180 protein-coding genes, 2 tRNA genes, 1 other RNA gene, 1 pseudogene and 2 riboswitches (1 of these 186 running past the window's edge) are annotated in these 230686 nt (G+C 40.4%); of the genes and pseudogenes, 104 read left to right on the top strand and 80 right to left on the bottom strand.

The features are described 5' to 3' along the window. From HMPREF9448_RS08575 to HMPREF9448_RS14220, 18 genes and pseudogenes are all read left to right on the top strand, one after another. On the top strand, positions 1-234 hold the 3' end of the coding sequence (locus HMPREF9448_RS08575; RefSeq protein WP_008862211.1) for a choice-of-anchor Q domain-containing protein. 1257 nt of this gene lie to the left of the window's left edge; 234 of the gene's 1491 nt are visible here — the last part of the coding sequence; its start codon lies off the left edge, out of view; its stop codon occupies positions 232-234. A 131-nt stretch (positions 235-365) separates the two neighbouring features. Beyond that, positions 366-941 (top strand): hypothetical protein, encoded by a 576-nt coding sequence (locus HMPREF9448_RS08570; protein ID WP_008862210.1) that lies wholly within the window; start codon positions 366-368, stop codon positions 939-941. Then, on the top strand, positions 922-1875 hold the full coding sequence (locus HMPREF9448_RS08565; protein ID WP_008862209.1) for a choice-of-anchor Q domain-containing protein: 954 nt from the start codon (positions 922-924) through the stop codon (positions 1873-1875). Before HMPREF9448_RS08570 ends, HMPREF9448_RS08565 begins: the two co-directional genes overlap by 20 nt. A gap of 106 nt (positions 1876-1981) precedes the next feature. Further along, a complete protein-coding gene (locus tag HMPREF9448_RS08560; protein ID WP_008862208.1) occupies positions 1982-3427 on the top strand; it encodes a choice-of-anchor Q domain-containing protein in 1446 nt (481 codons plus the stop codon). Positions 3428-3530: 103 nt separating this feature from the next. After that, the gene (locus HMPREF9448_RS08555) at positions 3531-4091 is read left to right on the top strand and encodes an RNA polymerase sigma factor (protein WP_008862207.1); all 561 of its coding nucleotides are present in this window, start codon (positions 3531-3533) and stop codon (positions 4089-4091) included. Positions 4092-4180: 89 nt separating this feature from the next. Beyond that, a complete protein-coding gene (locus tag HMPREF9448_RS08550; RefSeq protein ID WP_008862206.1) occupies positions 4181-5401 on the top strand; it encodes a FecR family protein in 1221 nt (406 codons plus the stop codon). Between the two features lie 36 nt (positions 5402-5437). Next, positions 5438-8860 (top strand): SusC/RagA family TonB-linked outer membrane protein, encoded by a 3423-nt coding sequence (locus HMPREF9448_RS08545; protein ID WP_008862205.1) that lies wholly within the window; start codon positions 5438-5440, stop codon positions 8858-8860. Between the two features lie 51 nt (positions 8861-8911). Continuing rightward, positions 8912-10714: a RagB/SusD family nutrient uptake outer membrane protein gene (locus HMPREF9448_RS08540; protein ID WP_229042466.1), complete on the top strand. Its 1803-nt coding sequence runs from the start codon at positions 8912-8914 to the stop codon at positions 10712-10714. Positions 10715-10759: 45 nt separating this feature from the next. Continuing rightward, positions 10760-13540 carry a SusC/RagA family TonB-linked outer membrane protein gene (locus HMPREF9448_RS08535; protein WP_040296149.1) on the top strand — a complete coding sequence of 927 codons (2781 nt, stop codon included), beginning with the start codon at positions 10760-10762 and terminating at the stop codon, positions 13538-13540. Positions 13541-13557: 17 nt separating this feature from the next. Next, positions 13558-15288, top strand: a complete 1731-nt coding sequence (locus tag HMPREF9448_RS08530; protein ID WP_008862202.1) for a RagB/SusD family nutrient uptake outer membrane protein — start codon at positions 13558-13560, stop codon at positions 15286-15288. A gap of 30 nt (positions 15289-15318) precedes the next feature. Then, on the top strand, positions 15319-16176 hold the full coding sequence (locus HMPREF9448_RS08525; RefSeq protein WP_008862201.1) for a PKD domain-containing protein: 858 nt from the start codon (positions 15319-15321) through the stop codon (positions 16174-16176). Positions 16177-16199: 23 nt separating this feature from the next. Next, positions 16200-18755 carry a T9SS type A sorting domain-containing protein gene (locus HMPREF9448_RS14230; RefSeq protein WP_008862200.1) on the top strand — a complete coding sequence of 852 codons (2556 nt, stop codon included), beginning with the start codon at positions 16200-16202 and terminating at the stop codon, positions 18753-18755. A 42-nt stretch (positions 18756-18797) separates the two neighbouring features. Further along, positions 18798-21011, top strand: a complete 2214-nt coding sequence (locus HMPREF9448_RS08515) for a GH92 family glycosyl hydrolase (protein WP_008862199.1) — start codon at positions 18798-18800, stop codon at positions 21009-21011. 17 nt (positions 21012-21028) lie between these two features. Then, positions 21029-22669: a glycoside hydrolase 5 family protein gene (locus HMPREF9448_RS08510; RefSeq protein WP_008862198.1), complete on the top strand. Its 1641-nt coding sequence runs from the start codon at positions 21029-21031 to the stop codon at positions 22667-22669. A gap of 1 nt (position 22670) precedes the next feature. Further along, on the top strand, positions 22671-24530 hold the full coding sequence (locus HMPREF9448_RS08505; RefSeq protein ID WP_040296046.1) for an FAD-dependent oxidoreductase: 1860 nt from the start codon (positions 22671-22673) through the stop codon (positions 24528-24530). A 14-nt stretch (positions 24531-24544) separates the two neighbouring features. Further along, positions 24545-25129, top strand: coding sequence for a Gfo/Idh/MocA family oxidoreductase (locus HMPREF9448_RS08500; protein ID WP_008862196.1), 585 nt, complete (start codon positions 24545-24547; stop codon positions 25127-25129). 736 nt (positions 25130-25865) lie between these two features. Next, positions 25866-26813: pseudogene (locus HMPREF9448_RS15010) on the top strand (glycoside hydrolase family 5 protein); the annotation flags it as partial. Between the two features lie 419 nt (positions 26814-27232). Further along, entirely contained in the window at positions 27233-28513 is a 1281-nt protein-coding gene (locus HMPREF9448_RS14220) for a DUF6383 domain-containing protein (RefSeq protein ID WP_008862194.1), read from the top strand. A 704-nt stretch (positions 28514-29217) separates the two neighbouring features. Here HMPREF9448_RS14220 and HMPREF9448_RS08480 read toward each other — a convergent pair. From HMPREF9448_RS08480 to ppdK, 6 genes are all read right to left on the bottom strand, one after another. Then, the gene (locus HMPREF9448_RS08480; RefSeq protein WP_008862192.1) at positions 29218-32466 is read right to left on the bottom strand and encodes a leucine-rich repeat protein; all 3249 of its coding nucleotides are present in this window, start codon (positions 32464-32466) and stop codon (positions 29218-29220) included. A gap of 125 nt (positions 32467-32591) precedes the next feature. Then, on the bottom strand, positions 32592-33107 hold the full coding sequence (locus HMPREF9448_RS08475) for a threonine/serine exporter family protein (protein ID WP_008862191.1): 516 nt from the start codon (positions 33105-33107) through the stop codon (positions 32592-32594). Next, positions 33104-33880, bottom strand: a complete 777-nt coding sequence (locus HMPREF9448_RS08470; RefSeq protein ID WP_008862190.1) for a threonine/serine exporter family protein — start codon at positions 33878-33880, stop codon at positions 33104-33106. Before HMPREF9448_RS08470 ends, HMPREF9448_RS08475 begins: the two co-directional genes overlap by 4 nt. 262 nt (positions 33881-34142) lie before the next feature. Then, positions 34143-35243 (bottom strand): uroporphyrinogen decarboxylase/cobalamine-independent methonine synthase family protein, encoded by a 1101-nt coding sequence (locus tag HMPREF9448_RS08465; protein WP_008862189.1) that lies wholly within the window; start codon positions 35241-35243, stop codon positions 34143-34145. A 134-nt stretch (positions 35244-35377) separates the two neighbouring features. After that, positions 35378-35579: riboswitch (cobalamin riboswitch) on the bottom strand. Between the two features lie 79 nt (positions 35580-35658). Beyond that, complete coding sequence (locus tag HMPREF9448_RS08460; RefSeq protein ID WP_008862188.1) at positions 35659-37029, bottom strand: alkaline phosphatase; 1371 nt, start codon at positions 37027-37029, stop codon at positions 35659-35661. A 189-nt stretch (positions 37030-37218) separates the two neighbouring features. After that, positions 37219-39933 (bottom strand): pyruvate, phosphate dikinase, encoded by a 2715-nt coding sequence (gene ppdK, locus HMPREF9448_RS08455; RefSeq protein WP_008862187.1) that lies wholly within the window; start codon positions 39931-39933, stop codon positions 37219-37221. A gap of 305 nt (positions 39934-40238) precedes the next feature. Here ppdK and rlmD point away from each other — a divergent pair, with 305 nt between their 5' ends. Together rlmD and HMPREF9448_RS08445 are read left to right on the top strand one after the other, a co-directional pair. Beyond that, a complete protein-coding gene (rlmD, locus tag HMPREF9448_RS08450) occupies positions 40239-41651 on the top strand; it encodes a 23S rRNA (uracil(1939)-C(5))-methyltransferase RlmD (RefSeq protein ID WP_040296042.1) in 1413 nt (470 codons plus the stop codon). Positions 41652-41801: 150 nt separating this feature from the next. Beyond that, positions 41802-43778 carry a DUF2961 domain-containing protein gene (locus HMPREF9448_RS08445; protein ID WP_083855856.1) on the top strand — a complete coding sequence of 659 codons (1977 nt, stop codon included), beginning with the start codon at positions 41802-41804 and terminating at the stop codon, positions 43776-43778. A gap of 53 nt (positions 43779-43831) precedes the next feature. Here HMPREF9448_RS08445 and HMPREF9448_RS08440 read toward each other — a convergent pair whose 3' ends face one another. Then, complete coding sequence (locus tag HMPREF9448_RS08440) at positions 43832-45070, bottom strand: anaerobic sulfatase-maturation protein (RefSeq protein ID WP_008862184.1); 1239 nt, start codon at positions 45068-45070, stop codon at positions 43832-43834. A gap of 206 nt (positions 45071-45276) precedes the next feature. Here HMPREF9448_RS08440 and HMPREF9448_RS08435 point away from each other — a divergent pair, with 206 nt between their 5' ends. Beyond that, positions 45277-46755, top strand: a complete 1479-nt coding sequence (locus HMPREF9448_RS08435; protein WP_373114751.1) for an arylsulfatase — start codon at positions 45277-45279, stop codon at positions 46753-46755. A gap of 25 nt (positions 46756-46780) precedes the next feature. Continuing rightward, on the top strand, positions 46781-47431 hold the full coding sequence (locus HMPREF9448_RS08430; RefSeq protein WP_008862182.1) for a DedA family protein: 651 nt from the start codon (positions 46781-46783) through the stop codon (positions 47429-47431). A 61-nt stretch (positions 47432-47492) separates the two neighbouring features. Here HMPREF9448_RS08430 and HMPREF9448_RS08425 read toward each other — a convergent pair whose 3' ends face one another. From HMPREF9448_RS08425 to HMPREF9448_RS08380, 10 genes are all read right to left on the bottom strand, one after another. Next, entirely contained in the window at positions 47493-49313 is a 1821-nt protein-coding gene (locus HMPREF9448_RS08425) for a M56 family metallopeptidase (RefSeq protein WP_008862180.1), read from the bottom strand. Positions 49314-49326: 13 nt separating this feature from the next. Further along, positions 49327-49695, bottom strand: a complete 369-nt coding sequence (locus tag HMPREF9448_RS08420) for a BlaI/MecI/CopY family transcriptional regulator (protein ID WP_008862179.1) — start codon at positions 49693-49695, stop codon at positions 49327-49329. Between the two features lie 200 nt (positions 49696-49895). Next, entirely contained in the window at positions 49896-51332 is a 1437-nt protein-coding gene (locus tag HMPREF9448_RS08415; protein WP_008862178.1) for an MFS transporter, read from the bottom strand. Positions 51333-51361: 29 nt separating this feature from the next. Continuing rightward, on the bottom strand, positions 51362-51886 hold the full coding sequence (locus HMPREF9448_RS08410; RefSeq protein WP_008862177.1) for a hypothetical protein: 525 nt from the start codon (positions 51884-51886) through the stop codon (positions 51362-51364). Between the two features lie 24 nt (positions 51887-51910). Then, complete coding sequence (locus HMPREF9448_RS08405; RefSeq protein WP_008862176.1) at positions 51911-52153, bottom strand: hypothetical protein; 243 nt, start codon at positions 52151-52153, stop codon at positions 51911-51913. A 12-nt stretch (positions 52154-52165) separates the two neighbouring features. After that, positions 52166-52801, bottom strand: coding sequence for a 3'-5' exonuclease (locus HMPREF9448_RS08400; RefSeq protein ID WP_008862175.1), 636 nt, complete (start codon positions 52799-52801; stop codon positions 52166-52168). A 6-nt stretch (positions 52802-52807) separates the two neighbouring features. Continuing rightward, positions 52808-53449, bottom strand: coding sequence for a DUF5063 domain-containing protein (locus HMPREF9448_RS08395; RefSeq protein ID WP_008862174.1), 642 nt, complete (start codon positions 53447-53449; stop codon positions 52808-52810). Continuing rightward, on the bottom strand, positions 53449-54039 hold the full coding sequence (gene nadD, locus HMPREF9448_RS08390; protein WP_008862173.1) for a nicotinate (nicotinamide) nucleotide adenylyltransferase: 591 nt from the start codon (positions 54037-54039) through the stop codon (positions 53449-53451). The genes HMPREF9448_RS08395 and nadD overlap by 1 nt, the downstream gene beginning before the upstream one ends. 10 nt (positions 54040-54049) lie before the next feature. Beyond that, positions 54050-54622 (bottom strand): guanylate kinase, encoded by a 573-nt coding sequence (gene gmk / locus HMPREF9448_RS08385; protein ID WP_008862172.1) that lies wholly within the window; start codon positions 54620-54622, stop codon positions 54050-54052. Beyond that, the gene (locus HMPREF9448_RS08380; RefSeq protein ID WP_008862171.1) at positions 54622-55494 is read right to left on the bottom strand and encodes a YicC/YloC family endoribonuclease; all 873 of its coding nucleotides are present in this window, start codon (positions 55492-55494) and stop codon (positions 54622-54624) included. The genes gmk and HMPREF9448_RS08380 overlap by 1 nt, the downstream gene beginning before the upstream one ends. 164 nt (positions 55495-55658) lie before the next feature. On the opposite strand from HMPREF9448_RS08380, the gene tsaB reads away from it, so the two are divergent. Genes tsaB through rimM form a run of 5 tightly spaced genes read left to right on the top strand, consistent with a single transcriptional unit; the run spans position 55659 to position 59494 of the window. Then, the gene (gene tsaB, locus HMPREF9448_RS08375) at positions 55659-56351 is read left to right on the top strand and encodes a tRNA (adenosine(37)-N6)-threonylcarbamoyltransferase complex dimerization subunit type 1 TsaB (protein ID WP_008862170.1); all 693 of its coding nucleotides are present in this window, start codon (positions 55659-55661) and stop codon (positions 56349-56351) included. Positions 56352-56373: 22 nt separating this feature from the next. After that, on the top strand, positions 56374-56973 hold the full coding sequence (locus HMPREF9448_RS08370) for a DUF4290 domain-containing protein (protein WP_008862169.1): 600 nt from the start codon (positions 56374-56376) through the stop codon (positions 56971-56973). 49 nt (positions 56974-57022) lie between these two features. Next, positions 57023-58327, top strand: coding sequence for a UDP-N-acetylglucosamine 1-carboxyvinyltransferase (gene murA, locus HMPREF9448_RS08365; RefSeq protein WP_008862168.1), 1305 nt, complete (start codon positions 57023-57025; stop codon positions 58325-58327). A gap of 4 nt (positions 58328-58331) precedes the next feature. Next, on the top strand, positions 58332-58979 hold the full coding sequence (locus HMPREF9448_RS08360; protein WP_008862167.1) for a hypothetical protein: 648 nt from the start codon (positions 58332-58334) through the stop codon (positions 58977-58979). After that, complete coding sequence (gene rimM / locus HMPREF9448_RS08355; protein WP_008862166.1) at positions 58976-59494, top strand: ribosome maturation factor RimM; 519 nt, start codon at positions 58976-58978, stop codon at positions 59492-59494. The genes HMPREF9448_RS08360 and rimM overlap by 4 nt, the downstream gene beginning before the upstream one ends. Positions 59495-59577: 83 nt before the next feature. Here rimM and HMPREF9448_RS08350 read toward each other — a convergent pair whose 3' ends face one another. The 8 genes from HMPREF9448_RS08350 to thiD are packed head-to-tail and all read right to left on the bottom strand — an operon-like array spanning position 59578 to position 66175. Beyond that, entirely contained in the window at positions 59578-60267 is a 690-nt protein-coding gene (locus HMPREF9448_RS08350) for a HesA/MoeB/ThiF family protein (protein WP_008862165.1), read from the bottom strand. Then, positions 60264-61376 carry a 2-iminoacetate synthase ThiH gene (gene thiH / locus HMPREF9448_RS08345; RefSeq protein WP_008862164.1) on the bottom strand — a complete coding sequence of 371 codons (1113 nt, stop codon included), beginning with the start codon at positions 61374-61376 and terminating at the stop codon, positions 60264-60266. The genes HMPREF9448_RS08350 and thiH overlap by 4 nt, the downstream gene beginning before the upstream one ends. A 38-nt stretch (positions 61377-61414) precedes the next feature. Further along, positions 61415-63115, bottom strand: coding sequence for a phosphomethylpyrimidine synthase ThiC (thiC, locus tag HMPREF9448_RS08340; protein ID WP_008862163.1), 1701 nt, complete (start codon positions 63113-63115; stop codon positions 61415-61417). 13 nt (positions 63116-63128) lie between these two features. Further along, entirely contained in the window at positions 63129-63899 is a 771-nt protein-coding gene (locus HMPREF9448_RS08335) for a thiazole synthase (RefSeq protein WP_008862162.1), read from the bottom strand. Then, positions 63896-64525, bottom strand: coding sequence for a thiamine phosphate synthase (locus HMPREF9448_RS08330; RefSeq protein ID WP_008862161.1), 630 nt, complete (start codon positions 64523-64525; stop codon positions 63896-63898). The genes HMPREF9448_RS08335 and HMPREF9448_RS08330 overlap by 4 nt, the downstream gene beginning before the upstream one ends. A 12-nt stretch (positions 64526-64537) precedes the next feature. Further along, a complete protein-coding gene (locus tag HMPREF9448_RS08325) occupies positions 64538-65212 on the bottom strand; it encodes a thiamine phosphate synthase (RefSeq protein WP_232297239.1) in 675 nt (224 codons plus the stop codon). Then, a complete protein-coding gene (thiS, locus tag HMPREF9448_RS08320; protein ID WP_008862159.1) occupies positions 65146-65346 on the bottom strand; it encodes a sulfur carrier protein ThiS in 201 nt (66 codons plus the stop codon). Before thiS ends, HMPREF9448_RS08325 begins: the two co-directional genes overlap by 67 nt. Further along, positions 65330-66175 (bottom strand): bifunctional hydroxymethylpyrimidine kinase/phosphomethylpyrimidine kinase, encoded by an 846-nt coding sequence (thiD, locus tag HMPREF9448_RS08315; RefSeq protein WP_008862158.1) that lies wholly within the window; start codon positions 66173-66175, stop codon positions 65330-65332. Before thiD ends, thiS begins: the two co-directional genes overlap by 17 nt. 47 nt (positions 66176-66222) lie before the next feature. Further along, positions 66223-66315, bottom strand: a riboswitch (TPP riboswitch). Between the two features lie 273 nt (positions 66316-66588). On the opposite strand from thiD, the gene HMPREF9448_RS08310 reads away from it, so the two are divergent. The 19 genes from HMPREF9448_RS08310 (at position 66589) to HMPREF9448_RS08220 (ending at position 89976) form a co-directional block, all read left to right on the top strand. Continuing rightward, positions 66589-67542: a calcium/sodium antiporter gene (locus tag HMPREF9448_RS08310; RefSeq protein ID WP_008862157.1), complete on the top strand. Its 954-nt coding sequence runs from the start codon at positions 66589-66591 to the stop codon at positions 67540-67542. A gap of 733 nt (positions 67543-68275) precedes the next feature. After that, entirely contained in the window at positions 68276-69391 is a 1116-nt protein-coding gene (locus HMPREF9448_RS08305) for an MraY family glycosyltransferase (protein ID WP_008862155.1), read from the top strand. A gap of 25 nt (positions 69392-69416) precedes the next feature. After that, the gene (locus HMPREF9448_RS08300; RefSeq protein ID WP_040296141.1) at positions 69417-70220 is read left to right on the top strand and encodes a polysaccharide biosynthesis/export family protein; all 804 of its coding nucleotides are present in this window, start codon (positions 69417-69419) and stop codon (positions 70218-70220) included. Between the two features lie 9 nt (positions 70221-70229). Further along, positions 70230-72641, top strand: a complete 2412-nt coding sequence (locus tag HMPREF9448_RS08295; RefSeq protein WP_008862153.1) for a GumC family protein — start codon at positions 70230-70232, stop codon at positions 72639-72641. Positions 72642-72889: 248 nt separating this feature from the next. Then, positions 72890-74434, top strand: a complete 1545-nt coding sequence (locus HMPREF9448_RS08290; RefSeq protein WP_008862152.1) for a lipopolysaccharide biosynthesis protein — start codon at positions 72890-72892, stop codon at positions 74432-74434. After that, positions 74431-75288: a polysaccharide pyruvyl transferase family protein gene (locus HMPREF9448_RS14215; protein WP_008862151.1), complete on the top strand. Its 858-nt coding sequence runs from the start codon at positions 74431-74433 to the stop codon at positions 75286-75288. Before HMPREF9448_RS08290 ends, HMPREF9448_RS14215 begins: the two co-directional genes overlap by 4 nt. Next, positions 75285-76286 (top strand): glycosyltransferase, encoded by a 1002-nt coding sequence (locus tag HMPREF9448_RS14210; protein ID WP_008862150.1) that lies wholly within the window; start codon positions 75285-75287, stop codon positions 76284-76286. Before HMPREF9448_RS14215 ends, HMPREF9448_RS14210 begins: the two co-directional genes overlap by 4 nt. Beyond that, positions 76283-77398, top strand: a complete 1116-nt coding sequence (locus HMPREF9448_RS08275) for a glycosyltransferase family 4 protein (protein ID WP_008862149.1) — start codon at positions 76283-76285, stop codon at positions 77396-77398. Before HMPREF9448_RS14210 ends, HMPREF9448_RS08275 begins: the two co-directional genes overlap by 4 nt. Positions 77399-77403: 5 nt before the next feature. Then, positions 77404-78357 (top strand): glycosyltransferase, encoded by a 954-nt coding sequence (locus tag HMPREF9448_RS14205; protein WP_008862148.1) that lies wholly within the window; start codon positions 77404-77406, stop codon positions 78355-78357. After that, the gene (locus HMPREF9448_RS08265; protein WP_008862147.1) at positions 78354-79481 is read left to right on the top strand and encodes a glycosyltransferase family 4 protein; all 1128 of its coding nucleotides are present in this window, start codon (positions 78354-78356) and stop codon (positions 79479-79481) included. Before HMPREF9448_RS14205 ends, HMPREF9448_RS08265 begins: the two co-directional genes overlap by 4 nt. A gap of 2 nt (positions 79482-79483) precedes the next feature. After that, entirely contained in the window at positions 79484-80770 is a 1287-nt protein-coding gene (locus HMPREF9448_RS08260; RefSeq protein WP_008862146.1) for an O-antigen ligase family protein, read from the top strand. A 1-nt stretch (position 80771) separates the two neighbouring features. Beyond that, on the top strand, positions 80772-81779 hold the full coding sequence (locus tag HMPREF9448_RS08255; protein WP_008862145.1) for a glycosyltransferase: 1008 nt from the start codon (positions 80772-80774) through the stop codon (positions 81777-81779). Beyond that, entirely contained in the window at positions 81772-82869 is a 1098-nt protein-coding gene (locus HMPREF9448_RS08250) for a glycosyltransferase family 4 protein (RefSeq protein ID WP_008862144.1), read from the top strand. Before HMPREF9448_RS08255 ends, HMPREF9448_RS08250 begins: the two co-directional genes overlap by 8 nt. Before the next feature lie 23 nt (positions 82870-82892). After that, positions 82893-84050, top strand: a complete 1158-nt coding sequence (locus HMPREF9448_RS08245; RefSeq protein WP_008862143.1) for a glycosyltransferase family 4 protein — start codon at positions 82893-82895, stop codon at positions 84048-84050. A gap of 72 nt (positions 84051-84122) precedes the next feature. Continuing rightward, on the top strand, positions 84123-85148 hold the full coding sequence (locus HMPREF9448_RS08240; RefSeq protein WP_262483659.1) for an acyltransferase family protein: 1026 nt from the start codon (positions 84123-84125) through the stop codon (positions 85146-85148). 18 nt (positions 85149-85166) lie between these two features. Next, a complete protein-coding gene (locus HMPREF9448_RS08235) occupies positions 85167-86228 on the top strand; it encodes an acyltransferase (protein WP_008862141.1) in 1062 nt (353 codons plus the stop codon). Positions 86229-86572: 344 nt separating this feature from the next. Next, a complete protein-coding gene (locus HMPREF9448_RS08230) occupies positions 86573-87334 on the top strand; it encodes a WecB/TagA/CpsF family glycosyltransferase (RefSeq protein ID WP_008862140.1) in 762 nt (253 codons plus the stop codon). A gap of 451 nt (positions 87335-87785) precedes the next feature. Beyond that, entirely contained in the window at positions 87786-88874 is a 1089-nt protein-coding gene (gmd, locus tag HMPREF9448_RS08225) for a GDP-mannose 4,6-dehydratase (RefSeq protein ID WP_008862139.1), read from the top strand. A gap of 13 nt (positions 88875-88887) precedes the next feature. Then, a complete protein-coding gene (locus HMPREF9448_RS08220) occupies positions 88888-89976 on the top strand; it encodes a GDP-L-fucose synthase family protein (RefSeq protein ID WP_008862138.1) in 1089 nt (362 codons plus the stop codon). A 149-nt stretch (positions 89977-90125) separates the two neighbouring features. Here HMPREF9448_RS08220 and HMPREF9448_RS08215 read toward each other — a convergent pair whose 3' ends face one another. The 13 genes from HMPREF9448_RS08215 to HMPREF9448_RS08155 all read right to left on the bottom strand — a co-directional run bounded on the left by HMPREF9448_RS08215 (position 90126) and on the right by HMPREF9448_RS08155 (position 104667). Continuing rightward, on the bottom strand, positions 90126-91226 hold the full coding sequence (locus tag HMPREF9448_RS08215; protein ID WP_008862137.1) for an SGNH/GDSL hydrolase family protein: 1101 nt from the start codon (positions 91224-91226) through the stop codon (positions 90126-90128). Between the two features lie 164 nt (positions 91227-91390). Beyond that, on the bottom strand, positions 91391-92119 hold the full coding sequence (locus HMPREF9448_RS08210) for a hypothetical protein (RefSeq protein WP_008862136.1): 729 nt from the start codon (positions 92117-92119) through the stop codon (positions 91391-91393). Positions 92120-92154: 35 nt separating this feature from the next. Next, entirely contained in the window at positions 92155-93351 is a 1197-nt protein-coding gene (locus tag HMPREF9448_RS08205) for an outer membrane beta-barrel protein (RefSeq protein WP_008862135.1), read from the bottom strand. A gap of 24 nt (positions 93352-93375) precedes the next feature. Beyond that, positions 93376-93903: an RNA polymerase sigma factor gene (locus HMPREF9448_RS08200; protein ID WP_008862134.1), complete on the bottom strand. Its 528-nt coding sequence runs from the start codon at positions 93901-93903 to the stop codon at positions 93376-93378. Positions 93904-94050: 147 nt separating this feature from the next. Next, a complete protein-coding gene (locus tag HMPREF9448_RS08195; protein ID WP_008862133.1) occupies positions 94051-95295 on the bottom strand; it encodes a DUF1015 domain-containing protein in 1245 nt (414 codons plus the stop codon). A gap of 24 nt (positions 95296-95319) precedes the next feature. After that, entirely contained in the window at positions 95320-96588 is a 1269-nt protein-coding gene (locus tag HMPREF9448_RS08190) for an adenylosuccinate synthase (RefSeq protein WP_008862132.1), read from the bottom strand. Between the two features lie 31 nt (positions 96589-96619). Further along, positions 96620-97090, bottom strand: coding sequence for a Fur family transcriptional regulator (locus HMPREF9448_RS08185; RefSeq protein ID WP_008862131.1), 471 nt, complete (start codon positions 97088-97090; stop codon positions 96620-96622). A 55-nt stretch (positions 97091-97145) separates the two neighbouring features. Next, the gene (locus HMPREF9448_RS14200; RefSeq protein WP_051008906.1) at positions 97146-97832 is read right to left on the bottom strand and encodes a DNA alkylation repair protein; all 687 of its coding nucleotides are present in this window, start codon (positions 97830-97832) and stop codon (positions 97146-97148) included. A 124-nt stretch (positions 97833-97956) separates the two neighbouring features. After that, on the bottom strand, positions 97957-100008 hold the full coding sequence (locus tag HMPREF9448_RS08175; protein ID WP_008862129.1) for a dipeptidyl-peptidase 3 family protein: 2052 nt from the start codon (positions 100006-100008) through the stop codon (positions 97957-97959). Positions 100009-100033: 25 nt separating this feature from the next. Further along, positions 100034-101218 carry a class I SAM-dependent rRNA methyltransferase gene (locus tag HMPREF9448_RS08170; protein WP_008862128.1) on the bottom strand — a complete coding sequence of 395 codons (1185 nt, stop codon included), beginning with the start codon at positions 101216-101218 and terminating at the stop codon, positions 100034-100036. A 6-nt stretch (positions 101219-101224) separates the two neighbouring features. Then, the gene (rseP, locus tag HMPREF9448_RS08165; protein WP_008862127.1) at positions 101225-102547 is read right to left on the bottom strand and encodes an RIP metalloprotease RseP; all 1323 of its coding nucleotides are present in this window, start codon (positions 102545-102547) and stop codon (positions 101225-101227) included. A 15-nt stretch (positions 102548-102562) separates the two neighbouring features. Beyond that, the gene (locus tag HMPREF9448_RS08160) at positions 102563-103723 is read right to left on the bottom strand and encodes a 1-deoxy-D-xylulose-5-phosphate reductoisomerase (protein ID WP_040296041.1); all 1161 of its coding nucleotides are present in this window, start codon (positions 103721-103723) and stop codon (positions 102563-102565) included. A 74-nt stretch (positions 103724-103797) separates the two neighbouring features. Continuing rightward, positions 103798-104667 (bottom strand): murein hydrolase activator EnvC family protein, encoded by an 870-nt coding sequence (locus HMPREF9448_RS08155; protein ID WP_008862125.1) that lies wholly within the window; start codon positions 104665-104667, stop codon positions 103798-103800. Positions 104668-104946: 279 nt separating this feature from the next. Here HMPREF9448_RS08155 and HMPREF9448_RS08150 point away from each other — a divergent pair, with 279 nt between their 5' ends. Continuing rightward, complete coding sequence (locus HMPREF9448_RS08150; protein ID WP_008862124.1) at positions 104947-106134, top strand: OmpA family protein; 1188 nt, start codon at positions 104947-104949, stop codon at positions 106132-106134. Between the two features lie 72 nt (positions 106135-106206). On the opposite strand, the gene leuB is transcribed toward HMPREF9448_RS08150, so the two are convergent. From leuB to HMPREF9448_RS08110, 8 genes are all read right to left on the bottom strand, one after another. Continuing rightward, positions 106207-107280: a 3-isopropylmalate dehydrogenase gene (leuB, locus tag HMPREF9448_RS08145; RefSeq protein ID WP_008862123.1), complete on the bottom strand. Its 1074-nt coding sequence runs from the start codon at positions 107278-107280 to the stop codon at positions 106207-106209. 11 nt (positions 107281-107291) lie between these two features. Continuing rightward, a complete protein-coding gene (locus tag HMPREF9448_RS08140; protein WP_040296040.1) occupies positions 107292-108848 on the bottom strand; it encodes an alpha-isopropylmalate synthase regulatory domain-containing protein in 1557 nt (518 codons plus the stop codon). Then, positions 108848-109438 (bottom strand): 3-isopropylmalate dehydratase small subunit, encoded by a 591-nt coding sequence (leuD, locus tag HMPREF9448_RS08135; protein ID WP_008862121.1) that lies wholly within the window; start codon positions 109436-109438, stop codon positions 108848-108850. The genes HMPREF9448_RS08140 and leuD overlap by 1 nt, the downstream gene beginning before the upstream one ends. Before the next feature lie 12 nt (positions 109439-109450). Beyond that, the gene (leuC, locus tag HMPREF9448_RS08130; RefSeq protein WP_008862120.1) at positions 109451-110845 is read right to left on the bottom strand and encodes a 3-isopropylmalate dehydratase large subunit; all 1395 of its coding nucleotides are present in this window, start codon (positions 110843-110845) and stop codon (positions 109451-109453) included. Between the two features lie 9 nt (positions 110846-110854). Then, entirely contained in the window at positions 110855-112351 is a 1497-nt protein-coding gene (locus HMPREF9448_RS08125) for a 2-isopropylmalate synthase (RefSeq protein WP_008862119.1), read from the bottom strand. Between the two features lie 301 nt (positions 112352-112652). Continuing rightward, the gene (locus HMPREF9448_RS08120) at positions 112653-113267 is read right to left on the bottom strand and encodes a hypothetical protein (protein ID WP_008862118.1); all 615 of its coding nucleotides are present in this window, start codon (positions 113265-113267) and stop codon (positions 112653-112655) included. A 153-nt stretch (positions 113268-113420) separates the two neighbouring features. Then, on the bottom strand, positions 113421-114281 hold the full coding sequence (locus HMPREF9448_RS08115; RefSeq protein WP_008862117.1) for a sigma-70 family RNA polymerase sigma factor: 861 nt from the start codon (positions 114279-114281) through the stop codon (positions 113421-113423). A 245-nt stretch (positions 114282-114526) separates the two neighbouring features. Next, a complete protein-coding gene (locus HMPREF9448_RS08110; RefSeq protein WP_008862116.1) occupies positions 114527-116026 on the bottom strand; it encodes a Do family serine endopeptidase in 1500 nt (499 codons plus the stop codon). A 273-nt stretch (positions 116027-116299) separates the two neighbouring features. Here HMPREF9448_RS08110 and rnpB point away from each other — a divergent pair. From rnpB to HMPREF9448_RS08100, 3 genes are all read left to right on the top strand, one after another. Then, positions 116300-116646, top strand: an RNA gene (gene rnpB / locus HMPREF9448_RS14235) — RNase P RNA component class A. Between the two features lie 31 nt (positions 116647-116677). Further along, positions 116678-118063 (top strand): YihY/virulence factor BrkB family protein, encoded by a 1386-nt coding sequence (locus tag HMPREF9448_RS08105; RefSeq protein ID WP_008862115.1) that lies wholly within the window; start codon positions 116678-116680, stop codon positions 118061-118063. A gap of 1 nt (position 118064) precedes the next feature. Then, entirely contained in the window at positions 118065-118442 is a 378-nt protein-coding gene (locus HMPREF9448_RS08100) for a RidA family protein (protein WP_008862114.1), read from the top strand. On the opposite strand, the gene HMPREF9448_RS08095 is transcribed toward HMPREF9448_RS08100, so the two are convergent. The 5 genes from HMPREF9448_RS08095 to HMPREF9448_RS08075 all read right to left on the bottom strand — a co-directional run bounded on the left by HMPREF9448_RS08095 (position 118423) and on the right by HMPREF9448_RS08075 (position 121936). Then, entirely contained in the window at positions 118423-119715 is a 1293-nt protein-coding gene (locus HMPREF9448_RS08095) for a bifunctional folylpolyglutamate synthase/dihydrofolate synthase (protein ID WP_008862113.1), read from the bottom strand. The genes HMPREF9448_RS08100 and HMPREF9448_RS08095 overlap by 20 nt on opposite strands. 10 nt (positions 119716-119725) lie before the next feature. Further along, on the bottom strand, positions 119726-120274 hold the full coding sequence (locus HMPREF9448_RS08090) for a chromate transporter (protein WP_040296132.1): 549 nt from the start codon (positions 120272-120274) through the stop codon (positions 119726-119728). An 8-nt stretch (positions 120275-120282) separates the two neighbouring features. After that, positions 120283-120858 carry a chromate transporter gene (locus tag HMPREF9448_RS08085; protein WP_008862111.1) on the bottom strand — a complete coding sequence of 192 codons (576 nt, stop codon included), beginning with the start codon at positions 120856-120858 and terminating at the stop codon, positions 120283-120285. Between the two features lie 275 nt (positions 120859-121133). Further along, the gene (trxA, locus tag HMPREF9448_RS08080; RefSeq protein WP_008862110.1) at positions 121134-121433 is read right to left on the bottom strand and encodes a thioredoxin; all 300 of its coding nucleotides are present in this window, start codon (positions 121431-121433) and stop codon (positions 121134-121136) included. A gap of 74 nt (positions 121434-121507) precedes the next feature. Beyond that, positions 121508-121936, bottom strand: a complete 429-nt coding sequence (locus HMPREF9448_RS08075; protein ID WP_008862109.1) for a hypothetical protein — start codon at positions 121934-121936, stop codon at positions 121508-121510. Between the two features lie 364 nt (positions 121937-122300). Between HMPREF9448_RS08075 and queC the strand changes: the two genes are divergently transcribed. The 5 genes from queC (at position 122301) to galK (ending at position 126529) form a co-directional block, all read left to right on the top strand. Beyond that, positions 122301-122954 (top strand): 7-cyano-7-deazaguanine synthase QueC, encoded by a 654-nt coding sequence (queC, locus tag HMPREF9448_RS08070; protein ID WP_008862108.1) that lies wholly within the window; start codon positions 122301-122303, stop codon positions 122952-122954. A 25-nt stretch (positions 122955-122979) separates the two neighbouring features. Then, positions 122980-123339, top strand: a complete 360-nt coding sequence (locus HMPREF9448_RS08065) for a 6-pyruvoyl trahydropterin synthase family protein (RefSeq protein WP_008862107.1) — start codon at positions 122980-122982, stop codon at positions 123337-123339. Next, positions 123336-123917: a 7-carboxy-7-deazaguanine synthase QueE gene (locus HMPREF9448_RS08060; protein WP_008862106.1), complete on the top strand. Its 582-nt coding sequence runs from the start codon at positions 123336-123338 to the stop codon at positions 123915-123917. Before HMPREF9448_RS08065 ends, HMPREF9448_RS08060 begins: the two co-directional genes overlap by 4 nt. A 346-nt stretch (positions 123918-124263) precedes the next feature. Next, positions 124264-125343 carry an aldose epimerase family protein gene (locus tag HMPREF9448_RS08055; RefSeq protein WP_008862105.1) on the top strand — a complete coding sequence of 360 codons (1080 nt, stop codon included), beginning with the start codon at positions 124264-124266 and terminating at the stop codon, positions 125341-125343. A 34-nt stretch (positions 125344-125377) separates the two neighbouring features. Continuing rightward, a complete protein-coding gene (gene galK, locus HMPREF9448_RS08050; RefSeq protein WP_008862104.1) occupies positions 125378-126529 on the top strand; it encodes a galactokinase in 1152 nt (383 codons plus the stop codon). Positions 126530-126610: 81 nt separating this feature from the next. Here the strand turns inward: galK and HMPREF9448_RS08045 are convergent, their stop codons facing one another. The 3 genes from HMPREF9448_RS08045 to HMPREF9448_RS08035 are packed head-to-tail and all read right to left on the bottom strand — an operon-like array spanning position 126611 to position 132339. Continuing rightward, positions 126611-127996: an efflux transporter outer membrane subunit gene (locus HMPREF9448_RS08045; RefSeq protein ID WP_008862103.1), complete on the bottom strand. Its 1386-nt coding sequence runs from the start codon at positions 127994-127996 to the stop codon at positions 126611-126613. Then, positions 127993-131091 carry an efflux RND transporter permease subunit gene (locus HMPREF9448_RS08040; RefSeq protein WP_008862102.1) on the bottom strand — a complete coding sequence of 1033 codons (3099 nt, stop codon included), beginning with the start codon at positions 131089-131091 and terminating at the stop codon, positions 127993-127995. Before HMPREF9448_RS08040 ends, HMPREF9448_RS08045 begins: the two co-directional genes overlap by 4 nt. Positions 131092-131097: 6 nt before the next feature. Continuing rightward, on the bottom strand, positions 131098-132339 hold the full coding sequence (locus HMPREF9448_RS08035) for an efflux RND transporter periplasmic adaptor subunit (RefSeq protein ID WP_232297241.1): 1242 nt from the start codon (positions 132337-132339) through the stop codon (positions 131098-131100). Between the two features lie 656 nt (positions 132340-132995). Here HMPREF9448_RS08035 and HMPREF9448_RS08030 point away from each other — a divergent pair. The 3 genes from HMPREF9448_RS08030 (at position 132996) to HMPREF9448_RS08020 (ending at position 141249) form a co-directional block, all read left to right on the top strand. Beyond that, positions 132996-136298, top strand: coding sequence for a SusC/RagA family TonB-linked outer membrane protein (locus HMPREF9448_RS08030; protein ID WP_008862100.1), 3303 nt, complete (start codon positions 132996-132998; stop codon positions 136296-136298). Positions 136299-136319: 21 nt separating this feature from the next. Continuing rightward, positions 136320-138107: a SusD/RagB family nutrient-binding outer membrane lipoprotein gene (locus HMPREF9448_RS08025; RefSeq protein ID WP_008862099.1), complete on the top strand. Its 1788-nt coding sequence runs from the start codon at positions 136320-136322 to the stop codon at positions 138105-138107. Positions 138108-138198: 91 nt separating this feature from the next. Continuing rightward, positions 138199-141249 carry a T9SS type A sorting domain-containing protein gene (locus HMPREF9448_RS08020; RefSeq protein WP_008862098.1) on the top strand — a complete coding sequence of 1017 codons (3051 nt, stop codon included), beginning with the start codon at positions 138199-138201 and terminating at the stop codon, positions 141247-141249. A 1125-nt stretch (positions 141250-142374) separates the two neighbouring features. On the opposite strand, the gene HMPREF9448_RS08010 is transcribed toward HMPREF9448_RS08020, so the two are convergent. After that, positions 142375-142449 (bottom strand) — tRNA-Pro (locus HMPREF9448_RS08010). A gap of 193 nt (positions 142450-142642) precedes the next feature. On the opposite strand from HMPREF9448_RS08010, the gene aspS reads away from it, so the two are divergent. Genes aspS through HMPREF9448_RS07995 form a run of 3 tightly spaced genes read left to right on the top strand, consistent with a single transcriptional unit; the run spans position 142643 to position 146275 of the window. Beyond that, positions 142643-144397, top strand: a complete 1755-nt coding sequence (gene aspS / locus HMPREF9448_RS08005) for an aspartate--tRNA ligase (protein WP_008862096.1) — start codon at positions 142643-142645, stop codon at positions 144395-144397. A gap of 9 nt (positions 144398-144406) precedes the next feature. After that, positions 144407-145501: a Nif3-like dinuclear metal center hexameric protein gene (locus HMPREF9448_RS08000; RefSeq protein ID WP_040296131.1), complete on the top strand. Its 1095-nt coding sequence runs from the start codon at positions 144407-144409 to the stop codon at positions 145499-145501. A 3-nt stretch (positions 145502-145504) separates the two neighbouring features. Next, positions 145505-146275 (top strand): zinc ribbon domain-containing protein, encoded by a 771-nt coding sequence (locus HMPREF9448_RS07995; protein WP_008862094.1) that lies wholly within the window; start codon positions 145505-145507, stop codon positions 146273-146275. Between the two features lie 103 nt (positions 146276-146378). Here HMPREF9448_RS07995 and HMPREF9448_RS07990 read toward each other — a convergent pair whose 3' ends face one another. From HMPREF9448_RS07990 to HMPREF9448_RS07980, 3 genes are all read right to left on the bottom strand, one after another. After that, entirely contained in the window at positions 146379-147725 is a 1347-nt protein-coding gene (locus HMPREF9448_RS07990) for an aspartate kinase (protein WP_229042458.1), read from the bottom strand. 203 nt (positions 147726-147928) lie between these two features. Continuing rightward, positions 147929-149011, bottom strand: a complete 1083-nt coding sequence (locus HMPREF9448_RS07985) for a linear amide C-N hydrolase (RefSeq protein WP_008862092.1) — start codon at positions 149009-149011, stop codon at positions 147929-147931. A 326-nt stretch (positions 149012-149337) separates the two neighbouring features. Next, entirely contained in the window at positions 149338-150282 is a 945-nt protein-coding gene (locus HMPREF9448_RS07980; RefSeq protein WP_051008904.1) for a hypothetical protein, read from the bottom strand. A 143-nt stretch (positions 150283-150425) separates the two neighbouring features. Between HMPREF9448_RS07980 and HMPREF9448_RS07975 the strand changes: the two genes are divergently transcribed. Next, complete coding sequence (locus tag HMPREF9448_RS07975) at positions 150426-150815, top strand: VOC family protein (RefSeq protein ID WP_008862089.1); 390 nt, start codon at positions 150426-150428, stop codon at positions 150813-150815. Positions 150816-150833: 18 nt separating this feature from the next. Here HMPREF9448_RS07975 and ppk1 read toward each other — a convergent pair whose 3' ends face one another. Then, positions 150834-152924, bottom strand: coding sequence for a polyphosphate kinase 1 (gene ppk1, locus HMPREF9448_RS07970; RefSeq protein WP_008862088.1), 2091 nt, complete (start codon positions 152922-152924; stop codon positions 150834-150836). 128 nt (positions 152925-153052) lie between these two features. Between ppk1 and HMPREF9448_RS07965 the strand changes: the two genes are divergently transcribed. The 16 genes from HMPREF9448_RS07965 (at position 153053) to HMPREF9448_RS14440 (ending at position 167818) form a co-directional block, all read left to right on the top strand. After that, the gene (locus HMPREF9448_RS07965; protein ID WP_008862087.1) at positions 153053-153340 is read left to right on the top strand and encodes an HU family DNA-binding protein; all 288 of its coding nucleotides are present in this window, start codon (positions 153053-153055) and stop codon (positions 153338-153340) included. Continuing rightward, a complete protein-coding gene (locus tag HMPREF9448_RS07960; RefSeq protein ID WP_008862086.1) occupies positions 153337-154491 on the top strand; it encodes an HU family DNA-binding protein in 1155 nt (384 codons plus the stop codon). Before HMPREF9448_RS07965 ends, HMPREF9448_RS07960 begins: the two co-directional genes overlap by 4 nt. 166 nt (positions 154492-154657) lie before the next feature. After that, positions 154658-155653, top strand: a complete 996-nt coding sequence (locus HMPREF9448_RS07955) for an AAA family ATPase (RefSeq protein ID WP_008862085.1) — start codon at positions 154658-154660, stop codon at positions 155651-155653. A gap of 21 nt (positions 155654-155674) precedes the next feature. Further along, entirely contained in the window at positions 155675-156544 is an 870-nt protein-coding gene (locus HMPREF9448_RS07950) for a DUF58 domain-containing protein (RefSeq protein ID WP_008862084.1), read from the top strand. A 19-nt stretch (positions 156545-156563) separates the two neighbouring features. Further along, entirely contained in the window at positions 156564-157541 is a 978-nt protein-coding gene (locus HMPREF9448_RS07945; RefSeq protein WP_008862083.1) for a hypothetical protein, read from the top strand. 49 nt (positions 157542-157590) lie between these two features. Beyond that, positions 157591-158574 carry a vWA domain-containing protein gene (locus HMPREF9448_RS07940; protein WP_008862082.1) on the top strand — a complete coding sequence of 328 codons (984 nt, stop codon included), beginning with the start codon at positions 157591-157593 and terminating at the stop codon, positions 158572-158574. A gap of 13 nt (positions 158575-158587) precedes the next feature. Then, positions 158588-159610 (top strand): vWA domain-containing protein, encoded by a 1023-nt coding sequence (locus HMPREF9448_RS07935; RefSeq protein ID WP_008862081.1) that lies wholly within the window; start codon positions 158588-158590, stop codon positions 159608-159610. A 12-nt stretch (positions 159611-159622) separates the two neighbouring features. After that, positions 159623-160414, top strand: coding sequence for a tetratricopeptide repeat protein (locus HMPREF9448_RS07930; protein WP_008862080.1), 792 nt, complete (start codon positions 159623-159625; stop codon positions 160412-160414). A 29-nt stretch (positions 160415-160443) separates the two neighbouring features. After that, a complete protein-coding gene (locus tag HMPREF9448_RS07925; protein ID WP_008862079.1) occupies positions 160444-162243 on the top strand; it encodes a BatD family protein in 1800 nt (599 codons plus the stop codon). 11 nt (positions 162244-162254) lie between these two features. Then, entirely contained in the window at positions 162255-163004 is a 750-nt protein-coding gene (locus tag HMPREF9448_RS07920; protein WP_008862078.1) for a tetratricopeptide repeat protein, read from the top strand. A 4-nt stretch (positions 163005-163008) separates the two neighbouring features. Then, positions 163009-163701: a phosphatase PAP2 family protein gene (locus HMPREF9448_RS07915; protein ID WP_008862077.1), complete on the top strand. Its 693-nt coding sequence runs from the start codon at positions 163009-163011 to the stop codon at positions 163699-163701. 115 nt (positions 163702-163816) lie between these two features. After that, positions 163817-164074 carry a hypothetical protein gene (locus HMPREF9448_RS07910; protein ID WP_008862076.1) on the top strand — a complete coding sequence of 86 codons (258 nt, stop codon included), beginning with the start codon at positions 163817-163819 and terminating at the stop codon, positions 164072-164074. A 16-nt stretch (positions 164075-164090) separates the two neighbouring features. Then, entirely contained in the window at positions 164091-165200 is a 1110-nt protein-coding gene (locus HMPREF9448_RS07905) for a universal stress protein (RefSeq protein ID WP_008862075.1), read from the top strand. A 209-nt stretch (positions 165201-165409) separates the two neighbouring features. Beyond that, positions 165410-165679, top strand: a complete 270-nt coding sequence (locus tag HMPREF9448_RS07900) for a co-chaperone GroES (RefSeq protein WP_008862074.1) — start codon at positions 165410-165412, stop codon at positions 165677-165679. Positions 165680-165714: 35 nt separating this feature from the next. After that, positions 165715-167352, top strand: coding sequence for a chaperonin GroEL (gene groL, locus HMPREF9448_RS07895; protein ID WP_008862073.1), 1638 nt, complete (start codon positions 165715-165717; stop codon positions 167350-167352). Between the two features lie 103 nt (positions 167353-167455). Beyond that, positions 167456-167818: a YbaN family protein gene (locus tag HMPREF9448_RS14440; RefSeq protein ID WP_083855855.1), complete on the top strand. Its 363-nt coding sequence runs from the start codon at positions 167456-167458 to the stop codon at positions 167816-167818. A gap of 56 nt (positions 167819-167874) precedes the next feature. Here the strand turns inward: HMPREF9448_RS14440 and carB are convergent, their stop codons facing one another. After that, positions 167875-171126 carry a carbamoyl-phosphate synthase (glutamine-hydrolyzing) large subunit gene (carB, locus tag HMPREF9448_RS07890; protein WP_008862071.1) on the bottom strand — a complete coding sequence of 1084 codons (3252 nt, stop codon included), beginning with the start codon at positions 171124-171126 and terminating at the stop codon, positions 167875-167877. A gap of 19 nt (positions 171127-171145) precedes the next feature. Then, positions 171146-172216 carry a glutamine-hydrolyzing carbamoyl-phosphate synthase small subunit gene (carA, locus tag HMPREF9448_RS07885; RefSeq protein WP_008862070.1) on the bottom strand — a complete coding sequence of 357 codons (1071 nt, stop codon included), beginning with the start codon at positions 172214-172216 and terminating at the stop codon, positions 171146-171148. Positions 172217-172526: 310 nt separating this feature from the next. Between carA and dapF the strand changes: the two genes are divergently transcribed. The 8 genes from dapF (at position 172527) to HMPREF9448_RS07850 (ending at position 182381) form a co-directional block, all read left to right on the top strand. After that, entirely contained in the window at positions 172527-173366 is an 840-nt protein-coding gene (gene dapF / locus HMPREF9448_RS07880; RefSeq protein WP_008862068.1) for a diaminopimelate epimerase, read from the top strand. A 5-nt stretch (positions 173367-173371) separates the two neighbouring features. Next, complete coding sequence (locus HMPREF9448_RS07875) at positions 173372-174607, top strand: LL-diaminopimelate aminotransferase (protein WP_008862067.1); 1236 nt, start codon at positions 173372-173374, stop codon at positions 174605-174607. A gap of 39 nt (positions 174608-174646) precedes the next feature. After that, the gene (locus HMPREF9448_RS07870; protein ID WP_008862066.1) at positions 174647-176836 is read left to right on the top strand and encodes a glutamine synthetase III family protein; all 2190 of its coding nucleotides are present in this window, start codon (positions 174647-174649) and stop codon (positions 176834-176836) included. A gap of 106 nt (positions 176837-176942) precedes the next feature. Then, positions 176943-178835 carry an amidophosphoribosyltransferase gene (locus tag HMPREF9448_RS07865; protein ID WP_008862065.1) on the top strand — a complete coding sequence of 631 codons (1893 nt, stop codon included), beginning with the start codon at positions 176943-176945 and terminating at the stop codon, positions 178833-178835. Between the two features lie 181 nt (positions 178836-179016). Next, on the top strand, positions 179017-181425 hold the full coding sequence (feoB, locus tag HMPREF9448_RS07860; protein ID WP_008862064.1) for a ferrous iron transport protein B: 2409 nt from the start codon (positions 179017-179019) through the stop codon (positions 181423-181425). Positions 181426-181600: 175 nt separating this feature from the next. Continuing rightward, complete coding sequence (locus HMPREF9448_RS07855) at positions 181601-182062, top strand: DUF3267 domain-containing protein (protein ID WP_157260357.1); 462 nt, start codon at positions 181601-181603, stop codon at positions 182060-182062. A gap of 3 nt (positions 182063-182065) precedes the next feature. Further along, positions 182066-182233: a FeoB-associated Cys-rich membrane protein gene (locus HMPREF9448_RS15005; protein ID WP_083855854.1), complete on the top strand. Its 168-nt coding sequence runs from the start codon at positions 182066-182068 to the stop codon at positions 182231-182233. A 77-nt stretch (positions 182234-182310) separates the two neighbouring features. Next, a tRNA-Cys gene (locus HMPREF9448_RS07850) sits at positions 182311-182381 on the top strand. A 39-nt stretch (positions 182382-182420) separates the two neighbouring features. On the opposite strand, the gene HMPREF9448_RS07845 is transcribed toward HMPREF9448_RS07850, so the two are convergent. Together HMPREF9448_RS07845 and HMPREF9448_RS07840 are read right to left on the bottom strand one after the other, a co-directional pair. Beyond that, positions 182421-182732, bottom strand: a complete 312-nt coding sequence (locus HMPREF9448_RS07845; RefSeq protein WP_008862062.1) for an MGMT family protein — start codon at positions 182730-182732, stop codon at positions 182421-182423. 8 nt (positions 182733-182740) lie between these two features. Further along, a complete protein-coding gene (locus HMPREF9448_RS07840; RefSeq protein ID WP_008862061.1) occupies positions 182741-183190 on the bottom strand; it encodes a type I restriction enzyme HsdR N-terminal domain-containing protein in 450 nt (149 codons plus the stop codon). A gap of 62 nt (positions 183191-183252) precedes the next feature. Here HMPREF9448_RS07840 and HMPREF9448_RS07835 point away from each other — a divergent pair, with 62 nt between their 5' ends. Together HMPREF9448_RS07835 and holA are read left to right on the top strand one after the other, a co-directional pair. After that, positions 183253-184032, top strand: coding sequence for an AMP nucleosidase (locus HMPREF9448_RS07835; protein WP_008862060.1), 780 nt, complete (start codon positions 183253-183255; stop codon positions 184030-184032). Positions 184033-184034: 2 nt separating this feature from the next. After that, entirely contained in the window at positions 184035-185060 is a 1026-nt protein-coding gene (gene holA / locus HMPREF9448_RS07830) for a DNA polymerase III subunit delta (RefSeq protein ID WP_008862059.1), read from the top strand. Positions 185061-185065: 5 nt separating this feature from the next. Here the strand turns inward: holA and HMPREF9448_RS07825 are convergent, their stop codons facing one another. Further along, positions 185066-185743 carry a porin family protein gene (locus HMPREF9448_RS07825; protein WP_008862058.1) on the bottom strand — a complete coding sequence of 226 codons (678 nt, stop codon included), beginning with the start codon at positions 185741-185743 and terminating at the stop codon, positions 185066-185068. Between the two features lie 3 nt (positions 185744-185746). Beyond that, positions 185747-187792 carry a LysM peptidoglycan-binding domain-containing protein gene (locus HMPREF9448_RS07820; RefSeq protein ID WP_008862057.1) on the bottom strand — a complete coding sequence of 682 codons (2046 nt, stop codon included), beginning with the start codon at positions 187790-187792 and terminating at the stop codon, positions 185747-185749. Between the two features lie 353 nt (positions 187793-188145). Between HMPREF9448_RS07820 and HMPREF9448_RS07810 the strand changes: the two genes are divergently transcribed. The 6 genes from HMPREF9448_RS07810 (at position 188146) to HMPREF9448_RS07785 (ending at position 196136) form a co-directional block, all read left to right on the top strand. After that, entirely contained in the window at positions 188146-189321 is a 1176-nt protein-coding gene (locus HMPREF9448_RS07810; RefSeq protein WP_157260356.1) for a T9SS type B sorting domain-containing protein, read from the top strand. 52 nt (positions 189322-189373) lie between these two features. Continuing rightward, the gene (locus HMPREF9448_RS07805) at positions 189374-190282 is read left to right on the top strand and encodes a lytic transglycosylase domain-containing protein (RefSeq protein WP_229033622.1); all 909 of its coding nucleotides are present in this window, start codon (positions 189374-189376) and stop codon (positions 190280-190282) included. Continuing rightward, entirely contained in the window at positions 190279-193098 is a 2820-nt protein-coding gene (uvrA, locus tag HMPREF9448_RS07800) for an excinuclease ABC subunit UvrA (RefSeq protein WP_040296036.1), read from the top strand. Before HMPREF9448_RS07805 ends, uvrA begins: the two co-directional genes overlap by 4 nt. Before the next feature lie 716 nt (positions 193099-193814). Further along, positions 193815-194351: a helix-turn-helix domain-containing protein gene (locus HMPREF9448_RS07795; protein ID WP_118687188.1), complete on the top strand. Its 537-nt coding sequence runs from the start codon at positions 193815-193817 to the stop codon at positions 194349-194351. Positions 194352-194454: 103 nt separating this feature from the next. Beyond that, the gene (locus HMPREF9448_RS07790; protein ID WP_008862051.1) at positions 194455-195234 is read left to right on the top strand and encodes a dihydroorotate dehydrogenase electron transfer subunit; all 780 of its coding nucleotides are present in this window, start codon (positions 194455-194457) and stop codon (positions 195232-195234) included. After that, positions 195222-196136 (top strand): dihydroorotate dehydrogenase, encoded by a 915-nt coding sequence (locus HMPREF9448_RS07785; RefSeq protein WP_008862050.1) that lies wholly within the window; start codon positions 195222-195224, stop codon positions 196134-196136. The genes HMPREF9448_RS07790 and HMPREF9448_RS07785 overlap by 13 nt, the downstream gene beginning before the upstream one ends. Positions 196137-196270: 134 nt before the next feature. Here the strand turns inward: HMPREF9448_RS07785 and htpG are convergent, their stop codons facing one another. Together htpG and HMPREF9448_RS07775 are read right to left on the bottom strand one after the other, a co-directional pair. Next, complete coding sequence (gene htpG / locus HMPREF9448_RS07780; RefSeq protein WP_008862049.1) at positions 196271-198325, bottom strand: molecular chaperone HtpG; 2055 nt, start codon at positions 198323-198325, stop codon at positions 196271-196273. Positions 198326-198424: 99 nt separating this feature from the next. Further along, complete coding sequence (locus HMPREF9448_RS07775; protein ID WP_008862048.1) at positions 198425-200956, bottom strand: ATP-dependent Clp protease ATP-binding subunit; 2532 nt, start codon at positions 200954-200956, stop codon at positions 198425-198427. Between the two features lie 216 nt (positions 200957-201172). Between HMPREF9448_RS07775 and gyrA the strand changes: the two genes are divergently transcribed. The 3 genes from gyrA to HMPREF9448_RS07760 all read left to right on the top strand — a co-directional run bounded on the left by gyrA (position 201173) and on the right by HMPREF9448_RS07760 (position 206396). Continuing rightward, positions 201173-203671 (top strand): DNA gyrase subunit A, encoded by a 2499-nt coding sequence (gyrA, locus tag HMPREF9448_RS07770; RefSeq protein ID WP_008862047.1) that lies wholly within the window; start codon positions 201173-201175, stop codon positions 203669-203671. A 35-nt stretch (positions 203672-203706) separates the two neighbouring features. Then, complete coding sequence (locus HMPREF9448_RS07765; protein ID WP_008862046.1) at positions 203707-204972, top strand: tetratricopeptide repeat protein; 1266 nt, start codon at positions 203707-203709, stop codon at positions 204970-204972. Between the two features lie 218 nt (positions 204973-205190). Then, complete coding sequence (locus HMPREF9448_RS07760; protein ID WP_040296035.1) at positions 205191-206396, top strand: THUMP-like domain-containing protein; 1206 nt, start codon at positions 205191-205193, stop codon at positions 206394-206396. Here the strand turns inward: HMPREF9448_RS07760 and smpB are convergent. Next, positions 206386-206838: an SsrA-binding protein gene (gene smpB, locus HMPREF9448_RS07755; protein WP_008862044.1), complete on the bottom strand. Its 453-nt coding sequence runs from the start codon at positions 206836-206838 to the stop codon at positions 206386-206388. The two genes, HMPREF9448_RS07760 and smpB, sit on opposite strands and share 11 nt — an antisense overlap. A 769-nt stretch (positions 206839-207607) precedes the next feature. On the opposite strand from smpB, the gene HMPREF9448_RS07745 reads away from it, so the two are divergent. Together HMPREF9448_RS07745 and HMPREF9448_RS07740 are read left to right on the top strand one after the other, a co-directional pair. Then, positions 207608-208813, top strand: a complete 1206-nt coding sequence (locus tag HMPREF9448_RS07745) for a pyridoxal phosphate-dependent aminotransferase (protein WP_008862042.1) — start codon at positions 207608-207610, stop codon at positions 208811-208813. Continuing rightward, a complete protein-coding gene (locus HMPREF9448_RS07740) occupies positions 208806-210053 on the top strand; it encodes an ABC transporter permease (RefSeq protein ID WP_008862041.1) in 1248 nt (415 codons plus the stop codon). Before HMPREF9448_RS07745 ends, HMPREF9448_RS07740 begins: the two co-directional genes overlap by 8 nt. Positions 210054-210058: 5 nt before the next feature. Here HMPREF9448_RS07740 and nhaA read toward each other — a convergent pair whose 3' ends face one another. The 11 genes from nhaA to hisH all read right to left on the bottom strand — a co-directional run bounded on the left by nhaA (position 210059) and on the right by hisH (position 220426). After that, positions 210059-211408, bottom strand: coding sequence for a Na+/H+ antiporter NhaA (gene nhaA, locus HMPREF9448_RS07735; protein WP_008862040.1), 1350 nt, complete (start codon positions 211406-211408; stop codon positions 210059-210061). A 79-nt stretch (positions 211409-211487) separates the two neighbouring features. Continuing rightward, a complete protein-coding gene (gene lepA, locus HMPREF9448_RS07730) occupies positions 211488-213275 on the bottom strand; it encodes a translation elongation factor 4 (RefSeq protein WP_008862039.1) in 1788 nt (595 codons plus the stop codon). 113 nt (positions 213276-213388) lie between these two features. Beyond that, the gene (locus HMPREF9448_RS07725; RefSeq protein WP_008862038.1) at positions 213389-213937 is read right to left on the bottom strand and encodes an NADH peroxidase; all 549 of its coding nucleotides are present in this window, start codon (positions 213935-213937) and stop codon (positions 213389-213391) included. 23 nt (positions 213938-213960) lie between these two features. Next, positions 213961-214371 (bottom strand): Fur family transcriptional regulator, encoded by a 411-nt coding sequence (locus HMPREF9448_RS07720; protein WP_008862037.1) that lies wholly within the window; start codon positions 214369-214371, stop codon positions 213961-213963. Between the two features lie 89 nt (positions 214372-214460). Further along, positions 214461-215597, bottom strand: a complete 1137-nt coding sequence (gene lysA, locus HMPREF9448_RS07715) for a diaminopimelate decarboxylase (RefSeq protein WP_008862036.1) — start codon at positions 215595-215597, stop codon at positions 214461-214463. Positions 215598-215650: 53 nt separating this feature from the next. Beyond that, positions 215651-216970: an aspartate kinase gene (locus tag HMPREF9448_RS07710; protein WP_008862035.1), complete on the bottom strand. Its 1320-nt coding sequence runs from the start codon at positions 216968-216970 to the stop codon at positions 215651-215653. An 89-nt stretch (positions 216971-217059) separates the two neighbouring features. Further along, a complete protein-coding gene (locus HMPREF9448_RS07705) occupies positions 217060-217731 on the bottom strand; it encodes a cell division ATP-binding protein FtsE (protein ID WP_008862034.1) in 672 nt (223 codons plus the stop codon). Positions 217732-217737: 6 nt separating this feature from the next. Next, complete coding sequence (gene hisIE, locus HMPREF9448_RS07700) at positions 217738-218331, bottom strand: bifunctional phosphoribosyl-AMP cyclohydrolase/phosphoribosyl-ATP diphosphatase HisIE (RefSeq protein ID WP_040296126.1); 594 nt, start codon at positions 218329-218331, stop codon at positions 217738-217740. A gap of 19 nt (positions 218332-218350) precedes the next feature. Beyond that, complete coding sequence (gene hisF / locus HMPREF9448_RS07695; protein ID WP_008862032.1) at positions 218351-219106, bottom strand: imidazole glycerol phosphate synthase subunit HisF; 756 nt, start codon at positions 219104-219106, stop codon at positions 218351-218353. Next, a complete protein-coding gene (gene hisA, locus HMPREF9448_RS07690) occupies positions 219096-219839 on the bottom strand; it encodes a 1-(5-phosphoribosyl)-5-[(5-phosphoribosylamino)methylideneamino]imidazole-4-carboxamide isomerase (protein WP_008862031.1) in 744 nt (247 codons plus the stop codon). The genes hisF and hisA overlap by 11 nt, the downstream gene beginning before the upstream one ends. Beyond that, entirely contained in the window at positions 219836-220426 is a 591-nt protein-coding gene (gene hisH, locus HMPREF9448_RS07685) for an imidazole glycerol phosphate synthase subunit HisH (protein WP_008862030.1), read from the bottom strand. Before hisH ends, hisA begins: the two co-directional genes overlap by 4 nt. A 226-nt stretch (positions 220427-220652) precedes the next feature. Here hisH and HMPREF9448_RS07680 point away from each other — a divergent pair, with 226 nt between their 5' ends. Next, a complete protein-coding gene (locus HMPREF9448_RS07680) occupies positions 220653-221552 on the top strand; it encodes a CPBP family intramembrane glutamic endopeptidase (protein WP_008862028.1) in 900 nt (299 codons plus the stop codon). On the opposite strand, the gene lptB is transcribed toward HMPREF9448_RS07680, so the two are convergent. Continuing rightward, positions 221511-222248: an LPS export ABC transporter ATP-binding protein gene (lptB, locus tag HMPREF9448_RS07675; protein ID WP_371417628.1), complete on the bottom strand. Its 738-nt coding sequence runs from the start codon at positions 222246-222248 to the stop codon at positions 221511-221513. The genes HMPREF9448_RS07680 and lptB overlap by 42 nt on opposite strands. Before the next feature lie 352 nt (positions 222249-222600). On the opposite strand from lptB, the gene HMPREF9448_RS07670 reads away from it, so the two are divergent. The 4 genes from HMPREF9448_RS07670 (at position 222601) to HMPREF9448_RS07655 (ending at position 230573) form a co-directional block, all read left to right on the top strand. Beyond that, positions 222601-223341 (top strand): MlaE family ABC transporter permease, encoded by a 741-nt coding sequence (locus tag HMPREF9448_RS07670; RefSeq protein ID WP_087879925.1) that lies wholly within the window; start codon positions 222601-222603, stop codon positions 223339-223341. Then, positions 223341-224129, top strand: coding sequence for an ABC transporter ATP-binding protein (locus tag HMPREF9448_RS07665; protein WP_008862025.1), 789 nt, complete (start codon positions 223341-223343; stop codon positions 224127-224129). Before HMPREF9448_RS07670 ends, HMPREF9448_RS07665 begins: the two co-directional genes overlap by 1 nt. A 130-nt stretch (positions 224130-224259) precedes the next feature. After that, entirely contained in the window at positions 224260-226992 is a 2733-nt protein-coding gene (locus HMPREF9448_RS07660) for a hypothetical protein (protein WP_008862024.1), read from the top strand. 11 nt (positions 226993-227003) lie between these two features. Next, positions 227004-230573, top strand: coding sequence for a DUF6443 domain-containing protein (locus HMPREF9448_RS07655; RefSeq protein ID WP_008862023.1), 3570 nt, complete (start codon positions 227004-227006; stop codon positions 230571-230573). Positions 230574-230686 lie beyond the last annotated feature (113 nt).

Here is a 230686-nt window from a genome sequence, read left to right as displayed (position 1 = left end):
GACGGTAATGCCCGTATTTTTGGAGCAGCTGTTGATTTAGGACCGTATGAAGTTAATGACGGCAGTGCCATAGAAACCGCCGAAACCAATGGCGGTGAAATCGTTCGTGTTCAGTATTACACGATGCAGGGAATCGAAGTGACTTCCCCGTCTGTATCGGGACTCTATATTGTCAAGAAGACGTATGATACCAAGAAAGTAGTTGTTGAAAAAAACTTTATTTCGGTCAAATGACTTCGAGCCTTTCGAAATAGTATGGTGAATAAATAAAAAACTTAGAAAATAGTTTGAGAATGATGGGTATAAAATTTTATACCCATCGTCTCAAATAATAGTAATATTTACTAATCTTAAATTTAAATGACATGGAGAAAAAATTTTTACTAGTGGGAGCGTTATTGCTGGCCGGAGGTTTTTCGACAATGAATGCCGATGTTATTTATGTGACAGAATCCGGTTCGGGCGATGGAACATCGTGGAGTAGTGCTGCCAGTTTGGAAGATGCTCTTAGTTGGGCCGCTGCCGGTGACGAAGTTTTTGTCGCTAAGGGGACGTATACGGGTAGTTTTAAGTTGAGGGCTGCTGCCAAAGTTTATGGGAATTGTGTCGGCACGGAAACCGAACCGCCTACGTATACGACAGCCGAAGGGCTCGAAACTTTTTTGAAGGGTCCCGGAGGAAAACGGGTACTTTATTTGGACGGAAAGGCATCGGAAATTTATGGACTGGATATATCTGGTGGAGATGCATCGACGGAGACCACAGGAGTCGGTCGTGGCGGTGGTGTCTATATTAATGATGGAGGGGCAACTTTGAAGTATTGCAATATTCATGATAATATAGGTGTCGATGGCTCTAAAAATATTTTAGGTTCCAATGGGAAAGCTCTAAAAGGTGTTGGCGGAGGCCTTTATGTCTTGAATGGTAGGTTGGAAAATTAATTGTATTATTGAAAACAACATTGCGACTACTGCTCCGTGGGAAGATACGTCGAAAACTTGGTCTACGGGTATCGGAGGCGGTATTTGCTTGGATGCAACCGAGGGAAATGGGTGTAATCCCGATAATGCCATTGTATTGAATTGTATCATTCGTAATAACAGTACGACTCCAACCGACGATGGGGATTCTTTCCAAAGTCAAGGAGGCGGTATCGCCATCAAGTCGGGTAAATTAATTAATAGCCTTGTTGTCGGGAATTCGGTGAATGGGTCGCTGAATAATCAATCGGTAGGTGGAGGCGTCTGTTGTACTGAAAAAGATGCTTATGTGATTAACTGTACCGTTGCGAAGAACCATGTTCAAGGATTGGGTGGCGGTATCGGATTTCAGACGACAAATGCCGACGGTATGACTGCTACTGTTGCCAACTGTATCGCATGGAACAATACATGTCGTGAAGACGATTATGGTACAGGTAATGCCAATATTCGTTTCGGTAACCCTCAAACAGATGGTAAATTACCGGAAAGAGTGACTATCGGAGCCATTTGTGTACCTGAAAAAACGGTCAGTGCCAGCGCAATTACTTCCGATCCAAAATTTGTCGATGTAGCAGGAGGAAATTATCGTTTGGCAGAAGGTAGCCCTTGTATCGATGCCGGTGATGATCCTGCTATCGAAGGATATGATACCGATTTGGCTGGTAATGCCCGTATATTCGGTGCGTCGGTCGATTTAGGTGCTTATGAGGTAACGGACGGTAGTGCCATAGATGATGTTGAAATTCAAGAGGGAGAAGTGGTACGTACTCAGTATTACACGTTGCAGGGTGTAGAGGTTACTTATCCCAGTGTTTCAGGACTTTATATCGTTAAGAAGACCTTCGATACGAAGCAAATAATTACCGAGAAGGTGTTCATCACGATTAAATAAATATTTCGATGTTTTGTTTGGGTGTATTCGGTAGGGAATTCCGATATCGTCTCAGGCTATTGCTTGCCGAATACCCCTTTTTCAGTCACCGTTAAATCTTTATATCATGAAAACAAATCTACTTAGCTTTTTAGTTTTTACAGTATTTTCATTTCAAAGCGCATATGCTGTAAAATATTTTGTTACCCCAGACGGTAGTGAAGACAGTGACGGATTGAGTTGGGAAACCTCTACTTCGTTGAATGCAATATTGACGTCGACCAAATTGTCGGAGGGAGACGAAATCTTTGTAAAGAAAGGAACATACGTAGCTCCAGAGGGGGCCAGTTTTACTTGTAATAGAGCCGATGTGAAGGTGTATGGAAATTGTGAGGGTACAGAGAGTGAAAAACCTGTTTCTTATCAGTTGGACAATATTGAGACTTTTTTGAAAGGCAGTGGTCGCCGGGTATTGTATTTTAAGACGGCGTCTTACTTTGTAGGGTTCGATATATCGGGTGGGGATGCTTATAATTCTACTGCGGGAGCCGCAGGTCGTGCCGGTGGTGTTTATATCGACCACCCCGATGGAATGATAGAATATTGTATCGTCCACGATAATTATGGATCAAAAACCGATGGCTCCATTAAAGGTGTGGGCGGAGGCGTGTATGCTCGCGGAATCGTAAAGAATTGTATCGTTGAGAATAATATAGCCATAGCAGCCGATGGAAAGAAACCGGGTGTCGGAGGCGGAGTCTGTTTAGATGGTGGGTATTTATTGAATTCCATTATACGAAATAATCATTGTGTCGCAGACGAATCGAACAATACATCGACAGGAGGTAATAATGGAGGTGGTGTTTCGATTAAAACGGGCTATGTCGTGAACTGTTTGGTCGAGGGCAATAAAATTGGCGGGACGGCCAATAATGCCAATTATGGAGGCGGAATAGATTGTAGCATGGTAACCGAACCGGCTGGGGAAGAGATTGTGGCTCATGTAATAAATTGTACGGTCGTAGGAAACGATGCGACGAGTGGCCGCGGCGGTGGTATAGGGTTTGGAAATAAAGGCAGTTCGGAGGTTGTGAATTGTATCGTTGTCGATAATGTCGCTCGGTCTGAATCGACACCAGCCGGATCTAACGTTTTTCTGGGACCCGAATCGACGGCGGAAGTTACATATACGATATGGCCTGAATCCGAGGGCGGTGTAGGCAATCTCAATGCCGAACCTCAGTTTGTCGATGGAACTTATATGCTTCAATCTTCGAGTCCGGCGATAAATGCGGGAAATAACGAGGCTATTGGCGATTATGATAAAGATTTAGCCGGAAAAGAGCGGGTTGTTAATGGAACAGTGGATATGGGCGCTTATGAATATGACGGGCTTCCGAGTTCCGTAGAATCGAGTTTTATCGAGTCTGATGAGCCTGTAATAGAAATTCAATATTTTACCTTGTCGGGCCTTCGGTTAGAAAAACCTCAATCCACAGGAATTTATTTGATAAAGAAGATATATGCCTCCCGGAGATATGAAGTCTCGAAGATGGTATTTGTATATAAATAGTTTTTGGGAAGAGTGACTGCACCACTATCCGGTGCAGTCCTTTTTTCGAGGAAATTGGGTTTGTAGTGTTAGATTTTAAATTTATCGAAAAATAACAGAAACAATGGATGAGGTCGTTTTTCAAAGATTTGTCGATGGAGATGATGCGGCATTCACTTTTATTTATAATAAGTATGTCGATCTTCTTTTGCAATATGGCAGAAGTTTGGGATTTGAAAAAGAAGTATTGAAAGATGCCATTCAAGATGTCTTTGTTAAACTATATCTTAATCGGAGGAGCCTTAGCGAAGTGAGGAACTTGAAATATTATTTATTCAGGTCTTTGAAGAATAATTTATTAGATATGTTGAAAGTATCGGTAGATACTTGTAGTATAGATGATTATCAATATAAATTCACTATAAAATGGAATATATTGAATGAGTTGATAGCCGAGGAGGATAAGAAAGAAATAGAAGGAAAATTGAATAAATTACTCAGTTCTCTTACCGGTAGACAACGGGAGATTATATATCTGCGATTCATTCATGAGTTGGAGTATGAAGAGATCGCCTCTCTTATGCACATGACCATACAGTCTTCAAGAAAAGCCGTGTCGAGAGCAATTGGTAAAATGCGAAAGTTGAAAGTGGCTTTTCTTTTTATAATAATCTGTTTATGGTAAAGAAAATTGGAAAAAGAGGGGACAAAAAATGGATTTTGTCGTCTGTATAATAAAAGAAATTTGAAAAAAAATATATCCAAACGATAGAGATGAAAACAAGGGCAGAATATAATATTCTTGATTTTCTTAAAGATGATTCGTTTTTAAGAAGTGTTTTGCTTTTGACCGACGACGATGTTGAATTTTGGGATAATTATGTTTTAGAGAATCCTGAGAAAAAACAAGAAATTGAAGCGGCGAAACAACTTCTTTTGTCTATGACATTCGATGATGAAACTTATTCCGAGCAAGAGAAGCTGGAACTTTTGGAGCATGTCAACGATCAAGTGAAATCGATACGGAGGCATCGTTTGTATGTGGGCTTTTATAAAATTTTTGCAGCGGCATGTGTCGTCGCTTTACTTTCGGTAGGTGTTTATTCTTTTTTTGCCCCTTTTACTTCCGATAATCAAGTAGCGACGATAGAGAAGAACCGATCTAATTTTGAGAAAGATACCCGATTGGTCATTGCTGGGGAAAGGACGATTCCTCTTGAAGAGGGGGACGATGTGTTGTATGGAGGTGGCGAGGCGACTATTTCGTCAATAAACCAGCAGGACGAACGATATGCAGTAGATGTAAACGATAGTAAGGTCGAATATAATGAATTGATCGTGCCTAAGGGTCGCAGAGCTTCTCATTTGGTATTGGAAGACGGTTCGAAGGTTTGGGTCAATTCGGGCTCGACGTTTCGTTTCCCGACAACTTTTGAGAAGAATAAACGGGAAGTATATGTCGATGGCGAAATTTACATCGAGATTGCCAAAGATGCCGAAAGGCCGTTTTTTGTAAAAACTTCGGAAATGAGTGTGAGGGCATTGGGTACTCGATTTAGTGTGATGGCTTATCACGATGAGTTGGCTCAGTCTGTTGTCTTGGTTGAAGGATTGGTCGAGGTTCAATCGAATGATGAATCGAAAAAGAAAATTTTGCAACCTGACCATATGCTGACTTTGGCGAGCAACTCTATGGATATTACTGCGGCGAATACGTATGATTTTATTAGTTGGAAAGATGGATTGCTCCAATTCCGCAGCCAGCCGTTGTCGATGATATTGGCGAAAATTTCCAGACATTATGACCTTTATATCGATTGCGAAAAGGATATTAAAGATTTGAAATGCAGTGGAAAGTTGGTTTTGTTCGATGATCCGAAAGACGTATTGGAAACTATTTCCCGTACGATTTCATTGGAAAAGGCCGATTCTAAAACGGTTCCCATGTCGTATGAAATGAACGGAAATACTATTTTATTGAAGAAGAGAAGTTAATTATAAAACTTGTTAACTACTAATACAGAAAAACTTATGTTACCTTGGAAAAATCTATTTGGAATGTATGGGAGAGGGCATTTCTGTAATAAATTGAAACGTTCGATTCTATTACTTTTTTTGCTGGGTATGTTCCCGTATGCATGGGGCCAGCAAACCAATGTATCTCTCAATTTGAGAAATGTTCCTATTAAAAGTGTTTTGTCTCAAATTGAGAAGTCGACCAATTATTATGTTTTTTTCTATACGGATAATTTGAACTCCGAATTGTCTAAAAGGGTGAATGTTACAGTCAATAATACGCCGGTTGTTACTGTCTTGAACCAGATTTTCAGTACAACGAATATTTCTTATGAAATAAAGAATAAACGTCAAGTGAGTTTATTTCTGGTAGAGAAATCGTCGCCGAAAAGTAAGGCTCAGGCTGTAAAGTCAAATAAGATACAGATTACGGGAACCGTTTTCGATGCCAATAACGAACCGTTGATTGGCGCCAGTGTTCGGGTATTGGGGACGACGATTGGTTCTATGGCCGATATAAACGGGGCATTTAAGCTGGAAGTTTCCCCCGGAGATGTATTGGAAGCCTCTTATATAGGATATAATCCTCAGCAGGTAAAGGTCGGTTCACAAACCCGGTTCCAATTTGTTTTGGAGGAGGTTGCCAATACGTTGGACGACATCGTTGTTGTCGGTTATAGTTCACAGAAAAAAGAAACGGTTACCGGTTCTATCTCTATGGTAACCACAAAGGATCTTTTACAATCGCCGCAAGCTAATATTAGCAATGCACTCGGCGGTAGGATTCCCGGATTGTTGAGTGTGCAACGAAGCGGTGAACCAGGGCAAGACATGTCTACGTTGCGTATACGCGGTGTCGGTACTTTCGCCAGTGATGCGGAATCACAGAATCCTTTGATAATGGTAGATGGTATCGAAGTGAATAACTTGAACGATATAGACCCGAACGAAGTGGAGTCGTTGTCTATTTTGAAAGATGCTTCGGCGACTGCCGTATATGGTGTGAGAGGTGCGAATGGTGTTATTTTGATTACGACAAAGCGTGGTGAGTTGGGAAAACCGAAAATTAGTTTTTCGACAAATGTCGCTATCACGAATTTCCCGTTTTTGCCCGAACCGATGAATTCGTATGAATATGCAAGGGCTTATAATGAGGCTCAGGCTTACGATTATTATTCACAGTTATCGTATATTCCACGTTACTCGGAGGAAGCTATCGAAGCATATCGAACCGGTTCTGATCCTCTGTTTTATCCAGATATCAATTGGTATGATTATATGTTGAAGGATTTCTCGACTCAGACTCAGACAAACTTTAATGTGAGCGGGGGAACCGAGCGGGTGAAATATTTTGTTTCATTGGGTGTGTTTACGCAGAACGGTATGTTGGATACCGGTATATATGACCCGGGGTATAGCTATCAAATTGCATTCAGACGCTATAATATGCGTTCGAATTTCGATATAAATGTTACGAAAAATCTGTTGTTGAGTTTAGATATTTCTAACCAGATGGGAAATTTGCAGAACCCTAATTGGAGTACAGGACAAATTATGGAGTCGTTGAATTCGACACCGTCTAATGCTGCACCGGGAGTAATTGACAACAAGGTTGTGACGATAACCGATGTATTCGGTAGCGGGCGAAATCCTGCCAGTCCTTATACGAGAGGTTGGAAATCGAAGTATGAAAATAATTTGAATTTATCGGGACGGTTCACGTATAAAATGGATTATTTATTGAAAGGACTTTCTTTGCGTGGAGCTCTTTCTTACAAGAGTTATAGTACAGAAACGAAGACCTATAATGACCGTGGAATAACCTATGACTTGCGAAGAGCCGGCGATGAGTTGATTTTTGTTCCGTCTACCGATCCCGGGAAATTGACTTATCAAGGAACAAATAGCAGGAATATACGCATTTATTCGGAAATCGGAGCGGAATATACTGGCAAGTTCGGGGAGCATACGGTAACGGGATTGGTCTTGTACAATCAAGGGAAATATTATAATCCTACATTAAAGTATAATATTCCTAATGGATATCAAGGATTGGTCGGTCGGGTTACGTACAATTACGGCAACCGTTATTTGGCCGAAGTAAACGTAGGATATAACGGTACTGAGAATTTTGCCCCGGGCAAACGTTTCGGGTGGTTTCCTGCGTATTCGTTGGGGTGGGTTTTGACCGAGGAGCCTTATTTCCCTCGAAATGAAGTCTTGTCATTCTTGAAAATAAGAGGGTCGTATGGAACCGTAGGTAACGATAAAATCGGTGGGGACCGCTTTTTATATTTGCCATCGGTATATACCTATACGGGTAGTAATTCGTATTATTTTGGAGAAGTGGGTTCGTCATATGTGGGATATGTGGGGTCTAACGAGAGTAAGGCCGGTAATCCTGATTTGACATGGGAGAAAGCAATCAAATGGAATGTCGGGGCCGATGTTAAATTTTGGGGAGATCGTATAGGTTTAACGTTCGATTACTTTATGGAGTATCGGGATAATATCCTTTGTAACCGTAATACGGTTCCTACTATCATCGGTATTTCGGCATCGAATCTTCCGGCTTATAATATGGGTCGCATGAGAAATTCTGGTTGGGACGGAGAAATTTCTGTCGGCGATCGTATCGGTGATTGGAGCTATTTTGTAAAAGCTAATTTTACGTATGCCCATAATAAGATTTTGGAACAAGACGAAGTTATCCGTAATGAAGATTATCTCTATCGGACAGGATTACGTTACGGGCAATTCTTTGGTTATGTGGCCGATGGAATTTTCAACTCTTGGGAAGAGATAAATGCCGCAGGACGACCCGAGTATGTGATGGCTAACAATAATAATAAGATACAGCCGGGAGATGTTCGTTATGTGGATATTAACGGTGACGGCAAAATTAATGACGATGACCAAGTTCCTATCGGGTATTCCAATTTTCCGGAAATCATGTATGGAATTTCATTAGGAGGGTCTTATAAAAATCTCGATATTTCATTGCTGTTTCAGGGGGCGACTCACGTGTCCAATATGCCTTCTCGTCGTATTATGCGGGGCTTTTACGAATATACGGGAGCTAATCGTGATTTGTTGAAGAGTTGGAGTTACGAGCGTTTTGTCAATAACCAGAAAATCGTTTATCCTCGCTATGGTGTGAATGGAGTAGGACATAATTACCTGACATCGACTTATTGGTTGGAAGATGCTTCATACCTCCGTTTGAAAAACGTAGAAGTCGGTTATACATTCAGACAAGAATCTTTGAAGAAAGCAGGTATTGGTTCTATTAGAATCTATGTAAATGGAAGCAATTTATTGACATGGACCGATATGTTACCCGGACAGGATCCCGAAGTCGCCAATGCCGGAGTGACGAATAGCGAACCTTATCCTGTTACACGGGTATTCAACTTCGGGATCAATGTTAATTTTTAATTGGATAGTAACGACCTAAAATATTATACCATGTATTTAAAGAATATAAATTTGAAAAGGCTTAAACAGCTTGTTTCTCCCTTACTAATCTTATTAGTTCTGGTGTTGCCGGTCGCTGTCGTATCGTGCGAAGATATGATGGGAAACTATTTGGAGAAACCGCCGGGAGGAGATGTGACAGAAGATACTATATTTTCATCGAGAACACAAGTGGAGACATTCTTAACGAGTATTTATCAGATGGGTATCCATTCTAATTTAGGGTATGCTTCGGCAAACTCGAATGTTTATTCCAATAGGGACGAGAACATTTTCGCCGGAGCTTGCGATGAGGCCGAAACGTGTGCCAACTGGTATCGCATGAACTGGTGGAACGAGGGTTCTATCTCGGCTAATCGTACCGATGATTCTCGATTTGATTATCGTTTTGTAGCTATCAGGAAGATAACGGTTCTTTTGGACAGGATTTATGATGTCCCCGATATTACTCCTGAATATAGAGACCAGTTGATAGCCGAGGCTAAGCTGATAAGAGCGTTGAATTATTTTGAGATGATGAAGCGTTATGGCGGGATGCCTATTATTCGGGAACGCTTGCAGTTGGACGATAATTTGAAAATACCTCGTGCCAGTTTAAGGGAGATGCTTTTTTTCATCTTGCAGGATATTGACGAGGCTTATCCGGCTTTGCTCGATAATGCTTTGCAGAATCTGAGGGGGCGTGTTCATAAGGGAGTAGCGTTGGCGTTAAAGTCTAAGGTATTGCTTTATGCAGCTAGTCCGTTGTTTAATACCAACGAGCCTTATATGGATTTTGGGACGAATAATAATCTCATTTGTTTGAACGAACCTAAAAATATGGTGTGGTGGGAGCGTGCTGCCGCAGTTGCCGATTCTTGCATTCGCTGGGCGGAAACGAATGGTTGTTATTTGATTACCGATCAGGGAGTGGATGCCAATTATCAATATAGTTGGGAGGTGTATGATAATCCCGAGATTATTTTAGCCGAGAAGGCCGCTCAGGGTATGGGTTGTTGGAATCGTCCGTGGTCGGGTATTATTCCGGGCTCGATTATTGCCGGTAGTTCGGGTACAAACGGGACGACGCCTTTGTTGAACTTTGTGCGTAAGTATGAAGATCGTGATGGTAATAAGGTCGAATGGAACGGTGGCGATGATTTACAAGCGAAGTTGGCAAATTTGGATAGACGTTTTGCACAGACTATCGCATATAATTTATCTTGGTGGAATTCACAGACGCCCGAGGTTCAGCTTTGGGAAGCCAATGAAGAACTGGGCGTTGCGGCCGGCAAGCATATCAAGGATTGTTATGGAGGATTTTGGTTGCATAAGTTAGTCTCTCCGTCTATCATGCGTCCCGATAACCAAGAGCCTGTTCCCAATTCTACACTTTTCCAATTGAACGAAATTTATTTGAATTTTGCCGAGGCTATGAATGAGGCTTATGGACCGGACGATAAACATGGTTATAAATATTCGGCAAGAGAGGCTATAAATATTATTCGCGAGCGTTCGGGACAACCGGCTATTTTGTCGGGTAGTGGAATCTATTCCGATTTTAGGGAATTGGTTCGTAATGAACGAGCTATTGAATTAGCGTTCGATAACCATCGTTTTTGGGATGTGCGTCGTTGGATGATTGCCGAGCAAGAAGGAGTGATGAGTGGAGCTATGTATGGCATTAAGATTTATTGGATTAATTCGAGTCCGCAAGAGTTCCGCTATACGCCCTATTTGTATGAGAACCGTACATTTACGAAAAAAATGTATTTGCACCCGTTTTCTACGAACGAGGTTAATAAGGGATATTTGATACAGAATCCAGGTTATTAATTCAGATGTACTATGATCAACATGAAGATAAAGAAAGATTGCCTCATGAAGCATAAAATATTTTTGCTGGTTCAAGGTTTGTTGTTTACTGGGCTTTTATCTGCTCAGGTGGTTCATACCGATTCGACGTTTTCTGAGAAAATGATTCCGATTGCTTATGGAGAGCGGGCAGAATGGGAAATGACAGGTGCGATATCTTCTGTAAAGGGAGATGAAATGTCGAAGTCGTTTACCACGAATGTTGCAAATACTTTATATGCGAGACTTCCGGGACTTACAGTGGGTCAACAGAGTGGAGAGCCCGGGAACGATGCCCCTACGTTGCATGCTCGCGGTATAAGCACGTTTGGAACAGGGCGGGACGTTACTATTATAATTGACGGTTTCCCTTCTACGTTGGAATTATTTCAACAGTTGACGCCTCAGGAAATAGAGTCGGTTAATTTGTTAAAGGATGCTGCCTCTGCGGCGATATATGGGAATAAGGCTGCCAATGGTGTATTGCTTGTAAAGACAAAGAGAGGTGTGAATGCACCTTTGGAACTGAAACTGGGCATTCGCTTCGGTATGCAGCAGGCCATGAGGTTACCGGATTTTTTAGGATCGTATGACTATGCCCAGTTATACAACGAAGCTATGGTTAACGATTTAGGTCCGGGCTCTGAGGTGTATTCTCCTGCCGATTTGGAGGCTTATAAGAATGGAACGGATAAATATAGGTATCCGAATGTGAATTGGTATAATCAACTGCTTCGAACTCTTTCGCCTCTTGCCGACTATGATTTGTCGGCAAGAGGTGGTTCCGATGTCGTACGATACTTCGTTTTATTGAATGTCGCGACGAATAAGGGATTATATAAGGGTACAGAAAAAGAGTCGGATTATACGAAGGACTTTTCGTATACGCGATATAATTTCAGGACGAATGTCGATGTGAAATTGTCGAAACGCATCTCTTCGGAATTTACTTTGGGGGGAAGTGTAGAGGATCGTGTGAATCCTGGGCGAGTAAGGAATGACGTAAGCGGTGAATATAGTACGAATGTATTCAATTTAATTGCAAAACTTCCGCCCAATGCGTTTCCGATTTATCATGAAAATGGCCAAATAGGAGGTAATTCTGCCTATTATAATCCGTGGGCAGAGATTACAGAAACAGGATATTATTCTACGAATAAGCGATCTGCACAATTGTCCGCTAAGTTAATAGGCGATTTGGGTATGATTACCCCGGGGTTGAGTATTTCGGGAGCGGTCGGTTTCAATACGATATATAAATCGTATACCATAGCATCTAGGGATTATGCCCGATATGATATGTCCGGACAACAGTTTGGTGAAACCTCTTCTATGTCTATAAGCGAAAGTGCGTATAATCAATGGCGGAATTTTGTCGTTCATGGTTTTGTGAACTATGATAGGGTTTTCGGAGAGCATCATGTGGATGCTATGTTGATGGGTGGTTATGAGGAATATAACGTATCATCTACCGATTTACCGTATAAGGATATCGTTTCGGGTGGTCGCTTGACTTATTCTTACGATAAGCGGTACGTTGCAGAGTTTTCCTTTGCTTACTCGGGCAACGATAATTATGCACGCGGAAAACGTTTTGGATTTTTTCCGGCCGGATCGTTGGGGTATGTGATTTCTAATGAAGAGTTCCTAAAAGGTAACAAAATAGTAGATTACCTTAAATTGAGGGCTTCGTATGGACTCACAGGGAATAAAGATAACGGATCTACAAGATTCCCGTATAATCAGTATTATACAGGTGGAAACTATTATCTCGGTCAGTCGAATGCTGCATCGTATTATTACGTTCAGAATTATTATGCCAATCCAGATGCTACATGGGAAAAAGACAGAAAATTTAATATCGGTATCGATGCCGTTCTTTTCGATAGATTAAGCATTACGGCTGATTATTTCAAAGAAAAGCGATATGATATTTTGACGATGCCGTATGATGTACTTCCTAGTTTTGTAGGATTCAAGCGTCCTGAATTGAATATAGGGCGGGTGAGTAACCAAGGATTCGAGGCTGTGGTGCGTTATACCGGAAAAGAAACCAAAGATTTGACCTGGTTTGTGGAGGCAAGTGCTTGGTTTGCAAGAAATAAAATATTGTATAATGCCGAGGCTCCTCAAAATTATGCTTATCAGTATAGAACCGGGCATAGGGTTGATCAACCGTTTTTGTTAGAAGCACTGGGGTTCTTTAACGACCAAAACGAAATAGATAGTTCGCCGAAGCAGACTTTTGCAGCGGTTCAACCGGGCGATTTGAAGTATGCCGATTTAAATAACGATAAAAGAATCGATTCGGAAGATTTTAAAGCCATAGGTTATACCGATGTCCCTGAGTGTACTTTGGGTTTGCATGCGGGATTGACATATAAGGGTTTTGATTTCGATGTTTTATTTCAAGGAGCTTTGAATCGGTCGGTTTATTGGAGCGGCTCATATTTCGAAGCCTTCCAGAATGATGGACAGATTTCTTCTATTGCACTGAATAGGTGGACAGAGGATACAAAATCGACAGCTACTTATCCTCGGCTTTCGGCCTCCAATAATCTGAACAATTATCAGTCTTCTTCTTTTTGGCAGAAGAACGGTGATTTTTTGAAACTTCGTTCTTTGGAGATAGGGTATACAATTCCGAAGAATTTGACTCGAAAGATAAAAATTGAAGGAGTAAGAGTTTTCATGAATGGGACTAACTTGTTCTCGTTAGACCATATGGACGGATTTACCGACCCGGAGACTATGACCGGTTATCCGGCAATGAGGACGGTGAGTTTAGGACTTAGTGTTCAACTTTAATATTAAAATTAAGTATTATGAAACCATATAAGATTCCGGTTATTGTCGGGCTATTGTTTTCGGTAGTTTTCTATTCGTGTGACGATCTCCTCGATCCTAAGGCGGAGACTAATTTAACAGAAGAGTTTGCTAATGTTTCGTATAATAATACATTGGCTCGATCGATAGGTCTTTATTCTTATTTGCCAGACGGCCTTTCTTATCTGGACGGTGCAATGATGGCGGCTGCGAGCGACGAGGCTGAATATACTTTGGAAACAGCTTCTATTCATGGTTTTAACGTAGGTAGCTGGAATGCCAATAATAATCCAGACGGATCGGCGTGGGAACGTAACTTTGAAGGAATATTTGCTGCGAATTTATTTTTGAAAGAATCTGACGAGGTCGATTTGGATTATTTGAAATATGACCCTACAAAACAGCAAGATTATCAGAATCGATTGAATAATATTCATCGATGGAAATATGAGGCTCGTTTTTTGAGAGCTTACTATTATTTCGAATTGGTGAAACGGTATGGCGGTGTTCCTATTATAACGGAACCGCTGGGTTTGAAATCCGATTTGTCGACTTTTTCGAGAGATTCCTTATCTGCTTGTATAAGGTTTATTGTCAGTGAGTGCGACTCGGCTGCGGCAGTTTTACAGGCTCCCGATAGAATGACCGACGTTGCCAATAATTTGGGTCGTGCAACGAAAGGAGCTGCTATGGGGTTGAAGTGTAGAGCTTTACTTTATGCGGCTAGCGATTTGTTTAATAAGCCAGAGGAGTGGGCTCCCGGTTATACTCATAAAGAATATATTTCCATGCAAGACGGGAAGAGCCAGCAAGAACGTTGGGAGGAGGCCGCTGCGGCTTGTAACGATTTTATTACGACTTTGGGAAATAAATATCCGATGGACGAGTATCGTTTAATACGGGATTATCAGAATGGTGAGATAATATTCGACAGACGATACGGTTCGACCAATACTTTTGAAAAGAATAATTATCCGGTTGGATATAATTTGGGACAGAGCGGGAATACGCCTTCACAGAATTTGGTGGATGCTTATGAGATGATTGACGGTACTCCGTTTGATTGGAATAATCCGGAGCATAAGTCCAATCCTTATGCCAATAGAGACCCTCGGTTAGCGATGTCGATTTTGACGAATAACGTGGAATTCAAGGATCGTACGATCGAAGCATGGACCGGCGGTCGAGATGGAAAGGGTGTTATTCATGCCACGCGTACCGGCTATTATATTTATAAATTCATAGATCCTAATTTAGATTTGTTGCAGAACCGTACGAGTGTGCATCATTGGGTAATAATGAGATACGCCGAAATCTTATTGAGTTATGCAGAAGCCATGAATGAGGCTTATGGGCCTACGGGTAATGTTGGTTACCGGTTAAATGCCGTCAGGGCTTTGAATCAAGTGAGGAATCGAGTCGGTGTTGAAATGCCGGCTGTACCTACGGCTATATCGAAAGAGGAGTTGAGAGAAAAGATTCGGAACGAACGTCGGGTGGAATTGGCTTTCGAGGATCATCGTTTTTGGGATGTGCGTCGTTGGATGATTGCGCCAGAGACATTGGGCGCACCGCTTCGGGGCGTGGAAATAACGAAAATTTCAGATGAAGAGTTCGAATATAAACCCATTGAGGTGGAAAAAAGAACATTCGAGCCGAAAATGTATTTATATCCGATTCCTCAGGCCGATCTTAATACGACCGGTTGGGTACAGAATCCACTTTGGTAAAGAGATAATAACTAATAAACACGAAATAAGATGAAATCAATGATAAAAAATCGTCTTTTACTTGTGACTGCAATTTGCTTTTTGTTTGCTACATCATGTCAATACGATGAAATTGTAGATATTCCTTATCCCGAATCTTTGGTTTATTTACCGATTGCTGTTAATGGGAGTATTTCACCTGACGGTATCTATACGATTGAAGAAGGAGCATCGACGGCGTGGGTTTCTCCTACGCCGGGACAACCGATGAAATATACAGTGAGGAACGCCGATAATGCCTTTGTTATTCCGTTGGGTATTTATCGTTCGGGTACGGGAAAAACTATTAAAGGCTCTGTAAATGTTTCGGTAATGTTGAATACGGATACGGTTCAAACTTTGATAGATAATGGTGTTTTGACCGATGTGGAAGTTTTGCCTTCTGAATATGTCCTTCAAATACCACAAAATATCCAAATACCCGATGGGAAAAACGAAACGACTTTTGATGTCTCCGTGGCATTGGATTTTTTGAGAAAAGATGCTCCTAAAAAGTATGCTATGGGTATTGTGATTTCTGATGAGAATAATCGTGTGAATAAACAGCTGAATACAGGCATTATATTGATTGATACGAAAATAACGATACCAGTAGCTACATTTACTACACAACTCGACGGTAGCTCATTCGATACGTTCGTATTTACTAATTCTTCTCTTTATTGGGATTTCTTTTCGGGCGAGGAGCCTTTCTCTTGGGATTTTGGAGATGGGTCGGCGATTTCGCATGAAATTAATCCGAAACATCAATATGGAGCTGTTGGCGATTATAATGTAACATTGACGGTAAGGGGGATTACAGGCGAGACGGTTACGGTAACCAATACGGTTTCTGTGAAAAGTAATTAAACAGATAATTTAATTTTTATACGATGAAAAAGATATGTAGTAGTATTTTTAGGGTGTTGGTTATTCCGTATGTAATGTGCGGATTTGTTGCCGCCCAAAACAGTTACACGTTGAATGGGCTTTCGGAGTTAAAGGAGTTTACGGCCGGTTCGGTGGAAGAGACTGTTGAGAATTTGACTTTGATTGAACCGGAGGGAAGCGAGATGATTCCAGAGTCAGAGATTTTGAAATTGACCGATAGAGTAAAGAAAATTACGGGAACGTTGACGATGGAAGGTCTTTCTCAATTGACTACTACAACAGGGTTGATAGATGTGATCGATTGTAGTGAAGCCGGTTTTGTGTTTAGGGATTGTCCTGTATTGAGCGATATGGATGCATTTGCCGATGAAGATAAGTTCTCGGTTATTCATGGCGATTTTATTATAGAAAATTGTCCCCAAGTCATGACGGGGGCGGCTACGGCACATCTTGATAAATCTTTTTCGAAGATACGTGAGGTACAGGGCGATTTGAAGTTGACCAATATAACCACTGCAATGAATAAACCACAAAAGATATTCCCTTATTTGGAAAAAGTAGAAGGTGATTTTGTGGTCGATGGGTGTAGTCGTCTTTATTATTTCACCAATGGGGATAATACAGAGAACATGCCTTTGACTTATATCGGAGGAGATTTGGTGCTGACGAATAATCGGTCTTTGCAGCGATTGAACGGTTTTGGTTCTTTAAAACATTTAGGGGGTAATGTTTCTATTTTAGATAACGGTGCGATACCAGAAGAGCCCTCTGATGACAATGTTATCGGATTTTGTAAAATCAAATATTATGAAATGGCTGGTATATTGAACGAAGAAGCCACGGTACAGTTGGGGCGGTCGACCAGCCTGATTGATTTTAATAGTTTGTCACCGTGTCCTTACGAGGTGGTTGAAGATATAAGTGGAACGTTCAAAGCTGTGCCGGCCAATCGGTTTCTCAATTCCATTGGCATGAATACATCGATAAACAGTAGGGGTGAAAATGTGAATACCACCGAGGAGATTATGCGATATTTGGGTGCTCGGTGGATTCGTACGAGTGTGGGGGGCAGTGTGAGTTCACTTACTAATCTGCCGGAGACTTCGTTACCGGGAGCCGGCACGTCGATAGCTTCGTATAAACAATTGTATGATAATGCCGGTATTCGATTCAGTGCAGGGCTGGGAGCCGGGGGACAGGAACGGAATATTCCCAATTTAATAAATAATGTCAAGCGAATTATCGATGCGACCTCTCCGGACGCAATTATTGCGATCGAAGGGAACAACGAGCCTAATAATAGAAATTGGTATGTAATTTTTGAAGGAGAAGTCGGCGGAGGGAATAAAGAAGGAAAAAATAATTGGAAGCCGGTGGCTCGTATGCAGAAGAAGTTGTATGAAGATGTGAAAGCCGATCCCGTGTTGGGGAAAGACGGGTATAATTATCCGGTTTGGAGCCTTACGTATGGTGGAGCTTCGGGAGAAAATGTCGGGTTACAGTATCTCAAAGTTCCAGAGGACGATATGGCAGTTCCCGAGGAATTCAGAGGAGTAACTTTTGCCGATGTCGCTAATTTACACAACTATTTTAATCATCCGAGTTTCAAGTTTCCACAAAATAATCAGACATGGAGAGCCGCTGAGCCGAGTACGAATGTGCCACCGGGTTGCGATGTGCTGTATCGGCATTTCGGTGTGACGTGGTTAAATAAATACAAAGGGTATTTGACCGATGAGGAGTTAGAGGCGTTACCCCGTGTCACAACTGAAACTGGGTCTACGATAAGCGATGCTGTGACGGAAGAGATGCAGGGATTATTATATATGTCGCTTTATCTTGCGCAATTCGCTCAGGGATTTGATTACACGGCCATGTATTTGCTGACCGACCGACGAGATGAATCGGGAAACCAAAGTTTCGGTTTTTACGATAAGTTTTATAATCCGAGACAATCGGCTCATTATCTTCATAATCTAACGACTATTCTAAAAGATGATAAAGATATTGACGAACCGGGTGAATTAACTTATTCTATTACAGGCCGCACGATAACTGTTCATGATTTATTGCTCCAAAAGAATAACGGGACCTTTGAATTGGTCATCTGGGGAGAGAAGTATGAAGGTGGTAGCGATCGGATAACTGTCGGTTTTGATCAAACTTATGACGAGGTATGGGTTTATAATCCGACTAAGGGGACTGCTCCCGAAATGGTATTGAACAATGTGAATTCAATAGAGTTGGATATCTCCAATCATCCTTATATTATTGAAATAGGGGAACATCCAGAGTCTTCTGTGGAGGATATGAAAAACGATGATTTCCAGATTCGTGCATTCCCGAATCCTGTAATTAGGAATTTAACGATTTATTCCGATACGGAAATAGGAAAAGTTTCCTTGTTCGATATGATGGGCAATTGTGTCTATTCGGGCAGAGTATATGACAAAGTTTACACTGTCGATATGGATAACTTGCCTGCGGGTGCTTATATACTGAGTGTTCTCGATGAGTCGGGCAACTGTATAAAAAAGCAGAAAGTGATAAAGTCTTAATCTTGTCGGGTTGAATTGCTAATTTTTTAGATATCTTATATTATGAGAAATTTATTGTGGATATTATCAGGAGTTTTGTTGGTTACTGCATGTAATAATATTTCTTCATCTGATGGAAATGAAGACGTGCTTTCTTTTGTTAATCCGTTTATAGGGAATGCCGATAATGGACATACTTTTCCCGGAGCATGTGTGCCATTTGGGTTTATACAAGCAAGTCCAGAAACAGGGAACGATGAGTGGAAATACTGTTCGGGATTTAATATTGCAGACGATTCTATCATGGGATTTGCCCAAAATCATTTGAATGGAACCGGTTGTCCCGATTTGGGAGATGTATTGATATTCCCTTTTAGCGGAGATGTGAAAAATGGCATATATAAAAGTGCATATGATAAAGCGACTCAAACGGCATCACCCGCATATTATAAGGTGAAATTGACCGATTCGGATATAGATGTCGAGGTGACAGCGACACAGCGTACCACTTATTATGTATGTACTTATAATTCTGATGCGCCCGCACGAATGTTGTTGGATATGCAAAGTGGAGTCGTGTATAATCAGGACCATTTGAAAACACATGTTTTGTATGCCGACATGAATATGCCTGATAATTGGACTATAACCGGACATCAAGAAGTTAAAAATTGGGTACGACGCCATTTCTTTTATGTGGTAAAGTTCGATAAGCCTTATACCGTGAAGGAGATATTGCCAGCTCGTGAAGGGGAGAAAGCCAAACGAATGATTTTAGAGTTTGATTTAGAATCGGGAGAATCGGTACAGATAAAAGTCGCTCTTTCAACAGTTGGTATCGAGGGGGCTCAAAGTGCTTTGTTAACTGAGAGTCCCGATTGGGATTTCGAAGCGGTTAAAAAAGAGAGTCAGGATTTATGGAGGGAATTGTTGTCGAAAGTTTCTGTGTCAGGAACGAAAGAGCAAAAAACAAATTTTTATACATCGTTATATCATCTGTATATTCAGCCTAACGATATTGCCGATATAGATGGAAAGTATAGAGGTGTTAATGACAGTGTGTTCGTTTCTAAATCAGGCACATATTATTCGACGTTTTCTTTGTGGGATACCTATCGGGCTGCACACCCTCTTTATACGATTTTGATCCCCAAACGAGTACCCGGAATGATAAATAGTTTGTTGGATTATCAGAAGGTACAAGGGCATTTGCCGGTTTGGACGTTATGGGATAAAGAGACATATTGCATGATAGCCAATCATGCGGTTCCTGTCGTTGTCGATGCCTATTTAAAAGGGTTTAAAGGATTTAGTCCAGAAGATGCCTATAATGCGATTAAGGCTTCGTTGACGGTGAGTCATAAAAAATCGGATTGGGAAACTTATGATAAATATGGTTATTATCCATTTGATATAACTACGGTAGAATCGGTATCCCGGACATTAGAGTCCGCCTACGATGATTATTGTGCTGCGCAAATGGCAAAAGCAATGGGTAAGGATAAGGATTATGAGTTTTTTATGAAACGGGCCAGTGCATATAAATCGTTATTTGATCCCGGCACGAAGTTGATGAGAGGAAAGGACTCGAAAGGAAAATGGCGTTTTCCGTTTAATCCGTTTTTGTTGTCTCATGCAGCCAGCTGCGGTGGGGATTATACCGAAGGTAACGCATGGCAATATACTTGGCATGTGCAACACGATGTGGCGGGTTTAATTGATTTAATGGGTGGAAAGGAATCTTTTGCTATGAAATTGGACTCGTTGTTTATGTTGGATACGATAGCCGAGAATACAGGCTTTGTCTCGGACGTCAGTGGATTTATCGGGCAGTATGCACATGGGAATGAGCCGAGTCATCATGTCGTTTATTTGTATAATTACGTGGATCAACCGTGGAAAACCCAAGAGTTGATACCAGAGATATTCGAACGATTCTATAAACCAAAACCCGATGGTTTGTGTGGAAACGACGATTGTGGACAGATGTCTGCATGGTATATTTTTTCTTCGATGGGATTTTATCCGGTAGATCCGATTAGTGGAGAGTATGTTTTAGGAGCTCCACAAATGGATAAAATATCCATTCAGTTGACGGAAGACAGAGCATTTGTCGTAGAGGCGAAGAATCTTTCCAGAAAGAATAAATATGTCAAATCGGTCGAATTGAATGGAAAGCCGGTGAGAGGGTTGACGATCAAGCATGAGGATATAATGAGTGGAGGTCATTTGGTATTTACAATGACCGATGAACCGGTGAAAAGAGTGTTGAAGTAATATAATAATGTTGCCGTATGAGAAGAATAATTGGATTTGTCACGATGTTTTTTTTAGCTGTGACAGTAGTTTTCGGGAAATCTCAGGAGAATATTATAGATATTACATTTAATAAGTTAGGTGCTGTTTATCATAAAAACGAGTCTGGGAATTCAGTTTGTAAGGTTATAAAAGCAAATAACGATATTACCTATAAGGTTGTGGTCGAGATAGTGGATATCGATAAAAAACCGATTGGTTATAAGAAAACGTACACGCTGTCGAGTCCTTTCGAACGGTATTATTACGTTCCGTTCCAGTTCTCGGAATTGGGCTATTATTATTTGAGCGTAAGTTTTTTACACGGAGATAAAGTCATATTCTCGAAACAGGAAGGTTTTGGCGTGATACCCGATGTGACCCTTACGAAGAAAGATTACGATTCTCCGTTTGGCGTAGGAGCTCATTATGCTCGTTATGGAGACTGGCGGGTGGCCGAGATTCAGCAAGCATTGGGTATTGCTTGGGTCAGAGATGTTGCGAGATGGAAAGATTTTATCGGTACTGCGAGAAATACGCCCGATCCTTTTATCGATTATTTAGACCGTCACAATATTTGTTGGTTGCCTATTTTAGACTATGTGGATGCCAATCATGGCTGGCAAGATGAAAATGGTATCTGGCGTTGGGACGAAGATGTGACGAATATCAAAAAATATGTCGAGATGAATGAGAATCGTATTCTTGTTTATGAGTCGCAAAACGAGCCTAGTAATTTTGCAGGGTGGAATAAACGATGGCCCCATCCGCAAGGACAGAAATGGCGTCCGCAGGGTTGGGGTGTCCCTTTTACCGATCTGGTGAAACAGATGCATGATTCTATTAAAGCGGTAAACGGGGATATAAAATTGATTTGGCCCGGAGAGGAAGAGTGGATCGAATATTTCGACGACAATCGGGAAGATGTCGCCAATCATATCGATTTTACAGCGATACACCCATATATATTGTGGAGGAAATATCCCGAAACATCTCCATTCTATGATGGCTTTTATAAAATGCAGAAAGAGATGCTTAAAAAACGGAATATCCCGACCGAGATTTGGGTAACCGAAACCGGGTGGACAACTTATCTTCCCGATAGTATACGTCGTCATTTCCCACCTGTAACGGAATATCAACAGGCCCAGTATTTGGTACGTAATTATTTGGTACAGCTTTATTTTGGGGCGGGAAAAATGTTTTGGTATGAATTGGTGGAAGAGCCTTTCGGCGTTCATCATCCAGAGTCGGGATTCGGTATACTTCGATATAATACTATGTTGACTGTTAAGCCGGCAGCGGTAGCATTCGCCAATATGGTTAATAACTATCGATATTTGAAGCCGATAGGAAAGTACTTAGCAAAAGATCGCAAAACTTATGGTTTTATTTACGAGAATGAAAAAGAGAGCGGAGCCCCTGTACTGAGTATTTGGAGAGAGGCTGATGAAAAAGAGGAACTTATCCCGGTAAAGTATACGAAGTCATTGACTGGGGTTGATATATTTGGTCGTACCATAGAGATACCTATCATTGATGGTATGGCACATTTACCGTTATCCATGTCTGTTTTGACTGTGAGTGGATTCGATATGGACGATTTGAAAAACTTGTATGAACCCAAAGAGCAATATTGAAATGAAAAAGGTACTGTTGAAAATTTTGTTTATATTCTTTCCGATTATCTTGTTTGCCCAAAACAATTATTACGATGTGGTCGTGGTAGGTGGAACTCCGGGGGGAATTATGTCTGCTATCGCAGCATCGAGAGAAGGGAAAAAAGTGGTGGTTTTAGAACGTTCGGCACATATTGGAGGGCTTCCCGCTAATGGATTGGGGGCTACCGATATTGCGACGCGGGGAGCTACTACCGGTTTGTTCCGAGAGTTTGTGAATCATGTACTGGATTATTATATAGAAAAATACGGGAAAGACTCCGAACAGGTGAAGGTTTGTAGCGATGGGTATCATTTTGAGCCTCATGTAGCGGCTTTGGTTTTTGAAAAGATGCTTGAACCGGAGAGAAAGAATATTACTGTTTTGACCATGCGCCAATTCGATTCCGAAACGAAGAATGTTGCGATGGACGGTGCTGAGATTCAATGTATCAGAATATACAACAGGGATACCAAGAAATGGGAACAGTATAGTGGTAAAGTGTTTATAGATGCGACTTATGAAGGTGATTTAGGAGCAGCGGCAGGAGTTCCGTATTCGATAGGCCGCGAAGGTAAGGACGAATATAATGAAATAGGAGCAGGGCGTCTTTATAAATTGTGGTTGGGCCCTGAATTAGAAGGAACGACTAATGAAGGCGATGGAAATATTCAGGCATATAATTATCGCCTTTGTTTGACGAATGATCCATCTAATCGTATTTTGCCAGAGAAGCCTAAGAGATATAATCGTAAGGAATACCTTTCTTTGGTAGAGGACGTTTATACAGGTACATTCGCCGGAGTAGAGATGTTGAGTGTTACTCCTGAGATGCAGGTAGCTAACCGAAGACATATCGAAAATGGAGGAACTACACAAATACCGGGCGATCCTTGGGGAATAGCGAAAATTACGAATATGGTTGATTTACCTAACGGAAAAACGGATGCAAATAACCAGCATTTAGCTCTAATCTCGACAGATTTACCCGAAGAAAATTGGCAATGGCCCGAAGAAAATTGGCAATGGCGAGATAGATTTGCTCAAAGATTGAAAGAGTATACGTTAGGATTATTGTGGTTTGCCCAAAATGATGAAGCACTTCCGAAAGCTTTTCGAGATAATGTTAGAGAATGGGGACTGGCAAAAGACGAGTATATCGATAATGGCAATTTCCCGAGACAAGTTTATGTGAGAGAGGGGCGTCGTTTACATGGAGAACATTTTTTTACAGCGAATGATGCTTATCCCGTGGCGAAAGGGAAACGTCCCCCTTTGTATAGCAATAGCATTACTGCTAGTCATTATGCTCTTGATTCACATGCTGTTCATAAACGGGAGAAAGGTAAGATTGCTTTGGACGGATTCTTTAACTATCAAGCGTCGGTCTATACGGTTCCTTTTGGCGTGATTCTGCCGAAAAAAGTCAATAATTTGTTGATTCCAGTACCTGCTTCTGCTACTCATGTAGGCTTTTCTACTTTGCGTATGGAGCCTTGTTGGATGGCATTGGGACAGGCTGCGGGTATAGCTGCCGCTCTTGCGATTGAGCAGAATAAATCGGTGAAAGAGCTCGATATAGAGGATATTCAAGCGGAGTTGCTAAAAGAAAAAACTACCTTAATGTATTTTAAGGATATAACCGTCGATAGTCCAGATTTCGAGATGGTTCAATATATGGGACTTCGAGGGTATATAACCGATTGGGTCGCCGATTTGGACGGACCTATGGATAGGGATACGGCTAAATCTTGGAGCACGATGTCGGGTATAACGATAGAAAAATTTAAAGGGAAATCTCGTCGAGATATTCTTCAAGCCGTTTATGATTTGATCAGATAAATTTATACGGTATTATGGGGTATAAAAGTTTCTGTTGTTTGCTTTTGCTTTTAACGGGTAATGTTTCGCTTCGGGCGCAAGGTATAGATGATATTTCTCCTATGGCGATTTACAATATCGGGTTAGTGGGTTGCGATTCCATCGGTGTAAATGTTTTGAAGACTTTTATATCAACCGGTGAAGCTAGATGTGTGGCTGTATTCGACGAAAAGACTACTTTGGCAGAGAGTGCGGAAAGAGAAATTACATCGATTCAAGATAAGGCTCCTTTGTTATATAATGATTATTGCAAAATGCTAGACCGGAGAGATTTGGATATTGTACTTATCGCTGTATCGAAAGAGGAACAAGACAAGTTCTTTTTGAAGGCTTGTGAGTATGATAAAAATATTTATATCGAGATATCCCAGTGTTTATCGCCGGAAGAGATACAGCCTCTTGTCGATGCAACACATAGAATGTCTGGTGTAGTACAGGTCGGGCGTAGCTCGTTGGGAGTAAACAATATGATTGCTCGTATAAAAGATTTTTTGTCTTTTTTGAGCGGGTTGAAAGATAAAACTTCATATCCGATAGAGAGTGCTGTTTGTCTGGAATAATAAGAATAATAAAAAAGACAAAGAAGGTGTGCCGCTTAGCGGTGCACCTTCTTTATTATTTGAGGGTCGATTGGTTAAAGTGTCAGTATAGGATAAAAAAGATGTAGTATTTGCCTGAATCAAAAACTTCCTTTGTAAAAGTTTTAGTAGAAAGGAATATACCATGAGAAAATTGCTATCATCTGTATTCTTATTTTTCGTATTGATTGCAAGTGCTAATGATAAGTTTTTAGTCAATGATTTTGAATCGGGGCTCGGTGGAGCCGGTAATGCATGGGGCGGGGTTTGCGAATGGATTGATAATCCTTTGAAAGATGTAAATAATTCTTCGTCGAAGGTTTTGAAGGTAAGTAGCAGTGAATTTGCAGCGACTTCGATTCCGTTTACCTTGCCTAATGGTAAGGTTTTGACGGACTATATGGGTGTGCGGTTACAATTGGCTGTTATCGATGCGTGTGGCGAGAATATACATTGGGTAGGGTGTGATTTGGGTGTACAAGATAATGTGGGAAATAAATGCTGGCCGGGTTCGGCTTCTTGGCAAACCGGTGAGTTAAATACATGGATAACGCTTGAATTCTGGTTGGACGAAACGATTCTTTCGGCTTGGCTTGCCGGTGAACATACAGATGAGTTGAGCTTATTGATGAAAGTAGGGCGTCAGAAATTTATCTATATTATAGACAATATCGAGCTGATTGAAAAGGCAGAGTATGTAGGGGACGGAACTCAAAATTATTTTGGAGTGAATTTATCGGGGGCAGAGTTCGGCGGTATTTATCCCGGGGTAGATGGTACTCATTATGGGTATCCAACGTATAAGGACCTCGATTATTTTAAGGGGAAGGGATTGAACCTTATCCGTTTTCCATTTCGTTGGGAACGTATCCAACGTGTAATGAACGGACCTTTGGATGCAACGGAGTTGTCTAAAATGAAAACTTTTGTTCAGGCTGCCGAGAATAGAGGTATGCCTGTAATTCTCGATCTACATAACTTTGCTCGTTATTCGTTCGATGGTGGGAAAACCTATACGTTAATAGGGGAGTCGTCCAACCTTACTGCCGAACATTTGGCCGATGTGTGGAGAAAATTGGCGCAGGAGTTCAAGGATTATAATAATATTTGGGGATACGATATTATGAACGAGCCTTATTCTATGCATCCTTCGGCTCCCTGGGTGAATATAGCTCAGGTAGTTATCGATGCTATTCGAGAAGTAGATACGGAAACTCCTATTATCGTATGCGGCGATTCATTCAGTTCTGCACGTTTTTGGGTCGAGTATAGCGATAATCTTAGGACATTGGTAGATCCGTCGGATAATCTCATATTTCAGGCACATCTTTATTTTGATAAGGATTATTCCGGTCAATATTTAAATTCTTATGATGCCGATGGTGTTACGGCTAATACGGGTGTTGAGCGTGCAAAGTATTTCGTGGAGTGGTTGAAGCGATATAATAAGCGAGGGTTGTTGGGTGAATATGGAGTTCCCGACGATGATCCTCGTTGGTTGGAGACACTGGAAAATCTGTTGATCTATTTGCGGGATAACGGTGTGCCGGGAACCTATTGGTCGGCAGGCCCTCGTTGGGGTGATTATAAATTGGCTGTACAGCCTTCTAATAATTATACCGTGGATCGTCCGCAGATGTCTGTTTTGGAAAAATATACGGTTACTGCCGGAAATGAATCTGGAATCGAAGAACGTGCGGATATATCGGGAAGCGGATTGAAAGTTTCCTGTATGGGTAGGGAGATTACATTGAAGAGTGAAAAGCCTTGTGAAGTAAGTGTGTGGAATCTATCGGGAGTATTGGTACATAAAGTATCGGTATTGCCAAATTCGCCTGTTTATTTAACTCTTTTACCGGGATTTTATATGGTGGAACATATAAAAATTGTCGTTAATTAACAGCTTGTTATCTTGTAATAAATATAATTGTTAAAAATGATAATATAGTATTAGTCTTAGATAAAAGAGTACTACACTTTTCTTTTTTATAATTCTGTTACGTCGAATGTTTATTTTAATTTTACATATGAAATAGAACTGTAATTCTATGGATATAAAAATGTTTAACTTAAATAGTAGATAACATGAAAAAAACATTATCTCTTTTGTGTGCTGCTTGTATAGCAGTAGGTATGCAGGCTCAAACCTATATGGTAAACGATTTTGAGTCTGGGTTGAATGGTGCGAATGCTGCATGGGGCGGTACAGCCGAGTTAATAGACAATCCTTGTTCGTCGAGCGATAACTCGTCGACAAAAGTGTTGAAAGTAGTCAGTACCGAATTTGCCAATGTGGCTATTCCATTGAACTTGCCGGAAGGAAAGACATTGGCCGATTATACAGGTGTTCGTTTACAACTTGCTGTGTTGGAAGGGTCGGAAAATATCACATGGGTCGGTAATGAATTAGGATTGGTTGATAATGATACCCAAGAGAAAACTTTTCAAGTAGCTCAGAATTCATGGGGAGACGCTACGTATAATACTTGGATGTCGCTCGATTTCAATTTTGATGAAACAATTTTGGCTACTTATTTGGACGGTAATCATGCTAGTACAAGTTTGTTGATTAAGGTGGGGCGTCAAGCGTTCAATTATGCCATTGATAATATTCGTTTAATCGAGAAAGAACAAGTTGCCGATCCCAATACTATCTTTACTTTCGAGACTATGGATTTAGGTACGACTCCTCGTTGTGGAATGCCGTGGTCGGGGTCTTGCGAAGTGGCCGAGAATCCTTACACGACCGGTATCAATACGTCATCGAAGGCTTTAAAGGTGAATGGAGGCGAATGTTCTCCCGTTACGTTTACAGAGGCTCTTCCTGCTGGTAAAACGTGGAATGATTATTCTGGAATCAAGTTGCAAGTCTGCTTTTTGGAAAGTGGCTTCGAGTGGTGTCCTATTGAGATGGGTGTTCGTACCGATGGTGGCTCACACATCAAGTTTGGTTATACGGTTGATGCAAGTACCGGACAAGAAGGCGCTGGTATCGGCGATTATACTCCGGGCGAGTGGTTGGACGTAGAATTGAAAATTGATCCGGCTATGATTACCGATGAGGCTAAATCTGTCAGAACCATGTATCTTCGTTTGATGAAGTCCGACTTATCGTATTTGTATGACAATTTGGTCTTGATCCCCAGCTCTTCGACTGGTGCTGTTTCGGAGGTGGTAACCGATGATGTGAAAGTTTACGGAGCCAATGGTTGTATCAATGTAGATTTGCAAAAAGATATGCAGGTGACTGTGTATAGTGTAGATGGAAGAATCGTTTCTTCGCAAATGTTGTCGAGCGGTCGTCATACGGTAGAAGTACCCAAAGGTATTTATATTGTTAATCGTACAAAAGTTGCTGTATTCTAATAGGTGGAATAGATAGTGTGTTTATGAAGTGGGGGCGGCTGTATGCTGCTCCCTCTTTTTTTGTGTCGCAGGCGAGAGGATTAAAGTCTCCTCTGCTGTGTCGCGGAGCAATATAGTGAAGTTCATATAGGTTGGAGGAGAGGGAGTAAGAAAAGGTAAAGTAAGGTACACCCGCTAAGGAAAAACGCTTTTAATAGGGTCGAGAGGGCACTTGCCGGCGGAAGAAATAGGGCGAGGTTTTGTTTGAACATGGTGAGTCCCACAGCTCTTTTCTCCTGTCTTGCTCCGTAGCATTACGGGGTGTTTGGGGAAGTCCTCTCAGAGTAAAAGGATTAATCTTTACAGTCAAAAAATTTATGGAATCTTTCCAATCCTCTATCTTCGATGAAGAATCGAAGCGGGGGGAGAAGGAGAAATACAATCCATTTCATTCATTAAAATTCAGGTCTATTCCCACTAAATTTCTACTGAGTCGTTTGTCCTTCCCGCGGTTGGGAAGAAAATATATCATTATACAACACATAGGAGAAGAGGAAATACTCTGCCTCAAATAGGGGAGGTGTTACGTAGTGACGAAGGGGGTAAAAGAAATGATATAAGCAAATAGGAAGTGAAGTACAGAATCTCAATACAAAAAAATTGCTCAGAGCCATGTGGCTCCGAGCAATTCGCTGTGAAAACAAAAATCTAAATTGGAGAATTGATTATAAAATGATCTTTTGACCGTTTACGATATAAACTCCGTGAGGAATGTCGTTAACAATGGTTTTTCCGGCTTCTACTTTTTGCATGAGAACCATTTGTCCGGTTATGTTATACACAGCTATTTCGGTGGGTTCATTCGAGATGATAACCAGATTCCCGTCGGCGGTGTAGATTTTTGAACCGGTTACGGTTTCGTTGTCGATTGCAGTAGGCAGTTTGGCCGGTAAATCGAAGGAATCGGGAGCATCCGTACTCCCTTGTTTACATATAACATAACATTCAAAAGGAGCGATATCGCGGCTGTTGTTAACAAATGAACTTCCGGTATTATTGATTGCATATATTCCCTCGGTAGCCGATACGGTTTGCAAAGTTGCTATCATGTCAAAATCTTTTCCTTCGACGGCATTAAATACCGGAGTTGCTGTAATCTCGGCATTAGAAGCACTGAATGTAACGTCTCCGATGATGTTGATGTGTTCGTCTAACTCGGAAGAATTCGGGAAACAAATGATATACGGAGTATTGGCAGAGAATGTTTGTGTAGCTGCAAAACCTTCGGTTGTAAGTTCTCTGAGCCAGAACGGATTCTTGGAAGTATCGTATTCACCTTCTGCATTATAAGCACTGAGTTCTACTTGTTCTCCCGCTTTATTTCGAGCTTGGATTGTCGAAACATCGAAGGGTAAAACAATCCCTCGCCAGCCGGTTGTCTCTTGTGCATTTGTCGTCAGACTTTCTTCGATCGTGCGGGTATAACTGATGGCATCGGCATGAAATGCAGTGGGGGCTTCGAAAGGCATTGCATCGGTCAACACGATTTTTTTAGCGGTTCCATTAATAACTACGTTGTTATTTTCGACTTGGGCAGAAGCCGGTGCATAGACCAAGCAGTTGGGATTTGCTGCAACGGGGACTTCGAAATATTCGATAACTCCGGTCATATCGATAGATGTGACTTTTTCGTTCGAAGCAAATAACGCTTGTATTTCCAGAGCATCAGGTGTTGACCCCGATATGGTTATCTTTTTAGCTGTCGCTAATAGATCGGTAGTCTCCGGTGAAACTTCCTCATTGTCGGCTGTGATATTCGCCAAAGGAACGATTGTGTTCATGATCCCATAAATGCTAGATTCTTTATAAACCGAGATCGACGTAAAAGGAACTTTGAGTGTACAGTTTTCAGGTTTGAAAGCTCCGGTAAAAGGGGAGTCGCCGTTACCGGTAGCTGTAACCGGTGGAGTGAGCGATTTACATTCGATTGTCGACAAAGAGCGGCAGTCGTAAAATGTCCCCGGTGAAATCGATTGAATGGTTTTGGGGAAAGCAATAGCTTTCAACGCATGACAGTTCGCGAAAATCCAATCTCCGTCTATTTTTTCAAGGGTGCTGGGTAGGGTAACACTTTCCAAAGTGGAACAGCCGTAGAATGTACCTCCGGGGAGGATTGTTATCCCTTCGGGAATGCTGATAGAGGTTAGTTTCTTACAGTTATAAAATACACCGGTTCCCAAAGATTCGGCGATGGCCGGCATATTTATTTCTTCTAAGTTTGTACACCCGCTGAAAACATCGTTCCCGAATCGACGTACAGTTTCCGGTAGAACGACTTTTTTCAGAGTAGAGCAACCGAAAAATGCGTGATAGGCGACTTCAACAGCTTCTTTCGGTAAGATAACGGTTTCGATGACTGTATTGCTTAGGAACATTTCTTTGGGAAAAACATTTTCGACGGTTTTCATTCCGTTTAAATAAGCTTCGCCACCCGACACGATTTTACTATTCAGCATATCGAGATATTTCAAAGAAGGAAGTTCTCGAATTGTTTTTATGTCCGAGCTATTTAAATCGCCTTGTAAAATAAGTGTTGTGATCGTATCGGTTGTGGCAGAAAGCAGAGAGGATAGAGTCCCGGCAACGTCTACTCGGATAACCCCTTCGGGTACATCGGGTTGAGGTTCTCCTTTTTCAGCGACTATTCGCATGGCGTTGATATAGGAAAATCCCGAAGTGTTGTTACTGCTTTTACCGATAGTCAATACAACGACTCCTTGTGCCGTGGGTTTTATGCCCTTTACGGTAGCGACCGACGAAGTGTTGGAAGCTGCGTCGATGGTCGCACTTCCGCTATTTTCTCCCGCATAGGTATAGGTTGTTTCTCTATTTCCATCGCCTGCCCGAGAACCGAAAGTTTGGAAAGAATAAGTTGCAGTCGGGTTTAAGCCAGATATTGTCAAAACGGGATTTTCTCCATTGGAACTGAAATTACTTGTCGAAATGGCTGTGTTCATGTCCCAAATAGCAGAGTTACTGCCGTTGTTGGCCGCATGGGTAAAACCGGTAGTAATTTCTATCGAAACGGTCGTTGCGTTTCCAGTGGAATCATTCAGCATGTCGACTCTATATCCGCTGGCTTGGTTGTTAACATTATTCCAGCTATCGAGTCCGGCTTCGGCAGGACCGAAGTTAATATAGATGGGAGTCGTAGATATTTCTACCGGGGTACTCCCTGCTATTTCGGGGATATTGGCATTTTTGACGATATTAAATAAAATGTCATGAGCGGCATCATTCAAATGCACACCGTCACCAGAATCGTATTCGGTGCGTATAAAGCTATATCCGTCTTCGGTCGCTATGGGAGTGTAGAAGTCGAGTGCGTATTCGCCATATTTATTCAATATGCTATCTGTCAGTTCTTTGAATTGATCTCTTGCTGCTTGCTTCCAAATGTCGGGTTGATGTTCTTCGCTGTATGGACCATCATACTTTTCCCCGAAATTATGGGGCTGTGAAGTGGTAATCCAAACTTTTACACCAGCAGCTTTCGCCAAATCTATGATAGTGGCGAAATGTTTCATTTGCGTAGCGACAGGAATACCGTTCGATACATCGTTGGTGGGCATGTTGATAATGATCGCGTTCGGCGACAGGCTGAGCGCTTTGGTAATATTTCTTTCTGTATCGACTTCGAGAATATGGTTTCCCGTGTCGTAGGGATCGGTTCCGGTCGGCATGATTGCACATGTGGTATAACCACCTTTGGCCAGATTGGTAACCGTGTTGGTAGGGTCTATCGATTGCAGGTAGGTGCGATACTGATTTACCCAAGCTCTATTGGAGTCGGAGACGCCTGCTCCGGCTGCTGTCGATGAGCCTAATACGACAATTCTGGTTCCTGCATCGGTAAAAAACATAAAGCAAGAAACCAGTAAGAAGCATAATGTACTGAGGATTGTTTTTTTCATATCCGTCTTCATGGTTTAATTAATAAATAATATTTATCCACAAAGATACGGGCGTGTACTTATATAAATAAAGTACTATTTTAATAAAGTATGATATTAATATAACAAAAAAAATATGTTTCGGCTTATTTCTTGATTCGACGTGAGGCCCTCGTCATCGTGAAAGCTCGTTTGTAAAAAATGAATATAGGTATAGTTGCTCCGACAGCTAATGCGAATAAAACAGAGGCTGTCGTTATACCGTTTTTGAAAATCTCCAAAAGGTAATGGATTGCTTCGTTATCGTTATTACTGCTTTGAAGGAATTTGATAAGAGAAAATACAGTGCGATAGGCATACATTCCCGGTATCATCGGTAACAATGCCGGTATGTAGAGTACCGTGGCCGGGCAGAAGAGCTTGTAGGCAGAAAAATGGCTGAGAAGCCCGATAGAAAATGCTGCGATGAATGATGCAGAGGCTAAATCTAATCCGGCGTATTGCAGTAGTACGAATCGTATGCTGTGGCCGATAGCAGCGAGTATGGCTGTACACGGAATAACTCGACGAGGAGGATTGGATATAACCGAAAAACCGATTGCCGCTATGGCTGCACCGATGGCATCGGCGGCGACGGAACCTATGAATTGCCATTCTGTCATAATAGTTTTCCTCCCATCATCAATAATGTGATAGCCATTCCAAATGCAATACAAATAATTAGTAAAAACGCATTGATGAGTCGTGCTGTTCCTGCCAATACATGCCCCTCGATAATGTCGATAATCCCATTGATTAATGGAACACCGGGAATCAAATAGAGTACACTAGCACCGATAGCTATATCCGGTGTGTTTCCCCATTGCTGCCACATAGTTACCGAGGCTATTAAAGAAGCGACAAACGCCGATATTGTAAATATAAAGTAGTGATTGATATGGTGTTTCCCTAATACTTGTTTGAGACGAAATCCGACAAGAGTCGCAACAAAAACCGCTGCAACGGCGATCCAGTCTCCACTGAATAACCGGCAGAAAGATGCATTAGCGAATCCCACTAATACCCATACCAGCCATGCATTTAATCGAGGTTTGCTTGTAATGGCATGATATTTTTCCCATAGCTGGTCGAGAGGGAGATGGTTATCATAGGCTTCCCAACTGAGAGCGCTCAAATCGGAATTGATTTCGAAGTTTATAGCGCCGGCTTTTGCTGTGTTTACCATACTGTATACATGGGTATTTTCCTTATTCCGCAAAGTCATTATGATTGTTTTGTGAAATAAGGTCATGTGTGCTTCAAAACCGAACGATTCGGCTATACGGGCTGTATTGCGTACAATTCTCGACGTATGTACTCCCGAAGCCATGAGACATGTAGCATATTCCGAAAGGAACTGCGATACGGCTTTAAGTTCTTCGTGTATACTGTTCACCTTTGTTGTATTGACTGATTTTTCGACGTGCAAAGATAGTGAAAGGTGAGTGCAAAGGCAAGTGGAAATTGCATTTCCGACTTGATTATGCAGAACCGCATCCTATTTTCGCATACTGTACAAAGATAGTGAAAGATAAGAGCAGGATAAAACAAATATATTTGTTTTTCATGTCGAACCATACTCTATTTTCGATTCAATCGCAAATTCGTGGGGGTAGACTTTTTGCATATATAAAGGTAGAAAAACCGGGAAGCCCGTTTTATTCTCCCCAAACGGTTTTTGCAATATTTTTCATTGTCGCTATTTTGTTCCACATTTCTTGTTCTGAAATCGAACTGTTTCCCGATAAATTCCTGAAATTGCCTTGACAACTGAGATGAAGAGACTCCAATGGTAGAAGGCGTGCAGCATTTTCGATATGATGAGTGATAGTGCTGGTAGATATCGGTTGGCTACTTGAAGTCGATACAAGTCCTAATATAACGTCTTTGCTTTGACAATGTTTCAAGATGGAAAAGTCTATATTTTCATTTTCCCTATTACCGAAGTCGAAAGCTATGGCATTCGCTTGCGTAGAGAGTAGTACTTCTGCTATTTTCTCTCGATCTCGGGTATTCCACCATTTCTCGTCGAATTGTAAGGATATGCACATATCGTCGGGCTTGTCGTTTAAGCAGAGTTCGGTCAAACGAGCAAGCACGGTGGACAGAGATGCGAGGTCGGTATTATTTGCTTCGGATATTTGTTGAATATCGCAGCCTCCCGTTAAGTTCCAAGTATAGTCGCTGAATTGTAGGAATCGGCATCCCATATTGTAAAATTCTCTAATTACTTTTTGGTAGGTCTGTGCAATATCATGGGAGAGCACTTCGATGTCGGGATAATATCTTCCTGTATTAAGACGGTTCTCAGGACGGATTAATTCAGCTAATAAAGTCATTGGGGACGGTAGTAGAGCTTTTGCATACATGTCGCCTCCGATAATTCCTGTCAAATAGGTAAAGTGCTCTGTGACAGGTGGCGTCGATAAAAAATGATTGTCGAAGTCTATTTTCCCGCATATAACGGATTTATCATTTTCTTCTGACGTATCGTTTGGTTCTGTTTCGTGCTTGGAAATGTTTTGAAGATGATGAAAAAAATCCGTATATCCGTTTGATCTATAATCTCCATCGGTAACGCATTTTAAACCTATCTGTTTACATGTGTCGACAATGTGTTGGATTTCTTTATTTTCGATTTCCAGTAATTGTGCTGCATTTAGAAGTCCTTCTTGAACTTGTTTGCGTGCTTCGATTAATTGCGGTGAATAAACAAAATTCCCAGTTATATCCACACTGTAAGGAATCATTCTTCTCATAACTGCATCATTTTACATATATATAAACTACGTTATAGAAAAGCGTGTTTCTATAACATGGTGTATTTTTTTGCTTTCGCAAAAAATTTCTATCGGAAAAGTATTCGCTTTATCTCCTAATCCACGAAGAGATAAATTTTATTATGTAACCGGCAGGTCTTCTGACTTGTTCTATTTTAGACGCCTTCCCAATCACATTGGATTAGTGGCATTGTAGTTGTTTGTCTAAAATCTATCGAACTACACAGCAGCGGGTCTGTCCGGGATTTACACCCGATTCCCTTTTCATTGCTTTATCGAACGCGATAAAAGCAAACCGATTACAAGGGACAAAGTTATTTCCTTTATTTTATTTTACAATGTTTTTTCTAAAAAATCTTATATATAGATAGGCTTTCTTTTCTTAGTCTTTGTATTATTCGTAGCCGGCAATTCGGGCTATTAGCAAGGGTACATCGGTATTGTCGAGTTTCCCTTGAAAGTTTTCTGCTCCTAAACCGATCGCATAGAGCGGGACATAACCAGCTGTGTGAGAACTGCAAGACCATGTGATTTCGGCTATTTCGTTGAGAATCGTTTTGGCGGCTTCGGCTATCGGTTCATTGTTTTCATATAGAGATTTTATTAAGTCCCCTTGTTGGTTGTGTATAGTTTCTTCGTAAATTTTTTTAAGATGTGCTTCTTGTTCGGGGGATAAGTCGAGCTTGCTCCAAAAGCCAAAGGCATGGGATAGGGCCTTTTGTATGGTTTCCCATGAAATTTCGGTGTTTTGTTTACGCAGATTTTCTATTTCTTTTGTAAACGCTATTCCACTCATCGTTTGATATTGGAGTGCTTGCAGGTTGAGTGAGTAATTTCCGTTGCCTAATACTACGCCTCCGGTTTCATGGTCGGCTGTAACGATAATGAGGGTTTCATCGGGATACTTTCTATAAAAATCATAAGCCAATTTTACCGATTCTTCCAAATCTTTTATTTCTCTGAAATTGGTAGCTCCGTCACGGGAGTGTCCTGCCCAATCTATTTTGGAGCCCTCTATCATTAAAAAGAAACCATTTCCTTTTTGTTGCAGAAAGTCTATTGCACATCGGGTGAGATCGGCTAAACAAATATCTCCCGGTTTACGGTCTATGGCGTAAGGGAAGTCTTTTTGGGGAAATAAAATCATTTTGGAGGCTACCTGGGATTGGCGATTGTATTCTTGTATGCCGAGAGCCAATGTATAGTTGGCTTTTGGAATCATATCGTATAGAGATTTTTTTCCTTCTGGTGACGGTTGTGTAAATTTATCTCCTGCATAGAAATCAAATCCGGCGGCGAGCATATCGACTCCTATTTCGTAACGGTTATTACGGTTTATTTGGTGAGCGAAAAAAGCGGCGGGAGTGGCATCGTCTATTTCTCCGCTGGTAATAATTCCAACAGGTATGTTTTTCTTTTGTGCTGCCACCGCTATACTATATATAGGTAGACTGTCTGCATCCACACCGATCGTATTGTTGTTGGTCTTTTCACCGCAGGCCAATGCCGTACCAGCTGCTGCCGAGTCTGTTACTCCTCGATTGGCAGAGTATGTGCTTACAAAAGTCGTATAAGGGAATTTCGAAAACAATAGCGGTAAGGGTCCTGTCTTACTGGTCAGTTCCCCGTAAAACATTTCAGTACCGTTAACTTGATTTATGCCCATTCCATCGCCGATGATATAGAATACATATTTGGGCCGAGTGGCTTGTGTTGATAAGACGGAAAGGATTAAAAGGCTAATAAAGAGTAGTGTTTTTTTCATCGTGTTTGTATTTCGATCCGTTTTACTTGATGAAACAAAGGTACTTAAAAACAGGAGAACTGAACTTCTCTCGGTATGAATTTTTGATTACAGTGTTTTTATTATCGTATGAAAGGGTCGATATTGAGGGGATATAAAAAAGGCTAACAGATAATGTTAGCCTTTTTTATAGAGTTATCAAAGTACTTTTTAATCTTCGATAGCAGCCTGGGCGGCAGCCACACGTGCGATGGGTACACGGTAAGGACTGCAAGATACGTAGTTCATACCGAGTTTGGCACAGAATTTCACAGATGAAGGTTCACCACCATGCTCACCGCAAATACCGACTTTGAGCGACGGTTTGGTGGAACGGCCTTTTTCCACGCCCATGCGTACGAGTTGCCCTACACCTTTTTGGTCGAGAACTTCGAACGGATCGGTTTTGAGGATACCTTTTTCTTTGTAAATCTTTAAGAATTTACCGGCATCATCACGAGAATAGCCGAACGTCATTTGAGTCAAGTCGTTCGTGCCGAATGAGAAGAAGTCGGCAACTTCGGCAATTTGATCAGCTGTAACGGCTGCACGGGGAACCTCGATCATCGTACCTACTTTGTAGGCAACCGTGTCGCCGCGTTCTTCGAATACTTGTGCAGCGGTACGGTGAATAACTTCGGCTTGCATTCTCAATTCTTCTACAACACCTACAAGGGGAACCATGATTTCGGGGTGAACGTCGATACCTTTTGCTTTTACGTTCAAAGCAGCTTCGATGATGGCTCGGGCCTGCATTTCGGTTATTTCGGGATAGGTACAACCTAACCGGCAACCGCGATGACCCAACATGGGGTTAAATTCTTCCAAAGCATCGCAAGCTAATTTTACTTCGTCGATGCTCATACCCATCTCTTCTGCCAATTCTTTTTGAGTGGCCAATTGATGCGGTACGAATTCGTGTAGAGGAGGATCGAGCAGACGAATGGTTACACCCAGACCGTCCATAGCTTCGAATATTCCTTCGAAGTCGCTGCGTTGCATAGGCAACAGCTTGTCGAGTGCGTGGCGACGTCCCTCTTCGTCTTTCGACAGAATCATTTCGCGCATGGCTTTGATACGGTCGCCTTCGAAGAACATGTGTTCTGTACGGCATAATCCGATACCTTTTGCTCCGAATTTGCGGGCTACCGCTGCATCGCGCGGAGTATCTGCGTTGGTGCGTACGTCTACTCGGGTATATTTTTCAGCCAAATTCATAATGGCTGCGAAATCCCCGCTCATATCAGCGTCTACGGTAGGAACTTGTCCGTCATAAACATCTCCGGTGGAACCATTCAAAGAGATCCAATCGCCTTCTTTGTAGACTTTTCCACCCATTTCTACCGTACGGGCTTTATAATCGACTTTTATTTCACCGGCTCCCGATACACAGCATTTACCCATACCACGGGCAACTACGGCTGCGTGGGAAGTCATACCGCCACGAGCAGTAAGGATTCCTTGCGCCACGCTCATGCCTCGCAAATCTTCGGGAGAGGTTTCGATACGTACCATGATTACTTTTTTTCGTTTTTCGGCCCACGCCTCTGCGTCGTCGGCGAAGAACACGATTTGCCCGGTTGCTGCCCCCGGCGAGGCAGGAAGTCCTTTGGCTACGACTTTAACGCGTTTGATGGCATCCTTGTCGAATACGGGGTGCAATAGTTCATCGAGTTTTTGAGCCTCCATGCGTTTCAAGGCTGTTTTTTCGTCGATAATTCCTGCGCGGAGCATATCCATAGCAATTTTTACCATAGCGGCTCCGGTGCGCTTTCCGTTACGAGTTTGCAATAACCACAATTTGCCATCTTGAATGGTAAATTCGAGGTCTTGCATATCTTTGAAGTAGTCTTCGAGTTTTTGTTGAGTTTCGATAAGTGCTTTTGCACATTCGGGCATGGCCTCTTCGAGAGAAGGATATTTGGTTGCACGTTCTTCTTCCGATATACCTTGCAATGCAGCCCAGCGGCGAGATCCTTCGAGTGTGATTTGTTGGGGGGTGCGTACACCGGCAACTACGTCTTCTCCTTGTGCATTGATGAGGTACTCTCCGTTAAAGATATCTTCGCCGGTAGCAGCGTCACGAGTGAATGCTACACCGGTAGCCGAGGTATTTCCCATATTGCCGAATACCATAGCTTGCACGTTTACGGCAGTACCCCATTCTTCGGGAATCTGGTTCATACGACGGTAGAGAATGGCGCGTTCGTTCATCCAGCTGTCGAATACGGCACAGATAGCACCCCATAATTGTTCCCAGGGAGAAGCGGGAAAATCTTTTCCCGTATTTTCTTTAACGGCGGCTTTAAAGAGTTTTACTAATTCTTTGAGGTCTTCTACTTGGAGTTCGGTATCACTCTTTATACCTTTGGCCTCTTTGACTTTGTCCATCACTTCTTCGAATGGATCGATGTCTTCTTTCGTTTTAGGCTTCATACCCAGTACGACATCGCCGTACATCTGTACGAATCGGCGATAGGAATCCCATGCAAACCGCGCATTTCCCGATTTTTTAGCAATGGCTTCTACGGCGTCGTCGTTCATACCTAAGTTCAATACTGTGTCCATCATACCGGGCATGGAAACACGAGCTCCCGAACGAACCGATACCAATAGCGGATTCGAGGCATCTCCGAATTTCGTGCCCGTGAGGCTTTCGATATGAGCGATAGCCTTTTCTACATCGCCTTTGATTTCTTTTACAACAGCTTCCTTCCCTTGCTGAGTGTATGTGGTACAAACTTCGGTAGTGATTGTGAATCCGGGGGGAACAGGAACTCCAATTAAGTTCATTTCCGCCAAGTTGGCTCCTTTACCGCCCAGCAGGTTTTTCATGTCGGCACGGCCTTCTGCTTTACCGTTGCCAAAAGTATAAACTCTTTTCATAAATAAATAAGTATATGATATTTTGTATAAATATTGTTTCCTTTATTCGACTTTGTGACCCATTCGGAAAATCTTGTATAGAAACAATACGCAAAAATAAAGGATTCGTGCAAACCACAAAAATATTTTGCTACAAATTTTAACGCTGTGCACTATTTATTTGCTTTACCTGTCTCTTTCGTGAAAAATACTTATCTTTGCCGAATGTGGAACCTGTGGTTTTCTGCATAATTGCATAGCCGAATTTATTTAGATGTTCGGTTCGTATTGTTTTGTTTGGCTTTGTAACTTATTAATTTTTTGTTTTGGCACGAAAAAAGAAAGAGCTACCCTTGTTGGAGCAGGTAGAAATAACCGGAGTAGCAGCCGAAGGCAAGGCTTTGGCACGAGTGAACGATTTGGTAGTATTCGTCCCTTTTGCAGCACCGGGAGATATAGTGGATTTGCAATTGATACGTAAGAAGCATAATTATGCCGAGGCACGTATCGTGAAATTTCACGCTTATTCTTCTTTGCGGGTAAATCCTTTTTGCGAGCATTTCGGTGTTTGCGGCGGGTGTAAATGGCAACATGTGGCTTATGACTATCAGTTACAATTTAAACGGCAGCAAGTGGAAGACAATCTTACCCGCATAGGTAAAATCCCTTTGCCGGAAATTTTACCTACAAAAGGTTCGACCAAGCAACAATATTATAGAAACAAGCTCGAATTTTCATTTTCCAATAAGTCGTGGTTGACTTATGAACAGTTGCAGACGGAACAGGAATTCGACTGTCGTAATGCGTTGGGATTTCATATACCCGGTATGTTCGACAAAGTCCTCGACATAAAAAAGTGTTGGTTGCAGGACGATATATCCAATCGCATTCGACTCTCGATAAGACAATATGCTATCGATAATCATTATCCGTTTTTCGATTTGAGGGAGCAGACAGGATTCATGCGGAATATTATTATCCGGACCTCTTCGACAGGAGAGGTTATGCTCATAGTCGTATTTTTCGAACCCGATATGGTGCGTATCGAACGAATGATGCAACATATAGCGGATACGTTCCCCGAGATTACGTCTTTGCTTTATATTGTCAATCAAAAACGAAACGACACGATTGCCGATCAGGAAGTTTGTGTGTTCCGGGGAAGAGATTATATTTGGGAAAGTATGGAAGGATTACGATTCAAGATAGGACCGAAGTCTTTCTATCAAACCAATTCCGAACAGGCTTATGAGTTATATAAGGTTGCCAGAGAGTTCGCCGGATTGACGGGAACCGAGTTGGTTTATGATCTATATACTGGCACGGGTACTATTGCCAATTTTGTGGCAAGACAATCCCGTAAGGTGGTAGGTATCGAGTATGTTCCCGAAGCGATAGAAGATGCCAAAGAAAACGCCCGTATAAACGGGTTGGATAATACTTTGTTTTATGCTGGCGATATGAAGGACATTCTTACCGAGGATTTTATAGAGGAGCATGGTCGTCCAGAAGTCATCATTACCGATCCGCCTCGTGCCGGCATGCATGACGATGTGATTAAGACTATATTGTTCGCTTCTCCTGAACGTATCGTTTATGTAAGTTGTAATCCCGCCACTCAGGCGCGCGATTTATCTTTGTTAGATGCAAAATACAAGGTCGAGCGGGTACAGCCGGTCGATATGTTTCCTCATACTCACCATGTAGAAAATGTAGTATTGTTAGTGAGGAAAGAATAAAATCTAAAATTTCGAGAAAGTGTAGGCCGGGTATATCGATACCCGGCCTTTTTTGTGGATAAAAGTATAAGGAATAGATAATAAAGTATTTGTCTTGATTTGAGAGACAGAGGTATTTTTGTACATCGAAAATATCTTAAAATTTTATCCATGAAAAGAAAAGCTTTTATAAGATTACTTGCAGTGACTGCTTTATTCCCATTTTCCGTGACTGGAAATGCATACTCCGAAACTGTTTCTTCAAAATCGTATGGATTATCTCGCATGACCGATGTGGCTCGATTTCCAGTATTGGATCGGGAAATGAAAGTGAAGTACGAGGGCAGTATCGATAAGAAAGGTGGTAATGCCGATTGGGATTGGAGCTTGTATCAAGATAAGAAAAGAGAGTGGGTAATATTCGATGTGGCGGGAGCCGGCTGTATTTATAATATGGTACAACATCGTTATCTGAGTTCGGAAGAACCCGTATTTCGATTTTACTTTGATGGTGAGGAGACCCCTCGTTTTACTATTCGTTTGTCGGAGTTCGGAGAGAAATATCCTTTTACCGAACCACAAGCATCGTGTTACATCGGTCCTTTGGATAATGGACGAGGCCCTATCCGGGTAGTTCGCAGTTTTGTTCCTATGCCGTTTCGTAATGGCTGCCGAATCACTTCGAGCGTTAAACTCGAAGGACCTCACCGGGATAAAGGGCAAGGTGGCTGGGGACATGTCGTGTATCACAGTTATCCCACTGCGCAAGGGATAGAGACTTTTACTGGAAAGGAGGATTATAGTTCTTTGGTTCGTCAGTGGAAACAAACGGGAGTCGATCCGAAGATTGGTAAGGATAGAATGTTTCGTATGTCGGAAAAGAAATTAGCACCCGGGGAGTCATTGTCTATAATAGATGTGCATGAGGGGGGTGTCATCAATTCGTTGAAACTTTACATGGCCGGTATGAATCCCGATAGATTGCAAGATGTATGGATACGTGTGAAGTGGGATAATCACGAAGGGGAAGATGTTCTGTGTCCTATCGGTTGTTTTTTCGGTAATTCCTTAGGATATAATAATACCCGGTATTTATTAATGGGAGCGACGACAGACGGTTGGTTTTATAATTATTTCCCTATGCCGTTTTGGGAACGAGCCCATGTAATGTTGGAGAATAGGAGCGGAGAGACCGTTACTTTGGGCTTTGTTGAAGTAGGAGTAGGGGAGAATAGCTATGATAGAGAGTATAGCGGTTACTTTCGTTCTTCTGACTATTATACTCGTAAACATACACCGGGGGCGGATAGCCCCATCGCGTCGATAAAAGGAACCGGGAAAATGGTTGCCGCTCATGTGACTTGTTATGGGGAACGTCCTCATATTATTACTTGTGAAGGAGATGTAAGAATACATATAGATGGGATTAAGACGCCGCAGGTTGAGAGCGATGGTTCGGAAAGTTATATTTGCTACGGGTGGGGATTCCCGACTCCGGCCGAGTGCAATCCGTCGGGCGGTTATGACGGGTTGAGCGATAATCCCTGGTCGATGACACGATTGTGTTTAGGCGATAGCTATCCATTTTATTCGCAATTGGATTTTAATATAGAGTCTGGTGAGAGCAATAACCAGTATCTCGAACATTTGGGTATTGTTTTTTATTATGGGCAGGATAAAGTTTCCTTAGTTAAGACCGATAGCATAGATATGGCCTCGAAGAAGTCGTTGAAACGACATAAATATAAAGTAGAAGGAGATGTGTCTGTGGAGATGCTGACTTCTTGTTTCGAAGGTGATGCCGATGATGTGGAAGTTACGGCTATGGTTCATAAATTTACCGGAGAGAGTTCGTTTCGTGTAAAAGTATTACCGAATAATCATGGAGTAAGATTGCGTCGATGCAGCGATCAGGAGCTTCCCAGACAGTGTGCGAGAGTTTGGGTCGATGGACAGGATGCCGGCGTGTGGTATTTGGCGGACAGTAATCCGTACAAGCGTTGGATTGAAGATGAGTTTGAAATACCGGAATCTCTTACTCGCGACAAATCGGTTTTGAATATACGCATTGTTCCAGAATCTCGCGAAGAGGGCTGCCCTGTGAGTTGGAACGAATCGGCCTATGAAGTATTCTGTTATATGGAATAATTTTATTGAAAGAGAGAAAAAGGCTTTATACCGATTCGGTATAAAGCCTTTTTCTATTTGTCGGGGATATTTTGTTTCACCCATTGCATGACATTGGCTGGTGGGCGTTGATTATCCAATTCGTGTTTCATGAAGTCCATATAAGGAGCTGCGTGTTTAAAGAATCGGTGATAACCAGCGCACAAATAATTTAATCCCGGTTCTCCGGTGGCCGTTTTTACAAACCTGTTTTTGGGGCACTCTCCGTGGCAGGCAAATAGAAAATCACACTCTTTACATTGTTGGGGCAGAGCATTGCGCTTGTTTTGACCGAAAGCAATTTGTCGGGGACTATTCATCATTTCGATTAAAGATTGGGTGTATATGTTTCCCAATTTATACTCAGGAAATACAAAATGGTCGCAACTGTACACATCTCCATTAAATTCCATAACTCCGGCATGACCGCAAGTTTCGGCCATAGAGCATATTCCGGGTGTTACACCGGCCCAATTGGCAAGAGTGGCATCGAATAATTGTATGTAGTATTCTCCTACATCATTTCGAACCCATTCGTCGAATATCGTACAAAGAAAGTTGCCCCATTGCTCCGGAGAGACGGAGAAGTCTGTTACTCCGTCTATTGATTCTTCATCGGGAGAGGCTAATATGCGCCCGTCTTCATGTTGCCGAATACGTTCGACAATGGGTGTGAATTGTATATATTTACAGCTGATGTCCTTGAAAAAATGGTAGAAATCTAAGGGATAGTCCCCATTAAAGTCGTTAACTACTGCCATAGCATTCCATTCGATGCCATGTTTATTAAGCAGATTTATACCTCGCATGACATTTACGAATGAGGGCCTTCCCTGTTTGGTCAATCGGTATTCGTCGTGAAATTCTTGTGGCCCGTCTATACTGATACCGACCAGCCAGTTATTTTCTTTGAAAAAACGACACCAGCTGTCTGTTAGTAATGTTCCGTTGGTTTGGATGCTGTTATCGATAATTCGACCTTTTCCGTATTGAGCTTGAAGTCGTACTACTTTTTGGTAGAAATCCAACGGTCTCATTAGGGTTTCTCCACCATGCCATGTGAATAAAATATGGTCGTTTGCCTGACTTTCGATATATTCTTTGATAAATTTCTCTAATAGGCTTTCGCTCATGATGTGCTTGGGAGAGTCCCGATAGAGTTTTGCTTTTTCGGTATAGTAGCAATATGTGCAGGCCAGATTGCAAATTGCCCCCACCGGCTTGGTCATGATATATAATATTCGGTCGAAAGGTGTGTAAAGAGATTGGTTCATGATTGTATCAAAGATAGATTTAGTAAGCGGTTCAAAATTAGTAAAAATAGGGAATACAATAATTCGGTACTCGAATTATTTTTAAGTTTTATGTTTTAGGAATCGAATCTTTCGTCTTATATTTGAACCGAAAAAGAATAAGATATTATAAATTTTCGAGGTAATTATCAATGAAATATAGCCGGTTATTATTTGTTGGAGGCGGAATGTTGGCCTCTGTTTTCGCTGCATTTTCGGCAAAGAAAAGTGATAAGCCCAATATCGTTTTTATTTTATGTGACGATATGGGTTATGGAGATTTAGGGTGTTATGGGCAGAAATATATCGAGACTCCGAATATAGATCGTATGGCTTCGGAGGGTATGAGATTTACTCAGGCTTATTCGGGTAGCCCTGTTAGCGCTCCTTCCCGGGCTTGTATAATGACCGGACAGCACACCGGACACGGAGAAGTACGAGGAAATAAAGAGTATTGGCGAGATAGTGGCGAGGTGCGTTATGGAGTTAATACCGACTATGCCATCGTAGGCCAACACCCTTATGATCCCAATCGTGTTATTCTTCCTGAAATTATGAAAGAAAACGGTTATACGACGGGAATGTTTGGTAAATGGGCCGGGGGATATGAAGGCTCTGTTTCTACTCCGGACAAGCGTGGTATCGATGAGTTCTTTGGATATATCTGTCAATTTCAGGCTCACTTGTATTATCCCAACTTTTTGAATCGGTATAGTTCCCTGTTGGGCGACACTGCGACTATTCGTGTGACGCTCGAAGAGAATATCAAATATCCCATGTGGGGGGCCGGTTATGCTTTACGGCCTCAATATTCGGCCGATCTTATTCACGAAGCTGCAATCGATTGGTTGGATCGTCAGTCGGGAGACAAACCTTTCTTCGGTTTTTTCACTTACACATTACCTCATGCCGAATTGGTACAGCCGGAAGATTCTCTTCTAAATTACTATCGAGAACGGTTGGGGGAAACCGGTGTGTTTAATGGCAGTTATGGTGGGCGCTATAATCCCGTGACTCATACCCATGCACAGTTTGCGGCAATGATTGCTCGATTAGATAATTATGTAGGTGAGATTTTGAAAAAATTGAAAGAGAAAGGGCTTGATGAGAATACTATCGTTATTTTTTCATCGGATAACGGCCCTCACGAAGAAGGGGGAGCCGACCCCGGATTTTTTGGACGAGATGGGAAACTGAAAGGAATTAAGCGTTCTTGCCATGAGGGAGGTATACGTATTCCTTTTATCGTTCGTTGGCCCGGTCATGTCCCAGTAGCTGTCAATGACCACCAGTTGGCGTTTTATGATATATTGCCTACTTTCTGCGACTTGATAGGGGTGAATCATATCGAGCGATATGGAGAGAATAGGAAAGACTATTTCGATGGACTTTCATTCAAACCTACCTTGCTGGGTAAAGACAAACATCAAAAGAATCATGAGTTTCTTTATTGGGAGTTTTGCGAGACCGATCAAATTGCAGTTCGGCAAGGCGATTGGAAGTTATTTGTTGAGAAGGGTAAATGTCATTTGTATAATTTGGTCGATGATATTCATGAAGATTGTGATTTGGCAGCCCGATATCCCGATCGTGTAGAAGATATGAAGCGTATCGTGTTTGAACAGCATGTAGAAAATCCTTATTTCAAAGTGACCATGCCCCAATGAAGTTAATGTATTTATATATGGATTTATGGAATTTTTGATTGACTTTATTTTGCATATAGACAAGCATCTGATTGAGATAGTACAGGATTATCATACTTGGGCCTATGCTATATTGTTTATGATTATTTTTTGTGAGACGGGTTTGGTTGTCACACCCTTTTTACCGGGAGATTCTTTACTTTTTGTTGCTGGGGCTATTACGGCGTTGCCCGGAATTCCCTTAGAAATAAATGTTTTGGTACTTATTTTGTTTGTCGCTGCGGTATTGGGAGATTCTTGTAATTATGCAATAGGCCATTTTTTCGGTAAGAAGCTATTCAGTAACCCCAATTCAAAGATTTTCAAACAAAGCCATTTAGAGAAAACCCATGCTTTCTTTGAAAAATATGGAGGGAAAACTATAATTATAGCTCGGTTTGTCCCTATCGTTCGTACTTTTGCTCCTTTTGTGGGTGGTATGGGGAAAATGCACTATTATTATTTCATGATGTATAATCTAATCGGAGGAGCTTTTTGGGTAGCGATTTTTTGTTATGCGGGCTATTTCTTCGGTGATTTGCCTTTTGTTCAGAAAAATTTAAAACTTCTGATTGTCGCGATTATATTTGTATCTTTGTTACCTGCCGTAATAGAGTTTGTACGGGCAAAAATGAAATTCAGAAAAGTAGACCAATAAAACAAAAAGGCTGTTTTCTATTTTGAAAACAGCCTTTTTTGCATTCAGTCGTCGAGTCATATTATTTTTTCAAGGTAATCCATATAATGCAATCTTTGTCGGTCGCTCCATATTCTTCCTTCGATTTTTCATCTTTCAGGACTGTTATACTTTGTATATTATTGGGGTCTATATTTTTTAGTTCTGTTTCCGAAATCTTTTTTCCGTCTACGATGCAAAGTGTATTTTTCATGATATCCTCAGAGGTATCTTTCTTGGTAATCGTTATGGTTTTTATCGGATCTGTCGAAGTTGCAGCGTTTCCTTTGGTTTGTATGATAAGGGCTCCATTTTCACCATCTTTTCCATAACTTTTGATCGCTTCCTCTCCTTTGAGGACAGTTATCGATTTTATTTTGTCGGCATCGAGGTTTTTGAATTTGTCTTTGGAAATTTTTTTACCGTCTAAAATATATATAGGATCGTAAAAGACTCTGGTATTGTTGTTTTCATCGACTATGACCGAACCATTTTTTTGGACATCTACATTTATATTGCTAATTTTTCCTTTCGTATCGATTTTCTGTCTATTGTTTTCTACACTGTCTTTTGTCGTAATGGTTATGCTGTTGATTTTTCCTTTCGTGCCGATCGAAGTGTTCGGCTCGGTTTTGTTTCCGACTATGATAATTTTCGAACTGTTATTCTTTTCGCTGCTTTCGCCGAGGTATATTTTCAGATTTTGCCTGTCTTTGTCATTGCAACTGATTTCGGCCGAGCCTAAACCGACATAAGAGATGAGCAAAGTTTTTCCTATGGGTGTTTTTAAGGAGAAGTTTCCGTTTAGATCGGTTACTGTTCCTGTATTGCTGCCTTTGACCAAGACGGTGGCTCCGACGATAGGTTCGTTGGTTTCTATGTCTAAAACACACCCGGATATTTCTATCTCTTTATTCTTTATGGTTGCGGTGTTTTCGGAACTACCGATCATAGCTGTCAAGTTACTCAAATCGACCGAGGATACTTTGTTTAATTCATCGGAGATTTCGGGGTGGGCGAATACCGAAACGGTACATAATGCGACCGGTATGACGTAGAGATACTTCAAGGTCGCTTTGCGGTTTGATTTCTTTTTTAACATCATGGTAATTCTTTTGTTAAGTTTATTGTGATTAAAGTGATTGGTTATGTAATAAAACTTGGAACCGACCGATCGTTTTATTAGCAGTAATTGGTATTGTTTGGCATCGATGCCTTGTTCCAGAACGTAATTATCGGCTTCGTATTCATGTACGGTTTGCAGCTCTCGTTTCAGTAACCAAGCGGCCGGATTGAACCATTGTAATCCTATACAGAGATCGGCAGCCAGTAAATCCCATGAATGATGTTTGCGAATGTGTGCAGATTCGTGTAGGAGTATTTCTCGGCGATGGTTTTGGAGGTCGGCTTCTGAAATGACTATTTTCCCGAACCAACTGAAAGGAGCAATGGATTGGGAGATAACGACAAGAGAAAGTCCGTCGCTGTCGGTATATTTTTTCCCGCTCCGAATCAGTCGCAGAAGTTTTATAATTGTGCAGACATATCTGGTGATAAAGTATAAAATCCCGATGAGATAGATACTTAGTACCGCGATAATACCTATCGGAATTTTACTTTGTGATTCGTTTTCGATATAAGATATTGCCGGCAGCCTGTCGAGTATAGTAGTGTTTGAATACGTTTCGGGAACAGCCGTATGAACCGGATATAGCGGAAGAATAAACGATAGAGGTATCAATAGTAGCAATGCTGTTCTATTGTAGCGGTAAAATGTTTCCTTACTTAGCAATATACTGTAAAACAGATACAGAATGGCTAGATAAACAGAGGCTTTTAATATATAAACAAAGAATGCGCCCATTGGTGGTGATTGGTTATTGTTCTGCGTTTCCTTTTTCTACTTTTTCGATAAGCTCTTTCAATTCTTTCAATGAAATATCTTCTTCCTCGATCAAAGAGGAAACGACTCCCAAATAGGAGCTGTTGAAGTATTTACGTATGACTTGTCGCAAGGTCCGTTTTTTGAACGATTCTTCGCTTACAACAGCAAAATATTGATAGGTTTTACCATATGCTTTGTGTGACACATAGCCTTTTTCTTCGAGTCCTCTTACGATGGTCGATAACGTATTGAAGTGAGGTTTGGGTTCGTCATAAAAATCCAACAGTTCTTTCACGAATAATGGCCCTTTATGCCAGAAATAATTCATGATTTCCTCTTCTTTCGATGTAAGTCCTTTCATATTTTTTCTATTTATGATACAAATAAACTAAATGTTTTAGTTTCTCAACTAATTATTGCAGTTAATAAAACTAAATAAAATAGTTTATTAACTACTGTTCGTAGTTTGATTGGGAAGAAAAGAAAAATCGGCAATAGATGTTTATACTCTATTGCCGATTATATTGGACTAATAACTAATGTATTATTCTTTTTCTTTTATTATTTTTGAATATTGGGAAGTTCGAGCCCGTATCCACGTTTCTTGTCCTCAACTTTTAACCATAACCCGAAGAGAAGAGCCAACACACCTAAACTTGCAAATATAAGCATAGGGGTTGTATAGTTGTATTGTAACGGATCGGTTATGCCGGGATTCGAGATTCTCAATGCTGCACCTATAATCATGGGGAATGCATATAATCCTATGTTTTGAATCCAGAAAATAACGGCGTACGCCGAACCTAATAGTTTGTTGTCTACAAGTTTGGGGACGGACGGCCATAAAGAAGCTGGAACCAATGAAAAAGAGATTCCCAATAATATGATAGATAAATAGGCAACGATAACTGCTGCGGTAGTACCTTTCAGGGCAGGCAACACCAAAGCGAATACCAAATGGCAGGCAATCATCAGCAGTGCACCGAAGATGAGCATAGTAGCTCCTTTACCACGATGGTCGAGAAAATTTCCTAAAATGGGAGTAATAGCCGCCGCGCCCAATGGGAATACGAAAAATACCCAGCCGGCTTGTTCGGCCGTGTATCCTAAATTACATTGCAGCATATTGATTGCATATTTTTGGAATGGGAAAATAGCCGAGTAGTAGAGTACGCAAAGAAGAGCCACTAACCAGAATACTTTGCTCGAAAAAATGAGTTTGAGATCTTTCAATTTGAAAGGATCGTCTTTTTCCTCACCGCTTTCGCCCATCTGTCGTTCGAGTTTTTTATCCATGAAGGCATAAGTGATAAAACAGATGAGTCCGATTGCCAGTAATATCACTGCTACGAGAACAGGACGAGATACATCGATAGGAGAGATTTTATTGGCCAAGATCGGAGAGCCTAAGACGACTACGGCGACTCCCACACGGGCAATAGCCATTTCTACCCCCATGGCGAGTGCCATTTCTTTCCCTTTGAACCATTTGACAATTCCGCGGGAAACTGTAATTCCTGCCATTTCTACGCCACAACCGAAGAACATGAAACCGATAGCCGACATTTTCGCCGATGCGGGCATGCCTTCGTAAAACGGGGTGATGTTCCACCATTCCAAAGGCAAATTCATAAATCGGTTCATGAGAGATTCAGCTCCGCTACCGATAAATGCATTGCTGACAGCGAAATAGTTGATGGATGCCCCTGCGAGCATAACGGCCCCGGAAAGAATAGCCGTGAAGCGAACACCCATTTTATCGAGAATGATACCCGCAAAAATTAAAAAGAATACGAATACATTCAGGAATGTTTCAGAACCGGCATAGTGTCCATAGGCATCGGGAGACCACCCTCTTGATGTTTGCAAAAGTTCTTGTAAAGGCGATAGTATATCCATAAAAATATACCCGAAAAACATGGCACTTGCCAGTAGAATAAGGGCCGTCCATCGTATAGCCGGGACGTCCTTCATCAATTGGTTCATTTTTTCAGTCATTGTGTTTATGTGTTTTATATATTAACTTCTTAGAAATAGACAGAAAATCCCATTTTTATTCCGTACTGGTTGAATTTATCGGTAAAACTATGCTTCCAATATACGGCCGGATCCAGAGATATGTTTTGGCTTACGAAAATCGCATATCCCAGCTCGGCTCCGATATATAGGTAATCTCGGCATTGAGAGTCGCTCCCTTTGGGTTTATACCACGCATGGGTGTATCCTGCGTTTACGCCGAGAAACAGAGTCGTGAGCGTATAATATCTAATGCTTCCCACTATATCGATGCTATTGTCTTTGTACTCTTTATTCCATGCGAAGTCACCGCCGATCCCGACAAGAATAGCCAAATTATTGGCAATGAAATTACCTGCTTCGACTTTTAGGCCGAGGTCGAACGTTTCTTTGCCCGTATCTTCCGTGTGGGTACTGCCTAAATTAAAGCCGCTTAATTGAGGGTTGATGATCCATGTGTTTTTTAGGATTTGAGCCGAACCGGTGTTCGAAAACAACCATATAACTAAAAAGGTTAATAGTACTTTCTTTGTCATAGTCCGATGAATTTTATTTATGGTTTATGATATATTGTCGTTTCGTAGGGTTCTTCGTTCAGAGGCATCTTGCTTTTTCCTTCGCTCTTCTCTGATTTTTTCTCTACGTTTCATAGCCCATCTGAGTATGAAAATGACGAGTAAAGTAACACCGATAATACTAAAATATTCCCAGTAATTTCCGCTCAAAAGCATACCTCTGCCGAAGTAGGCCATCACGGCTAAATAAATAACCAAGAGCAATGCTATAATGTCGTATCGTTTCATAATATTGTAGTTTTATAAAGACGAGGGTTGAATTTTATATATGGGAGATTTGAATTTTCCAGATTTCAAAACTTCGTATATTTTTATGCAACTCCAAGCATCGGTCGCTGCATAAAGTTGTTGATTTTCGGTAAGATGATCGGCTTCCCAGTTGGATAATCGTTGCCCTTTGGAAATTTTTTTCCCGATAACTATACCATAGATTTTTTGTAGACTTTGATCTTCGATGTTGTATTTCTTCACGAATTTTTGTAATTCTATAAAATTTCTCGGTATAAATTGTCCGCTGTTTAGTCGACTCAACATGCAGAAGTCATCTTTGAGCGATATTCCCACTTTCAAGAGGGATTCGTTTTCGAGCAGATTCTTAATTGCAGGTGTAAATCCTATGCGATTTATACGAAACAGATAACACGTATCGTGGGTCGATAATTGGATAAGTGCTACATGATTGCTTTTCCCTTTTTTGAAAGTTGGCCGAGTCTCTGTATCGAATCCGATAATTTTTTCGTTATTTAGTTGGAGTACTGCATTATCGGCAGCTCTTTCATTATCGATTACGATTATTTTCCCCGGAAATGTTTCTATGGGTAAAGTCGCAATGATTTCTTTACTGATTTTTATTTTATTGGGTGTATCGTTCTCCATAATTTTTTAATCCAAATCATCGTTCAACTTGTCGAGAATATCTCCGTTCTCTTGTTGATGACCGAATATATCGGTGTAATTATCGGAGTGAGAATGATGGTGTCCACAGTCGCAATTGTCGTCACATTCATCATCATCGTTATCCAGAGTGTATCTTATGTTGTGTAATGCTCGGAGCACGTTAACTAGTTGTTGCCCCCAGTATGTAACGAAATTTTCGAAACAAATGTAAAGAGCTTCGAGCATTTGGGGCTCATTTCCCATGCGATATACCGAAATGAAATCTTTCAAGTCTTGATAAATATCGGCAAGAGCCTCCGAAACATTGGCTATTATCGGGGTTTCACTGTATTTCATATCGTTTTGAAATACTTCCAGATAACTGTCGTCTTCCCCCAATAGACTTTCTATGTTTTCCCGAATGCTCTCGTACATACTCTCTGTGACGAATTTTTCGGAGAATCCATCTTCTTCGGGTTCTTCCGGTGTTAATAGTGTTGCTTTCAGATATAGCAATGGTAGTATTTTTGTGATTTTATCGAGAAATCCTTCTTTCTCCAATTCCGGAACACGTTCGATAAAAGCACAATATTCGGCACTGACCGTTACAAATTCGATGATATTTTTTGAATAAATACGTTCGTCCATTAGTCTTTATTTTTATAAAGTCCGTGATTTATGATATAATCATATACCGGTCGAGGTATAAAATAGTTCATATTTTTCCCTTCTGAAATTCCCTGTCGTATTTGGGTCGATGAAATTTCTATGATAGGAGCATGACACAATTTTACGTTTGCAGGCAGCGACCTTTCGTCTATGTCGTAACCCCGGCGCGGATAGATATAAATGGGATACTCTTCGATAATTTTATTGTAGTCTTTCCATCTGTTGAATGAAAGCCAGTTGTCTGCACCGATAATCAAAGTAAATATTCTTTCGGGATGCTTCTTTCTGAGGGCTTCGAGTGTTTGAATCGTATAGGAGGGGCGGGGCAGGGTAAATTCTATATCGGTCGTCCGAATCTTAGAATTGCCGTTCACGGCCATATTTAACATTTCGATTCGTTGTCTATCATTATTCGAGGACAATTTTTCTCGTAGAGGATTTTGAGGAGACACAGACAGCCATATTTCGTCGAATCCTTCATATTCGCACAAGTAGTTCGCTAATATGAGGTGGCCGGTATGAACCGGATTGAACGTCCCGGAGAAAAAGGCTGTCTTTATCGGTTGCATGTTTTACTTATCATTTATCGAGAAATTGTCTTATTGAACGGTATGCCTCTTCTTGGGCTTTTTCCAAAATATCGTTCACTATGATTTTATCGAATTTTGGTGCGAACGACAATTCGTATTCAGCTTTCGCTATCCGATGAGCTATAACTTCCGGGGTATCTGTCGCTCTGTTTTTCAATCGTTGTTCCAACGCTTGTATGCTGGGTGGCTGGATAAACAAAGCGAGAGCTTGGTTTCCGTAATATTTTTTTATGTTGAGTCCGCCGACAACGTCGACATCGAAAATAACATTTTTCCCCGAGTCGAGAATCCGTTCCACTTCGCTTTTCAAAGTGCCGTAGAACTTCCCGGCATAGACTTCTTCATATTCCAGAAATTCGTCGTTCGCTATACGTTCGCGAAATTCATCGGGTGTGATGAAATAATATTCGACGCCGTTTTTCTCAGTCCCTCTCGGAGCACGACTGGTGGCGGAGATAGAGAATGACAGGTTCAAATCGCGATTCAATAACGATTGTATGATGGTGGATTTACCCGAACCGGAGGGGGCCGAAAAGATGATGAGTTTACCTCTTTGTTCCATTACATTACATTTAGTACTTGCTCTTTGATTTGTTCCAACTCGTCTTTCATACGCACGACAATGCGTTGCATCTCGGCATGGTTCGATTTGGACCCGAGTGTGTTGATTTCACGTCCCATTTCCTGACTGATAAATCCGAGTTTCTTGCCTTGCCCCTTGCCCGATTGCAGGGTTTCGAGGAAATATTTCAAGTGATTGTCGAGTCTATGTTTTTCTTCATTGATGTCGAGTTTCTCGATGTAGAAAATCATCTCTTGTTCAAATCTGTTTTTGTCGTAATCGAAATTGTCGATTTTGTTCAAAGCGTCGATTATCCGACCTTTTATCTTTTCGATGCGCTCTTTTTCGTAAGGTTCTACCTCTTGTAACAAATGAGCTATGTTGGCGATTTTCTCTTCAAAAAGGTGTTGCAACATGGCTCCTTCCTGAATCCTGAATTCTTCCAATTGAGAGATGGCTTGGTCGACTGCTTTTCTCAATGCGTTGAGTTCTACTTCGTCTATTTCCTGACTTTCGGAACTCATGACATCGGGCAGACGTAACAAGATGGAGAACCAGTCGTCGGGCATCGCAATACTTAATTTGACCGAGGCTTCTTTGACTTGTTGGAAATAACCTTCCAAAACCGGAATATTTATTTGGGCAGAAGCCTCCTTGCCGATAGCTTCGCTGTATACGAAGAAGTCTACTTTCCCACGTTCCAGACGTTTGGCTATTTCGGATCGAATTTCCATCTCCATTTCCCTGTATTGCTGAGGAATACGGGTCGATAAATCGAGTTGTTTACTATTTAAGGATTTTATTTCAACAGTTATTTTTTTATGCGGTAATTCCACTACGGCTTTACCAAAACCGGTCATCGATTGTATCATAAGTCTGTAAATGTTTTTGCAAATTTAATCTTAATTCCGATGAGAAAGCAATAAATTGAAAAAAAAGAGCTAATTTTGTACACTCGTTAACGTTGATTATATCGTTGGTTTATCGCCTTTCCGACCGGGTATCGGGAGATAAATCATACTTTACGGATTGAATTATGCCGAATATTATACATATAGAGACTTCTACGTCTGTTTGTTCCGCCGCCTTGTCTTCCGATGGTGCCGTTCAATGCCATTTCGAGAATTTCGAGGGGCCTTCGCATGCTTCGTTGTTAGGAGTATATGTAGAACAGATCATGGATTTTTCGAGAGATAAAGGAGTCAAGGTGGATGCGGTTGCCGTGAGTAGCGGTCCCGGTTCCTATACGGGATTGCGTATCGGTGTTTCGGAAGCCAAAGGTCTTTGTTTCGGATTGAAAGTTCCTCTCATCTCAGTTCCTACGCTCGAACTTTTGGCTTGTACGACCATGTTTAGAAACTATTTTGAGGAAGATGTGTTATATTGTCCTATGATCGATGCCCGTCGCATGGAGGTCTATTCGGCTGTTTACGATAATGCGTTGAATGATGTCGTTCCTGTCGGTGCGTATGTAATCGATGAGCATACTTTCTCGGACTTGTTGGACAATCGTCGGATCGTATTTTCGGGAAACGGCTCGACAAAATGTAAAGATGCGATTAAACATCGCAATGCCATATTTGTAGAAGGAATAGTTCCTTTGGCTACCGATATGTTGGCATTGGCCGAGCGAGCTTTCCGTAACGGGCAATTTGAAGACGTGGCTTATTTCGAACCTTTTTATCTGAAAGAGTTTATAGCCACGACTCCTAAAAATAAAATATTATAAAAGTTATATCAATAGAAATTATATGCAATATACTTCGGAATTGAAAAGACTCGTGTTGCCCGAATATGGCCGCAATGTGCAGCAGATGGTAGATCACTGCATGACCATAGAGGACAAAGCGGAACGTACCCGTTGTGCCAATACGATTATAAATATCATGGGGAATCTGTTTCCTCATTTACGGGATATCGAGGACTTTAAGCACAAATTGTGGGATCATTTGGCAATTATGTCCGATTTCAAGTTGGATATCGATTATCCGTATGAAATCATCAAAAAAGAAAATCTTCATACCGTGCCCGAGTCGGTTCCTTATCAGGCTTCTCCCATAAAGTATCGTCATTATGGGAAAATTATGGAAGAGATGTTGAAAAAGGCGGAGTCGATGCCCGATGGACCCGAAAGGAGTGCATTGGTTTCCATGCTGGCGAATCATATGAAAAAGTTGTTTTATCAATGGAATAAGGATTCGGTGGAAGATGAGAAGATTTTGAAAGATTTGCGGGAGTATACACATGGTGTGATCGATCTCGATGCATCCACATATCATTTGAGAGATGTGAGGGAACCGGCCGTGCAGCAGCGTAAATCAAAAAATAATTCGAAAAAAGCGGGTAAATAACCGCTTTTTTTGTATCTTTCACTCATTAACCTTAATAGAGAAAGAGAGTATGGCATCTTTTATTATTGAAGGCGGGCATCGCTTAAATGGTGATCTGATACCGCAAGGAGCTAAAAATGAGGCGTTGGAGGTTTTGTGTGCTACACTGTTGACCCCGGAAGAAGTGAAGATATACAATATTCCCGATATACTCGATGTAAATAATTTGATACAACTTTTGCGAGATTTGGGCGTGACGGTAAAACGCATAGGTCTGAATGCGTACAGTTTCAAGGCCGATAAGATAAATCTCGATTATCTCGATAGTGACGAATTTTTTCAAAAAGGAGCTTCTTTGCGGGGATCGGTAATGATTATCGGACCTCTTGTGGCTCGTTTCGGGTATGCCGTTTTACCGAAACCGGGAGGCGATAAAATCGGAAGACGCCGGTTGGATACCCATTTTCTCGGTATCCAAAAGTTGGGAGCTACATTCAATTATTGTCCCAAAGCCCAGCGTTATGAAATTAAAGCCGATAAATTGCGGGGTAGTTACATGTTGCTCGATGAAGCATCGGTTACAGGTACGGCAAATATTCTAATGGCAGCTGTATTGGCCGAAGGCGATACGACGATTTATAATGCCGCTTGCGAGCCCTATTTGCAACAACTTTCAAAAATGTTGAACCGTATGGGGGCGCATATCGAAGGTATCGGGTCTAATCTGCTCACCGTTCACGGGGTTTCATCGTTAAAAGGGTGTGAGCATACTATTCTTCCCGACATGATCGAGGTGGGTAGTTTTATCGGTATGGCAGCGATGACACGTTCGGACATTATGATTAAAAATGTATCGTATAACGATTTGGGAATTATTCCCGATAGTTTCCGACGATTAGGGATAACCGTGGAACAGCAGGGCGACGATATTCATATACCCGAACATGAATGTTACGAGATAGAGACTTTCATCGATGGTTCGATTATGACTTTTGCCGATGCTCCGTGGCCGGGATTGACTCCCGACTTGTTAAGCGTATTCCTCGTTGTGGCGACACAGGCGAAAGGTAGTGTCTTGATTCATCAAAAGATGTTCGAGAGCCGTTTGTTTTTCGTAGATAAACTTATCGATATGGGAGCGCAAATCATTCTTTGTGACCCGCATAGGGCGGCAGTCATCGGTCAGGCTCACGCACACACGTTGAGGGCTACCAATATGGTTTCACCCGATATTCGAGCGGGAATAGCCATGCTTATCGCCGCAATGAGTGCCGAGGGTACAAGTCGTATTCATAATATAGACCAAATCGATAGGGGGTATCAAGATGTCGATAAACGACTCAATGCAATAGGTGCACGTATTACCCGTTTATAGATCGATGAAAGGGTGGTATTTTTGTGTTGTCGTGGCGGGATTGCTCCTGTCTTCTTGTTCGCAGCAAGTACAGGAGCGTGCCGACGGCGGGAAAACTTCCGATACAATAATAACGGAAGTTCCCGTAGAGGAGACTTGCGATTCTACCGGATACCGTTTGTATCAGAAATATTTGGCTGCGATAGGAGAGAATCCTTCTTATTTTCAATGGAAGGATTTCCCAAAATATTTGGGGGCGGCGTATGTCGATGAAAAAGGTCATTTTGTGATACAAGTGCTTGGCGATTCGGCAAAAGCGAGGAAACAGATTGTCGAGGCCGTCGGGAGCGACGAGGTAACGGTTATTCCCCGACGAAATTCTCGGCAGTTATTAGATTCGTTGTATGCCTATTTGTGTGAGATACGCCGGTTCCGGGCCGATGAACCGACGGTTGCAGTGTTCGATACGGTTTGTTACGATGCCCGTGACAGTTGGACGATTTATGTACATGTCAAAGCTCTCGATTATACCACGCCCGAATATGTCGATAGCCTGTACCGGTATATCGGGGAGTTCCGAAAAAAAGTTTTACTTTCTCGATGGGTGCAGGTAGAGGGAAAATACACGGTTGTAACCGGTGTGGATTTGGACGAAATAAAAGTGAAAGAATGATTACAAGGGAAGAATTGATAAGGATAGGAAGGTTTAATAAGCCTCATGGAGTGAAAGGCGAGTTGTCTTTTACTTTTACCGATGATGTGTTCGACCGCACGGAGTGTTCTTATATCGTATGTGAGATAGATGGCATATTCGTACCGTTTTTTATCGAGGAATATAGGTTTAAGAGCGATACGACGGCTTTGATTAAATTGGAAGATGTAGATAATGAAGCGGATGCGCGTCCATTTACTTTACTCGATGTTTATTTCCCGAAGTCTTATTACAAAGAATCGAATGAAGATGAAGCTCCGGGAGATTACTTTATAGGCTTCACTGTGATCGATAGCGAGAAAGGAGTGTTGGGAAAGATTGTCTCGATCGATGATTCTACGGAAAATGTATTGTTTGAAGTGGAATATAACGGGCGATTGTTGCTTATACCGGCTGTCGATGAATTTGTTTGTGAAATAGACGAAGATAATCGCAAGTTGTATCTGAATATCCCCGACGGATTATTGGATTTGTAGTTCGAAAAATAATCGGTATGGAAACAAAAAAACGGGCTGTATAACAATTTATACAGCCCGTTTTTGGGAGGATAATACGAAAATCATATCTCGATGATTTCATGTTGTAAGGTTTGTGTGTCGAGCAGGAAAAGTTTCCCACTTAAAACTTCGCCATAGCCGGTAATGATTTTAATCACTTCTGCGGCTTCCATGCAGCCGATAATTCCTGGAATAGTGCCGATAACTCCTCCGGGACGAGCCGGGGGAATAACTTCGGGGCGGGGATAAAGATCACTGTATCGAGATCCGCCTCGGTAATTAAAGACGGAAACCTGTCCCCGAAAGTCCGAAATGGACCCATATACATAGGGCTTTTTGAAGCGGGAACAGACATCGTCGATCAGATAACGGGTCGCAGCATTGTCGCATCCGTCGACAATGATATCGTAAGCGGAGACAAGTCGATTTGCATTGTCGGGGGTGAAGCGGTTAGGATAGGTCTCGAATCGAGTTGAACTGTTCAAAGCCGACAGTCTTCGACAAGCGCACTCGACTTTCGATTGTCCTATTTCTGCCTCGGTATAAAGAATTTGCCTTTGTAAGTTGCTTTTTGAAACGATATCATCGTCGATGAGTCCTATTTGTCCTACTCCGGCAGCGGTCAGATATAGAGAGATGGGAGAACCTAACCCTCCTATACCGACAATCAATACCTTAGCATTCTTCAATTTTTCCTGTCCTGCTTCCCCGATTTCGGGAATCATGGTTTGGCGGATATACCTTTCGTTCATCGATCGAATATTTTGTCCCAGTCTTTCCATACGACCTCATACCCCATAGCCTTGACTGCTTGTTCTACTTCGGCAGGTGTCCGTTCGTCGCTGACAGAAAATTGTTCTAACGCTTGCGGATAAGTGGCATAACCTCCCGGGTCGGTTTTCGAACCTGCGCTTATCGAAGTCGCTCCGAGAGTGGCGATGTGGTCTCTGAATTTTGCGTTTTCTCGGGTGGATACGGAAATATCCACGTCGTGGTCGAAAATACGAAATGCAAAAATCAACTGTGCCAGCTCTTTATCCGTCATGATTACATTGGGTTGAAAATGACCTTCGGACGGGCGCATGCGGGGGAAGTTGACGCTATATCGAGTTTGCCAATAGTGCTTGCGCAAGTATTGCAAGTGTATGGCCATCATGGTTACATCGGTACGCCAGTCTTCCAATCCGATGAGCACTCCCATACCTATTTTGTGTACACCGGCTTGTCCCATTCGGTCGAATCCGTTTACTCTCCATTCGAAGATAGATTTCATGCCTTTCGGGTGGTATACTTTGTACCGGTCTTTATGATAGGTTTCTTGAAAGCATACCACGCCGTTGAGACCCGATTGGGTCAAGCGATAGTAATCTTCGCTTTTGAGGGGCATGACTTCTATCGATAGGTTCGAGAAGTAGGGACGAGCGATTTGTAGAGCTCGTTCCAAATAATCGACTCCGGCATCGCGTGGATTTTCTCCGGTTACGATAAGCAAATTCTCGAACGGTCCCATTTGACGGATTGCCCGGCATTCATTTTCGATTTCTTTCTCGGTAAGAATAATTCGGGCAATGGGGTTATTGTGATTGAATCCACAGTAGACACAGTGGTTTGTACATGAATTGGTGATATAAAGCGGTACATACATCTGTATCGTTTTGCCGAAACGTTCTTGGGTATAGAGCCTGCTCAATGCCGCCATGTGTTCTATATAGGGGGCGGCAGCAGGTGAGACGAGCGCCATGAAATCGTCGAGTTGTAAATGCTCTTTGCCAAGAGCGATTTCGACATCGCGATTCCGTTTCGAAGCTATGCAGGCTGTTATATCTTCCCAAGAATATTTTTCTAATTCGTCGGAAAACATATCTTTCTTTTGTTTTTAGTAATCGTTTTTTTTATCATTTATTTCTCGATACAGTCGGTAATATCTTGCGAAAGGCGCATGGCGCAGAAGTTCGGTCCGCACATGGTACAATAATTACCGTCGTGGAACGAACCCTGTTTGTAGTATTCAAGGGCACGTTCGGGATCGAGTGCCAAATTGAATTGGTCTTTCCAGCGGAACTCATACCGGGCCTTGCTCATGGCATCGTCGCGTATTTGTGCTCCGGGAAATCCTTTGGCAAGGTCGGCGGCATGTGCTGCTATTTTATAAGCGATAACACCGTTGCGCACATCTTCTCGATCGGGTAATCCCAAGTGCTCTTTGGGGGTTACATAACAGATCATGGCTGTGCCTAACCACGCGATTTGAGCCGCTCCGATAGCCGATGTAATGTGGTCGTATCCCGGTGCGATGTCGGTCGTCAATGGGCCTAACGTATAGAAAGGAGCTTCGTGGCAACTGTTCAGTTCTCTTTCCATATTTTCTTTGATTTTGTGCATGGGGATATGGCCGGGACCTTCGATAATGACCTGTACATCATGAGCCCATGCTTTTGTAGTGAGTTCGCCCAACACATCGAGTTCGAGGAATTGCGAACAGTCGTTGGCATCGTGTATCGAGCCCGGACGCATACCGTCACCCAGAGAAATCGCTACGTCATATTGTTTTAAGATTTCACAGATTTCATCGAAATGTGTGTACAGGAAACTTTCCTGATTGTGAATGACGCACCATTTTGTCATAATAGACCCTCCGCGCGATACGATTCCGGTAAGTCGTTCGCCCACCAAATCGGCATGAGCTTTCAACACGCCGGCGTGAATGGTGAAATAGTCCACTCCTTGTTCGCATTGTTCGATGAGTGTGTCGCGGTAAATTTCCCACGACAGATTTTCGACTTTTCCATTTACTTTTTCAAGGGCTTGGTAGATGGGGACAGTTCCCACGGGGACAGGACAGTTCCGGATAATCCACTCACGGGTTTCGTGTATGTGGTCACCGGTCGATAGATCCATCAGTGTGTCGCCCCCCCAGTGGCAACTCCATACGGCCTTGTCGATCTCTTCTTCTATACCCGAGGATAGCGCAGAGTTCCCGATGTTGGTGTTTAATTTGACCAAGAAATTACGGCCGATAATCATCGGCTCGGCTTCCGGGTGGTTGATATTCGCCGGAATGATCGCTCGCCCGGCGGCTATCTCTTGTCGCACGAATTCGGGTGTGATGTGGCTTTTAATGCCTAATTGTTCGTTTTGCAAGTTTTCCCGTATGGCGACATATTCCATTTCGGCCGTGACGATTCCCTGTCGGGCATAATACATTTGCGTGATGGCATGTCCCGGTTTGGCTTTGTAGGGAAGGGGAGTATTTTTGAACCGTATAGGGTCGAGAGACGGGTCGTCACGACGGGCACGGCCGTATTTCGAGGTGATATCGTCTTGTCGCTCCACATCGCCTCGCGCCGTAATCCATGATTCGCGCAGACGTGGAAGCCCTTTGTCTATATCTACCGTAATATCGGGATCGGTATAGGGCCCACTGGTGTCGTATACATATACGGGAGCGTTTGGCGTGTGTATCCGTTTTCCGTTTTCTACGGTGACTGTGTCGGTGAGGTTTATTTTTCGCATCCCCACCTGTATGGGGAATAATTTCCCCGGAATATATATTTTTTCGGAACTGGGATAAGAATCTTTGATTATTTTTTTTGTGTCCATATTACTTCTGTGTTTAATCTAAGAAAGAGGTTAACGGGCTGCTGGCTTGTGCAAAATGGTATTGTGAGCCTAATCCGGCTTCGTATGCCCGGCGGCCGGCTTCGACAGCCTGTTTGAATGCGATAGCCATTTCTACGGGATTCCCGGCGGCGGCGATAGCCGTATTTACCAACACAGCATCGGCTCCCAGTTCCATAGCTTCTGCGGCATGGGAAGGTGCGCCTATCCCGGCATCGACGATGACAGGTACGTTACTCTGTTCGATGATAATTTGCAAAAAGTCGCGAGTGCGCAATCCTTTGTTAGTTCCTATCGGTGCGCCTAAGGGCATTACGGTGGCAGCGCCGACTTCTTCGAGCCGTTTACAAAGTACGGGGTCTGCTTGAATATAGGGAAGTACCACGAATCCCAGTTTTGCCAGTTGTTCGGTAGCTTTCAAGGTTTCCACAGGATCGGGCAGGAGATATTTGGGATCGGGGTGGATTTCGAGTTTAACGAAATCGGTCCCGAAACATTCTCTGGAAAATTGAGCCGCAAGTACGGCCTCCTCGGCATTGCGTACTCCCGATGTGTTGGGTAGAAATTGTACTCTATTGCGGTCGATGTGTGTCAACATATCGTCTGTGGCTTCTTGGGTCATGTTGATACGTTTCATGGCCACGGTAATCATTTCGGATCCGGAGGCTTCGATGGCTTTTTCCATTAGTTCATTTGAGCTGAATTTCCCGGTTCCTACGAATAAGCGGGAGGAAAATTCCCGTCCTCCGATAATTAATTTGTTCATGCTTTACGATATTTATTTAATAGGTCTATTATTTTTTTAGTTTCCTTTTCAGGATCTTCGGCTTGCAAGATAGTTCCCGATAAAGCGATTCCCGACACTCCAGTTCCCATGATGGCCGGAATATCGTCGGCTGTGATACCTCCGATGGCGACCACCGGAATTTTCAAGTCGTTCGTCCGGCATTGTTCCATGATTCGGGCATAACCTTCGAGGCCGAGGATAGGACTCAGGTTCTTTTTCGTCTCGGTATATCGGAATGGTCCCAAACCGATATAATCGGCATCTTGCCGGACTAATCCTTGTATGTCTTCAAAGGTATTCGCCGTTCCTCCGATAATGTATTTCTCGCCGATAAGCAGACGAGCTTCGGAAACAGGCATGTCGAGCTTTCCAAGATGAACGCCGTCTATGTCGAGGTCGGCCGCCAGTTGGGCATAATCGTCGAGGACGAGTATGGCTTCATGTTCTTTACAGAGCGGAATGAGTTGCTGGGCGGTTTGCCTGACAGCTTCGATAGGAGCATCTTTCATACGGAGCTGTATCCATTTGCAACCTCCGTTCAAGGCGGCGACTGCTCCCTCTATGATTCCGAATCGGGGTGTCTGGTGGGTAATGAATTGTAACATATTTTGTTCGTATTAATCGTTTCTTAATCGGGTAAGTTGTCGAATAACCCCTGCAATGGTCGGTTCCTGCCACAGGAAACCGAGTACGGCGATCCCTCCGAAATTCCAATCCTTTATAGCAGTTTTTTTTTCGGGGGTGATACCGCCTAAGGCAATGACTCTCTCGTTGATAACACCTTCCTTCCCGGCCTTAGTCAGTTGTTCGGGCGAGAATGCGGAACGGTATCCCTTTTTCGATATGCTGTCGAAGATGGGGCTTAAAAACAGATAGTCGTATTGTTGTCCGTCCGCCAGTTCCTCGATGGAATGGCAAGAGCGGGATAGGGTGGGGATATAGTCGTTCGACAGAGGTCGGTAATGCGGATTCCTTCCATTGAGATGAACACCGGCAAGCCGGTATTTTTCCGCCAGTTCGAAATGGTCGTGAAGTACTATTCGAGCGTAATAGCGGGGAGGAATCGAAAGTAACAGTTGCTCTGTTTTTTCTCCGGAATACTTCGGTTTGCGGAGGTGGATTAAATCCAATCCGTTGTCGAGCAGGGCGGTGATTAAGCGGTTTTCCTGTTCTATGGGGCGTTCCTCTGTAATGCCTATATATTTCATTTCGAGAAATCCGTTCGTTATCCTCCGAATGTAGCCCGGATAATCGTTATCTTGTTCCCTTCGGTTAAAATCCGGTCGTTCCATTCATTTTTGGGAACCAGCTTGTTGTCGATGGCGATAGCCGTACCTTCGATGGAGATTTGTTGCATATCGAGTAACTCTTTTATGGAAATGCTGTCTTGGGTTTCTATCTCCTTTTGATTAATATAGATTTTCATCTTTAATTGGGTTTAATGGGGTTAAAACACGAGGGGCGAAAAAATGGTTTACCGAACCATGACCGCTTCCTATTGCCATGTCGGCCCCGGTCTGTAAAGCTTGGGTGAGATATTTTTTGGCGAGGGAAACGGCATCGGTCAACCTGTGTCCTAGCGCCAAATAAGAGGCGATGGCAGAAGAAAAGGTACACCCTGTTCCGTGTGTATTCCGGGTAGAAATGCGGGGAGAGGTGTAGCGAACAGGAACAGAATTGGGCATAAAGAGTATGTCGCAGGATTCTGCTCCTTTCAAATGTCCTCCTTTCACGAGAACGGCATGACAACCGGCATGAAACAGTCTGTTGGCTGCTTTTTCCATATCTTTCTCACTATCGATGGCAAGTCCGCTCAGTATCTCGGCTTCGGGAATATTGGGAGTGATGACTGTCGCTTGTGGCAACAATAGTGTTTTAACAGCAGAGATAGCTTCTTCCTCGATTAGCCGACAACCCGAAGTAGAAACCATAACCGGATCGAGCACGATATTCCGTAACGGATAACGTTGCAGGCAATCGGCAATCGTTTCGATGGTCGCGCGAGAGTATAGCATGCCTAATTTAACGGTTGTACAAGGTAGGTCGTCGAGTACGGCTTCGATTTGTTGCCGCACGATATCGGGTTCGATACCTTGTATGTCCCTCACTTCGCAGGTGTTTTGTGCCGTAATGGCCGTGATAGCCGATGCGCCGAACACCCCGATGGCCGACATGGTTTTCAAATCGGCTTGTATTCCGGCTCCTCCACTGCTGTCCGAACCGGCTATTGTCAATACGACAGGATAAGTTTTCATACGGTTTGTTTCATTTAAGGGGATGCACATAAAACCGTATTGAAAAAGATAGAACTATGAACAATTCCTGCGCCGGCATTATCCGTATCAGGTTCATAGGGTATAATCTCAGCCGCTTTTAGGCACCCCTTTGTTTGTGAACAAAGGTATGGATTATTTTCTTACAGCTGATATTTCTTAATATAAATTAATGAAGATATGCTTATTCGAATAAGACGATAGAGGAGTCTTTTAAGGGGGTGCATGTTTTGTTTTTTGAAGAAAGATTCTTTTTCACCGAAAAGCTGGTTTCGATTGACCGAACCAAGTTGCTTTCGGGTCTATTGGGCGAAAAAGAGCATCTCTGGTCTGAGGTGGATTTTCATATTAGGCATATTTCTTGTATATTTGCCTACATATAATAAAGATTCATGATGAGTATTTTGTTTTTACTTGTGGGTTTGGGCTTAATCCTGTCTGGTGCTAATTTTTTGACCGATGGAGCGGCTGCATTGGCCAAAAGGTTTAACATATCGTCGTTGGTAATAGGTCTAACTATCGTGGCCTTTGGAACTTCGGCTCCCGAGTTGACAGTTAGTATCGTATCGGCTATTAATGGGAGTGCCGAGCTTTCTATCGGGAATGTTGTGGGCAGTAACATTTTTAATATTTTGATGATCGTGGGTGTGACAGCAGTTGTTGCTCCTATAACAATAACCAAAGGAACATTGACAAAAGAAATACCTCTCGCCATTCTCTCGTGTGTGGTTGTCTTAATTTGTGCTAACGATGTGTTTTTGGAAACCGGTACGGAGAATATACTGAATAGGGCGGACGGTTTGCTTATGCTTTGCTTTTTTGCCATATTTCTCGGGTATACGTTTGCTATCGCACACGATAATACAGGAGAAGAACAAGCTGAAATTAGACCATTATCTACATGGCGTTGTTTATTGTATATCGTTGGAGGGCTCGTCGCTTTGATTTTCGGTGGTCGGCTTTTTGTCGATGGGTCGAGCGAGATAGCCCGGTCGTTGGGAGTAGGAGAGTCTGTTATAGGATTAACTCTTGTTGCTATGGGGACTTCTCTTCCTGAATTGGCTACTTCGGTGGTAGCTGCGTTGAAAAAAAATCCTGAGATTGCTATCGGGAATGTGATCGGATCCAACCTGTTCAATGTCTTTTTTGTATTGGGCATGAGCGCTACTATTACTCCATTACCTTTGGGTGGAATAACGAATGTCGATTTATTTTATTTATTAGCGGTTTCTTTGTTGTTGTTCTTTGCCGGGAGATATTATAAGGTACGTACGATTACTCGGGTGGAAGGTGTATTTATGATTTTTGCTTATGTAGTTTACACAGGATACTTGATATATATGCTGTAAATACTATATTAAGTTGCATTCGGTAATATTCAAAAATGAAAGAGAGGCTGTGTTGTATAAACTGTTGTCTGGTGGTTTCTGAACTATACATAAATGTCAGGTGTTTTTTATGTAATTATTAAATATTTTTAATTTCTGTTTTTCGCTGATTTATTTAATATTAGATAAATAATTTGTAAGCTGCTCAATACTATATATTTATCTGGCTTTTTGTAGAATGGGAGCATTTTTTGTAAGATTTCATTGTGTTTTTTAAGAAATGTAGCTACCTTTGCGAAAAATGTGAAGTCAGAGTACTTAGCAAAATATGCAGATATGTTTGAATCATTCTGTTGTTATTTATCCTGTTCTTCACAGAAAAGTAAATGTAATTCTTCTGAAATTGATAGTTTATAGTAATCTATCTCTTGTATGAAGCTTTATATTTATTTACCCTTCCAATAATGATTATCCACTGAGATAGGGATGGGTCAAAGAGGGGTTATAAGTGATTCTTAGAGCCGGGAAAAGCTTTCTTTTCGGTGTCCCCCAGTAGTATATAGGCGTATATTTAAGGAATGCATAAAAAATAAAGTAATTTCTTTCGCCTGAGATTTTGGGTTAACAGATAGGATTGATTTCTTTCATAGTGGGGGCGTTAGTGGATAAAGATATTTTTGCATAGAATTGGGTCAATATGTTGAAAAAATTGGGTTTATTAGTATTGAAAATGATGAATTAAATCTAATATTTTATGGGTTATATTTCGATTTTATTGTTGTCATTTTTTATTAGTTTGGGATTTTCTATTTTTATTATTCCAAGAATTTTATTGATATCGTTTAAAAAGCATTTATTCGATATGCCAGATGAACGAAAAGTACACAAGGGTATAATACCTCGTCTGGGAGGTGTTTCGTTTTTCCCTGCCGTTATTTTTACTCTTTCTTTGATGATAGGGCTGAATAGAATTTACGGGGAGGAATTGTTTCCCTCTATTATCGGAGTGAGTGATACGTCCGTTCTATCTTTTGGGTTGAGTAGTTTATTGCTGTTGTATTTGACAGGTATTACCGATGACTTGATCGGAGTTCGCTATCGTCAGAAATTTATTGTTCAAATATTCTGTGCCATTTTATTGGTGTCTTCGGGATTATGGATCAATAATCTTTATGGAATCTTCGGAATTTATGAATTACCTCCGGTAGTGGGACTCCCGTTTACTGTATTTACTATTGTTTTTATTACTAATGCTATAAATCTGATAGATGGAATAGATGGACTGGCTTCTGGATTGAGCGGCATAGCATTGTTGTTTTTTACTATATTGTTTATTTATCAGAGGGAATGGCTGTATGCGGCTCTTGCTATCGTAACTTTGGGAACAATTATTCCGTTTTTCTATTATAATGTTTTCGGAAATCCAAACCGAGGTAGAAAAATTTTTATGGGTGACACCGGATCGTTGACTATTGGCTTTATATTGAGCATTTTGGCGATTCGGTTCAGTATGTATGATAATGCAGTGTTACATCGAGTTCCCGATGCTATCGTAGTTGCTTTTTCTTTGCTGATTACACCGGTATTTGATGTTGTTCGGGTAATTTTGCATAGGGCACGTTTTGGTAAAAACATTTTCAGTCCTGATAAAAATCATATTCATCATAAATTTTTAGCATTAGGATTTTCGCATCGAGCAGCTATGATTACGATATTGTTAATCTCTGCTGGCTTTGCAGCCATGAATTTGTTGTTATTGACTCGTATAAATATAAATTTATTATTATTTTTAGACATTTTTATTTGGACCATTATGCAACTTTATCTTACTAAAAAGATTAATAGGAAAGTGGCTGGTTCAAAGGCTTGATATGTTAAATTGTTATTTTAGACAAATGAAATATATTCCGAAAATTCTCTTGGCTGTGATACTTGTAGGTTTGGTATCATGCGTGCCTTCTAAGAAAATGGTTTATTTGCAGGGAGCCGATGGCTTGGAGCAGTCCCCTCAAACCATAGTACAAGACTATGAATTAAAGATTGTCCCGGACGACCAGTTACTCATAACAGTGAGTAGTAAAGATGGTGAGTTGCTGGAAATATTCAGCAATAGTCAGGTATTAGGTAGTACGGGGGCATCGACCACGATACAGGAAACTGTTGGTTTAAGGGTCGATAAGGACGGAAAAATAGAAGTTCCTATTTTGGGTGAGATGCAGGCCGGTGGATTATCGAGAAGAGAGTTGGCCGATGCCGTCGAGAACAAGCTCATCGAGGGGGAATATGTAAAAGATCCTGTGGTGAATGTACAGATAAAGGGATTTAAGGTTTCGGTAATGGGTGAAGTAAACAGTCCCGGTGTGCAAACTATATCGGGAGACCGCATTACGCTTCTCGAAGCCTTGACTATGGCAGGTGACTTGACTCCCTCGGGAAAACGGGATAATATATTGGTAATACGCGAGGACGGAGACCAACGAAAAACTTATACCGTGGATTTAACTTCGGGCGAAAAAGTATTGGAATCACCTTGTTATTATTTAAAGCAGAACGATGTAATCTATGTGCAGCCTAATAAATCGATAGGAGTGAAAGGTAGTTCGACCTTGTCGTTTATTTCTGCCGGTAGTAGTATTATATCTCTTGTAGCATCGGTGCTGTCTATTGTGTCTATGATTATTGTGTTAAAAGATAAGTAACATCTCTATATGGAGCTCATTCAAGAAACTAAGAACGATAAGAAAAATGAAGGAGGGGTAACCCTGCGGGATATTGTCGAGTTGGTATTCGATAATTGGTATTGGATTGTGCTATCGGTCGTTATATGTATGTCGGTCGCATGGTTTTATTTAGCTATGCAAACACCGTTATACAAGAGAAGCGCGGTAATGTTAGTGAAGAGCGAAAACAAATCGGGAAACGATATGTCGGCTGTTCTTGAATTAAATGGGGGCATATCGGGTAGCGGAGTCGAGAATGAAATCTATATTTTGCAGTCGCATCAATTAATGCGTGAAGTTGTCGGACGCTTACATTTGGACGTCACTTATCAGGTAAAAAATTGGTTGCACTATGATCAGTTGTATGCCGAGTCGCCTATCCGGGTGAATTTCTTAGATGCTTATACGGCTCCGGTTTCTATGGAAATTAAGCCCTTAAATGGGAATCGTTTTTTACTGAATCAACTCAAAATAGGTACGAAGAAAAGTGACAACGAAGGCCAAGAGTTTTTGTTCGGTGATACTATAATTTCCGCAGCCGGTCGATTTATTGTAGAGGATATCCCCGATAAAATATCGGCCTATTATAATGTACCGGTCGAAGTATCTCGTATAGACTTGAATACTGCGGCAAATATTTATCATTCGTTTATTTCGACCTCTTTGGCCGGAGAACGTACGACATTGGTACAAATAAACTGCGTAGACTCGAATATCTCGCGTGCCGAGGCTATATTGAACGCTTTGATCGATGTTTATCGGGAAACGATTATCGAAGATAAAAACCGCATTGCGACCAGTACGGCTAAATTTATTAATGAACGAGTCGAAATTATCAGTAAAGAGTTAGGTGACGTAGAGAATGAATTGACCGATTTCAAACAAAAGAATCGCATTGTCAGTATAGATGCAGCGGCCACTCAATTTATGAGCGAAAGCAGTAAGATGAGAGACGAATTGGTGCAGCTGGAAACCGAATATGCCATCGCACGGGCGGTAGAACGTTATTTGACCGATAATGAAAATGGGAAGCAGTTGATACCCAATGTATCGGGGGTAGGGGATAGTGGCTTGCAAAATCAGATAACGACCTATAACGAGATTCTGTTACAGAGAGAAAGATTAGCCGCCAACTCGGGTGAGAATAACCCTTTGGTAAAAGATTTAGACAATAATTTAGCCGCTGTAAGAGTCAATCTTACAGCCTCGATGGATAGTTATCTGTCTACACTGAAACTAAAATTGAGAAAGGCCCGGGAGGTTGAGTCGCAGACACTCGATCGTATCGAGTCGGTCCCTCAACAAGAGAAAAAGGCTTTGGGCATTATACGTCAGCAAAGTATTAAAGAGTCGTTGTATACATTCTTGCTGAATAAACGAGAAGAGAATGCTTTGCAGTTGGCTATTACCGAGGCCAATATACGGGTGATTGAGTCACCCTTCGGTTCGTCGGCGCCCGTCGCCCCGGCTCGCAGAATGTTATTGATGGGAGCCTTTATCGTGGGACTCATTATACCGTTGGCGATACAGCTTTTGCGATTATTGTGGAACACCGGTGTGAGGGGGCGTAAAGATATTGAGGATTATACGTCGATGCCTATATTGGGCGAAATCCCATTGATGAAAGACCGAGATGGAGAACATGCCATTGTCGTGGAAGAGAATAAGACCAGCAGTGTGGCCGAGTCTTTCAGGTTATTACGTTCCAATATGGATTTCGTCGCTCCTCAGGCACGGGTCGTTATGTTTACGTCTACTATGCCGGGAGAGGGAAAAAGTTTCGTTTCCCGCAATTTTGCCGTAACATTGGCTATGACCAATAAAAAAGTGGTTTTGCTCGATATGGATTTGAGAAAACGCACATTGAGTAAAACATTGGATCTGACTACGAAAAACGGTGTGTCGACTTGGCTTTCCGGGAAAAACAACAGTGTGTCCGAGCTCGTTCAGTCCAGTAACATTCATGCGATGTTCGATATCATCTCGGCCGGTATTGTACCTCCCAATCCTTCGGAATTGTTGATGAGCGATCGATTACCTGTTTTGGTGGAAGAGTTGAAGAAACAATACGATTATATTATATTGGATTGCGTGCCGGCATTAGTCGTAGCCGATTCTTCTATCATCGGTCGGGTAGCCGATCTTACGGTCTATGTAATCCGTAACGGAATGTTGGATCGCCGTTATTTGCCGGAATTGGAAAAACTCTACCGGGAGAATAAATTCAAGAACCTTACGGTTGTCATCAATGGTGTCGAAATGGAGAGCAAAAAGTATGGATACGGTTACGGCTATGGTTATGGATACGGTTACGGCTATGGAGTGGAACATGGAAGAAAGAAAAAACGTAATGTCATCTATAAAATTGCTCATAGAATAGGACGGATTTTTAGGGGGTAAATTTATCTGTCTTTTACCTCTTGCTTTGAATCCTGTTGGTACTTTAATGCTATTGCTTATTACCCATGATGAGATAGAGGGAAAACAATAGTTTAAGCGTGGATTTGTAAAATAGAATTGAAAATAAAACTGCTCCTGCGTCGATGTAAATCCAAGACAGGGGAGACGCTGGAAGAAACGATAGTTTCAGAGGAAAAGGGTTAAGTCTTTCTTCCGGTAATAATAAAAATAGAATATCTTTATATTATATGCCTCAACAAGAATCGCGGGTCAAAAAATCATTGTTGAATGCAAGGGTCAATCTCATATTCTATTTCCTGACTCTTATTCTCTCGTTTTTCTCCCGGAAGATATTTCTCGATACGCTGGGAGCTGATTTTGTGGGACTCACCGGCACGTTGCAAAATCTGCTCGGATTCCTTAATTTGGCAGAATTGGGGATAGGAAGCGCCATAGGTTATGTGCTTTATAAGCCCCTATTCGAGCACGATGAGGGAAAAATCAACGAGATTATCTCTGTGTTCGGTTATCTCTATCGTTGGATAGGTTTTATTATCTTGGGTGCAGGTATTGTACTGGCTTGCTTTCTTCCGTTGATATTTCCCAATACGGAGTTTGAGATGGGAGTTATCTTTTTTGCCTATTTCTCGTTTTTGGCCTCCTCGTTAATCGGTTATTTTGCCAACTACAAACAAACGCTTTTGGGAGCCGACCAAAAAAATTATGTGGTTACCGCCTATTTCCAAACAGCAAATATTATAAAGGTTCTCATTCAAATGGCTTCGGCCTACTATACCGGCAGTTACTACCTGTGGGTTGCCATTGAATTAACCTTTGGCATTATTTATTCTTTCATATTGAATTGGAAAATCAATCAAGTCTATCCGTGGCTTCGCAGTGAAGTGCGTCAAGGCAAGCAACTATTCAAAAAATATCCCGAGGTGATGAAATACACCAAACAGTTGTTTGTTTATAAAATTTCTTGGCTGATTCGATTTCAGTCCCAAAATATTTTAATATATTTTTTTTCATCTTTGAAGATGGTTGCGTATTATGGAAATTATAGTATAATTTTTGATAAGTTGCTATTTTTATCAGGGAATATATTTAATAGTATTTCTGCAAGTATTGGAAATTTGATCGCGGAAAATAATAAAGAAAAAATTTTCCAAACTTATTGGGAGCTGTTTAGTATAAGGTTTATTTTTACGAGTATAATAGCTTTTTCTTTATATGTATCAATGCCATATTTTATATCTTTTTGGCTTGGGCCAAAATATATATTGACACATACAGTATTTTTATTGATGGTTATTTCATTATTTTTTGATCAGATAAGATCCATTACAGATCAATTCCTTTTTGGGTATGGTCTGTTTTATGATGTATGGGCTTCTATTTTAGAAGCTGTAGTTAGCATAAGTGTATCTATTGTATGTGGATATTGTTGGGGCTTAGAAGGTGTTATTTGTGGTAATATTTCTAGTAATGTATTTATTGCACAGATATGGAAGCCTATATTTCTTTTTCGGAAAGGGTTTAATATGAAACCCAAATATTATTATACGAATTTAATTATCTATGTTGTTTTATTATGTATTAGTTTGTATATTTCTTTATATCTAATTAATAATATATTAACGAGTCCTAATAGTTTAATTTCTTTTGTCTTTTATGTTTTGATATGTGTAGCAGTGTTTGGATTTATATTAATTTCTTTTTTATTGCTATTTACAAGTGGAACAAGAAATATTTTTAGAAGAATTTTTAATCTTAAAATTTTTGTGAGATGACGCCTAATTATCGATTATTGGATATAAAATATCTAATAACAAAAAAGATTCCATTAATTGTTTTAGGAAAGATAAAAAGGAATCTACTTCCTGTTTATTATGTGAGATGGTCTAATAATTTTGGAGATTTATTAACTCTGATGATTTTGAAATATTATGGTTTTACACCTGTTTTTTCATATCAGAAACGAGCAAAGTGTGTGGTTATAGGAACCATATTAGAGTTAATCCCATTTGATTTTAGTGGCTATATTTTAGGTTCTGGGTGGACGAGGTCTAGAAAGGGAAATTTTCCCAATGCCATTTTTATGGGTGTTAGAGGTTTCTTGACTAAGGAATATTTAGATATAAAAGACGATGTTTGTATTGGGGATCCAGGACTTCTTATAAGTGAAATTTATCCATGCTCGAAATTAGAAAAGAAATATAAGTTGGGAATTATTCCTCATGAAAGTGAGATAGAAGATAGCAAGACGAAAAAAATAAAAAATAGATTAGGAAATAAGTGTATCATTATTAGCCCTAGAAATAGGAATCCTCAAAAAGTGTTAGAACTAATAAATTCGTGTGAGTATATAGTCTCTTCTTCTTTACACGGTTTGATTGTTTCAGATAGTTATGGAATTCCGAATGGTTGGATTAAGATTAATGAAATAGATGATAGCAAAGATTTTAAATTTTATGATTATTACTCATCCTTAGGTGAAACATTAACACCTTTTCAAATTAATGGAAATGAGTTTATTGAAGACTTTATAAATATATGTAGAACTCCTCAAGTTGCTAAAATAATGAAAATTAGAGAAAAATTAAATCGGATGTTTCTAAATTTTAAAATAGATATACATAAATGAGACCAACTATTTTTTGTCTAATGCCTGTAAAAAATGAGGAGTGGATTATAGAAAGATCTCTTTCTTCTGCGAGTATTTGGGCTGATAAAATCATTGTTTCAGATCAAGGTTCTACGGATAGGACTGTTGAGATTGCCCGGAGATTTCCAAAAGTAACTTTATTGGATAATTCTAAATTAGAAGAATTTAACGAGCAAGAAATGAGGGCTCCTTTATTTGCTGAAGCTAGAAAATATTCAGGAAAAAAACTTCTTATTTCTTTAGATGCAGATGAGATATTCACGCCAAATTTTGATAGTCCAGAGTGGAATTCTATGTTGAATGCAGAGGAAGGAACACGATTTATATTTAATTGGTATCATATATTACCGGATTATGAAAATGTTTTTACAACAATTTATAATACTTGTGCATTTATGGATGATGGCAGTGAGTATAATGTTGGATTAATTCATGTTCCAAGACAGCCAATTCCAGTTCGCCCTGTTTTGCAGATAAAATTAAATGATATTTCGATATTACATTTTCAATTTATAAATTGGGAAAGAATGGAAAGGAAACACATTTGGTATCAGATGTATGAAAGAATTTTTTATCCTAAGAAAAGTTGTATTTCTATTTATAGGGGACTTCACTATGATAAGCATTTTTTAGAGAGATATAAAAAGATACCATTAAATAGAGAATGGATAGATGGATATAAGACTTATAAAATAGATATTACGACAGTTCATTTGGTTCCTTGTTATATATGGGATGAAGTTATTATAAAATATTTAAATACATATCCTAAAAAATATTTTAATAGGATAGACATGTGGAATATTAATTGGGTAGAAAAAATTGATAAAAATGTATCTTTTGAAAAAACTAAATTTGAAGATAAAAGAACAGTTTTAGATAAAGCATTAATGTATTATTTGAGAAGAACTCAAGGTCGGAAGGATACTTTAGGAATAAAGATTATTGATAGGATATTAAAATTTCTATTTAGATGAAACGGCTGCTCATTGATATAAATTCGATTATTCCTTATTATACAGTTGGCTTTGTTACAGGGATCGGTCGCTCTACACTTGAATTATTAAAAGCGCTATCAAAAGTTGAAGATATTCCTTTTGAAATAGTTTTATTCTCTCAAAATACGCGAGGTGTAAAGGCTAAGAAGGATTTCTCATTTAAATATTTGCATTTTTATATGCCATATCGGAAATTTTTTAAAAAGATATCCAGTATACTACAATTGAAACGATGGTTTTGTAGATATGATCTTATTCACATGCCTAATAATACAGATCTGGAAGAAAATGAACGGAAGGTTATTTATACGATACATGATTTAATAGTGTGTCGTTATCCTGAAATGTGGGGAGTAGAGAATGACTTGTCTTTTTTTGTTAAGTTAAAATTTTCGTTAAGGAATTGCAAAGCAATAGTAACTTGTTCGGAATCCTCAAAAAGAGATATTATAGATTTTTCCGGAGTTCCCGAAGATAAAGTTATATCAATACCATGGGGTATTGATAGGGAGAAATTTAGATCTGTAAAAAAGTCTGATTTTATTAAACGTGTGGGGATATCTTCGTTGTATTATTTTTCGGCTTCATGCAATCACCCTCGTAAAAATTTATCTCTCATATTGCAAGCCTATCGTGATTATTATGAGAAAGGTGGAGTAGGTCAATTAGTTTTGTTGAATCCAAATAAAGCCGAGATGATAGGATTTGAAGATTTGATGAGGAGTAAAAGGATAATTGTCTGCCGATGTATTTCTGACGAAGAGTTAGTAGAGTTGTATTCTCATGCTCAATGCTCGATTATTGTATCGGAATATGAAGGCTTTGGATTCCCTGTTTTAGAATCTTTGGCATGTCATACCATGGTACTTTCAGCCGCTAATAGTAGTTTGGTGGAAGCAGGAGGGAATGTTGTGGATTATGTCGAGTCGTTAAGTGTGGAGGCGATAAGTCGAAAAATGTTGAAGTATGATAAAAAGGAAAAGTATGAAACAATAGATATAAAAAAAATAGAATCTCATCTGAATAATTTTACGTGGGAAAAATGTGCTGAGCGGTATATTAATTTTTATAGAAAACAATTGAGCATATAATATTTATGACTTTTTCAATCGTTATACCCACTTACAATGGAGCTGATTTTATTGAGCAGGCATTGCTTTCGGCATTGAATCAGAGTCGACCTGCCGATGAGATAGTCATATCTGATGATAATTCTTCTGATGATACGCTTGCTATTTGCCAAAAATATACTGATCGGATAAAGATTTATCGGAATCTGCAAGGGCCGTCAGGATTTGTGAACGGTTGGAATCATGCAATAGAAAAAGCTACTGGAGAGTATATTTCAATTCTTCATCAAGACGATTTGTTAGCTTCCACTTTTTTGGAAGAAGTCGAAAAAGCATTAGCTGTTTATCCTGATGTGAAACATTTATTTGCTCCGTGTAATTATATTGATGGAGATGGTAATAATTTGCAAGACCTCGATTATTGCACGAGTGAAATAAAACGGTATACGGGAATAGAGTATGTGCGAGCTTATCAGACGATTGGTCGTCCGCATATACATCGTTGTCCCGGGGTGGTAACCCATAGAGATATTTTTAAAGTTTGCCAGTATCGGGAAGAAGCGGGTCATATAGCCGATGATGATTTTTTCTATCGGGTAGGACAATATACCGATGTGGTAGGGATATTGAGTCCGTTGGCTTCGTATCGGTTACATAGTAAATCGGAGACTGGGCACTTGAAAAACATGCAACTGGTTCAACGGTTGGCTCATGATTATATATTTCAAGTGAAGCAGTGGATGGAGTGTGATTTTATGGGAAAAAAGGAGTTTGAATATTTTTGTTCTCTTGCTGCCCGTTTTGCATTTGAAGAATTCTATTATGGAGTTAAATATAAACAGTGTACTTGGGAAAAGGAGGGTAAGGACTATATGGAATATTTAAAATTACAGGATATAAAAATTTTAATTAAGTATAGACTTTTTCTTTTGTTAACTTCGTTTTTGGGAAAAAATCTTTTATCAAAATTGTTAAAATGACAATCCTTATTTGCATACCTTGTTTGATGACCGGTGGAACGGAGATTCAGACGCTGAATCTCGTACGGGCACTTGTTGCCGGAGGACATCGGGTAGTAACGACATGCTATTTCGAATATAGCGATGATATGGTCGTCCGATTCCGAAAAGCCGGTAGCGAGGTGGTTTGTCTGAGCCCTACCGGAACGCGAGTGAATGGTTGGCGGGGAATACTTTTTTTATACAAAGGATTACGCAGGGTATTGAAGCAGTATAAACCCGATGTGGCTCATGTGCAATATATGGCTCCGGGTGCTATTCCTATCCTGTTGCTGCGATGGTTAGGAGTACGGCAGATTATTACCACGGCACATACGGCAGCCGATATCTATCCTAATTTACGGCTGGTACATTTTATTCAACGACATTGTGTGCGGGCGTTTACATGTATTACCGAGCTGGCCGAGCGATCTTTCTTCGGGACATCTCGATTGTATAATGAGAATACTCCTTTGAGCAAACGCAACCATTTTACGATTTATAATGCGTTGCCTCCCGGCTTTTCTATTGTGAGAGAGAATAGGAGCTTTGTTCGCCCAATCACGATAGGGGTTGTCAGCCGATTGGAAGAGATTAAGGGTATGGATTTGGTTGTTCCGGCATTTGCACAGGTGAAAAAGCGATATCCCGATACCCGATTGGTGATTGTGGGGGACGGTTCTTTGCGGGTGAAAATGCAACGACAAGTGCAAGAGTGCGATTGTACCGAAAATGTCGAGTGGGCAGGTCGTCAACCGCAGGAGAGATTGACGGAGTGGTATCGCCGCATGGATATCGTACTGATGCCCTCCCGTAGCGAAGGGTTTGGACTGACGGCTATCGAGGCAATGGCGAACGGTTGCGTGGTAGTCGCTTCCCGAACGGGAGGATTGCCCGAAGTTGTTCAAGACGGAGAAGTCGGGCTGTTGCACGAGGTGGGTTCAATTGACGATATGGCAAATAAAATCGTATCGCTGATCGCGACTCCTGAGTTGTTACAAAAATATTCATCAGACGCGATACGGTATGTTCGTAGGTATAGTTTCGAACGCTATTCTCAGTTGTTTAATGATTTGTATAAAAGATTGGTAACGGCTAAACGGTAAATATGTATTTACTCAACTACATATATTTTCTTATTATCACTTTGTTGGGATTGAAGTTTTTGACGATGAAACGGGGAGTGATGGTCAACCCGCTGAATCGGGAGCAGAAGATGGTGATGGACGGCCCGGAGATGTTTTGGGTGTTGACTTTTTCTACCGGATTATTAGCACTATCGGCTCCCGGAGCATTAGATTTAATGGCTATCCGATTGATGGTTTTGGAGGTCTTTTGCATAGTGGGACTGTTTATTTGTAAGCGATCTCCGCAATGGAGCCCGGCCATAGTATTTTATTTGTTATATATTGTTTGGTTAGTAATCGGGTTGAGTTATTCTCCGGCTCCCGGATATGGATTCCGGGTAATTTTGAAATACCTCTATCCTCTGTTGATAATGCTTTTTGCCTCGGCTACGGTGCGGGATAAAGAGGTCTTTCTCAAAGCCGGATTAGGAGCTCGGTTGGTAGCTCTCGTCTCTATCGGTGTTTTTTTTATACCATATGTCGTTCGTCTTTTTCCCGGAGTATTTTGGTATGGTACAGCAAGTGCCATTAACTACATATCGATGTGTATTTTTTCTTTGGCTCTCTTTTATTATACCGATGAAAAGAGGAAGAATCTTTTACTATGTGTGTTGTTTATGCTTCCTTGTATCTTATGGGTGTTTCGCACCAGTATTATGGGAACTACATTGGCTTTGATGACATTTTTCTTCTTTAAATACAAGTTGAAATCGTTACCCGTAATATTTGTTGTATTGGTATTGTTTGTTGTAGCTGTTTTTGCTATACCTTCAGTACGGGAGAAGATGTTTAAGGATAGCGAGAATGTATCTATCGAACAGTTGCAGCGGGGCGAAATCTCGAAAGACGATATTAATAGTAACGCTCGTTTTGCTATGTGGGAAGATTTACAAAGTCGGTTTTATGATGGAAAAGAACTGATGGGTTCGGGGATAGGAAGTGTCCAAAACTATATGTATAGTAATTTCGTGTTTGGAGGCTTGAAAGTGCCTCATAACGATTATGTTCAAATGTCTTGTGACAGTGGTATCATAGGTGTCGTATTATATCTGTTGGCGGTTTTTGCTATTATTGTGCATAGTTTTTTTGTATATCAAAAGTATACCGATGTATCTATAAAGATGTGCGCTATCGTAGCCGGGAGTAGCATAGTCGGGGTTGCTCTTACGATGTATACCGATAATGTGGTCAATTACTCTATGGCGACACTTTCTTATCCGTTCGGATTTTATGGAATGATGTTAGGACTTATAAAAAAAGAAAGATAGTATGAAGAAAAAATTATATGTATATATAGACCCAATTAATATAAAATTTCCGGGCTTTTCTATTATTGCAAATAGGATGGTAAGATATATCCCTAATTGTGAAATTATAGATAATTTATCGAAGTGTAATAAATCGGATTGGATTTTACCAATGGGGATTGTTGCCGGGTTGAATTTATTGAAGGAAGGGGGACATTGTAACACTATTTTTTTGGTGGATGCATTAACCTTAGGATTTAAAAGTACTATAAAGTTTAGTTGGAAATATAGTTCTATTTTTAAAAAATCTTGTATATTTGATGTATTACGGTTAATAAAATATATACCTATTGAGAGAAAGATTGTTGAAAAATATAAAAAAATTATTGTTGTATCTTCTCATGATCAAAAATATTTAGAGAGAAAATATAAGAAAGCAAATTTTTATACAGTAACGAATGGCGTCGTACTTCCGTCAGAAGACTGTATAAAGGAGAAGCAATTTGGATATACTTTAGGAATATTACATTATTGGGGGTGTGGTGCCCTTATTGAAATCGACTGGTTTGTAAAATCTTATCTTCCTAAATTAAGATTGAAATATCCTCAGTTAAAAGTTATAGCTGCAGGCCGAGGTGCGGATAATACAGTTAAAGAGTATTTTGATAGAAATCGGATAATATTTTTGGGTGAAGTAGAAAATTTATGTGATTTTTTTAATTCTATCGATATATACATAACAACTGTTCGTAAGGAATGTGGAATTTTGAATAAAGTGTTAGACGCATTTGCGTATAAAAAAATAGTATTGGGTTTGGACCATAATATGTATCCTTTTTCTTCAATTAAAGATGCTTATTTAACGTATCATAATTATCAGGAATGTGAGGACGCTATAAAATATATTGCTAATAATAGTCAAGAAATACGTCAAAAAACTTTGATTGCATATAGATATGTACAAGAACAACATAATTGGGAGAAAAATATAAAATTATTGGAGCAAATTATAAATAATGATTATGAGTAAGTTGCTGTTCTTTGCATCAGATTTTAAAATAGGGTTAAGTACGCTTTTGGCCGATGAGTTGATAGCGCTTTATCGATATGGTATTGAAGTATGTGCTGTTGCCGGAGAAAATGAACAAGAATCTGGATTGTCGGAGAAAATAAAAATAGAGGCTATTCCGATCTTTCGGATTGATGGTCTAGACAGACATGAAAAATTTAAGGAATTAGCGATTTCTTTAATTGATATAATGGTTAAGAATAAGATACGAGTTGTTCATGTACAAAATAATTGGCAGTTAGCATTGATGGCTTATGTTAAATTCAAATTATGCTTTAAGCAAAAAATTCGAATTATATATACTCTACATGGATTTCGTCATAATCATTTATTGAAATCTTATGTAGCACAAGTAATAATTGGATTGGGATTATTGTGTTTTGCGGATAAAGTAATTTGCATGAGTGGCTATTTGCGTAAAAAATTTAAGCTATTGTCTTATAAAATTGAATTATTGCCGTTAGGAGTATCTACTTCTTTTTTCTCAGGAAATTATTGTCCGTTACCTCAAAATGGTTTGCAAATGATTTTTCCTGCTCAGTTTAGACATGGTAAAAATCAAGATATCATTATTCGGGCTTTTGCAGAGCATATCAGGCGGACAAATGATAATGATTCAAAGTTAGTACTTCCTGGGGCTGGTGATTTATTGAGTGAAATGAAAGGTTTAACAGAAAGATTAGGTATTTCAAATCGAGTGGAGTTCCCGGGTTTACTTTGTAAGGAAGATGTACGATTATTGTACTTGAAAAGTAATATAGGAATAGTTTCGAGCAATAGTGAGACTTTTGGACAGAGTATTGTTGAACCTTTTGTATTAGGACGATGTGTTATTTCAACCCCCGTTGGAATAGCCAATGATATAATACAAAATGGTGTAAATGGTTATATATATACTTCTCAAAAGGATTTGGTAGAAAAATTTGATTATTTGTATACTCATCAAAATATGATTTATCAAATGGGTGAAAATAATTTTAAGGAAAGGGATTTATTTAATTGGGAGAGAATAAGCCAAGTTTATAAAGAAAAAATTTTATTTCTATCTTGATAGACTACATATTCTTATTAATTATGAAAATCCTTATTGTCCATAATAATTATGGGAAGTATAGCGGGGAAGAGGCTGTTGTCGATAAGATGGCAGACATGCTTATGTCTCACGGTCATGAGGTGGCGTTTTATCGCCGGACAACCGAGGGGGTAAGAGAATCGGCCGTTGGGAAGATAAAGGGATTCTTGTCGGGGATTTATTCATCGTCCGGAGTGCGAGGTATGCGGGATGCCTTGCGACGGGAACGTCCCGATATTGTGAGTGTGCACAATCTGTATCCGTTTATCAGTCCGGCTGCACTTTTCGAGTGTAAAAAGGCCGGAGTTCCGATCGTTATGACTATACATAATTTCCGATTGATTTGTCCCACGGGATTATTTATGCGTGATGGTTTGCCGTGTGAAGTGTGTTTGGAGCGAGGTAATGAGTGGAGTTGTGTACGATATAACTGCGAATGTAGTCGATTAAAATCGATTGGATATACCCTTCGCAATGTATATGCCCGTTGGACAGGTGCTTATCGAAAGAATGTAGCTGCGTTTGCTTGCATTACCGATTTTCAACGACAGAAGTTGATCGCTGCCGGATATGAAGCCGAAAGGGTAACGGTTATTCCGAATGGTATCGATGCTCCGGCCTCGTATGATTTAACCGGGGGTAATTATGTGGCGTACATCGGGCGATTGAGTTATGAAAAAGGATACGACTTATTGATAGAAGTAGCTCGCAGAAACCCGTCTATTCCGTTTCGATTTGCCGGGGCTAAGCGGGAACAAAGCGATATGGAGATTCCCGGTAATGTCGAGTTCATGGGATATTTACAGCAGGAAGAGCTTTCGGACTTTATTTGTCATTCCCGTTTTGTCGTGATGCCCAGTCGCTGTTACGAGGGGTTCCCTATGGCTATTCTTGAAGCTGCTTGTTACGGTAAACCTACTATCGGGCCGGCTCATGGTGGTTTTACCGAGATTATCGGTCGGGGAGAGCAGGCGATAGGAGACTTGTTCGAGCCTAATAATCTAGATGATTTGGAGCGAAAAGTGGTATCGTTGTGGAACCGTCCCGACGAGATTGCCCGATTGGGTGAGAAGGCTTTCGAGAAACTGAAACGGGAATATTCGTCGGAAGTAATTTATCAAAAATGGGATAATCTATTTCAAAAATTAATAAAAGAGTAATTATGCAAGAACAATTTAGGGGGGGGGCAAAAATCGTGCCAAAATAATTTAGGGAGAGATTCTAATATAGAATTGTTACGATTGGTATGTATGCTGTTCATTTTGTTGCATCATTTTATTGTTCATGGGTCGGAGTTTGTTACTGCTCCATCTGTATGGTTAACAATAATGAATAGTTTTTTGGTAATTGCTGTTGATTGTTTTGTTTTAATATCTGGATATTTTGGAATAAAAGCGAAGTGGAAAGGTTTTATTCATTTGTATGTATTGTGTGCCTTTTATAGTGTGTTTTTAACCTTATTTTCATTTTATGAAACAGGCCAATTTTCTATAAAAGAATTTCTCTTTTCATTTTTAGTCTTTTCCAATTCTAAATGGTGGTTTATACAATGTTATGTTTATTTGTTTATTCTGTCTCCGATATTGAATATTGTGATTGATTCAATTTCTAAAAATAGGAAAGTATTTATTGCTTTATTGTTGATCGGTTCAATTTTGACTTTTTATTTCGGATATTTATGGAAAGGAAGTATTAATCAAGATGGATATAATGTGATGAATTTTATTTTCCTTTATTTTATAGGACGATTTGTTGCCTTGTATATTGGATTTATTAAAATACGGTTTAGCATTGCATTATATTTAATGAATGTAGCTGTAATTTCTCTTATTGGAATAAGCATTTTACTGATGAATATCAATGTAAAATGGGTTTCTTTATTGTGCTTTCCTTATAATAGTCCATTTGTTATTTCAGCTGCTATTGCTTTTTTTCTATTGTTTAGAAGTCTAACATTTAAAAACTGTTATGTGAACTGGATGGCTTCGTCTGCTTTATCAATCTATTTGATACATGAGCATAATTACATTTCTTGTAAATTATATAATTATATAAATTCGTTAAGTAATATGGCTGATAGTAATTATATATTATTTATAAATTTATTGTTTTTGGCCTTGATTATTATGGTGGCCTGTATTTTAATAGATAAGTTACGGATGTTTATTACCAATCCAATAGAGCGCTTGATTCTTAAAATCAATTGGGATGGGTATACAAATAAATTAGTTACAAAGATTGATAATTGGATTGGTTGAAAAAATATTGAATTTAATATGAAACAATTATGCAAGAATAATTTAGGGGGGGGGCAAAAATCGTGCCAAAATCGAATAATAGGGCTGGATTTAGTTCGAAGCTGTGCGATATTATTTGTGATAGCAGGCCATTTTTTTGTCTTGAATACTCCATTTAAAAATACAGATTTTGGAGGCTTTTCGATGTTTTTGCAGGCAATGTCCATTCCGTTATTTATGACGGGAGTTCCGTTATTTCTTCTGTTGACCGGTTATTTGAATATCAATAAAACGGTATCGAAACGGTATTATAAAGGCTGTATTCGGGTACTGGCTTCTTATTTTCTGTTTTCGCTCCTTACGATTTTGTTTCGTAAATATTATTTACAAGAGGATTTGACTTGGGCAAAATGGATTTTGAAGATATTCGATTTTTCGGCTATACCATATGCATGGTATATCGAGATGTGGATAGGATTGTTCCTCTTGACACCGTTCTTGAATATGTTGTATAAAGCAATACCTACTCGGTGGCAGAAACAGATTTTGATATTGACATTGTATGCGATGACGGCATTGCCCGATTTGTTGAATCGGTATGGGCTACATTTGGTTCCTGGATTCTGGGCTTCGTGCTATCCGTTGACATTTTTCTTTGCCGGCTCTTATATTCATGAGTATAAACCACGGTTTGAAAGTTGGAAGTTGTGGATTGTGATTTTGTTATTGTGCCTGATAAATCCTGTATTTAATTCATTGTTCGTACATAATCATACGCTTATTCAAATTGCGGGAGGCCCGTGGGGTGTATTTGGAACGGTTATTGCTTTGGCATTTTTTCTGCTGTTTTATCAGACCGATTTCAAATTACCGGTATTGCGTAAAAGTTTGACAAAGATTTCGCTTTTGTCTCTCGATATGTATCTATGTTGTTATCTGTTCGACGCAATGGTTTATCCCTATTTCATGGAACACTATTTTGTGAATCAGTCGCAATTTGGGATCTATTTCTTTGTTATTGTTCCCATATTGTTTATTAGCTCATTCTTATTGGCTTGGGTGAAAGAGGGTACATTCTGTTTGGTGAAAAGGTTGATGTAAAAATTTGTACAGTTTTAATTTTTTCTATTTTCTTCTTAGTGAAATTACGAGAAGCCGGGACTTTTGAATCGTAAGCAAGAGGCATATTGTCGTAGATTGTATTTCAGTAAATATTTCTCTGCTTCTGTGATTCCCGTGTTTGGGAGGGGAGAATGGTGTGAAAAAGATTCGGAACGGTGGAGTAGATAGGGAATAACGAGGGATTATATTTCAAGTAGAGTAATACATTTACAAACCGAGTAAATAAGTCATCGATGGGCTCGGTCTGAAATCAAACAAGCGGGTAAGATTGTTTTATAGTCGGGATAGGGGAGTTCCGACAGTCACTTTATATATCAATTTTTATGGAGAATTATTTCAATATCAGGTATGAGTTTGATAAACGAGCTGTTTTACAGGCTATCGACGAAGCGTTGTTATTGGGGAAGCCGGGATATATATGTGTCTCGGACGGGGTTATTTTAAGTACGGTAAACCGGGACCCGGATTACAGACAGGTTGTAGATGGAGCGATGTTCTCTATTTGTGATAGTGGTTATGTACCCTTGTATTTGCGATGGATTTATGGTATAGAACGTCACCAGTATTGCGGAAGCGAGATTTTTATGGATATTGTCCATATGAAGCGATATAAAATGGCTTTTCTTGGAACGACGCAAGCGACTTTAAACGGGCTGCAAAATAACTTGTCGGAGATAGATCCACGAATTGCAAACATGTGGTTTTACTCATTACCTTATAAGAGAGTTGAAGAGTTTGACTATCCGGCTATTGCCGAGATGTTGGAAAAAGATGGCTCCGAGATTATTTGGATTGCATTGGGTGCTCCCAAGCAAGAGATATTTATGAGCAAATTAAAACCCTATTTGAAACGAGGGGTGATGATCGCTGTGGGAGCGGCATTCAAATTTTATAGCGGAACCGATGTGAACAGGGCTCCTTATTGGATGGTGCGGGCTCATTTGGAATTTTTGCACCGAATTTATTGCGAACCGAAAAAGCAAATAGGGCGTTGCTCGATGATTGTGTACTCTCTGCCTAAATTGCTTTATCAAGAGTGGAATCGCAAGCGAAAACGTAAAAAATTGGCGGGAAAAACCGAGTGATTGATTCGAGGAAGTAGGCCGGTAGAGCCGAATTTGAAAATTTGACACTACATTTATCTTTTGTTATATTTATGGAATATAAGAAGCTGTTTTAAATTTATTCCGAGACAGGGGCTCAACATGGCCGGAACATACCTGCTTGCAATGATAATATTATTTCTCAATAAATTTAAAACAGCTTCTAAGATGAGTCTTATCAAAAGGCCTAAGCGAGCTTAACTTTTTTGCTTTCGACTTTCGCTATATTTGTAGAATATAGGATACGGTTCGGCATAGCCCATTCGGAAATGTGATTTCCGTTTGCCTTTGCAATCACCTTTCGCTATATTTGTAAAATGAAGGAATTGCTTCGGTAAGGAACTCGAATAAGCTCGTTTTTTGCATTCGGCTATATTTTTATGATGACATTATAAATAGATGAAATAATCAATAAAAGCGAATAAATACAGTTATGAAAACAGCGCTAATTACCGGTATTACCGGGCAAGATGGGTCATTTCTTGCAGAATTTTTATTGGAAAAGGGATATGAAGTGCACGGAACGATTCGCCGGTCTTCGGTAGACTATCGTGAACGTATAGCCCATTTGGAAGGTTTGCCTCATTTCCATTTGCATTATGCCGATTTAGGAGACTCGATGAGTCTGATTCAGGTGGTCGGGAAAGTAAGACCCGATGAAATATATAATTTGGCAGCTCAAAGCCATGTACAAGTGTCATTCGATGCCCCGGAATTTACAGCCGATGTAGATGCCACCGGTGTGCTTCGCATTCTTGAAGCCGTCCGCCAATGTGGTTTGGCCGAAACTTGTCGCATTTATCAGGCTTCGACATCGGAGTTGTATGGTAAGGTAGAACAAGTTCCGCAAAACGAACAGACTCCATTCCACCCATACAGCCCTTATGCAGTGGCTAAGCTCTATGGATTTTGGATTGTCAAAGAGTATCGTGAGGCTTATAATATGTTCTGCTGTTCGGGTATCTTGTTTAACCATGAATCGGAACGTCGAGGGGAGACTTTTGTGACTCGTAAGATTACATTGGCCGCCGCTCGTATTGCACAAGGGAAACAAGAGAAGCTCTATTTGGGAAATCTTTCGTCGTTGCGAGATTGGGGATATGCCAAGGATTATGTAGAGTGCATGTGGCTTATTTTACAGAATGATAAACCCGAGGATTTTGTGATTGCCACCGGTGTACAGCATTCGGTACGGGAGTTTTGTCAGTTGGCATTCCATCATGTCGGTATAGAATTGGATTTCGTAGGCGAAGGGGAGAATGAGAAGGGTATAGACCGGGCGACCGGGAAGGTCGTTGTCGAGGTTTCTCCTGATTTTTATCGTCCTACCGATGTGGTGAATTTGTGGGGTGACCCGACGAAAGCAAAGAAAGAGTTGGGGTGGAATCCCATGAAGACCTCTTTTGAAGAATTGGTGAAGATTATGGTCGATGCCGACATGGCGAAAGTGGCGGTCGAGAGAGCCGGAGACGAGATTCGCATGAACTTGGCTGAATATCTGGAAAAGGGTATTGTTAAATAAGAAAAGAGTCGGTATGGAAAAGAGTGCCAAAATATATGTAGCCGGGCATCATGGATTGGTGGGATCGGCTATTTGGAAGAATTTGCAGGAAAAGGGTTACACCCATTTGATAGGTCGTTCTCATAAAGAATTGGATTTGCTCGACGGGGTTGCTGTGAAGAGATTCTTTGACGAAGAGCAGCCGGAGTATGTGATTTTGGCGGCCGCTCATGTTGGGGGGATTATGGCAAACAGTATCTATCGGGCAGATTTTATCTATCAAAACTTGCAAATACAGCAGAATGTCATCGGTGAAAGTTTCAGACATGGAGTAAAGAAATTGTTGTTCTTGGGCAGTACTTGCATTTATCCGCGTGATGCTCGACAGCCGATGAAAGAGGATGCATTGTTAACTTCTCCGTTGGAATATACGAACGAGCCGTATGCGATTGCCAAGATTGCCGGTTTGAAAATGTGTGAAAGTTTTAATTTGCAATATGGAACCAACTATATTGCTGTAATGCCTACTAACCTCTATGGTCCTAACGATAATTTCCATTTGGAGCGAAGCCATGTGTTGCCTGCTATGATTCGTAAAATACATTTGGGAAAATGTTTAATGATGGACGATTGGGGCGCTGTTCGTAAAGATTTATCGTTGCGGCCAGTGGAGGGTATCGACGGAACCGCCACGACAGGAGCTATTCTCACGGTGTTGAGTAAGTATGGTATTTATCCCGATTATGTGGAATTGTGGGGGACCGGGAAACCGTTACGTGAGTTTTTGTGGAGCGAGGAGATGGCCGATGCTTCGGTATATATTCTCGAACATGTCGATTTCTCTGATGTGAAAGGTGATAACCCGGAAGTAAGGAATTGCCATATCAATATCGGAACAGGTAAAGAAATAACCATAGCTGCTTTGGCTCACCGGATACGGGAAGTTGTCGGTTATGAAGGAGAGATTCGGTTCAATGCCGATAAACCGGACGGGACCATGCGTAAATTGACCGATGTTTCCAAACTACATGCTTTGGGGTGGCATCATAAAATCGAGATAGAGGAGGGGGTACAAAAGATGTACGATTGGTATATTGCAGACCACACGGACTTGTTTCGTTAAGATAGTTCTACCCAACATATAAAAAAGCCCAGAAAGATTGAGGTCTTTCTGGGCTTTTTTATATTTGACTTTTACAGAATATAGCTTGGCTCAAAATAGATCCGTTTTATTTTGAGTCCGCCTTCCGTAATGTTTTTTGTTGAAGATGGTTAATCTGTCCAGCTCATTAACTTACGGAGAAATGGAGTCAGTTCGTCAGCCATTCGTTGTTGTTGTAAAAGGCTGGGATGCCAACTTGCTCCGTATCCTAATTCTCCGGTTTGGGGAGTCATATCGAAACGATATACTTCGAGGTCTCCGGCTTTGTGAAGTGTATCGGAGAGTCGGTCGAGCGTATTTTTAACCAAAGACAACGACTCACCATGAAGCATACAGCCTGTAAGCCACACGATTTTGGCTTTTGGATAATTATTGCGTACTGTTTTATGGAAAGCGAGATAGGCATTATACAAACGATCCGTATCATAACCGGGCGTGCTGGTATCGTTTGTACCGAGGTTTATGCATACGACGTCTGGGATATATCGGGAGAAGTCCCAAATTTCGGAGGAATCATTGAAAAGAGTTTGATTATACATGGCAGGCATACAATCTGGACTGCCTTCACGTGGCCCGTTATAATTTCGGTAGATACCTATTCCACTGCGAGCTATCACAAAATGTTGGGCATGGAGGTTTCGGGCAGTGATTGCAGCGTAGGTGTAATAGTGATTTTCCGTTTCTTCGGTAAAGGGATCGGAGGCTTCAACACTCTCTATTCCATATCCACATGTGATGGAATTACCGATAAATTCTATTTTGCGTTGTGGAAGGTTTGGCGGGGATACCAAGTTTTTCCCTTTGTCAAGCAAAAAGCCTTTGAATTCCGGTTGACGATGGAAAGCCTCTATTACATTCATGATAGTCGCAGTATGAACCGTATCGTTTAGTGCTGTGGCAAGGGTAACGATCGAGTCGGAGGGGGAATTGAATGAAATTTTGAAAGGGGCAGCGTTGTCGATCTTTACCATAAAAAATCCACTCATGGGCTTGGCATACATTTTTAGAGATGTACCCCGGAATGAAGCCCGTATTTGAACTCCGGGATAATTGAAACGAATAGCATCCGGAGTTTTATGACTAATACGGCCTATGTATTGAATATATCGGTGCGAGGGATTTATAAACTCTCCTTGCAAAGAAAGAGTTTTCGAGAAAGAGCTGAACCCTGTCCATAGCAGGGCGATAGCAAAGAAAAAAAGTTTTTTCATCGTTTTTTATGAGTATTATAAGGAGACAAAGATAGTATTATTTTGTAATTATTGCAATGGGTGAAATCGATAGAAATGCTTCCATTTTTATAAAAAGAAAGAGGTATCCTCACGGACACCCCGTCTGAAATTATAAACATCAAAAATAAAAGTTCTTTATAGAATTAGTTTAGTGTCGAAGGTCTGTTATATGTTATAGAAAATAGTTTACTGGTTCCGTCGCCGTTATTGGTCGATAAATTGGAACTTTCGGCATTGTATCTTACAACGACGTTAATATCTGTGTCACTCGGATATTGAGGTAATTTGAAAGAAATATAGTCCGAGCTTTTGCTATCTTTGATATTCCCTTTTTCATATATGAGAAAGAGTGTATCTGTTTTAGCTTCTGGATTGTATAATTTAGGTTGGACTAGCTTCAAAGAACTCGGGTCACCATTTTCTACATCATGTTTGACATATGCAAAAGTCAATATCGTGTCGTCTTTGCGATAGCTTAGGAAAGGTTCTACACCATATAGTGTGGGCAATGTGTCACTAGCGAAAGAGGATATAGAATTGTCGAATGTATAGTTTTTACAATCGAATTTATGTACCCCTGCAATCGTGGCATTGTATATACCTTGCGCCAATTGGGTTCCCTGATTATCGAAATCGATGGTCGTGGTAGCTAATATTCTGTCGCCTACTTCTAACCTTTCACCTTGTAATTCTGCGCTTGTCGCAGATATACCGGCTCGGTCTATAAACATATAGGAAGTTCCTGTCGAAGTTTTATAGATACTGCCCGTAGAGTATACAGATAAGGTATTTCCGCCGTCGCCTAAACAGCCGGAAAATGATAAAACGCCACAGAGCAAAATTAGAATAGATACAAGTTTCAATGTGTTCATTATTTTTTTGTTCTTAGTTTATAAATGTTGTTCGTTTAAAAGCCAGTTCTTATTCCCAACGTTAATCCAAAGTTGAAAGGTTTATCTTTCCATATATTGTGTATACTCGAATTATTCTCGATATAATATGCGATATGGGGCTCCAAATAAAGTTCCGTTTGCTTATACAGTGTGAGAGCCGCTCCCAATTTGGCCTGTACAGAGAATTGTACATTTTCATGTTCGAGCTTTTTATACCCAGACCCGGAAATTCCTTCGTCGTGTCCTTCGTCTTTCTGTTGTCCGGTAAGGTAAAAATCAACCTTTCCTCCCGCAGAAGCATAAAAAGATGCTCGTTTCACTCGGGCAAATCGATATATAATATCTATGGGAATACCTAAATAATGTAATTCTTGACTACCGTTTCCGTTGGTTGAATGATATTTGGAGTATAAATAAGTGTATATTATACCTGATTCTAACTCCCAATTTTTTGCCAAACTTTTGGAAACTGTGGCTCCCACAGATAATGGCATCTTGTGGTCAAATTCATAAACTGGATTCCTTCTTGCCGACATCATCATTAGCGGATTTCTCGTGCGAATAGCTTTTGCCGGATTCTTACTGTTTCCAGAGGTCGCATTGGATGCCATAAGTCCGAATTTTAGCCCATTGCTTTTACCCTTTTTCATCGATTCGGTAATTGCAAGATCGGCCTCTTTCAGTTTTTTGCCGTCATTTTCGAAATCTTCTAACTTTTTCCGATAGGATTGTGAATCGTATTGTTCTGATTTCGTATTGTTAGATCTGTTTTCTACTTGAGATTCATTCATTTTATTCGTTTCGACGATTTCAATTTTTGAGTCAGTTTGAGTTTCTTGCTTTGTTTGACTCTGAGACTGAGGCGATGAAACCGGTAAAAATTTGGGTGTCTCTACCGAAGGAGATTCAATACTTGAATGAAGATTTGAAATAGAAGGTTGTGTTATTGTGGGAGCTGTGTAATCCTCATTAACAGCGAGAGGTGCGGATATTTCTTTATCCGGATATTGCCATAAAGCCACCGTAACGATAACACCCATAACGATTGCAGCGGCCGAATACCACATGATACGACGATAGAGGGGTACTTTATTGGGTACTCTTTTAAGCAATCTCGACTCAATACCCGACCACATGGCATCCGGAACATCGGATTCATGTTGTACCAGTTTGGTGCGTATTGCTTTTTCGAAATTCTGATCGTCTATCATTAATAGATTGTTATCAATACCTGTTTACTTTAATTCTTTAATCCATTTTTGCAGCAATCTTTTTGCCCGTGTATACTGCGATCTCGAAGTACTTTCATTGATGTTTAAAGTCTCGGCTATTTCTCTATGTGAATAGCCTTCGATAGCAAACATATTGAAAACCGTCCGAAAGCCCGGAGGTAGTTGCGCGATGAGTTCCATCAATTCATCGGCCGAGATTTTTTCTACGGCAGAGTAGTCGGCCTCTTGCTGTGGTTCTAACGCATTTAACTCGACTCCGTTTCTTAACAGATCGTTTTTGCGTAAAGCCTCTAATGCCGTATTGACAAAAATACGCCGCATCCATCCTTCAAAAGAACCTTCGTAACTGTAACTCCGTATGGAAGAAAAAACTTTGATAAATCCGTCTTGCAAAAAGTCTTCTGCCATTTCTCGATTATCGGCATAACGCAAACACACTGACATCATTTTGCGAGCAAAAGTTTCGTAAAGTAACTTCTGCGCTCGAACGTCGTTGTTTTTACAAGCTTCTATCAGCTCTTTTTCATTCATACCGATTTACTCGGCCTGAGTTACTTCTACATTAAATAGATGTAATCAAACCCTTTTTTGCTGCATGAGATAAAAAATAATATAGCAGTTCTTTGTTAAATAATATTATATCAAAGAACCGCTAAGTGTGGAAATAGGCCAGCCTTCTCACTCCAATTTATGAATAATCAGCCCAGATCTTAATTTAGGTTCGAACCATGTTGTTTTGGGTGGCATTATGTTACCCGTATCCGCTATGTCCATCAGTTGTTTCATCGATACCGGATATAGAGCCAAAGCCATTTTCATTTCACCGCTGTCGACTCTGTGTTGCAATTCTTCGAGTCCCCGGATTCCTCCGACGAAATCGATTCGTTTGTCCGAACGTAAATCTTTTATACCCAAAATATCCCTGAGAATTAGGTCGGAAGATATAGTTACATCGAGTATTCCTATGGGATCGTTATCGTCGTATGTACCTTCTTTTGCCGTTAAGGAATACCATTTCCCATCTATATATAGAGAAAAATTATGTAGCTTTTTCGGTTTATATATTTGCACTCCTTTTTCTTCGACAATGAAATTTTCTTTTAGTTTTTCAAGAAATTCATGAGGGGTAAGTCCGTTCAGGTCTTTTACAACTCGGTTGTAATCGATAATCTGTAATTGAGATGCTGGAAAGCAGACAGCTAAGAAGTAATTGTATTCTTCGTCACCGCGATGATTGGGATTTTGCCGTGCTTTTTCATTCCCTACTAGGGCGGCCGCAGCCGTTCGGTGATGTCCGTCAGCAATATATAAATTGGGAATTTGTGCAAATAGTTCTGTAATTCGAGCTATTGTTTTATCGTTGTCGATTACCCAAAAATGGTGTCCGAATCCATCGGGAGCTACAAAATCATATTCAGGAGAAACAGAAGTTTCTTGTTTGATGATTGCAGCGAGTTCTGTATTATCAGGATAAGCGAAGAATACCGGTTCGATGTTGGCATTATTGATACGCACATGTTTCATACGGTCTTCCTCTTTATCTCGCCGAGTAAGTTCGTGCTTTTTAATTGCTCCCGACATATAGTCTTCGACACATGCACCTACGACCAATCCATATTGAGTATGTCCGTTCATGGTTTGAGCGTAGATGTAATAATGTTCTTTGTTATCTTGTACCAACCAACCTTTCTCTTGGAACATATTAAAGTTCTCTACCGCTTTTTGATAAACTTCTGGACTATGTTCGTCCGTACCGGAAACAAAATCGATCTCAGGTTTAATAATATGGTAGAGCGATTTTTCATTGCCATCGGCTTCTTGGCGCGCTTCTTCTGAATTGAGAACATCATAAGGTCGTGAGGCCACCTGCTCGACGAAATCTTTCGGAGGACGTATTCCCTTGAATGGTTTAATCTTTGCCATAGTAGATAGAGGTTAGGTTAGTTATTATTTATTGGAGAGGATAATCGTTTGTTCACGATCCGGTCCCACCGATACAATTTGGATAGGTACTTGTAATTCTTTTTCCAAAAATGCGATATAATCATTGAACTTCTGGGGAAATTCTTTTTCTGTGTGAATCTTAGTCATATCGGTTTTCCAGCCCGGAAGTTCTACATAAACCGGTTCAATATTTTCTTCAATAGAGTAGGGGAATTCAGTAGTTTCTTTTCCATTTATCCGATAAGCGACACAAGCCTTAATGGTTTCGAAAGAATCGAGAACATCGCTTTTCATCATGATTAGTTTGGTTACTCCATCTATCATAATCGCGTATTTCAAGGCTACCAAATCGATCCAGCCGCAGCGTCGTTCCCGTCCTGTCACAGCACCGTATTCATGGCCGAGGTCTCGTATTTTCTTTCCGGTTTCGTCGAATAGTTCAGTTGGAAAGGGGCCGCTTCCTACCCGGGTACAATAGGCCTTGAATATACCATACACTTCTCCGATTTTACTAGGAGCAACTCCCAATCCGGTACATGCCCCGGCACATACGGTATTCGATGACGTGACGAACGGGTAAGAACCGAAATCGACATCGAGCATCGTTCCTTGCGCTCCTTCGGCGAGGATAGATTTTCCTTCTTTCAGGTAATGATTGATAACGTGTTCGCTGTCAATGATTTTAAATCTTTTCAAGTATTCGATAGCTTCGAACCATTTGGGTTCCAATTCGTCTATGTTGTAATCGTAATTAAGAGAGCGAAGAATATTTTCGTGTTTAGTTTTTGCCGTGGTATATATTTTTTTGAAATCGAGGAATATGTCGCCTACGCGAACACCGTTTCTACTGATTTTATCGGAATAGGTGGGTCCGATACCTTTTCCTGTGGTCCCGATTTTGGAGCTTCCTTTCGCAGCTTCATAAGCCGCATCGAGAATTCGGTGTGTGGGTAAAATCAGGTGAGCTTTTTTTGAAATGTAGAGGCATTGGGTGAGATCGTGTCCGCTTTCGGCTAAACTTTCGGCTTCTTCTTTGAACAGAATAGGATCCAAAACTACGCCATTCCCGATGATATTTATTTTCCCTCCTTGAAAAATACCCGAAGGAATAGAGCGTAAAACATATTTTTCGCCTTTGAATTCCAGTGTATGGCCGGCATTGGGGCCTCCCTGAAAGCGAGTGATTATATCATAATTGGGTGTCAATACATCAACGACTTTACCTTTACCTTCGTCGCCCCATTGCAATCCTAAGAGAACATCGACTTTCATAATTTGAGTGTTATGTAAACTTTAATTCGGTTTATTTCTTTTCGATTTTATCTTTTTTGTTTTTGTTGCTACATCGGCTACAAATGCCATAGACATATAGGGTATAGTACGATGTATTGAATTTATTGAATTTGCGAGTATTCAAATTGGACATCAAATCCAAATCTTTTACTTCCCTGACTTTACCACATTTCATACAGATGAGATGATGATGGTTGGCATTATATACTCGTTCATACTGTGCCAGATTACTCCCGAATTGGTGTTTGCGCACTAAGTTGGCTTCGAGTAACAGATCTATCGTGTTATAGACCGTGGCTTTGCTTACTCTGTATCCATTTTGGATCATAGCTTCATATAGAGTTTCTACATCGAAGTGTTGAGTTGTCGTGTATATTTTCTCCAATATAGCAAACCGTTCCGGGGTTTTTCGTAAATTCCGGGATTCTAAAAATTGTATAAACAACTGTTTTACAGTTTCTTTTGATTTTTCTTCTGGCATGGTAAACAACCTATGTTACAAATTTAGCTATTTTTGTATTACAAGCAAAACAAATTCAGTTTGAATCGTATCTCGAAAATTCTTTGAACAGTTCCTTTTCTTGGTTTAATTCATCGAATAAGTTACTGTATAACTCATTGTTCTCGAATGAGTTTTTTGAATTCGACAGAATATAGACAGAAAGTTTGTCATGATGCATGGCTTGTTTGAGATAATTGACGGCAGGAAAAGCTAAATTGACATTTGGGTCTGCCACTTTTTTTAGTGCGATATCGGCTATCTGCTCGAATATCGAAATGTCGTTTATTTCGTGGTGGTCGATAAGCCAAGCTGTCGCTAACTGCAATCCGGTATACTGTCGTATCATCTTGTCGGAGAGACTCCATGACAGTGCTTTTCGAGGTGCGAATCGGAGTCGGCGGAACAGGCTTTTACAGCATATATCGGCAATTTCGATATTGGGCATATTCGTGACCCACTTTTCTGCTTCATCTTCGTTAAATTCATCTGCGGGGTAGAGCATAGGCGCCAGCATCATCGATTCACGCACGGCGGTATCGTTCCACAAAGCATTTGCCAGTTGAGCATCCGCCGGTATCTCTTCGGCTATTTTTTTTAACAGGGGTAATGTTAGTCCAAAGTTTATTTTGTAGTTGGCTCCGAGATTTCTCATGTTTTGAGAAACGATCCCGTTCATTGCCTGTCTGAATTTAAGTTTTATGTCTTTGATTTTTTGTTGCATGATGTGTAATTGAAATTTGTTGCAAGATACAAATTAAAAATAAGCGAGTAAAGATGTTTTGTAGAAAAAGAGCACCCCGATATATCTGGCATATATCGGGGTGAGGGTAGTATCGTTGTATCGATTATTTACAAACAACGGGTATAGACGTATAGATAGGCAGAGGAGAATAGTCTTTGGAGTATCTCAACATTTGCTCGGCATATCCTTCGTTATAGGAGATTTGTATGTCGGTTATATTTCCGTTCTCGTCGGTGATAGGTGTATAGACCGGATTTACAAATCCTTTGTACGGAGCTATGTGTAGGTTTTCATATCGAGCCAATACCTCATTGTGCAAATCTTGGTCGACAATTACTCCATACTCCTCGACTAAGTTTTTACCGCTTTCGTAATCACCTTCCGATTTTATCCGTTGTACTTCGGCCAGTAATTTACCGAACAAACTCCGTAGTTTTTCATAATCATTGATGACAACGTAAGTTTTTCCATCACGTTTGGCAAATTCCACGACATTGTCGGCTTTACCATGTTCGTAGGCCCAACGGGCGATTAATTGGCGATTACGCATGTGCGACTCTTCTATGTTTTTTCCCGGTTCTATGCGGGTGAGCTGAGTCATGAGTCCGTTCATCATGTATTTGTAATAAGCTGCTTTGTAGGCATCCTCCGAAGGAAGAAGACCTAATTCCAATATTTTGGGATCGGCCATATAATATAGAGCGAACAAGTCGGCACGAGCTTCTTCCAATGTGGAGCTATATGCTTTTAATGCATCGGGATCTACACCGGGTAACAATTTACCGGATCCATGACCCAAGCATTCGTGTAAATCGGTGTGAAGGTTGTCGGCTTGGAAGAGGTAGTTATTCATCAAATTCCGTTCGGTATCGCTCCATACGAACTCATCGTTGAATCCGTTACCTTGCGCGGCTTTCTCGTAAGCCTCGGTAATGTTTTCGATCGTTACCGATTTTGATCCGTGAATGTGGCGAATCCAGTTAGAGTTGGGTAAATTGATACCTATGGGGGTGGAGGGGTAACAGTCTCCGGCTAACATTGCCGCTGTGATTACTTTGGCTGAAACACCTTTTACTTTATCTTTTTTGAATCGAGAATCCACCGGAGAATTGTCTTCGAACCATTGAGCATTATCGCTGATCGTATGAGTCCGTTCCGATGCTTCGAGATTTTTAAAGTTGACGATAGATTCCCAGCTCGCTTTCATGCCCAATGGATCGCCGTAAGTTTCGGTAAAACCGTTGACAAAATCTACTTGGGAATCGAGATCTTTTACCCAGAGAATGGCATATTCGTCGAATTGTTTCAAATCACCGGTTTGGTAATAATCGATGAGTTTCTCGATGACTTCTTTCTGTTGTTCGTTTTCTGCTACGCCGGCAGCTTTTTCGAGCCAATATACAATCTTCTCGATAGCTTCGGTATAGAGTCCGCCCACTTTATAGGTTTCTTCTACGATTTTTCCGTCACGTTTTACTAAACGGCTATTCAGTCCGTACGAGATAGGAGTTTCGTCTTTGGGATTTTTCATTTTGTTATAAAACGCTTCTGCCTCGGCCTGAGTCACACCATCGTAATAATTGCATGCCGAGGTGACGATGAGGTCCTCACCGGCAGCTTGATTTACTCGTTTGGGCATGACCGAGGGATCGAAAATAACAGGAGTCAATGTATTGAGTAGATCGTCTACACTTGCACCAGTGGTTAGAGGAAGTGTTTCAGGGTCGAGCGATTTAACAGCTTCGGTAAAAAATTCTTGTGAAAATTCGGGAACAAATTTGTCACAGCCGTAGTGATGGTGAATTCCATTTGAAAACCACACCCGTTTCAGATAAACTTCAAAATTTTTGAAATCCTGACTTTCGCGGTCTCCGGTATAGTTTTGATAGATTGCTTCGAGAGTGCGGCGAATGGCCAAGTTCCATTTTCCGTTTTGGTCATAAAGTATATCCCGGCCGTATGCCGCAGCTTCGGAGAGGTAATAAACCAATTCTTTTTGTTTTAAAGATAATTCCTCGAATCCGGGAACTTTGTAACGCAGGATTTCAAGATCGGCAAACGATTCTACGGTGTAATCGAAGTCGTCTTTTTCCTGTTTGGTAGCACAAGATGCTAAGATAAGCAATGAAGCCATTGTACAAACAATTTTTTTCATATAACGTGATTTTTTGAAATTTGGTTTATTCTACATACAAGACTAACCCTTTCAAGTATTCACCTTCCGGGTGATAGATATTAACCGGGTGGTCGGCGGGTTGAGTCAGTTGGTGTAAAATGCGGACATTGCGTCCCGATTGTGCTGCGGCACTGAAAACAGCCAATCTGAAATTTTCTTTACTTACTACTTGCGAACAAGAGAATGTGAACAATATTCCTCCCGGACGAATTTTTTCGAATGCTTTTGCATTCAGTTTCCGATAACCTTGCAAAGCATTATTCAATACTTTTTTATGTTTTGCAAATGCCGGTGGATCGAGAATAATTAAATCATATTGATCTCCCATAGTATCCAAAAATTTGAACGCATCTTCGGCAAATGCTTGATGCCTGTTATCTCCGGGAAAGTTCAACTCTACATTTTTGCAGGTCAGATCGATAGCTTTCGAAGAGCTGTCGACCGAATGTACCAATTTGGCATTACCCCGCATGGCGTAAAAAGAGAAACCGCCGGTATAGCAGAACATGTTTAAAACCGATCGTCCGTGAGCGTAGCGTTCGAGCAAGGCCCGGTTTTCCCGTTGGTCGACGAAGAACCCGGTCTTTTGCCCACGAACCCAATCGACATAAAATTTCAGTCCGTTTTCCGTGGCGATATTAGGTGCATCGCCCCCCAACAGATATTCGTTTTCTGCATCAAGTTCTGCTTTATAGGGGAGAGTAGTTTCCGATTTGTAGTAGATATTGTCTATCGCATTTCCCAAAACCGATTTCAACGCTTGGGCTATTTGATGACGGGCGTAATGCATGCCCGGAGTATGAGCTTGCATGACAGCCGTTTTATTATATAAGTCGATGATAAGCCCCGGTAAATTGTCTCCTTCTCCATGTACCAATCGGCAGGTATTGTTATACTCTCCGTTAAGGAGACCGAGACTTAATCGCACATTATATGCCTCTTGCAATCTTTTGAAGTAGAATTGCTCGTTTATTTCTTCCGGTTTAAAAGTCAATATACGAACGGCAATACTACCGATTTGGTATTGGCCTATACCGATAAAATTTCCTTGATGGTCTGTTACCTCGACGATATCTCCTTCTTCTGGTTGTTTCTCAAAGCGATATATCGCTCCTGAGAATACCCATGGGTGGAATCTGTGGAACGAGTCTTCTTTCCCCGGTTTTAATGTTATTTTAATGTAGTCCATAGTCTGTTACTTAAAGAAAAATCGGAATATATCGTTTCCATTAGCATAAATCAATAATGCAAATAGGAAGAGCATGCCTCCCATTTGTGCGTATTCCATAAATTTATCGTTCGGTTTCCTTCTTGTAATCACTTCGTATAGTAGGAATAAGACATGTCCTCCGTCAAGAGCAGGAATAGGTAAAATATTCATGAAGGCTAATATGACCGAGAGAAATGCTGTCATGCTCCAAAAAGCCTCCCAGTCCCATGTTGCCGGGAATATACTTCCGATAGCTCCAAATCCGCCTAAACTTTGAGCTCCTTCTTTGGTGAATACATATTTCATACTACTCACGTAGCTCTTCAATTTGTCCACTCCCAATTCTATCCCTTTGGGAAAAGATTCCCAGAATCCATAATGTTCTGTGACTATTGCATAACTATCGCTCAAAGGAGCAATGGCTATGCCTAATCGTCCCAAAGAATCTGTCGTGATTTCTGTCGTTTTCACTTCTGAGCCTCGGGAGTAGACAACCGACACGCTGGTGTTAGGTTTGGATTCCAGTATTTTGTGCATTTCATTTAGTGATGATGCCTTTTCTCCATCGATCGATTCTATATGGTCTCCCTTTTGCAGACCGGCTCGTGCTGCCCCGGTATTCGGGGAGGCTTCGAACACGACAGAAGGAATACGGTATAATGCGAACAGTTCTTCTTTATCGATCAATCGTAACATAAAGTTTTTGGGGATTTCGATGGTTATTGTGTCGTTATCTCGCAAAACTTTCACCTCTTTGGCGTCTACTATTTTTTGAAGGGTCTCGCTCGACATATAATTCAAATCGACACCGTCGGCCGAGAGAGGAATATCTCCGTTTTGGAATCCTATGTTTCTTGCCGACTCACAGTATTCCATACCAGCGTAAGCGTTTTTGAACGGTATATAAGATGTTCCCCATGTGTAGACGATCATCGAATAGATGAAGACGGCCAAAATGAAATTAAATACAACGCCCGCTACCATAATTAGGAGCCTTTGCCATGCCGGTTTCGACCGAAATTCCCACGGTTTGGGCGGCTGGCTCATTTGTTCTCTGTCCATCGATTCGTCGATCATTCCCGAAATCTTCACATATCCTCCGAACGGTAGCCAGCCGATTCCATATTCGGTATAGCTATTTTTAGGTTTGAATTTGAAAAGAGAAAACCACGGATCGAAAAACAGATAGAATTTTTCAACCCGAACCTTGAACATTCGGGCGAATATAAAATGTCCAAATTCGTGGAAAATGACTAATATGGAGAGGCTTAATAGTAGTTGTACTGTTTTTATTAAGAATGTTTCCATTAATAATGCTATTTTTTATTGATATGATTTAACAAGTTCGGTCGCATAATTGCGGGCTAATTTGTTTGTGTGGACGTAATCCTCATATTCGGGTGACTCGATAAATTCTATATGCTCCATTGTTTCAGAAACAATGCGGGCAATGTCGGGGTAGGCGATCGTGTCGTTAAGGAAACCGGCTACGGCTATTTCGTTGGCCGCATTCATAATGCAGGGCATATTCCCACCTGTTGCGACAGCGTCAAATGCATATCGTAACAAAGGGAATCGTTCGAAATCGGGATACTCGAATGTGAGTTCGGAGTATTGTTCGAGTGTCAATTTCGGAGCCGAGCTTTCCAAACGAGCAGGATAGGACAAGGCGTATCGAATGGGGAGTCTCATATCTTGGGTCCCCAGTTGAGCTTTGACAGATCCATCTTTGAATTGAACCATAGAGTGCACGATAGATTGCGGGTGTACGGCAATTTCTATGTTTTGAGGGGATACGTCAAACAGCCATTTGGCTTCGATCATTTCAAAGCCTTTGTTCATAAGTGTTGCAGAATCTATGGTAATTTTATGTCCCATGTGCCACTTGGGGTGTTTTAAAGCGTCGCTTTTGGTAACATGCGCCATCTGTTCTGCCGTGAATTTTCGGAATGGTCCGCCGGATGCCGTTAAAATGATTTTCTCGATAGGATTATCTCCTTCGCCAACTAAGCACTGGAAAATAGCAGAGTGCTCCGAATCGACAGGAATGATAGGTGTCCGGTATTCGAGAGCAAGACGTTTGATGAGATCCCCGGCAACTACCAATGTTTCTTTATTGGCCAAAGCAATGGTCTTATGAGCTTCGATAGCTCGTATAGTAGGTTTTAACCCCGAATATCCTACCATTGCCGTGACTACTATATCGATGGGCGCTGCCTCTACGATTTCAGAAATGGCATTTTCTCCCGCATATATTTTTATAGGGAAATCTTTCAGAGCTTCTTTCAGCTTATTATAATGAGCTTCGTTGGCTATTACTACCGAATCGGGATTAAAATGTTTGGCCTGTTCTATCAGCAAGTCGACGTTATTATTCGCTGTTAATGTGTATACCTCGAATAAGTCGGGATATTCGGCGACAACTTCTAATGTTTGAGTTCCAATCGATCCGGTAGAGCCTAATATTGCTAATTGCTTTTTCATTTGGTTTAAGAGGTCAAATCTCAATTTTAACTTTACAAAGGTATAAAATAAAGTGTATCTTTAATGAATCGGGATTAGAAAGTGATATATTTTTCCGGGTCTAACGACTGACCCATGTGCCACAATTGAAATTCGGCCACACATGATTGTTTTGAGGATTTACCATCTTCCCACCCGGTCACGGCTATTTTTTCACCTCCCGATACTTTATCTCCTATGTTTTTAAGAATCCCCGAATTATATTTATAGACCGACAGGTAATTATTGCTGTGCTGTATATATACGACATATCCGTAATCGATTGTATAACCGGCGGAAACAATCGTGCCATCGAGGACGGCAGAAACAGCTGTATTTCTGGGGCACTGTATGTCGATACCGAAATGTCCTTCTTTGGGGTTATAGGCTTTGATTATTTTGCCTTTTAGCGGCGGGTAAAACAGTTTTCCGTCGATAGGAGTAGTCGGGGTAAAAACATTTAGCGTGTATTTTTCTTCTTGTTCGTATTGCTTGATATAGTTTGCCATCAGTTTGGATTCCGGTAGAAGAGTATCTGTCGTTGTGGAAAGCAGACTGTCGGCTTGTTGTCCGATAGAATCTATTTTTATTTCACCGGTAAGTATGGAAGCAAGATTTTTTATATATGCGTCGCGACGCTGTACTTCTGCCGCCAAAGAATCGACTCTAAGGATTTTATCAACCATTTCGATTCGTTCTTCTGTTTTCAAATATCCGGGTAATAAATTTTTTACAGGTGTACCTACGATTACAGAGAGTATAGCTACGACAATCAGACCAATGAGAAGAATGGCGGTCATTATGGCTCCAAATCGGGAAAAACAAATAGTCCATACATCTTCAAGAGAGCTTTCGTTGAAAAATGTAAGTTTGTATTTGGAGCGTTTTTTCGAGAAAAAATCAGAATTTTTTTTATTTCGTTTCATAAATATTACCTCTGTTATTCGATGGGTAAAAGTTTCGCATTCATCGGTATGTGCAAATTTAATAATTTATTACCAACCGGTATAACCTGTTTTCATTTTTTATAAGAAGCTTATATAGCCTAAATAATATAGAATTTTACTATCTCTTTTTTTCGACGGTTGGTGAACACATTCTTTTATCTGTTTGTTTTAATTTACAAAAACGGATAATAGCGTTTGACTTATGCTCCTGTTTTTTTGAAATGTAATTGCAAAATTGTATAACTAAAACAAATTAAAATGAAAACAAATTTCTTTTATTTAGCGGTAGCCATAGCTACAACTTCGCTTTTCTGTTATTCCGAATCGGCAGGAGCTCAAGCGATTATTGTTGAAGAAGATGTTTCGGTAACAGAGGTTGTACCTACCAAGCCTCGGTATTATTCTGATAGTCATAAAAATAACTGGTTTATTTCGATAGGAGCCGGAGGTCAAACTTTTTTGACCGAACATGTAGGAGATGCTCAATATACACTGGCTATGGACTTCGCTATCGGTAAATGGATCAGCCCGTATTTGGGATTCCGATTATCTGCAATGGGAGGTGCTTTACATACCAATTGGCCGCTTGCCGAAGGAGTGATGACACATATGCGTTATGCTGCGGTTTACGGCGATATCATGTGGAATATGTTTAATACTTTCCACGGTTATAACGAGGATCGTGTATTTTCTATCATACCTTTTGCCGGAGCCGGTGGTATTTATTCATTCCATAATACTCCATATAATAATAAAACGTATGCTTTCCCTATAACAGCCGGTATTAAACTGAATTTCAGATTGTCGCATTATGTCGATTTCTTCTTGGAGGGACGAGGTAATTTAATTGGCGATCATTTTAATGGAATTGTCGAAGGAACAGAAGTCGAAAGTGTTATTTCGGCAATCGGAGGTTTTTCTATTAAATTCGGCAAAGACCGATTTAAAGCATACGATGCTTATGCCGATCAAATGGTTATCGGCGATTTGAATAACAGGGTTAATGCATTGAGGGCTCAATTGAACGAGTGCGAGTCAAGAGTTGTGGAATGTCCTCCATGCCCAGAAGCGGTTGTCGAGGAGGTAACTGTAATAGAGCCAGCGGCTTGTAGCCAAGAGTTGACGGGTGTAGTACGCTTTACGATCAATAGCGCTGTTGTTTCTAATGAAGAAATGGTAAATGTTTATAACATAGCACAATGGATGAAAAGCAATCCATCTTGTAATATCTCGGTAATAGGGTATGCCGATAAAGCAACCGGAACACCCGAGTATAATAAACAATTGAGCCAGCGTCGTGCGGAGTCTGTTGTCAAATTATTGACCGAGAAATACAATATAGATAGAAAACGAATACAGATTATTGCTAATGGTAGTGATTCTCAATTATATCCGAAAAATAATAATTGGAATAGAATTGTCGTATTTTCTGGTTCGGTTCAATAGATAATTAGATAAGGAAGTAGCAAAAAAGCGGATAGTAAATTTTGAATACTATCCGCTTTATTATTGCTTTGATCAGTGGCTTTTTATCCATTGGACAATCCATTCGCCTACGTCGTCGGTATGGTAGGATTTCGTACTTGTGCCGGCGATGTCTTCGGTCACGATTCCGGCATTCATCGATTCGGATACGGCCGTTTGAATCGATAAGGCTTCTTCTTTCAACCCAAATGCATATTCGAACATCATAGCCGCCGACAATATGGTCGCCAACGGGTTAGCTATATTTTTCCCCGCTGCCTGAGGATAGGAACCGTGTATAGGTTCGAATACAGAAGTATGCAGGCCAATCGATGCCGATGGCAGCATACCTAAGGAACCTGTGATAACGGAACCTTCGTCGGTGAGTATATCGCCAAACATGTTTTCGGTAACGACGACATCGAAACTTTTGGGACATTGAATCATGCGCATGGCAGCGTTATCGACGAATAAAAATTCGGTTTCGACTTCTGGATACTCCGATGCTATTTCTTGCGTGATTTCTCTCCATAGTCGGGAGGTCGCCAATATATTCGCTTTATCGACCATTGTAACTTTTTTACGCCGTTTCATGGCGTATTCGTATGCCAATTGGACAATTCGTACAATTTCTTCCCGACTGTATATACAGGTATCATAGGCTATGTTCCCGTCTTCACTACGGCCTTGCGGTCGCCCGAAATATAGTCCTCCCGTTAATTCTCGGATACACATAAAGTCTGCACCGTCGATAATGTCGGAACGGAGGGGGGATTTATGAATCAATCCGGGAAAGGTGGTTATGGGACGAATATTTGCGAATAGTCCGAGCTTTTTCCGCATGGCAAGTAATCCTTGTTCAGGGCGTATGGTCGCATTGGGATTATTGTCGTATTGGGGCGAACCTATGGCTCCAAACAAAACGGCATCGGAGCGCATACATAATTTATGAGTAGAGTCGGGGTAGGGCAATCCGGTTTCTTCTATGGCACAAGCTCCTACCGGGGCTGTTTGATATTCCAGAGAATGTCCGAATTTTTCACAAACGGCTTTCGTTACGTTCAAAGCCTGTTCCACGACTTCTGGTCCAATTCCGTCGCCGGGCAATACTGCGATATGTAATTTCATATTCTTTCTATTTAATTGTTTTGTATATTCAGCTCTTTATCTTCTATTAAGTTAAGCATTTTGATTGTGGCTTGTATGGCGGCTTCCATTTGGTCGGCGTCCAATCCCTGTGTTTTCAAAATATTTCCATTATAATCCCATGAGATAACGGTTTGTACCAATGCATCGGTGTGTCCGCCGGGAGGTATGTTTACTGTATAGTTTGTCAACGACGGGAACGTTCGTCCGAGTTGTTCTTTGTATATCTTCCGTATGGCTTTTACGAATGCGTCGTATTGTCCGTCGCCGGTAGACGCTCCTTCGTATGTTTTTCCGTTTACTTCGATGGCAATAATTGCTACTGGCTTTAATCCCTGAGAAAGGTTTAAAGTATAATTTATTACCTTGACGTGCTGAGCTATGGTTTCGTGTTTTAATACGTCTGAAATGATATAGGGAAGATCTTCTGGGGTAACCATTTCTTTCTTATCACTTAACTCGACCACTCTCTGAGTTACTCTCTTGATGGATTCGTCATCGAGTTCTATACCTAGCGATTCGAGATTTTTACGGATATTAGCTCTCCCGGAAGTCTTGCCAAGTGCATATTCGCGTTTCCTCCCGAATCGTTCGGGTAATAAATCATTGTAATAAAGATTGTTCTTATTATCTCCGTCGGCATGAACTCCCGCACATTGAGTAAATACGGATTCTCCAATAATAGGTTTATTGGCTGCGACTCGTATTCCCGAATAGGATTCAACGATACGACTCACTTTGTTTACCATGTTTTCGGTAATTCCGGTTGTTGCTTTTACGTGATCATGCAACACGGCTACAACACTGGTGAGGGGTGCATTTCCTGCTCTTTCGCCCAGCCCGTTTACGGTACAATGCACGCCTTGTATTCCGGTTAGAGTTGCAGCGAAAGTGTTGGCAGTCGCCAGATCGTAATCGTTATGAGCATGAAAGTCGAATCGTAAGTCGGGGTAACGCCTGCGCATGGCTCTGCAAAATTTTAGCGTTTGAAGAGGATTCAAGATACCTAATGTGTCGGGCAACATGAACCTTTCCACAGCTTCATTTTTTAAAGCATCCATTAAATGAAAAACGTATTGAGGGGAATGTTGTATCCCGTTGGACCAATCTTCCAAATAGAGATTGATTTTCAGCCCGACTTCTTTCGCTTTCTTAATAGTTTGTTTGATATCTTCGACGTGTTCTTGTACCGTTTTTTGAAGTTGGAAGGTACAATGTTTTTCCGATCCTTTGCAGAGCAAATTCATCACTTTGGCTCCACAAGAACGAATCCATTCGATAGAAGCTCCTTTATCGAGAAATCCCAATATCTCGATTTTGTCGATGTGTCCTCGTTTCTCGGCCCATTCGCATAATTGTTTCGCCATTTCGTATTCTCCGGTGGAAACTCTTGCCGAGGCAATTTCGATGCGAGGAATTTTTAGGTCTTCTAAAAGTAAGCGAGCGATACTCAATTTTTCCTGTCGGGCGAACGATACCCCCGACGTTTGTTCTCCGTCTCGCAGAGTAGTATCCATAATTTCTACAACCATAGTACTTCTCGATTTCATTATGAATGTTTTTCTTCCCAGTTTTCTATTTCTTGTTTTTTGCTCAGTAGATAATCGATGTCGTCATATCCGTTGAGCAAACAGTTCTTTTTGTAAGGATTTATTTCGAAATGTTCCGATTCTCCGCTTGTGTCGTCTGTAATGGTTTGCTCTTTCAAATTGACTGTAACGGTCGATTGTGGGTTCGAAAAAATATGTTTGAATAAACTGGTAAGAAATTGCTCTGAGACAATTACCGGAAGTACTCCGTTGTTAAGTGCATTGTTCTTGAAAATATCGGCAAAAAAACTAGATACTACTACTTGGAATCCATATCCGGCAATAGCCCAAGCAGCATGTTCACGGCTGGAACCGCTACCGAAGTTTTTCCCCGCTACTAAAATAGAACCGGAATAGAGCGGGTTGTTAAGAATAAAATCTCGAATAGGTTGCCCTGTTTTATCGAAGCGCCAATCGCGGAACAGGTTTTCTCCGAAACCTTCCCGAGAAACGGCTTTTAGAAAACGAGCTGGGATAATTTGATCGGTATCTACATTCTCTTGGGGAAGAGGAATACATGTCGATGTTATGATGTCGATTTTTTTTATCATAGTCATACAAAGTTATAAAAATTTTCTGGGATCGGTTATCTCTCCTGTAATTGCTGTCGCAGCGGCTACCAAAGGTCCGGCAAGTATAGTCCGCGCTCCGGGACCCTGTCTACCTTCAAAGTTCCGATTAGAGGTCGATACAGCATATTTTCCCAGGGGGACTTTATCTTCGTTCATGGCTAAGCAAGCCGAACAACCGGGTTGACGTATTTCGAATCCTGCTTCCGACAAGATAAGATCGATGCCCTCTTCCTTGATTTGTCGCAACACGGCTTGTGACCCCGGTACGAGCCAAGCAATTATATGATTAGCTTTTTTGTGCCCTTTTACCAAATTGGCAAAAGCTCTGAAATCCTCAATACGGCCGTTTGTACAGCTTCCTAAAAAAACATAGTCGATTTTTTTCCCTATTAGAAGCTCTCCGGCAGAGAAACCCATGTAACTCAATGCCCGGCGAAACGAAATTTTTCCACTGTCTTCGATCGATTCTTCCAATGGTATTCTTTCGTCGATAGCGATTCCCATTCCGGGATTTGTCCCATAGGTAATGCGCGGGGAGATTTCTGCCGCATTAAATGTCACTTCCTTATCGAATGTAGCATCTTTATCACTATATAGAGTTTTCCAATAGGCGAGGGCTTTGTCCCAATCTTTTCCCTTGGGTGCGAATTCTTTATCCTTTATATAACCGAATGTCGTTTCGTCGGGAGCAATCAGACCTCCGCGAGCTCCCATTTCGATACTGAGGTTACAGACTGTCATTCTTTCTTCCATACTGAGCGAGCGGATTGCTTCTCCTGCATATTCCACAAAATATCCGGTAGCTCCTCCTGTCGTCATTCGAGAAATGATAAATAAAGCGATGTCTTTAGCTGTGACTCCGGGAGAAAGTTTTCCTTCGATATTTATGCGCATTGTTTTAGGTTTGGGCTGTAAAATACATTGGGATGCCAATACCATAGCAACTTCGCTCGTGCCAATACCGAAAGCGACGGCTCCAAAAGCCCCGTGGGTCGAAGTGTGGCTGTCTCCGCAAACGATGGTCATTCCTGGTTGAGTCAACCCATATTCTGGTCCGATAACGTGAATGATTCCGTTTTTTTCATTTCCCAGTCCATAATGAGTCAAACCGAACTCACTGGCATTGGTGGCGAGTGTCTCTACTTGATTGCGAGAAACCGGGTCGGCAATAGGCTTATCTTGATTTAACGTGGGAATATTATGGTCGGGAGAACAAGTTGTTCTTTCCGGTCGAAAAACCTTCAAATTTCTAGCCCTCAGTTCGTTGAAAGCCTGAGGACTGGTAACCTCGTGGCAATAGTGCCTGTCTATATATAATTGATCGGGGCCTCCTTTTACCGAGGTTACGACGTGGGTATCCCATATTTTATCAAATAATGTATTCATGTGATTTCGTTATATAATGAACTTATTAATAGCATCTATAAAGGCTTCGGCAGAAGCTGCGACAATATCTGTATTTGCCGAGAATCCGTAGTATGAGTTTCCGTTGTAGGTCACAGTCATATGTACTTTCCCTACATCGTCGCTGCCTTTGGTAATAGCTTGTATAAGAAATTCTTTGACTACCATTTTTCGGTGAATGATGCATCGTATAGCATTTATGGCGGCATCTACCGGCCCGTTTCCCGAAGCTGCTGCTTCGAATTTTTCACCGGCTATGTCTAATCCGATGCTGGCAACGGCCTTTATTCCTACTCCGGCAGTTACTTGTAGGAAGTCTAGTTGTATGCGTGCATTGGCTGTTCTCTCTTTCCCTACCAACATTAATATATCGTCATCATTGATATCTTTTTTACGATCGGCAAGTTTAAGAAATGAATCATAAGCTTTGTTTAAAGCATCTTTTTCCAATTCGATACCTAATAAATGAAGTCTATGTTTCAAAGCAGCCCGTCCACTTCTTGCGGTTAATACGATAGAGTTTTCGTCAATTCCGACGTCTTTGGGATCTATGATTTCATAGCTTTCCCGATTCTTCAATACACCGTCTTGGTGGATTCCTGACGAGTGGGCGAATGCGTTGCGGCCAACGATTGCTTTATTCGGTTGTACCGGCATGTTCATGAGATTAGAGACCATGCGGCTTATTCCGTAAATCTTTTGTGTATTGATATTAGTCTCTATCTGTAAGTTGTGGTGACATTTGCAGATCATGGCTATTTCTTCAAAGGCTGTATTTCCAGCTCTTTCACCAATGCCGTTTATCGTAACTTCGGCTTGTCTGGCTCCGTTTTGGATTCCAGCCATCGTATTCGCTGTTGCCATGCCCAAATCATTGTGACAATGAGTGGCTATCGTAACGTTATCGATTCCTGAGACATGTTCTTTGAGATATAATATTTTTTGTCCAAATTCGTCCGGCAAACAATATCCAGTTGTATCTGGTATGTTTATAACCGTAGCGCCTGCTTTGATGACGGCTTCGACTACTCTGGCTAAATATTCATTATCGGTACGGCCTGCATCTTCAGCATAAAATTGTACGTCTTCTACAAATTTTTTCGCATATTTGACAGCAGCCACAGCTCTTTCTACAATCTCTTCACGAGTCGAATTGAATTTATATTTAATGTGATAGTCCGAAGTTCCAATGCCTGTATGAATACGTTTATGTTTGGCATATCGAAGAGCCTCGGCTGCAACTTTTATATCGTTTTCGACAGCACGGGTAAGCGCACAGATCGTGGGCCATGTTACAGCTTTGGATATTTCGACGACCGATTCGAAGTCTCCGGGACTCGATACAGGAAATCCGGCTTCTATGATGTCGACACCAAGTGTCTCTAATGCCTTAGCTACTTGTATTTTTTCAACTGTGTTGAGTTGGCATCCGGGAACTTGTTCTCCGTCTCTTAATGTTGTGTCAAAGATAAATAATCTGTCGGACATGTTATTGCTATATTAAATTGTAAAAAGCCTTTCTCGACGTATTCGTGAGAAAGGCTATAATTTTTGTATCGTAAATTGCTAGGCACTATATCTCACTTCTATTCTGTTACATTCGATAGAAGATCAATAATTAGGCTGTTTAGCAATTCTATTATCATTATTGAATTATTTTGTTTCTTGTGCAAAGGTAGTTATTGTTTTGAGAAAACAAAATAAAATATCATGTTTTTCCTCTTTAAATCTATAATTTAAAATTTTTATCGACGAAAATATATTTATTTATAATTGATAACTCGCGTTATTAGAAGCTTATTCCTAATCGGATAGATACGAGATGGCATCCGTTCATATCTTGGAAAGTTCCTTTTTCATCGGTAAATGGAGATATTTGATAAAAATTATATCCGATAAGAATATGAGACCCGAATTTTTTACTTACAGATAGGTTCATACCTAATCCGGCAGAACCAAAAAAGCCACCTTGATTTTCTCCTTTGTACATTTGATTGGTAGAATAACCCGCTCTGAAATCAACAAAAAGAAGAGATTTGTTGCTTAGCAAATTACAACGGAAAAGTGCATAAATAGGGAGGTAGTATCGATTGTTGGAAAATGAACTGTGAAGACCTATTCCTAAACCAAAGCATTTGATGGTGTGGGACCGGTAGCCTGCGAATAAATCTAAATCGAAAGAAGAAAAGTCATTCCCCGACATATCGATGGATGCTCCTGCTTCAACTCCAAATGTAACAGGTTTGATTTTTTTATCTTTGCTCATATCCGACAAGTTGCTTTCGCGCATGACGTATTGATTGTTCCCGTTTTCAAAACCTGTGGTCGATTCTTGTGCCGATGTATTTTGTAAAAAAAGGCATAGAGTTGATATTAACAATATCTGATATAGGTATTTAGCCATGATTTTATTATTTGTTGAGGACGAAGGTAAATTTTTTATTGCGATTGAGCAATCGAACGACTGAAAAAATAAATGAAGAGGTATTTAAAATAAAAAACCAACCTGAGGTGCAGGTCGGTTTTTCTTGCCATTGGGGCAGACAATCCAATAAGGTTATCCTAAATAAGTTTTTAACAGTTTACTCCTCGAAGCAGTCCTGAGTCTTCTGATGGCTTTTTCTTTTATTTGTCGAACTCTTTCTCGGGTTAATCCGAACTTGTCTCCAATTTCTTCGAGAGTCATTTCTTGACAGCCGATTCCAAAAAACATTTTAATGATTTCGCTTTCACGAGGAGTAAGTTGTTTAAGTGCGCGATCGATTTCTTTCGAGAGAGATTCGTTAATTAACGACCTATCTGCTATGGGGGAATCGTCATTAACCAATACGTCGAGTAGACTATTATCTTCTCCTTCAACAAAAGGGGCGTCTACCGAAATATGCCGTCCCGACACTTTTAATGTATCGGAGATTTTATCTACCGGTATATCCAATTCTTCTGCGAGCTCTTCGGGAGAGGGACGACGTTCGTTTTCTTGCTCGAATTTAGAAAGAGCTTTACTGATCTTATTGAGAGATCCTACTTGATTTAATGGCAAACGAACGATTCTCGATTGCTCGGCTAGAGCTTGAAGAATAGATTGACGAATCCACCACACTGCATAGGAAATGAACTTGAAGCCTCTCGTTTCGTCAAATTTTTCGGCAGCTTTAATTAAACCCAAATTTCCTTCATTGATTAAGTCCGGGAGACTTAACCCTTGATTTTGGTATTGTTTGGCAACCGAAACGACAAAACGCAAATTGGCTCGTGTTAACTTTTCCAGTGCTGCATGATCGCCTTTTTTAATGCGTTGGGCAAGTTCTACTTCCTCTTCTACCGTAATCAAGTCTTCGCGTCCGATTTCTTGTAGGTACTTGTCAAGAGAAGCACTCTCCCTGTTCGTAATCGATTTTGTAATTTTTAATTGTCTCATCTTGCAATATTGAGATTTTGGGACTGCAAATATACTATATTTATTGTTAATGGAGCTGTAAAAAATGTTTAATTTTGAACGTGAATCTACAAAAATACCATTTTACTGCTCCTGCCTTTTTCGTATTTATTATTATAACGTTTGAATATTTGTTCTGTTGTGTTTGTTGTGCTATATTTAATAATTATCTTTTAATATGGGATATGACCCTTGTTTAGGGGGCATATCCCATATTCCAAAAAGATTTAATCGGCCAAATCTACTGCATAATACATCATTTTTCCATTCGGATAAATACCCGTAATGAACATAACTTTTTGATTTTGATTTGATTTTACAATAGAGTCGTACATGGATTCCAAGTCACTAACCGACTTCATCGGGGTGTTATTGATTTCAAGAATGACAAATCCTTCTCGCATACCGGCCGCTTTGAATTTACCGTTTTTCAATCCAATAACCTGCACTCCATATCGGATATTCATCTCTCTCAAACTCTTGGCATCTAATTCTTTGAATCCAGCTCCCAAAGAATCCATTCCGGCAATCTTGGTTATCTCGGTATTGCCTTGACTATTTTTTAATGTCAGGGATACAGTTTTGGATTCTTTTCCTCGTAACAACCCTATTTTAATTTTATCTCCGGGACGATATTTACTCAATTGTTCGGAAAGCATGGCTCCATTTTTAATCTTTACGCCATTAATAGAGGTTATAACATCACCTTCTTTTATTCCTGCTTCCATCGCAGCGCTGCGATTGTATACTTCACCGACGTATATTCCTTCTTGTACTTCAAGATTTTCTTCTTTGGCCAATTCGGAATCTATTTCTCTATACCCTATACCCAATACGGCTCTTTGTACGGTACCATATTCTTTCAAATCGGCAATTACTTTACTTACTATGGAAGTGGGAATAGCGAATGAATAGCCGGCGTAACTTCCTGTTTCGGAGTAAATGGCCGTGTTGATACCCACTAATTCACCTGCTGTATTTACCAATGCTCCACCGCTATTTCCCGGATTTACAGCTGCATCGGTCTGGATAAACGCCTCTATACCCATTTTTTGGCTACGAGGGTTGAGTGCGCTTATGCTACGAGCTTTGGCACTTACGATACCAGCGGTAACCGTCGATGTTAATCCTAACGGATTTCCTACCGCCAATACCCATTCTCCGACTTTCAAATTATCGGAATCGCCAAATTTGACGATGGGGAGATCTTTGGCATCTATTTTTATCAATGCCAAATCGGTAGAAGGATCGGTTCCTATTACACGACCATTGAAAGTCCTATTGTCATTCAGGGTTATATCCAATTTATCGGCTCCTTCTACTACGTGATTATTGGTTACAATATATCCATCGGGGGTAATAATTACTCCCGACCCCAATCCAGCACGAGGCTGAGGTTGTATATTGCGCCCTCCTTGTCCAAAGAAATATTCGAAAAACGGATCGCTAAAACCGCCTAATTGACTTTGTTTGGGTGTAGAAATCGATTTTATACTAACGACGGCATTAACCGTGTTTTCGGCGGCAGTGGTGAAATCTGTTTCAACAGCCGGTCGATTGATTACTCTTGTAAAGCGAGTCGGCTGTGCATATCCACTGTCGAGCGATTGATCTTGTATTTTTGAATCGGCCGACTTATTCAATATACTAAATGCGCCGATTGTAATTCCGGAGCTCAGAGCTGCAATTAAGGCGATGCCCATCAATTTTTTTCCGTAAGAATTCATAATCTATTAGCTTTAAATGTTAATATTATCTTGTATTTAAGTTTTTCAGACGTTAAATTTAATACATTTATCGTGCCGTTGAAACCCTTGCATCTTCTTTTTAAGCTCTTTTAATAAGCAGGATAGCTACTTAACAGGGGTTAACGCAGATGACTGTCATGAGAATCATTTTTATATACTTAGGCATGTCATATTGTCCGTTAAAATTTACAAGATTAAAAATCATACTGACAGTATTCTGTCTTTGCCATTTTTATCGTATCTTTGTAACGTACAGCAGGACGGTCTGTCGCTCGTATGATGCGAGAGGAAAGTCCGGGCAACATAGAGCACCATATTTCCTAACGGGAAGCCATTCGCGAGAGTGGAGTAGCGTAACAGAAAATAACCGCTGCGAAAGCAGTAAGGGTGAAAAGGCGAGGTAAGAGCTCACCGGGTTTTACAGTAATGTAGAATGCCGTACGTCTTATGGGTTGTAAGGTTATGTATACCGGCGTTGTAGGGTTGCTCGCCCGATGCCGGGGGGTAAACCGCTAGAGCCTTGTGGTGACACAAGGTCGAGATAAATGACAGACACTCTTTCGAGAGTACATAACCCGGCTTACAGGCCTGCTGTATTTTTTTGTAGAAGTTTTCTGTACGATATATTCTATGGTTCAGCGTAAAAACAAGCCCTCTTTTTTTGCCCGCGCCAGCCTTTTTATAAAACGGTTATGGCAGTTTGTCTCGGTCGATATATGGCATGTGACCGAGTATAAGCTCCATATTCATATTCTTAAAACATTGAACTTGTCGGTACGCTGTTTCTTAAATGAAAAGTTGCAGGAAAAGGCTTCCGCATTGACGTTTAGTACGATTTTGGCAATCGTGCCTGCGTTGGCTATGTTATTTGCTATTTGTAAGGGATTCGGATTCCAACATATTATACAAAGTCAGTTGTTCGATTATTTCCCGGCGCAACGCAATGCATTGGAATATATGTTAGGGTTCGTCGACCAGTATCTCGATCAGATGAAAGGTGGAGTATTCGTGGGGATAGGCCTTTGTTTCCTTTTGTGGACTTTGATAAGTTTGTTATCCAATATAGAGAAAGCATTCAATGATATTTGGCAGGTACAAGGCGGTCGATCGTTTTATCGTAAGGTTACCGATTATACCTCGATGTTTTTGATTTTGCCTATTTTGATGGTTGCATCGAGCGGATTTTCTTTGTTTATGTCAACCATGCTCAGTTCTTCGGTTCTATTCGATTTTATGAGCCCTTTGCTGCGTTGGGTCTTTCGATTAGCTCCATATATACTTACCGCTTTGTTCTTTACCGCTATTTATATTTTTATACCCAATACAAAGGTTAAGTTCAAATATGCGTTTATTTCTGGGCTTATTTGTGGTACGGTATTTCAGATTTTTCAATTTATATATATTTCGGGCCAAATTTGGGTATCGAAATATAATGCTATTTACGGGAGTTTCGCATTTTTGCCGTTGTTGCTCATTTGGATGCAATTTTCATGGTTGATTTGTCTGTTTGGTGCTGTGTTGACTTACTCATCTCAAAATGTAGTAAATTTCAATTTCGAAAAAGAGACCAACGATATATCTCGTCGGTATTCCGATTATATTATATTAGTCATAGCCACAGTTATTGTCCATCGGTTCAAGGAGGGACTTCCGCCGATGACCAAAGGACAGATATCGAGACGTTATGCTATTCCCATACAGTTGGTAGAGCGTACCGTCGATGAATTGGAACGGGTGAATATTATTTCGCAGACATTGTCGGAAGAAGAGAGGGTTCCTGCATATCAACCGGCGGTAGACATCAGCCGATTGACTTTGGGCTATTTATTGCGAGCCATCGACAGAGAAGGAGACGAGGATTTTATCTGTAATTTAAAAGCCGATTTCCCAAAGGAATGGGCGGCTATAATAGATACCCGTAGGCTTATGGAAGAGAAGGGTGATAGTATTGCATTGAAAGATTTGAAAATAGAAGAAAGCCGAGTGCTTTCCCATAAATTAAATAATAATGAGTGATATGAAAAAAGTAATTTCTACGACATCTGCTCCGGCTGCTATCGGACCTTATAGTCAAGCTGTTGAAACCGGAAATATGATTTTCCTTTCGGGGCAATTGCCCATTGACCCCAAAACCGGAATAATGCCTGAGGGCATCAAAGCTCAAACTCGTCAAGCGTTTGCGAACATTAAAGCTATTTTGGCGGAGGCCGGTTATTCGGTCGAACATATTGTAAAGACGACCGTGCTGTTGGCCGATATGTCTCTTTTCGGAGAAATGAACGAAATATATGCCGAGCAGTTCGGGTCCGTATTTCCGTCTCGGTCGGCGTTTGCAGTTAAAGAATTACCGAAACAAGCATTAGTCGAAATAGAGGTTATTGCTGTGAAAGCATAGTTTTTAGCAAGTCGGCCACGATGAATGTACTGCCGCCTACGAAGATCAGATCATCGGGGCGGCTTTCTTTTTTCGCCGCTTCCACAGCTTGTTGAACCGACGGATAACACTTCCCTGTCAATCCTGCTTTTATTGCTAATTCGTACAGTCTTTCCTCGGGTAAAGCGCGAGGTATCGAGGCCCGGGTGAAATAGTAAACGGCATTTTGGGGGAGCATAGCCAAAACTCCCGAAATGTCTTTGTCATTGACCATACCGATGATAATACGCAAGTTTTGATAAGATTCGTTTTGCAACTGTCGAACTATATATTGTATGCCTCCGGTGTTGTGCCCGGTGTCGCAAATTAGTCGGGGAGACGATTCCAATTGTTGCCATCGCCCCATTAAACCGGTAAGACTGGTGACATGGGCGAAAGCATCATAGACCGATTGGTGGGAGATATTGTATCCTAAATTTCGTAATTGGCCGACTGCTGTCAGAACGGTAGCTGCATTTTTCTCCTGACATAGCCCGCTTAACTCCCCGAAAAGGTGCGGAAATTCGGGAGAATCGAATTCCCAACCTTTGTCATTCCGTTGGGTCGACCGGAAATGAATTTGTCCCTCTGCGAATATAATGGGGGCTTTTATCTCTTTCGCTCGATCGATGAATACTTGCTTCACCTCTCCCTGAGCTTCACCGATCACGACCGGTATTCCGGATTTTATAATACCTGCTTTTTCTCGGGCTATTTTCGGCAGGGTGTCTCCGAGCATTTGCACATGGTCATAGCTGATATTGGTAATGACACATAAATCAGGAGTAATGATATTTGTACTGTCCAATCTTCCGCCCAATCCGACTTCGATAACAGCGACATCTACTTGATTTTCGGCAAAGTGGTTAAACGCCATCATCATGGTGAGTTCGAAAAATGATGGCTGGATATGGAGTGTAGATGCAAGATGTTTCTCTGCAAATTGAATAACGTCTTCTTTGGAAATCATTTGTCCATTGATGCGGATACGCTCTCTGAAATCGATAAGATGCGGAGAGGTATATAGCCCTGTTTTATATCCGTTTAATTGCAGAATAGCGGCTAATAGATGCGATACCGATCCCTTGCCGTTGGTCCCGGCAACATGTATGGTGTGAAATTTTCGATGGGGATATCCGAAATATTTGTCCAATGCTTCGGTATTTTGCAATCCCGGTTTATAAGCAACACTTCCTATTTGTTGAAAAACAGGTAGTTGTTTATATAAATACTCCAATGTCTCTTCGTAATTCATAATTCATATTTTAGTATAAGGCATATCCTGAAATACCAGCCAATACGATAACGAGTATGGGGTGTATTTTCGCATAGTGTACCAGAACAAACGAGATTACTGCAATACCGATACTTATTGTATAGTCTGGAAAGTTTTCTTTATTCATGAGGAGGAGTGCGGCAGAAGCTATCAGACCGACGACCACAGGACGAAGTCCGGAAAATATGCTTTTGATAGTAATATTATCTTTATGTTTAAGTATAAAGCGACTCACTGATAAGACTAAAATGAAAGACGGCAAACATACGGCGAATGTGGCGATTATCGACCCCAAAATACTATTACCGGCAGCTACATATCCTACATAAGTAGCACTGTTTATTCCTATGGGGCCGGGAGTCATTTGAGAAATAGCTACGATATCGGTAAATTCGATCGGGGTAAGCCACGGTTGGCTTTCGCCATAATGAACGACTTCTACCGCTTCGTGTTGAATGAGAGAGAGCATGGCGTATCCGCCACCAAAACCGAATAGTCCGATTTTTAGGTAGGCCCAAAATAAGTTGAGATATACGATCCACATGGCTATTTTTCTTCTTTATTACTCTTTTGTTTTGAACTGGCGATGACATGATTACAGTAAAGTATTCCACCGATAGCTCCTAACAAGACGAACCAAATGGGGGAAACCCCTCCTAACCAGATTGATAATGCCACTATAATGGGAATAATAACCGTTTTAATATTGATACGTGCTGTTTTAGCCGTACTGAATACCGGAGACACGATGAGTGCGACCACTGCTGGTCTTATACCCTTGAATATACGCTCGACTACCGGATTGTCATACGTTTGAACAAACCAGATTGCAATAGCCAAGATGATTAGAAAAGAGGGTAGAATTGTACCGAGTGTCGCCATGAGACAACCTTTTAATCCTCGCAATTTGTTCCCGATCAATATGGATATATTCACCGCCAAAACTCCGGGCAATGATTGTGCAATGGCAAGTGCGTCGACAAAATCTTCCCGTTTAATCCAGTTTTGTTTATCCACGACTTCTCTTTCAATGAGAGGTATCATAGCCCAACCGCCTCCGAATGTGAACGCACCTATTTTAAAAAATGATATGAATAGTTTCAGATACAGATTCGATCTCATAGTTTCTTTTTAATGCGCTGCAAAGATAGTGCAAACGAGGGCAGAAACAAATTTATTTGGTTATGCCGAGTGCCGCCTGTTTTCGCATTTTTGCAAAGATAGTGCAAGGTAAGAGAAAGATAAAACGAATAAGTTCGTTTTTCTTTTCGACCCGTAATCTTTTGAGGACTAATATAAGGTTGGAACAGAAACAAGTTTAGTTGGGTATATCGAAGTATAACCTGTTTTCGTATTCAGTTGTCTAGATCGTATAAAAAAGCGTCAATCTTATGAAACTATCGTATATAAGACGATAGAATTTGCTCTAATTCGTTTAACGACAGGGCGCCAGATTGTCGCCAAATGATTTCGCCTTGTTTCCATAGTACAAGGGTGGGGACTGATTGTATTCTATATTCCGAAGACAAGGAAATATTTTTATCGATATCTATTTTTAGTATAATGATTTTATTCCCCATTTTCTTTTTCAATTCTTCAAGGACTGGTTTCATCATTTTACAGGGACCACACCATTCTGCAAAAAAGTCTACTAGAACCGGGGTATCACCTGCGATAATATCTTGAAATTTGTTCATGTCTTGAAATTTAATAAGATGAATATGATTTTAACAGCGGTATGGTTCTGTTGGTTCGATTCGTTCCGTGAATATCAGAAAATATTATTGTCACGACAATCGACCAACCAGCTTCCTCTACGGTTAACCAAAGTAAGATTAATTTTTCGTATGAGTTTGTGTTTATGTGAGAAAAATAATTTCCCTTGTACGAACAGGGTATCTTGTGAAGTATTCATCTCAGAATAAGAAATATTGAAATGAGTGGGTGTGTTTTTTAATTCATCGGATTGATTCCCGACTAAGGTCTCAAACAAATATAGTGTTTCGGCCGACTCGGGAGTCGATAGCTTTTTAGCTTCTTGGAAGTTAGCGTTGGATAGATTTTCGACGAAAGATATGGCTATATTTTCAGGTTCGAAATGCTGATGGATAGAAGGTGTGCTAATCAATATTAAAGGAAGGCCTATGGCAGAGACGGTTAGACAAAAAAAGATAATGCGAACACGTGTTTTTGCTTTCATTGCGATATTCAATTTTATCTTTACTTTTGGCAAAGATAATAAAAGGTGAGCGCAGAGACAAACGGAAAATTCATTTCCGATTTGACTATGCCGAACCGAATCCCATCTTCGTATCTACAAAGATAGCGATTTTTTTAATGGCTTGCGCAAGAAATCCTATAAGAGGAATATGGATTTAATTTATCTTTACAACCTGTAAAGATAGGTTGCATTGAATAATTAAATAAAGCGTGTTTCAACTCTGGCTTTGCACGTCCCCCCCCCTTTGTGAGAAATACAAAAATAGGTACGAAAAACGAACTTGTCCGTTTTATCCTACTCTTACCTTTCATTATCTTTGCAATCGAATATAAGAATAGAAAATATGAAAGATTCGTTGATCGTAGTATCTGGCGGTATGGATAGTATTACTTTGTTGTATGAGTATGCCGACCGCATAGCATTAGCCGTTTCTTTTGATTATGGAGCTAATCATAATCATAAAGAAATACCGTTTGCTCGTATTCATTGCGAGCGGTTAAAAATAAAACATATAGTAATACCTCTTGCGTTTATGAAAGAATATTTCAGAAGTTCGTTGTTGGACGGTAGCGACTCTGTACCGGAGGGACATTATGCCGATGAAAATATGAAAAGTACGGTTGTCCCGTTTCGGAATGGCATTATGTTATCAATTGCTTGCGGTATCGCAGAAAGCAATGGCTTGAAACAAGTTCTCATTGCTAATCATGGTGGAGACCACGCTATTTATCCCGATTGTCGATCGGAGTTTATCCAAGCTATGGATAAAGCTATGCGTTCGGGAACTTATGAGAATATAGGTATCTTTGCTCCCTATACCGATATTTCAAAAACAGAAATTGCCAGTCGGGGGAAAAAGTTGAATTTGAACTATGCCGAAACGTGGTCTTGTTACAAAGGAGGGGAGAAACATTGCGGGAAATGCGGTACTTGTGTAGAACGCAAAGAGGCTCTTCGGGATGCCGGGATTGAGGATCAGACAGAATACGAGGATTAATAACGAATAAAACGGTTAAGTTATAATGTATTACGTAGCTAAGACAATGGAAATTGCAGGCGCGCATTCTTTGCACCTTTCATATGAAAGTAAATGTGAAAAATTACATGGCCATAACTGGATTATTACGGTTTATTGTAAAGCGAAAGAACTGAATCAAGACGGTATGGTCTGTGACTTTAAACACATTAAAGATAAGATCCATGGCTATCTTGATCATGGGAATCTGAATGAATTGCTGCCTTTTAATCCGACCGCTGAAAACATAGCGAAATGGATTACGGATCAGATTCCCGAATGTTATAAAACCAAAGTTCAAGAAAGTGGTGGAAATACGGCTATTTACGAAATCGACGATTTTGAAAATGAAAATATTGACAAATGAAAGTAAATGAAATTTTTTACTCATTACAGGGTGAAGGTGTGTTTACAGGTACGGCTGCGATTTTTGTGAGGTTAGCGGGGTGTAATTTGCATTGTGATTTCTGTGATACAAAACATGAGGATTATACTATTTTTACAGAAGAAGAGATTGTAAAGGCTATTTCTGATTATCCGGCGAAACATGTAGTTATTACAGGAGGGGAACCCACTTTACAACTTACGCATTCGCTTGTCGACCGATTGCATGAAGTCGGGAAATTTGTCCAAATCGAAACCAACGGATCAATCGCATTAGATACCGATTTGGAACGGTCGATCAATTGGATTACTTGCTCTCCTAAAACGATTCCTGTGAAAATACAGCGTATGAATGAAATCAAAGTCGTTTATCAGGGACAAGATATGGAACCGTATGAAAAAATCGCCACAGCTTATGAGTGTTTTTGTAGCTTGCAACCTTGTGATGTCAATGATGAGATAAAAAATGAAAACAATCTTACCGCAGCTATCGGATACATTAAGAGCCACCCCCGATGGAGGCTTTCACTTCAAACCCATAAGATTATTAATATAAGATAATAATGGAGGATAAAAGAATAGGCTCTCGTCTACGGGATTTTACGAATAAGAGCCGGGATATTTAGAGGTTGTGTGCAAGTCTATGAGAGGTGTTAAGAACGAAGGAAAAATGAGGGGAGCAAACTTCAATAAGTATGTTTAATCAGATACAGGTTTACGTCACGGGGTTTATGGATCGCTCGATATGCAGATGTGAATCGAAAGAATGGATATGTAGTGAAAAAATCTGTTAAAATTTTTCTTCTCTGATAATTTTATGCAAAACCATAAAAAAATCTTTGGAAGAAAAAAAGATAACGTTAACTTTACACAATCAACAAATTTAGTTAACCTTAAAAAGAAGAATATGGATATGACTCTTTCAGGATTGAATCCAACACATTTTCAAGGCTTAGTCGATGGTAAACAAACCGGTCTCTATATCTTGGTTAATAAAAACGGGTGCGAATTGACCCTAACTAATTATGGCGCTCGTATCGTTTCGTTAATGGTTCCCGATAAAAATGGGACGATGATAGACGTGGTTACGGGGCATAATAACATACAGGAATACCTTACATCGGAGGAACCTTATTTTGGAGCGACTTGTGGTAGATATGCCAATCGTATTGCAAAAGGGAAATTCACGATCGATGGAGTTTTGTATGATAAATTAGCGATAAACAATGGGCCTAACAGCCTGCATGGAGGGGTAAAAGGATTCAACTTCCATGTTTGGGATGCCAATCAATTGGATAAACAAACAATAGAATTTTCCCGATTGTCTCTTGATGGTGAAGAAGGGTTTCCCGGAAATCTGCAAGTGAAGGTCATATTTAAATTAACCGACGATAATGCCGTTGATATAACTTACTATGCAGAAACCGATAAACCTACCATCGTTAATCTGACAAACCATTCGTATTTTAATTTGTCGGGTGCGGGAGATCCTTACATCGGTGATCATCTGTTATGCATTGATGCCGATTACTATTTACCTACCGATGATACGGCTATACCTTACGGAGAGAAGTCGGCGGTAGAGGGAACCCCGATGGATTTTCGTAAACTTTATGAAGTCGGTAGCCGTATAAACGAGCCGTTTGAACAACTGGTTTATGGAAAAGGTTACGATCATACTTATATTTTGAATAAGAAGCGGAGCGGTGAATTTTCATTTTGTGCAGAGTGTGTTTCGCCCAAAACCGGGATCGTGATGGACGTCTTTACGACAGAGCCCGGTGTACAGCTTTATACAGCCAATTGGATGACAGGAAATTTTATCGGGAAAAATGGGAAACGGTATCCGATGAGAGCTGCTATCTGTCTCGAAACTCAACATTTTCCAGATAGTCCTAATCATGAAAACTATCCTTCTGTTATCTTACGCCCTCATGAAAAATTCGAAAGTCATACACAGTTTAAATTTTCGGTTCGAGAGAAATAATCATATAAGTTATACAATTATTTAATTTAGTATTATGGATATAGAATTTGTAAGAAGTCGTTTTATCAAACATTTTGATGGCTCTACCGGGTCGGTATATGCCTCTCCCGGTCGTATAAACTTAATAGGAGAGCATACAGATTACAATGGTGGATTTGTATTTCCGGGAGCCATCGATAAAGGAATGGTTGCAGAACTTAAAATTAATGGGACGGATAAAGTCCGCGCATATTCGATAGATTTAAAAGATTATGTAGAGTTTGGATTGAACGAGGAAGACGCTCCCCGTGCCAGCTGGGCTCGTTATATATTCGGTGTGTGCCGCGAGATTATTAAACGAGGCGGTAAAATAGCCGGATTTAATACAGCATTTGCCGGCGATGTTCCTCTGGGGGCAGGTATGTCTTCGTCGGCTGCATTGGAGAGTACTTATGCTTTCGCTTTGAACGATATGTTCAACTGTGGCATCGACAAATTCGAATTGGCTAAAATCGGACAGGCTACCGAGCATAACTATTGTGGTGTAAATTGCGGTATTATGGACCAATTTGCTTCGGTGTTCGGTAAAGCCGGTCATCTGATACGACTGGATTGCCGTTCGTTGGAATATCAATACTTCCCGTTCAAGCCCGAAGGTTACCGACTCGTATTGCTCGATTCTGTCGTAAAGCACGAGTTGGCATCTTCCGCTTATAACGACCGACGCAAATCGTGCGAGAATGTGGTTGCCGCCATACAAAAGAAACACCCGCATGTAGAGTTCCTGAGAGATGCCAATATGTCTATGTTAGACGAGGTAAAAGAAGAGGTGTCTGCCGAGGATTATATGCGTGCAGAATATGTGATCGGTGAAGTGCAACGAGTCCTTGACGTATGCGATGCTCTTGAACAAGGAGATTATGAGACAGTAGGGCAGAAGATGTATGAGACTCATCATGGAATGAGTAAATTATATGAGGTAAGTTGTGAAGAACTCGATTTCCTGAATGATATTGCCAAAGAGTGTGGTGTGACCGGCTCTCGTGTGATGGGAGGTGGATTTGGCGGTTGTACGATAAACTTAGTTAAGGACGAATTGTATGATGCGTTCGTGGAAAAAGCCAAAGCAGAATATAAGACAAAATTCGGTCGTCTTCCCAAAGTTTATGATGTCGTGATTGCCGATGGGGCACGCAAACTTTGCTGAGATAAAAGGCCATAAATAAATAAAATAGAGCCCGGAGTTTTATAATCCCCGGGCTCTATTTTTATAGAAAAATTCGCTCGCTTAAATTGGGCTTGTTTCCCAGCCTCCACCTAATACTTTATATAAATTTACCATAGCAAGATATTCGTCTCTTACAGCATTGCTCAAACCTATTTGAGCATCGAAAAATTTACGATGGGCATCTAAAACATCGATGTAACGAATAACCCCGTTGAAATATTGTAACTGTGCTAAATCTACATATTTTTGAGCTGCTTCAAAAAGATTGAGTTGAAGTTCCGATGTCCGTCTTTTCTTTCTATAAGTTATCACGGCATCGTTCACTTCTCGGAAAACTTCAAGAACCTTTTGTTCGTAGGCGAAACGTTTTTCGTCATAGGCTGCCAATGACGCTTTATATTGGGCTTTCTTTTTTCCAAAGGTTAATAGAGGAGCTACGAGATTGCCAGATACATAGGAGAATGGAGATTCGAAAAATCCTTTTAGTTCATCGTTTTCAAGCCCTCCGACTAAACTTATAGTTAATCGTGGAAACCGATCGGCATATGCAATTCCTACCGCTGCCATAGCGGCTTGTAGCTGTTGCTCTGCTTGACGCACATCGGGCCTTCGTTGCAGTAGGGTAGAGGGAAGCCCGATAGGTATATTTTCGGGCCAAGTTACATTTAAGTCGAATTCTCCTCGTTCCACTTTCGATGGATATTCTCCGGCTAATACCGCAATTTGATTTTCTTTCAATGCGATTTTTTGCTCCAATTCGGGGATAAGAGCCGAAGCGCTGGCCAATTCTACTTGCGCCTGCTGATAAGCTGTTTCGGAAGTGAGTCCACCCTCGAATCGTAATCGGGCTTGGTTGACACTTTCTTCACGAGTCTTTACGGTTTGTAAAACAATTTCAAGTTCTTGATCCAATGCGACTAATTCGAAATAGGCGATCGCTGTTTCGGCAATTAGGGTCATTTGCATAGCTCGTGCAGCTTCCACGGAGGCTAAGTACTCCGCCGCACCCTTTCTTTTTCCCCAACGTAGGCTCCCCCATAGGTCTATTTCCCAACCTAATGAGGCTTTAAGACTAAATTCGGGGCTTTTTGAGAACTTTTCACCGTAATAATCATTGGTTTCGTGATCGGCGAAAAGTTGAGCTCCGATAGTCGGCCAACGAGATGCTTTACTCACGCGGTATAATTCTTCCATTTGCTTGATATGAGCTTCTGCGGCCTGCATATTCCGATTATTTCTTAACGTCTTTTTAATTAATTTGCTAAGAGTCGAATCGGAATAGAGCTCCCACCATGACATATCGGCAATGGTTAATGTATCGTTTTCTCCCGCAATAATTTCATCTGGTAAATTCAGTTCGGGAGCCTGACAGCGTTTTTGTATAGAACAACTACTTAAAATGAATGCTGTCACCAATATATGTATGAAAACTTTCATCTGTTTCATCGTTTCATCATTTTAGATTTTAACTTGTAAACCCATACGAAAAGAAGGGGAACAAAAATAATGCCTACGGTAATTGCCACAATCATACCGAAAAATACACCTGTACCGATACCTTGACGACTGGCCGATCCCGGACCGCTGGCAAAGACAAGAGGTAACATACCTAAGATAAAGGCCAAAGAGGTCATTACGATAGGTCGGAATCGTAAGTGTGCGGCTTTGATTACAGCATCCACTGCATTATTCCCTTTCTCGACTTCGTCTTTGGCAAATTCTACGATAAGAATTGCATTTTTGGCGACTAATCCCACCAACATAACCAAGCCGATTTGGAAATAAATATTATTTTCAAGGCCGCATATCCAGTTTCCTAAATAGGCTCCGACTCCTGCTATCGGAAGAGATAATATAACCGCTATTGGGATAGACCAACTTTCGTATTGAGCTGCAAGGAATAAGAAGACAAAAAGTAATGCTAAGGCCAATATGTAGGCTGTCTGACCACTTACATGTTTTTCCTGATAGGAAAGTCCGCTCCATTCGACGCCAATGTTTTTAGGCAAATGCTTGCTTGCTATTTCTTCGAGTATAGCCATCGCTTGTCCCGAACTATAACCCGGGGCCGCTTCTCCCGATATGGTTGTGGAGGTGAACATATTGAACCGACGAATGGTCCCCGGACCTGTTGTATACGAGGTTGTACCAAGAGCGGTAATAGGTATCATGGCGTTATTGCTTCCTTTGACGAAGAAGAGACCCAAATTATCTTTATGTGCTCTATACGGTGCTTCGGCTTGGATATATACACGGTAGATTCTGTTGAACATATTGAAATCGTTCACATAGATCGACCCCGTAAATGTTTTGAGCGTTGAAAAAATATCGGCTATTTTTACTCCGAGCATTTGAGCCTTGTCCCGATCTACATCAAAATAAAGCTGAGGTATATCGTTTTGAATAGAAGACGATAAACCGCTTATCTCTTTTCGTTGAGAGGCATAATAAAGTAATGTGTCGGCGGCTCGTTGTAAATCGGCATAACTCGCATCGCTTCGTGCTTCGAGCACCATTTCGAAACCGCCCGAACTACCTAATCCCGGAATAACGGGTGGAGTACTCAAATAAACTTTACTTTCGGGATATTTTTTTAATTCTTCACGAATTTCCTCCATAATATCTCGGAGATTCGACGATTTGCGATCTTCCCAGGGTTTTAGAATAACCGTTAATTGACTTCGAGATTGGTTCGTACCGACACGGGGACTAGATCCTGTCACATTGAGTACATACTCTACGTCTTCACGAGACATTAAATAGTTCATGGCTCGTTCGGTTATATGGCGTGTCCTTTCCAATGTAGCGCCTTCTGGTAATTCTAACTCAACGGTAAAATACCCTTGATCTTCCTGTGGCATAAAACTTTGGGGAACTATTTCGTTAAGAACCCATATCGCTATCAGAGATATACCGAAAGCCGCTACTACTCTGCGAGCATGCTTCAATCCTTTTCGAATGAGTTTCTCATAAAGTCTATTGCCTCGTGCTAGCCATAAGTTTATGTAACGAAAGAGTTTGTTTTTCTTTTTTCCTGAATCCGGTTTGAGCAGTAAAGCACACATGGCGGGACTCAAAGTTAGTGCGACTAATGTCGAAATAAGGACCGAAACGGCAATAGTAATCGTGAATTGTCGGTACAATTGACCTGTAATACCGGTCAAAAAGCTGACCGGGACGAATACGGCACATAACACCAACGAGGTAGCGATAATGGCACTACCCAATCCTTGCATGGCTTTTTTGGTAGCTTCGTAGGGACTAAGATGTTCCTCATTCATGATTCGCTCTACATTCTCGACTACGACTATGGCATCGTCGACCACGATTCCGATAGCAAGGATTAAACCCAAAAGGGTCATCATATTGAGCGAGAATCCGAACGCAAGCATGATTCCGAATGTTCCTATCAACGAAATAGGTACAGCTATAACCGGGATAAGTGTAGCTCTCCAATTTTGTAGCGAGAGAAATACAACCAAGATAACCAAAATCAGGGCTTCGAAAAGCGTATGGTAAACCTCGTTTATGGATTGGGAAATATAAGAGGTCATATCGAAGGGAATTTCATAAGTAATACCCTCCGGGAAGTTACGACTAATCTCCTCCATCTCTTTCTTCACAGATTCAGCAACCTCCATTGCGTTGGCTCCCGGTAGCATGTTGATATTAAGCACGGCCGCATTACCTCCGTTTATTCCGCTTTCCGTGTTGTAAGATTGTGCTTCGAGAGAGATGCGAGCGACATCGCGCAAACGAATCAAAGAACCGTCGGGATTAGCCCGTATGACAATGTCCTCAAATTCTCCTACGGAAGATAATCGCCCTTGTGCTATGATAGGAGTCGTTATATCGATGTCGGAAATCGGTTGCTGACCCAATACTCCGGCGGCCGATTCCCGATTCTGGTCTTTCAATGCCTTTTGTAAATCGTCCACTGTAAGTCCCAGATTAGCCAAGCGGTCGGGTTGAACCCATATCTGCATAGCGTAATAACGGCTACCGACATTCGATACGCTACCCACTCCTTTGACCCGTCTCAACATGTCCAACACATTGAGCGTGGCATAATTACTGAGGTATATTTCGTCGAATTTCGGATCGTTAGAGCGCAAAGTGACAGTCATTAATCGACTGGAAGCCTGTTTTTCCACGGAAATACCGTTTTGTACTACTTCGGCCGGGAGGCGAGCTTCGGCCTGTTTCACGCGGTTTTGTATTTCAACGGCAGCTAAATCCGGATCGGTCGATATGTCGAATGTAATTGTTGCCGAAAAACTTCCTGAATTGCTGTTCGTTGATTCCATGTAAAGCATGCCGGGCGTACCGTTCAATTCCTGTTCGATGGGAGTGGCGACAGCTTGGGTGACCGTCTGTGCGCTAGCTCCCGGATAGGAGGCTGATACTTTGACTACCGGAGGAACAATTTGGGGGTACTGGTCTATCGGGAGTAAAAAAAGACCTAATACACCGACGATAACGATAACAATTGAAATAACAATTGAAAATATGGGTCTGTCGATAAAGAAGTCCGATTTCATAACATACTAGTTTTTAGAATGGTCTTCTTGTTCTGCCCGATAAGTCGAGGGGATAACTTTATCTCCATGAGTGAGTTTATGAAATCCTTCGACCACTATATTTTCGTGGGGAACCAAACCTCGTTCGATAATGACATTGTTTCCTACTTCCGGTCCCAATTCGACCATACGCCTTTCTACAATACTATCGGCTCTTACGACGAATATGTAAGCGCCACCCTTTTCGATAGCGATTGCTTTATTGGGGACAACGACTGCCGCTTCCCGAACATCGAGCAGTAACCTTACTTTGGTGAACTGCCCCGGTAATAATATATGTTCGGGGTTGGGCATTTCGGCTCTTACTGAGAATGTACCGGTTTGAGGATCGACTTGTGGATCGGCAAAATCGACTATTCCCCGCTGAGGATAAGGCGAATTGTCGGGTAAAGTAATAGTAATGTAAGGCTCCCACGTTCGGGTCGTGTCTTTTTGCCCTAAATTAACGTTACGGGCTTTGCTTTTCAAATAATCGAGTCCGGTCATACTGAAATCGACACGAACGGTATCGCTCTTTACGACCGTAGCCAGTAACGATTGCCCGCCGGGGCCGACAAGTGTTCCTATATCGACGTTACGTTCCGATATATATCCCGAGATAGGGGAGCTCACAGTCGTATAACCCAATGCTGTTTCGGCTTGGGTTAAATCGGCCTCGCTCATTTCTACTTCGGCTTTTGCACTTTCATAAGAAGCGATGGCGTTATCTAAATCGAGTTGGCTGGCTGCATTTTGTTGATACAAAGGTCTGATGCGCTCCAAGTCTCTCTCGGCTTTCAATGCCAACGCTTTGTTTTTGTTTAGCTGAGCTTTGGCTTTATTTGCTCGAGCTTGATACTGTTTGGGGTCGATTATAAAAAGGGGTTGTCCTTTTTTTACATAAGTACCCTCGTCGAAGAGCATTTTTTCAAGGAACCCTTCTACTCGGGCCCTTATTTCAACGAATTGCTGAGCACGAATGCGGCCTACATATTCCCCGTAAATTTCCACATCGTCCGTAACAACAGGCTCGACTTCGACTATCGGTAGGTCGGGACCCGGAGGTGCGGGACGCAGTAACCAATATAATCCTCCGCTTAGTAGGAGAATACCTGCCCCCACATACAACCATACCCGGGGAGAAATACGACGAATCTTTTCACTAAGCCGTAAAGCGTAGTTGCCGATATTTTTAGCGGCTTGTCGAATATTTTCAAATGAAATTTTTATCATAAAGTCAAGAAACTTTTTGGAAGTAAATACACAATAATCCTGATATGAGAATGGAATAGTCCGCAAAAGTACTCTTTTTTCTTCAAATACGCCTTTTTTGTGACAATATTTAGATATTAAACGTAATACGGAAGGGGACGGTTCTGTGCCGGATAGGGATTCCGATAATAAATAAGAAATGCTGTTTGGGAGGGAATCATAGATAGTTTCTAAAAAGTGTAATCTTTGGAGTAATTTGTATTTGTTTATAAACCAAATAGATATATACTTGCTCCAATTGGTTCTACTACTATTTTCTTCAAGGGAGCAAAAAAAAAATTCCATTTTTCACTAGGGATTGTTTTTGATTTGGGGTTATATAATATATAACAAAAAAATTATAGAGATACTTATTGATTCATGAAAAAACATTAAAGGATCCATGAAAAAGTACATATCTGTTTTTTTTGATAGTTTGAAGTATCATTTACGAATGGTGAGGCATGTCGTTTTATCAGAATCCCGACTACGTCGCAGTTTATAGGAAGCATTTTGAAGTTTATCCATTTTTAATATAAAAAACATTAGCCTATGGAAATAAGAGAGACTATTTTTTAGAATTAAAATGAGAGAGGAGAATTATTTTTTAGTATTCGAATACCTATAATACACGTATGTATAGAAGAAATCTAAAAGCAATTATTGTAGCTTTCGTACTGGTTTCTGGTTTTGGAATCGGTACTGCTGCGCATGTCAGCGCAGCTGATACGATGTCGCCACAAGGAGCGGCACAATCGAAGAGTGTAAATCAAAATGTTGCCACGGGGACAAAAGTGGTAACGGGTACAGTTACCGATCCGTCGGGAGAGACTCTTATCGGCCTCACGGTAAAAGTTTCCGGTACAAATGTGGCCGTAGCGACAGATCTCGATGGTAACTACTCGATCAAGGTTCCTGCGGGGAGTAACGAATTGGAGTTTTCCTACATCGGTTATCAAACCATCAAGCGCGCTATCAACGGGCAGAGCAAGATAGATGTAGTTATGCAGGACAATTCCGAGGTGCTCGACGAAGTCGTTGTAACCGCCATGGGTATCACCCGTAAAGAATCGTCTTTGACCTATGCGACCCAAGAAATTAAGGGAGATGATTTAATGAAGGTGCAAGATGCCAACTTCGTGAATTCGCTTCAAGGGAAAGCAGCCGGTGTAACTATCACTCAAAGTGCCGGTGGAGCCGGTGGTACTTCAAAAATCCTTTTGCGTGGTAATAAGTCGGTTATGGGTAACAACAGCCCCTTGATCGTTATCGACGGTATACCTATGACTAACCAAGTCGGTGGAGCGGCTTCTTCTTGGGCTGGTGGCGAGAGCCTCACTTATTCGAGTTCTTCGGAGGGTGGGGATGCTCTTTCCTTGATTAATCCCGACGATATCGAGAGCATCAACATTTTGAAGGGTGCTAATGCGGCTGCTCTTTACGGTAGTGCTGCGGCCAACGGCGTGCTTATGATTACGACCAAGAAAGGTAAAGAGGGTCGTGTATCGGTAAGTGTCAATTCTAATGTGACTTTTGAAAATCCGTTGGTACTTCCTCAGATACAGAATGTATATGGTGCAAATGTAAATCTGGCAGCCAGTACTCTTACTACTGAAAGTTGGGGCAAAAAGATTTCTGAAATGACACCCGAGGAGCTCAATTACAGTGGAGCTAAGTTGCGTAATTATGCAAAAGACGATATTTCCGACTTTTTCGAGACAGGTGCGACTTACAACAACTCGGTATCGGTAAGTGGTGGTACTGAGAAAGTACGTTCCTATTTCTCTTATGCCAACTCCTACGCCGACGGTATGGTTCCCAATAATACTTATCAACGAAATACTTTTTCATTCCGTCAGAGTTATTCTTTGTTCAACAAGAAGTTGAATGTCGATTTGTCATTGAACTATGTGCATGCGCAGACAAAGAATCGTCCGGGCGGAGGTACGGTCATGAACCCGTTATATGATTTGTATCGTATGCCGCGTAACATCGATATGGATTATTATAAGAAAAATTATCGAGGAGAAGGCACGTGGACTTCAAACATTTACGGATATTATAATGATCAGAAACAGTGGGTTCCCGATGGTACTATTGAGTTGTCTGGACCGATGCAACAATGGGCCTATTTTTCACCGGGTAACAATAATCCCTATTGGATAACGAATGCCAATAAAGGACAGACCGAGGAGGAAAGAGCCTATGGATATATTACGGCAAGCTATGAAATCATTCCCGGCTTGAAGATACAAGGCCGTTTGAACATGGACCGTGCCAAGTATAAAGGATTTACAAAGAGAATGGCCACTACGCAAAACGTAGCCGCTATCGAGGACTATGGTATGTATGGACAGGATCTCATTTGGAGCAACGATGTCTATGTCGATGCCATGTTGAGTTACAACAAGGAAATCAAAGATTTCTCTGTATCGGCATCGGCCGGTTGGGTGGGACACACCGTTAAAGGAGAGACCCAAAAGTTGTGGACGAGAGCCACCTATTTCTCCTATACCGACATGAATCAGCTACCGACCCGTATTAACTTCTTTGAGCCTCTGGCGTCATGGGGAGGAAGCAATATGAATGAGTATTCCTTGTCTTCCAACTGGGATAAAGGTCTTTTCTTTACGGGACAAGTAGGATACAAAGATTATGTCTATTTGGAAGGTAGCTATCGCCAAGACTGGTATCGGGCTTTCAAACAATTCGAATATCGGGGTACTCCCGATAATTATGGCTATTTCTCGGTCGGAGCCAATACGTTAATGCATCGCTATATTTCTTTGCCCGAATTTATTACACACTTGAAACTCCGTGCTTCTTACTCCGAAGTAGGTAACTCTATTCCTAATGAGGTGTTTAATAAAGGTAAAGCTGATTTAGCAACCGGAGCGATCGCTTCGTCTACCTATGGCTATTTCGATAATCCTATTCCCGAAACTTCAAAATCATTCGAAGCCGGATTCGATGTATCGTTCTTCGATAGTTCGTTGAACTGGGATTTGACGTATTATCACACGGGATTGTATAATAACTATTTCCTACAAGCCACTACGGGAGGTAAGTCCAAACCTGTAAATACCGGTTTGATTCGTAATCAAGGTATCGAAACCACCGTTTCCTATTCGTTGGGCTTTGCCAAAGATTGGATGTGGCGTACTTCGGTGAATTTCTCGTACAACGACAACAAGATTGTAAAGACATTCAAAGATGAGCAAGGAAAGTCGTCTAAGCTCGAACAAAAAATTGCCGGTGGTAATATTGTGGTAAGGTACGACGAAGGCGGTTCTTACGGCGATATGTATGCCCTCGATTTTCGTCGCAATGACGATGGTAGTATTTATTTAAGTTCTAACGGAGCACCTCAGTTAAGTAACAATAGTTATGTCTACTTGGGCAATATGAATTCTAAATTCCAATTGGGATGGGGAAATACGATTTCTTGGAAAGACCTTTCTCTTTATTTCTTGGTGAGCGGTCGTATCGGTGGCAAGGTCATCTCGTTGACCGAGGCTTATCTCGATTATCAAGGTGTATCTAAGCGAGTGGGAGATGCTCGTTTGGCAGCCGAAGCAAATCCCGATTTACAATGGAACGGAAAGCCGGCTATGGTAATGCCAGACGGTAATTTGGCTCCTATTGAAGAATATTACAAAGCAGTAGGTGGTAATATGTTTGGTTCGCAATATGTTTATGATGCCACCAATTTCCGTCTGGCAGAACTTTCGTTAGGTTATTCTTTCCATAATCTTTTTGGAGGAGTTATCAGTAACCTCTCGCTGTCAGTCGTAGGCCGCAACTTGTTCTTCATCTATAAGGATGCTCCGGTCGATCCCGATATCGCCCTCTCTACCAAAAACGGTTTGGGTGCGTTCGATATCTTCAATATGCCGGCAACCCGTTCGGTCGGTGTGAATTTGAAAATTGATTTTTAGTAGTAAATAATGAATAGATATATGAAAAAAACTGTTTTAGCGGCATTTGGTGCATTGCTTTCTGTTGTGAGCTTGCACTCATGTTTAGATTTCGATATGCCCACCGATACCTTTACTGGTGGTGATACCGAATTGGATCCGATAGTCTACAAAGGTAAAGCCGATAGTATAGATTATAGAAAAGAGATTTCAGAAGAAGGTTTTGCGTTTGCCGAGAAAGAATTAAACAATTATTTCTTTCAATTACAAACGGTACAATATTGTATGAGAGGAGGAAAAGAAGGCCAGCTTCCCGGAGCTCACCAATATCAATATGTGTATAATATAACCGTCGATAACTATGCCGGCTATTTATGCGTTCCTCATAACTTCTCACATGGGGGAGACGGTATTTTATCTTCTACTTACTATTACAATCGAGGATATTGCGATGGCCCTTATGGCGCTTTTCTCATGGTGAAAAACAATTTGGTGAACATGTTGAATCACCCTCATATCGACTCTATCCCCGAGATGAAAGCGATAGGACTATTGCTTTACAATTATTCGGCACAGGAGATGGTCGACCTGTATGGCTCTATTCCCTATGTAGATCACAAGAATAATAAGGAAACGAATCCATTTACCTTCAATAAGATGGCCGATATTTATGAAACTATCGTAGATAATCTGGATACGATCAATGCTTGTTTGAAACATTATGAGCAACGTCCGGGGTGGTACAAAAGTCGTTTGAATGGTATCTTGCAACAAAGTGACTGGGTAACGAAAGATTTTAGTATTGACACATGGAGACGTTTTGCCAATTCGTTAAAACTTCGTATGGCTATGCATATTGTGAAAGTTGATCGGACAAAAGCTCAAAAATGGGCACAAGAAGCTGTTACCGAAGGTGTAATCGAAACGGAAAATCAAGAAATAGCTTTGGATCCAGTCGTTTCAGGGTTTACCCATCCATTGGTCGATATTAGCAAATTATGGGGCGATTCCCGGTTGAATGCTTCGTTTGAGAGCTTACTGTTCAGTTTGAAGCATCCTTATGTACAAGACGATTATGCGTTGTTCGAGAAAAATTCTTCTCAGATTGTCAATGAAACAAATCCTGAGGAAATAGAACCTACCAATTCTCGGATTGTAGGGCTACGAGCTGGTATATCCATGGTTTCGGGTCAAACAGTGAGTGTTAACCCCCGTATCGCTTATTCGGCAGTTTCTTCCAATCGTATCAGTATGGCTCCGTTATACCTGATGAAACTTTCAGAAGTTCAGTTCCTTCGTGCGGAAGGTGCAGTGCGTAACTGGGCGATGGGTGGTTCTGCCCAATCTTTTTATGAAGCAGGCATTCGTAGCGCTCAGTTGGATCAACGTACAAATTCGCAATATGGACAGAAAGTCGATGAGTATATGAGTGTGGAAGAACCGGTCGCTTATGCGTATACCGACCCGATGGACCATACCAATGATATAGCCAGTGTAACCAAAATCGGTGTTAAATGGAACGAAGGCGATACGCCGGAAACCAAATTGGAAAAAATCATCACTCAGAAGTATATTGCCGGGTTCCCCTATTCCTATGAAGCATGGAACGATTTGCGCCGTACGGGCTATCCGAAGATATTCCCCGTATTGAATGTCGAGGACGGTGACGGCAGTTTGGTACAAGGCGACCTTATTCGGAAAATTCCTTTGCCGGGAAGGGACACGAGTGCAGGTTTGTCCGATATTCAGACCTCTGGTATAGAGGCTTTGGGGGGGACCGATACACAAGGTACTCGTGTTTGGTGGGACGTAGAAGGTTCCAATTTCTAATGAAATGGTTTAGAGGGCAGGGGAGCTGTCGCTCCTCTTCTCTCTACTATTTATAATAGTTACAAAATTTATAATTTAATGTTTTTTTATCATGAAGAAGTTTACTGTATGCGGTGCGGCTGTGGCTCTATGCTGTCTGGCCGGCAACGTGCAGGCGCAAGAACCGGAATATCCGGCGTCTGCATCGACAGAAGTTTTTGACTTTACACCGTGGAATGATGACAAGTTATTGCTGTTATTCGCTCAGGCGGCTGATGAAGGACGTAAGTACCCGACCAAAGAAGAGTTTGAAGCTGCCGGTTTTAATCTCGATCTGGAATTCTCCCGTTCGCACGTACGCCCGGCAGTTATTATGGAAGATGCAGCCAAAAACATTGTTGCCGATGTGTATCCCACCCGTCGGTTGTGGATGAACACACCGACCGGACAAGGTGAAAGTGTCGGTGGCTATCCCAGCTCCGAATTCCATAGCGATGTATTCTCTATGTGGAACTATACGAATTTATATGGTGCTTGGAACCACACTATATTACAAGCTCCGGGTTCTTGGGCCGATGCCGCTCACAAGAATGGGACGCACATGTTCTCGGGTATTAAGTTTTTCGAGTCTTGGGGAACAACTTCAAGTGAGTATATCAAGCTTATTACAAAGAAAAACGAGAAAGGAGAATACGTGTATGTAGATGCCTTTTTGAATGCTCTTTTGTTCTTGGGATTGGACGGTATAAACTACAATTTCGAGGATTCGGGCTATCAGCAGACTGACGTTGTCGGATTCCATCAAGCGCTTTACAAAAGAGCGAAAGAGATAGGGTTCGACAGCTTCCATATTGGTTTGTACACCAGTAGTTCTTCACTCTCGACACGTACTGCAAATGCCCTTTATGGAACAAAAGCGAACGGTAAAACCGCTGACTTAATGTTGAATTATTCGGGAGGAGATTTTGCAACACAATATATGGCTTCGTCGGTTCAAGCGGCAGAAACTGCTTACGGTACGGCCGACGGTTTATATGCCGGTGGTTGGTATCGTCACATGGATCTTAGCTGGCCTCTCTTGAATCAAGATGAAGCGACGAAGAGATGTGGTCTTTGCCTTTGGGGAGAGCACAAAATCAGTCGTTTCTTCCAATATGTAGTGGGAAAAGACCCCATGGATATGCAAACGAACTATCAAAAGTTGTTGGAAAAAGGATTCTCGGGGGGGTATCGCACACCGATCCAACGTCCGGCTCCTTCGTATACTAATGTATTCCAAGTAGAAAATGCCAGTGAAGCAGATACGCAATTAGCCGAATTCTGCGGATTGGCCGAATTTATACCGGAACGTACGGCTATTCAAGGCGATCTGCCGTTCAATACCTATTTCTCATTGGGAAATGGAGATTTCTATGCTTATAAAGGTAAAAAAACACTGGGTAGCTGGTACAATATGGGACAACAAGACTATGTACCGACCTATCGTTGGTTAATCTATCAAACGGGGACAACGAACCGTTCGACGGATATCGATGCTGAATTTACTCATGAGGATGCTTATATCGGTGGATCTGCCCTCCGTTTGAAAGGAACTCCTACTTCGACGGGATCTGATGTAGTGCTTTATCGTGCCAAACTGACTGTTTCTGGGAACAATGCAACAGCCAAACTGGCCGTGAAATCGGGTATCGAGGGAAGTAATGCTTCCAATCTGTATCTCATCTTGAAGAAATTTGACGACAATGCATGGTTGGAATTCCCTGTGGGCGACTTGAAAGGCGCTACTTGGGAAGAAAAAGAAATAGCTCTCAGCGGTATCAACCAAAACGATGTAATCGAATATATCGGTCTGCGTGTGAAAGGTTCGGCATCGGACAGCTATAAAATGCTCGTAGGACAGTTGCAATTATGCGATGACCGCTCTGCTGTGAAACCCGCTGATATCGACGATTTGAGTGTAGTTACAGAAGTGAAGGAAGAAACGACTTCTTCGATGTCTGTAAAATTGACTTGGAGTGTCGATTATACTGGATTTAGTCCTGCCCGCAAAGATTATGGTATGGTTTACAACGACGAGGTAAATATCGATCATTTTGAAATTTTGTATAAGAATGGAGAAGACGGACGAGTATCGGAAGTAGGACGTACTTCCACTTGGTCGGCTTATGTAGGTAATATTCAATTTGAAGATGAAAACGACGATCCCTATATCGGTGTTCGTTCGGTATCAGTCGATTTGAAATCGTATTCTCCGGTGGTGTGGACGCATGTACCTCGTGCCACGGGGTCTTTACCCGAGCCCGATACCGATTTGTATGGAAAAACTTATTTGAATCTCGAATCGGAAGGTGTTGAGACAGCTCAAAAATATCGTTATGTTTCATCGCTTGTTACTACGGGTGCAACTGAAAATTTGAACTATACATCGAATACACCTGTTGGAGGTGATAACTATTTGAGAGTAACCGACCAAAAACTGAAAGTAGAACAAGGCCAGAAAGTAACGGTTAAGTTTGCAGGACGAGTTAACGGTAGCGACGATGGTTTGAAGTGGTGTTTGGGTAAAGCCTATGTAGATTGGAATCTCGATTATGTATTCGATGCTAGTACAGACGAATTAGTAATGGAGGTAGGTACGTTAAATGCAGGAACCGATTCTATCGCAACAGGTTGTACCTTCATTCTTAATGTTCCCGAGGATGCGGCAGTGGGTACAAGTCGTTTCCGTATGGTATTCTCTGATGCTTGGTTTACTCACCCCGGACCTACGGGAGGTACGGCAAAAGGATTCTCGATCGATTTCGATGTGGAAGTAACCGGATCGAATTCCGGACGTGAACCGGAAAAAACATATGCCGACTACCGTGATCAAGGTGTTGCCGATGAACCCGATGGATTAGATGTATCTGGAATCGAAGATGTCGTAAATGGCAACGGAAACGGTGTATCGTCTGTTTCTTCGCTGTATCCTACGGTAGCTACCGATGTAATCTATTTCAACAATGTAGATAAGGCTTGGATATATACGGTCGATGGACAGTTGGTTAAATATGTAAACAACAATCCCGAATCTGTGAATGTCTCCGATCTGTCTTCTGCTATGTATGTAGTGAAGATGCAGAAAGGCAATGTGGTACGTAGCCAGAAGATGTTCAAGAAATAAAGAAGATTGTTTCAGGTTAATAACAGTCTGAAAAGACTGCCTCTCTCGAAAGGTTATCCGATGTGATATCGGGTAACCTTTCTTTTTTTATGTTTTTCGAAAACAATTTATTCCCCTTGTCGATTCATGTATCATGACGGTCGATAATACGACAGTAGAAGGAACGGAATGCACGATTTCGTTTTTATTTTCTGGGTCGCAAATCGGTAAGAAAAGGCTTTAATACGCTTTTTATGAACTTGATAAGAAAAAAATAGGACAGATTTATTTTAATTCTTAACTTTACTCTGTTTTTTGGAAATTTCTTTTTTTAATTCGTTCTGGAATACATAGATTCTTTCGGACACAAATGCTTTGGAATATTCGGATTCATCTGCAATAGATTTTATAGAATATCCTTGTATATATTTTTCAATGATTGACCGGTCAACGTGGTTGAGCAATCGGAATATATTTGTAAATGTTTCTATATCAATCATGTCTATTGAACAAATTTGACGGCGAATTGTTCTAAATAATCTAAGTTGAAACAATTTAATTTTAGTCATAACTTTTTTATATAAAAGCCTCCGACCATAATACACGATACTAAAAAGAACAGTGAATAAATTCGTGAAATGCAAAACTCTATTTGCATTTTATTATGGATCGGAGGCCTATGTCAAACCAACCGAAATGGCAATCGCCACCACGAATTTATTCACTGTATGATACAAATATAGCGATTTGTTTTTGATTATTTTATAAAATAATCCTAGAATTTTTACTAATCTAAATTATTTTATTTTTCTTCTTTTATAAGAGATTGTAAACGTGGGCTTTGTATATTTTATAAAATGGAAGAAAATAGCGGGCAGGAGTTTTGAATTACATGTTTATTCCGATGGTTTAGTCTCTATTTGAGTAGTGATATTCAATCTTTCTTTTTTGATGTGTGTCTAAGTACGATTTGTAGAAGCCATATTTGCCAAGTTTTTTTGCACGGAATTTGCACGGTTTTGAAACAAAACGCACCTAAGCACAACAAAAATATACGAAACGTCTATCGATTGAAAGTATATTTTTTGATGAAATATATAAAGAAAAAACACTGAAAATCATTTGATAATCAGTGTTTATATTTTGTCGGGGTAGCGGGATTCGAACCCACGACCCCCTGCTCCCAAAGCAGGTGCGCTAACCGGACTGCGCTACACCCCGAATCCCATTAATCGTTTCTCGATTTTGGTGCTGCAAATTTACAGTTTTTTTTTATATCCACAACTATGCTCCCATATTTTTATCAAATTCTTTAAGGAATCATATTTGTTTACCGATGTTTTATTTTAATTTTGCAAAGATAATTTTTCATAAGAATGTCGGAGTATAATCAACGAAAATAAATCATATAATAATGTATAGAACGAATACGTGCGGAGAATTGCGGTTGAACCATGTCGGCCAAAAGGTGACGTTGGCAGGGTGGGTACAACGCAGTCGCAAAATGGGCGGAATGACATTTGTCGATCTGCGAGATAGATATGGTATCACACAGTTGGTCTTTAATCAAGAAACAGATGCCGATTTATGCGATAAAGCGAATAAATTGGGGCGTGAGTATGTCATACAGGTAACCGGTACGGTAACGGAACGGTCAAGCAAAAATACCAATCTGCCGACCGGTGAAATAGAAATCATAGCCGAAAATTTGGTCGTGTTGCATACCGCAGAGACACCGCCTTTTACTATCGAAGACGAATCGGACGGAGGAGACGATATTCGCATGCAGTATCGTTATCTCGATTTGAGACGATCGGTAGTACGCCGTAATCTCGAATTACGTCACAAGATGGCATTCGAAGTCCGCCGTTATCTCGACGAATTGAATTTCTTGGAGGTGGAGACTCCGGTGTTGATCAAGTCTACTCCCGAAGGGGCTCGTGATTTTGTAGTGCCTTCAAGAATGAATCCGGGAGAGTTTTACGCGCTCCCTCAATCGCCCCAAACATTGAAACAGTTATTGATGGTATCGGGATTCGACCGTTATTTCCAAATCGTGAAATGTTTTCGTGACGAGGATTTACGGGCAGACCGTCAGCCCGAGTTTACTCAGATAGACTGTGAAATGTCTTTTGTCGAGCAAGAAGATGTTTTGAATATTTTTGAAGGTATGATTAAACACCTGTTCAAAAAGATTCGTGGCATTGAGTTCAACGAACCGTTTTTGCGTATGACATGGGCCGACGCCATGAAATACTATGGCAGCGATAAACCCGATATGCGCTTCGGTATGAAATTCGTTGAAATGAAAGATTTAACCGAAGGACATAATTTTGTGGTGTTCGATAGTGCCGAGTATGTGGGCGGTATCTGTGCCGAAGGGTGTGCGACATATACCCGTAAGCAACTCGATGAATTGACCGAGTTCGTCAAACGTCCACAAATAGGAGCCAAAGGGTTGGTCTATGTCCGTTTCGATGAAAACGGCACGCCAAAGTCATCGGTCGACAAATTTTATTCGGCAGACGATTTGAAAAAGTGGGGCGAAAGATTCGGTGCAAAACCGGGCGACCTGTTGTTGATATTAGCTGGTCCTGCGATGAAAACCCGTAAGGCTCTTTGTGAGCTGCGGCTGGAAATGGGCTCTCGTTTGGGGTTGCGGGATAAAGATACGTTTGCACCCTTGTGGGTTATCGATTTTCCCTTGTTCGAATGGGACGAGGAGACCCAGCGCTTCTATGCCATGCATCACCCGTTTACTTCCCCGAAAGCGGAAGATATTCCTCTATTGGATAGCGATACCGGAGCCGTCAGAGCGAACGCTTACGACATGGTTATCAACGGTGTCGAATTGGGTGGCGGGTCTATCCGTATACACGACAGTGAATTGCAAGACCATATGTTCCGTTTGCTGGGATTTACCGAAGAGCAAGCATTGGATCAGTTTGGTTTCTTAATCAATGCATTCAAGTATGGAGCACCGCCTCACGGAGGTTTGGCGTTCGGTTTGGATCGTCTAGTCTCGATGTTCGCCGGATTAGATTCTATACGAGACTGCATCGCATTCCCCAAAAACAATTCCGGTCGAGATGTTATGCTTAATGCACCTTCTGTTTTGGCGGAATCCCAGTTAGAAGAACTATGTATAAAAGTGAACCCGAAGAATTAGAGATTCGTGATAATAGTTAACGATATCATAAAGGCGATAGAATCGGTCGCTCCATTGAATTGGCAAGAATCCTATGATAATGCAGGATTGCAAGTGGGCGGTCGGTTTCAATCGGTTTCGGGTGTGGTTGTTTGTCTCGATGTCACGGAAGCCGTAGTCGACGAAGCTATCTCTATGGGATATAATTTGATTGTATCTCACCATCCTTTACTCTTCAAGGGATTGAAATCGATAACGGGGAATAGTTATGTCGAGAGGATTGTCATTAAAGCTATTCAACACAACATAGCCATTTATGCAGCCCATACCAATCTCGACAATGCCCCGGAGGGGGTATCTTACAGAATGGCTCGGAAACTGGGATTGACCTCGATTCGAGTTTTAGACCCGTTATGCGGCCGACTGATAAAATTGGTTACCTATGTACCTTCGACTCATGTCGAGAGCGTAAGAAGCGCTCTTTTTGAAGCAGGAGCCGGTCATATAGGAAACTATGACAAGTGTAGTTTCGGACAAGAAGGGACAGGGACGTTTCGTGCGGGAACCTATGCTAATCCATATTGCGGTACGATAGGGGAGTTTCACCGGGAACAAGAGACGCGCTTGGAAGTGATAGTTCCTATACATGTACAAGAAGCGGTTATCGATGCGCTGAAAAGGAGCCACCCGTATGAAGAACCGGCATTCGATTTGATTCCGTTATCCAACCGATGGGAACAAGTCGGGAGCGGTGTTGTAGGAGCCTTACCGGAACCTGTCGATGAAGTGTTGGTCTTGGAAAAGCTGAAAGAAATTTTTAAGACCGGTTGCGTAAAACATTCTCCGTTGCATAACCGAAAAATTTCACGAATAGCATTATGTGGAGGAGCCGGAGCCTCATTGATAACAAAAGCTGTCATAGCCGGAGCCGATATGTTTGTTACAGGAGAGATTCGTTATCACGACTATTTCGAATTTGAATCTCATATACTATTGGCCGAAATCGGTCATTATGAGAGCGAACAATATACAAAAGAAATTTTTTGTGAGATAATTCAAAAAAAATTCCCTACCTTTGCAATCCATTCTACACAGGTAGATACAAATCCGATAAATTATTTGTAAAGTATGGCTACTGACAAAACAAAAGCAGAGAAAGAATATACAGTGGAGGAGAAGTTGAAAACACTGTATGATTTGCAAACCATTCTTTCGGAAATCGATAGAATAAAAACATTGAGGGGTGAGCTTCCTCTTGAAGTTCAAGACCTTGAAGATGAGATTGCAGGTCTTGAAACTCGTATCAAAAACTTTCATACAGAAATAGAAGACCTTAAAGCTGCTGTGTCGGCTAAAAAAGTAGAAATACAAAATGCCCAAACGCTTATAGAGAAATATACCAAGCAGCAGGATAATGTGCGGAATAATCGAGAATTTGATTTTCTGTCGAAAGAAATCGAATATCAAACGCTTGAAATTCAATTGTGCGAAAAACGTATCAATGAATTTATCGCAGCACAAGAGGCCAAGAGTAATGAAGTCGCAGCTTCGGAGGAGATTTTACAGGATCGCCAGCATATTTTGAACGAAAAGAAAAGCGAACTTGATGAAATTGTTTCGGAGACCAAACAAGATGAAGAAAAGCTGAGGGAAAAGGCCAAGAAACTTGAAAATAAAGTGGAGCCTCGTTTGTTGTCTGCATTTAAGAGAATTCGTAAGAACGCACGCAATGGTTTGGCAGTGGTTTATATTCAACGCGATTCTTGTGGAGGGTGTTTCAATCGTATTCCACCTCAAAGACAGCTCGATATCAAAATGCGTAAGAAAATTATCGTTTGTGAATATTGCGGACGTATTATGATTGACCCGGAACTTGCGGGAGTGAAAGATGTAAATTAGTAGAATTAAAATTATTTTTATAAGAAAAAGGTCATTCATTTTCAGAATGACCTTTTTTTGTCTGACTTTATCACCCGTTTTAACAGGGTTATTTTGCTATTTATTAAGAAAAGACACGTTGGCTAAGTGCTTCCAAAGCTCGCTTTTTATCATCACGACGCATAACGAACGAAACATCGCAGTTATCTCCGTAAGAGATCATTCGTACAGGAATATCTTTTAAGGCTTCGACTATTTGATGTTCAAAGCCCACATTATACCATTTCAGATCACCCACAACACAAATAATTACCATATCATCTTCGACCGAAACATCGGCATATCGTTCCAGCATAGAGATTATTTTCGGCAAATGTATCTTATTGTCGATTGATAAAGATATTTCCACATTAGACGTTACGACCAAATCGATAGGTGTATGGGATTGTGCAAAGCAGTGAAATATTTTTTCGAGGAAACGGTAACACGGTATTTTATAATGAGAGCGCAACTTAATATAAGTTACGTTATCTTTGGCTGCAACAGCCTTTATTTTCCCGGTGTCGGCAGTATCGGAAATAAGCGTTCCCGGGGCTTGGGGATTCATAGTGTTGAGTAACCTTACAGGGATATTTTTTAATTTGGCCGGAAGGATACATGTCGGATGCAAAATCTTTGCACCGAAATAAGCGAGCTTGGAGGCTTCGTCAAAAGTCAGAGTACGCACTGGTGCTGTTGTCGATACTACTCTTGGGTCGTTGTTGTGTAGTCCGTCTATGTCGGTCCATATTTGTATCTCACATGCATTCAAGGCAGAACCCAATAATGATGCAGTATAATCGCTACCGCCTCGTTGTAGGTTGTCTATTTCACCGGATACGTTACGACAAATATAACCTTGCGTAATAAACAAACGATTATTGGGATAGTGTTTTAATAATTTGCATACATTCCTTTTGATAAAGTGTATATCGGGCTCTCCGTTTCTGTCGGTACGCATGAACTCAATCGCAGGAAGCAGAACCGACACGATTCCAATTTCTTTCAAATAAATATGCATCAGTCGAGTTATCAGTAATTCGCCCTGTGCCAGTATGATTTTTTCTTGTTTTGAAGAAATGGGAGATTGAGCTATTGTTTGTAACGATGAAAAAGAGCATAGAATAAACTTTTTAGCTTCTTCTATGCTCTTTGCAGAAAGATAGAGCTTATCGGCGACTTCAATATATTTGATTTCCAAACACTTAATGTCTCGCTGTGCACCGTCGATATCTCCATTAAATAGTAATGAGGCTATTTTTGCCAATGAATTGGTCGTGCCCGACATTGCCGATAGTACGACCAGATTCAACTCATTATTACAAATAAGATTTGCTACATGTTTGATTCTCTCGACGGTTCCTAATGAAGTTCCTCCGAATTTCAAGATTTTGAATTTTTCTTGTTTACGATCCATTTTCTGCTTTTCCATTTCTCACATGTCTCTATTACAGAGTTTTCGTTTTATACTTTGCAATTAAAATACCATAGTTTGAAATTTATATAATTGTTTGATTTATAATTAATTATTAAATTCAAATATAAAGGCAATATTTCCAAAATGGAAAAAGACCATATCGTTATGATAGATACGGTCTTTTTGTGATTACATTTACAAAGTATACCGAGTATTGATCAATTGATTCGTACCGGCTGTATAGGTTGCTGTTTTATCAAATCGAGTGGAACCGCTTGATATTTTACACGATTAAAATCGATGGCTTTCAAGTCTATGCAACGAATGTCGCTATTATACATAGTACGATAATAGATAACTCTGTGTGTAAGATCTGTCGATGATGTCCATTGTGTGGCACTCGGTATATCGGTAGGCGTTTCACTTTCAGAAAACTCTATACCGATAGGTATATCAAAGTTGTTCAAAATGTGAAAGCTCTGTATAACAGTTTCTATCGCTGTTTCTTTTTGTGGAGAAGAAGTCTGGTAAAAAGCGGCACGTATGAATCTTGATGGGGGAGTGACATCACCGGGAATGCCGAGGAAACCACTGCCTGCACCAAATGAGGAAAGTTTTATATTTCCGAGTGTCCTCGGATTAGTAGTCCCGGGATAAAGATTGATGTAATTATTCAGATTGGTCATATGCCAGTCAAAACCGGGAGAATTGGTAAGTATTCCTAATGTATTTTCATAGAAATTAGGTTGACCATCAACAATCTCCAATACGATTTGCTTTCCTGTAATATCTGCCATTCTCCAATGAACGGTTGAGGCTCTCGGGTCAATCGGCACGATGTGTATCTTTTTTATAGCTTTCATAGCTTCGTCTACCGTTGAAAAGTTTCCCAATATCCATGATACTAATTGTAAATCGGCTATACTGGAATCTTTCAGTTTGGAATCATAGTCTTCATATCGACCATATCCGGGAAAATAAAATAATCCGGCAGATAGTCCAGCCTCGTTTAGTCCCTCTGCCACAAATTCCTTTTGTTCGACGGATAACCCGATATAACCGTAACGAGCTGTAAATTTCATTCCCGATCGCTCTCCTCCGGGAATATAGGAATACTGTTCGTAACCACGAGGAACGACAACATATTGGCTATTTAAATCGCTGCCGCCCCATTCGATTGTTCGGGCAAGAATCATAGAATTATCTTTTGTTGTTAAAGTAATGCCGGTACAAGCTTCTGAGACATGAACTTGAAATAGAATGATAACAACCGTTATCCATAAAGAAAGTAATTTTTTCATTTTTTTGTTATGTTTAATTGAGATGGGAATAAAGTATAAAAAGAAATGCATTTATAATTGTCAGAATTCAAATATACTTAATTTTTTAATATTAACAAGATATCTTTGTTATTATGAGTATAAAGCTGGCTATAAAATGTCAGTTTATTTTTAAACATTCTTTATCTCTAAATTGTTTTGCCAATAATTTGAAATACGAGGTAAAGCTATTCAGCGAAATATCAAGATACAGATATAAAATCTATATATTGGCAAATTGTTCGAAAAATTCACAGCCGATAAGACGTAAATCCTATCGGCTGTGTCTCCATAATAAATTATACCGATTAGAATCGGAAACTAACATATAGGTATGCGCCTGATACTTTCCAATCTTGATTTTCTTCATCTATCTTATACGAAGTCGTACCCCAACGATATTCAGCGCCAAGAGATATAACTTTGTATGAAGCTGCTAAACCTGTATTAAAATAAGATCCATAGTTCATCAGGAAATCACTGTCTTGATTATATGCGACGGAGAAAGTCGGATCATAACGGAAATATACGTTTATTTTTAAGAAATCGACCGGATTAATCGTGATAGAAGTACCAAACTGCATTCCGATTTCAGCTTTATAAATATCTCCGCCGTCTTCAAAATCACTTTCTTCTACGGTATATTTTGCTGCTGCTATATCGAAGACTGTCCAATCCAATCCGAATTTCAACATTCCGAAAAGAGGCTTTTTGTGCAAATAATAAGTATTTCCTCGGTTTATAGCCACAGCAAAATCACTATTTAATTTTTCTAAGCCATTACCCCGGGCTAATGAAGGCATACCATAAGAAATATTGAAGTATTTTTTCCTTCCCCAAATTTTTTCTTGTTTAGCCATGTAATCAAGTTTTGTATTCATTTCTTCGGTAAGATTCCCAATTTTTGTATTAAGGCTATCTACTTGCAAATGCAATGTTTTATTTTGGCCCCGATATATAAAAAGCGAGTCTTTTAATAAATCGTTTTCTTCTGATAAATTTTTATATTTACCGAGAAGTGTTTTCTGCTCTTTAATCAATGAGTCTTTACTGGCTTTTAGTAATACATTTTGATTTTTAAGTGTACTGTTGTCTTTCGATAAAGCACTATTTACCGAAGACTTTTCATCGATTACTTTGTGCATAATACCGATGGAATCTTTCAGCATTTGGTTCTGCTTCTTTAAGGTTTGAGCCGATACAACCTGACATATCGGCATACAAATTAGAAATAAAAATACTATCTTTTTCATAATTTGAGATTTTTCTGCAAAAATAATAATAAAAAATAGAATGAAAATCACATGATAATCGTTATTCTTTTAACTTTTTTTAATCGACAAGAATTTGTAATATAGATAAGTAATGTACATTTGTACAAAAATTACACATTCATATGAAACTTAATCACGTTGCACTATGGGTAGACGATATCGAATCGGTTCGTCTTTTTTATATGAAATATTTCGGTGCTTTATGTAATGACAGATATGTCAATGAATCTAAGAAATTTACTTCTTATTTTTTATCTTTTGATGAGGGAACAGCTTGTCTTGAATTAATGAATCGTCCTGATATTTTAGATATGCCTTTCAACCGAGGCCAAGTGAAAGGTTTGGCCCATTTGTCTATATCGGTAGGTAGTCGAGAAGCTGTCGACGAGCTTACCCGACGTTTGCAAACCGATGGATATACGGTTATAGGACAACCTCGGCTTACCGGTGATGGATTTTATGAGAGTACTATACTCGACCCGGAAGGTAACAATGTTGAAATTACCGAATAATGAATTAGTAAATCCCAATCAACTGATAAAAATTTCGGGTATCACAGACTGTGTGTCGGGAATAGAATATTTTTCTAACAGATGAAAGCAGTGTCGTTGAGAACGGAGCTTTGCTTCCCGACTTTGAACATAGTGATTTTCTAAATTTTCGTCTATATAGCAAGCCTTGACATTATCTTGCAGTTGAAGAGATATAATTGATAATATTTCATTTTTTATGCTTTGGTCGAATATGGGAACAGCAGTCTCAATGCGTCTGTTCAAGTTCCGTCGCATCCAATCTGCCGAAGAAAGGTATATATCCTCATGTCCACCAGCGTAAAAATACCAAATACGCGCATGTTCCAAATAAGAATCTATTATGCGAATCATACGGATATTGCGACTGTAAGGTTGGTTGGGAACTAAACAATTAATACCTCTTACGATCAAATCTATATGTACACCCGCTTCGCTGGCATCATAAAGAGCATTTATCATATTCGTATCATGCAGCCCATTCATTTTTAATATAATATGGGCTTTCCGACCTTGACGAGCCTCTTCGATCTCAAAATTTATTTTCCGTTTCAACACATCAACCATGTTGAATTGAGCGACCAATAAAGTTTGGAAATATCGGTCATTTGACGAGCCGTCTAAAATGGAAAATAATTTATCCAATTCGCTGGTAATTTCCCTATTTACAGTGAACAGGCCCATATCCGAATAAATTCGAGCCGTATTTTCATTAAAATTCCCTGTACTTAAAAAAGCATAAGCTTGTGGCTGATTTTTGTGAAGTGTAGAACATTTGATTAATAATGCTTTTGCATGCACTTTTAATCCGGGAGTACTATACACCACGCGGATACCAGATTTTCGCATCAGTTCGGAAGTTATGATATTGTTTTCCTCGTCGAACCGTGCCTTTATCTCTACATATACAGTTACTTGTTTTCCCTTCTGTGCTGCATAAAGTAAACGATCTATGATTTCGGAATTTTCAGCGACACGGTATTGGGTGAGTTTTATGTCGGTAACGTTAGGATTATCGGCAGCCTCGGTAAGAAAACGGGTTAAATAACTAAACGACTGATATGGAAAATGAATTAGAAAATCCCGTTGCCGAATAACTTCGAACATGGTTGGTGCTCTGTCGAATGCCGGTATCTGCATAGGCGAGGGGAGTACTTCGCTTAATTCTTTTCCGGTTAGATTCGGTAACTTCGATAAGTCTTCCAAATTAAGGTATCTCCCTGATCGAATACACTGCCCGTGAGGAATATCATAGGCATCACAAATGTATTGCAGCATATCTAAGGGCATGCAGCCATCGTAAACCAGTCGATTGGCATTCCCTATTTTTCTCTTTTTTACGCGCTTGCGTACCGCATCAACGATGTTCGCTACCTCTTTGGCTTCTATGGAAAAATCTGCATCGCGAGAGACTCTTATCGCATAGTGAGAATCGATAATAAATCCGGGAAATACGACGTCTAAATTTAAGGCGATCATATCGTCAATAAACATCAGATAATTTTTGCCATCGTGAGGTGTGAGATTTATGAAACGAGGTACTTTACTAAATGGTATCTTTATTTGGGCATAAAACGGTTGTCTATCGGGATCTCCTTTCTTGTACATTTTTATGGCCAAATAAAGTCGATTATCTCGTAAAAAAGAGACAATATCATTTTTTAGTATCAAGACCGGTTGTAGAAAGGGAAATACCTCTTCTTTAAAGAAATTACGAATCTCTTCTCGATGACAATTTTCTATTTGTTCGTTGTGATACAACACCATTCCTTCTTTTTCAAGTTCAGGTATAATCTCGTTGAAAAAGAACTTATTGAAAATATCTACTTGTCGATTTACTTCTTGATTGATTGCGCTCAGTGTATTTTCTGCCTGTCGTTTATCCTCAGTACTTTGTAGCGGATCAGATAGTATTTGGTGATATTCCGATACTCTCACTCTATAAAATTCTTCTTGATTGGATTGATAGATAGACAAAAATTTTATTCGGTCAAATAACGGAACCGCATGATCCATAGCTTCCATTAATACTCTGTAATTAAAAGAAAGCCAACTTATATCGCGTTTAAAATATTTTCGAACATTTTCCATAGTGGTTTATGTTGATTAAGTAACGGTAAATATACAAATAATGTACGTTTGTACAAATTTTTTTCTAAATTTGCACATAGGCTATTAATGGTACAAACAAACTTCTCTCAATAAAAAAATAATGGAGAATGGATCATAAATCTTTTTTGATACAATTACAATCCCGATTGGGCAAAGATAAAGGAGAAATCGACAGCTACATGTCTGCATTTCTTCAAATTTTGAAGGAACGTTGTTCTCAGATGGACACTGTGGCAATACAAGGATTCGGGTTATTCGAGCCCAAAAAGAAATTAGAACGAGTAGTCGTGAATCCGTCAACCGGTAAGCGTATGCTTGTCCCTCCCAAGATGATTTTGTCATTTAAACCGGGGAGTGCTATTAAAACTAAACTTAAAATGTTGTCTTCCAAATGAACGAAAAAATATCTTTTCCCGATTTGGTTGGATTGCTTTCTTCAAAGATGAATATCACGAAGAAAGAAGCTGAAACTTTTTTGAAAGAATTTTTTACTGTTTCAACAGAAGTCATAACTTCCGGTGAAGAGTTGAGAATAAACGGGTTAGGCTTATTTAAACCTATATGGGTAGAAGCCCGAGGAAGTATCAATGTTCAAACCGGAGAACCTGTGGAGATACCGGGGCACTATAAACTGTCTTTTATCCCTGATAAAGTATTGCGTGAAGCTGTTAATGCCCCATTTTCCAGCTTTTCTGTCGAAGTCCTCAATGATCATGTGCCGATTGAGGATATGACGGCCGTTCCAAGTCAAGATATAGATGAAAATAACGACATTTGTAATACCGAAAATGTAGAACTACAAGATTCAAAAGAAATTCGAGAAAAAGAAGAGGAAGATGAACCCATAGAACCTGCTCATGAATATATTCAGGAAGATAAATCAGCCGATGAAGAATCTTCTGAATCTACTGTATCATTACAATTTCAAGAGGAAGTTATTCAACCCGAATCAGAGACGAAAGTAGAAGAAAAAGAGGAAGATTGTTATGAAGATTATTTGCGGAAATCGGCTTCTCGAAAATCATTCTGGTGGGGGGTACTGTCCACATTCGGCATTATTATAATATGCTTGGCCGGAGGTATATTTTTTATGGGAAATGATAGCCCTTATGTTGTGAAAATCGGAGAATATACTCTGTCTTTGGGAAAGCAGTCGATCGATTCGCGACCCATGAACAACAATCCCGAATTGGTTGTTCTACCGGAAAATAAAGATACACTTTCAGAAATGGAAAAGGATTCTGTCCTTAAAGATTCGGTAATCTCGGCTTCTCCCCTCGCAGCGCCTGAGGTCAAGCCGGTTATAGAAACTATTCGATCAGGAATATTTCTGACGACATTGGCTCGAAAATATTTTGGGCATAAGGCATTTTGGGTGTACATTTATGAAGAAAACAAGGACGTGATTAAAAATCCTAATCAGGTTCCGATTGGGACTCGTTTAACCATTCCAAGTGCATCGAAATATGATATTGATGCAAACAATAGGACTTCTGTCGAGAAAGCTAAGGCATTAGCCGCGAAAATACAGAGTCGTTATGAATAAATACCAACCGAGTCGTTAGCTGAATAAGTTAGCGACTTAGTCTTTTTTAAGTGAATAGTTAGCCATTTTTAACGCGATTGGGTATATATAGAACCAGTGTATGGCTAATTTTGCGACAGAGAAAGTCAAAAAACGTATAAATTAAAAATATAAAAAGATAAAACGTATGAGTGAAACAGTAGATATTCGGGAGTTGAACGATCTGATCGCCAGTAAAAGTTCGTTTGTGAATATGATAACACAAGGCATGGATCAAGTTATTGTCGGTCAAAAACATTTGGTGGATTCACTGATGATAGGATTGTTATCCAACGGACATATCTTGCTTGAAGGTGTACCGGGGTTAGCAAAAACTTTGGCTATAAAAACATTGGCTTCTCTCATTGATGCAAAATATAGCCGCATACAATTCACGCCCGATTTACTGCCTGCCGATGTCATGGGTACGATGATATATAGTCAGGCAAAAGAACAATTTCAAATCAAGAAAGGTCCTATTTTCGCCAATTTTGTTTTGGCAGATGAAATTAACCGGGCTCCGGCAAAAGTACAAAGTGCGCTATTAGAGGCCATGCAGGAACGTCAGGTTACCATTGGTGAGCAGACGTTTAAATTAGACGATCCGTTTTTGGTTATGGCTACTCAGAACCCGATAGAGCAAGAAGGTACATATCCGTTACCAGAGGCACAGGTGGACCGTTTTATGCTTAAAGTAATCATCGGATATCCTAAAAAAGAAGAAGAGAAACTCATTATACGTCAGAATATAAGCGGACGAAAAATAGATATTAAACCCGTTCTGCAACCGTCTGAGATTATTGAAGCGAGAGAGATTGTCCAAAAAGTTTATATAGATGAAAAAATAGAACGGTATATTGTCGATATCGTATTTGCAACACGTTTCCCCCAAGATTATGGTTTGGGAGAGCTGAAAGAAATGATATCATTCGGAGCCTCTCCTCGTGCATCTATTAGTCTGGCCTTAGCAGCCCGGGCTTATGCATTTTTAAAACAACGGGGCTATGTTATTCCCGAAGATGTGCGAGCCGTTTGTCACGATGTATTGCGTCATCGTATCGGGTTGAGCTACGAAGCCGAGGCCAACAATATGACCGCAGAAGAAATTATTAGTGAAATACTCAACAAGGTAGAAGTTCCCTAAACGATGTTCGGGATATAATTTATGGAAACCAGTGAGCTGTTGAAAAAAGTTCGTCATATCGAGATAAAGACGAGAGGTCTTTCCCGTAATATATTTGCGGGGCAATACCATTCGGCTTTTAAAGGTCGGGGTATGGCGTTCTCCGAGGTCCGAGAATATCAGTATGGCGATGACGTAAGAGATATAGACTGGAACGTGACGGCACGTTACAATAAACCTTACGTGAAAGTATTTGAAGAAGAAAGGGAATTGACAGTCATGCTTTTGGTCGATGTCTCTGCCAGTAGAAATTTTGGAGCGGTAGGAGAGGCCAAACGTGAGATGATGGCCGAAGTCGCTGCAACTATTGCATTCTCGGCTATACAAAACAACGATAAGATAGGTATGATATTTTTTTCCGATAAGATAGAAAAATTCATACCCCCCAAAAAGGGCCGCAAGCATATTTTGTATATCATACGAGAACTTATAGACTTCCAACCCGAGAGTACAGGAACCAATATAAGTTTGGCTCTGGAATATATGACAAACGCGATCAAGAAACGATGCACGACATTTTTGATTTCTGATTTCGTAGACGGGAACGATTATAAAAATGCTTTATCGATAGCTAACCGTCGTCACGATTTGGTGGCAATACAAGTATATGACCGACGTGAAACTCAATTACCCGATGTAGGATTGATTAAACTCCAAGATTCCGAGCGAGGGTGTGAGCAGTGGGTAGATTCGTCTTCGGCAAACGTGCGAAACCGATATGCCGCTTGGTGGAATTCGAGACAAGAAAGAATGCTTTCGACTTTACGTAAAAGTAGAGTCGATTTAGCGACTATCGCAACAAACGATGATTTTGTCGTAGCCCTTATGACTCTCTTCAAGCGAAGAGGGTAGATTAAAAATCTATGTATATATGAAAAGAAGGTATATAATATTACAGTTGTTAGGTCTTTGTTCTGTATTGCCGGTATTTATGGCAACTGTATCTGCCCAGAATAATATAGTCGTGCGAGCCCAAATGGATTCTGCCGCTATTATGATGGGAGATCAAACTACGGTGCGATTAGAGGTTTCTCAGGATAAAGATAAATTTGTGAGGTTACCCATTATTCAAGATACGCTTGTTACAGGTGTAGAAGTGTTGAAGGTGTCCAAACCCGATACGATCGATTTGAAAAACAATCGGATACAAATAAATAATGAAGTTCTTGTCACCTCGTTCGATTCGGGACTTTATTATCTACCTCCGTTCAAATATGTCATAGAAGACGATACTTTCGAGACTCAGGCGTTGAGTCTCAAAGTAGTACCGGTTCCGGTTGATACAACTCATGCAGAGTTCGATATAAAAGGAGTAGATGCACCACCTTTCGTATTGATGGATTACATTCCGTCGTGGGTAATATATTTATTGGTCGCTTTAATCGTCATAGCGGCAGGAATATATGCATATTGGCGTTGGGGCCGGCGGAAAAAAGGCGAAGAAACTATCGATGAAAAAATGTTGGTTCCGCCTTATGACCGGGCAATACAAGCTTTACACGAATTAAAGGACTCTAAACTTTGGCAACAAGGTCAGGAGAAGGCCTATTATACGACTTTAACGGAGATTCTTAGAGAGTATATCGACGAACGATTTCATATCAATGCAATGGAAATGACTTCTTCTCAAATTATTGAAACATTGCATCGTAACGAAGAGACAAAAGCTGTCAATCGGCAATTACGAGATATTCTTGAAATGGCCGATTTCGTGAAGTTCGCAAAAATGAGACCTCTGCCGGACGACAATGAGCAGGTAATGCGTTATGCCGAGACTTTTGTTGAAGAGACTAAACCGGAAGAAAAGGCTCCTGAATCCGAGAATCAGACTTCCGAAAAAACGGAATGAAAAGAGATGTTGAACGAAGGTTGATAACAGCCTTTAAAATAATTTGAAAATGGTATTTGCGAATCCTTTATATTTACTTCTGTTGTTATTGATTATACCGGTAATAGCATGGTATATTCTTAAACAGAAGCGTATGCAGGCTGCACTACAAGTCTCTACGACACAGCCATTCGATAAAATGCCGCGTACATACAAAATTTACCTGCGACATTTCAATTTTGTTTTGCGCGTTTTGGCAGTGGTTCTTTTGATTATTGCATTAGCTCGTCCCCAATCTACCGATAGCTGGCAAAATTCCTCTACCGAAGGAGTGGATATAGTGCTTGCCCTTGACATTTCTGGAAGTATGTTAGCCCGCGATTTCAAACCGGATAGAGTAGAGGCGGCAAAAGATGTAGCTGCACAGTTTGTTTCCGGGAGAGAGCACGACAATATAGGCTTGGTGATCTTCGCTGGGGAAAGTTTTACCATGTGTCCGATGACAACAGATCATGCCGTCCTTCTTAATTTAATGAAAGATGTTCATTGCGGTATGGTCGACGATGGAACCGCAATCGGTGATGGTTTGGCAACCGCTATTAACAGAATAAAAGACGGACCAGCCAAATCGAAGACAATCATACTGCTGACCGATGGTACGAACAATGCCGGTGACATTGCGCCGGCGACTGCGGCACAAATAGCGAAGTCGTTTGGAATCCACGTTTATACGATAGGGGTGGGAACAAAAGGATTAGCATCTACACCGGTTCAGACACCGTATGGCATTACATATCAGAATATGCCGGTCGAAATGGACGAGGAAGCCTTGAAGCAAATTGCAGAGACAGCAGACGGAAAATATTTCAGGGCAACGAACAAAAACGTCCTCAAAGGTATTTTTGAGGAAATAGATAAATTGGAGAAAACGAAGCTAACAGTTAAAGAATTCAGTGTAAAAGAGGAAGAATACACTATTTGGGCATTAATGGCTCTCTTATGCTTAGGTTTGGAAATTGTTCTTCGTCATACGTTATTGAAAAATATTCCTTAAACAGAAGTTGATTATGTTTCGATTTGCACAACCTGAATACCTATATTTATTGATCATTGTTCCTATATTGTGGGGACTGTTTATCTATGGGCGTTATCGGTCTCGACGTAATTTGGCCAAGTACGGCAATCCGTCGGTGCTGGCTCCTTTGATGACCGATGTCTCAAAATATAAACCGTGGATTAAATTTATTATTCAACAATTGGCGTTTATTGTCATTGTATTTATGTTGGCGCGGCCCCAGTTCGGTTCTAAACTCGAAACCGTAAAGAAACAAGGCGTCGAAATTATGATAGCGCTAGACGTCTCCAATTCGATGATGGCGAAGGATATAGCGCCTAATCGATTGGAAAAAGCAAAGATGATGTTGTCAAAACTCGTAGATGAATTGGACAACGACAAGATAGGTCTTATTGTTTTTGCAGGAGATGCTTATACTCAGTTACCGATTACATCGGATTTTGTGTCGGCTAAAATGTTTTTGAATACCATTAATCCTAATATGGTTCCGACACAAGGTACAGCTATTGGTCGGGCTATTTCTACTGCGATGAATTCATTTACACCCAATGAAGGGGTAGATAAAGCAATCATTGTCATAACCGATGCAGAAAATCATGAAGACGATGCTGTTCAAATGGCAAAAGCTGCGGCCGAAAAAAATATTAAAGTAGATGTAATCGGTATCGGGTCGTTGGAAGGTGTTCCTATCCCGACCGGGAACAGTGAAAATAACTTTATTAAAGACAGAGATGGTAATGTAGTTATTTCGAAATTGAACGAGTCTCTCGGCCAAGAAATAGCAAAGGCAGGAACTGGTATTTATGTTCGAGCCGATAATACCAATAGTGCATTGAGAGCCTTGACCTCAGAAGTAAAGAAAATGAAAAAAGCCGATATTGAGAGTAAGGTCTATTCGCAATATGATGAACAATTTCAGGGGCTGGCGTGGATAGCATTGTTATTATTAATAGTAGATGTGTTTATTGTAGACAGAAAGAACAGTTGGTTAAAAAAGATAACCTTCTTTTCATAAATATGTTGAGATATGAAATCTATCAGATATATAATGTATTTTGTGTTGATGAGCATGACAATGAGTTTGCTCGCACAAGAGAATGCACAGGCTGTTGCGCAAGGTGAAAATAAAATAGATGAAAAAGTCGAACGCAATACGATTAGAAAAGGGAACGGATTATTTAACGATAAAAAATATACCGAAGCTGAGATCGAATACCGTAAAGCTCTGGAAGCTAACCCTTCGTCGGAAATTGCAACATACAATTTAGGTGCGGCGCTTTACAAACAGCAGAAATGGAATGATTCTCGCAACGAATATAGAAAAATCGTACAAGCATCGTCCGATTCTTTACGAGCAGCACACGCTTGGCATAATCTTGGAAACATATCGTTCCAAGAAAAAAATTATGCTCAAAGTATAGAAGAATATAAAAATGCTCTCCGACGAAATCCGAAGGACGACGAGACGCGTTACAACCTCAGACTGGCACAATTGCTGTTAAAGAAACAACAACAAGAGCAACAAAATCAAGATAAAAACGACGACAAAGACCAGCAAGATAAGAACAAAGATCAACAAAAAGACCAAAAGCAAGATCAACAAGAGCAAAACAACAATCAAAATAACCAAGATAAAAATAAAGATCAACAAGAACAAAATAAACCACAGCAGCAACAACCACAACAATCTCAAATGTCGAAAGAGAATGCACAACAAATTCTCGATGCGATTCAACAGGACGAACGAGATACACAAGAAAAAGTCCAAAAAGCGCTGATGCAGCAACAAAAACGTAGAAAGACCGATAAAGAATGGTAGAATCATATAACATAGTTATATAAATAGTTATGAGAAGATATTTAATAATGTTTGGGGCTTTGGTCTGTATGGCAACTCTGTGGGCCGATAATGTGCGGTTTGCAGTAGATGGCCCCAGACAAGTGATACAAGGGCAACAATTCCAATTGGAATATACTTTGTATAATGCATCAGGTAAAGATTTGAGGTTACCTGAATTTTCTGGCTGTAAAGTATTATATCAAGGAACGAGCTCAGGCACGAGTGTATCTGTTGTAAACGGTAATGTCGATAGACAAACAACAGAAACACATGTAATTACTTTGAGAGCGGAAAAAGAAGGTAGCTACACTTTTGCACCGGCTACAATCTCGGCCGATGGGCGTACTTTTTCTACCAATACATGGAAGTTAACGATACTTCCTCCCGATAAAACATCGTCCTCGGCAGGCGGTGCTTCGAGACAGTCAATGGGAGAAGATGCTGGAAATACGGAATTATTTATTCGAACCGTACTTTCGAAGACAAAAGTATATGAACAAGAAGCATTGCTGGCAACGATAAAATTATACACTCGGGCATCGGGTGTACAAGCAGAGAATTATAGCTTCCCTTCATTCGAAGGATTTGTGGTACAAGATATAGACTTACCTCAAAACACGTCGTTCGAATTGGAAAATTACAATGGGGTGAACTATAAAATGGCGATTTTGAAACAATGCCTTTTGTTCCCTCAACGTACCGGGAAAATAACTATAAATCCGGGAAAATTCGAATTTCAAGTAGAAACATACCAACTCGTTAATGGACCGTTCGGCCCGATGAGAGTTCCACAAGGGGTAAGTCGATCTGTTAGTTCGAATGCTGCTTCTGTCGAAGTAATGCCTCTACCAGCGGGTAAACCGGTCTCATTTATGGGAGGAGTAGGTAATTTTACATTGAGTAGCTCGATTAGTTCTACACATGTGAAAGCAAATGAAGCAATAACTTTAAAATTGATATTCAAGGGTTCGGGAAATTTGAAATATATGAAAAATCCCGATTTGAAATTACCCAACGATTTCGATACTTACGACCCCAAAGTAGATGTTTCGGTAAAAGCTACGACAGGAGGAGTTAGTGGTACTCGGACGGTAGAATATACTACGATTCCTCGTTTTGCGGGTAAATTCAAAATACCGGCAGTAGAGTTCTCCTATTTCGATACAAAATCCAAACAATATAAAACTTTACATACAGAAGAGTACGAGATTACAGTCGAAAAAGGTGCTTCTGGTGAAGGTGGAAAAACCGTTTCTAATTTTTCCAACAAAGAAGATTTAAAATTACTGAACCGAGACATTCACTACATTAAATTAAACAAGATGAACTTGGTGCAGACTCCTTCGATATATGTAGATAATTGGAAATATTGGTTATGGTATATTTTACCGTCATTAGCTTTTTGTATTTTTGTACTTATAAATCGCAAACAAGCAAAAGCGAATGCCAATGTCGCTCTGATGAAAAACAAAAAGGCCAATAAGGTCGCATTGAAGCGATTGAAAGTTGCAGGGAAATATCTGAAAAATCATGACAAAGAACATTTTTACGACGAAGTACTCAAAGCCATATGGGGATATTTGAGCGATAAACTCAGCCTGCCGCTTTCTGAACTTACTAAGGACAATGTTGCAACTGAGCTGGAAAAATATGGGGCAGGAGAAGATCTAATATCTACGTTTAATGATATCCTGAGTCGATGTGAGTTCGCTCAATATGCACCGGCACAGTCAAATGAAACTATGGAGGAGTTATATTCACAAACTCTCGATGCTATAAGCAGAATGGAAAATACAGTAAAAAAGTAAAATAGGGAAAAATGAAAAAGATATATATTTATTTACTTTTTGTAGTTATAGGAATATCGCCTATATATAGCCAGACAACTTTGACACAAGCCAATGAAGCTTATGGGCAGGAAGATTACATTAAGGCAATAGAATTATATGAGCAGACATTAAGAGAACAAGGCGTATCGTCCGATTTATATTATAATTTAGGCAATGCTTACTATAAACACAATGAGTTTGCGAAAGCAATACTAAATTACGAACGAGCTCTATTACTGAATCCCGGTAATGAAGATGCCCGTTTTAACTTAGAGATGGCCAATACCCACATCGTTGATAAAATCGATCCGGTAGGTAAGTTCTTTCTTTCCGTATGGATAGATTCATTACGCAATTTTTTGTCATCGAATACATGGGCTGTCATAGGAATAGTTTCATTTCTATTGTTTATCGGAGGTTTGTATTTATATCTGTTCTCCAAATCTGTCAAAGCAAAGAAATTCGGTTTTTTTGGAGGAATTATACTTTTCTTGATTGCTGTTCTTGCCAATTGGTTTGCATGGGGATTGAATAGTAAGTTAAAAGCCCGCAGTGAAGCCATCGTATTTGCTGCGACTGTTCCGGTAAAAAGTTCTCCGGCAGAAAGTGGAACAGACCTCTTTATTTTACATGAAGGGACTAAGGTCTCTATATTAAGTAAATTGGGAGACTGGTCCGAGGTCAAGATAAGTGACGGAAATCGCGGGTGGTTACCCTCTTCGTCAATAGAAATTATCTAATTCTATGTCGATACTCCAACAATTAATAGAATGGGATAAAGAATTATTACTATTTTTAAATAGTATGCATACCCCGTTTGGAGATAAATTCATGTGGGTATATACAGGAAAATACACATGGATACCTTTGATATTATCTCTTCTATTTGTCCTATTCAGAAAAAATTGGAAAGAAGCTCTATTGGTCTGTGTAGCTCTCGCAATAACCATTACATGCTGCGACCAGTTCGCCTCTACTTTGTGTAAACCTTACTTCGCCAGATTGAGACCAGCCCGTGATCCTGAATTATCCGAATTTGTGCAAATAGTAAATGGTTATAGAGGCGGACGTTATGGATTCATATCCAGCCATGCTGCGAATAGTTTCGGAGCAGTGGTTCTGTTATCCATGATTTTTCGGAATAAATTTTTTGCATTCACATCGCTCCTTTGGGCTATCGTAAATTGCTATTCACGCATATATTTAGGCGTTCATTATCCGGGTGATATCTTAGCGGGGATAATTTCGGGAACAATTATTGCTGTCATAATTTGTATTGTATTAAATGGATTCCGAAGTTTTTTGTTAAATAAAAAATTCTTGAACAATAGGGAATCGCCATACATAAAAGATCCCGATATACGAATAACGACGGGAGTAATCTATTTAAGTGTACTCTGCATAGCTGTTTATGCCTTGATTGCAACATATTCTTGATGCTTCATAAAATTTTACTCACAAAATTTGGATATAAAGAAAATAGAGCATAAATTTATTGCGTATTCAATTGAGTACAATTAACCAAATAATTAACCATAAAAACATTACCCTTATGACTAAGACAATCACATTTAACGAACTTCGTCGCATCAAAGACAGTTTGCCAGATGGTTCAATGCATAGAATAGCAGATGAGTTGAATGTTACCACACAGACCGTACGTAACTATTTCGGAGGCAGTAATTATTCATTTGGGAAAAATTGCGGCCTTCACATAGAACCGGGGCCCGACGGGGGAATCGTAGTCCTTGATAATACGCAAATATACGATATGGCAATTCGTATTCTTGAAGAAGAAAATAAAAAATAAAAGGGATAAATTGACAATGAAAAAAGACAGGTTGATAACGTTGGCGATTCATACTTATCCAAAGGCTCTTATTTTAAAGGGCGTTTTGGAAAGTCAAGGAATAGCTGTCGTAATTCAGAATGTCAATTTATTAAAACCAGTTATATCTCCGGGGGTGCGAGTGCGAATTCATGAGAAAGATTTGCCTCACGCCCTCGAGATTTTAGAAACCGATCCAGTGTTTGGAAAATCAGAAATTTCTGACAAACCACAGAAAAATAGGATTCTTATACCTATCGATTTCTCTGATTATTCTTTACAGGCATGTCGATTAGGTTTTGATTTTGCGGCTACCCATCAAGCAGAAGTTGTATTACTACATACTTTTTTATCTCCTTTCTCCACAGGGTCACTCTCCTTGACAGAGACAATCTCCTATGAATTAAAAGAGAGTGAAGAACATAAACTATTATTCGCAAAGGCCAATCGGGAGATGGCAAACTTTTGCGAAAAATTGCAGCGATTGATGACAGATGGAGATTTTCCTTTTGCACCATTCATTTATAGGGTGTGTGAAGGTGTCCCTGAAGATACGATAATCTTAATGGCTAAGGAGTTGAATCCATCGCTCATAGTCATGGGTTCAAGGGGAAAAACTCGTAAAGAGATCGATCTAATAGGGAGTGTCACGGCAGAAGTAGTAGATTCCGGTAATTTCCCGGTGTTCGCTGTCCCAGAAGGATTTACTCATACTTGTATGAACGAAATAAAAAACATTGCTTTTTTTACTAATTTCGATCAACAGGATTTAATCTCTCTGGACACGTTCATGCGTTTATTCGAAAACTATTCGTTTGGTATAATGTTTTTACACTTAACGGAAAAAAGCGATGCATGGACAGAAATTAAATTAGCTGGTATTCGAGACTACTGTCAATCTCATTATCCGGGAAGAGAAATAGATTATAAGATTATCGGTGAGGAAAATTTTTTAGATAACGTAGAAAAACTTTTTCATGAATCGGCCATAGATGTTATGGTTGTTCCCAATCGTAAACGAAATATATTTGCACGTCTTTTCAATCCGAGTATCGCTCACAAAATGTTATTTCACACCGACACTCCATTAATAGCCATTCCTTCTTGAATAAATTTTCGACAATGACACCTGTTCTTTCTAAGTGAAAAGAGGAGGAATCTTTGTCAGTAATTATTTCGACGCCACAATTCTCAGGTGACGTTTTGTCAGATTTTAAGCAAATAAATCTTTTGGCATAGATTTGGATATATATATAATGTTCTCACGAAAGCGAGAACATTATATATAAAACGAAACATTAACTAAAATAAAAAACGATGAAGATTAAACCATTAGCAGACAGAGTATTGGTACTTCCAGCTCCCGCAGAAGAAAAAACAATCGGTGGTATTATTATCCCCGATTCGGCAAAGGAAAAACCCCTCAAAGGTAAAGTGATCGCCATTGGTAATGGTACGAAGGACGAAGAAATGGTGGTAAAACCCGACGATACTGTTTTATATGGCAAATATGCAGGTACCGAAATCGAGTTAGATGGTGAGAAATATCTGATCATGAAACAATCCGATATTTTAGCTATTCTTTAATGTGTTTAATGTTTAACTTTATTAGGTAAAAAACTATGGCAAAAGAAATTAAATTCAATATTCAAGCTCGTGAAGAATTGAAAAAAGGAGTCGATGAATTGGCAGATGCCGTTAAAGTCACTCTCGGTCCTAAGGGACGTAATGTAATTATTGAGAAAAAGTTTGGTGCTCCTCATATTACAAAAGATGGTGTGACAGTTGCCAAAGAAATAGAATTAGAAGACCCATTTCAAAACATGGGTGCTCAATTGGTAAAAGAAGTTGCCTCTAAAACAGGCGATGATGCCGGTGACGGAACAACGACAGCAACAGTATTGGCACAAGCCATCGTAAACGTAGGACTTAAAAACGTAGCTGCCGGAGCCAACCCCATGGATTTGAAGCGAGGCATCGACAAAGCCGTAGCCAAAGTGGTAGAAGGTATCAAGGCTCAGGCTCAGGAAGTGGGCGACGATTTTGAGAAAATCGAATCGGTTGCTCGTATCTCGGCCAATAACGATAGCGAGATTGGTCAGCTCATTGCCGAGGCTATGAAGAAAGTGAAGAAAGAAGGTGTTATCACGGTAGAAGAGGCCAAAGGTACCGATACGACTGTCGATATTGTAGAAGGTATGCAGTTCGACCGAGGATATATTTCTCCTTACTTCGTTACGAATACCGAGAAAATGGAGTGCGAAATGGATACTCCGTATATTTTGATCTACGACAAAAAGATTTCTGCCTTGAAAGATATGCTTCCCGTTCTTGAAGCTACGGCACAAACTGGTCGTCCTTTACTGATTATAGCAGAAGATGTTGATAGTGAGGCTTTGGCAACTTTGGTTGTAAACCGTTTGCGCGGGTCTCTCAAAATCTGTGCTGTAAAAGCTCCCGGATTCGGGGATCGTCGTAAAGAAATGCTCGAAGACATAGCTGTTTTGACAGGTGGTGTAGTTATTTCTGAAGAAAAAGGATTGAAATTGGAATCGACGACAATCGAAATGTTAGGTCGTGCTGAAAAGATTACGGTAAACAAAGAGAATACCACGATTGTCAACGGTATGGGAAGCAAAGATTCCATCGCTGCACGCGTTGCCCAAATCAAAGCCCAAATAGAAACGACAACCTCCGATTATGATCGTGAGAAACTGCAAGAACGTTTAGCCAAATTAGCCGGTGGAGTCGCAGTTCTCTATATTGGAGCCGCTTCCGAAGTCGAAATGAAAGAGAAAAAAGACCGTGTAGACGATGCGTTAAGCGCTACAAGAGCAGCTATTGCCGAGGGCATCGTTCCGGGTGGAGGTGTTGCATACATTCGTTGTATCCCCGCATTAGATGGTTTAAAGGGAGCAAATGAAGATGAAACGACAGGTATTGAAATTGTAAAAAGAGCCATAGAAGAACCTCTTCGCCAAATTACCGCTAACGCCGGAGTGGAAGGGGCTGTTGTTGTTCAAAAGGTTAAAGACGGAGAAGGAGATTTTGGATACAACGCCCGTACAGATACCTATGAAAATTTCTTTGCAGCAGGCGTTATTGACCCGGCTAAGGTAACTCGTGTAGCTCTGGAAAATGCAGCCTCTATCGCAGGCATGTTCTTGACAACAGAATGTGTGATTGCCGATAAGAAAGAGGAAAATCCTGCACCCGCTATGCCGGCTCCCGGAATGGGCGGCATGGGTGGAATGATGTAATTCCTCGATTTCCTGACAAATAATAAGAAAGGGAATATCTGAAAAGATACTCCCTTTCTTATTATTTATAAAGCATATTCGATATTTATTGTATTTTTGTGATGTGAAAGTCATATATATCGTTTTAGGAAGTATCTCTCTCTGTTTAGGAGTTATGGGGATTTTTCTACCTTTATTACCTACAACACCATTTCTTTTGTTATCTAGTATTTTATGGTTTCGTGGTTCCCCGCGACTATATAAGTGGCTATTGAATCATAAACAGTTGGGGCCATACATTCGAAATTTCATGGAAAACAAAGCTATCCCTCTACGAGTAAAGGTTATCTCCGTTTCATTAGTTTGGCTGACTTTGCTGTATTGTTCATTTTTCATGACTGGAAATATATGGTTAGCAACTCTTTTTATAGTTTTAGCGATAGGCATAACTTGGCATATTCTTTCATATAAAACATTGAGTAAATAAAAAATAGGGTATCTTTATTGGACACCCTATTTTTATCTATCATCACTCTTTTATTTCTATTTATACTCGTCCCAACTTTTGATTTGTATATCATCGATACTCAAACTGCAAAATGCCTGAATAAATGCCGATGCCAACCGGGCATTCGTAATAAGCGGGATATTAAAGTCAATGGCGGCTCGGCGTATCTTATATCCGTTATCCAACTCTTTTTGAGTTAGATTCTTGGGAATATTGACTACCAAATCGATTTGTTTATTGTGCAACATTTCTAATGCCTGAGGCTCATGGTCACTTTCACTAGGCCAGTATACTTTCACCGCAGGAATGCCGTTATCGGTAAGGAATTGGTGAGTCCCTCCTGTTGCAAATAAATTATATCCCTTTTGATACAATAATTGCGCAGCTTCAAGCATATCGGCTTTCTGCTTTGTTGTTCCCGTTGAAAGTAAAATATTCTTTTGGGGTATTTGATATCCGACCGAAAGCATAGCCTTTAATACCGCTTCACTCGTATCGAGCCCTATACAACCGACCTCGCCGGTCGAAGCCATATCCACACCCAATACGGGGTCGGCCTTCTGCAACCGGGAGAACGAGAATTGAGATGCTTTAATCCCGACATAGTCTAAATCAAATTCGTTTTTATTCGGTTTTTCCACAGGAAGCCCCATCATTACTTTGGTAGCTAACTCGATAAAATTAATTTTCAATACTTTCGATACAAAAGGAAAGCTCCGAGAAGCTCTCAGGTTACACTCGATGACCTTGATATCGTTGTTTTTGGCTAAAAATTGAATATTGAAAGGCCCCGATATGTTAAGCGCCTGAGCAATCTGTCCGGCAACCTTCTTGATACGCCGCATAGTCTCGACATACAATTTTTGAGGTGGAAATTGTATGGTCGCATCACCAGAGTGAACACCGGCAAACTCAATATGCTCGGATATGGCATAAATCAGGACTTCACCATTACGGGCAACAGCGTCCATTTCTATTTCTTTGGCATTCTGAATAAATTCACTCACAACGACAGGGTGTTTTTTAGAAACATTAGCTGCCAGTTGTAGGAACTGCTCCAACTCCGTATTGTTCGAACAAACATTCATTGCCGCACCGGAAAGCACGTAAGAGGGGCGAACCAATACCGGATAACCGACTTCTTTCACGAAATCGTAAATATCTGACAACGAGGTTAGTTCTCGCCAACGGGGTTGGTCTATACCTAACGAGTCGAGCATAGAAGAGAACTTGTGACGGTCTTCTGCATTATCAATACTTTTGGCTGTCGTCCCCAATATATTAACATGCTGCTCGTCAAGGCGGGTAGCCAAATTGTTCGGTATTTGACCTCCGGTCGAAAGAATAACCCCATGAGGATTTTCCAATTCGAGAATATCCATTACCCGTTCAAAGGTCAATTCATCGAAATAGAGTCGGTCACACATATCGTAATCTGTCGAAACAGTCTCGGGATTGTAGTTTATCATTACACTCCGATAGCCCTCTTTACGTATTGTGTTCAACGCTTGGACTCCACACCAATCGAATTCCACCGAGGAACCTATACGGTAAGCGCCTGATCCCAATACGACAATAGATTTTTTGTCTCCGAGATATTTCACATCGTTGGCAATACCGCTATAAGTCAAATAAAGGTAATTGGTTTGAGCCGGATATTCGGCTGCCAACGTGTCGATCTGTTTTACAACAGGAACAATCCCCAATGATTTACGATATTCACGCACCCATTGCATATGGCAATCTTCCATTTTATCTTTCCAAATGGCTCGTGCTATTTGGAAATCGGAGAACCCTTGTATTTTCGCCCGACGTATCAATTCCGCCCCGGCCTTTTTATCGCTTTTGAATTGTGCGATCGATTCGTCGAGAGTTTCCAGCTCCTGAGCTGTACGAACAATGTTCATTAATTTTTGCAGGAACCAGCGATCTATTTTCGTTAATTCATGTATTTGATCGACGGTATACCCTGCACGCATGGCTTTGCTGATCACGAATATCCGCTTATCCGTCGGTTCATGCAATGCCTTGTCGATATCAGGAATAACCAAATCTTTATTTTCAACGAATCCATGCATTCCTTGACCAATCATACGGAGTCCTTTTTGAATGGCTTCCTCGAACGTTCTGCCGATAGCCATCACTTCTCCGACCGATTTCATACTTGATCCGAGCTCCCTGTCTACACCTTGAAATTTTCCCAAGTCCCAACGAGGAATTTTACATACGATATAATCAAGAGCTGGTTCAAAGAAAGCACTGGTCTCTTTGGTGACCGAGTTTTTCAAATCGAACAACCCGTATCCCAATCCCAATTTTGCTGCAACGAAAGCCAAAGGATATCCGGTAGCCTTAGAAGCCAAAGCCGACGAACGACTTAGCCGCGCATTCACTTCGATGACCCGATAGTCTTCCGATCTAGGATCGAACGCATATTGTACGTTGCATTCTCCGACAATACCGATATGGCGTATAATCCGTATGGCTAATTCGCGCAATTTATGATATTCGCTATTGGTTAATGTCTGAGAAGGCGCTACCACGATACTTTCGCCCGTATGAATCCCCAACGGGTCGAAATTTTCCATATTACATACTGTAATACAGTTGTCGTAACGATCTCGAACGACTTCATATTCTATTTCTTTCCAGCCTTTCAGCGATTTCTCCACCAGTATTTGTGGAGAAAAGGAAAGCGCTTTTTCCGCTTTTACACGCAATTCTTCCTCGTTATCGCAGAAACCGCTGCCTAATCCTCCTAATGCATAGGCCGCTCTGATAATAATAGGATAACCCAACTCGGAGGCGGCCTTCGCTGCATCTTCTATCGAATTGACAGCCTCGCTTTTAATGGTTTTAACATCAATCTCATCTAACTTTTTAACGAAAAGTTCCCGGTCTTCGGTATCCATAATCGCTTGAACCGGAGTTCCCAAAACTTGTACGTTATACTTTTCTAATATTCCAGATTGATAGAGTTGAACACCGCAGTTGAGAGCTGTTTGTCCCCCGAAAGCCAGAAGTATCCCTTCGGGTTTTTCTTTTTGAATGACACGTTCTACAAAATAGGGGGTAACCGGCAGAAAATAAATTTTATCTGCCACTCCTTCCGAAGTTTGTACCGTCGCAATATTGGGATTAATAAGAATAGTCGTGATACCCTCTTCTTTGAGCGCTTTCAATGCCTGTGACCCAGAATAGTCAAATTCACCCGCTTCACCTATTTTCAAGGCTCCGGAGCCCAACAATAATACTTTTTTGATTTTCTTTATTTCAGCTTGATTCATAAGGCTTTTTATTTCCGGATTACAACATATTTACAAACTCATCAAATAAAAACTCCGTGTCGGTTGGCCCGCTAGCCGCTTCCGGGTGGAATTGCGCCGAGAAATAAGGCTTCGATTTGTGCCGTATTCCTTCATTCGTGCCATCGTTCATATTGATAAACAACGGTTCCCAATCAGATCCAAGTGTCGAATTATCGACTGCAAAACCATGATTCTGAGAGGTGATAAAACACCTATTCGTCCCGACTTGCCGCACGGGTTGATTGTGACTTCGATGACCGTATTTAAGTTTATAGGTGCGAGCACCTCCGGCTTTCGATAAAAGCTGATTCCCCATGCATATTCCAAATATTGGTTTGGTCCCATTCATGGCTTTACGAATATGTTCTACCGTAACATCGCACATATCAGGATCCCCCGGGCCATTAGAGATAAACAGCCCATCATATTCAATCGTATTGAAATCATAGTTCCACGGCACTCGAATGACTGTAACATCTCTTTTGAGTAGGCAGCGAATAATATTGTGTTTTACGCCGCAATCTACCAATACTACTTTTTTATTACCGTTACCATATCGAATTACTTCCTTACAACTGACTTTGGCGACCAAATTAGTTAAATTAGGATCGACGAAATCAATATCTTCACCATCTTCGAAAACAATTTTCCCTTTCATGGAACCATGCTCTCTCAATAGTTTGGTTAACTCTCGAGTATCGATATCGTAAATTCCTACGATTTTTTCTTCTTTCAACCAATCGGCAAGGCTTTTATCAGCATTCCAATGACTGTATTCAAACGAGTAGTCCGATACGACCAACGCTTCGACATGGATTTTTTCCGATTCATAAAATCGAGACAATCCATTTTCCTCTTCACGACGAGGTACGCCATAATTCCCGATGAGCGGATAAGTAGTAACTAAAATTTGACCGGAGTAGGAGGGGTCTGTCAAACTTTCGGGATAACCCATCATAGCCGTATTAAAGACAACCTCGCCAGCAACAGGTTTTTCGTAGCCAAATGATTTCCCCTCGAATACGGTTCCATCATCAAGGATTAGAGAAGCCTTTCTTTTTGTTTGCATTACGATAGAATTATATTTTGTATTAGTAATTAGCTCGAATAAATATTGTGGATTTCTATCGTGAAAACCATGCAAAGGTAATGAAAAAATCCCTATTCTTCCGGTTTTATAAACATATTGTAAAAATAAATTTTTGTTATGCTATTATTCTGCAATAATATACAGATAGTTGTTTATATTATCGAAATATATTTATACAATATTTATATTTATATTTTATTATCATATTTATCAAAACGACTATTTTTGTCTCAAAATAACTACAATTAGTTCTTAAAAGCTAAATTGTAGTATCAAAAAGAATACTCTTATGAGATTCACAAAAATGCAGGGTGCAGGTAATGATTATATTTATCTGAATGGTTTCGAGAAATTACCGGCAGATTTAAGTGCATTATCTCGACGAATGAGTGACAGGCACTTCGGCATTGGAGCCGATGGGATAGTCGTTATTATGCCCTCAGATCATTGTGATTTTCGAATGAGAATGTTCAATGCAGATGGTACAGAAGCAGAAATGTGTGGAAACGCCTCTCGGTGTATAGGAAAATATGTCTATGACAAAGGACTGACTTCCAAAACCCTATTGACTCTTGAAACGCTGGCTGGAATTAAGCACCTGATTTTAGATGTAAAAAATGGAACCGTAAATAGGGTTTCTGTCGATATGGGAAATCCTATCCTATCTGCCCCGAAAATTCCTGTAAATACATCTTTGAGTGAAATTATATCTTATCCGTTAGAGATAGAGAATAATACATTCAATATAACTTGTGTTTCGATGGGAAACCCTCACACCGTCATTTTTCTCAATGAGATGGAGCGATACGACTTACATCATATAGGAGCGCTCATAGAACACCATGAACTGTTTCCTAAAAGAACCAATGTCGAGTTTGTAGAAATTTTATCTCCCGACCATTTAAAAATGAGAGTTTGGGAGCGTGGAACGGGCGAAACCCTCGCTTGTGGAACCGGAGCTTGTGCTTCGTTAGTCGCTGCTGTCCTAAATGGAAAGGCTAATAGAAAAGCTGTATTACACTTGTTAGGTGGAAATCTGGATATTGAGTGGAATGAAAAGAATGATAGAGTTTATATGACAGGAGAGGCCGTTACGGTTTTTGAAGGAGAATGGAACAATAATATATAGGAAAAATGGCATTAATCAATGAAAATTTCTTAAAGTTGCCCGAAAGCTATCTCTTCTCCGATATAAAAAAGAAGGTCGAAGCATTCAAGCATCTTCACCCCGACGCTAATATTATCAGTTTGGGCATAGGCGATGTAACGCGCCCGATTGCACCGGTTGTAATAGAAGCCCTGCATGCTGCCGTTGATGAAATGGGCGATTCGAAAACATTCAGGGGGTACGGACCGGAACAAGGGTACGACTTCTTACAGAAAAAAATTATTGAAAACGATTATATACATCGGGGAGTCGACTTAGCCCCCGACGAAATTTTTATTAGCGACGGAGCCAAAAGCGATATCGGAAACATCGGGGACATTCTGAGTATGCAAAATAGGGTGGCCGTAACCGATCCCGTTTATCCGGTATATATAGATACCAACGTGATGGGAGGTCGAGCCGGAAATATAGCGAAAGACGGACAGCACTGGGATAATATCATTTATATACCTTGCACATCTGAGAACAATTTTATTCCTGAACCTCCTTCGGTACGTCCCGACATTATATATCTGTGTTATCCCAATAATCCAACAGGAACCACGCTGTCAAAAAACGAATTGGAAAAATGGGTAAACTATGCTCTTGAAAATGAAACACTCATATTATTTGACTCTGCTTATGAAGCTTATATTCATGACGAGGGCATACCGCACAGCATCTATGAAGTAAAAGATGCCAAACGAGTGGCCATAGAATTTCGCAGCTTCTCAAAAACGGCCGGATTCACAGGCCTACGATGTGGATATACAGTTGTCCCGAAAGAATTAAAATTGTACGACACTTCTAAAAAGAAAGTAAATATCAACCGTTTATGGAATAGACGCCAAACTACGAAATTCAATGGGACATCGTATATCGTACAGCGGGCTGCCGAAGCGACTTACAGTCCGGTCGGTAAAATACAAATACAAGAATCTATCGACTATTATATGCGTAATGCCGGCCTTTTGAAAGATTGTCTTCAAAAGGCCGGATTACAGATTTATGGTGGAGATAATGCCCCATATATTTGGGTAAAGACTCCTAATGAATTATCTTCGTGGAAATTTTTCGATCGATTGCTTTATGAATGTCATATAGTAGGCACTCCCGGAGTGGGATTCGGCCCGTCGGGGGAGGGATATTTCCGATTAACGGCTTTTGGCAGATATGAAGATACGATAGAATCGATTTCACGAATTCAAAATTGGAAGTTGTAACGAAAAGAAAAATATCAAACCAATCTAATAAGTTCAATTATGTCAATGCTAAGATTTAAGGTAGCAAAGGAAGCATTCAGCCGGAAAGCAGTTCCCGTTAATGAACCCAAAGAACGGCCTTCTGAATATTTCGGGAAATATGTCTTCAACCGGGAAAAGATGTTTAAATACTTACCTAAAAAGACGTATGAAGCAGTTATAGAAGCGATAGACAACAGTACCCCATTGAGTAGAGAGGTGGCAGATAGTGTCGCTGCCGGTATGAGGAAATGGGCTCTTGAAATGGGGGCTACCCACTATACACATTGGTTTCACCCGCTTACAGATGGTACGGCTGAAAAGCACGACTCCTTTATTGAGCATGACGGGAAAGGCGGAGTAGTCGAGGAGTTCTCGGGAAAATTGTTAATTCAACAAGAACCCGATGCTTCGAGTTTTCCGAATGGCGGTATTCGCAATACTTTCGAAGCTCGGGGATATTCGGCATGGGATATATCTTCTCCTGCATTCATTCTCGATAAAACATTGTGTATTCCTACCATATTTATATCCTATACGGGGGAATCTCTCGATTATAAAACACCGCTATTAAAAGCATTGAATAGCGTAAACAAAGCGGCAACGGCCGTATGTGGATATTTCGATAAAAATGTAAAGCACGTCTATTCCTATTTGGGTTGGGAACAGGAATATTTTTTGGTAGATGAAAGTTTGTATGCGGCTCGTCCCGATTTGGTACTTACCGGCCGAACTCTCATGGGACACGAAAGTGCCAAAAATCAACAATTGGAAGATCACTATTTCGGGGCTATACCTTCACGAGTAGAAGCTTTCATGCAAGACCTCGAAATCGAGTGTCACATGTTGGGTATCCCGGTTAAAACCTGTCATAATGAAGTTGCGCCCAATCAATTTGAAGTTGCCCCTATTTTTGAAGAGACCAATTTGGCCAACGATCACAATTTGTTATTGATGTCGGTAATGAGAGAGGTTGCCCGTCGGCACAATTTCAGAGTCCTTCTCCACGAAAAACCATTCAAAGGAGTTAACGGATCGGGGAAACATAATAACTGGTCGTTGGGGACAGATACCGGCGTATTACTTTTTGCTCCGGGGAAAACCCAGAAAGAGAATTTACAATTTATCACATTTATAGTTAATGTGATGGCTGCCGTTTATAAATATAACGGATTATTGAAAGCAAGTATATCGTCTGCGACTAATGGACATCGTTTAGGGGCCAATGAAGCGCCACCGGCTATTATTTCCATTTTCATGGGAAAACAGATCAGCGAGGTTTTAGAAAAGTTGGCAGAAAGTACATCAGATGACGTTTTGAACATGAGCGGTAAGTTGGGATTAAAATTAGATGTCGCTCAAATACCTGAAATTCTAATGGATAACACCGACCGTAACAGAACTTCACCCTTTGCTTTCACAGGCAATCGTTTTGAATTCCGAGCCGTCGGCTCTTCGGCGAATTGCGCTTCGGCAATGATCGCATTAAATGCGGCGGTAGCCTATCAATTGCAAGACTTTAAGAAAAAAGTTGATGCTCTTATTGCCAACGGTAAAGAGAAAACCCAAGCCATACTTTCGGTTGTAAAAGATTTAATAACAGAAAGTAAAGATATTTGTTTCGATGGAAACGGATATAGCGAAGAGTGGAAGGAGGAAGCCAAGCGCCGAGGTTTGGATTGCGAGACCAGTGTCCCTTTAATTTTCGACAGCTATTTAAAAGACGATGTGGTGAAAATGTTTGAACAAACACATGTCTTTACGCAAGTCGAGCTACAAGCACGCAATGAAGTAAAATGGGAAATATATACAAAGAAAATACAGATAGAAGCCCGTGTATTAGGCGATTTGGCTATCAATCATATTGTTCCGGTGGCAACTCGTTACCAATCTCTTTTACTGGATAATGTATTCAAAATAAAGAGTCTCTTCCCGGCTGAAAAAAGCGAATTGATAGCCACTCAGGATATGGAGGTCATCGAGAAAATAGCATTCCATTTGCTGACTATAAAGGAAAAAGTACATGCGATGGTCGAGGCTCGTAAGGTTGCGAATAAAATTGAAAACGAACGAGAGAAAGCCATTGCCTATCACGATACGGTTGCCCCGCAACTCGATGACATTCGTTATCATATAGATAAACTCGAATTGATGGTCGACAATGAAATGTGGCCGTTACCGAAGTATAGAGAACTACTTTTCATTCGTTGATTTTCGGGACAGTAAAATTTGAATATTATAAAATGAGCTATAACAGAAAAATAAAAATATCGGGTTATGGCTCATTTTTGTTTCTTGATTATTGATAGAACATTATATGACAGAAATTATTAAGCATGAGTGCGGTATAGCAATGGTGCGATTGTTAAAACCGCTCTCTTATTATCAAAAAAAGTACGGTTCATATTTATATGGGTTGAACAAGTTGTATCTTTTGATGGAAAAACAGCATAATCGGGGACAGGAAGGAGCCGGTTTAGCGTGCGTAAAGTTACATGCTCGCCCAGCCGAGGAGTTTATTTACCGTGAACGTGCCATCGGAACAAGTGCAATTCAAGAAATTTTCGCAAACATAAAGGACCAAATCAAGAACACTCCTCACGATACGGCAGATGCCGACTGGGCAGCCCTACATTTACCGTTTGCCGGTGAGGTTTATATGGGGCACTTACGTTATAGTACGACAGGACGTTCAGGCTTATCTTACGTACACCCTTTTTTGAGAAGAGGAAATTGGCGATCGAGAAATTTGTTACTGTGCGGTAACTTTAATATGACTAATGTAGATGAGATTTTTAATAGTATTGTCGCACAGGGGCAACACCCGCGTAGCTACGCCGATACTTTTGTCTTGCTGGAACAAGTCGGACATGCTCTCGACATGGAGAATCAAAAGCTCTATGACCGATATAAGAAAGAAGGATTGGACGACATCGCAATAACAAAATCGATCGAGGAAAATCTTAATATTGCCGATATTCTCAAAAAGCCGGCTCGAATTTGGGATGGGGGATACGTGATTTGTGGAATGACGGGCAGTGGCGATATGTTTTCATTCCGCGACCCGCATGGCATACGACCGGCGTTTTATTATGCCGATGACGAGATTGTCGTCGTCGCATCTGAACGTCCGGTGATACAAACTACAATGAATCTATCCGTGGAGCAAGTCAAAGAGTTACAGCCGGGAGAATGTTTGGTGGTAAACCGTAGGGGAAACATACACACAGAACAAATCCTGCCACCTCGAAATTACAGCGCCTGCTCATTCGAACGTATCTATTTTTCAAGAGGGAGCGATATCGATATTTATAAAGAACGGAAAGAATTAGGTCGATATTTGACTTCTCAAATATTGGAAAGCATTGATTATGACTTGGAGCATACTGTATTCTCATTTATTCCGAATACGGCCGAGGTCGCTTTTTATGGTATGCTCGAAGGACTGAATAATTATTTGAGCGAGCAAAAATTCTATATGTTGCGCAATGCTACTGCTCCATTAAACGACAGTGAGTTAAAACATATACTTTCACTCAAAGTGCGTTCTGAGAAAGTCGCCATCAAGGATATAAAACTACGGACTTTCATCGCCGAGGGAGATACAAGAGACGATTTGGCTGCACATGTATACGATATTACTTATGGAACAGTACAAGCGGACATCGATAATTTGGTTATTATAGATGACAGTATTGTTCGCGGCACGACATTAAAACAAAGTATTATAAAAATATTGGACCGATTGCATCCCAAAAAGATAATCATCGTGTCGTCTTCTCCCCAAGTTAGATTTCCAGATTGTTACGGCATCGATATGTCCCGAATGGGAGAATTTATCGCTTTCAAAGCGGCAATAGAATTACTGAACGACAGGGGAATGCAGCATATCATTGAAGATGTATACAACAAATCCAAAGCACAGCAAAATTTCCCCAAAGAACAGATAACCAACTATGTAAAAGAAATTTATGCACCTTTTACCCAAAAGGAAATATCGAAGAAAATAGCACGAATGTTAACTTCGGAAGATATTACTTCACAAGTGGAAATCATCTATCAAACATTAGAAGGGTTGCATCAAGCTATTCCTAACCACCCGGGTGACTGGTATTTTTCAGGAAACTATCCTACTCCCGGAGGAAACAGATTAGTCAATAATGCTTTTATAAATTTCGTTGAGGGAATAGACAACAAACGACAGTTATAAATAGATTCAGACAAACGGAAATAAAGCAGGATAAAATAGAAAATTATCCTGCTTTATTCCACAGTGTGCAAAAATATGTTATTATTTATACGGATTATAAATAATATACACAGAAAATAGAATAGAAATCGGAACAAATTACGAAATTTGCAATCGAAATTAACACGATAAAATTTTTAGTATGCGATTGTCCGATTTGCAAACAGGAGATAAAGCTGTTGTTGTTAAGGTATTAGGCTATGGAGCATTTCGAAAACGAATTATCGAGATGGGGTTCGTTCGGGGACAAACGGTGCTTGTCGAATTGAATGCTCCATTGAAAGATCCCATTAAATATAAAATAATGGACTATGAAATCTCTCTAAGACGCAGTGAGGCTTCATTAGTCGAAGTTATTACTCCCGAAGAAGCGAATCAACTCGAAAATCGACAGGGAGAAAAAAACAAACTAAATGTAGAAAGTTGGAAAACCGAGGAAGACGACTGTATAGAGAGAGCGCTTACCCAAAGTAGTAAAACAATAAATATAGCTTTGGTCGGAAATCCCAACTGTGGAAAAACATCTTTATTCAACGTTGCCTCCGGTGCACATGAGCATGTGGGCAATTATAGCGGCGTTACGGTCGATGCCAAAAAGGGATTTTTCGAATATAAAGGTTATCACTTCAACATATGCGATTTACCGGGTACATACTCTCTTTCGGCCTATTCTCCGGAAGAGCTATATGTTCGCCGTTATTTAAAAAATGAAATTCCCGATGTTATTGTCAATGTAGTCGTAGCTTCCAATTTGGAAAGGAATCTATATTTGACCACAGAATTAATAGATATGGATTACCGCATGGTGATTGCTCTGAATATGTTTGATGAATTGGAGCAAAGCGGTGGAAAAATCGACTATAAGCATTTGGGAAATATGATTGGAGTTCCTATTGTGCCCACCGTATCACGTTCTGGAAAAGGTGTAAATCAACTATTCGATACCATTATCGAGGTATATGAAGGCCGTGATGAGTCGGTTCGTCATGTTCATGTCGGTTTAGGGAAAGTAATCGAAAACAGTATTACCCCTCTAAAAGACTTATTAAAAAAAGACCCTACTTGTAACCGGGAGTTCTCACCTCGATATTTAGCGATTAAGATACTCGAAGGAGATACGGAAGTCAAGCGAATGCTGGAAGGTTCCGAGTCCTATCCCGAATTGATGAATATCCGCAATGCAGAAGTCGAGAAAATAGAAACAACGCTTAATGAAGACATAGAGTCGGCTATTGCCAATGAAAAGTATGGATTCATATCGGGAGCTTTGGCGGAAACATATAGACCGGGAGATAAAGAGGAAGCGAAAACGACTCGTATTATAGACTCTTTCGTCACAAATAAACTATTCGGATTTCCTATATTTATTTTCTTGATGTGGCTGATGTTCGAGGCGACCTTTTCCATCGGGGCATATCCTATGGAGTGGATCGAAAATGGAGTCGCATGGTTATCCGAAATTATAGGTAATTATATGCCTTCTGGACCATTAAAAGATCTATTGATCGATGGTATTCTCGGAGGAGTAGGAGGGGTAATAGTTTTTCTACCTAACATTTTAATACTCTATCTGTTTATTTCGTTCATGGAAGACTCAGGATATATGGCTCGGGCCGCTTTTATCATGGATAAAATCATGCACAAAATAGGGTTGCACGGAAAATCTTTTATTCCTCTTGTTATGGGATTCGGGTGTAATGTGCCAGCCATTATGGCGACCCGGACTATCGAGAGTCGTAGCAGTCGATTGATAACCATTCTTATAAACCCATTTATCTCGTGTAGTGCCAGAATACCTATTTACATTTTGTTGGTAGGTACTTTTTTCCCTCAATACGCTAGTCTGGTATTTATAGGACTGTATTTATTCGGAATTATTGTTGCGGTTATTACGGCCAAATTGATGCGCCGTTTCTTCTTTAAAGTAGATGAAACACCCTTCGTCATGGAATTACCACCATATCGTATGCCGACAGCGAAAGCTACTTTTCGCCACATGTGGAATAAAGCCGAACAATATCTACGCAAAATGGGTGGGGTTATATTAGTTGCCTCTGTCATCGTGTGGTTTTTAAGTTACTATCCACGTCCCAAAGCCTCTTATGAAAGAGAACTTACTCCTCATGAGCAAATGGAACAACAAAGCAATTCTTATTTAGGGAAAATAGGCCAAGCTGTTACCCCCCTTGTGGAACCACTGGGCTTTAATTGGAAAGTAACGACTTCTTTACTTTCTGGGACAGCAGCCAAAGAATTGGTGGTAAGCACACTCGGTGTATTATATTCCGAAAGCGATGCCGACGAAACCATATCTTTGTCTCAAAAAATATCACAGCCGAATCCTGTTACGGGAGTTCCCGATTTCACACCGTTAGTAGCGCTTTCCTTTATGGTATTTGTATTACTGTACTTCCCGTGTATCGCCTCTGTCATTGCGGTAGCCAAAGAAGCGGGAAGTTGGAAATGGGGGGCATTTACGGTGTTATACAATACAGGAGTAGCTTGGATCGTTTCATTCTTAGTCTATCAAATAGGACTACTAATTATTTAGTATGGATAAACAAACATTTTTGTCGTCTTATGAAAAAGACGGATATCAGGTCATTGATTCATTTATATATGACGATATAAAAACATTTTTAGAGAGAAACAAACCTCGTAAAAATCATATAATTTGGATCGTTTTCATAAGCGGGTTCTTCATACTGTTTTTTATAGGATTCGCTATGGGAAAACTATGGTCCGATTCATTATCTTTCTCACAATTCGGGATACAGATATTGAAATGTGTCGTATTTTCTATTCTGGGTTGTGCTCTGATAATTCCGGTACATGAATTTATTCATTGGATTGCATACAAAAAAGAGGGAGCTAATGATGTACGTTTTGGAGCCATCTGGAAGTCATTTGTGTTTTATGCAGCCGCACATAATTTTGCGACCGATTATAAAACTTTTCGACGAATAGCTCTCGCACCCTTTTATATCCTATCGGTATTATTGATACTATTACTTTTGTCACCAGTACCTTTATGGGGAAAAATCTCGATCGCCGCAATATTATTGTTTCACATCGTTTCTTGTTCTGGAGATTTATCTATGTTATCTTATATGAAGCGATACAAACGCCGTAATGTTATTACCGTCGATGATATCGATAACCGTTTTACTTATTTTATGGAAAAATAAATTATGAATTCAACGATTCAATCTTTAATAGTAGGTGTTATCCTCTTAATAGTTGTATTTTATGTTATACATAAGATATTCAAGATGGTACGAAATCGTAAGTCGCCAACATCTGCTTGTTGCGGGTGTAACAAGCCTTGCAAGGTCGAAAAAATAGATAAGAAAAGATAGAAAAAAAATAAGCTCGAATATTGGAAAATAGAAAAATATAATATACCTTTGCACTCGCAATCACTCAAAAGAATAAGGGTTCCTTGGCCGAGTGGTTAGGCACCGGTCTGCAAAACCGTTTACGGCAGTTCGATTCTGCCAGGAACCTCTAAAAAGCTCACTGCAAGTGAGCTTTTTTATTTTTTAATCAATCCCAAAAACGCCAAGCGAATCGTTTCATATCTACATATCCCTTTGGTGTAAACGATATTCCTTCTCGGGATAATAGTTCTTTCTGCTCAATCCAGTCGGGGACAAGTCGTCCTTGACAATTAACGACCCGATGACAAGGGATATTCAGGTTTTTAGGAACAAGTTTTAATGCTCGTCCTACCAAACGGGCATGCTGGGGATACCCCATTAAAACAGCGATACTTTTAAATGTTATCACTGTTCCTGATGGAACTTGACTAACTATGTTATATACTTGTTCGTAAAAATCGTCGGGAACACAAGACATAAGCGTGGTTATAAATCCTTATACAAAGGAATATCGGGTAAAAATGTATAACTATTGGTGGTATAATTTATATGGCAACAATAATGTTTCATACCATTAGAAACAAACAAATAGCTCACTTGCAATACAAGATTATATCGAACGATCTGATCGAAAGTTTTTTGTGTAATCTCGACATGAGGCGCTTTATATTCCGCTATACACAATGGATTCCCGTTTCGATCATAAACAATCGTATCACATCGGCGATTACATTTGTTGAGAGTCAAAGAGATTTCATTCCCGATTAATCCGCGAGGAAATTTTTTTTGATTAACAAGGTAGGCAACAAAATGTTGCCTGACCCATTCTTCGGGAGTCAAGGTTACATATCGCCTTCTCAATTCATCGAAAATAAGAATCTTATCTTTTTCTTGTTTTACTTTATAGGGATACGGCGGTAGATTTAACTCGATCATCTCATATTTGATATTTGTTCTTTCTAATTATTTCTGTAAATTTACTCCAAAATTACATATTTATGAAGACAAAGCAAGAAATTGTCGAGAATTGGCTACCCCGATATACCCAAAGACCCGTTAAAGATTTTACGAAGTATATATTATTGACAAACTTCTCTAAATATGTCGAAATATTCGCAACCCACTTTCATGTTCCTATTTTAGGAGAGGACAGTAATATGCCTAGTGCATCGGCCGATGGGGTGACGATTATTAATTTTGGAATGGGTAGTGCCAATGCAGCTACGGTTATGGACTTGTTAAGTGCCGTAAAACCAGAAGCCGTATTGTTTTTAGGTAAATGCGGCGGTATAAAAAAGGTAAACAAATTAGGCGATTATATTTTACCGATAGCTGCCATTCGTGGGGAAGGGACATCGAACGACTACTTTCCACCAGAAGTCCCGGCATTGCCGGCTTTCATGTTGCAACGGGCAGTTTCCACAGCCGTCAGGAATCACCATCGAGACTACTGGACCGGAACGGTTTACACGACTAACCGTCGGGTATGGGAGTTTGACGATAATTTCAAAGACTATTTACGTCGCATACGTTGTATGGCCGTCGATATGGAAACAGCCACATTGTTTTCAGTTGGATTCGCAAATCAGATTCCGGTAGGAGCATTGTTGTTGGTTTCAGACCAGCCGATGATTTCAACGGGAGTTAAAACAGAAGAAAGTGACAAAAAAATCACGCGAGATTTCGTAGAAGAACATGTATTGATAGGAGTGGAGGCTCTAAAATTGATCATAGATAAACGGACGACGGTGAAACATTTGAGATTCGACGAGGAGTAATTATGGCTAAAAAAGATACCAATCAGCATCTTGCCATTTTGCAAGACATTCGCAACAAAGTATTTAAGCCCGTTTATTTACTCATGGGCGAAGAATCGTATTATATCGACTTAATCTGTGAGACAATCATCGAAAATGCCTTGAAAGACTCGGAAAGGGATTTTAACCAAACCATTCTATACGGGGCCGATATCGACGATTTCGCCATAGTGGTCAATGCAGCAAAGCGGTTTCCCATGATGGCTGAACGACAATTGATTGTTGTTAAGGAAGCCCAGAATATCAAAGGGGTAGATAATCTTCTATATTATTTACAAAAACCGTTGATGAGCACGATCTTAGTCATTTGTCATAAAAATGGCTCGCTTAAAAACAAGAAGGTTGTTGCCGGCATTGAAAAAATAGGAGTAGTATATGAATCGAAAAAATTATATGACAATCAGTTACCGGCATTCATAAACAACTACGTAGTAGCGAAGAAACTGTCGATCGACCCCAAAGCAGCTTCTATGATGGCCGATTTTGTCGGGAATGACCTAAGCCGACTTAGTAGCGAACTTGACAAATTATCGATTTCACTTCCGGAAGGGAGTCTTCGCATTACCCCCGAAATCGTAGAACGTAATGTTGGCATCAGTAAAGATTTCAATAATTATGAATTGCTAAATGCAATCATCACCCGGAATATATTAAAAGCGACTCAAATCATACAATATTTCGAACAAAATCCCAAGAACAATCCGCTGGTTGTTACGATAAGTGTATTATTCAATTTTTTTTCAAATCTTATGCTATGCTATTTTTCGACAGACAAGTCGGAGAATGGAATTATGAACGAACTGAATCTAAGGTCTTCTTTCCAATCCAGAGATTATTTGACAGCCATGCGAGCTTACAACGCATTTAAATGTATCGACATTATCGCATTGATACGCCAGTATGATGCTCGCTCTAAGGGTATAGGCTCAGGAGCTTCGAGTAACGACGGAGACCTGCTTAAAGAATTGGTTTTTAAAATAATGCACTGATTTGATTAAAAGTGATATAAATATCCCAGTGATACCGTTATTATTTGGCTGTGGGAAGCCGCGAATACATCTTTCTTCCTGTTTTTGAATATATCTCCCAATCCATAATAGTATCGGCCTTCCAATACGATACCATGTGTTTCCTTTATACGAAACTCAATACCTGCTCCTGCGGTAATACCATAATCAAATCGATGGGCTATATCCATCGTATATATTTCTTTTACCTTACTTTTTTGGCTGAACTCAGGCAAATTATAAATGTCAAAATTGCTTTTATAACTATCCCCCAATAAAAGTCCGATTTGAGGTCCCGCATTGACAAATCCACGCACGACACGATTGCCAAAGAAGAAATGAGTCAGAAATGGAATTGTCACATAATTCAACGTATGAGTATAGGTATAGGGATCTTCTTCAAAAGTTTCGTTCCAACCGCACTGAGTAAAATTGATTTCAGCAATTAACCCGAAAAATTTTTCTTCGATATAACGAACCGATACCCCGCCGGTGTAACCCAAAAGTAACGATTGCGTTACAGTAGGAGTAAACGAAACTCTCGAAAGGGTCGTTCCACCCTTTACTCCCACTGTAAATTCAGGTTGATAATCACTTCTCTGTGCCAATCCTGATTGCAGAGACACAACTGCTATAACAAATAGTATGTATCGAAAAAGTTTCATCGTTTATTCTCTAATTTTCCTGATTGTGAAATTAGGTGTAAAATTGATGAAATAAAAAGATTTATTGATAAAGCCACTCCAATTGTTTACACGTTGAAATGAAAAATCGGTTTGTATGCGATCGATCGAAGGCCGAATATCCTGTGACGCAAAATTCTTCCCATGTTCCCGTATAGCCGAAAGGAAATATATTCCGGTATCGAATCCTAATAAAGCATATTGAGGGCTGGCATTTATCATATCCTTATTATACCAATAAAGGAATCGTTTGTGAAACGTCTTAGTATCTTCCTCGAACGGATTGGCATAGAACCGGGAATATAAATAAGTATTTAGTTTATAAAATTCGTTCAGATATTCAGGAACCTGTGTCAGCCATTCCGGGTATCCGAAAAGTGCAATATCCAAATCTGCTCTTTTTTCTTTCAACGATTCAATAGGCGCTACAATTAAAGAAAGAACCTTCTTTTTGGCCGAGGTAGGTACAAATACAATCCCGCTTGCATCTGCCAATATAGAATCTTGATCTAATAGGTTCAACTCATTACCGAACTTTATTTCGTGATAAGCGATATGAGCTCGATTCAATTCTTCTTTCAGACCGCCGATAAAATCTCTTTTGTCGGGTTCTTCCGGTGTATGAGATAAAAATACGACTTTCCGATTTCCCAAATAACGGATAAATCTGTCAGCAGCTTCTGCATATAAATAGGAATGAGGAATATTGGTTTGGAATACTTTTGCATTGTGCGAAACCTCCTCGTTTTTAAGCGAAAAAGTATTAACGACATTTATATCGTTAGCCAGTCCGAAATCAGCGATTAACTTTATATGACTGTCATTTTCAGGAGCGATAATCAAATCCATTTCTTTTAATATCGGATCTGAAAGAATACGACGAACCGTTGATTCGGACTCTTCGGAATCGTACGCATATACATTGATAGAGGCCCCTTGACGTTTAAGGCTGTCTACTGCCATTAAAAAACCCTGATAATACTCGGTATATAAACAGGCTTTCGTATCGGGAGACGACTGTCGCAACATGAACGGTAGTATAACCGCGACATTGATTACCCCCTTCTTGTCGCTTTTATATAACTTATTGTATATATTATTGATTTCTGCACTCGTGATAGGATTTTCAGCAGTAACTGTATTGTACTCTATTCCTGCGGGAATATTTATTATATCGTCTTGCTTTATTTGTTTTATGTTCGGATTGCATTTCTTTATCTCTTCAACAGTCGTTCCAAACTTTTTTGAGATACTATATAAAGTCTCCTTTTTCCTTACTTTATATTCCGTATACAACTGTTTGGGCTCTATCGTAACATTTAATTCTTTCGTATCGGGAGTTATGCGTATCACGGAACCCTTCTTCATATGAGTAGGGGAAATACCGGGATTAAGTTTCAAAATAGTCTCTATGTCAACATCATATCTTTTTGATATAGAGAATAAAGTTTCTCCGTCGGCAATCGTATGATAGACATATTCATTCGAGGTCCCGTTCGAAGAATCCTCTACAACTTCACTATCGGCGGTATTCATTGCTGTTTGAGTGTCCTTTTGTACAAGAGGAATAGATTGTTTCTCAGGTTTTTGATAACGTTGTGGAATCTTTAAAGTCGCACCGGCTTTTATTCCACGTTCAGAACCCGGATTAAGTGCAATAATGCTTCTAATAGGAACTTTATAAGTCTTTGAAATAGAATACAGGGATTCTCCCCGTACGATTGTATGTTCAAATGTGCTTTCGATTTCCGGTTCAGAATCTTGTTTATTCACGCCCTTATTTGTCGGAATCATGAGCAGCTGTCCTTTTTTTAAGCCATTTTTAGCGGCAGGATTATAGCGAATAATTTCCTCCTGAGAAATACCGAATTTATGAGATAATATATAAAATCCCTCCGACGGTTTAACCTTATAAATATAAAATTCTTTCCCGTCTATAACCTTTGTTTGTAAATTCTCTGTCTGAGCAGACAACAAAAAAGTAAAGGCAAAACAAAATAATAGAGCTATGGTTATTCGATTATATTTCATATTTTCAAATCGTTATCTTTTATATACAAACTTGATATACAAGAAACAAAAGTATATAAAAATATCGTTAGTTGCAAACCCGATCGAGATTATGGAAATCATATTATCATTTCTCTCTCGGAAACGAGATTATTGGGAAATTTTAAATTCAAGATACAAACACGATTACTTGAAAAATTGTAACTTTGTCATTCATTATTATTTGGATAAATATGCGTAGATACCTGCTATTTTTCGCGTGCATCATTACAATCGGTGAGTTATATGCTCAACAAATTACCGTATCGGGGGGGGGGAGACCTGCCTATAACCATACGCCAGAGATTAGTACCGGTTTAACAGGTGGTGTTTTTGTGATATATTCGCTAAATAACGCAACGATCGAATTTTCGGGGGAAGATGATTCTCCCATTTCTTGGTGCCTATTCAGGGAAATCGGTAAAGAATCTGCTACACCGATAAGTGGAGCTATACAAAACGGGAACATTTCTACATTGAATATTTCGGAAGCCGATTGTGGATATATAATTGAACAAAATGGAGAGAGTTATTATTTATGGATAATCGATTATTCCCAATCTCCTTTGATTCTTAATGCTGTTTCTACATCAAATGAAGAAGGTCAGTGCGATATGACCACATTAATGCTAGATGGGGAAGGGAAAAAGCTCAATTACTACTCGACCAATGGAGCCCCTAAATCGCTACGCCGTGAGCTCACGGTTAGTTATATGAGTTTGACATGGGATAAAGAGTCTCTGGCATATACCCAAACATTCCAGACTGAAAGGGTGTATGACTTTTCTTCTTCTATCCAAGTACCGTCTCCTCTCTGTAATACCGATTTTACAGTAACAGGAGATCAGATATTGAATTATTGGGGTCTGTCGCAGACGGCATCGACCGAGGAATATATAACATCGGCGATAGGGGTGACAGCGACGGCAGAACAAACATATCGGGAAGATGCCACGAACGAAGACGATAGACATCCCACCGATTATTTGGGAGGGTCTGCACCGGCCGAGATCGAATTCAAAGCTTATGTAACGGATGCTGTTACTCATATCGAATGGGAATTCTCGGACAAGGAGGACTTTTCAAATACAATTGCCCGGTATAACGATGAAACCTTATGGTACACTTTCAGAGACGAGGGTGTCACTTATGTTCGCTTAGTCGCCAGTAATAGTACCGCTACATGTCAGGCATACAGCGAGACATTCACCATAAATATCGGAGAACCTCGTTTGGAAGCACCAAACGTTTTTTCACCGGGAACAAGCCCCGGAGTTAACGACGAATGGAAAGTAGCTTATAAATCGATCGTTAGTTTTAAATGTTGGATATTCAATAAATGGGGAGTTCAAATGTTTTACTTCGATAGCCCCGATCAAGGCTGGGACGGAAAGTATCGTGGCAAATATGTAGACCCGGGAGTATATTATTATGTAATAGAAGCAAAGGGGGCAAACAATAAAAAGATGAAATTAAAGGGACACATCAATATATTACGTCCTAAAAATTAATGGATATAAGTAAATGACGCCAAAGAGGTATTTTTTTATTGTACTGTTATTTTTGTATACACCGCTGTTCATTAAAGGGTATGCAAATACGACAAAAGAATTTTCCGATGTAATCGTTCCCGAATTTCCACTACAAGTGAAATTCGCAAATGAGCTTGTAGATCTGGATCGTCTGGATATGTATGAACGATTCGACAGGGAACTCACCACGCTATGTTATATGCACTCGTCTACATCATTAGCCATAAAACGAGCCAACCGATATTTTCCCATATTGGAACCTATATTGAAAGAAGAGAAAGTCCCGACCGATTTCTTATATTTGGCCGTTATTGAAAGTACCTTGAATCCAAGAGCCGTTTCACCGGCAAAAGCCGTTGGTATCTGGCAAATTATGCCTCGTACGGGAAGAGAATATGGACTAGAAGTAAATAACGATATAGACGAACGCTATCATATAGAAAAGTCCACTCGCGCAGCCTGCAAATATTTGAAAGATGCTTATGAAAAATACGGTAGTTGGACGACTGTCGCAGCATCTTATAATGCCGGTATGGGACGTATATCGACCGAATTGGAAAAACAGCTGGCCGATCGATCGTTCGATTTATGGTTAAACGAAGAAACATCTCGTTATGTATTTCGCATTTTAGCCATGAAAGAAATATTTTCTTCTCCGGCAAAATATGGATACAAACTAAAAGCCAAACAACTCTATCAACCAATCAGATATTCGGAAATAAAAGTAGATACCACGATTAACGACCTAGCCGTATTCGCTCAATCTAAGGGCGTTTCTTATGCCCAATTAAAAGAAGCCAACCCGTGGCTTCGTTCCCGTTTCTTACCGGATAAGTCCAGAAAAGTTTACTATATAAAAATACCGATGAAAGACGATTTGTATTATACGAAACGTAAATTTACTACTTATAAAAAAGAGTGGGTGATCGACAAAAAATGAAAGCAGAAGAACAAATTGAAGTATATGGGGCTCGTGTCCATAATCTTAAAAATATAGATGTCAATATTCCTCGGAACAGTCTCACCGTTATTACAGGATTAAGCGGCAGCGGCAAATCGTCATTGGCATTCGATACTATTTTTGCCGAAGGGCAAAGGCGTTACATTGAGACTTTTACAGCATACGCACGGAATATGCTCGGAGGTATGGAGCGCCCAGATGTAGATAAAATAACCGGATTGAGTCCTGTTATTTCCATAGAACAAAAAACGACGAATAAAAACCCTCGTTCGACCGTAGGGACAACAACGGAGATATTCGATTTCTTTCGGTTGCTGTTTGCGAGGGCAGGGGAAGCATACTCTTATTTATCGGGGGAAAAAATGGTTCGTTATACCGAGGAGAAAATCATTTCTCTGATAATGGACCTATACCAGAATAAGAAAACTTATATCCTCGCTCCATTGGTTCGTAACCGTAAGGGTCATTATAAAGATTTGTTCGAGCAAGTTCGGAGAAAAGGTTATTTGACGGTCAGAATCGACGGAGAGCTACGGGAAATAACGCATGGAATGAAACTCGACCGTTATAAAAACCACAGCATCGAACTGGTAATCGATAAACTGATCGTGGATAAAGACGATGAACGGCGTTTGCAGGAAAGTGTCAAGACTGCGATGAAACAAGGAGATGGCCAACTGATTGTTCTCGATGCAGAGACACAAGAAATAAGACATTACAGCCGAACATTGATGGACCCGCAAACCGGGTTGTCTTATAGTGAACCTGCTCCTCATAGCTTTTCATTCAATTCCCCACAAGGTGCTTGCCCGAAATGTAAGGGACTGGGATATGTCAATATAATTGACAAAAACAAAATTATCCCGAATGACGAAAAATCCATCTATGAAGGAGGAATCGTTCCGCTTGGCAAATATAAAAATTCGTTGATATTTTGGCAAATCGCCGCAATTTGTGAAAAATACGACAGTAGTTTGAAAACCCCTATCAAAAATCTTCCGGAAGAAGCGTTGGACGATATACTGAACGGAACAGACGAGCGTTTGCAAATTAAAAATGAATCGCTGGGAACCTCGAACTATTTTTTATCGTTCGACGGTCTGATAAAATATATAGAAATTCAACAGCAAAGCGACGCTTCATCGCAAGCTCAAAAATGGGCCGGACAATTCGTCACGACAGCTACATGCCCGCTATGCGAAGGACATCGCCTGAACAAGGAGGCTTTACATTACAAAATCGCAGGAAAAAATATTGCCGATCTAGCCGATATGGATATTTCGGAATTATACGAGTGGGTAAATCATGTAGAGGAATATTTATCTTCTCAGCAACGTAAAATTGCGGCCGAGATTCTCAAAGAAATACGTAACAGACTCCATTTCCTCGTCGATGTGGGCTTGGATTACTTATCCCTGAACAGAGCTTCTGCCACATTGTCGGGTGGAGAAAGCCAACGGATAAGATTAGCGACTCAAATAGGATCTCAATTGGTTAATGTCCTTTATATTCTCGATGAACCCAGTATAGGACTTCATCAACGGGATAACACCCGATTGATTCAGTCTTTAAAAGAATTAAGGGATATGGGGAATTCGATTATTGTGGTAGAACACGATAAGGAAATGATGCTCGAAGCCGATTATATTGTAGACTTGGGGCCTCGGGCTGGACGGCTGGGAGGAAATATCGTTTTCGCCGGTACGCCGAAAGAAATGTTGAAAACCGACACTCTTACGGCTCGATACCTTACCGGTAAAAAAGAAATCGAATTTGCCTCCCAAAGGAGAACAGGAAACGGAAAAAAGATAATACTATCAGGAGCTACCGGAAATAATCTAAAAAATGTGACCGTCGAATTTCCTCTGGGAAAATTCATTTGTATCACAGGAGTTTCGGGTAGTGGTAAATCAAGTTTGATTAACGGGACTTTGCAACCTATCATTAGTCAAAAATTTTATCGTTCTTTGCAAAATCCGTTACCCTATGAGAAAATAGAAGGATTGGAAAACATCGATAAAATCGTAACGGTCGACCAATCGCCGCTGGGTCGAACGCCTCGATCGAATCCGGCCACTTATACCGGTGTTTTTGCCGACATACGCAACGTGTTCGTCGAATTGCCGGAAGCCAAAATCCGAGGTTATAAACCGGGGAGATTCTCGTTCAATATTCCGGGAGGACGTTGCGAGGTTTGCGGAGGAAATGGATATAAGACTATCGAAATGAATTTCCTGCCCGATGTACTCGTGCCTTGTGAAGCCTGTCATGGGAAACGATACAATAGAGAAACCCTTGAAGTAAGATTTAAAGGAAAATCTATTGCCGACGTTTTGGACATGACCATCAATCAAGCCGTAGAATTTTTTGAAAATATACCCTCTATTATTTCTAAAATTAAAGTTTTACAGGACGTTGGTCTCGGATACATTAAACTGGGGCAGCCGTCTACGACATTATCAGGAGGGGAGAGTCAACGGGTAAAACTGGCTGCGGAACTTTCAAAAAGAGATACGGGTAAAACTCTCTATATACTGGACGAACCTACCACAGGTTTACATTTCGAAGATATTCGAGTATTGCTCTCTGTATTGAACCGGTTGGTAGATAAAGGCAATACCGTGATAGTCATTGAGCACAATCTGGATATAATCAAATGTGCCGACCACATTATCGATATGGGACCGGAAGGCGGTAAAAATGGAGGATATGTTTTAACGACGGGTACTCCGGAAGAAGTTTGTGTACAGGATACTTTTACGGCTCGTTATTTAAAGGCGGAATTAAAGATATAAGAAAAACGACATATTACGATTTTGAAAGATAGAAAAGGGCTCAAAGTATAAAATTTGGACCCTTTTTTTACACTATTTACAGTTGTAATATATTTTGAATCAATAATATAAATCTATTTCGAATAGGATTTAAAGGGCTTATAATTCTCATATTTTTGAACAAGATTACATCTGTACTAGAAAAATAAAATCTCGTGAAGTTGAGTTATAAACCGGCTTGCAGTTTACATTTGTAATTCATAACTACTGTTTACAAATGTGACACACAAAACAAAATCACACAAAATAAAAATCTGTAACTCATAAAGGGTAGAGGTGTTACATTTGCATATCCACCAAGTACAGAGATATATAAACAATTATTATATCTACAATATATATAATACAAATAATTAAAAACCAACGTTTTAATATGTTTAATGTAAAGTATATTCGAGGTATAACTTCGAATTTCGAACGATACACGCAGGCTGTTTTTTATATACAACAAATAAAATATTGATTTCTAAATAATTATATATATAAATGTAAAATAATACTTTTAATAAATATTCTTATTGGTAAACAATGAAGGCTATTTACGAAGTATACCTCATGTTGTTTTATTTGCATTTGTAAATCACGCAATTTACAAAACAAACTTGTGTTTTTTATTTATTCTTGTTACATTTGTAAACTATAATTTTATTATTACGAATCTATTTACACCCCTAAAAATGGAAGAAAATGAAGCTCTAATTGTTGCCGAAAGAATGAAAAGTTTTATCGAGTATAAGGGTATATCTGTTACGCAATTTGCCGATGCAACTAAGATACAGAGATCTTCAATGTCTCAAATTTTGGGTGGACGAAATCAGAAGATCAGTATCAATACCATTGGGAAGATACATTCTGCCTATCCCGACTTATCTATCTATTGGCTGTTATATGGAACAGGCCCTATGATTTTGACGGCGACAATACCTCCGGCCGAAAACATTACCTCACCCTCCAAAGAATTTTCAACATCTTTATTTCCCGAGGAGAATGAAATAAAACCGGACGAATATACAGCTCCTTCAAAATATTCGAGGGAAAATGACTCTAATATTCATCAAAAGCAGGACCATAAACTTGAAAATGAAGAAATAACAAACTTAAAAGCACCATTTTTCGAGCCATCGGAACAGGTCGTAAAAAATAAAAAAGCAACTAAAATCATGATTTTCTACTCCGATAATACGTTCGAGACATTTTCCCCGGACAATGAATAACTCGTCTTTATCTTTTAAAGGAGAAATAAAACGATTGCATAATCCGATAAACTTTTGTTTCGCTTTTGGGTTTATACTATCTTTGTTCAGCTAAAATAATTTTATGAAAAAATATATTCTTGACTTTCGGGTTGTTGAAAACACAAAACTGCACGATAATTATGCTCTTTTGAAATTGAAACCCGATAATAATGAACCGTTGCCCGATATGTTACCCGGGCAGTTTGTCGAGGTTCGTGTAGACCGGTCTCCTGGTACATTTTTAAGGCGTCCGATTTCTATCAATTTCGTCGATTCCACTCGCAATGAGCTATGGCTATTGATAAGAAAAGCCGGTGAAGGAACTCGGACTTTATGCGATTTGAAACAAGGAGATAGTATTAATTTAGTTTTACCATTGGGTAATACATTCAGTTTACCCGATGAAACAGATTCGAATATATTGCTTATCGGAGGAGGCGTTGGAATAGCCCCGATGCTATATTGGGGTAAATACTTAAAAGAACGGAATTATACCCCCAAATTTTTGTTAGGATTCCGTTCAGACAAGGATATACTGCAATATGAAATGTTTCGGCAGTTTGGAGATGTATATATTTCCACCGAAGACGGTTCTTTGGGCGAAAAAGGATTCGTGACTCAGCACTCCTTGTTAAATAGTAAACTCGATAAGCTGTATGTTTGCGGCCCGAAACCCATGATGGTAGCCGTCGCCCGATTTGCTCATGAACGAAACATATCCTGTGAAGTATCTCTCGAAAATATGATGGCCTGTGGCGTAGGCGCATGTCTCTGTTGCGTAGAAGATACGATCGAAGGCAATACTTGTGTATGTAAGGAAGGTCCTATCTTTAATATAGAAAAACTAAAATGGCAGATTTGAAAGTAAATATAGGCGGGTTGCTTTTGAAGAATCCCGTAATGACGGCATCGGGAACGTTTGGCTACGGCGAAGAATTTGCCGATTTCGTCGATTTATCTCGGCTGGGAGGAGTCATTGTAAAAGGAACGACGCTGCATCATAGAGAAGGCAACCCGTATCCACGTATGGCCGAAACGCCTTCGGGAATGCTCAACGCAGTAGGATTACAAAACAAAGGTGTCAATTACTTCATCGAAAATATATATCCTCGCATAAAAGATATCGATACCCATTTCTTGGTAAATGTATCGGGATCCTCAATAGAAGACTACGCCGTCACGGCAGAGAAAATCGCTGCATTGGACAAGATTCCGGGAATTGAGTTAAACATCTCTTGCCCGAATGTGAAAGAGGGTGGAATGGCTTTCGGGACAAGCTGCCAAAGTGCTGCCGCTGTGGTAAAAGCTGTGCGTGCCGTTTATCCTAAAACTCTGATTGTCAAACTTTCGCCAAACGTTACCGATATTACCGAGATAGCCCGAGCAGTCGAGGCCGAAGGCGCCGATGCTGTATCCTTGATCAATACTCTGCTGGGTATGGCTATTGATTCAAATCGTCGCAGGCCAGTACTCTCTACAATTACAGGGGGATTATCCGGTGCATGTGTTAAGCCCATCGCATTGCGTATGGTTTGGCAAACTTACCATGTCGTAAAAATCCCTATTGTAGGATTGGGTGGAATCATGAACGCCACCGATGCCATTGAATTTATATTGGCCGGTGCATCTGCCATAGAGGTCGGAACAGCTAACTTCATAGATCCTCAAATAACTGAAAAAATAGCGGACGGAATAGACGAATATCTCGATAGGAATAACATTGCATCCGTAAAAGAGCTTATCGGTGGCTTGGTTTGTAATTAATTTATTATCAATAGTATAAAATAGCGAATGTAGATTGTGCTATCTAATACAATCCACATTCGCTATTAAAGTATCAGTTCAATATTATATTTGCGAACAGATATTAAAGTATTACTTTATATCTGTATAGCTTGTTAGAGCATTTCAACCGACCGTTTGATAAATTTACTCAAAGCCTCTCCCTTCAACATGTTATTGGAAAGCAGAGCCAAGTCGACCAACTGACGAACCAAAGGTGTCCGGTCGGCATAAGTCTTCAATATATCCGATTCCTTTGCTCTCAATTCTTTTGCCTTTTCCTCAGCATGCTTCAAAGCCTCCTTATCTGCTACGGGAATTTCATCGTCCTTTTTATCTTTTTTGGCCTCTTGTAACCGTTCGATTTCTTCATTGACAGTTTTCAACTCGTCCAATATAGGAGTTAATTCACTCTTACAAGCACTTTCGGTATCAGCAATAACCTTTTGCGAAAGAGGGTGATCTGTGTTCACTATGAGGTTATAGCTGTCGGGAAGCTCCCCATAGAAAGCCATTCCTGATTGTATAGCAGCCATATCTTTCATACGACGCATAAATTCATTTTGCGTAATAACGATAGGTTGAGCAGTCGCACCTACGGGCTCGAACATAACCAAGAAATCACTTTTCTCCATAGCAGGGATTTGCGATTTGAAAACAGAAGTCATCATATCGCGCTGTTGCTCATCGAGAGCTGTATTTGAAGTTGTATCCGATTTCTTGATTAGTTTATCGATCAGATCGCTATCCACGCGCACGAAACGGCTTTTCTCTAATTTCTGCTCCAACATACCGATGAAATGAGGATCCAGCTGTCCGTTCATCAATAGTACATCGTAACCTCTTGATACAGCCGTATCGATATAACTGTATTGTGCTTCCTTATCAGTGGCATACAGATAAACGAGTTGTCCGTCTTTATCGGTTTGGTTGCCCTCTATCAGTTTTTTATATTCATCGAGCGTATAATATTTATCCTCCGTATCTTTCAATAATACGAATTTCTGAGCACGCTCGTAGAATTTCTCATCAGACAGCATACCATATTCGATGAAGATTTTCAAATCGTCCCATTTCTCCTCGAACTGTTTGCGATCGCTGTTGAATATCTCTTGCAGACGCTCTGAAACCTTTTTAGTGATATACCCCGATATTTTCTTTACATTAGAATCGCTTTGCAGATATGAACGCGAAACATTCAACGGAATATCGGGTGAATCAATCACACCCTGTAAAAGCATTAGGAAATCAGGAACGATACCCTCTACCGAATCGGTAACGAATACTTGGTTGCAATATAATTGTATCTTGTATCGATTGATATCGATATTATTTTTGATTTTCGGGAAATAAAGAATTCCCGTCAACTTAAACGGATAGTCGATATTCAAATGAATCCAAAACAGAGGTTCATCTATTCCCGGATAAAGATCGGCATAGAATTTCCTGTAATCTTCATCGGTCAAATCTGTCGGCTTCCGAGTCCATGCAGGCTCCATATCATTAATGACCCTATCCTTGTCTGTATCGACATATTTCCCGTCTTTCCATTCTTGTTCTTTTCCAAACACAACGGGAACAGGCAAGAAACGGCAATATTTTTTCAACAGGGTCTCGATACGTTGTTCTTCAAGGAATTCCTTATTGTCATCATCGACATATAAAATAATATCTGTTCCCCGTTCGCTCTTTTCGATATCGGTCATCTCGTAAGCCGGAGAACCATCGCAGCTCCACATGACTGCTTGGGCTCCTTCTTTATAGGATAATGTACGTATTTCTACTTTTTTGGAAACCATGAAAGAAGAATAAAATCCCAGCCCGAAATGCCCGATAATGGCATTCGCATCATTTTTATATTTTTCCAAAAACTCTTCGGCCCCCGAAAAAGCAATTTGATTGATATATTTGTCTATCTCTTCGGCTGTCATTCCTATACCGCGATCCGATATAGTCAACGTCCCCTTATTTTTATCAATCGACACTGTGACATTCATCGTGCCTAACTCACCTTTGAAATCGCCAAAAGAAGATAATGTCTTCAATTTCTGAGTGGCATCCACAGCATTAGAAACGAGCTCCCTTAAAAATATTTCATGGTCGCTATACAAAAATTTTTTAATGACGGGGAAGATATTGTCGGTTGTAACCCCAATTGTACCTTTTTGCATAATTGTATATTTTTATCATTTAAATTTCTGACTATGATTTTTCAAAAAAAATGCCAGACTCTTTGAGTCTGACATTTTGACTTATTCAACTATTATTTGTCATTTCGTTTGGGAATTATGAATCGAAGACACGATCTTCTGATTCTCCTTATCAAAATCAACGACAATAGTATCACCTTCTTGAACCGTCGCCCGAATAATCATTTCGGCAAGTTCATCTTCGAGGTATTTCTGTATGGCCCGTTTTAGAGGTCGTGCTCCGAACTGAATATCATACCCCTTTTCGGCAATAAAGTTTTTGGCATCGTCGGTAATAGTCAGATGATAACCCAGTGTTTCCACCCGTTTGTAAAATCCGCTTAGTTCCAAATCGATAATTTTGAAAATAGATTCTTTATCCAATTGGTCGAACATTACAATATCGTCGATACGATTTAAAAATTCGGGAGAGAAAGCTCTATTCAACGCCTTTTGTATAACGCCCCTCGAATAATCCTTTTCCGAAACAGTATTAGTCGAGAATCCTACTCCTTGTCCAAAATCCTTTAATTGACGCGTACCGATATTAGATGTCATAATCAGAATCGTATTCTTAAAATCGATTCTACGCCCCAAGCTATCGGTTAGGCGTCCTTCGTCTAAGACTTGCAACAATAGATTAAAGACATCGGGGTGAGCCTTTTCTATTTCATCGAGCAGCACAACCGAATAGGGTTTGCGTCTCACTTTCTCCGTTAACTGTCCTCCTTCCTCATATCCCACATATCCCGGAGGGGCTCCGACCAGTCTGGACACAGTAAATTTCTCCATATATTCACTCATGTCTATTCGGATAAGAGCATCTTTCGAGTCAAATAAGTATTCGGCCAATTTTTTTGCTAAATGAGTCTTACCCACACCCGTAGGGCCCAAAAACATGAAAGTGCCGATAGGTTTCCCCGGATCCTTTAATCCTACACGATTTCGCTGTATCGCTTTTACAATTTTATCGACAGCATCATCTTGCCCGATAATTTCGCGCTTCAACTCTCCCGACATAGCTAAAAGTTTATTTCCCTCAGCTTGTGCGATACGCTGCACCGGGACACCAGTCATCATAGCGACAACTTCGGCAACCTTTTCCTCATTGACAATCTCTCTATGTTGTTGCATCTGCCTTTCCCAGTTTGCTTTCGCCGATTCAAGGGAAAGTTGCAATTCTTTTTCCTTGTCTCTAAAACTCGCCGCAAGCTCATAGTTTTGGGATTTAACAGCATTTATTTTATCTTCCCGGCAAGTCTCTATTTGAGCCTCCAAACTTTCGATTTCTTTGGGGACAATAATATTAGAAACATGCACTCGCGCCCCGGCTTCGTCCAATGCATCAATGGCTTTGTCCGGGAAATTACGGTCACTTATGTAACGGTCTGTCAATTTGACACACGCCTCCAATGCATCATCGGTATAGGTGACATTATGATGATCCTCGTATCTACCTTTTATATTATTGAGGATTTGCAGAGTCTCCTCGGGAGTTGTAGGCTCGACCATAATCTTTTGGAAACGGCGTTCCAAAGCACCATCTTTTTCTATATTTTTCCTATATTCATCGAGTGTTGTAGCTCCGATACACTGAATCTCTCCCCGCGAAAGAGCCGGTTTTAACATATTGGCAGCATCAAGAGACCCTGTGGCTCCACCTCCACCGACAATAGTATGAATCTCGTCGATAAATAAAATAATATTCGGATTCTTCGACAACTCATTTAGAATTGCTTTTATACGCTCCTCGAATTGTCCTCTATATTTTGTTCCTGCTACAATCGAGGCCATGTCGAGAGAGACAAGTCTCTTATCGAATAGCACCCTCGACACTTTACGTTGCACGATTCTCAAAGCAAGACCTTCTACTATTGCAGATTTTCCTACGCCGGGTTCCCCTATAAGAACCGGATTATTCTTTTTTCTTCGGCTCAATACTTGTGCCAATCGTTCAATTTCATTTTCACGTCCGACAACAGGGTCGAGCCGACCTTCTTCGGCAGCCTTTGTCATATCGGTCCCAAAGTTGTCCAATACGGGAGTTTCATTATTACTACGCTGAGCAGTCGTACTATTTCCGCTTTGCTGTTCCCTCCGATAATTTCGGTCTTCCTCCAATTCGTCGTCATCATCGTCCGTAAATCCGGCGCCCATGCTCGGCGAAGGGAAATCCGGCTTCTCATTACCTTTTAAAAAAGCTGCCACTTCGTCATAAGTTATGTCATTCGTGTTTAAAATTTTTGCAGCAGAAGAGTCCGGCTCTTTCAATATAGCCAACAATAAATGTTCGGTGTCTGTCTCCGAACTTTTCATAAATCGAGCTTCAAGCATACTCATCTTTAAAACTCTATCTGTGCTTTTACTAATAGTCAACTCATTCGTTTGTTCCATGTGATTATTGGAAGCGGACAGTTCATTTTCCAATGAACTTTTCAGTGTTCGGAGGGAAGCTCCGAGCCCGACCAATACATCGACAGCACGATTTGCGCCGTCACGTATAATTCCTAACAATAAATGCTCGGGAACAATGTTGGAATTTTGGAGGCGTTCAGCCTCTTCCCGGCTATAACCGAGAATTTCCTTAACATGTTGTGAGAAGTTTCTTTCCATAAACAATCTGTCTCCTTTTATTGATTTAGCAAATATACCACCTTTAAGCCGAATAATGGCGGGTATTTATTAGTTTATTATATATAACAAATAATATGCCGAAAATTCCTATTCACAAAAGATTATTTCTTGAATTTGGTATCTCGATTTTTCAAAAAATGGTTATCTTTGTACGCTAAACAGCATAATTTGTATAACCAATTTTCATCAAAATAAATGATTGATCAAGATAGAATTTTAAAAATAGACATCAAACAAGAGATGCAATCGGCCTACATCGATTATTCTATGTCGGTGATTGTAGCTCGTGCCTTACCCGATGTAAGAGATGGTTTTAAACCGGTACACCGCAGAGTTCTGTTCGGTATGGACAAATTGGGTAACACATCGGATAAGCCTTATAAGAAATCAGCAAGAATCGTGGGAGATGTGCTGGGTAAATATCACCCGCATGGCGATTCGTCGGTATATTTTGCATTGGTGCGTATGGCGCAACCCTGGTCTTTACGTTATCCTTTGGTCGATGGGCAAGGTAACTTCGGGTCTGTCGACGGCGATAGCCCTGCTGCCATGCGTTATACCGAAGCTCGCCTTTCTCGTATCGCAGAAGAGATGCTTCGAGATATTGAAAAAGATACGGTCGATTTTACTCCAAACTTCGATAACACATTAGAAGAGCCAACTGTTTTGCCGACCCGAATCCCCAACTTACTAGTCAATGGAGCTTCGGGTATTGCTGTGGGTATGGCAACGAATATGCCCCCTCATAACCTGTCGGAATGTATAGATGCTTCTGTCGCCCTAATCGACGACAGAGAATTGACGGTGGAAGACCTGATGCAATATATCAAGGCTCCCGACTTCCCCACAGGAGGTATTATTTATGGTTTTGCAGGGGTAAAAGATGCTTTCGAAACAGGACGGGGCCGAATTGTAATTCGGGCAAAAGCCGAGATTGAAGTAGACAGCACCACAGGGCGGGAGACCATCGTCGTATCTGAAATACCATATGCCGTCAATAAGTCGGAATTGATTAAGAAAATCGCCGATTTGGTGGAAGAAAAACGGTTAGAAGGTATTTCCAACATCAACGATGAATCCGACCGAGCCGGAATGAGAATCGTTATCGAAATAAAACGAGATGCCAATGCAAGCGTTATTTTAAATAAATTATTCAAAATGACCGACTTGCAATCCTCTTTCAGTGTCAATAATATTGCTTTGGTAAACGGACGTCCTCAAACACTAAATCTAAAACAACTGTTAGAGGCGTTTGTGGATCATCGCCACGAAGTCGTTATTCGCCGCACTCGTTTCGATCTGGCGAAAGCCGAAGAAAGGGCGCATATTCTTGAAGGACTTATCATTGCATCCGATCACATAGACGAAGTCGTTAAACTGATTCGGTCATCACGGACTCGTGAAGAAGCCAAGACACGTTTAATGGAGCGATTCTCGTTAAGCGAAAAACAAGCTCAGGCCATCGTAGATATGCGTCTTGGACAGTTGACCGGTTTGGATCAAGACAAACTGAGAAATGAATACGCCGAGGTGGAAAAAATGATTGCCTATTACAAAGAAATTCTCGCCGATGAGTCTGTTTGTATGAAAGTGGTAAAAGACGAGCTTCTCGAAATAAAAGAGAAGTATGGCGACGAACGTAAAACAGAAATCATTTATTCCTCGGAAGAGTTCAATGCTGAGGACTTCTATGCCGACGACGAGATGATTATCACCATATCGCACATGGGGTATATCAAACGGACTCCTCTGTCCGAATTCCGTGCTCAAAATCGAGGAGGAGTCGGAGCAAAAGGAAGCAATACTCGTGAAGAAGATTTCATCGAGTATATCTATCCAGCATCAATGCACAATTATATGTTGTTCTTTACCCAAAAGGGTAAATGCTATTGGCTGAAAGTCTATGAAATCCCCGAAGGTGCTAAAAACTCAAAGGGACGAGCCATTCAGAACATGCTCAATATAGAGTCCGACGACAAGGTAAACGCATTCATTCGGGTAAAAAAATTACAAGACCCCGAATACAATATGTCTCATAACTTACTATTCTGTACGCGTAAAGGTGTAATAAAAAAGACAAAACTCGAAGCCTATTCACGCCCTCGACAGAATGGAGTAAACGCGATTACGATTCGGGAAGACGATCAAGTTATACAAGTGCGTCTCACCACGGAAGACAGCCAAATAATTATCGCCAACAAAAACGGTCGCGCTATTCGATTCCATGAAAGTGCAGTACGCGAAATGGGTCGTAATGCAACAGGTGTAAAGGGTATGACCCTTGACAATAATGGCGACGAAGTGGTAGGAATGATTTGTGTAAACGATCCCGAAAAAGAAACCATCATGGTTGTCTCGGAGCAAGGCTATGGAAAACGCTCTCTTATAGAAGATTATCGGATAACAAACCGAGGAGGGAAAGGCGTAAAAACGCTGAATATTACCGATAAAACAGGCTGTTTGGTAGCGATTAAATGCGTAACAGATGAAAATGATTTGGTAATCATAAACAAATCGGGCATTACTCTACGAATGAAAGTAGCCGACGTACGAGTCATGGGACGAGCAACACAGGGTGTAAGATTAATAAACTTGGAAAAACGTAACGATGAAATAGCATCGGTTTGCAAAGTTTTATCAGAAAGTGTCGATGAAAACTTACAAGACGATAACGTAACCGAAGTTGCCGAATAAATTTAGATATAATTAATTTTTAAAATAAAAACGCAATGAAAAAAACAACATTAACGGTAGTATTACTGCTTTCTATCATTTGCGCATTTGGTCAAAAGAAAGCTGTAAATAGGGCATTTAGCGAAGCTAAAATGGAAAAACCCAACTTTCAGGAAGCCCGTGATAATATTAAAGGAGCACTAACAAATCCAGAAACTAAGGACGATGCCAAAACTTGGTATGTTGCGGGATTTGTAGAAAACTCTTATTTTGAAAAAGACAATGTTCAGAAAACATTGGGAATGACATTGAAAGACGGTGACGGACCAATGTATGATGCGTTAGTAAAAAGTTATGAATATTTTCTTCAAGCCATCGCATTAGACACTTTGCCCAACGAAAAAGGGAAAATCAAACCCCGATATGTCAAAGACATAAGAAAAACATTAAAACAAAACATCGATGGATATGCCAATGCAGGAGTTTATTATTTCACACAAAAAGAGTATAAAAAAGCATACGATGTGTGGGGTATCTATCTAAATATTCCTAAGATGTCTATCATGAAAGGCGAAAAAGAAGGCCTTCCGGCAGATTCAACTCTGGCTATTTTAGAATTTAACAGGGCACTGGCAGCACTTCAAACCAATGATACGACATTAGCCATAAAAGCGTTGAACGAAGCAAAAGGAAATGGATACAATCAAAACGATATCTATAAATATCTCGTATATGAATATGAGATGACACAAGATACGGCCAATCTGATTAAAACACTTCAAGAAGGTGAAAAACTATTCAAAAACGAAATGGTTGAAGTGAAAGACGAGAACGGAAATACCAAAATGCAGAAAGAGAATACCTACACATTGAAGTTGATCAATCTTTATATATTTAGCGGGAAATACGATGAAGCCATAGCTACACTCGAATCTGTATTGGCCGACGAACCTAACAATGCAGAATATTGGAATGTAAAAGGAAATCTGTATGAATCCCAGAAAAAGTACGATCAATCCATAGAATGTTTTGAGAAGGCAATCTCCATAAATCCATCTTATGCCGATGCTTTGGGCAGCATAGGACGTGTTTATTTTAATCTGGCTGTTCAAAAAAATAATGAAATCAGCACGATAACAGACAATGCGAAATATACAGAAGCAAGAGAAAAAGAAGTTCTTCCTTTGTTTGAGAAATCTCGTCCTTATTACGAAAAAGCATATGAATTGAAACCGGACGAACCCGACTATAAATATGCATTACGTAATATCTATTATAATTTGAACGATGCAGAAAAATTAAAAGCTATTGAAGGTCAATAATTTTCGCATTGCATAGATAATTCATAGGGAAATCCGGTTCACATTTCATGTGAACCGGATTTCTTGTAAGTATATAAATAGCTGTTTTTCATTTTATTAAATTAATATCTCTAATATTTTATTTAACATAATACAAATTATAGGACAAATTTAATTCAAATAATAATATATCCTCCACAAACTCTTTAATTCGATATATAATTTGTATATTTGTAAATATGATGTACCAAAAATCTATTCAGGATTTTATTTTAGAATATTCTGATTTTGATACTAATAAGTTACGGTTGAAAAATATCCAAGCTGATTTTGATGTAGCTTGGGCCATTCAACAAATCGAAGCCCGTAAAAAGATACGCGACAAGCTACCTACATGGGCTTCAAACATGAATATTGTTTTCCCATCTATTCTATCGACAGAACAATGTTCCTCGGAACTGACCGCACGATATAAGCAAAATTTGATAATTCCGGGAGATACTGTCGATTTGACCGGAGGCTTAGGTGTAGACAGTTTCTTTTTTTCTCAAAAATCAGATCACGTAGTTTATGTGGAGCAATTAGCCGAATATTGCCGAGCGGCAAAACAAAACTTTAAAAACTTATGTACCGATAACATAACCGTTACGCACGACGACTGCATAAACTTTCTACAAAATAACGATCGACATTTTCAAAATATATATATCGATCCTGCGAGAAGAGGCTCCTGCAATAAACGGATATTCGCTATCGACGAATGTGAGCCTAATGTAATAGAGCTTATGCCTATACTTTTCCAATGCGGGAAACGTATCATAATAAAGGTATCTCCTATGGTCGATATAACAGCTACCCTTTCTCTCTTACCAGATATTTCAGAGGTACATGTTGTATCCGTAAAAAACGAATGTAAGGAATTATTATTAGTCATCGATACCGAGTCGGAAAAATCGAGTGATCGAGATACGATTATTCATTGTATACAAATCAATTCTTTTGACAATATATCGGATTTCACGTTTGGAATAAAACAAGAAAAAGGCCTTCCCTACTCGACTTTTTGTAAAAGTATAAAGAAATACCTCTATGAGCCCAACACATCTATACTCAAAGCAGGAGCTTATAAATCTATCGCTATTGAATATAACATAGAAAAGTTACAAACCAATAGCCATTTATATACTTCGGACAACTACATCTCTAATTTTCCGGGACGGAAATTTGAGATCATAGAAACAGTTACATTCAATTCGAAAAATATAAAAGATATCAAAACGAAATATCCTCAGACAAACCTATCGACACGTAATTTTCCCCTAACCACAGCAGAATTACAGAAAAAGTTAAAGACCAAGGACGGAGGTGATTTATATCTTTTCGCCACAACCCTATCGAATGACAACAAAGTATTAATTATCTGCAAGAGAGCGACTAACGCTTAAACATTCGATCCATTTGCCGTTTATCCTCTCTCTCCTTAATCGAATCTCGCTTATCATATTCTTTTTTACCCTTAGCGATAGCAATAACCACTTTTGCCAATCCCTTCTCATTAATAAAAACTCGTGTCGGTATTATTGAAAACCCCGATTCTTTGGCAGCCCTCTCTATTTTCTGAATTTCTTTATGAGTTAATAAAAGCTTTCTGTCTCGCCGAGAAGAATGATTGTTATAAGAACCATAGAAATACTCGGCTATATACATATTTTTTATCCAGATTTCTCCATTATTGATGTAACAAAAAGAGTCCGTCAGCCCGGCCTTACCCCACCGAATTGACTTTATTTCAGTTCCAGACAGCACAATTCCCGCATGAAAGGTATCGAGCAATTCATAATCGAAACTCGCCCTCTTATTTTTTATATTTATTTGTGGTAACTTCATTTCTATACTAATTAAATCAATCCGGGCATCAAAAAGTACAACAGTTTCTGAATGGACAAAGGTATAACAAGAAATAATATGGTTGTAGCCACTACGTATAAAATATTTTTTTGATCTGGAATTTCCATATACCTTTGACTGTTCCAAATCACATAGGCTAACAGAAGGGGTAAAAAATCGACTATAGATGGAAGTTCTATAAACAATCGGATAACAAAAATGAAAATATCAAACAACATATACAATGCTAATGTGTATCCGACAAAACGTTTTATACGAGACTCTGGTTGCAAAACCTCCAACATGTAAGTCGAAAAAATTTTCATTACATATACAAGAGCATAGAAGCCGGCAAAAAATTTCACAAATTCCACGATCGCCAACTGCAAGGCTCTCGGTAAAGAAGCATCGTTAAAAAAATATCCTAAAAAGGATACTATCGCAGTTATTCCCATAAACGGATATAGGAATTGATTCAAAAATATTTGTGTCGCATACGGCACTTTATCCATTTTTTGCCATGTCTTCCCGGGAGAAACAATAAGCAAAAAGAGATGCTTCAAATCGTCCATAAAACTGCTGTATTTCTATATTTGTACGCAAATATAGCATCATTTATTCTATTTTACGACTTCTCTCTTCATATTCTACTATCTCCATAAGGGAAGAAAAAAGTAAAATTCTTATCTTTGTACTTTAAAAATAAAAAAATAGACACCCCGTTTGATATCGCATATTTCACAGGTTAGTCTATATTAAATTAAAAAATATGCCCACAATCTCTCATAGAGGCGAAGTCATGCCGGCCTCTCCTATACGAAAACTTGTCCCTCTCGCCAACAAAGCCAAAGAAAAAGGAATAAAAGTTTTTCATCTAAACATCGGGCAACCCGATTTGCCGACTCCTCAAATAGGGTTGGATGCGTTACGGCACATGCATCGCCGAATACTGGAATACAGTCCTAGTGAAGGCATAAAAAGCCTTCGGGAAAAGTTAGTCCAATATTATGACAAATTCCATATTCATGTGACAGCCGATGATATAATCATCACCACAGGAGGCTCTGAGGCTGTATTATTCTCATTCATGGCTTGTCTGGACCCCGGCGATGAAATTATTGTTCCAGAACCGGCATACGCCAACTACATGGCATTCGCTATCTCGGCCGGAGCAGTAATCAAAACTTTACCCTCTTCTATTGAAGAAGGCTTCGCATTACCTTCTATCGAAAAATTCGAATCTCTAATTACGCCAAAAACTAAGGCTATACTAATCTGTAATCCCAATAATCCCACAGGGTACTTATACACCCAAAGAGAAATGAACCAAATACGGGATCTGGTAAAGAAATATGATTTGTTCCTATTCTCCGACGAAGTATATCGGGAATTTTGCTATACAGGAGCGCCCTATATATCGGCTTTCCACTTAGAAGGGATTGAAGAACAGGTAGTGTTAATAGATTCCGTTTCAAAAAGATACAGCGAATGCGGAATTCGCATAGGAGCCCTGATCACTCGACATAAAGAATTAAAAAAGAGTGTTATGAAATTCTGTCAGGCCAGACTCAGTCCACCGCTTTTAGGACAAATCGTAGCCGAAGCCTCTATCGATGCTCCCGAAAGTTATATGCTTTCTACCTATAACGAGTATGTAGAACGGCGTAAACACCTAATTGACGGTTTAAACCGAATTCCGGGGTGTTACTCCCCTATCCCTATGGGAGCATTCTACACCGTGGCTCGATTACCGGTAGATAATGCCGATAAATTCTGTGAATGGTGTTTATCTGAATTCGAGTACGAAGGACAAACCATATTTATGGCTCCCGCCTCAGGGTTCTATACCACGCCCGGATTGGGGAAAAACGAAGTTCGTTTAGCCTATGTACTGGAAAAAGAAGAACTATCAAAAGCTCTAATCGTTTTACAAAAAGCATTAGAAACATACCCCGGCCGCACCATTAATGAATAATTGGAAATTATATATTGCTAATCGCATACATTTCGACAAACAGCATCGAAAAAAAGCTACCCCACCGGCCGTACGTGTAGCTGTGGCCGGTGTTGCGCTAGGATTAGCCATAATGATACTGTCGGTTGCGATTGTCATCGGTTTTAAAAAAGAAATCCGAAGCAAAGTTGTAGGATTCGGCGCACACATTCAGATAACGTCATTCGATAATAACATGACTTACGAAAAGCAGCCGATTCAATATACCGATAGTCTGCGTGAAATACTGTCAGACCGCGATGACATCACAAAAATAGATCCTATCGGGACCAAACTGGGTATGATAAAGACCGATACCGATTTTATGGGAACGGTTCTGAAAGGAGTTACCCCCGACTATAACTGGTCTTTTTTCAAGAAATATCTGGTCGATGGCTGTTTACCCAAAATTCAAGACTCAATAATATCCAACGAAGTCCTCGTTTCCAAAACCATAGCAGATAAATTGGACCTGCATATCGGGGATAAAATATACTGCTACTTTATCCAAGAGCAAGTAAGAGCTCGACGATTTTCTATTTCAGGAATATATCAGACCGATTTTTCGGATTATGACAAACTGTTGATTATCGGAGATGTAAGACATGTTCAACGCCTTAACGATTGGAATCCCGACCAGTATAGCGAAATAGAACTAATGGTAAAAGATTTCGATAGAGCCGACGACATAGCATATGAACTATATACACAATTAATAGACCGTCCCGATGATTATGGAACACATTATTATCCTCAATCCATTCGCACATTGAATCCGGTCTTTTTCGGCTGGCTCGATTTACTCGATATGAACGTCTGGATCATACTTATTCTCATGGCTGCCGTATCTGGCTTTACCATGATTTCAGGATTGCTCATTATTATATTGGAACGAGCGAATATGATTGGCATATTGAAAGCATTAGGAGCGAACAATACCTCTATTCGGAAAATATTTTTATACGTATCGGTTTTCCTTGTCGGGAAAGGTATGATATGGGGAAATATTATTGGTGTCGTCTTATGCCTGATTCAACGACACTTTCACATTGTAACACTCAATCCCGAAGCATACTACGTGCCTTATGTTCCTATCGAAATAAATTTTTGGTACGTTTTATGGTTGAACATCGGCTGCATGCTTGTATCGGTTTTGATGTTGATCGCACCTTCCTATTTGGTTGCGCTTATTCGCCCGGCCAAATCTATAAAATTCGAATAAGCGCCCTACTCGACTTCTTGTTGCTTCGGTAAAAACAGGTTGAGTAAGATATATCCTAAAATACCGGATACGAGAGACCCCATTACAATACCGAGTTTCGCATGCTCCAACAATTCTATTCCTTCTGGCCCCATATTACCAAAAGAAAGATTTGCAATAAACAAAGATACTGTAAAACCAATACCACCCAACACAGATACTGCCGCTAACGACTTCCATGTAGAGTGTGTCGGCATCGGAACAATTTTCAGTTTAATGATTAACCAAGAAGAGAAAAAGATACCCACAAATTTTCCGAACAACAACCCGACAAAAACGGCCAAACTAATACCCGTAAATAACGAAGACAATTCTATTCCCGACAAAACGATCCCTGCATTGGCAAAAGCGAATAAAGGGATAATAAGATAGTTGATCACCGGATGCAATGTATCTTCAAGGTCTTGTAACGGGCTTATCACTTTATCGGATGCAGATTCTATACTCTTCAAACAGTTTATTTGATCTTTGGAGAGCATTATCGAGCTATCGCTGTCCCCATGAAACTGTTCCTGCGGGAAATTAGCTATTTCATCTCGAATCGTACTGATAAAACGAGTAGTCGCCAATACCGGTTTAGCGGGAATACAAAAAGCCACTAATACACCGGCTATCGTAGGGTGAATACCTGAATTTAAGAATAAAAACCAAACTACACCGCCAAGTATGAAATAGAACATTTTACTATTGATTCCGGCACGTCCGCCCAACCATAAAATCAAAAATATGCCGGCAGCATAAAACAAGTAAGTAACCGATATATGACTGGAATAGAAAATCGCAATAACCAATATACCTCCTATGTCATCGACCACCGCCAATGTTGTTAGGAATATTTTCAAGGAAATGGGGACTCTTTTTCCCAACATAGCCAAAACGCCCAACGAAAAAGCAATATCTGTCGCCATAGGAATGGCGCTCCCTCTCAGGAAATCACTGCCTCTGCCAATATACATAAATAATAAAACAGGAATAACCATTCCACCAATAGCGGCAACGATCGGTAATAATGCTTGCTTTATGGACGTCAACTCTCCAACCAATACCTCTCTCTTTATTTCCAGTCCGATAGAAAAAAAGAAAATCGCCATCAATGCATCGTTGATAAATTCCATTACGGTCATAGGATGCCCATTATGGCTAAATAAGTTGAAATCCCCCAACTGTAAAGATATAGGTTGTGCCCACCAAGAAAAATACATATCGGCAATCGGAGAATTAGCGATGATAAAAGCCAACAATGTCGCCACTATCAAAACATTACCTCCGCTGGCATAATTTTTAATCGACTTTTTTATGGCATATAAGCTATCCATATAACATTCCGTATTTGTAATTTAAACAAAGAAAGCCTTTTACGGTTTTCCAATGACGAAAAAAAGAAACCGATTTACCCTAATCGAGTTTCAATACCGCTAGAAATGCTTTTTGAGGCACTTCTACCGAACCGATTTGTTTCATACGCTTTTTCCCTTTTTTCTGTTTTTCCAACAGTTTTCGTTTCCGGCTAATATCACCGCCATAACATTTTGCCGTAACATCTTTACGCACTGGTTTGATCGTTTCTCTGGCTATAATTTTAGCCCCGATTGCGGCCTGAATAGCGATCTCGAATTGCTGGCGAGGAATAAGCTCTTTCAACTTTTCACACATTCTTCGTCCAAAAGTTACCGCATTGTCTACGTGCGTCAACGTCGACAAAGCATCCACCGACTCCCCGTTTAAAAGAATATCGAGTTTGACCAATTTAGACTCCCTGAAATCATGAATATGATAATCGAAAGAAGCATACCCTTTCGATATACTTTTAAGTTTATCATAGAAATCAATGACAATTTCTCCTAACGGCATATCGTAGATAATCTCTACTCTATTCCCCGATATATATTCCTGCTTGACCAGCTCTCCACGCTTCCCCAGACACAAAGTCATAATAGGTCCGATGTAGTCGGTCGAAGTAATGACCGATGCCCGTATATAAGGTTCTTCGATATGATCTATCAACGTAGGATCTGGCAATCCAGAAGGATTATGAACCTCCACCATTGCACCTTTCTTATCGTAAACCTTATAAGAAACATTCGGAACCGTGGTAATAACGTCCATATTGAATTCTCTATCCAATCTTTCCTGAATAATTTCCATATGGAGCAGCCCCAAAAAGCCACATCGGAAACCAAAGCCCAAAGCCGCAGATGATTCAGGTTGAAAAGTCAAGGATGCATCGTTTAATTGCAGCTTTTCCAATGAAGCTCTCAGGTTCTCAAAATCTTCTGTTTCGATGGGATACACTCCGGCAAAGACCATAGGCTTAACTTCTTCGAATCCATCGATTGCCGAAGAACACGGTCGCTCTATATGGGTAATCGTATCTCCCACTTTCACCTCTCTGGACGTTTTTATTCCGGAAATAATGTATCCTACATCGCCGGCCGACAACTCTTTTCGAGGAACCATATCCAATTTCAAAACACCTATCTCATCGGCCTCATACTCTTTTCCGGTCGCAACGAATTTTACCTTATCGCCGGTTTTTATTCGTCCGTTACAAATTTTGAAATAAGCGATAATTCCTCTGAATGAGTTAAATACAGAATCGAAAATAAGGCACTGTAACGGTGCATCCACATCTCCCTGAGGAGGATTTACCCGTTCTATAATAGCCGAAAGAATATCTTCGACCCCCTGTCCTGTTTTTCCGCTGGCACGTATAATTTCTTCCCGTTTACACCCCAGCAAATCAATAATTTGGTCTTCTACTTCATCGGGACGAGCGCTATCCAAATCTACTTTATTGACAACCGGTATGATTTCCAAGTCATGTTCAATCGCCATATACAGATTGGAAATAGTCTGTGCTTGTATTCCCTGAGAGGCATCGACGATAAGCAATGCACCTTCACATGCGGCAATAGACCGAGAAACCTCATAAGAGAAATCCACGTGCCCCGGAGTGTCTATAAGATTCAGAATATACTTTTCACCCTTGTAAATATATTCCATCTGTATTGCATGACTTTTGATCGTAATTCCCCGTTCTCGTTCCAAATCCATATTGTCGAGAACTTGATCCTGTAAATCTTTGTCTGCAATGGTTTTGGTATACTCCAACAAGCGATCGGCCAGGGTACTTTTTCCGTGGTCTATATGTGCAATAATACAAAAATTGCGTATATTTTTCATTGAAATTAATCTGATAGTGTGCGCAAAGATAACGATTTTTACAATAATGGGCAATAGACAAAAAGGGGTAGCTCACAAGATGAGCTACCCCTCTTACAAATATAAATACAATTTTATTTCTTGAAATAACGATTGTATAAACCTTCGAAGCCTTTACCGTGGCGAGCTTCGTCCTTAGCCATTTCATGTACAGTGTCATGTATAGCATCATAGCCAAGTTCTTTGGCACGTTTTGCAATACGCATTTTGTCTGCACAAGCTCCACTTTCAGCTTCCATACGAGCTTTTAGATTTTTCTCTGTATTCCAAACGATTTCTCCCAAAAGTTCTGCAAACTTAGATGCATGTTCAGCCTCTTCCCAAGCATAACGTTTAAAGGCTTCTGCCACTTCGGGATAACCTTCACGATCTGCCTGACGGCTCATGGCAAGGTACATACCTACTTCGGTACATTCACCCATGAAATGAGCTTTAAGACCCTCCATAACTTCGGCATCCTCTACTACACCGTCACCGATATGATGTTCCGTTACAAAATCAAGTTCATCTGATTCAACAACTTCTTTGAATTTTGAACGAGGTTGTTTACATTGCGGGCAAAATTCAGGAGCTTCATCACCTTCGTATACGTAACCGCATACTGTACAAATAAATTTTTTCATGATTGGTTATTTTAGTTAGTTATTTAATGTTGAGTTTTCTTCTGGCAAGATGGACACGTTCCCTTACAATAAACTTGAATATCAGAAATATCATAATCCTTCAAAGATTCTATTTGTAAAGGGGGTAAATCAAAATCGAATATCTCTCCGCAAGAAGCACATTTAAAATGCAAATGCGGAGTCTCCCGGGCATCAAAACGGGCATTTTTCTCATCGATCGTAATCATCTGTATAACACCGTGTTCTGTTAATAAATTTAAAGTGTTATAAACAGTAGCTTTGGACAACGTCGGAATAGATGGATATAAAGCATTGAATATCGTATCGGCTGTGGGGTGTGTATGGTGTGTCATCAAATAATCCAACACGGCCATGCGTTGCACCGAAGGCTTTATATTATATCGTCGTAATCTATTTTGTGCCGATTCTTTCATCTTTCTTTATTTGTAATGATTACAATTTTGTAATGGCAAAAATAATATATTTCTAAATACGAAAATAAAAATTATTGTTAATAATTTTATTATTCTATCAAATATCCGGGTAATGTCCTACAATTATACTGGGAAGCCATAGCTTCCCCATAAGCGCCTGCCGATCGAATGGCAATCAAATCACCTCTTTTTGTCTCGTTGAGCATTACATCTCTCCCGAAACAATCCGAAGATTCACAAATAGGTCCAACGACATCATATCGACACTTCTCCATATCCGAAGTGATATTCTCGATGCAATGATGTGCCTGATAAAGTGCCGGACGAATCAAATCGGTCATACCGGCATCTACGATAACAAACTGTTTTTCGATACCCTTCTTGATATATAGTACTCTGGTTATCAACGATCCGCATTGACAAACGATAGAACGTCCCAACTCGAAATGCAACTGTTGGCCCCCTCTCAAATTCAGATTATGCTGAAAAATATCGAAATAACGACCGAAATCGGGAATAGGATTTTTATCGGGATTTTCGTAATCGACTCCCAATCCACCACCTACATTAATATGTTTTACTTGAATATTGCGCTTCGACAAATCGTCTTGTAATTGGTTGATTCGCTCGCAAAGAACATGAAATGTTTCTAAATTCAATATTTGAGAACCTATGTGAAAATGAAATCCCACAAGCTGAACATGCGGAGAACGTTGTATTTGCGAAAATATCGAATCCAACATTTCGATAGGAATACCGAATTTATTTTCACTAAGTCCTGTCGTAATATACTCATGAGTATGAGCATCGATATTCGGATTAATACGCAATGCAATCGAAGCTATATTCTCCTTTTTCTTGGCAAGTTCTTCTATAACCGACAACTCCTCTGCCGATTCCACATTAAAGCAAAATATCTTCTTTTCAAGGGCATATTCTATTTCCCAGTCGGCCTTTCCAACCCCGGCAAATACAATTTTTTTTGCAGGAAACCCAGCCTCCAAAGCAGCTTTTATTTCCCCTCCGCTCACACAATCGGCTCCTATTCCCGAAGCCGCAATAAGTTTCAATATTTCTGGATTAGCATTGGCTTTTACAGCATAATGGACATGATAATTCCGCTCTCCTGCCAAGCGAATCAGTTTTGCTAATGTGTTACTCAGCAATGTCTTATCATAATAATAAAAAGGAGTCTTCGTTATATTGAAATGACTGATGGGAAACATTCTACACACAAAAATTTAAATGTCATGTAGAGATATTTCTACATGACAATATATTATTTATTCTCAAAAAGATAATGACTTAAAGACCGAAGAGCCTTTACCTTATCCTCCCGGCGAACCAAGAAAGAAATATTGTAATTACTTCCTCCATAAGATATCATTCGCACGGGAATATCTTTCATGGCTTGAACAGCTTCGGACTCAAATCCGACATTATTCCATTCCAAATCCCCGACAACGCAAATGATCACCATATCTTCATCGACAGTCACGGTTCCGAATTTACGCAAATCGTCGAGAATTTCTTGCAGATGTTTGGTGTTGTCTATCGTAAGAGAAACTCCCACTTCCGATGTCGTCACCATATCAATAGAAGTCTGATAGCTTTCAAATATTTCGAATACCTTCCGCAAGAAACCATACGCCAATAACATTCTCCCCGATTTTATTTTTATGGCTGTAATATTCTCCTTCGCGGCAATAGCTTTAATTTGCCCATCTGATGAATGATCGTAAATCAGAGTACCCGGAGCTTCGGGCTGCATCGTATTGAGAAGTCTCACCGGAATGTTATTCAACTTGGCCGGCAATACACATGTAGGATGCAATATCTTCGCACCGAAGTAGGCCAATTCTGCGGCCTCCTCAAATTGCAGGAAACGAACAGGCTTCGTGTTCTCTACAAACCGAGGGTCGTTATTGTGCATACCATCGATATCGGTCCATATTTGTATCTCTTCTGAATTGATTGCCGCACCTATCAACGACGCTGAATAATCGCTACCTCCTCTTTGAAGGTTATCTATTTCTCCATAAGCATTCCTGCATATATATCCCTGAGTAATGTAAATTTCGGCGTCTGGACTTTCTTGAAGCAATGAAAGCAATTTATTTTTAATAAATTGGTTGTCAGGCTCTGAATTTTTGTCTGTACGCATATAATCAAGAGCAGGAATAATAACCGATTTCACACCTTGCTCCAATAAATAGTTATTCATCATCGCAGTCGACATCAACTCGCCCTGAGCCAAAATAACTTTTTCCTCAAATAAAGTGAACAAATCTTTTGTAAAGGAACGAATATGGTCGAAACACCCTTTAATTACTTCGAGTGTCTTTTGCTTATACTCGTCGGTACTATACAATTCGTCTATGACTTTATTGTATTTCCTTTCGAGGTTTCCGATCGTTTCCCTAGCGCCATCTGTATTTTTCTTATACAAATAATCAGATATTTCCACTAAGGTATTCGTTGTTCCGGCCATAGCCGACAACACTACGATTTTCCGATTCCCATCACAAATTAATTTGGCAACATCTTTCATGCATTGAGCACTGCCGACGGAAGTTCCACCAAATTTGAGTACTTTCATTTTTTATTTACTTGTTTTTAATATAACAAAACGGTTCTTATTTCTTCGCAAAAATATGTCTTTTTTGCGGGATTATCAACTATTCGCCATTAAACTTCTACCAAACTTTTATCTTCGCATTTCAAGATTCTTCCCGGGAATTCCTCTACCAAATTCAAATTGTGAGTCGTCATGATAACGGCGGTTCCTGTTTCGCAGATGTGATGAAGTAACGACACGATTTGTTGCCCGGTTTGAGGATCGAGATTTCCAGTAGGCTCATCGGCCAAGATGATTTTAGGAGAATTCAATAAAGCTCTGGCTATGACGATTCGCTGTTGTTCGCCCCCCGATAGCTCATGAGGCATTTTGTAAGATTTTTTGCGCATGCCCACTTGATCCAAGACTTCCGACACACGGGTGTCTATCTCCTCTCTATCTTTCCAACCGGTAGCCCTCAAAACAAAAGCAAGGTTCTCGTATACCGAACGATCGGTCAATAACTGAAAATCTTGAAACACGATACCCAGTTTTCGTCTCAAATTGGGTATCTCTTTATTTTTGAGGTGACGAACATCGAAATCAAGCACGATTGCCTCTCCTTCATAAATAGGCAAATCGGCATACATCGTTTTCAGCAGACTACTTTTTCCACTACCCACACGTCCGATGAAATAGACAAATTCACCGCTGTATAACTCAAAATTGATATGTTTCAATATAGTCAGTTCCTCCCGGCAAATCTGCACATCGGTATATTTGACAAGCAACTTCTTTTCCATAGCTTTTTATTGATGTCTTTTCTGTAATTCTCGAACTAAATCTTCTATGCGATGCCCTTTCGAAGTAAGCAACACGATCAAATGGTACAACAAATCCGAGGCTTCATAAATAAGACGGTCATCGGTCCCATTCGTAGCTTCGATGACTGTCTCCACAGCCTCCTCTCCCACTTTCTGTGCCATACGGTTTATCCCCGACTGAAAAAGCGAGGTGGTATATGAGCCTTGGGGCATCTCTTGTTTTCTCCGTTCTATGAAATCTTGCAAATACCCGATGAATGAAAGTGCATCTTCATTTTTTTCTCCAAAACAAGTATCCGTCCCGGTATGACATACAGGGCCACACGGAGTTACCTTAATCAGAAGCGTATCGTTATCACAGTCCGGTAGAATGGATTTCACCTCTAAGAAATTCCCGCTTTGTTCTCCTTTGGTCCACAATCGACCTTTCGTCCGACTGAAAAATGTCACTCGATTCGTATCTAAGGTTTTATGAAAAGCCACTTCATTCATAAACCCTACCATAAGTACTTTTTGAGTAACATCGTCTTGAACGACGGCTGGAACAAGCCCACCCATTTTTTCAAAATCCAACTGTATCGTTTCTTTTTCCATAAATCTACCTCCTCACAGGAATACCACTTTCCGATAAATATTTTTTCAACTCAGGAATCGTTATCTCGCCAAAATGAAATACGCCCGCAGCCAATGCGGCATCGGCCTTGCCACGGAGAAACGCATCTTTAAAATGCGCCTTCGTACCCGCTCCTCCCGAAGCTATGATTGGGATAGGTAATAGTCGGTGAAGTTCCAATAACGCTTCATGGGCATATCCGCTTCGAGTGCCATCATGAGTCATGCTTGTAAAGAGTATCTCACCCGCTCCCCTTTCAGCTGCTTCCAAAGCCCATTCAAAAAGCGTTCGTTGGGTAGCGACTTTTCCACCATTCAAATAACAAACCCAGTTTCCATTTTCAAAGTTAGCATCTATTGCGATAACACAAACTTGTGAACCGAATTTTTTTGCCACATCGTCTATAATTTGCGGATTTTTCAGAGCCGAAGAATTCAACGACACTTTATCCGCCCCTACATTCAATAGACGGTCTATATCTTGTAAAGAGTTGACACCGCCTCCGACAGTAAAAGGTATGTCGATACGGGAAGCCACCCGTTTCACCAAATCGGTGAACGTGCTACGACCCTCGCTCGACGCAGTTATATCGAGGTAAACAAGTTCATCGGCTCCCTCTTTACTGTATATTTCGCCCAATAAAACCGGGTCGCCGGCCTCTTTGAAATCCACAAACTTCGTTCCCTTCACGGTCTTTCCGTCTTTCACGTCGAGACACGGTATAATACGTTTAGCCAACATAACTTTGATTTTTAGCGACAAACCGGGATATTTCCGACAATAATATTTTCCCCTCGTAAATCGATTTTCCCAATATTACGGCAGGAACACCTATGGATTGCAACGACTCTATGTCGTTCCACGAAGCGACTCCTCCGCTCGCAATTAGGTAAATTTCGGGAATCTCCGACAGCATGGATTCATACAAATTCACGGCACAGCCCTCCAACATACCATCTCGGCTTATATCTGTCGTTATTACTTTATAAACACCCGCCTGAGCATATTCGCGGACATACGGAATCAATTCCCACTCCGATTCTTCGAGCCACCCGTTTATTGATATTTTCCCGTCTCGGGTATCTGCACCCAAAATTATATGCTCTTTGCCATACCGATCGAGCCATTGGAGGAACAAACTACGATTCTTCACAGCGATACTTCCTCCCGTCACCATATCGGCGCCGCACTCAAATGCGATACGCAAGTCTTCGTCACTTTTTATTCCTCCGCCAAAATCGACGGAAAGAGTCGTATGAGTAGCTATTTGTTCAAGCGTCCTATAATTTACGACATGATCGGCTTTCGCACCGTCCAAATCGACCAAATGTAGCCTGTTCAATCCATTGTCTTGAAACGCTTTCGCCACTTCCAACGGATTTTCATCATATACCTTTCGACAAGAGTAATCCCCTCGCGACAACCGGACACATCGACCGTTCATTATATCTATGGCAGGAATCAACTCGATCATAACGAAAGAAAATTTTCAAGAATTCGCATACCTACTGTACCGCTCTTTTCCACATGGAACTGGGTCGCATAAAAATTACCTTTATTTAAAGCCGCACTAAATGGAATTACATAGTTACACTCCGCCACAAAAAACTCCGATACAGGAGCATAATAACTATGTACAAAATAGGCATAGCTACCTTCGGGAATGCCGGTGAACAAAGGGCCTTTCAAACGAGTCAGTACATTCCACCCCATGTGAGGAATCTTCTGTTCGGTATCTTCTGGAACAAACCGACGGACTACCGTATCGAATATACCCAATGTGTCAACATCTCCTTCTTCGGAGTGTTTGCATAAAAGCTGCAATCCGATGCAAATAGCCAACACCGGCTGCGTGAGATTGACGATAACCCTATCTAACCCGTGCTCTTGCAAATATTTCATCGCCGAAGAAGCCTCTCCCACTCCGGGAAAAAGGACCTTGTCGGATTGCGACAACACGTCGGGAGAATCGCTAACAACCGGCGTTACACCCAATCGGCGTAACGCACATTCGACCGAATATACATTTCCGGCATTATATTTTATGATAGAGACTTTCATAAATTATAAAATTGCCACATTTATATTTGCAAATATAAATATTTATCTACATTTTCAAAAATTATATTGACAAAACACGCACATATTGCTTATATTCTTTCTCTTTTGACAAACTATCCTTATATTTATTTTCGTTACCTTTGCGTAAAATATGAAACAGTTGCCACACAACTGCATATTTTAATGACATCTACGTTATATTTGTACACGAAAAAACAATGAATACATGAGAATCTCGGGATATTGCCATAACTCATCGACAGGAATAAAGCTTATCATTCTGCTACTCTTAATTTTATGGGGAGCTCTAATCGTTGCCATTCCCATGTTTTTTGTAAAAGGCTCTAATGCATTGTTGATAGCCATGTATTTACAAAACATAGGCATGTTCATTCTCCCGGCATGGATCGCTGCGACTCTGTTTTGGGGAAATGCAGGAAAATCCCTTTATTTGAATAAAGCCCCGCGTATCATAGAATTGTTAGGGATAATCGCTTTATTCATCGTTGCGACTCCGGCTCTTAACAGAATCGTAGAATGGAATGAAGCCATGAACCTGCCCGAAGCGCTGTATAATATTGAACAATGGATGCGTCAACAAGAAAATGCTGCGACAAAGATAACCGAACAAATTCTGCAAGTAAATTCATTTTCTCATTTCTTAGCCGTCATTTTCGGGATTGGAATCCTCACCGGAATTGGCGAAGAAATGATTTTCAGAGGTGTTCTTCAACGAATCGTACAAGACAAAAATCACCGGGCACATGTAGCCGTGTGGATTTGTGCATTCCTGTTCAGTGCCATACATTTACAATTCTATGGTTTTATACCTCGATTATTATTAGGCGCATTCTTCGGATATCTATTGGTATGGAGCAAAAATCTATGGCTACCGATATTCGCCCACCTGTTCAATAACAGCACGGTCGCGTGCATTTCCTATTTTACAAATGACAAATCCCCCGATAATCTGATAGAGACGGTCGGCACAAGCGGTTCCCCTACGAGCTGGCTGGCAGGAGCAAGCCTTATCGGTACGGTAATTTTATTATACGTGCTTTATAAAAAAGTTTTTGTCTCGAAATCAAAGGAATTTTTTCCGATGGAAGATAAAATTACGCCCTAAATATTTTTCCCGGACAACGGGATTTTCTGCCAGTTCCTCCGATGTGCCCTGAAAAAGTATTTTACCCTCGAATAATAAATAAGCACGGTCGGTAATACTCAGTGTTTCAGGCGCATTATGGTCGGTTATCAAAATGCCGATATTTTTTTCTTTCAGCTTATATACAATAGACTGGATATCTTCCACGGCAATAGGATCGACTCCTGCAAAAGGCTCATCGAGCATAATAAATTTAGGACTAATAGCCAAACAGCGTGCAATTTCGGTTCTACGCCTTTCTCCTCCCGATAGTTGGTCTCCCAAATTTTTACGTACCTTCTGTAATCGAAACTCAGCGATTAAACTTTCCAGTTTATCCCGCTGATACTCTTTGGTGGTATGAGTCATTTCCAAGACACACCGGATATTATCTTCCACCGACAACTTGCGAAACACCGAAGCCTCTTGCGCCAAATACCCGATACCGATTTGCGCCCGTTTATAAACCGGATAATCTGTAATGTCGAGATCATTCAGATAAATATGCCCCTGATTGGGGGTTATCAATCCGGTCGTCATATAGAAAGTCGTTGTCTTTCCTGCGCCATTCGGGCCCAACAACCCCACGATTTCCCCCTGTGTAACATCTATCGACACATGGTTCACAACCGTCCGCTGACGATATTTCTTTACCAAATCTTCGGTTCGCAGCACCATATTATTTTCCGAAGATTCCAAATCCGATTGAACATTCAAATGAACCTTCTCTTCGGTATTGGCAGCCACCGGTTGATGCTTAAAAAATTTGGAAAACATATTTCTACCTTTAAAATTATCTGCAAAAATAGTGAAAGGTAAGCGCAGAGGCAAGCGAAAATTGCATTTTCGACTTGACTATGCCAAACCGCATTCAATCTTCACAGAGACAAAGATATTGAAAATAGACAATCCCATCAGTCGTTTTAACGAAATAAAATGATTGAGAACTTAATTCTACTATAAAAGATAATGGCTCATCGATTCTTTTCATTACTTTTGTTCTTCAATAATCCAATTAGCGGATATGATTATACAAGATTCATTAAAAAAGTTCGGAGATTACGTCTTGTTAATGAGACGCGTATTTACAATACCGGACCGATGGAGAGAGTTTTTCAAAAGATATATTTCCGAAATATACAAATTAGGAATAGACTCTATTCCCATCGTCATTACTATTTCCGTTTTCATCGGAGCCGTGATTGCCATACAAATGCAAAAGAATGTGGTATCGCCCATGATACCGGCCTACGCCGTAGGATTGGCTACCCGAGATGTCATCTTATTGGAATTTTCCTCTTCCATACTATGTCTGATCTTGGCCGGTAAAGTCGGGTCAAACATAGCCTCCGAAATAGGAACCATGCGGGTAACCGAGCAAATAGACGCACTCGAAATTATGGGTGTCAACTCTGCCAACCTGTTGATATTACCCAAAATCGCGGCAATGGTCTCTTTCATTCCGGTGTTGGTCGTGTTCAGTATGGCGAGTGGTATTACAGGCGGATTCCTGATAGCCCAATTCACCGACATAATTTCCGTGTCAAAATACATCTATGGACTACAAAGTTTTTTTAATGAATATTACATTTGGCAAGCCATATTCAAAGCACTCTTCTTCGCCTTTGTCATCAGTAGCGTAGCCTCGTACTATGGATACAAAGTGAAAGGCGGAGCACTCGAAGTCGGGCAAGCCAGTACCGACTCTGTCGTGGTAAGCAGCGTTATCGTTCTTCTTCTCGACGTGGTTCTCACTCAAATTTTATTTTGATGATAGAAGTTAATAATATATCCAAATCATTCGACGGGAAAGTCATTCTACACAATGTCTCCGCCAAATTCTACTCAGGAAAGACAAACTTAATTATCGGGCAAAGTGGATCGGGCAAAACGGTATTGATGAAATGTATCGTTGGTCTCATGCAACCCGATAAAGGACAAGTTATTTATGACGGTAGAGACATCACTTCGATGTCGGCTTCACAAATTAAAGAACTTCGGAACGAAATAGGCATGCTATTTCAAGGCTCGGCCCTATTCGATTCAGAGACGGTATTGGGCAATGTCATGTTTCCGCTAAGAATGTTCACACGAGACACCTATGCCGCTTGTAAAAAAAGAGCAGAATTTTGTTTAGAGCGTGTTAATCTAAAAGGAGTTAACGATTTGTATCCGTCGGAGATCAGCGGAGGTATGCAAAAACGCGTGGCGATAGCTCGTGCCATCGCATTGAATCCCAAATACTTATTTTGTGACGAGCCTAACTCGGGACTCGATCCGAAAACCTCTATCCTTATCGACGAATTATTAAGCGATATTACACACGAATACAATATAACGACAATCATCAATACCCACGATATGAACTCTGTAATAGGAATCGGTGAAAATATTGTCTTTATTAATAAAGGACACAGAGAGTGGGTAGGAAATCGTGCCAAAATATTCACATCATCTAACGAAGCTCTGAACGACTTTGTCTTTGCGACTCGCTTATTCAAGGAAGTAAAAGGCTATATGATCGAAGAATACCGCAAACACGAATCGGCCGACGAATGAGTATAAGTATATATTTTTTGTAGGCGATTAATTCATTAAAGTTAATCGCCTTTTATTTTTTTTGAGAATATTTTGTTTTTTAATAAATATTCCCTTTCTTTGAGAAAAGAAACACCCCAATTTGCGTACTATGAAATTCTATCGAAATACCATGCTGATATTTTGTGCATTATTAGGATTCTCAAAAAGTTCCATTGCACAATCAATGCCATTTGGAGATTACAATACAAGTTTCATTACACCGTTATCAGCTCAACTTAACCGATATGATTTTTATCCGGTTTCAAAATCGACCGGTACGACAAATATCAATATCCCTCTATTTTCTATACCTACTCCCGATGATACCCAAATTTCCTTTAACTTATCCTATCACTCCTCTGGAATAAAAGTCGAAGATCCCGTCGGTATATTAGGATATGGTTGGAGCATATTGCCAGGATTAAGAATTACTCGTATGCAATTCGGAAAAGTGGACGAACACTGCAAACTATTACCATTAAATTATAATACATCAATATTTCCTCGAAGTTATTGGGCTAGACCAAATACTGACGAAGAAGCTATATGGGGATACGACGGAGAACATGATATATTTTTCATAAATACAATTGACCAAAATACGAGTTTTATTATCGAAAAAAACAACAATTGTTTCACTGCTAAACAAATAAAACAAACTCCTTTAAAAATCGAAGTTATCGGGACCGCAGAAGGATTCAAAGTTACCGATGATCAAGGGGTTGTCTACATATACGGAGGCAACAGCGATTATACCATAGAGACGTCTGCATGTAAACAAGTTTATCTTTTAAAAGAGATTATATACACCGATAGTCAAAAAATTAGTTTTAACTATGGGAGAGAAATCATTAAAACATCGACTCCCACCCAATCCCACAAATTAGTTTATACCACGTCCAACGATTGGGAAATTATTTCCGTCAACAACCCGGTTGTTCAAGGTGACTGCATTCTGAAATCTATTACATTTCCATTGGGTAAAGTTACCTACGAATATCACTCTTCTCGAAAAGAAATTCTGAAAAACATCAAAATCTATGGCAATAATTCCCAACTGATCAAAACAATATCATTTATAACCGATACCAATAAGAATTTATTACAGTCAGTGACAATACCGGGCTCAGGAAAATATTCGTTCGAATACAACCCTACCACTTTCGAAAACGTTTATGCCCAAGATTTATATGGTTATTATACTGGGAAAAAGAATGCTACTTATATCGATATGATACCTCAAAATACGGTGTTAAAAGCGCTCAATAAAAATATAGGGAATGCACGAAGCTCTGTCGAATCTGCCATGCAAGCCAACATACTACAAAAAATCGTTTATCCTACCGGCGGATACGTTTCATTCGAATATGAAAAAAATCAAGCAATCAATCCCATAGACAATTCCATCGTTATATGCGGACTGCGTCTGAAACAGATGAATATATATACCCCCGAAAATAATCAAACCGTTTCTAAAACATATAAATATGGGAATAACGAATCGGGATATGGAAAATTAGTTACATTACCGTCCGACTGGGACTATTGGATACAACGTAAACGTTACGATTTATCCGATATGTCATACACGGGATATATATATGAAATTATCTCCCAAAGTTCTCTAAACATCTTATATCGAAATAGCTATTTGATATGGTATGACGAAGTTGCCGAATACACCCCGGCTGGGAAAACAGTAGAAAAATACAATTATCAATACAATCAAGGCGGAAGCGGATTTGTAAGTGAATTTTGGCAAATGCTTTATCACAAGCCTTATATCATCGACAGGAAAGTATATAAAGGGAATAATGTTCAAGAGCATACCGAATATGAATATTATGAAGACGAATTGTCTTACATAATGGGCATATCAGTACGATCGAACTTATACTACCCTTCATCAGAACCTGACATTCCCATTCACCTGAACAAAATCTGTCACGATAAAGAAATTGCAGGCATATTCTCTCCCACGGTAAACGGCAATATGATCTCAGGCGATACAGACTCCAACCCCGACTTCACAATCGACAATTATGCTATACACACAGGTCTGTTCCGGTTAGGACGAAAAACGACACGGCTTTACGACGACGAGGCCGTACCTTACGAAATTTCCGAAGAATATCTTTATTCCGACAATCTCCTCTATAATATGACAGGGACTCTTTCCTGTACCAGCTTGGGAGATTCTATATATACTCGTTATTACTACCCGTCCGACGGATATCCCGGATATCCGCAAACAATATGCGACCTACTTTCTCAGCGAAATCTATCGACGACAGTCATTGCGACAGAACAAACAAAAATAAGCGGAAGCAAACAATCGCTTATCTCTGGCAAGAAAGTAATATACGACTCTATTCCGGGTGATTACACCCGAATGTACCCGGTAAAAACCTATTACAAAAACAAGCTACAACCCGATTTTCGCCAAGAAAATCAACGAACCTATTATCCGTTCGGGAAATTGGCGACAGAGACCGGTAGAAATGGAGTAAGCACAGTCTATCTTTGGACAAAAGATAACGGTTCATACCCAGTCGCTAAAATAGTAAATGCCTCGCTTGCCGAAGTAACTGCAATTACCGGTAATCCAGAGAACATTTATAAAAACGGACTGTATTTGGACATAGAGACTCGCTTACGAAACGAATTACCCCATGCTCAAATCACGACCATAAATGCAGCCCCGCTAATAGGAGTGCAGAAAACGACCGATCCGAACGGAATAACGACTCTCTACGTCTATAATTCCGACAACCTGCTGCAAGAAATTATATGGCAAGGTGCTGTCATTAAACGGTATGAATACAACTATCGCAATCGTTAAATACTATCGCCATGAAAAAGACACATCATTTCATACTCTCATTATTTGCCGTAATAATTCCCTGGCAAATGGCGACAGGATTCGATACCTTAGTACTCGATCCCGACTTCATACCTCTACCCGATACGACTTTCGTTACTAATTTCGACAGCGATAGGAATTATATTTTGGAAATCACTCCGGTACAAGGTTCCGGTACAATAGATGTCGACAGTAAATCTATACATCTCAACGCCTCGGGCTCTCGGGTGGCGACAAAAATAACCTATTTCGACGGATTGGGAAGACCCGAACAAGTAGTTCGGCTAGGCATGACTACCGGTCATAAAGATTTGATCGATTATTACCAATACGATGCAGCTGGACGAGAACATAAAAACTGGCTGCCTACTCCTATTTCGTCGACGAACAGGGGAAGATACATACCATTCTCGACCTACGCTTCATTATCCACGAATTTTTACGACGACGAAAATCCCTTTGTAGAAACGAGCTACGAAGGTTCACCGCTAAGCAGACCCGCCGATTTGAGAAAGGCCGGTACAGAATGGCGTTCCCATCCGGCAACGATGACTTACCGTAACAACCGTTCTGCCGAAGTCGGTAAATACACCGTATCGAACGATATATTGCACCGATCTGGATATTATCCGGCAGGACAACTCTCCGTAACCGAAGCGACCGATGAAGATGGGAAAAAGATTCTCACCTATACCGATAAATCTGGACAAATAGTTATGGAACGCCGGGGTGGGAATTGCGATACCTATTATGTCTATGACGACCTCGGGCAATTAATCTATGTTTTGCCCCCCAATGCTTCCGATGCTCTTAATACAGACGGCAGTTGGAATCGCACCCATAGTGTTTTAGCCCTATATGGCTACATCTACACGTATGATGCACGGGGAAACTGTACGAATAAGAAGCTTCCCGGAATAGACGAAATAAAAATGATTTACGACAAAGGAGACCGGTTGGCGATGTCGCAAAACGGGAATCAACGGAAAAAAGACCAATGGACCGTCTATAAATACGACTGTTTCGACCGTTTGCTTTTCTCCTATATAATATCGTCGGGAAACATAGATTTCCAACAAGCCACGCTTCAATGCCGAAACATATTGTTCAACGAAAGCCCCGACCTATCGCCCGGTTCATGGCGAGGAATCGGCTATACCAACAACATATTCTCCCAAGATGAAGTCCAATTACTCACGGTCTACTATTACGACGACTATGGCTTTCTCGACATTTTGGATACCTCTGTCGCCAATCGATTGACCTACAAGAGAAAAACAGGATACTCGCAGCAAGCCGCCGCAAAAACATACCTTACCGGGAAAAGAGTGTATTCACTGACCAACGATGACCAATTCGAAATAGAAGCATTGTATTACGACCGGTTCGGCAATCACATTGCATCTTGTACCCGCAACATAAACGGTGAATACAGCTATGCCTACCAAAAATGCGACCTCTCGGGAACCGTATTGAAATCTTTTGCCGAATACCAAACAGCCGACGGCGGATCTGTCACCGAATCGGCAGAACATACTTACGACCACGACAGCCGTCTTACCCGCACCAGATATACGCTCAACGACACTTTGGTCAACACCCGTTATTTCCAATACGACGAACTCGGTAGATTAACTAGGTTAAGCCGGAATAACGGGACTACACATGCCTCGTATGAATATGACTTGCAAGGAAACATCACGAGTATAAAAGACGTGGATTTCGAACAGAAATTATATTATAACACAGGCGATGGAACTCCGCGTTACAACGGTAAAATATCGTCGATGAAATGGCTCACTCCCTCTATCGACAATACCGATACCATCACCAATGGATATTCGTTCGCCTACGACCAACAGGACAGATTGGTTTCGGCATACTCTTCTTCCGGAAAATACGGACAAGAACGCTATACCGAAGAGTTTACATACGACAAACAGGGAAATATCGCCATGCTGTACCGTTACGGTGGAGAGAACGGTCATTTGATAGACGAAACTTCGTGGAACTATAACGGCAATCAAGTCACCCGAATTACCGATATATCGGGCGACCAGTCTGCCTATAACATAAAGGAATATCACGATTATAACCACTCGGGAGACGATTTCTATTACGACAGTAACGGCAATATGACCGCCGATCTCGACAGGGACATCGTGACCATACGCTACAATGCGATCGACTTGCCCGATACCGTCCAGTTCAAAAACGGGTCGACCATCATCTACCACTATTTAGCAGACGGACGCAAGATAAAAGCCCAATATACCACCTCCTATTCGGCGATAATCGTTCCTCGCGGAGAGACATTGGCCAGCATGGACCTTACCATACGGGCAATGAGTTCGATGTCGGCATGGAACGGACCGCTGGAATATATCGGCTCGCCGTTTGCCTGCGATTCTCTCATTCGCATTCACAACCGATACGGCTACTACGATTGCCGAGAGAAAGAGTTCCGATACTATGCCACCGACTATCAGGGAAATGTACGCACTGTTTACAGTAATATCAAAATCAATATCATCAAGCCTGTCAAGACTTTGAGCTCATCGACAAATATAGTCCTGCCCCCCATCAGGCTCGTCAAAGTGCATCAACGTATGCAATATTATCCCGACGGACTTCCCTACGACGAATGCTATCGTGCCGACGAACAACCTTACAAATATGGTGAACTGGAATTTATAGAGATGCACGGCTTCGATTCTTACGACAACGGCCGTCGTCACTACTCCCCTGCCATGCATCGGTTCACCTCTTTCGACCCGTTGGCCGAGCATTTTTATCACGAATCGCCCTATGCCCATTGTGGAAACGACCCGGTGAATTATATCGACCCCTCTGGTATGGATTACTGGGGGACAAACGATCCCGATGAAATTGAAAAATTTTGGGATTCAATTCTATCTGGTGACGGAAATATTGATATGAGTGAATGGGATTATTTGTCAGACGATGAATTTGCTGATATAAGCAAAACACTCATGTACAATAGCGATAATGGCTGCTGGTATACCTTTTATGTAAATTCTAATCCCAGTTCTTATTCATCAAACGGCAGGGAATACGTTATAAATGGAATTTCTTTACCAAACATCAATTGGAATCCTTTTGCTAGAGATGCAAGATGGTATCAACAAGCCTCAGGGCAAATTACCCCCACAAACGACCTATTTTATTTAATTACTGGAATAAAATTACTGTCCAATAAAAGATTTCTTCCAATATGGCAAGCTCCAAAAAAATCACCGCCATTAGGACAATATACGGTATATATTGCTACAGATGAAAATAAAAATGTTATTTATGTGGGTATGACAAATAATTTTCTTAGAAGACGAGCTGAACATGCTCATAGATTTGCTATCAAAAAATTCAAATCCAATTTAACCAAATATGATGCAAGAGCTTTAGAGCAGGCATTAATTGAGCATTACAAATTTCGAAGAGATGGAGGAACTTTACTTAACAAAATCAATAGCATCTCCCGTAAAAATCCTATATACGAAGATGCTATAAAAGTAGGAAATAGTTATATTAAAAATTTATAGTTTATGACAAAGAAAAAAATTGAAATCGGGGATATTTTTGAAGTCCCCACGGCAATAGGGAATGCATATATCCAATACATGGCCGAAGTAGACCAAACGACATTGATACGCTT

It is taken from the genome of Barnesiella intestinihominis YIT 11860 (assembly GCF_000296465.1).
Classification (GTDB): Bacteria; Bacteroidota; Bacteroidia; order Bacteroidales; family Barnesiellaceae; genus Barnesiella; species Barnesiella intestinihominis.
The sequence above is the reverse complement of the archived record's forward strand: the minus strand, read 5'-3'. Positions and strand labels throughout refer to the sequence as shown.

Excerpts from the sequence above, each read along its gene's own strand:
- HMPREF9448_RS07960 (WP_008862086.1), top strand. The coding sequence starts at position 153,337 with ATGAACGAAAAAATATCTTTTCCCGATTTGGTTGGATTGCTTTCTTCA.
- HMPREF9448_RS08100 (WP_008862114.1), top strand. The coding sequence starts at position 118,065 with ATGAAAAAAGTAATTTCTACGACATCTGCTCCGGCTGCTATCGGACCT.
- hisF (WP_008862032.1), bottom strand. The coding sequence starts at position 219,106 with ATGTTGGCTAAACGTATTATACCGTGTCTCGACGTGAAAGACGGAAAG.
- HMPREF9448_RS08195 (WP_008862133.1), bottom strand. The coding sequence starts at position 95,295 with ATGGCAAAGATTAAACCATTCAAGGGAATACGTCCTCCGAAAGATTTC.
- HMPREF9448_RS14210 (WP_008862150.1), top strand. The coding sequence starts at position 75,285 with ATGAGACCAACTATTTTTTGTCTAATGCCTGTAAAAAATGAGGAGTGG.
- HMPREF9448_RS07790 (WP_008862051.1), top strand. The coding sequence starts at position 194,455 with ATGAAAAAATATATTCTTGACTTTCGGGTTGTTGAAAACACAAAACTG.
- HMPREF9448_RS08525 (WP_008862201.1), top strand. The coding sequence starts at position 15,319 with ATGAAATCAATGATAAAAAATCGTCTTTTACTTGTGACTGCAATTTGC.
- HMPREF9448_RS08460 (WP_008862188.1), bottom strand. The coding sequence starts at position 37,029 with ATGAAAAAAACACTACTCTTTATTAGCCTTTTAATCCTTTCCGTCTTA.
- dapF (WP_008862068.1), top strand. The coding sequence starts at position 172,527 with ATGAGATTCACAAAAATGCAGGGTGCAGGTAATGATTATATTTATCTG.
- HMPREF9448_RS08440 (WP_008862184.1), bottom strand. The coding sequence starts at position 45,070 with ATGAACCAATCTCTTTACACACCTTTCGACCGAATATTATATATCATG.
- HMPREF9448_RS08110 (WP_008862116.1), bottom strand. The coding sequence starts at position 116,026 with ATGAATTCTTACGGAAAAAAATTGATGGGCATCGCCTTAATTGCAGCT.
- hisH (WP_008862030.1), bottom strand. The coding sequence starts at position 220,426 with ATGAAAGTCTCTATCATAAAATATAATGCCGGAAATGTATATTCGGTC.
- HMPREF9448_RS08555 (WP_008862207.1), top strand. The coding sequence starts at position 3,531 with ATGGATGAGGTCGTTTTTCAAAGATTTGTCGATGGAGATGATGCGGCA.
- nhaA (WP_008862040.1), bottom strand. The coding sequence starts at position 211,408 with ATGGATAGCTTATATGCCATAAAAAAGTCGATTAAAAATTATGCCAGC.
- HMPREF9448_RS14230 (WP_008862200.1), top strand. The coding sequence starts at position 16,200 with ATGAAAAAGATATGTAGTAGTATTTTTAGGGTGTTGGTTATTCCGTAT.
- HMPREF9448_RS08045 (WP_008862103.1), bottom strand. The coding sequence starts at position 127,996 with ATGAAACAGATGAAAGTTTTCATACATATATTGGTGACAGCATTCATT.
- HMPREF9448_RS14200 (WP_051008906.1), bottom strand. The coding sequence starts at position 97,832 with ATGCAACAAAAAATCAAAGACATAAAACTTAAATTCAGACAGGCAATG.
- gyrA (WP_008862047.1), top strand. The coding sequence starts at position 201,173 with ATGATTGATCAAGATAGAATTTTAAAAATAGACATCAAACAAGAGATG.
- HMPREF9448_RS08545 (WP_008862205.1), top strand. The coding sequence starts at position 5,438 with ATGTTACCTTGGAAAAATCTATTTGGAATGTATGGGAGAGGGCATTTC.
- HMPREF9448_RS08260 (WP_008862146.1), top strand. The coding sequence starts at position 79,484 with ATGTATTTACTCAACTACATATATTTTCTTATTATCACTTTGTTGGGA.
- HMPREF9448_RS07795 (WP_118687188.1), top strand. The coding sequence starts at position 193,815 with ATGGAAGAAAATGAAGCTCTAATTGTTGCCGAAAGAATGAAAAGTTTT.
- tsaB (WP_008862170.1), top strand. The coding sequence starts at position 55,659 with ATGCCGAATATTATACATATAGAGACTTCTACGTCTGTTTGTTCCGCC.
- HMPREF9448_RS07925 (WP_008862079.1), top strand. The coding sequence starts at position 160,444 with ATGAGAAGATATTTAATAATGTTTGGGGCTTTGGTCTGTATGGCAACT.
- HMPREF9448_RS08395 (WP_008862174.1), bottom strand. The coding sequence starts at position 53,449 with ATGGACGAACGTATTTATTCAAAAAATATCATCGAATTTGTAACGGTC.
- HMPREF9448_RS08040 (WP_008862102.1), bottom strand. The coding sequence starts at position 131,091 with ATGAAATCGGACTTCTTTATCGACAGACCCATATTTTCAATTGTTATT.
- thiH (WP_008862164.1), bottom strand. The coding sequence starts at position 61,376 with ATGTTTTCCGACGAATTAGAAAAATATTCTTGGGAAGATATAACAGCC.
- HMPREF9448_RS07840 (WP_008862061.1), bottom strand. The coding sequence starts at position 183,190 with ATGATCGAGTTAAATCTACCGCCGTATCCCTATAAAGTAAAACAAGAA.
- HMPREF9448_RS08030 (WP_008862100.1), top strand. The coding sequence starts at position 132,996 with ATGTATAGAAGAAATCTAAAAGCAATTATTGTAGCTTTCGTACTGGTT.
- HMPREF9448_RS08445 (WP_083855856.1), top strand. The coding sequence starts at position 41,802 with ATGAAAAGAAAAGCTTTTATAAGATTACTTGCAGTGACTGCTTTATTC.
- HMPREF9448_RS07825 (WP_008862058.1), bottom strand. The coding sequence starts at position 185,743 with ATGAAACTTTTTCGATACATACTATTTGTTATAGCAGTTGTGTCTCTG.
- HMPREF9448_RS08175 (WP_008862129.1), bottom strand. The coding sequence starts at position 100,008 with ATGAAAAAAATTGTTTGTACAATGGCTTCATTGCTTATCTTAGCATCT.
- HMPREF9448_RS08255 (WP_008862145.1), top strand. The coding sequence starts at position 80,772 with ATGAAGAAAAAATTATATGTATATATAGACCCAATTAATATAAAATTT.
- HMPREF9448_RS07930 (WP_008862080.1), top strand. The coding sequence starts at position 159,623 with ATGAAATCTATCAGATATATAATGTATTTTGTGTTGATGAGCATGACA.
- thiS (WP_008862159.1), bottom strand. The coding sequence starts at position 65,346 with ATGAAAATCTATATTAATCAAAAGGAGATAGAAACCCAAGACAGCATT.
- HMPREF9448_RS07835 (WP_008862060.1), top strand. The coding sequence starts at position 183,253 with ATGAAGACAAAGCAAGAAATTGTCGAGAATTGGCTACCCCGATATACC.
- HMPREF9448_RS07855 (WP_157260357.1), top strand. The coding sequence starts at position 181,601 with ATGGGAAAACTATGGTCCGATTCATTATCTTTCTCACAATTCGGGATA.
- HMPREF9448_RS08295 (WP_008862153.1), top strand. The coding sequence starts at position 70,230 with ATGGAGCTCATTCAAGAAACTAAGAACGATAAGAAAAATGAAGGAGGG.
- HMPREF9448_RS07940 (WP_008862082.1), top strand. The coding sequence starts at position 157,591 with ATGGTATTTGCGAATCCTTTATATTTACTTCTGTTGTTATTGATTATA.
- HMPREF9448_RS08505 (WP_040296046.1), top strand. The coding sequence starts at position 22,671 with ATGAAAAAGGTACTGTTGAAAATTTTGTTTATATTCTTTCCGATTATC.
- HMPREF9448_RS08150 (WP_008862124.1), top strand. The coding sequence starts at position 104,947 with ATGAAAACAAATTTCTTTTATTTAGCGGTAGCCATAGCTACAACTTCG.
- aspS (WP_008862096.1), top strand. The coding sequence starts at position 142,643 with ATGTATAGAACGAATACGTGCGGAGAATTGCGGTTGAACCATGTCGGC.
- HMPREF9448_RS15005 (WP_083855854.1), top strand. The coding sequence starts at position 182,066 with ATGAATTCAACGATTCAATCTTTAATAGTAGGTGTTATCCTCTTAATA.
- leuB (WP_008862123.1), bottom strand. The coding sequence starts at position 107,280 with ATGAAATTACATATCGCAGTATTGCCCGGCGACGGAATTGGACCAGAA.
- HMPREF9448_RS08290 (WP_008862152.1), top strand. The coding sequence starts at position 72,890 with ATGCCTCAACAAGAATCGCGGGTCAAAAAATCATTGTTGAATGCAAGG.
- HMPREF9448_RS08075 (WP_008862109.1), bottom strand. The coding sequence starts at position 121,936 with ATGAAAGCAAAAACACGTGTTCGCATTATCTTTTTTTGTCTAACCGTC.
- HMPREF9448_RS08185 (WP_008862131.1), bottom strand. The coding sequence starts at position 97,090 with ATGCCAGAAGAAAAATCAAAAGAAACTGTAAAACAGTTGTTTATACAA.
- HMPREF9448_RS08250 (WP_008862144.1), top strand. The coding sequence starts at position 81,772 with ATGAGTAAGTTGCTGTTCTTTGCATCAGATTTTAAAATAGGGTTAAGT.
- HMPREF9448_RS08230 (WP_008862140.1), top strand. The coding sequence starts at position 86,573 with ATGGAGAATTATTTCAATATCAGGTATGAGTTTGATAAACGAGCTGTT.
- HMPREF9448_RS08420 (WP_008862179.1), bottom strand. The coding sequence starts at position 49,695 with ATGAAAGGACTTACATCGAAAGAAGAGGAAATCATGAATTATTTCTGG.
- HMPREF9448_RS08300 (WP_040296141.1), top strand. The coding sequence starts at position 69,417 with ATGAAATATATTCCGAAAATTCTCTTGGCTGTGATACTTGTAGGTTTG.
- HMPREF9448_RS08410 (WP_008862177.1), bottom strand. The coding sequence starts at position 51,886 with ATGACAAAGAAAGTACTATTAACCTTTTTAGTTATATGGTTGTTTTCG.
- HMPREF9448_RS08535 (WP_040296149.1), top strand. The coding sequence starts at position 10,760 with ATGAAGCATAAAATATTTTTGCTGGTTCAAGGTTTGTTGTTTACTGGG.
- nadD (WP_008862173.1), bottom strand. The coding sequence starts at position 54,039 with ATGCAACCGATAAAGACAGCCTTTTTCTCCGGGACGTTCAATCCGGTT.
- HMPREF9448_RS07935 (WP_008862081.1), top strand. The coding sequence starts at position 158,588 with ATGTTTCGATTTGCACAACCTGAATACCTATATTTATTGATCATTGTT.
- HMPREF9448_RS08500 (WP_008862196.1), top strand. The coding sequence starts at position 24,545 with ATGGGGTATAAAAGTTTCTGTTGTTTGCTTTTGCTTTTAACGGGTAAT.
- groL (WP_008862073.1), top strand. The coding sequence starts at position 165,715 with ATGGCAAAAGAAATTAAATTCAATATTCAAGCTCGTGAAGAATTGAAA.
- HMPREF9448_RS07765 (WP_008862046.1), top strand. The coding sequence starts at position 203,707 with ATGAAAAAAACAACATTAACGGTAGTATTACTGCTTTCTATCATTTGC.
- HMPREF9448_RS07745 (WP_008862042.1), top strand. The coding sequence starts at position 207,608 with ATGCCCACAATCTCTCATAGAGGCGAAGTCATGCCGGCCTCTCCTATA.
- HMPREF9448_RS08480 (WP_008862192.1), bottom strand. The coding sequence starts at position 32,466 with ATGAAAAAAACAATCCTCAGTACATTATGCTTCTTACTGGTTTCTTGC.
- rimM (WP_008862166.1), top strand. The coding sequence starts at position 58,976 with ATGATTACAAGGGAAGAATTGATAAGGATAGGAAGGTTTAATAAGCCT.
- thiC (WP_008862163.1), bottom strand. The coding sequence starts at position 63,115 with ATGGACACAAAAAAAATAATCAAAGATTCTTATCCCAGTTCCGAAAAA.
- HMPREF9448_RS08310 (WP_008862157.1), top strand. The coding sequence starts at position 66,589 with ATGAGTATTTTGTTTTTACTTGTGGGTTTGGGCTTAATCCTGTCTGGT.
- HMPREF9448_RS08560 (WP_008862208.1), top strand. The coding sequence starts at position 1,982 with ATGAAAACAAATCTACTTAGCTTTTTAGTTTTTACAGTATTTTCATTT.
- HMPREF9448_RS07710 (WP_008862035.1), bottom strand. The coding sequence starts at position 216,970 with ATGAAAGTACTCAAATTTGGTGGAACTTCCGTCGGCAGTGCTCAATGC.
- HMPREF9448_RS08020 (WP_008862098.1), top strand. The coding sequence starts at position 138,199 with ATGAAGAAGTTTACTGTATGCGGTGCGGCTGTGGCTCTATGCTGTCTG.
- rseP (WP_008862127.1), bottom strand. The coding sequence starts at position 102,547 with ATGGAAACATTCTTAATAAAAACAGTACAACTACTATTAAGCCTCTCC.
- HMPREF9448_RS07865 (WP_008862065.1), top strand. The coding sequence starts at position 176,943 with ATGACAGAAATTATTAAGCATGAGTGCGGTATAGCAATGGTGCGATTG.
- HMPREF9448_RS07680 (WP_008862028.1), top strand. The coding sequence starts at position 220,653 with ATGAGAATCTCGGGATATTGCCATAACTCATCGACAGGAATAAAGCTT.
- HMPREF9448_RS07975 (WP_008862089.1), top strand. The coding sequence starts at position 150,426 with ATGAAACTTAATCACGTTGCACTATGGGTAGACGATATCGAATCGGTT.
- HMPREF9448_RS08140 (WP_040296040.1), bottom strand. The coding sequence starts at position 108,848 with ATGAAATCGAGAAGTACTATGGTTGTAGAAATTATGGATACTACTCTG.
- HMPREF9448_RS08125 (WP_008862119.1), bottom strand. The coding sequence starts at position 112,351 with ATGTCCGACAGATTATTTATCTTTGACACAACATTAAGAGACGGAGAA.
- HMPREF9448_RS08190 (WP_008862132.1), bottom strand. The coding sequence starts at position 96,588 with ATGAAAGTCGATGTTCTCTTAGGATTGCAATGGGGCGACGAAGGTAAA.
- HMPREF9448_RS07870 (WP_008862066.1), top strand. The coding sequence starts at position 174,647 with ATGTCAATGCTAAGATTTAAGGTAGCAAAGGAAGCATTCAGCCGGAAA.
- HMPREF9448_RS08025 (WP_008862099.1), top strand. The coding sequence starts at position 136,320 with ATGAAAAAAACTGTTTTAGCGGCATTTGGTGCATTGCTTTCTGTTGTG.
- HMPREF9448_RS07955 (WP_008862085.1), top strand. The coding sequence starts at position 154,658 with ATGAGTGAAACAGTAGATATTCGGGAGTTGAACGATCTGATCGCCAGT.
- HMPREF9448_RS08235 (WP_008862141.1), top strand. The coding sequence starts at position 85,167 with ATGAAACAATTATGCAAGAATAATTTAGGGGGGGGGCAAAAATCGTGC.
- HMPREF9448_RS08430 (WP_008862182.1), top strand. The coding sequence starts at position 46,781 with ATGGAATTTTTGATTGACTTTATTTTGCATATAGACAAGCATCTGATT.
- HMPREF9448_RS08530 (WP_008862202.1), top strand. The coding sequence starts at position 13,558 with ATGAAACCATATAAGATTCCGGTTATTGTCGGGCTATTGTTTTCGGTA.
- HMPREF9448_RS07945 (WP_008862083.1), top strand. The coding sequence starts at position 156,564 with ATGAAAAGAAGGTATATAATATTACAGTTGTTAGGTCTTTGTTCTGTA.
- HMPREF9448_RS08435 (WP_373114751.1), top strand. The coding sequence starts at position 45,277 with ATGTTGGCCTCTGTTTTCGCTGCATTTTCGGCAAAGAAAAGTGATAAG.
- lepA (WP_008862039.1), bottom strand. The coding sequence starts at position 213,275 with ATGAAAAATATACGCAATTTTTGTATTATTGCACATATAGACCACGGA.
- carB (WP_008862071.1), bottom strand. The coding sequence starts at position 171,126 with ATGAATCAAGCTGAAATAAAGAAAATCAAAAAAGTATTATTGTTGGGC.
- HMPREF9448_RS07720 (WP_008862037.1), bottom strand. The coding sequence starts at position 214,371 with ATGAAAGAATCGGCACAAAATAGATTACGACGATATAATATAAAGCCT.
- HMPREF9448_RS07985 (WP_008862092.1), bottom strand. The coding sequence starts at position 149,011 with ATGAAAAAATTACTTTCTTTATGGATAACGGTTGTTATCATTCTATTT.
- HMPREF9448_RS08115 (WP_008862117.1), bottom strand. The coding sequence starts at position 114,281 with ATGAGACAATTAAAAATTACAAAATCGATTACGAACAGGGAGAGTGCT.
- HMPREF9448_RS08570 (WP_008862210.1), top strand. The coding sequence starts at position 366 with ATGGAGAAAAAATTTTTACTAGTGGGAGCGTTATTGCTGGCCGGAGGT.
- HMPREF9448_RS07990 (WP_229042458.1), bottom strand. The coding sequence starts at position 147,725 with ATGGAAAAGCAGAAAATGGATCGTAAACAAGAAAAATTCAAAATCTTG.
- HMPREF9448_RS07775 (WP_008862048.1), bottom strand. The coding sequence starts at position 200,956 with ATGGAAAGAAACTTCTCACAACATGTTAAGGAAATTCTCGGTTATAGC.
- HMPREF9448_RS08160 (WP_040296041.1), bottom strand. The coding sequence starts at position 103,723 with ATGAAAAAGCAATTAGCAATATTAGGCTCTACCGGATCGATTGGAACT.
- uvrA (WP_040296036.1), top strand. The coding sequence starts at position 190,279 with ATGAAAGCAGAAGAACAAATTGAAGTATATGGGGCTCGTGTCCATAAT.
- HMPREF9448_RS08370 (WP_008862169.1), top strand. The coding sequence starts at position 56,374 with ATGCAATATACTTCGGAATTGAAAAGACTCGTGTTGCCCGAATATGGC.
- HMPREF9448_RS07965 (WP_008862087.1), top strand. The coding sequence starts at position 153,053 with ATGGATCATAAATCTTTTTTGATACAATTACAATCCCGATTGGGCAAA.
- leuD (WP_008862121.1), bottom strand. The coding sequence starts at position 109,438 with ATGATAAAAAAAATCGACATCATAACATCGACATGTATTCCTCTTCCC.
- HMPREF9448_RS08215 (WP_008862137.1), bottom strand. The coding sequence starts at position 91,226 with ATGAAAAAACTTTTTTTCTTTGCTATCGCCCTGCTATGGACAGGGTTC.
- HMPREF9448_RS14220 (WP_008862194.1), top strand. The coding sequence starts at position 27,233 with ATGAAAAAAACATTATCTCTTTTGTGTGCTGCTTGTATAGCAGTAGGT.
- HMPREF9448_RS08200 (WP_008862134.1), bottom strand. The coding sequence starts at position 93,903 with ATGAATGAAAAAGAGCTGATAGAAGCTTGTAAAAACAACGACGTTCGA.
- HMPREF9448_RS07705 (WP_008862034.1), bottom strand. The coding sequence starts at position 217,731 with ATGGAAAAGAAGTTGCTTGTCAAATATACCGATGTGCAGATTTGCCGG.
- HMPREF9448_RS14215 (WP_008862151.1), top strand. The coding sequence starts at position 74,431 with ATGACGCCTAATTATCGATTATTGGATATAAAATATCTAATAACAAAA.
- gmd (WP_008862139.1), top strand. The coding sequence starts at position 87,786 with ATGAAAACAGCGCTAATTACCGGTATTACCGGGCAAGATGGGTCATTT.
- thiD (WP_008862158.1), bottom strand. The coding sequence starts at position 66,175 with ATGAAAACTTATCCTGTCGTATTGACAATAGCCGGTTCGGACAGCAGT.
- holA (WP_008862059.1), top strand. The coding sequence starts at position 184,035 with ATGGCTAAAAAAGATACCAATCAGCATCTTGCCATTTTGCAAGACATT.
- HMPREF9448_RS08055 (WP_008862105.1), top strand. The coding sequence starts at position 124,264 with ATGGATATGACTCTTTCAGGATTGAATCCAACACATTTTCAAGGCTTA.
- HMPREF9448_RS08475 (WP_008862191.1), bottom strand. The coding sequence starts at position 33,107 with ATGACAGAATGGCAATTCATAGGTTCCGTCGCCGCCGATGCCATCGGT.
- HMPREF9448_RS08065 (WP_008862107.1), top strand. The coding sequence starts at position 122,980 with ATGTATTACGTAGCTAAGACAATGGAAATTGCAGGCGCGCATTCTTTG.
- HMPREF9448_RS08210 (WP_008862136.1), bottom strand. The coding sequence starts at position 92,119 with ATGAACACATTGAAACTTGTATCTATTCTAATTTTGCTCTGTGGCGTT.
- carA (WP_008862070.1), bottom strand. The coding sequence starts at position 172,216 with ATGCAAACAAAAAGAAAGGCTTCTCTAATCCTTGATGATGGAACCGTA.
- HMPREF9448_RS07785 (WP_008862050.1), top strand. The coding sequence starts at position 195,222 with ATGGCAGATTTGAAAGTAAATATAGGCGGGTTGCTTTTGAAGAATCCC.
- HMPREF9448_RS08265 (WP_008862147.1), top strand. The coding sequence starts at position 78,354 with ATGACAATCCTTATTTGCATACCTTGTTTGATGACCGGTGGAACGGAG.
- HMPREF9448_RS08170 (WP_008862128.1), bottom strand. The coding sequence starts at position 101,218 with ATGGACTACATTAAAATAACATTAAAACCGGGGAAAGAAGACTCGTTC.
- HMPREF9448_RS07660 (WP_008862024.1), top strand. The coding sequence starts at position 224,260 with ATGAAATTCTATCGAAATACCATGCTGATATTTTGTGCATTATTAGGA.
- HMPREF9448_RS08510 (WP_008862198.1), top strand. The coding sequence starts at position 21,029 with ATGAGAAGAATAATTGGATTTGTCACGATGTTTTTTTTAGCTGTGACA.
- HMPREF9448_RS07995 (WP_008862094.1), top strand. The coding sequence starts at position 145,505 with ATGGCTACTGACAAAACAAAAGCAGAGAAAGAATATACAGTGGAGGAG.
- HMPREF9448_RS07905 (WP_008862075.1), top strand. The coding sequence starts at position 164,091 with ATGAAAAAAGACAGGTTGATAACGTTGGCGATTCATACTTATCCAAAG.
- HMPREF9448_RS08305 (WP_008862155.1), top strand. The coding sequence starts at position 68,276 with ATGGGTTATATTTCGATTTTATTGTTGTCATTTTTTATTAGTTTGGGA.
- ppk1 (WP_008862088.1), bottom strand. The coding sequence starts at position 152,924 with ATGGAAAATGTTCGAAAATATTTTAAACGCGATATAAGTTGGCTTTCT.
- HMPREF9448_RS08350 (WP_008862165.1), bottom strand. The coding sequence starts at position 60,267 with ATGAACGAAAGGTATATCCGCCAAACCATGATTCCCGAAATCGGGGAA.
- HMPREF9448_RS08565 (WP_008862209.1), top strand. The coding sequence starts at position 922 with ATGGTAGGTTGGAAAATTAATTGTATTATTGAAAACAACATTGCGACT.
- HMPREF9448_RS08380 (WP_008862171.1), bottom strand. The coding sequence starts at position 55,494 with ATGATACAATCGATGACCGGTTTTGGTAAAGCCGTAGTGGAATTACCG.
- gmk (WP_008862172.1), bottom strand. The coding sequence starts at position 54,622 with ATGGAACAAAGAGGTAAACTCATCATCTTTTCGGCCCCCTCCGGTTCG.
- HMPREF9448_RS07820 (WP_008862057.1), bottom strand. The coding sequence starts at position 187,792 with ATGAAATATAATCGAATAACCATAGCTCTATTATTTTGTTTTGCCTTT.
- HMPREF9448_RS08325 (WP_232297239.1), bottom strand. The coding sequence starts at position 65,212 with ATGGAACGACCGGATTTTAACCGAAGGGAACAAGATAACGATTATCCG.
- HMPREF9448_RS08550 (WP_008862206.1), top strand. The coding sequence starts at position 4,181 with ATGAAAACAAGGGCAGAATATAATATTCTTGATTTTCTTAAAGATGAT.
- hisA (WP_008862031.1), bottom strand. The coding sequence starts at position 219,839 with ATGATCGAGTTGATTCCTGCCATAGATATAATGAACGGTCGATGTGTC.
- HMPREF9448_RS08085 (WP_008862111.1), bottom strand. The coding sequence starts at position 120,858 with ATGAGATCGAATCTGTATCTGAAACTATTCATATCATTTTTTAAAATA.
- HMPREF9448_RS07900 (WP_008862074.1), top strand. The coding sequence starts at position 165,410 with ATGAAGATTAAACCATTAGCAGACAGAGTATTGGTACTTCCAGCTCCC.
- HMPREF9448_RS08400 (WP_008862175.1), bottom strand. The coding sequence starts at position 52,801 with ATGGAGAACGATACACCCAATAAAATAAAAATCAGTAAAGAAATCATT.
- HMPREF9448_RS08515 (WP_008862199.1), top strand. The coding sequence starts at position 18,798 with ATGAGAAATTTATTGTGGATATTATCAGGAGTTTTGTTGGTTACTGCA.
- leuC (WP_008862120.1), bottom strand. The coding sequence starts at position 110,845 with ATGAATACATTATTTGATAAAATATGGGATACCCACGTCGTAACCTCG.
- HMPREF9448_RS07760 (WP_040296035.1), top strand. The coding sequence starts at position 205,191 with ATGATGTACCAAAAATCTATTCAGGATTTTATTTTAGAATATTCTGAT.
- murA (WP_008862168.1), top strand. The coding sequence starts at position 57,023 with ATGGCATCTTTTATTATTGAAGGCGGGCATCGCTTAAATGGTGATCTG.
- HMPREF9448_RS07950 (WP_008862084.1), top strand. The coding sequence starts at position 155,675 with ATGGAAACCAGTGAGCTGTTGAAAAAAGTTCGTCATATCGAGATAAAG.
- HMPREF9448_RS07980 (WP_051008904.1), bottom strand. The coding sequence starts at position 150,282 with ATGAAAAAGATAGTATTTTTATTTCTAATTTGTATGCCGATATGTCAG.
- HMPREF9448_RS08220 (WP_008862138.1), top strand. The coding sequence starts at position 88,888 with ATGGAAAAGAGTGCCAAAATATATGTAGCCGGGCATCATGGATTGGTG.
- smpB (WP_008862044.1), bottom strand. The coding sequence starts at position 206,838 with ATGAAGTTACCACAAATAAATATAAAAAATAAGAGGGCGAGTTTCGAT.
- queC (WP_008862108.1), top strand. The coding sequence starts at position 122,301 with ATGAAAGATTCGTTGATCGTAGTATCTGGCGGTATGGATAGTATTACT.
- HMPREF9448_RS07655 (WP_008862023.1), top strand. The coding sequence starts at position 227,004 with ATGAAAAAGACACATCATTTCATACTCTCATTATTTGCCGTAATAATT.
- HMPREF9448_RS08105 (WP_008862115.1), top strand. The coding sequence starts at position 116,678 with ATGGTTCAGCGTAAAAACAAGCCCTCTTTTTTTGCCCGCGCCAGCCTT.
- HMPREF9448_RS07875 (WP_008862067.1), top strand. The coding sequence starts at position 173,372 with ATGGCATTAATCAATGAAAATTTCTTAAAGTTGCCCGAAAGCTATCTC.
- feoB (WP_008862064.1), top strand. The coding sequence starts at position 179,017 with ATGCGATTGTCCGATTTGCAAACAGGAGATAAAGCTGTTGTTGTTAAG.
- HMPREF9448_RS08155 (WP_008862125.1), bottom strand. The coding sequence starts at position 104,667 with ATGAAACGAAATAAAAAAAATTCTGATTTTTTCTCGAAAAAACGCTCC.
- HMPREF9448_RS08275 (WP_008862149.1), top strand. The coding sequence starts at position 76,283 with ATGAAACGGCTGCTCATTGATATAAATTCGATTATTCCTTATTATACA.
- galK (WP_008862104.1), top strand. The coding sequence starts at position 125,378 with ATGGATATAGAATTTGTAAGAAGTCGTTTTATCAAACATTTTGATGGC.
- HMPREF9448_RS08360 (WP_008862167.1), top strand. The coding sequence starts at position 58,332 with ATGAAAGGGTGGTATTTTTGTGTTGTCGTGGCGGGATTGCTCCTGTCT.
- HMPREF9448_RS07910 (WP_008862076.1), top strand. The coding sequence starts at position 163,817 with ATGACTAAGACAATCACATTTAACGAACTTCGTCGCATCAAAGACAGT.
- lptB (WP_371417628.1), bottom strand. The coding sequence starts at position 222,248 with ATGGTGCTGCGAACCGAAGATTTGGTAAAGAAATATCGTCAGCGGACG.
- HMPREF9448_RS07665 (WP_008862025.1), top strand. The coding sequence starts at position 223,341 with ATGATAGAAGTTAATAATATATCCAAATCATTCGACGGGAAAGTCATT.
- HMPREF9448_RS07915 (WP_008862077.1), top strand. The coding sequence starts at position 163,009 with ATGTCGATACTCCAACAATTAATAGAATGGGATAAAGAATTATTACTA.
- HMPREF9448_RS08465 (WP_008862189.1), bottom strand. The coding sequence starts at position 35,243 with ATGAGAAGAATGATTCCTTACAGTGTGGATATAACTGGGAATTTTGTT.
- HMPREF9448_RS08330 (WP_008862161.1), bottom strand. The coding sequence starts at position 64,525 with ATGTTACAATTCATTACCCACCAGACACCCCGATTCGGAATCATAGAG.
- HMPREF9448_RS07725 (WP_008862038.1), bottom strand. The coding sequence starts at position 213,937 with ATGAAAAAATTTATTTGTACAGTATGCGGTTACGTATACGAAGGTGAT.
- HMPREF9448_RS08405 (WP_008862176.1), bottom strand. The coding sequence starts at position 52,153 with ATGAAACGATACGACATTATAGCATTGCTCTTGGTTATTTATTTAGCC.
- HMPREF9448_RS08415 (WP_008862178.1), bottom strand. The coding sequence starts at position 51,332 with ATGACTGAAAAAATGAACCAATTGATGAAGGACGTCCCGGCTATACGA.
- HMPREF9448_RS08205 (WP_008862135.1), bottom strand. The coding sequence starts at position 93,351 with ATGATAGACGATCAGAATTTCGAAAAAGCAATACGCACCAAACTGGTA.
- HMPREF9448_RS07845 (WP_008862062.1), bottom strand. The coding sequence starts at position 182,732 with ATGTCTTGTGTTCCCGACGATTTTTACGAACAAGTATATAACATAGTT.
- HMPREF9448_RS07740 (WP_008862041.1), top strand. The coding sequence starts at position 208,806 with ATGAATAATTGGAAATTATATATTGCTAATCGCATACATTTCGACAAA.
- lysA (WP_008862036.1), bottom strand. The coding sequence starts at position 215,597 with ATGTTTCCCATCAGTCATTTCAATATAACGAAGACTCCTTTTTATTAT.
- HMPREF9448_RS08120 (WP_008862118.1), bottom strand. The coding sequence starts at position 113,267 with ATGGCTAAATACCTATATCAGATATTGTTAATATCAACTCTATGCCTT.
- HMPREF9448_RS14205 (WP_008862148.1), top strand. The coding sequence starts at position 77,404 with ATGACTTTTTCAATCGTTATACCCACTTACAATGGAGCTGATTTTATT.
- HMPREF9448_RS08095 (WP_008862113.1), bottom strand. The coding sequence starts at position 119,715 with ATGAATTACGAAGAGACATTGGAGTATTTATATAAACAACTACCTGTT.
- HMPREF9448_RS08425 (WP_008862180.1), bottom strand. The coding sequence starts at position 49,313 with ATGGGCGCATTCTTTGTTTATATATTAAAAGCCTCTGTTTATCTAGCC.
- htpG (WP_008862049.1), bottom strand. The coding sequence starts at position 198,325 with ATGCAAAAAGGTACAATTGGGGTTACAACCGACAATATCTTCCCCGTC.
- ppdK (WP_008862187.1), bottom strand. The coding sequence starts at position 39,933 with ATGAAAAGAGTTTATACTTTTGGCAACGGTAAAGCAGAAGGCCGTGCC.
- HMPREF9448_RS08245 (WP_008862143.1), top strand. The coding sequence starts at position 82,893 with ATGAAAATCCTTATTGTCCATAATAATTATGGGAAGTATAGCGGGGAA.
- HMPREF9448_RS08060 (WP_008862106.1), top strand. The coding sequence starts at position 123,336 with ATGAAAGTAAATGAAATTTTTTACTCATTACAGGGTGAAGGTGTGTTT.
- HMPREF9448_RS07920 (WP_008862078.1), top strand. The coding sequence starts at position 162,255 with ATGAAAAAGATATATATTTATTTACTTTTTGTAGTTATAGGAATATCG.
- trxA (WP_008862110.1), bottom strand. The coding sequence starts at position 121,433 with ATGAACAAATTTCAAGATATTATCGCAGGTGATACCCCGGTTCTAGTA.
- HMPREF9448_RS08335 (WP_008862162.1), bottom strand. The coding sequence starts at position 63,899 with ATGAACAAATTAATTATCGGAGGACGGGAATTTTCCTCCCGCTTATTC.